Below are 221,064 nucleotides of genomic sequence, written 5' to 3'. Positions count from 1 at the left end.
GGCCCCGGCCGCCGCCGCCTCCTCGGCCACCGCAGGCACATCCGGCCAGAGCTGCGACAGGCCGGCGAGGATCAGCGCCTCGGCGCGTTGATCCGCCTCGGTCACCGGGCTGTCGTCGGCCTTGCGGGCCGCGGTGACGCCGGTGCGCCAGAAGGGCAGGATCAGCGCCGCCGCCGCCTCGGCCAGATCGACGAGGGCGGCCTCGAGGGCGCCGGAGGCGAGGTCAGCGGCGGGATCGCCGGTCGGGGCGGGAGTCATGCGCCGCTGATACGCCGCCGCGGCGGTTGGACGAAGGGGCAAATCAGGCCAGTTTGCCCCCGCCTCAAGCTCCCCGGTGTCTCCATGTCCGATCCGACCGCCGCCGTCCGCGCCGTCGACCTCGCCGCCCTCGTCGCCGGCAAGCTGTGCCACGACTTCATCAGCCCGGCGGGCGCAATCTCGTCGGGCCTCGATCTGCTCAACGATCCCTCGGCCCAGGACATGCGCGACGACGCCCTGGCCCTGATCAGCCAGAGCGCCGGCAAGATGGTGGCGCTGGTCCACTTCGCCCGGGTCGCCTTCGGAGCCTCAACCACCGCCGAGCGGTTCAGTGCGGAAACGCTCAAGGGCCTGGTCGACGGCCTGCTGTCCGGCGGCCGGGCGCAGATCGCCTGGGCGCTGGGCGTCAGCGAGTTCGGCAAGGCGGATGGCCGGGCCCTGCTCAACCTCGCCTATATGACCGTCGGGGCCCTGCCCTCCGGCGGGGTCGCCACCATCTCCGCCCGGCAGGACGAGCGCGGCCTGATCCTGCAGGGCGTGGCCGAGGGGACGCGCGCCCGGCTCAAGCCCGAGGCCCTCACCGGCCTGTCGGGCCACACCCTTGTCGAGGGTCTGCAGGGTCAGTGGATCCAGCCCTACTGGCTGTGGCTGACGGTGACCGAGGCCGGCGGCCAGCTCAGCGTGGATGCGACCGAAGGGCGCGTCGTCCTGACAGCCCTAATGCCGGCTTAAACCGGTTTCCAAACGGGTCGTTAACCGCCGCAACGCGATCATGGACGGTGAAGCGCGGCGTCAGGCCGGCTGGAAGGATCGGGCCTTGGACGTCAGGACCTGTCTCATCGTCGACGACAGCCGGATCATCCGCAAGGTGGCCCGGCGGATCGTTGAGGACCTCGGCTTCGAGGTCGACGAGGCCGCGGATGGCGCCGAGGCCCTGGCCTACTGCGCCGCGACCCGGCCGGACGTCATCCTGCTCGACTGGAACATGCCGGTGATGGACGGCCTGACCTTCATCCGCCGCCTGCGCGCGCAGTCGGGCGACACCAGCCCCAAGGTGCTCTTCTGCACCATCGAGACGGATCCCGAGCGGATCGCCGAGGCTCTGGAAGCCGGGGCGGACGACTATGTGATGAAGCCGTTCGACGGGGACATCCTGCACGCCAAGCTGGCCGAGGTGGGGGCCGCCCCGCTGCCATGAAGCCCGAGCACTTCGATCGCCTGCAGGGTCTCGTGGCCTCCCGCACCGGGATGCGCCTCAGCCGCACGCGCATGCACCTGGCCGATCACCGGCTGGGGCCGATCGCGCGGCGGGAAGGTTTCGCCTCGGTCGACGACCTGCTGTCCGCCCTGTGGAGCCGGCCGGTCGCCTCGCTGGGCTGGGCCGTCATCGAGGCCATGCTCAACCTCGAGACCTGGTTCCTGCGCGACCGCAGCGCCTTCGAGGTGCTGCAGCGGGAGCTGCTGCCGGCCCTCGTGCGCGCCCGCAACGGCGCCCGGCTGCGGCTCCTGTCCGCCGGCTGCGCCACAGGGCAGGAGGCCTTCTCCCTGGCCATCGTCTGCGCCGAGGCCGGCGTCGAGGTGGAGGTCACGGGGCTCGACCTGTCGCATGCCGCCCTCGAGCGGGCCCGCAGCGGCGTCTACACCGCCTTCGAGATCCAGCGCGGCCTCAGCGCCGCCCGCATGCTGAACCATTTCGACAAGTCCGGCGACACCTGGCGGGCGCGGCCGGAGCTGCGCAGCCGCATCGGTTTTGTGCGGGAGAACCTGCTCGACCCCCCGGAAGAGAAGCAGACCTTCGACATCGTCTTCTGCCGCCATGTCCTGAGCGAAGTCGAACCGGCCCGCCGGCTTGCGGTGATCGAGGGGCTTGAGGCGCGTCTGGTCGACGACGGCTGCCTGTTCCTCGGGGCCGACGAACGGATCGAGAGCGACACCCTCGCCTTCCGCCCCGTGGCGGGCCGCCGCGGCCTCTACGTCAAGGCTCCGGCCGCGGCGCGACGCGCCGCCTGACCTGACATCTGTTCCCGCCTCGCATCGACGCCGGCGCGCACGCACGGCTATGCTGTTCGCCGGATCCCAGGGAGACTGCCATGCCTCGCCTCGCCCTGCTGCTCGGCGCGCTCGCCGCCGGACTTGTCCTGGCCGTCGCCGCCCTGCAGGTCCCGGCCGCCCGTCCGGCCGACGCCCCGGCGGAGATGTTCGCCGCCGGCCGGGCCATGCAGGACATTCGCCGCATCGCCGTCGAGCCTCATCCGGTGGGCACGCCCGCCCATGCGCAGGTGCGCGCTTACCTGTTCGGCCGGATGACTGAATTGGGCCTCGCCCCCGAGGTGCAGGTCGGCGTGCTGTCGCCCGAGGCGTCGCAGCGCCTGGAACGCTGGAGCGACGGGGCCATCGCCGGCTACAGCCGGGTCTTCAACCTCGTGGGCGTCCTGCCGGGACAGGATCGCGCCGCCCCGGCGGTGCTGCTGATGGCCCACTATGACACCTCCTGGGGCTCGCCCGGCGCGGCGGACGATTCCGCCGGCGTCGCCGCCATTCTCGAGGCGGTCCGGGTGCTGCAGGCCGAGGGCCCCTTCGAACGCGATCTCGTGGTCCTGCTCACCGACGCCGAGGAGCTGAACCTCGACGGCGCCCGGGCCTTCTTCAGCGAGCACCCGCTGCGTGACCGCATCGGCCTGGTGATCAATCTGGAGGCTCGCGGGGGCGGCGGCCGGGCAATGATGTTCGAGACCGGCCCCGGCAATGCGGAGACCGTCGCCCTCTACGCCCGCGCCGCAGGGCAGACGGCAGGCGGCGTGACCGGCAACGCCCTGGCCACGCTGGTCTACGAGAACATGCCCAACGGGACCGACTACACCATTCCCAAGGCGCGGGGCATCGCCGGGCTGAACCTCGCCTTCATCGGCCGGCCTGACCAGTATCACTCGCCAACCTCGACCCCGGACGCGCTCGATCCGGGCGCGCTTCAGCACCTCGGCGACCAGGCCCTGACCCTCGCCCGGCTGGCCCTCACCGCCGAGACCCTGCCGCAAACGACGCAGAACGTCGTCTTCGCCGATCTGCTGGGCCGCATCGTCATCGTCCACCCGCCGGCCTGGGGCTGGGCCCTGCTGGCCCTCAGCCTCGCCGGGCTGGGCTTCGCCGGCTGGCGCTGGCGCGACGAGGTCACGCCGAAAGCGCTGGGCCGCGGCGCGCTGGAGGCCCTGTTCGCCACCTTCGTGGCGGTGATCGCCGCCTTCGCCGTGCGTGGTCTGGCCGGCCCGATGGGCGAGCGTTATGGGCCGGGGGGCGCTGACCTCTACTACACCCTGCTGCGCCGCCTGCCGTGGATCGAGGCCGGGATCGGCCTCGCCCTGACGGGCCTGCTGCTGGCGCTGCTGCTCGGCCGCGCGCGGCTGCGGCCGCGCTGGCAGGCGGCCGGCGTCGCCGCCCTCGCCGTGCCGGGCGTGGTCGCCGCCGGGCCGGACCCGATGCTGCTGGTCTGTGTCGCCGCGGCGATCGGCCTGGCCTTCAGCCCAACCCTCCCGCCGGAGGCCCGTCGCGCGGGAGCGCTGGGCTGGATGGGGCTGCTGCTGCTGATCGGTCTGGCGCTGCAGGTCGCCGTCCCCACCGCCGCCTTCCTCATCCTGTGGCCGGCGAGCGTGTTCGCGGTCGGGCTGGCCGCAGCCGCCCTGCTGACGCCCCGCTTCGGCGAGCTCCGCGGGCTTGCGCCGCTGGCGGTCGGCCTTGGCCTCGTTTCGGCCTGGCTGTTCTACCAGGCCCATCCGGTGATCCTCGGCATCGGCATGGACCTGCCCGGCGTGGCCGCCGTGTTCCTGCTCCTGATCGGCGCGGGCGCCCGCCTGCTGGCCCCGGAGCCGCGACTGACCCGGCCGCTGGCGCTCGCTGCCGCCGTACTCGTGCTGGCCGGCGGCGCGATGGGTCTGGGCGGCCGCTTCGCCGAGCCCCTGCCTCCGCCCGCCGCGGGCGGCCCGACCTAGACCGTCCACGTCATTTACGGTCGCATCTCTCGCGCCGGCGGCACGGCGAGAAAGAGAACATCTTGGCAACCTGAACAAACCGTGCACATAGTGCGCCTCACCACAGGGGGCGGGTCCATGGCGGGTCTCTCCCGGAACCAGACGGGAATCATGGCAAGGGAGACGAAGGCGATGGCGCAGGCGGCATTGAAACTGGTGGGCAAGGAAGACGGCGACAAGCAACGGGCGCTCGAGGCGGCGATCTCCCAGATCGATCGCGCCTTCGGCAAGGGCTCGGTGATGAAGCTCGGCAAGGGCGGCGTGGTGAACGAGATCGAGTCGGTTTCGACCGGCTCGCTCGGCCTCGACATGGCGCTCGGCATCGGCGGCCTGCCCAAGGGTCGGGTGATCGAGATCTTCGGCCCGGAGAGCTCGGGCAAGACCACCCTGGCGCTGCACACCGTGGCCGAGGTGCAGAAGGCTGGCGGCACAGCCGCCTTCGTCGACGCCGAGCACGCGCTCGATCCGGTCTACGCCCAGAAGCTGGGGGTCAACCTCGACGATCTGCTGGTGTCGCAGCCCGACGCCGGCGAGCAGGCGCTGGAGATCACCGACACCCTGGTGCGCTCGGGGGCCGTGGACATCGTGGTGGTCGACTCCGTCGCCGCCCTGACGCCGCGGGCCGAGATCGAGGGCGAGATGGGCGACAGCCTGCCCGGCCTGCAGGCCCGCCTGATGAGCCAGGCGCTGCGCAAGCTGACCGCCTCGATCTCCAAGTCGAAGTGCATCGTCATCTTCATCAACCAGATCCGGATGAAGATCGGCGTCATGTACGGCTCGCCGGAGACCACCACCGGCGGCAACGCGCTCAAGTTCTACGCCTCGGTCCGCCTCGACATCCGCCGCACCGGCGCGATCAAGAACCGCGACGAGGTCGTCGGCAACACCACCCGGGTCAAGGTGGTCAAGAACAAGGTCGCGCCGCCGTTCCGCGAGGTGATCTTCGACATCATGTACGGCGAGGGCATCTCCAAGATCGGCGAGATCATCGATCTGGGGGTCAAGGCCAACGTCATCGAGAAGTCCGGCAGCTGGTTCTCCTACGACAGCCAGCGCATCGGCCAGGGCCGCGAGAACGTGCGCGAGTTCCTCAAGGCCAATCCGGACGTGGCCGACGCCATCGAGAAGGCCGTGCGCGCCTCGACCACCAAGATCGCCGACGAGCTGCTGGGCAGCCCGGAGCCGGACGAAGGCCAGGACCTCGAGGGTTGAGGCCCCGCGCGGCGGGCCGGGCCCGCCGCCTTACGCATCCCTCCGGCCGGGTCCGTGCGACCCGCCACCGACCCCGCCCGGTCCGGGCCGGAGGTTGGCCGTCCGACTCTCCCCGGAGTCGGACGGCCCTTTTTTGTGGGCGCCGGGCAGCGGGCCAGCCTCGATCGATGGGCGCGGCGTCAGAGGCCGACCGGGCGACATCGCCACAACAGCCGTAGCTTCGGACGCCCGCCGCGGTCCCGCTCACGCAGTCCTTGATCTCGTGTCGAGCCGGGGCTGCACCCCCGCCATGGCCTGACCCGGCCGCCGCCCCGGGCCTCGCCCGACGCCGGAAGCTGCCCCCGCCGCGCCCCCTCAGACCGGCAGGCCGAGCCCCGCCAGCACCTGCGGCGCCTTTTCCTTGAAGGGGAAGAACCCCTTCGTCGCCAACGGCCACAGGGCCGTGTCCCAGTCGCGCCGCACCTCCACCAGCGCCAGCCCCTCCGTCGCCAGCGCCTCTCGGGCCGCCGCCAGCGCCGTCGCCGTGGGTCCGACCGGGACGGCCGGCGTGACCAAGCCGATGGCCCCGACCGCGCGCGCCCGCGCCGCCAGCGCCGCACCGTCCAGAGTCGCCAGCCGCGCCGGCTCGACGCCGTAGCGCCCCGCCGCCCGCGCTCCGGCGTCCGCCAGCGCGCCCTCCAGAAAGACCCGGGCCGGCCCGTCGCCGACCGCGTCCGGCCCCTCCGCCAGCGCCACCCCGGCGATCTCCCATGGTCCGATCAGATGTTCCGGCGTCAGGTCCTCGGGCGTGATCAGCAACAGGTGCGGCCCCGCCGGGGCCTCGTCCGCCAGGGCCCGCAGCGGCCGCGCCGCGCCGACCGGCTCGGTTTCGGTCAGGGGCTCCGCCGTGCGCGCCAGCCCCTGCGGCCGGAAGCGCCCGTCGGTGTAGCGGGCGATGTTGTCGGCGGTGGCCAGATAGGTCTTGCCGACGGTCTGCAGTCCCGCCACCCAGCGCCACGACAGGGTGTTGGAGGCCGGGTCCCCGTCCATCAGCCGGCGCAGGAACAGGTCGGCCCCCAGCGCCCAGGGCAGCTTCAAAGTGAAGATCCAGATCGAGGCGAACCACATGCGGGCGTGGTTGTGCAGCCAGCCGGTCTCCGCCAGCTCTCGCGCCCAGGCGTCGAAGGCGTCGATGCCGGTCGTCCCCGCCTCGGCCGCGGCCAGATCCCGCGCCAGGGCCGGATCCCGGTCCGCCGCCGCCCGGGCCTGATGGCGCGCCACGAGGTAGCGCTCCCAGACCTGCGGCCGCAGCTCCAGCCAGCCCTTCCAGTAGGTGCGCCAGATCACCTCCTGGACGAACTTCTCCGCCGCCCGCGGGCCGTGCGCCTCCAGCGCCGCGCGCGCCAGCTCGTCCTCCCTGACCAGCCGCCGCCGCACCCAGGGCGACAGGCGCGACACGGCATGGGCGCCGCCCGGCCCCGGATCGGTGTTGCGCCCGGCGGCATAGGCCCGCCCCATGCCGGGGACGAAGGCCTTCATCCGCTCGAGACCGGCCTCGCGCGTCGGGGTCCAGTCGCTCATCGTAGGCGCCGCTGCAGCGCCGGCCGCACCTTCAGGAAGGCGAGATAGAGCCGCTCCAGGCCGGCCAGCACCCGCCGGTTGCGCGCCAGCAGGCCCAGCGGCCGCAACAGGGGAATGGCCCGCCACATGGCGGCGAAGGCGGCGGCGCCGGACAGCATCCGCCCGTCCTCCCGTGCGTGGAAGCGCGCCAGCAGGGTCGCCCGGTCCAGCGGACAGGCGCCCTCGCCGGTCGCCACATCGTGAAAACGGATGGCGCCGCGGCGGTCCAGCCGCCGCATCAGGGCGATCTCGCGCCGGCACAGCGGGCAGTCGCCGTCGAACCATACCTCGACCCGGGTCATGGGCGGCTCTTACGCCCGGGCCCGTTCCGATGCGCTGCGACGGAACGTCTGGCGCCTTCCGCGACGGGTATCGCCGGGCCGCCGGCAGGTGATGCGCTTCGTCCGGAAACCCTGTATGAGGCGCGCCTTCCCCTCCTTCGCAGCGCGTCTCCCCATGGCCAGCCTGAACGACATCCGCTCCACCTTCCTCGACTTCTTCGCCCGTGACGGCCACGAGGTGGTGCACTCGGCTCCGCTGGTGCCGCAGAACGACCCGACGCTGCTGTTCGTCAACGCCGGCATGGTCCCGTTCAAGGACTACTTCACCGGCGCGGCCCGGCCGCCGTCGCCGCGCGCCGCCAGCTCGCAGAAGTGCGTCCGCGCCGGCGGCAAGCACAACGACCTGGACAACGTCGGCTACACCGCGCGCCACCTGACCTTCTTCGAGATGCTGGGGAACTTCAGCTTCGGGGACTATTTCAAGGAACACGCCATCGAGCGGGCGTGGGAGCTGGTGACGAAGGACTTCGGTCTGGATCCGAAGCGGCTGCTGGTCACCGTGTACATCGATGACGACGAGGCCGCGGCGATCTGGAAGAAGGTCACCGGATTCTCCGACGACAAGGTCATCCGCATCGCCGGCTCGGACAACTTCTGGGCCATGGGCGACAATGGTCCGTGCGGCCCCTGCACCGAGATCTTCTGGGACTACGGCGACCACGTCCCCGGCGGCCCGCCCGGCTCGCCGGACGAGGACGGCGACCGCTACGTCGAGATCTGGAACAACGTCTTCATGCAGTTCGAGAAGGAGAACGACGAGATCGTTCGCAACCTTCCGAAGCCGTCGGTCGACACGGGCATGGGGCTGGAGCGCATCTCCTCGGTCCTGCAGGGCAAGAACTCGGTGTTCGACACCGACCTGTTCCAGACCCTGATCGGCGCCACCGCCGAAGCCACCTCGACCGACCCGAACGGCGACATGGCCGCCAGCCACCGGGTCATCGCCGACCACCTGCGCTCGTCGTCCTTCCTGATCGCGGACGGGGTCACGCCTTCGAACGAGGGGCGCGGCTACGTCCTGCGCCGGATCATGCGCCGCGCCATGCGCCACGCCCACCTGCTGGGCGCCCAGGACCCGCTGATGCACCGCCTCGTGCCGACCCTGGTGTCGTCCATGGGCGAGGCCTATCCGGAGCTGAAGCGCGCCCAGGCCTTCGTCGAGGACACCCTGAAGCAGGAAGAGATCCGCTTCCGCTCGACCCTGGCCAAGGGCATGAGCCTGTTCGAGGACGCGGCCCGCGACCTGAAGGTCGGCGACATGCTGGACGGCCAGACCGCCTTCACCCTCTATGACACCTACGGCTTCCCGCTGGACCTGACCCAGGACGAGGCCCGCCGCCGCGGCTTCTCGGTCAATGTCGACGGCTTCCAGTCGGCCATGGCGGAGCAGCGCGCCCGCTCGCGCGAGCACTGGAAGGGCTCGGGCCAGCAGGCCAACGCCGCCGAGTGGCTCGGCGTCCGCGACCGCCTCGGCCCGACGGTGTTCACCGGCTACGACGCCGTCGACGGCTCGGGCGAGGTGCTGGCCCTGATGAAGGACGGCGCCCCGGCGGACGCGGCCGAGGCCGGGACCATCGTCGAGGTGCTGTTCGACACCACCCCCTTCTACGCCGAGAGCGGCGGTCAGGCCGGCGACCACGGCACGCTGGAATGGCCCGGCGGGTCGGCGGAGGTCATCGACGTCAAGAAGCAGGCCGGCGACCTGCACGTGCTGTCGGCGGAGATCACCGCCGGGCGGCTGGAGATCGGTACGCGCGTGGCCCAGTCGGTCGATCCGGAGAAGCGCCGCACGACCCGCGCCAACCACTCCGCGGCGCACCTGCTGCACACGGCGCTGAAGAATGTGCTGGGCCCGCATGTGGCCCAGAAGGGCCAGATGGTCGACGCCGAGCGCGCGCGCTTCGACTTCAGCCACAACGCCCCGCTCGGCGAGGCCGAGATCGAGGCCATCGAGGCCGAGGTCAACGCCGTGATCCGCCAGAACGTCCCGGCCGAAACCCGGCTGATGGCGCCCCAGGCGGCGATCGAGGCCGGGGCCATCGCCCTGTTCGGCGAAAAGTACGGCGACGAGGTTCGCGTGCTGACCCTCGGCCGCGCCCTGACGACCGATAACAAGCCCTACTCCGTCGAGCTGTGCGGCGGCACCCACGTGGCCCGCACCGGCGACATCGCCCTGTTCAAGATCGTCCAGGAGACCGGCATCGCCGCCGGCGTACGCCGCGTCGAGGCCCTGACCGGCGAGGCCGCCCGCCTCTACGTCGAAGGTCAGGCCCGGGTGGCCCGCGGTCTGGCGCGTGACTTCAAGGTCCAGCCGGCCGATGTCACCGCCCGCGTCGAGGCGCTGCAGACCTCGGTCCGCACCCTTGAGAAGCAGGTGGCGGAGCTCAAGAAGCAGCTGGCGCTCGGCGGCGGCTCGGGCGGCAACGCCGCGCCGGAGGAGATCAACGGCGTCAAGCTGATCGCCCGGGTGCTGGACGGCGTCGACGGCAAGGGCCTGCGCGGCGTGGCCGAGGACTTCCGCAAGCAGGTCGGCTCGGGCGTTGTCGCCCTGGTCGGCGTCACCGACGGCAAGGCGGCGGTGACCGTGGCGGTCACGGCGGACACGGTCGGCAAGGTCAACGCCGCCGATCTGGCCCGCGCCGCGGTCCTTGCCATGGGCGGCCAGGGTGCCGGCGGCAAGCCGGACTTCGCCCAGGGCGGGGCCCCGGACGGGGCGAAGGCCGAGGCTGGCCTCGACGCCGTGCGCGACGCGCTGAAGGGTTGACGCCCTCCCCCCGCTCCGGCCCCATGCGGGCCGAGCACCACGGGGGGAATTGCATGCGCCTGATCCTGTCCACCGCGGGGGTCCTGACCCTCGCCGCCGTCCTCGCCGCGAGCCCGGCCGCCGCCCACGAGGTCCGGCCTGCGGCCGCGCCCCAGGCGGAGGCCCAGGCCGAAGACGCCGCCCTCGCGCGCCTGCTGGCCGACTACGAGACCTGGCTGCGGGCCCAGGATCCGATCGGCGCCGGACGCGACGGCGACCAGGCCGCCAAGGCTCGCCTGCCCGAGGTCGGCCGCGCCGCCGAGCTGGCGCGCCGCGCGCCGTTGCAGGGCTTCCTGGACCGGCTCAACGCCATCGACCCGGCGACGCTGAACCGCGACGACGCCCTGAACCACGCCTTCCTGGGCTGGCTGCTGGCCCGGCGCATCGAGCGCATCGGCTTCGACGCCGGCCGGCTGGCGGTCGACAATGAGGGGGGGCCCGGCGTGGGCGGCGGCTATCTGGCGCGCGGCACCCGCATCGCCACCCGCGCCGACGCCGAGGCCTGGTTGAGCCGCCTGTCGCAGATGGGCCGCTTCTACGATGAGGGCCTCGCCGACGCGCGCCGCGGACTGGAGACCGGCTTTATCCAGCCGCGTTCGGTGGTGGAGAGCGGCCTGGTCAACCTGCGCGCCGAGGTCGCCTTCACACCGGACACCGATCCGCTGCTGCAGCCGTTGCGCAACCTCCCGCCGCTGTTCAGCGACGCGGAGAAGGCCGACCTGATGGCCCGCGCCCGCGCCATCGTGGACGAGCAGATCGTCCCGCGCCGGCGCGAGGTGCTTCGCTTCGTCGAGCAGGACTACCTGCCGGCTGCGCCGGAAACCCTCGGCATCGGCCAGCGTCCCGGCGGTCGCGAGTACTACGCCTTCCTCGCGCGCAGCTTCACCACCACGGACATGACGCCGGAGGAGATCCACGCCCTCGGTCTGTCGGAGGTGGCCCGCATCCGCGCCCGCATGGACGTGGAGATGCGCGCCGCCGGCTGGACCGGCGACTTCGCCGGCTTCCTGCAGCATCTGCGCACCGAGCCGCGCTTCTACGCCCAATCGCGCGAGGAACTGCTGGAGAAGGCCTCGGAGATGGCCAAGCGGGCGGACGGCGGCATGCCGGCCCTGTTCCGCACCCTGCCGCGCCTGCCGTATGACGTGCGGCCCGCCCCGCGCGAGATCGAGGAGCGGTACACCACGGGCCGCTACAACGCCGGCTCGCTCGCCGAGGGGGTGCCCGGCGGCTACATCGTCAACACCGGCCGGCTGGACCAGAGGCCCCTGTACGAGCTGCCGGCCCTGACCCTGCACGAGGCGGTGCCGGGCCACCACCACCAGATCGCCCTGCAGCAGGAGGCCGAGGCGGTCCCCTACTTCCGCCGGGACGCCGACGTCACCGCCTTCATCGAGGGCTGGGGCCTCTATGCGGAGTTCCTCGGTGAGGAGATGGGCTTCTACCGCACCCCGGAGGAGCGCTTCGGCCGACTCTCCTACGAGATGTGGCGCGCGTGCCGCCTCGTCGCCGACACCGGCATCCACTGGATGGGCTGGAGCATCGAACAGGCCCGCGCCTGCTTCGCCGAGAACTCGGCGCTGGCCCCGCACAACATCGAAACCGAGCTGCAGCGCTACATCGCCGACCCGGGCCAGGCGCTTGCCTACAAGGTCGGCGAGATCCGCCTGCGCGCCATCCGCACCCGGGCCGAGCAGGCGCTGGGCGAGCGCTTCAATGTGCGGGACTTCCATGACGCCCTGCTGGTGGACGGCCCCCTGCCGCTCGACCTGCTGGACCGGCGGATGGACGCCTGGATCGCCGATCAGCTGGCCGCGGGCGGCGCCTGACCGGCGGCGGCCGGGGTCTCGTCCGGAGTCTCGGGCAGGTCGATCCCGGCCAGCTTCCAGTCGATCAGACCGCGCCGCTGCATCAGCAGGACGACCGGCGTCTCCGGTCGGTCCTGGCGCGTCAGGGTGACGGTGAAGGTGTTGAGGTCGCGGAAGCCGTAGCTCTGGCGCACGCGGTCGTCGGCGGCGGCGTCCGGTTCCGGCGTCGCCGGGGCCGCGGCGGCGCCGTCCAGATCCGGGGCCGGCGGCTCGCCTTCGCGCACCATGACGGCGATGGCCTCGGGCGTGACGAAGGCGTCGACGACGCCGCTGACCAGGGCCGGGCCGAAGAGCATGGCCAGGGCCCGGCCGGCGCGGTCATCACTGTCGCGCATCTCGCGCATCAGCCGGGCGTTCAGCTCGTCCTTCAGGCTCTCGCGAAAGGCGGGAAAGTCGACGCGGCGTTCCAGCCCGGCGGCGTCGCCGGCCTCGGCCGCCGCCACCAGCTCCCGCGCCGCCAGCACCGGGGCAGCGACATAGACAACGGCCGCGGCGACAGCTCCGCCGAAGACCAGCCAAAGGGTCCCGCGAGTCATGGTTGTTTCTCTCCCGCCCCGACGCTGGGGCGAAGCGGGAGCGCCGTCAACCCGCCGGCGTCGCCTCGACCGGGGCGGGCGGCATGTCGGGCAGGCCGATGTGGGTCAGACGCCAGTCATAGGGCCCGACGCGGCTGAAGGTGAACACGGTGCGGCCAGTCGGCGTGTCTACCGCCAGGCGGGCCCGGTTGATGCTCCAGTAGACCGGCTTCGGCCAGGGCGCCGCCTCCGTTGCGGGGGGCGGCGGGTTGGTTCCCGAGCGCAGGGCTGCGGCCCGGCCCTCGCCGCGCAGCAGGCCGGACATGGCGGCGGGCGTCAGCCAGGCGTCGACCACCGGACCGGGCACGGGGCGCGCGTCGGCCAGACGCCGGCGCACGGCCTCGACCGGATCCTCCAGGAAGCCCGGCGCCGGCGCGGGCGCCGGGGCCTCGGCCAGCTGCGGCCGCAGCGCCTGGCGCAGGGCGCCATAGTCCACCAGCTTCGACAGCGCCTCGACATCGTCCGACTCCGCCGCTGACCTGACGCCGAGGAACGCCACCGCCGGGGCGGCGAAGAAAGCGACGACAGCCGCGACGATCAGCAGGGCGAGCACGACCCCGAGCGGGCGCTTCATGAGGGCCTCCTTGGACGGCCGCCGATCATGCACGGACGCGCCCGGCGCTCAACCGCGCGCGCGCTGTCGGGGAATCTGGCGCCGTTGCGACAGCCCCGGGGCTGTCCCTAGCCCCCGCGGACGCGGCGGACCGCCGCCACCGTCTCGCGCACCCTGGCCTCGATGCCGGCCCAGTCGCGGGCGGCGACGGCGGCGTCGGTGATCAGCTTCGAGCCCATGCCGGCGGCGACGATGCCGGCGCCGAACCAGCGGGTCAGGGAGGCCTCGTCCGGGTCGACCCCGCCGGTCGGCATGATCTTGGTCCACGGCATCGGGCCGGTCACCGCCTTGACGAAGTCGGGCCCGCCCACCGAGGCGCCGGGAAACAGCTTGACGATCTCGCAGCCCAGCTCGTGCGCCTCGCCGATGTCGGTGACCGAGCCGCAGCCGGGGAAATAGGCCACCATGCGCCGGTTGCAGACCCGCGCCACCTCGGGGACGAGGCAGGGGCTGACCACGAAGCGCGCGGCGCGGTTGATATAGAGCGAGGCCGTGCCCGCATCGACCACCGAACCGATGCCCAGCACCACGTCCGGATCGGTGCGGCCCAGCTCGCGGGCGATCTCGCCGAACAGGTCGCAGGCGAAGTCGCCGCGGTTGGTGAACTCGACCACCGGGGCGCCGCCGCGGGCGCAGGCGCGGATCACCTCGAGACAGGTCTCCGGGTCGGAATGATAGAACACCGGGCAGACGCCCTGGGCTTCGAGGGCGGACAGGACCTGCAGGCGGCTGTGGGGCATGACGTTCTCCGGTGACCCGCTCTCGTTCGGGCGCACGGGCCGGAAGGTCAAGCATCGTCGCACGATTTGACCAGCGGCGGCCTTGTGCGGCGCAGCATCGGAGCGCATCTGCCGCCCATGACCCCGCCCGCGTTCCAGACCTCCCCCGACGGCGCCCGGCGCGGCCCGGGTTTCACCGAGTTCGTTTGCCTGATCGCCATGATGATGGCGCTTAACGCCCTGGCCATCGACGCCATGCTGCCGGCCCTGCCGGCCATCGGCGAGGCGCTGGGGGTGGCCGACGAGAACAGCCGCCAGTGGGTCATCACCGCCTATCTGCTCGGCTTCGGCGGAGCGCAGATCATCTATGGCCCGCTGGCGGACCGCTTCGGCCGCCGGCCGCTGCTGCTGGTCGGCATCGGCATCTATGTGGCCTTCAGCGCCCTGGCCGCCCTCGCCCCCTCGTTCGAGACCCTGATCCTGTCGCGTGTCGGCATGGGCGTGGGCGCCGCGGCCCTGCGCGCCGTGCCCCTGTCGGTGGTGCGCGACCTGTACAGCGGCCGCACCATGGCGCGGGTCATGTCGCTGAGCTTCCTCGTCTTCCTCGGCGTGCCGATCCTCGCCCCCAGCGTCGGGGCGGCGGTGCTGCTGATCGGCCCGTGGCGCTGGATCTTCGGCGTGCTGGGTCTGGCCGGCGTGGCCGTGGCCGCCTGGATCCTGCTGCGCCTGCCCGAGACCCTGGCCGAGGAGAACCGCCGGCCGATCCGGCTGGGTCCGCTGGCCGAGGGATTCCGCCAGGTGCTCACCCACCGCATGGCCATGGGCTACACCCTGGCCATGACGGCGGTGTCGGGGGCCCTGTTCGGCTTCATCAACTCGTCGCAGCAGATCTTCTTCGACGCCTTCGGCCTGCCCGACCTGTTCCCGCTGATCTTCGCCGCCATCGCCGGGGCCATCGCCGTGGCGTCGCTGCTCAATGCGAAGCTGGTCGAGCGGCTGGGCAGCCGGCTGATCTCGCATGTGGCGCTGCTGGGCTTCATCGCCCTGCCCCTGATCCACACCGGCATCGCCCTCGCCGGAGCCGAGACGGTCTGGGTGTTCGCCGTCATGCAGGCCCTGACCATGTTCTGCTTCGGCCTGATCGCCGGCAACTTCGGGGCCATGGCCATGGAGCCGATGGGCCGGATCGCCGGGACCGCCGCCTCGGTGCAGGGAGTCATCTCGACCCTCGGCGGGGCCCTGCTCGGCTTCGCCATCGGCCAGCAGTTCAACGGCACTGTCGTGCCGATGACCGTGGGCTTCGTGGTCATGGGCCTGGTGGCGCTGGCCTGCGTGCTGTGGGCCGAGCACGGCCGCCTGTTCAGCGCGCGCCACGGGGAGACGCCGCGCGCCGCCTGACGTCCCGCTTGATCTTTGCGGCGGAAGGGCGTCGGGTCGGCCGCGATCGAGTCCCCCGGAGCCGTCCATGTCCCGCGTCCTGCTGTCCGCCTGCGCCCTCGCCGCCCTCTCGCTCGCCGCCTGCGCCGGCGGCCCTGTCGCGGAGCCGCCCGCCCTGACCTCGCCCCCGATGACCACGCCCGCCGTCCGCCCGGTCGACTACGTCCGCGACGTCCATTCCCACGCCCGGCCCGAGGTGGCGCGGGTCGTCGATGTGGCGCTCGACCTCGCCGCCGACTTCGAGACGAGCCGGCTGTCCGGGACCGCCACCCTGTCGATCACCGGCGTCCCGGGGGCGGAGGAGATCGTCCTCGACGTCCGCAATCTCGACCTGCAGGCCGTGCGCACCCCCGAGGGCCGCGCGCTCGACTACAGCCTTGGCGCGGAGGACCCGACCCTCGGCCAGCCGTTGACCGTGCGCTTCGACCGGCCGCTGGCCGCGGGCGAGACCCGCCGCATCGTCATCGCCTACGCCACCCGTCCGGACGCGGCCGCGCTGCAGTGGCTGACCCCGGCCCAGACCGCCGGCGGGCGCCTGCCCTATCTGTTCAGCCAGGGCCAGGCGATCCTCACCCGCACCTGGGTGCCGACCCAGGACAGCCCCGGCATCCGCCAGACCTTCTCCGCCCGCATCACCGCGCCGGATGCGCTGAAGGTGGTGATGAGCGCCGACCATCTGACGCCAGAGGGCGAGCCGGCCGGCCCCGGCCGCCGCGCCTGGCGCTTCCGCATGGACAATCCGGTGCCGCCCTATCTGATCGCCATCGGCGCCGGCGACGTGGCCTTCCAGCCGATCGATGAGCGCACCGGCGTCTTCACCGAGCCGTCGAAGCTGGCCGCCGCGCACCGCGAGCTGGTCCCCACCGCCGGCATGGTCGACGCCGCCGAGGCCCTCTACGGCCCCTACATCTGGGGCCGCTACGACCTGCTGGTGCTGCCGCCCAGCTTCCCCTTCGGCGGCATGGAGAATCCGCGGCTGACCTTCGCCACCCCGACCATCATCGCCGGCGACCAGTCGCTGGTCAGCCTGGTGGCGCACGAGCTGGCGCACAGCTGGTCCGGCAACCTCGTGACCAACGCCACCTGGGACGACTTCTGGCTCAACGAGGGCTTCACCGTCTATTTCGAGAACCGCATCATGGAGGCGGTCTACGGCCGTGACCGGGCGCTGCAGGAACAGGTGCTGGGCTGGAACAGCCTGCAGGACACCCTCGCCAGCCTGCCCCCGGCGGACACCCGGCTGAAGCTCGACCTCGCCGGTCGCGACCCCGACGACGGCATGACCGACGTGGCCTACGAGAAGGGCGCCGCCTTCCTGCGCACGATCGAGCGCCTCGTCGGCCGCGAGCGCTTCGACGTCTGGCTGCGCGGCTATTTCGAACGCAACGCCTTCCGGCCGATGACCACCGAGCGCTTCCTCGAGGACATCCGCACGCACCTGGTGCGCGGCGACGCGGCGCTGGAAGCGCAGCTGATGATGGACGCCTGGATCTACCAGCCCGGCATGCCGTCCAACTGGGTCGCGCCGGTGTCGGACGCCTTCGCCCCCGTCGACGCGGCGGCGCAGGCGGTGTTCGTGGCCGGCGCCCCGGTCTCGACCGTGCCCTGGAGCGACTGGAACACCCAGCAGCGGCTGCGCTTCCTCGGCTGGCGGCCGGAGGGGCTGCAGCCCGCCGGCGACTGGCTGACCCCGGCGCAGCTGGCCGACCTGTCGGCGACGCTCGACCTGCCCGACGAGGGCAACGCCGAGATCGTCTTCGCCTGGCTGCAGATCGCCCTGCAGCACCGCTACGATCCCGCCGTGCCCCAGGCCGAGGCCTTCCTGACCGGCATGGGCCGGCGCAAGTTCGTCCTGCCCCTGTTCCGCACCCTGTGGGCCGAGGAGGACTGGGGCCGGCCGCTGGCGACGCGCCTCTACCGCGAGGCCCGGCCGCTCTATCACCCGGTCACGACGGGCTCGGTCGACCCGCTGCTGGGGTGGGCGGGTTAGGTCAGGCCCGGTCGGGGCTGCGACGACGCCACCCCTCGAGACGTCGCCGGGCGGCCTCGACAGCCTCGACCGGCACGCGCCGCGCTCCCACGGTGTCGGCCATCACGGCGCCGCGGCGGCCGAGGGGCTCGGGCGGGCCGGTGGTGGTGTCGACTGTGGTCTGGTGCTCGATGGCCGCGTTGAAGGCGGCGCCCATCAGGATCAGCTGCACCGACAGCCAGGTCCACAAGAGGAAACCCATCACCGCGGCCAGCGGGCCGTAGGTGTCGGTGCGGATGAAGGTCTGCAGGTACCAGCTGAAGCCCCCGGACAGGGCCAGGCTGGCCAGCGCCGCCAGCACCGCGCCGGGCATGATCCAGCGCCAGCGGGCGTGGGCGCGGCACGGCCCGTAGCGGTACAGCAGCGTCAGGGCGACGATGTAGAGGCCGAGCAGCGGAATGAACCGCAGCGGCGCCAGCCTGGTCCATTCGCCGGCGAGGCCGAACAGACCCATCGCCACCGGGGCCCCGACCACCAGTCCGGCCGTGACCAGCAGCGCCGCCATGCCGGACAGGGTGAAGGCGAAGCCCAGCAGGTTGTAGGTCAGCAGGTTGCGCTTCTCCTGCTCGCGATAGGCGATGTTGAGGCCGTGGAAGAGGGTCTTCACCCCGTTGTTGGCCACCCACAGGGACAGCAGCAGGGTCCAGACCAGGGTGAAGGTCAGCTCGCCGGTCGAGTTCTCCGCCAGCCGCTGCATCTGGGCCCCGAGGAACTCGGCCACCGTCGGGGGAAACACCCCGTACAGGAACTGCAGTCGCGCCCAGGCCTCGGCCGGGTCGGCGAACAGGCCATAGAGGGTGACGAAGGCGCCGAAGGCCGGGAACAGGGCAAGGATGATGAAGAAGGTCACGCCGCCGGCGACGAAGCCGACCCGCTCGCCGAGATAGCCGCCGACCCAGCGCCACAGGATGTCGAGCCAACCGGTCAGGGGGATCTGCCGCGGCCCCGCGGCGACGCGGCCGCGCCCCGGCTCCTGCCCCGGCGAGAGCTGCGCCTGCGGGCCCTGCGCCTGCGGGCCCTGCGCCTGCGAGCCCGGCCCCTGTGAGCCCTGCGCAGGGGCGGCGGTCGCCGCGTCCGGCGCGAGCCCGGCGCGACGTCGCCGCGGCCTCCCGCGGGTGTGCAGCAGGTGCGCCGCGCTGGCGCCTACCGCCACGGCCGCGAGGCCTGCCCCGAGCAGGCCGGCGACGGAGCGGATCGGTGGCTGGCGGGACATGCGCTCTCAACGGCCCCGCCGCCGGCGCCGTTCCGCTTGATCACGTGCGCCCGGCGCGGCAAGGAGCCCGCATGTCCGACACCACCCTGCTCACCGCCTGGAAGGCCGCGCAGGCCCGCCTCAAGGCCGGCCGCATCGACAGCCCGGCGATCGACGCCCGCCTGCTGCTGGAGGCGGCCACCGGCGCCGGCCGCGTGGACATCCTGACCGATCCCTATCGCGCCGTGACGCCGGAACAGGCGGCGGCGCTGGACGCCATGGTCGAGCGCCGGCTGCGGCGCGAGCCGGTGTCGCGCATCCTCGGCCGCAAGGGATTCTGGAAGATCCTGCTGACCGTCACCCCGGACGTGCTCAGCCCGCGCCCGGACACCGAGACCCTGCTCGATGTGGTGCTGAAGGCGAAAGGGGAGCGCGAGGCCTTCACCGCCTGCGACCTCGGCACCGGCTCGGGCGCCATCCTGCTGGCCCTGCTGGCCGAGCGGCCGGCGGCGAAGGGCGTCGGCACCGACGTCTCCAGCGAGGCCCTGGCCGTGGCCCGCGAGAACGCCGCCAACCTCGACCTCAACGACCGGGCGACCTTCATCCGCACCGACTGGGCCGCCGGCTTCGCCGACGCCAGCTTCGACGTGGTGCTGTCCAACCCGCCCTATATCCCCAGCGGCGACATCCCCGGGCTCGATCCCGAGGTGCGCGACCACGATCCGCATCTGGCGCTGGACGGCGGCGCCGACGGCCTGGACGCCTACCGCACCCTGGCGCCTGAGATCGCCCGCATCCTCAAGCCCGGCGGCCTCTATGCGGTGGAGATCGGCTGGGACCAGGGCCAGGCGGTGCGCGCCCTGTTCGCCGCCGCCGGGCTGGAGGCGAAGGTCGTGAAGGACCTGGCCGACCGCGACCGCGTGGTCACCAACGGCCCCGATCCGCGCGCGGCCTGAGGCGGTTCACTCCGCCGGCAGGGCCCGCGCCGCACCCGGTGCGCGCCGGCGCTCGGCCCGGGCGCTGGCGATCCTCCGGCGCACCCAGAGGGCCACGCCGGTGACCGTCAGCCCGACCGTGGCCAGACCGGCGATGAAGATGATCAGCCGCCCCGGCAGCCCGAGGATGCGCCCGCTGTGCAGCGGCAGCTGGGCCTGGGCGAAGATAGTGCCGGCAGTGCCCTCGCCGGGCGTGACCTTCTCGATCAGAGCCCCGGTAGTCCCGTCGATATACACCCAGGTCGGTCCCAGACCAGGCGCCCAGGCGTCGCCGAACGCCACGCCGTAGCCGCCGATCTCGGGCGCGTAGTAGAGGCCGGAACTGACGGCGGTCGCCGGCAGGCCGCCCGCCCGCCGCGCCTGCTCGATCGCCGCGTCGAAACCGAAGGCCGGGGCCTTCGGATTGGCGAAGTCCATCGGCGCATGCTCGAACCGGTTCTCGGCGATCGGCGAGAAGACGGACACCACCGGCTCGAACACCTGGTGCTCGAGATTGAAGGCGACTCCGCTGACGGCCAGCGTCAGCAGCACAAGCCACAGCCACAGGCCCGCGGCGCGGTGCCAGTCCAGCGTCAGCCGCGCGGCCGAGCCGCCCCGCTTCAACCCCCAGGCGGGGGCCCATTTGCGCAGGAACGGCCGCCCCTTCGGCAGGGTCAGATACGCCCCGATGAAGCAGTCGATCACCCATACAAGCGCCACCAGCCCCATCAGCAGCGTGCCCGAGGCGCCGGGCAGCGTCAGGGTGCGGTGGAACATGTCCAGCCACGGGACGAGCGTCTCGGTCGACAGGGTGAAGGGGCCATAGGGCCGAGACCCGTTGATCTCGCCGCTGACCGGGTCAACGAACACCTGGTTGAAGCCGACGGCATAGGGGGCGCCGGTGGCCGGGTCGATGCGGGCGTCGACCCAGACGTCCGGGGCCAGTCCGGGCTCGATCGGAATCCAGCGCGCCTGCACCCGCGGGTCCCACGCGCTGATCCGGGCGACGATCTGGTCCGGCGACAGGCGTGGTCCGTCGGCGGACGCGCGCCAGAGGTGCGGGTTCAGCCCTTGGTCGATCTCGCGCTGGAAGACCAGCAGCGAGCCGGTCAGCCCGGCGAGGATCAGGAACAGAGCGAGGGCCAGCCCGATGTAGCGGTGGGCGAGGCGCGCCGCGCCCCGCACGTCGATCCGGCCCCGCCCCGCCGCCATCAGAACCGCCGCGTCAGGCTCACGGCATAGAGGCCGCGTGAGCCGTAGAAGCACTGCACCGACGAGGTGCAACGCGACAGATAGGTCTGGTCAAACAGGTTCGAGGCCGTGGCCTGCACCCGCCAGTCGGCCAGATCATAGTGGATCACCGCGTCCCAGAGGGTCGAGCCGGGGGTGCGCCACTGGTTGGCGCCGTCGCCGAAGCTCTCGCCCATGTAGCGGACGCCGAGACCGGCCCCGAGCCCGGCGAGGGCGCCGGTCTGGAAGGTGTAGTCTGCGAACAGCGAGGCCTTGTGTTCCGGCGTGACCGTCAGCTGCTTGCCGAGGTCCGCCCCGTTCGACCGGGTCACCTCCGAGTCGGTGAAGGCGTACGATGCATTGAGGCTGATCCGCTCATCGATGCGGGCGGTGGCCTCAAGCTCCAGCCCCCTCACCTCGACCTCGCCGGTCTGCACCGAGAAGAAGGGCCGGCCCGGCGTCGGGTCCGGGGTCAGGACGTTCGTCTGGGTCAGGGCGTACACCGCGGCGCTGGCGAACAGGTCGATGCCGGGGGCCAGGTTGCGGCCGTCGTACTTGATCCCGGCCTCCCACTGCTCGCCCTCGGACGGGTCGAACAGGTTGCCGTCGAAGTCCGCGCCGGCCACCGGCTGGAACGACGTCGAATAGGCCACATAGGGCGCGACGCCGCTGGCGAAGACGTAGTTCAGCCCGGCCCGGCCGGTCAGCTGGTCCAGATCGCGATCGCCGGCGCCGAGGCGATCCTCGATCTCCAGCCAGTCCTGGCGCAGGCCCACGGTCGCCACCCAGCCGCCGGTGCGGATCTGGTCCTGCACATACAGGCCGGTCTGGGTCTGGGTCTGGTCGAGGAAGGTGAACAGCGGCCCCTCGACGATCGTCGCCCCGTACTGCGGGTTGAACAGATCGATGGACGGCGCCGCCCCGAAGAAGGAGGCCTGACGGCTGTCGGTATCGCGATAGTCGAGGCCGATCGTCAGGTCATGACGCAGCGCCCCGGTCATCACGCGCCCGGCCAGCCGGGTGTCGACCGCAAGGATGTCGGCGTCCTCCAGATAGGCGAACTGCGACCGGGTCACGGTGCGGTAGTCGTCCGGCACGCCGTCAAAGTCGGCATCGAGCAGGCCGGTGCCATAGGGGCCGCTCTGGAAGGACTCGAGGGTGAAGACCTTCAGGTTCTGCTGCAGCGACCAGCCAGCCGACAGGCTGTGACGCAGGTCGTAGCCGAACGCGGACTGCTCGCGGTCAAAGCGGCTGAAGTCCGGCTCGCCGAGGTTGGTCCCGGTCGGTACGCGGCCCAGCGGGTTCGGCAGCACCACGCCCTGGGCCGGCAGGAAGCCGCCGCCGTCGCCGGTCACGAGATCGTCCTGCCAGTAGCCTAGCAGGGTCAGCTCGGTCCGGGCCCCGAGCGTCGCCGTCAGGGCCGGAGCGATATAGGTGCGTTCCGACTCCACGCCGTCCAGCTGGGTCTCGCGGTCACGCACCAGCGCGGTCAGTCGCGCGGAGACCTGCGCCGTCAGCGGACCGGTGACGTCGCCGGCCACCTGGCGCTGCGCCTGGTTCCCGACCATGACGCCGAGCTCGCCGCCGAACACGCGCTGCGGGCGGCGGCTGGTCAGGTTGACGAGGCCGCCCGGCGGCGTCTGTCCGTACAGGCCCGACGAAGGCCCCTTCAGCACCTCGACCGACTCAAAGCCGTAGAGGTCAGTGCCGAGATTGACGACCGATCCGGCCGCGGCCTGCAGGCCGTCCACATACTGCACCGGATTGAAGCCGCGCAGGGTCAGCCAGTCGTAGCGCTCGTCCGGGCCGTAGTTCTCCGAGGTGATGCCCGAGGTGTAGCGCACCGCCTGCATCAGGCTGGTCCAGCCCAGCAGATCGATCTGGTCGCGCGAGATCACGCTGATGGACTGCGGCGTCTCCACCAGCAGGGCCTCGGACTTGGTGGCGGAACGGCCGGCGGTCGAGACGTACTGCGGCGCCGTCACCACCACCTCGGCCACTTCCGTGGCGGTCGGGTCCTGGAGCGAAGCGGCGGCGGCGAGGGCGAGGGGGAGGAACATCAGGGACCTGACTGCAAATGAGACGCAGCGCCATAGACCCCGCGCCAGTGCAAATCAATCTCAGCTCGCGAGCCCGCGACCGTTTTCCCGTCCGCGCCCCCTTGGAATGCGCGGCGGCGCGCGCTAAGTCTCGGATGTCTCCCACCCATACGCAGTCGATCGAGCCCTTGGGCTCGCCTCAAGGCGGCTGGGACGCGTGACGGCCGATACGGTCCCTCCGGCCGGCGCACCACGCGGGCGACACAGGTTTTCCGAGCACATCGACACCGGGGATCGGCCCCGAGCGAAGCGGAACAGCGAACCCAGGCAGGACCGAAGGCCTTTGCGGCCGCGGCTCCAGGCTCCCCGGCACGGTGGCGTGACATGAGAGATTTCAAGGGCATGAAGCGGCAGCGCGGTCGGAACCGCAAGCCGGGCGGCGGGGGCGGCGGCAACGCCGCCAATCCGAACCGGTCGTGGGATTCGCAGGGCCCCGAGAACACCAAGGTCCGGGGTAACGCCCAGACGGTGTACGAGCGCTACATGCAGCTGGCGCGCGACGCCGCCTCGTCCGGCGACCGGGTGCTGGCCGAGAACTTCCTGCAGCACGCCGAGCACTATTTCCGCGTCCTGCGCGCCCTGCAGCCGCAGCGGCCGGTGTCCGAAATCGCCCAGCGCGAGCTGAGCAGCCAGGGCTTCGACATCGATTTCGAGGACGAGAGCGGAGCCCAGGCCGCGGCCTTCCTCGCCGCCCAGCAGGCCGAGGAGGCGCGCCTGCGCCAGCAGCAGGAGCGCCAGGAGCGGCAGGACCGCCCCGAGCGCGGCGATCGCCCGGAACGGACCGACCGCCCCGAACGCAATGACCGTCAGGACCGCGCCGAGCGGGCCCCCCGGGACGGCGACGAGCCGCGCGGCGAGGGCGAGGGCGAGCCCCGCGAAGGCGGCCGCCGCGAGACGCGCCGCGAGCGCTGGGAGCGTCGCCGCGAGGAGCGCAACCGCCGCTTCGCCGAGGAGGGCCGCGAGCCCGGCGAGGGCGGGGATGACGCCGGCGACGGCGAAGACGCCCCCCGGGCCGAGGCGCCGCGCGCGGCTGAAGCCCCTGTCGAGGCCCGCGAGGACGCCCGCGACGACGCGCCCGCCCTGCCCGGCTTCCTGACCCGCGCGACCCCGGCCCCCTCCCCGGCCGCCGAAGCCCCCGAGGCCGCAGACGGCGAGGCCGAGCCGGCCCCGCGCCGTCGCGCGCCCCGCCGCCGCCCCGCGGCGGTCGTGGAAGAATAAAGCTGCCGCCCTGCGGCGGGGGTTGAGGCGCAAGACCGCCGCGGCCACGGCGCCGCTTGCCGCCCGTCGCCGGGCCGGGCCATATGGCGTCGCTCGCTATCGGGGAGACGACCATGCGCCTTCAACTTCTGGCCGCCCTCGCCGCTGTGCTGGGGGCCGCCGCCTGCGCCACCGCGCCGCCGCCCCCGCCGCCGCCGCCCGGCCCGGACGGGGCCGCGCCGGTGCTGCGCGACTGGCGCAGCATCGTCACCAGCTTCGACCGCGACCGGCTGAACCGGCTCGACGCCGCCTGGGAGCTGGCCCTCGAGCAGTCGCGCCGCTACCCCGGCTCCGGCGACCTCGCCGCCGTCGGCGACCTGACCGACCCGCGCGCCGCCCAGCCCAATGTCGCCCCGCCGGTCGGCGACTACCGCTGCCGCACCGTCAAGCTCGGCTCCCAGGGCGGCGAGGCCGGCCTCGGCTATGTCGTCTACGGCTGGTTTGCCTGCCGCATCGAACAGACCCCGGCGGGCCTCAAATTCTCCAAGCTGACCGGCTCGCAGCGCCCGGCCGGCCTGCTGTTCCCCGAGAACGGCGAGCGCATGGTCTTCCTCGGCTCCATGGCCCTCGCGTCCGAGCCGCCCGCCAATTCCTACGGCCGCCGGCCCGACCGGGACATCATCGCCACCGTCGAGCGCATCGGCCCGCAGCGCTGGCGCCTCGTCCTCCCCTGGCCCCAGACCGAGTCCAACCTCGACCTGATCGAGCTGGTCCCGGCGCGATGAGCGGGCGCGGCGGCCTCCTCCTCGCGGCGGCGGCCGCCGCGGCCCTCCTCGCCCCGGCGGCGCAGGCGCAGGACTGGCAGCCGCTCGACGTCGCCCCGGGGATCTCCGCGGTCGCCGTCCAGTGGGACAGCGGGGCGGCCATTACGATTCTTTGCCGCCGCGAAGGTCTGATCGCCACCTTTCAACTCGCTCAGCCGCTGAGCGGGACCACAGGGGGCGGTGATCCCGGCGTCACCGTCGCCTATGACCGGCCAGGGCCAGTCCGGCGCGAGACATGGCGTGTCCTGCCTTCGGGCACGATGCTGGAATCGCCCGCGCCGGAGCGGTTCGCCCGGCGGCTCCTCGCGGGCGGGACCATTGAAGTCACCGTCAGCTCTCCCGAGGGGCCACGCCAACGCTACCCGCTGGACCTGCCGATGGAGTCCGCGGCCCTTGGCGCCCTGCTCGACGGCTGTGACGTCCCGCAGCACGATCCCCGGGACAATCCGCCCCCGTCCGAGCAAACCGGGGAAACGGACCGCCCGGGTACCGAGTGGATCAGACGAGCCACGCCTCAGTTGCTCGCCGCAACCTATCCCCGAAGGGCCCTCGAACGCGGTTTGGGCGGGCGCGCGACGGTTCAGTGCACGGTCCTTTCGTCTGGTCGACTAGGCGATTGCGACGTCATCTCCGAGTATCCCCGCGGCGCAGGATTTGGCCGGGCGACAGTCGAAATCGCCGAGCGGGGTATGCAGCTCGGCGGCGTTGACGGCGCGCCGCTTCCGGAAGCGGTGATTGGCGACCGGCTCGAGTTTCCCCTGACCTGGTATGCGCCCCGATGATCCGCAGCGAGCGCGCCCGCCTCGGCCTTGCGGCTGTCGGCCTCGGCCTGATGCTCGTCGCTCCGGCGGCGCAGGCGCAGGACTGGAATGCCCTCGATCTCGGGCGCGACATCTCCGCGGTCGCTGTCCAGTGGGACAGCGGCGCAGCGCTCGCCGTGCAGTGCCGAAGCGACGGGCTGTTCGCCATGCTGCGGCTGGTGCACCCGGTTCCGCCGTCGGCAGACGTATCGAGCCCGACGGTGCCGGTGACCTATGACCATGGCGGAAGGGAGCGGCGGCAGTCGTGGATGCTGAACACGGACGGCGGCGCAGCCTTCGCGCCGACGCCCGAGCGGTTCGCGCGGCGGCTGCTGGCCGGCGGCGACCTCGAACTGCTGGTCGAGCCCGGCGAGGGCCCCCGCCAGCGCTACCCGCTGTCCCTGCCCGCCGACCCCACGCCCCTCGCCGCCGTGCTCCGCGCCTGCGACGTGCCGCTGGAGCACCCGCTGGATGATCCGCCGCAATCCGTGACCATGAACGTCCCTGTGGACGGCGCGACGCCAGACCTTCCGCAGCTCGAGTGGGTTCGTCGGCCTACCGGTCAGGACCTGGCCGACGAGTACCCTACCCGCGCCCTTGAGCGCGGTCAGGGCGGCCGCGCCATCATCAGCTGCCTCGTGCGTGCGGACGGCCGGCTCGAGGACTGCCAGACCATTTCAGAGTATCCTCGCGGCGCCGGTTTCGGCCGGGCGACCATCAGGGTGTCGGAGCGTGGCTTTCAGATGGGGGGCGCCGGGGGCGCCCCTCTCCCGGAGCGCGCGCATGGCGCCAGGGTCGAGATTCCGATGACCTGGAACTTCACCCGCGTGCAATGACCCCCGCCGCCCGTCCGCGCACCATCGGCATCGCCGGGGCCGGCCCCGCCGGGCTGGCCGCCGCCCTCGCCTTTGCGCGACAGGGGCGCGAGGTGGTGGTGCACGAGCGCTTCGCCGCCCCGGCGCCGGTCGGGGCCGGCTTCATGCTGCAGCCGACCGGGCTGGCGGTGCTGCGCGCCCTCGGGCTGGAGGCCGAGGTCCGGGCGCTGGGCCAGCCCCTGACCCACATCGCCGGGCGGCGGCATCCGGGCGGACAGCTGGTGCTGGACGTGCGCTATGCCGACCTGAAGCGGCCCGAGCCGGCGCTGGGCCTGCACCGCGCCGCCCTGTTCGAGGTGCTCTATCGCGCCGCCCTTGAGGCCGGGGTCGGGTTCGAGACCGGCTTCACCGCCGTCGATGTCGAGGACGGCCGGCTGGTGGCCGACGACGGCCGCCGCTCGGGCCCGTTCGATCTGGTGGTCGACGCCAGCGGAGCGCGCTCGAGCATCGCCGGGCGCCGGCTGGGCCTGCGTCGGCGGCCGCTGGCCTGGGGCGCGCTGTGGGGCACGACGCCCTGGCCGGCCGGCGACGCCTTCGACCCCGCCGCCCTGCAGCAGGTCTATCGGGGCGCCGACCGCATGATCGGGGTGCTGCCGGTCGGGCGGCGGCCCGGCGAGACGACGCCGCTGGCCACCTTCTTCTGGAGCCTCAAGGCCGCCGACCATGACCGCTGGCGCGCCGCCGGCATCGAGGCCTGGAAGGCCGAGGTGCTGGGCTTCTGGCCCGAGTGCGCGCCGGTGCTGGAGGCGCTGCGGGGACCGGAGGACCTGACCCTCGCCCGCTACGGTCACCACACCCTCGCCAGCCCGGTCGCTCCCGGGCTGGCCGCCATCGGCGACGCGGCCCACGCCACCAGTCCCCAGCTGGGCCAGGGCGTGAACATGGGCCTGCTCGACGCCTTCGCCCTGACCGAGGCGATCGAGCGGATCAGCACGCGCGACCGGGCCCTGTGGGCCTACGCCGCCCGGCGGCGCTGGCATGTGCGGCTCTATCAGGCGCTCAGCCTCGTCTTCACCCCGTTCTACCAGGCCGACGGCCGCGCCCTGCCCTGGGTGCGCGACCATGTGCTGGGGCGCGTCGCCCGGGCGCCGGGGGCGGCCCGACTGCTGGCGGCGACCGTCTCGGGCCTGCTGCTCGACCCGCGCCCTTGACGGGCCGGCCCGTCGCCCCGACCTTGCCGGCCTCATTCAGGGGAGGCGGATATGCGGGGCGTGGGCGCGGCGATCGTTCTGGGGGTGCTGGGGCTGGCGGTGGTGGCGGGGGTGCTGTGGGCCTTCCCGACCTACAACGTCTATCGCAAGCAGATGGACGGCCGCGCCGCCTATGAAGAGGCGGTGCAGAACCGCCGCATCCGCGTGCTGGAGGCCCAGGCCGCCCTCGACGCCGCCCGGCTGACCGCCCAGGCCGAGGTCGAGCGGGCGCGCGGCACCAACGAGGCCAACCGCATCATGGCCGAGAGCCTCGGCGGCCCCGAGAACTACCTGCGCTGGGCCTATATCGACATGCTGCGCGAGACCGCCGACCAGCAGGACCGGCAGATCATCTACATCCCGACCGAGGCCGGCATGCCGATCCTCGAGGCCGGCCGCCGCCCGGCGCAGTAGCGTCCTTGCCAACCGGCTGACGATTCCGTATTTCCGGAAATATGGAATCGTCTGACGCCGTCACCGCCCTGTCGGCCCTCGCCCATCCCGGCCGGCTGGCCGCCTTCCGCCGCCTCGTGCAGGCCGGACCGGAAGGGCTGCCGGCCGGCGAGGTGGCCCGCGCCCTCGGCGCCCCGGCCAACACGACCTCGACCCTGCTGGCGACCCTGACCCAGGCGGGCCTGGCCCGCTCGCGGCGGGAGGGTCGCTCGATCCTCTACAGCGCCGATACCGGCCGTGTGGGCGCGCTGGTCGCCTATCTGGTGGCCGACTGCTGCGAGGGCGCGCCGGAGGCCTGCGCCCCCGTGGCGGAGGCCCTGGCCCGGTCCGCCTGCGCGTGCCCCGGCGAGGGCGGGCGCGCATGAGCCTGTTCGAGCGCTGGCTGACCCTGTGGGTCGCCCTGTGCATCGTCGTCGGCGTGGCGCTGGGGGCGCTGGTCCCGGACCTGTTCGCTGCCGTCGCCGCCGCCGAGGTGGCCAGGGTCAACCTGCCGGTCGCCGGGCTGGTCTGGCTGATGATCATCCCGATGCTGCTGCGCATCGACTTCGCCGCCCTCGGCCAGGTCGGCCGACACTGGCGCGGGATCGGCGTCACCCTGCTGGTCAACTGGGCCATCAAGCCGTTCTCGATGGCGGTGCTGGCGTGGCTGTTCGTCGGCTGGCTGTTCCGGCCCTGGCTGCCGGAGACCCAGATTGAGAGCTACATCGCCGGGCTGATCCTGCTGGCCGCCGCGCCCTGCACCGCCATGGTGTTCGTGTGGAGCCGGCTGACCGACGGCGAGCCGCACTTCACCCTCAGCCAGGTGGCGCTGAACGACGCCATCATGATCGTGGCCTTCGCCCCGATCGTCGCCCTGCTGCTCGGCGTCGCGGCCATCGTCGTCCCTTGGGACACCCTGCTGCTGTCGGTCGGCCTCTATATCGTCGTCCCGGTGATCCTCGCCCAGCTGGCCCGGCGCGCCCTGCTGGCCCAGGGCGAGGCGGCGCTGGACGGGGCGCTGCGCCGGCTCGGGCCGGTGTCGATCGCGGCCCTGCTGGCCACCCTGGTGCTGCTGTTCGGCTTCCAGGGCGAGCAGATCCTCGCCCAGCCGCTGGTCATCGCCCTGCTGGCCGTGCCGATCCTGATCCAGGTCTATCTCAACGCCGGCCTCGCCTATGTCGGCAACCGGATGGCCGGCGAGGCGCACAACATCGCCGGCCCCTCGGCCCTGATCGGCGCCTCGAACTTCTTCGAGCTGGCGGTGGCCGCCGCGATCAGCCTGTTCGGCATCCAGTCCGGCGCGGCGCTGGCTACCGTCGTCGGGGTGCTGGTCGAGGTGCCGGTGATGCTGTCGGTGGTCTGGATCGTCAACCGCAGCCGACGCTGGTACGAGGCCGGCCCCGCCGTCCGCCGCCACGCCCTCAAGGAGCCCCCGCGATGAGCGACTTCCCCGTCACCGTCTTCCACAATCCGGCCTGCGGCACTTCGCGCAATGTCGTCGCCGCCGTGCGCGAGGCGGGGCTGGAGCCGGAGGTGATCGAGTACCTCAAGGCCGGCTGGACCCGGGACCAGCTGACCGACCTGCTGGCCCGCATGGGGGCGACGCCGCGCGAGATCCTGCGCGAGCGGGGCACGCCGGCGGGCGAGCTGGGCCTGCTGGCGGAAGGGGTGTCCGATGACGCCCTGCTGGAGGCCATGGTCGCCCACCCGATCCTCGTCAACCGGCCGATCGTGGCGACGCCCCTGGGCGTCGTGCTCGCCCGTCCGTCGGAGCGGGTGTTCGAGGTGCTGGACCGCCGCCCGTCGAGCTTCACCAAGGAAGACGGCCAGGTCGTCTGAGCCCTTCTCCCCCGAGGGGAGAAGGGTCACACCCGCGTCAGCCGCAGGTTCTGGTAGTCGTAGCTGAAGTCGATGTCCGGGCTGACGCCCTTCAGCGTGGCGCGCACCGGCCGGCCGACCTCGTGCACGAAGGTGATGAAGGCGTCCTCCTCGCGCTTGTCGGGGAAGCGGGTGCGCATCGTCTCGCCCTCATAGGGCTCCAGCGGCCCCTTGAGGGCGTTCGAGCGGGTGAAGTCGAGCCAGAGACCGCCGTTGCGCTCCGAGATGACGATGTCGCCGTACCAGGGGTCGCGCCAGGTCCCGGCATAGGCGGCCAGCGGCAGGGACGGCGCCGCGCCCGCGGCCTGCTTCGCGTCGATCTCGCGCGCCGCCGCCAGCGACCGCTCGGTCCCCTCGGCCAGCAGCCGGCGGCTGTCCACGATCCAGTCGAAGCCGGCCTTGTCCATGACGATGTCGGCGATGCCGCTGCGCAGGGACCGCAGCAGGAAGCTCTCCTCGGCATTGGAGAAGATCGAGAAGCCGGCGTTGCGGCCGGGGATCAGCACGGTCGCGGAAATGCCGCCGGGCGAGCCGCCGCCGTGGGTGATGTAGCGCTCGCCGCGATAGTCCTGCACCGACCACCCCATCGCATAGGTCGAGGTGATGGCCCGCCCGGGCAGGGCCGCGGTCGGCCCCTCGGACGACCCGACGATGACGTTGGGCCGGAACATCTCGCGCGCCGTCGTCTCGGAGAACAGGCGCGAGCCGTCCGGCAGGGCGCCCATGGCCAGCCGCACCTTCATCCACTTCGCCCAGTCCACGGCGTTGGAGGCGAACCCGCCGGCGGCGCCAGCGGCATCCCAGTTCCAGATGCCGGCGATCGAGTCCTCAAGCAGGGTCATCTCGCCCTGGTAGCGTAGCGGCGGCCCGATGCGGCCGTGCGGCAGGGCCGAGCGCGCCGGGTCGGCCTGGCTGGTGAAGGGCACGGTGTCGGCCATACCGACCCGGTCGAGGATGCGCGTCTGGACGAAGGTCTCCCACGGCATCCCGGAAGCGGCGGCGACGATCTCGCCGGCCACCACGAACATCAGGTTGCAGTAGTGATAGCCGGCGCGGAAGCCGTGCTCGATCGGTACATGGCGCACCGCCGCCATGATCTCCGCCCGGGTGCGGTCGCTGTTGGGCCAGAACAGCAGGTCGCCGGCGCCGAGGCCGAAGCCGGCGCGGTGGCTCAGGGTGTCGCGCACGGTGATGCGCTCACCGATGAACGGGTCCGACAGGGTGAAGTCGGGCAGCCAGGTCCGCACCGGTTCGTCCCACTTCACCTTGCCCTCGTCGACCAGCATGGCGAGGGCGGCGGCGGTCACGTTCTTGGTGTTGGAGGCGATGGCGAACAGGGTGCGCTCGTCCACGTCGGCCGGCCCGCCGAGGCGGCGCGTCCCGTAGCCGCGGGTCAGGACGTCGGCGCCATCCTTCACCACCGCCACCGACAGGCCGGGCTGGTCCGGGAAGGCGGCGAGGCACTGCCGGACATAGGCGTCGACCGCCGTCGCCAGATCGCTGTGGTCATTGGCCGCCGCCTGCGCCCAGGCGCGGAACGGCAGGCTCGCCGCCCCCACGCCGGCGATCGAGGCGGTCAGGGCGGCGCGGCGCGACAGGCGAAGGGACATGGGCGAACTCCCCGGCGTGAACGGAAGCCGCGACGCTATCCCGGCCCACGCCGTCCGGTCCATGTCGAATCCGTAATCCAGGTGAACCCGATGTAACTCGGTGGCGATCGCCGCAAATGCTAGCTCGACCGGAAGAATGACGGCGCCGACCGGCGACCGCAGGGGACCCTCGATGACCAGGCTCAAGCTGATCCTTCTCACCGGCGCCGCCGCGACTCTGCCGGCCCTCGCCGCGCCGCTCACGGCCGCCGCCCAGACCGCGCCGCAGACGCCGGCGCCCCAGGCGGCGCCGCAGACTCCTGCCCCGGCCCAGACTCCGGCCCAGACTCCGGCCCAGACTCCGGCCCAGACTCCGGCCCAGACTCCGGCTCAGACTCCGGCTCAGACTCCGGCTCAGACTCCGGCTCAGACTCCGGCTCAGACTCCGGCTCAGACTCCGGCTCAGACTCCGGCTCAGCCCCCTGCCGAGGATGAGACCCCGGCCGAGCCGGAGGAACCGACCACCGTCGGCGAGCTGACGGTGACGGCGCGCAACACCGACATCCGCACCTCGATCGATTCGATCAGCTACAGCCTCGCCGAGGACCTGCAGGCCACCACCGGCAGCCTCGCCGACGCCCTGCGCAACATCCCTTCGGTCGACGTCGACCCCCAGGGCAATGTCTCGCTGCGCGGCGACTCCAGCGTCACCATCCTTGTCGACGGCCGTCCGTCCGGCGTCCTGTCCGGCCCCGGCCGCGCCCAGGCCCTGCTGCAGCTGCCGGCGGACCAGTACGCCCGCATCGAGGTCATGACCAATCCGTCGGCCGCCTACAGCCCCGAGGGCTCGGGCGGGGTCATCAACCTCATCTCCAAGCCGCGCGCGCCCCGCCCCGGCGTGCAGACCACCGGCTCGGTGCGGGTCAATGTCGGCGACGATGGCCGCTGGAACGGCGGCGTCAGCGGGTCCTGGCAGCGCGACCGCCTGACCCTGTCGGGCGATCTCAGCTATCGCGCGGACCCGACCGAACTGTCGTTCAACAGCACCCGCGAGCAGCTGGATCCGGCCACCGGCGCCGTGGTCGCCACCACCCGGGTCGAGCAGCCGGTGACGTCTGACCAGACCGGCACGGTGCTGCGGGGCACAGCCGAGTACCGCCTGACCGACCGCACCTCCATCACCGGCGAGCTGCGCGGCGTCGCCTTTGGCGGCGACGGCACGGCGGACCAGCTGTCGGAGCGTCGCGACGCGAGCGGAGCCCTGGTCAACGCCTACAGCCGCGAGGGCGAGTCCGAGTTCGACTTCCAGAACTGGGGCGCCACCGCCCGCATCGTCCATCGCTTCGACGACGCCGGCCACGAATGGTCGAACGAGCTGCGGTACGACCGCAACAGCACGGATGTGGAGGCGCTGGCGCGGCTGCGCTTCCAGATCCCCGCGGGGCCGGACCTGTACGAGCAGACCCTGCAGGACTCCGACCAGACCACCCTCGGCCTGACCAGCGCCTATGTCCGTCCGACCACGGACGGGGGTCGGGTGCGGCTGGGTTATGAGCTGAGCGACCAGCGTCCGGAGCAGGAGGTCGAGCTCAGCCGCGGCGCCACCGCCGGCGGGCTGACCGTCGTGCCGGGCCTGAGCAACCGTTTCGAGGCGCGTCAGACGGTGCACGCCCTCTACGGCACCTGGGAGCGGCCGCTGTCTGAAAAGCTGTCGGCCCAGGCCGGCCTGCGGCTGGAGCAGGCGGATATCGAGATCGACGACCTGACCGGCGGCCTGTCCGCCTCGCAGGACTATTTCCGCGCCTACCCGACCGGCCACGTGCAGTATGCCCTGTCGGACACCCAGAGCCTGCGCGCCAGCTATTCGCGCCGCATCCAGCGGCCCCAGCCGGGGCAGCTGAACCCGTTCGTCTCCTACGTCGACCCGCTGAACCGAAGCTCGGGCAACCCGGACCTGGAGCCGCAGGAGACGGATTCGTTCGAGGCCATGTGGCAGATGCGCAGCGGCCAGAACTTCTACCAGGTCACCGCCTATCTGCGCGACACGGACAAGGCCTTCACCCAGGTCGTCACCGACCTCGGCGGCGGCGTGCTGCTCAGCCGGCCGGAGAACCTCGGCGGGCGCCGCGACACCGGCCTCGAGGTCACCGCCGCCGGGCGCCTGCATTCGACCCTGCGCTACAACGCCGGCTTCAACGTCTTCCATCAGGAGATCGACGCCGGCGGCCTGCCGGGCAGCTCGGACCGCGACGGGACCCTCGCCAGCGGCCGCTTCAGCCTGAACTGGCAGCCGACGCCGGAGGACTTCCTGCAGGTCTCGGCCTTCTGGCAGGGCGAGCAGCTGCTGGCCCAGGGCACGCGCGAGGCGGGCGGCATGGTCAATGTCGGCTACCGTCGCAAGCTGACCGAGAAGCTGTCGCTGAACGTCACCGCCCGGGACATCTTCAACACCTTCAACACCGATACGGTCTACGAGACGCCGCTGTTCCGCGAGGAGCTGAACCAGGAGATCCGGCTGCGGGCCTTCTACATCGGCCTCAGCTACGCCTTCGGCTCCGGCCCGCGCCGCCAGCCGGAACAGTTCGACTTCTCGACCGGCCCGACGGGCATGTGAGATGGCGGGAGGCGGCTACCGCGCCGTCTCCCAGCCTAGCCACAGGGCGATCAGGGCGAGGCCGCCGGCCATGGCGGCCCGCGCCCACGGCCGCTCGGCGAGGCGCAGCAGCCGGCCGCCCAATCCCGCCGCCGCCAGCACGATGGCGCCGTGGATGGCGACGCTGACCGCCAGGTGCAGCAGACCCAGCGTCAAGGTCTGGCCGGCCGTGACCTCGCCCTCCCCCGCCCCGGCCCCCGCGCCGGCGAACGCCGGCAGGGCCACGGCGTAGAGCGCCGCCGCCTTCGGGTTCAGCAGATTGCCGATCAGCCCGCGCCGGAACAGGGCCAGCCGGCTGACCTGCGGGCCTGTCGCGTCGTCCAGCCCCACGCCGGGCCCGCGCCAGGCGTCCCAGGCGAGGTACAGCATGAAGGCCACCCCGGCCCAGGCCACGGCGGCGTAGAGCGCCGGCGCCTGCGTCAGCACCTCCGCCAGCCCCAGCGTCGCCGCCAGCATCCAGGCGGCCAGTCCCACGGTGATCCCCGCCACCGCCGCCAACCCGGCGCGCCGCCCCTGCGCCAGCGCCGTCAGCGCCAGCCAGCCCATGTTCGGCCCCGGCGTGATCTCCATCAGCACCGCCGCGGCAAGGAACGGCAGGAGCACGGCGGGATCGATCAGGGCGAGCACAGGCATCCGTCCTCTCTAGCCGATCCGACGCACGGGACCGAATGCGCGCCTTGCGTGTCCGGCGCGCCCTTCGATAGTCTGCTCGGAGGACGGGGGGACCGCGTCATGATCGAAGGTGAGCGCCGGCGGCGACGGGTCGACTACGCCATGGGCGACGGCGTCAACGGCCTGTCCGGCGGCTTCTGGCGCCGGCTGTTCGCCTTCTGGATCGACCACGCGATCATCGGCCTCGCCCTCACCCTGATCGCAGCCGCCCTCTTCACCCCGACCAACGGCCTGATCCGGGACAGCGACCCGGTGATCGACCTGCAGGAATGCGTCGAGGTCGACGAGGCGGGCTCCTCCAGCCTCGAGCCGCTGCTCGTGCTGCCCCCGGCGGGACCGCTGCAGATGTTCCGCCCGGGCCGCCCGCCGGACACCGTCCGTGTCATGCGCTGCGACACGGCCTACGTCGACGCCAGAGCCGTCGTCATCTTTCGATGGTTCGGCGGCTTCGGCTACCGGGAAACCGTCGCCTATCCCCTGACGCCCGCCGACCGGGTGACGCAGCGCACCCTCGACCTCTCCGGCCTGTTCTTCGGCGTCCTCCTGCTCTGGCTCGCCGTCGCCGAAGCGGTCTGGGCCGCCGGGCCGGGCAAGCGGCTGATGGGTCTGCGGGTGGTGGGCGACGACGGGGTCAGCCCGGCGCGGATCGGCGCGACGCTGACGCGCAACGCCCTGCTGTACGCTCCCCACGCCGCCCTCGGCCTCCTCGTCGCCCTCTACGGCCTCGTCCCGCCGGCCCCCGGCGGCCTGGAGTTCGACCCGGTCGCCGGCTGGCTCGTGCTGGCCCTGGGCGGGGCCGTGGCCCTGTGGAGCCTGGTCTTCGTGCTCGCTGTCCTGTTCCAGCGGCCCGACCCCTTCTGGGACCGCTGGGCCGGGGTTCGTGTACGGCGCCGGGTCAGGATCGTCACCGACTGAGCCCCCGCCCCCTTGTGCGGCAAATCGGCCACACCCACCTTTGCGTCATCGCAAGGCGTCGCTCATGGGAGGGCGTCAGGCTGACCTCGATCCGCCGACAGGGGATGACATGAATCTCGAGCTCTTTTCCGACCGCGCCAAACAGGCGGTGCAATCCGCCCAGACCCTGGCCCTCGCCCGCCGCCACCAGCAGTTCGCGCCCGAACACCTGCTCAAGGTGCTGCTGGAGGAACGCGACGGCCTCGCCCGCAATCTGATCAAGCTGGCCGGCGGCGACGCCGCGGCCGCCGACGCCGCCGTCGAGGGCCTGCTGAAGAAGCGGCCCCAGGTCGAGGGCGGCTCGGGCCAGCTGTATCTGGACGGCGCCACCGCGCGGGTGTTCGGCGCCGCCGAGGCCGCCGCGAAGAAGGGCGGCGACGCCTTCGTCACCACCGAGCGGCTGCTGGCCGCCGTGGCCCGCGAGGGCGGCGAGGCGGCGAAGGCGCTGGCCGCCGCCGGCGCGCCCGCCGACAAGCTGGACGCCGCCATCGCCGAGGTGCGCAAGGGCAAGACCGCCGACAGCGCCGCGGCCGAGGACGCCTATGACGCCCTCAAGCGCTACGCCCGCGATCTGACCCAGGCCGCCCGCGACCAGAAGATCGACCCGGTGATCGGGCGCGACGAGGAGATCCGCCGGACCATCCAGGTCCTCGCCCGCCGCACCAAGAACAACCCCGTGCTGATCGGCGAGCCCGGCGTCGGCAAGACCGCCATCGTCGAGGGCCTGGCCCTGCGCATCGTCAACGGCGACGTGCCCGAGAGCCTCAAGGACAAGGCCGTCATGGCGCTCGACATGGGCGCCCTGATCGCCGGGGCGAAGTACCGCGGCGAGTTCGAGGAGCGGCTTAAGGCCGTCCTCAACGAGGTCACGGCGGCGGAAGGCCAGATCATCCTGTTCATCGACGAGATGCACACCCTCGTCGGGGCGGGGAAGAGCGACGGGGCCATGGACGCCTCCAACCTGCTCAAGCCCGCCCTGGCCCGCGGCGAGCTGCACTGCGTCGGCGCCACCACGCTGGACGAGTACCGCAAGCACGTCGAGAAGGACCCGGCCCTGGCCCGGCGTTTCCAGCCGGTGTTCGTCGACGAGCCGACCGTGACCGACACGGTGTCGATCCTGCGCGGGCTGAAGGAGAAGTACGAGGTCCACCACGGGGTGCGCATCTCGGACTCGGCCATCGTCGCCGCCGCCACCCTGTCGAACCGCTACATCACCGACCGCTTCCTGCCCGACAAGGCCATCGACCTGATTGATGAGGCCGCCAGCCGCGTGCGCATGGCGGTCGATTCCAAGCCCGAGGCGCTGGACGAGATCGACCGTCGGCTGGTGCAGCTGAAGATCGAGCGCGAGGCCCTGAAGAAGGAGACCGACGAGCCGTCGCGCCAGCGGCTGGAGCGGCTGGAGGCCGAGATCGACGACCTCGAGGGCCAGTCCGCCGAGCTGACCGCCCGCTGGAAGGCGGAGAAGGACAAGGTCGGCCAGGCCGCCCAGTTGCGCGAGACCCTCGACCGCCTCCGCGCCGAACTGGCCCAGGCCCAGCGCGAGGGCGACCTCGGCCGCGCCTCGGAGATCGCCTATGGCCAGATCCCGCAGATCGAGAAGGCGCTGGCCGCCGCCGAAGCCGACGAGACGAACCGCGCCGGGCCGCTGACGCCCGAGGTGGTCGACGCCGAACAGATCGCCGCCGTGGTCAGCCGCTGGACCGGGGTGCCGGTCGACAAGATGCTGGAGGGCGAGCGCGAGAAGCTGCTGCGCATGGAGGACGCCCTGGGCGCCCGGGTGGTCGGTCAGGACGAGGCCCTGGCCGCCGTCTCCGACGCCGTGCGCCGCGCCCGCGCCGGCCTGAACGACCCCAACCGGCCGCTCGGCTCCTTCCTGTTCCTCGGCCCCACGGGCGTGGGCAAGACCGAGCTGACCAAGGCCTTGGCCGGCTTCCTGTTCGACGACGACCAGGCCATCACCCGCATCGACATGTCCGAGTACATGGAGAAGCACAGCGTCAGCCGCCTGATCGGCGCCCCGCCCGGCTACGTCGGCTATGACGAGGGCGGGGCCCTGACCGAGGCGGCGCGCCGCCGCCCCTACCAGGTCGTGCTGTTCGACGAGGTGGAGAAGGCCCACCCGGACGTGTTCAACGTGCTGCTGCAGGTGCTGGACGACGGTCGGCTGACCGACGGCCAGGGCCGCACGGTCGACTTCCGCAACACCCTGATCATCATGACCTCCAACCTCGGCTCGGGCGCCCTCGCCGACCAGCCCGAGGGCGAGGATGTGGAGAGGGTGCGGCCGGTGGTGATGGAGGCGGTGCGGGCCCACTTCCGCCCCGAATTCCTCAACCGCATCGACGAGATCATCCTGTTCCACCGCCTCGGCCGGGCCCAGATGGGCGGCATCGTCCGCATCCAGCTGGCGCGGCTGGAGCGCCTCATGGCCGACCGCCGCCTGACCCTCGACCTCGACGACAGCGCCCTGACCTGGCTCGCCGACAAGGGCTACGACCCGGCCTACGGGGCCCGCCCGCTCAAGCGCGTGATCCAGAAGGAGCTGGTCGACGTGCTGGCCCGCAAGCTCCTCGCCGGCGAGATCGAGGACGGCAGCGTGGTGTCCGTGTCAGCGGGCGCCGACGGGCTGGAGGTCGGGAAGGTGAGGGTGCATTGAGGGGAGAGCAGGTGCGGCTACGTTCGCGCTACTATGTGACCGCCAGCACGGCATACCGAAGACCGACTACAAGAGCGGCAAGACTGAGGGCTGCAAAGACCACCGCAGCCCACCACGACCGAAGTGTCTCACCCGCATACGGCTGCAGAGTGCCTTTGCTTGAGAGCTGATCGGCCTCATCGTGGGCAACCGTCCATTCGTCGTGCTCTGCGCTAGCCTGACCCAGGTAGCCCGCCAAGAGCGATAGCAAGGTAAGGAAAGCTGAAACGGCAAATCCGTAGAGCGCGAAGCGGAACGACACCAACTGCGATGTGTAGGCTTCGGGAGCGCCCAGCGTGACAAGCCCGACAATCGCCCCGCCATTCACCAGCAAGAGCGAGCGGAACCAGAGGGCGGCCAGATCGGCACAAATGCGTTGCCGATCCAGCGCTCGCTGGAAGTTCATCTCGACTCTGAGCCTATGGAGACCATCAGCGTCCGTCATGTCCAAGGTTGTCGCTAACGGACACCCAGACATCAAGTGACTCCTTCTCCCATTGGGAGAAGGTGGCCCGAAGGGCCGGATGAGGGTCGGCGGGCCCAGTCGGCGGAAGCCGTCGCGCCGACGGCCCTCACCCTTTCGCGCGAGAACGACGGCTGACGCCGTCGTGCGCTCAAGCCCTCTCCCACGGGGGAGGGGCGCGACGCCTTGCCTTCTCCCTGTGGGAGAAGGTGGCCGCGAAGCGGACGGATGAGGGTCGGCGGGTTCAGTCGGCCTGAGCCGTCCTGCCGACGGCCCTCACCCTTTCGCGCGAGGACGACGGCTGACGCCGTCGTGCGCTCAAGCCCTCTCCCAAAGGGAGAGGGGCTCGCCGCCCCTCCTTCTCCCGTTGGGAGACGGTGGCCGCGAAGCGGACGGATGAGGGAGGCGGGGGAGAGGGTCACAGCCCCAGCGCCTTCGCCTGCGCGCGGATGGCGTCGTCGAGGCGCCAGGGCTCGCCGAGGGCCTCGTCGTTGGTGAAGCGCACGACGGTCCAGCCCAGCGCCTCGATCTCCGCCTGACGCGAAGCGTCGCGGGCGGCGACGTCATCGAGGCCATGCACCCCGCCGTCCAGCTCGATCACCAGCCGCAGGGGCAGGCAGGCGAAGTCGACCACGAAGCGCCCGACCGGATGCTGGCGACGCAGCTTCCAGCCGTCAACGGCCCCGCCGCGCAGCCGCGCCCACACCCGCGCCTCGGCCGTCCCGCCGGACTGGCGCAGGCCCCGGGCGCGCGAGGTCAGGCGGCTGCGGGTCATGCAAAGACGCTACGCCCCTTCTCCCGGTGGGAGAAGGTGGCCCGAAGGGCCGGATGAGGGGCGGCGGGCGCAGTCGGCGCAAGCCGTCCAACCGACGCCCCTCACCCTTTCGCGCAGCCGCTCGGCTCTCCTCCCCCGCGTGCGGGGGAGGGGGACCGCCGAAGGCGGTGGTGGGGGCGACCGCGAGCGCGGCGCCTGACCTCGCCCCCTCCACCCTCCTACGCCCTGCGGGCTCCGGACGGTCCCCCTCCCCCATACGCTGCGCTATGGGGGAGGAGACTCTCCGGCCGGTCGCGGGGATGCTACACCCGCCCCATGCACATCCTCTACATCGACGCCGACGCCTGCCCGGTGAAGGAGGAGTGCTTCCGCGTGGCGGAGCGGGTCGGGTTCCGGGCGGTGGTGGTGTCGAACGGCTGGATCAACCTGCGCCGGGCGGCCTTCATCGAACAGGTGGTGGTCGATGCGGGCCCGGACGTGGCGGACGACTGGATCGCCGAGCGGGCGGGGTCGGGCGACATCGTGGTGACCTCGGACATCCCCCTGGCCGACCGCTGCCTCAAGGCCGGGGCCCAGGCGCTCCGGCCCAACGGCGAGGCCTTCTCCCCGGACTCGATCGGCTCGGCCCTGGCCGGGCGCATGGTCGGCGAGCATCTGCGGTCGATGGGCGCCCTGACCTCCGGCCCGCCGCCGTTCGGCCCGCGCGACCGCTCGGCCTTCCTGCAGGCGCTGGACCGGGCGGTGGTCGTGGCGAAGCGGGCCTGATCCCGCCCCTCACCCCTTCAGGATCGCCGTCAGGCTGCCGTCGCCCTCAAGGATGACGACCGCGGCCGCGTCGAGGTCGCTGCCGCCGGCGTCGCGCACGGCGCCGAGCAGTTCGTCACGGGTGACGCGCTCGCGCTTCAGGGCCGCGTCGAGCGGCGCGCCGTCGCGCAGCAGCACCGCCGGCTCGGCCCGCACCAGCCGGGCCCAGCGCCGCCAGCGTACCGAGGTCCAGGTCACCGCCCACTGCAACCCGATCAGCACCGCGAAGGCGGTCATCCCCTCGGCCAGCGGCACCTGCTCGTTCAGCAGGATGGTCGACAGGGTCGAGCCCAGCGCCACCGTCACCACCAGGTCGAAGGCGTTGAGCTTGGACAGGGTGCGCTTGCCGGAGATCCGCAGCAGCAGCACCAGACCGGCGTAGGCCAGCACCCCGACCAGCAGGGTGCGCACGGGCCCGCTCCAGCCCTGGAACAGCATCTCGATGAGGTTCATGCCGCCTCAACGGTCGGGCCGGCGGAAAGGTCCTGACGCGGGGCGCCAGTCCCTTGACCAACCCATCACCACGTGATTATGCATATCCCATAGCCAATCGGTGATGTTTTGACTCCCAGCCCCGAGCCCCTGCTGCGCGCCCTCGCCGATCCCACGCGTCGGGCCATCTTCGAGGCCCTGTGCCGCGAGGGGGAGCAGACCGTCGGCGCCCTGACGGCCCGCGCGGGGGTGAGCCAGCCGGCGGTGTCCAAACATCTGGCCGTGCTGCGCGAGGCGGGACTGGCGGAGCTGCGCGCCGAGGGGCGGGTGACCCGTTGCCGGGCGCGGCCCGAAGCCCTTGCGCCCCTGCTGGACTGGACCAGCGACATGATCGGCTTCTGGCAGGCGCGGCTCGACGCCCTCGACGATCTCCTCAACCGGATGGACCAATGACCGACCTGTCGCCCGACGTCCAAAGCGTCGTCATCGAACGCACCTTTCCCCATGCCCCGGCCAGGGTCTGGCGCGCCCTGACCCAGCCGCACCTCATGGCCGACTGGCTGATGCGCAACGACTTCCAGCCTGTGCGCGGTCACCGCTTCACCCTGACCGGGGACTGGGGCGGGGTGCTGGACTGCGAGGTGCTGGAGATCGAGCCGGAGCGGCGGCTGGCCTACAGCTGGAACCACGTCCATGAGGACCCCGCCTTCGACCTGCGCAGCGTGGTCACCTTCACCCTCACCCCCGCGCACGGCGGCTCGCACCTGCGCGTCGAGCAGACCGGCTTCCGCCCCGGGCAGAAGCAGGCGTCCGGCGGCGCCCGCGTCGGCTGGGCGAAGATGCTGGAGAGCCTCGACGGCCTGCTGGCCCGCACCGGGGACGACGCATGACCTCGCCCGGCTGGATCCGTCCGGTCCACCGGGCCCTGTCGCTGGCCTTCACGGCGCTTGTCCTGGCCAACTTCGCGGGCCTGGCGTTCGGCTGGCAGGCCACATGGCTGGGGGCGATCACCCTCGCGCCCCTGTTCGGCCTGATGGCGACGGGCATGTGGCTGTATCTGGCGCCCCACCTCGCGCGACGGCGGACATGAGCCGGCCCGCCGCGGCGCCCGCCTACCCGCGCGCCAGCTCGACCAGCCGCGCCACCTCGGCGCTGGCGGGGTCGAACAGGGGATCGAGCACGGTGAAGTGGTTCAGCCCCTCCAGCGCGACGTAGCGGGTGTCCACGCCGCCGGCGCCCCAAGCCGCGGCCATGTCGCGGGACTGGCGCAGGAACTCGTCGCTCTCGTCGCCGCCGACGCGGCAGTCCAGCACCGTCCCGGTGGGCGGGGGGCGGAAGCGCGGCGACAGGGCGCGGGCGGTGGCGGCGTCCAGCCGCAGGCCGACGTTGAGCCGGGTCTCCACCAACGGCTCCAGCTCGAACACCCCGCTGTAGGCCACGGCGCGGTCCACCCGCGCCTCCGCCAGCAGCCAGGCGGCCATGTGGCCCCCGGCGGAGTGGCCGAACACCAGCGTTGGCGGCGCGACCTCGCGCACCAGCAGATCCACCGCCGCAGTCACCTGGTCGAGGATCTCGGCCAGGGTCACGTCGGGACAGAGGTCGTAGGACGGGATGGCGAGGCTGACGCCATGGGCGTTGAGCGCCGGGGCGAGGCCGGAGAACCAGCCCTTGTCGAGCGCCTGCCAGTAGCCGCCGTGCAGAAACACCGCCAGCGGGGCGCCTTCCCCCGCCGCGAACAGGTCCAACCGGTGACGCGGCCCGGGCCCGTACGCCAGCTCCACCGGCGGGGTCGCCGCCCGCGCGGCGGCGGCGCTGTCCTGCCAGCGCGCAAAGGTCACGGGGTGATCCGGCACGCGCGCCCGGTTGTCGTATTCGGCGTCAAGGCTCATGAGGGGCCTGGGGCTTGGTGAGTAGGGCTTAGGGCTTAGGCAGTTCGACGACCGGTGGCCAGCAGGGCTAAAGCCTCTCCCTAAGCCCTACTCACCAAGCCCTACTCACCAAGCCCTACTCACCAGGCCCTACGCCGGAGGCGACCGCCATGATGACCGCCATCTTCGTCTTCCTGAAATGCGAGCTGGGCCACGCCAATGACGTGGCCGCCGACATCGTCGACAACGTCGAGCATGTGTCGGAGGTCTATTCGACCTCGGGCCAGTACGACCTGCTGGCCAAGTTCCAACTGCCGAAGGAGATGGACATCGGCACTTTCGTGACGCGGCAGGTGCAGACCCGGCCGCACATCCGCGACACCTTCACCGTCATAACCTTCTCGCCCTTCCTGCCGTCGAAGGGCTGAGCCGAAGGGCCGCGCCGCGACGGCGCAGCCTCTGGCGGGCGCGTCGGGGCCACCCCATCCTCGGGGCATGAGCCCGCCCTCCCCCCTGCAGCGCGTGACCGGCGGCCGTCGTCGCCGCGGCGACGGGGCGTGGCCGGGCCTTCTGCTGGCGGCGTTGTTCGCAGCCGTGGCCGGCTGGCAGATCCAGACCGGGGCGGGCCCGATCCCCTGGGCCCTGTCGGCGCAAACCCTCGCCGAAGGCCGCTACGACACCCTGCTGACCCACATGGTCAGCCACGCCGGCCTGCTGCACCTCGGCTTCAATACCCTGGCCCTGCTGTCGCTCAGCCCGCCGGTGGTGCGGGCGCTGCGGCGCGGGCCGGCGCGGTCGCCGATGATCCTGCGCTACGCCGGCCTGTTCCTGCTCGGCGGCCTCTGCGCCGCCGGCCTGTTCCTCGCCCTCAACCCGGGCGAGACGACCCCCATGCTGGGCGCCTCGGGGGCCATCTGCGCCTTCTGGGGTCTGGTGGCGCGGCTGGATCCGGGCGGCGACGGCGATGCGGCCCTCTGGTCGCGCCACGCCCGCGGCGTGATCCAGGGCTTCGCTCTCAGCAACCTCATTCTGGCGCTGCTGATCAACGCGCCGATCGCGGCCTCGGGCGGCGCCGGCGGCATCGCCTGGGAGGCGCACCTCGGCGGTTTCCTGTTCGGGCTGCTGCTCGGGCCGCTGTTCCTGCCGCGCCCGCCGCCGCCGCCGCCCATGGGCCCGTGGGGACCGCGCGGCTGAGCGGTTCAGCGACTGAGCGGCGTCAGTCGGGCCGGTAGGTCCCGCCGCGGATGACGCAGACATTGTCCGCGCGCACCTGGCCGCTCAGGACGCCGGTGCGCGGCTGCAGGATACCGTCGCGGGCGCGGCACTCGGCTTCATAGGCGTCCAGCTCGGTCTGGTAGCGGTTGGGGCCGCCGGTCGAGGCGCAGGCGGCCAGCGCAGCCGCGCACAGCGGCAGGGCGACAAGGACGGTCAGGCGGGAACGGGTCATGGCTCTCCTCCTTCAGGGGCGGCGCCAGTCTAGCACCTATCGGCGGCGCGCGCGCTTCTGCAGCACGAAGCCGATGACCTTCGCCACCGCCTCGAAGTGGACCTTGGGGATGACGTCGTCGATCTCGACCGAGGCGTAGAGGGCGCGCGCCAGCGGGACGTTCTCGACGATCTCGACATTGTGCTCCCGGGCCACCTCGCGGATCTTCAGGGCGAGGGCGTCGACGCCCTTGGCCACGCACACCGGGGCCCCGTCGCCCAGGTCGGGATCATAGCGCAGCGCCACCGAATAGTGGGTCGGGTTGGTGACCACCACGGTCGCCGTCGGCACCGCCTGCATCATCCGGCGCCGGCTGCGCTGGATGCGGATCTGCCGCAGCTTGGCCTTCACATGCGGGTCGCCCTCGGTCTGCTTGAACTCCTCCTTCAGCTCTTCCTTGGTCATCCGCATGCGCTTGGCGAAGCGCATCTTCTGCCACAGGTAGTCGGCGCCCGAGGCGAGGGCGAGAAACACCAGCGTCGCCGCCAGCAGCCCCAGCGCAAGGTCGCGCACCAGCGGCAGGATGGCCGCCGGGCTCATCGCCGCCAGATTCTCAAGCTCGCGGATATGCGGCCGCAGCACGAACCAGCACACCACGGCGATGGCGATCAGCTTCAGGAAGGTCTTGAGGAACTGGACGATCCCGTCGGGCCCGAAGATGCGCTTGAAGCCCTCGATCGGATTGATCTTCTCCCACTTGGGCTTGAGCTTCTCGCCGCTGAAGATCAGGCCCGACTGGATCAGGTGACCGCCGGCCCCGCCCAGCATGGTGGCCGCCATCACCGCGGCCATGATCGGCGCGGCGATCCAGATGCCCTTGGTGGCGATCTCGATCCCGGCGCCGGCGTCGAACCCGCCCATCAGCTCGTGCGGGCTCTCGATGAAGACGACCATCTGCTCGGCCATGCGACCGGAGAACCAGCCGCCGAGGCTGAGCACGACCGCCGCGCCGCCGAGCAGCGCCAGGGTCGAGCCGACATCCTGCGACTTGGCGACGTCACCCTTGCGGCGGGCTTCCTCGAGCTTTTTCGGGGTTGCGTCTTCTGTTTTGGACTCGGGATCGGTGTCCTCAGCCACCGGCGCCTCCCGCGAACAGCCCCGCCATGGTGCGGTAGCGGTCGATGAAGACGGTCCCGATCACCCCGAGACTCAGGGCGAAGATCGACAGGCCGAACAGCACGTTCAGCGGCGTCGAGACGAAGAAGACCTGGAACTGCGGCATGATCCGGCCCACGAGGCCGGTCGCCAGGTTGAAGATGATCGAGAAGACGATCACCGGCGCCGCCAGCTGCAACCCCAGCAGGAAGCTACCCGAGACGGTGCGGATGGCGAGGGTGGTAAAGTCCTCGACCACCAGCGGCGCCACCGGCCGCACCACATCATAGGAGCCCAGCAGCCCGGCTATGAACAGGTGGTGGGTGTTGGTGGCGAAGATCATCGCCACCCCGAACAGGGTCAGGAAGGCCGCGAGGGTCGTGGCCGGCTGGGCCTGCAGCGGATTGGCCGTCTGGGCGAAGCTGAGGGTGGTCTGCAGCGACACCACCTCGCCCGCCGTCGACAGGGCCGCCATCAGCAGCCGCAACAGGAAGCCGATCATCAGTCCGGTGGTGATCTCGCGGATCAGCCAGCCGACCATGCTGCCCAGGCTCGCCGGCAGGGCCGGCAGGCTGCCGGCCACCAGCGGCCACAGGGCCAGCGACAGGACCAGCGCCAGCGAGAGGCGGATGCGGGGCGAGACATAGGCCTCGCCGAAGCCCGGCAGCAGCATCAGGATGGCGCCGATGCGGGCGAAGATCAGCGCCCCGGCCCAGACCTGATCGGCGGTGGCGAAGGCGTCCACGCCCTACATGCCCGAGATACGGGCCGCGATCTCGCGCATGAAGCTCCCGAGCAGCGCCCCCATCAACGGCAGGAACAGCAGGATCGAGACGAAGATGGCCAGGATCTTGGGCGCGTAGATCAGGGTCTGTTCCTGGATCTGCGTCAGGGCCTGGAACAGGCCGATGACCACGCCGACCACGAGACCGACCAGCAGCACCGGCGCGCACAGCTGGATGGTGAGCCAGAGCGCATCGCGCCCGACGTCCAGAACCTCCGCGCCGCTCATGAAACACTCCCAACCCCGGGCGGCGACGTCGTCGCCACCGGGCAGAAAATGCCGGGGCCGTGGTTAACAGGGTCCTAACCGGCGTGGCCTGGACCTTGCGGCGCGGGCCGTGAAGGAGCCGCACGCCATGGCCTGGACCGCAATTTCGACCCGTAATGAGACGCCCCCGACGATCGCGCGCGGCGGCTGGCTCGACGCCCTCCGGTTCATCGTGGCCAGTCTGATCGTGCTGCACCACTTCCAGGCGGCCGGGCCGCACGCCCTGGCCGAGACCGTCCACCCGGTGTTCGAGCGCGGCGGCTTCCTGCTGACCAACTTCTTCCTGATCGATTCAGGCTATGTGCTGATGCGGGTTTACGGGGCCCGGGTGGCGTCCGGCCGCATGAGCGGGCTCGACTTCTTCCTGAAGCGCACACTGCGGGTGTTTCCGGCCCATCTGATGATGGGACTGGGCCTCGTCGCCCTGGTGCTGGCCGGCGCGGCGCTCGGCTTCGCCCCGCGCAATCCCGAATGGTTCCGCTGGGACCAGCTGCCGGCGCAGCTGACCCTGACGCAGTCGCTGGGCGTGCCCGGCGGCCTCGGCTGGAACGCCCCCTCCTGGTCGATCTCGGCCCTGATCGGCTGCTACCTGGTGTTCCCGTGGCTGCTGCAGGCGTTGCACCGCCTCGGCCCGTGGACCGCCCTGGCCGGCATGGCGGGGCTCTATCTGCTGGCCAACGCCCTGACCTGGGCGCTGCTGGACTATCCGGTCTACCAGATGCCCATGGCCTATGGCCTGATCCGGGCCCTGCCCCTGTTCCTGCTGGGGATGGCGCTGGCGGTGTTCGCCGAGCGGGTGTGGATCGCGCCGCGGCTGGCCCGCGTGACCCTGCTCGCCGCGGCCATCGGCCTGGCGACGGTGCAGGCGTTCGACAAGCACGCGCTCATCTCGCTGGTCTTCATCAGCCTGATCATCCTCGCCGCCGGGGCCATCCCGGTGACGCGCCCGTCGCGCCTGATCGAGCGGGCGGCCGTGGTGTCCTTCGCCCTGTTCATCAGCAATGAGGTGGTGCGCATCGCCTGGTTCGGCGCCGTGAACGTCGCCGTGGCGCGCTTCGGACTGTCCGAGCCGGTGCAGTGGGGCCTGTGGGGCGCCGGCGTGCTGGCCGCCTTCGTCTTCGCCTTCGCGTTCAATGATCTGGTCGACCAGCCGCTGCAGGCGCGCATCCGCGACTGGCGGGCGAAGCGCCGGCGGCGGCCGTCGACGGAGGGCCCGGCGCTGCCGGCGGAAAGCTGAGCCGCGCCGCCGTCAGATCGGCATGCGCATGATTTCCTGGTAGGCCTGGATCACCTGGTCGCGCACGGCCATCACCGTTTCCAGCGAGGCCTCGGCCGAGGCCACGGCGGTGACCACGTCGATCAGCTCGGCCCGGCCCTGCACGGCCATGCTCATCTGCTGCTCGGCCTGGCGCGACTGGTTGACCGCATTGGTCATGACCCCGTCCAGCAGCTCGGCGAAGCCGGGGCCACCCTGAACCGCGCCGGGACCGCCGGCCGGGCCGGCCGCGCCGGTCGCCGCGGCCTGATACGCCTTGATCGCCGCCATCGGGCTCATCGGTCAGCTCCTCAGCGCTTCAGCAGGTCGAGGGTGCGCTGCTCCATGGCGCGCGCCGTCTCGATGACGTTCAGATTGGCCTCGTAGGCGCGCTGCGCCTCGCGCATGTCCATGCTCTCGATCAGCGTGTTGACGTTGGGCCGCAGGACGTAGCCCTCGGCGTTGGCCGCCGGGTGCTGGGGGTCGTACTCCAGACGGAAGTCGCTGGGGTCGTCACGGACCTCGGCGAGGGCGACGCCGGTGGCCCCGTTCAGCTCACGCGCCTGGAACACCGGTACCCGCCGGCGATAGGGCTCGCCGCCCGGCTGCAGCGCCGTGGACTGGGCGTTGGCGATGTTTTCGGCGATCACGCGCATACGCGACTGCTGCGCCCGCAGCGCCGTGGCGGCGGCGGCCATGGCCGGGTTCTGGGGGCCGACGGGATCGCTCATTCAGGTCTCTCCTGCGCCGGAATCAGCGGCCCGGCGGGCGCGCGGCCAGCCGGACCATCTGCATGGACTTCTGGTAGAAGCCGATCGCCGCGTCATAGGCCATGCGGCTCTCGGCCATCTTCAGCATCTGCTCCTCGACCACCACCGAATTGCCGTCGAGGGTGGTTTCCGAGTCGGGCGTGGTGCGCGCTTCAAAGCGCCCCGGGCCCCGGTTCGGCGGGGTCAGGTGGGTCGAGGTCGTACGGGCCATCTGCAGACCGCCGGCAGTCTGCAGCGCCCGGGCGAAGTCGGTCGGCGCGCGCAGGTCACGCGCCGCATAGCCGGGCGTGTCGGCATTGGCGACGTTCTCTGCGATCACGCGCTGGCGCTGGTCCAGCCACGACAGCCGGCCCCGGAGCGCCTGCATCAGCGGCAGATCGTTGACGCTCATCCCGCGGTCCTCCCGCATCCTGCCCGTTGCAGGTCTGGGCAGAAAATGCCGGGGCCATGGTTAACGGCGGGTTATCTAAACGCGGCGTTAACCGTCCCCGTTAACACTCGGGCTTCCACCTTCCGGGCCGCCCGATGCAGCTTCTCGATTTCATCCGCGCCGCCTTCGGCCTCGCTTTCACCCTCGGGCTGATCGGGCTGGCGGCCTGGGGCGCGCGCCGTTACGCCCCGCAGCTGCTCGCGCGCCTGCAGACCCAGCGCGGCGAACGCCGCCTGCAGGTCATCGAGACGCTGGTGCTGGATCCCGCCCGACGCCTGGTTCTGGTGCGGGTCGACGCCGAGGAGCGGCTGCTGCTGCTCGGCGAGGGCCGGGAGCTGATCGAGCCGCGGGGACCGGGCAAATGACGGCCAGCGCCGCCCCCCGTCACCGGAGCGGGAAGCCGAAGCTGTTCGCCCTGCCCACCCGGGCGGAGCTGAAGCGCGCCGCCCTGCTGTCGCTGATCGTCACCGCCCTCTGCCTCGTGTGGCCGATCGCCGCCCTCGCCCAGGCCGCGGCCGGCAGCGGCACCGCCCTGAACATCGACCTCGGTACGGGCGCCGGTCTGACTGAGCGCGTGGTGCAGCTGATCGGGCTGATCACCGTCCTGTCGCTGGCGCCGTCGATCGTCATCATGACCACCAGCTTCGTGCGCATCATCGTGGTCCTTTCGCTGCTGCGGACCGCGCTGGGCCTGCAGCAGTCACCGCCGAACGCGGTGCTGGTGTCCCTGGCCCTGTTCCTGTCGGCCATCGTCATGGCCCCGACCTGGCAGGACGCCTATGATTCGGGCATCCGCCCCCTGCTGGATCAGCAGATGGAGCTGCCCCAGGCCTTCGATGCGGCATCGGAGCCGGTAAAGACCTTCATGCTGACCCAGGTGGAGCGCGGGGACCTCGAACTGTTCGTCCGGCTGAGCCGCATCGAGGCCACCGACAACGTGGAGGACCTGCCCCTGCGGACCGTCATTCCGGCGTTCATGATCAGCGAGCTGAAACGGGCCTTCACGATCGGATTTCTCCTTTTCGTTCCGTTCCTTGTGATCGATCTGGTGGTCGCCAGCGTGCTCATGTCGATGGGTATGATGATGCTGCCGCCGGTGATCATTTCGCTGCCGTTCAAGCTGATCTTTTTCGTCCTCGTCGACGGCTGGCGACTGGTCGCCGGCAGCCTCGTGGAGAGCTTCCGCGCGGCCTCCGGCAGCGGCTGAATCCCCAGCCCGCGGGGGCTTCTTCGGCGCTGCAGCTTGCCAAGCCGGGGGAAACGCGTGTTGATCGCCCGGTCTTCGCCCGGATTCGGGCGACCAGAAACGGAAACGACCCCATGACCACTCAAGCTGAACTGATCGCCGCCGTCGCCAAGGAAGCCGGCGTCTCGCAGGCCGACGCCGGCCGCGTGCTGGCCGCGATCGTCGACAACATCCACAAGAGCCTGAAGTCGGGCGGCGAAGTTCGCATCTCGAACCTCGGCGTGTTCGACACCGCGGCCCGCGCCGCCCGTGAAGGCCGCAACCCGGCCACCGGCGCGACGATCAAGATCCCGGCCTCCAAGGCCGTGCGCTTCCGCGTCTCGAAGCCGCTCAAGGACGCCGTCAACGGCTGATCCTGCGCGGGACGCCCGGCGTCCCGCCTGACGACCCTCAGGCGCCCGTCGCGGCGGCCTGACGAGCCGGGGTCGGCGCCGCAGCGCCGGCCCCGGTTTGCGTTCCGGCGTCGGCTGCCGGCGCTGCGCCGCCCGGAGCTTCCGCCTGCTGCTGACGGAAGCGGGTCTTCATCTCGCTGACCCAGCCGGTGAAGGTGTCGAGGCGCGTCGCCAGGGCGGCGAAGTCCGACGCCGGCGGGCCCTCGTCGCCGATGGCCAGCGCCACGCGCAGCGCCGCCGGATTGCGCGCCCCCGCCACAAACGGTCCGTAGTTGGTCGACAGCCGCCGCAGGCCGGCCGCATCGCCCCCCAGCGAGTAACCGACGCCCGCCCGCAGCAGGCGGCTCTCATCCGCAGCGTCGAGACGCCCCCCGGCGCGCCAGCGGTCCCCGAGCCGGCGCTCGTACAGGGCCGCGGCCTCGGCGTACTTCTCCTGCTTCCACAGGATGTCGCCCCGCACGTCGTCCGCCGCCGGATCGCGGGCGTCGCCCAGCACCTCCATGGCGTGATCGAAGCGGCCAAGGCTCATCAGCGCCCGAGCCTCGATCGCCCGCCGCTCGGCGTTCAGGGCGCTGGGCAGCAAGGTCGTGCGCGAGGCCCAGACCGCCTGCAGCGCCTTCTCCGCCTCGCGGTTCATCAGGTAGATAGTCGCCAGGTCCGTCGCGACCTGGGCCTTGGCGACGCCCTCCAGCCGCTGGTCGACCTGGTACTGCAAGAGCTCGGCGGCGGGCCCCAGCAGGTCGACCGACACCAGGCGCCGCGACAGACGGCGGACCATGTCGTCGCCCTCGGCCCCGACGGGGGTCAGCTCGCGGAAATCGTAGAACAGGGCCAGCGCCTGGATCGGTTGCAGGCCGTCGGCGGCTCCGTCGATGAACAGGGTGCGGAAGGCCGCCGCCAGGTCCTGCTGCACCGCCGCCGCCTCGGGCAGGTTGATCAGGCGTCCGGTCCCGGCCTTCAGGGTCGTCATGCCCTCGCGGTAGAGGCCCTGGGACAGATAGATCTGGCCCAGCGTGCGGATCAGCTGCAGCTCGGTGGCGTCGCCGCGCCAGCGCCACTTCAGCGGCTCCAGCCGCCGCGCCGCCTCGACCGCGTCGATCTCGCCCTTGGCCAGCTCCATGCGGACAGCGGCCAGCTTCGCCGGCGTCGAAATACCGTCCAGCGGCGCGCGGCCCACCGCCTTGTAGACCGCGAGGGCCCGGGCGGCCTCGCCCTTGAGCTCGAACCATTTCGCCTGCACCAGCCGCGCCGCCAGCTGCTCCTCGGGCGGGATGTCCTGAGCGAAGACGTAGGACAGCAGCGAGCGGGCGCCTTCGAGATCGCCCGTCTCCAGCGCCGCCAGGGCGTGGGCGGCGGCGAACCGGGCCCGCCACACCGGCGGGAAGGCGTCGATGGTGGCGGCGCCGGCGGCGAACTCGCGGCGCGCGGTCTCCCAGTCGGCCTGCTGAGCGGCGATGTAACCGCGCCAGACGCGGGCGGAGGGATCCGTGCTCAGGCCGCCGGCGGCGAAGTCCGCGCTCGCTTCCTCCAGCCGCCCCACAGAGGCCCGCGCCGCCCCGCGCAGCCCGCGCAGCTCGGGCTCGCCCGACAGGCCGGGCTTCGACGCCAGCGCATTGAGCACGCCGATGGCCTCGAAGCCGAGGTCCTTGGCCAGGAGAAAACGGGCGAAGGCCAGACGCGCCTCGATCGGGGTCCGTCCATTCTCGGTCGAGGCCGCTTCCTCGGCGAGCGCCGCGGCCTGCAGGGCGCGATGGCGGGCGACGAAGCCGTCCTCGCCCACCTCGGCCCACTGTTCCAGGATCAGGGCCGGGTAGTCAGCCCGGCGCGGGGCGCGGGCATCGGTCGCCTCCGCCGTCTCGAGGGCGGCGGACGGCGGCGACAGGGCCAGACCGCCGGGCCGCCCGATCCGCACCAGGTCGCCGTCGGCCTGGACGGTCAGATCCTCCACCGGGGTCTCGATGGCGAGCCCCTGGGCCGTGACCGGCAGGGCGACCTCGCGCGTGCGACGCGAGGCGTCCAGGCCCTTCGCGGGTCCGCGCGCCGGCACCACGGCGAAGCGGTCGCCGACCAGCGGGTCGGTCAGCCAGATGGCCCGGGTCGCGCCCGCCATCTGCGCCACCAGCTCGGCCGGCCCGGAATCATCATCGCGTCCGATGACCACGCCGCTGCGACCGGTCGGCAGGCCGCCGATCGAGACGACCCAGCCGCTGCCCTCGTCGCGGGCCGATACCGCCAGGGCCTCGGGGGCGGCGATGCGCACCACCACATAGTCGGGCCCCGCGGCCCAGCGCAAATCGCTGGCGGGGCCGAGGTCGAGCTCGCGCGGCACCTCCAGCCGGCCCGGCGCGTCGAACACCACCCAGACCGCCTCGCCGCGCCGAAACACGGCGGCCGGCACCGGACTGCCGAATCCGAAGCCGATGTCGAGCCGGTCGCCCTCGACCTGGGTCCGCACCACCGCCGCGGCGACGGCCGGGGCCTCGCCCTCGGCCGGGGCGGGCGCCTGACCCGGCGCATACAGGTTCAGCCAGACCGCGCCGTCGGCGGCGCCGGTGCGCACATCTGCGCCCGGCTTGAGGCTTAGGACGATCTCGGTGCCGCCGCTGACCGAACGGGTCTGCACCTCCTCGATCGCGGGGGGCGGATCGAGGCGCAGGCGCGAGAGATCAGGCGCCGCTGTCGTGCCGACGCGGATGACCACATTGGTCCCCTCGCGGCGGACCCGCGCGCGGGCCCCGACCACACCGGCGAACTCAAGACGCGCAAAGGCCTCGGTCTGGCCGATGCGGATGGCGAGGGGTTCGAGAACGGGCTCGTCCGCCTCCTGCGCCATCGCCAGGGGCAGCGGCGCAAGCGGCGCAAGGGCGGCGGTGCCGGCCGCCGTCAGGGCGACGGCGGCTCTCAGCGCGCGCGGTCTGGACCGGGGAGCGGACATGTCGCCGCGACCTTGACCGAGGTCGGTTGCGCCGCGGTTAACGCTTGATGACTGCAGACGTCCGGTCGCAGGGGGCCAGCGGGCCTCAGTCCTTGCGCGGACTCGGCGGTTTCAGGGGCTCGAAATGCCGCGACGGCGTCGACTGGGGATAGGGGGATCGCACGAGCAGCCCGCCCAGCATGGCGAAAGACACCATGGCGTGCTGCAGTCTTTTTTCACGGTCGTCCATAAGCGTCTCCTGTCTGGATCGTTGAAAGGAGACACGGCGTGCTTGCAGGGGTTTTCACCCTCTTAGTCGTTTCGCGTCCGAGGGTAGAATGGCGCCTGCCGGCGAAAGTTGCAAGGTTTTTTGATCCGTTTTCGGAGGGTCTTTTTTTTATATGTCACAAACGCGATCGATCCCGACACCCTGCATCAAGGTCTGTACGGTCGATGGAGCCTCGGGCCTCTGCCTCGGCTGTCTGCGCACCCTCGGGGAGATCGCCGGCTGGGCGAAGCTGGAGCCGGCGGAACGCGAGCGAATCCTCGCCGACCTGCCGGGCCGCCGCGGGCAGCTGCCGGAGGCGTTCCGCAACATCGCGCCTTAAGGCCCGGTAACCACAGCCGTTGACCGGACGCCAACAGGCGCCGGGGTAGACAGGCTCCGGCCGCAGAAGCGCGGTCAGTGTCCGCGTGAGGCCCCATGTCCCTTCGCCGCCAGCCGGTCATCGTCGTCGGCGTCGCCACCGCCGCCGCCCTCCTTACCGCGGGCTGGATGCAGCGTCTGGACGCACGCCCGGTCCCCGCGGGGGACGCCGCCGCGCACAAGGCCGCCGACGGACACTTCTGGGCCGAGGCGGAGATCGACGGCCGCAGCGTCCGCCTGATGGTGGACACCGGCGCCAGCTTCGTGGCCCTGACCCCGGCCGACGCCGCCCGGCTGGGCGTACTGCCGCCGCCGACCGCCTATGTCCAACGGCTGCGCACCGCCAGCGGCGAGACCCGCGCCGCTCCCGTGCGCCTCGCCCGGGTCGCCGTGGGCGATGCGGTGATCGAGAACGTCGAGGCCCTCGTGGTTCCGGAGGGCCTGCCCCACTCCCTGCTGGGCATGAGCTATCTCGGACGGCTGTCCGCCTTCGAGGCGCGCGAGGGCGCCCTCGTCCTGCGCCCCTGAGCCACACCCCTGAAGCCGCGTCAGAGCGCCTTGAGCGCCACCGACAGGGCCGTCAGGGCGAGGAAGACGGCGAAGGCCCGCCTCAGGACGCGCTTCGGCAGCCGGTGCGCCAGCCGCGCGCCCCACGGCGCGACCGCCGTGGTCAGCGTTCCCATCAGCACCACCGCCGGGATGTTGACGTAGCCGAGCGACAGGGGCGGCCGCCCCTCCGCGCCCCAGCCGGCCGCCACAAAGCCGAGCGCCGCGGGAATGCCGATGGCGAGGCCGAAGCCCGAGGCGGTCGCCACCGCCTGATGGATCGGCCGGCCGCACAGGGTCATGACCATGCCGCCCAGCGACCCGCCGCCGACGCCCATCATGGCGGACAGACCGCCAATCACGGTCCCGAGGGCGCGCCGTCCCCAGCCATCCGGCAGATCGTTTGCGAGGGTGAAGCGCTCCGGCAGCAGGCCCATCTGCACCGCCACCACCGCGAGACTGACGCCATAGACGATGCCGAGCGCCGCCTGCGAGGCGATCCCGGCCAGTGCGGCCCCCAGCAGGGCCCCGCCGGCCACCCAGGGCGTCCAGCGCCGCAGCACCCGCTCGTCCACCGCGCCGTGACTCCGGTGGGCCCGCAGCGAACGCCAGGAGGTGGCGATGATCACCGCCAGGGAGCTGCCGACCGCGACGTGCAGATTGGCCTCGCCGCCGAGGCCGAGCACGGCGAAGGCGTAGAACAGGGCCGGCACGATGACCGTGCCGCCCCCGACCCCGAACAGGCCGGCCACCAGACCGGCGAGGACGCCCGCCCCGGCGAGGGCGGCGACCAGCAGCGCCAGCTCGCCCGGCGTCGGGATCACGCCGCCTCGGTCCGGCGCGCCTCGGCCTCGCGCACCGCCGCGGCGGCGGCGTCGACCACCTCCAGCCCGGCCCCCGGGCGGACGCTCTCGACGGTCAGGATGCGGCGGAAGGCGCGGGCGCCGGGGCGTCCGTGCATGAGGCCCAGCATGTGCCGCGCCATGGCCGGCAGCGGGACGCCCTCGGCCAGCCGCGCCGCCAGATACGGCCGGTAGGCCTCCAGCGCCGCATGGGCGTCGACGTCGGGCGTGTCCGCCCCGAACACCCGCCGGTCGACCTCGCCCAGCAGCGCGGGCGTGTGATAGGCCGCGCGGCCCAGCATGACGCCGTCGAGGCCCTGCCCCGCCTCCTGCGCCATGTCCAGCGTCTCGAGCCCGCCGTTCAGGACGATCTCCAGCCCCGGCCGTTCCGCCTTCAGCCGGTGCACCAGCGGATAGTCGAGCGGCGGGATGTCCCGGTTCTCCTTCGGCGACAGCCCCTGCAGCCAGGCCTTGCGGGCATGGACGACGAAGTGGCGGACGCCGGCGGCGGCGCAGGCGTCGACGAGGCCGAACAGGCTCTGGACCGGGTCCTGGTCGTCCACCCCGATGCGGCACTTGACCGTCGCGGGGACGGAGACGGCGGCGCGGATCGCCGCCATGCACTCGGCCACCAGCTCCGGCTCGCGCATCAGGCAGGCGCCGAAGCGGCCCGACTGCACGCGGTCGGACGGGCAGCCGACATTCAGATTGATCTCGTCATAGCCGTAGTCCGCGCCGATGCGCGCCGCCTCGGCCAGCTGGGCCGGGTCCGAGCCGCCCAGCTGCAGCGCCACAGGATGCTCCACCGCGTCGAAGCCGAGCAGCCGGTCGCGGTCGCCGTGGATCACCGCCGGCGCGGTCACCATCTCGGTGTACAGCAGGGCGCGCCGGCTCAGCACGCGATGGAAGGCCCGACAGTGACGGTCGGTCCAGTCCATCATCGGCGCGACGGAGAAGGCATGGGCGGGCGGCGGGGCCATGGCCGGTCACATAGGCCGAACCCGCCCGGAGCGCGAGCCTCGGCCATGATCCCGGTGTCCTGAGGCTTGGACGCGGGCCCCACGCCCCGCTATGAGCACGGAATGCGCTATCTGAGCACCCGTTCCGGCCATCCCGAGGCGGATTTTACCGACGCCCTGCTGAACGGCCTGGCTCCCGACGGCGGGCTCTACATGCCCGAGACCTGGCCCGTCCTGTCGCCCGAGGCGCTCGGCGGCGAGTATGCGGTGACCGCCCGCGAGGTGATGCGCGCCTTCGCCGGCGACGCCCTGCCGGCCGACGCCATCGAGCGCGCCGTGTCGCGGCTGGTGGCCGGCTTCGACGCCATCGAGGTGACGCCGCTGGTGCGCCTGTCCGACCGGCTCAGCCTGCTGGAGCTGCACCACGGCCCGACGGCGGCGTTCAAGGACCTGGCCATGCAGCTGGCCGCCAGCCTGACCGAGGCGGCCCTGACCCGCTCCGGCGAGCAGCTCACCCTGGTCGTGGCCACCAGCGGCGACACCGGCGCCGCCGCCGTGCGCGCCTTCGAGGGCATGAGCCACGTGCGTCTGGTCGTGCTGCACCCGCTCGACCGGGTCTCGCCGGTGCAGCGGCGACAGATGACCACCTGCCTGGCGGACAACGTCCTGAACCTGGGCGTCGCCGGCGACTTCGACGACTGCCAGCGTCTGGTGAAGCAGCTGCTGGCCCATGCGCCGCTGCGCGAGACCGGCCGGGTCAGCTCGGTCAACTCCATCAACTGGGCGCGGCTGGCCGGCCAGATCCCCTACTACGCCGTCGCCACCCACGCCCTGCGATCGCGCGGCGTGACAGCGCCCGCCACCTATGTCGTGCCGACCGGCAACTTCGGCGACGCCTTCGCCGGCTGGGCGGCCGGGCGCATGGGCGTCCCGGTCGGCGGTCTGGTGGCGGCGGTCAACCGCAACGACGCCCTCGCCCGGGCGCTGGAAACCGGGGTCTACGCCCGCGCCGCGGCCCAGCCGACCATGAGCGTCAGCATGGACGTCCAGGCGCCCTCCAACTTCGAGCGGCTGGTGTTCGAGGCGACCGGCCGCGACCCGGAGCGCACCCGGGCCGTGTTCGAGACCTTCGCCCGCGAGGGCGAGGTGCAGCTGGACGACGACCTGCTGACCCGCCTGCGCGCCGAGGTCGGGGCCCAGTCGGTCGGGGAGGCCGAGACGGCGCAGGAAATGCGCCGCACCCTCGCCGAAACCGGGCTTATCGTCTGCCCGCATACGGCCGTGGCCCTGGCCGCGGCGCGGCGGCTCGACACCCCGGGCCCGATCGTGGCCCTGGCCACGGCCCATCCGGCCAAGTTCGCCGAGGCGGTGCGCGACTCGACCCACCGCGACCCGCCCCCGGCCTGGGTGCTGGAAGGGCTGGCCGGCAAGCCGGAGCGGCTGACGCGGGTGCAGCCCGAGCTGGCGGCGGTGCTCTCCGCGCTCTGACGGTCCACGACCGGCCTCACGCCGGCCAGGTCTCCAGTCGCCTGAAGAAGGGCGTCGGGTCCTTCGGCGTGACCAGCGCCGCCGGGTCGTGGAACAGCCGGTCGTGCAGCCGGGTCAGGGTGAAGCGCGTCGCCGCCGCCCGCCCCAGCGCCGGCAATCGGCCCCGCTCGGCGTCGGACAGGGGACGCACCCTCTCGTAGCCCTGCTGGAAGGCGACGAACGCCTCCGGAATGAGCCGGCCCTCCGCGTCGAAGGCCCAGGCCGCCAGGGCGATGGCCAGGTCCCAGGCCCAGGCTCCGGTGCAGGCGAAGTAGAAGTCGATCACCCCCGAGACGCGGCCCTGATCGAACAGCACATTGTCGGGGAAGTAGTCGGCATGGATGGCCCCGCCGGGCAGGTCGTCCGGCAGCTCCGCCCAGCGGGCGACCTCGGCGTCCAGCACATCGAGGCGCGCCGCGTCCTCGCCTTCGGCCCTCAGGCGGCAGCGCGCCGCCAGCGCCGCGGCCGCCGCCGGCCCCACGGGGTTGGCGCGCTGCAGGGGGAAGTCGGCGGCCGTCAGATGCAGATGGGCCAGCTCGGCCCCGGCCAGGGCGACCTCGGCCGCCGTCGGGGCGCGCAGCCAGGCGCCCTCGACCCAGCGCACCACCGCCGCCGCCCGCCCGTTCAGCACCCCGGTCAGGGCGCCATCACGGTTCGCCACCGGCTCCGCCGCTGGCCGCCCGGCCCGCGCCAGATGCCCGGTCAGGCCGAGGCAGAAGGGCAGCGAGGCCGCGTCGGTGCGCCCCTCGAACAGGGTCAGGACAAAGCGCCCACGCGTCGTCTCGAGCCGGAAGTTGGAGTTTTCGACGCCCTCGGCGATCGGCAGGAGGTCGCGCACCGCGCCCACGTCCCAGGCCTGCAGAAAGGCCGCCGCCTCGTCCGGCGTGACCGGCGTGAAGACCGCCATGAATCCGCTACCCCCCGCGTCGCCCTCAGTGGTCGACGAGGTCCTGTAGCGCAGCCGCCAGCCGCGAGCACAGGGATTCGCACTCCTCCGGCGACAGGTCGAAGCCGCCCGAGATCTCGCGGCTCAGGCTCACGCCCATCATCAGCCCGCCCGCCAGCCGCGCCCGCACCGCCGCGTCGGGATCGCCCAGCCACTCCGCGAACGGGCCGTAGAAGCACCGCTGCGACGACCGCCGGATGACCTCGGCCGCCTTGGCCGACCCGATGGAGCGCAGCATGATCAGCAGCCCCTTCATCTTGGCGTCGCCCTTGGAGGGGCCGAAAACCACCTCATGGGCCATGCGGCGGCCGAAGTCCTCGCGCGGCCCGTCCATCAGGTCGGAGCCGGCCATGCAGACGTTCAGCACCTCGTCGAACAGGTCTTCCTTGGAGCCGAAGTAGCGCGAGATCAGGGCCGGATCGACGCCGGCGTCGCGGGCGATGTCGCGCACGCCGACATCATCATAGCCCTCGCGCTCGAACCGGGCGGTCGCCGCGTCGAGGATGGCCTGCCGCGTGGCGGCGGCGTTCCGGGGGCGCGCTTCGAAACTCAATGTGATCTCCGGCAAGTCCGTGCCCTTGGTATGGACATGTCATCGGCTGTTGACAAGCGCCGCCGCAGCGCGCATCTAGTCAACACTTGTTGACCTGCCTCCTCCCCGGCCGGCGGTCGCGTCGAACGTCAACACATCTCGGAGCGCACATGCGCAGCCTCAGGATTCTCGCGGTCGCCGCCCTCATCACGGGCGGCCTTCACGGTTGCGCGCCCCGCTCGGAGGCCCAGGCCCCGGCCGGCCCGCCCCCGGTCACCGTCGCCACGCCCCTGCAGCAGGAAGTGGTCGAGTGGGACGAGTTCACCGGCCGCTTCGAGGCCGTCGAGGCCGTCGAGGTCCGCGCCCGCGTGGGCGGCTACGTGCAGGCCGTCCACTTCCGCGACGGCCAGATGGTGCGGCGCGGCCAGCTGCTGTTCACCCTCGACCCGCGTCCCGCCCAGGCGGCGCTGGCGGCCGCCGAGGCCCAGCTGGCCCAGGCCGAGGCGCAGCTGGAGCTGGCGCGGGCCCGCTTCGCGCGCTCCGAGGGCCTGCTGGCCAGCCAGGCCGTCTCCCAGGCCGAGGCCGACGCCGACCGCGCCGGCCTGCGCACCGCCGAGGCCAATCTCGCCGCCGCCCGCTCGACCGTCCAGGCGCGCCGGCTCGACCTCGAATTCACCCGCGTGACGGCGCCCATCTCCGGCCGCGTCTCCGATCGCCGCGTCGACCCGGGCAACCTGATCGGTGGCGGCAGCTCGGCCGGCGACATCCTGACCACCGTGGTCGCCGACGGCCCGCTGCATTTCGCCTTCGAGGGCTCCGAAGCGCTGCTGCTGAAGTATCAGCGGCAGGGCGCCAATGGCCGCCCGACGCCGGTCTCCATCCGCCTGCAGGACGAGCCGGATTACCGCTGGAACGGCCGCCTCGACTTCACCGACAACGCCCTGGACGGCGCCTCGGGCACCATCCGGCTGCGCGCCGTGGTGGCCAATCCGCAGGGCTTCCTGCGGCCCGGCATGTTCGGCGCCGCGCGGGTCGCCGGCTCTCAGGCCTATGACGCCCTGCTGGTGCCCGACAGCGCCATCGTCACCGACCAGACCCGCAAGGTCGTGCTGGTCGTCGCCGCCGACGGCACGGTCACGCCCCGTCCGGTCGAGCTGGGTCCGATCAGCGACGGCCTGCGGGTCATCCGCTCGGGTCTGAGCGCCACGGACCGGGTAGTGATCGGCGGCCAGCAGCGGGCCATGCCCGGCCAGAAGGTCACGCCCCAGGCCGGCCGCATCACTCCGGCGCCCGGCCGTTCGGAGGCGCCGACGGTCACCGTCGCGCCGGCCGCGACCGCCACGCCCGCGAACGCCCTGCCCTCGCGGTGAGCCGCGCGACGCCTCCCCATCGCCCCCTCCCACGTCAGGCGACCGCATGAACATCTCGCGCTTCTTCATTGACCGGCCGATCTTCGCCGTTGTCATCTCGGTGTTCATCACCCTGATCGGCGCCTTCTCCTGGCCGCTGCTGCCGCTGGCGCAGTACCCGGAGATCGCGCCGCCGACGATCACCGTCACGGCCACCTTCCCCGGGGCCTCGGCCGAGACCATGGCCGAGACCGTGGCCGCGCCGATCGAGCAGGAAATCAACGGCGTCGAGGGCATGCTCTACATGAGCTCGTCCTCGACCTCGGACGGGGTGGCGACGGTCACCGTCACCTTCCAGCCGGGCACCAATCTCGATGACGCCCAGGTGCTGGTGCAGAACCGGGTCAACCTGGCCGAGCCTCGCCTGCCGGAGTCCGTGCGCCAGATCGGCGTGGTCGTGGCGCAGCAGTCCCAGGGCTTCCTGCTGATCGCCGCCGTCACCTCGCCGGACGAGACCTACGACATCGACTACGTCGGCAACTACGCCAACTCCGTGCTGCGCGACCGGCTGCTGCGGGTCGAGGGCGTCGGCGGCGTCACGGTCTTCGGCGGCGGCAACTACGCCATGCGGGTGTGGATCGACCCGAACCTCGCCGCCGCCCGCAACCTGACCGCCAGCGAGATCGTCGCCGCCCTGCGCAGCCAGAACATCCAGGCCGCCGCCGGCGCGCTGGGCCAGCCGCCGTTCGACACGGGCGCCTCGGCCTTCCAGCTGCCGGTGCAGGTGCAGAGCCGCCTGTCCGAGCCGGAACAGTTCGGCGACATCGTCATCCGCACCGACTCCGACGGCCGGGTCACCCGCGTCCGCGACGTGGCGCGGGTCGAGGTCGGCTCCCAGGACTACGGCATCCGCGGCTACGTCGACGGCGAGCGCGGGGTGGCCATCGCCATCGTGCAGCAGCCGGGCGCCAATGCGCTGGACTCGGCCGACCGCGTGCTCGCCGAGCTTGAGGCCGCCAGGGCCGACCTTCCGCAAGGGCTGGAGATCAGCGTCCCCTACAACCCGACCGAATACGTCGCCGCCTCGGTCAAGGCGGTGGAGCACACCCTGATCGAGGCGGTCGTCCTCGTGGTGCTGGTGGTGGTGATCTTCCTGCAGACCTGGCGCGCGGCGATCATCCCGATCATCGCCATCCCGGTCTCGCTGGTGGGCACCTTCGCGGTCCAGCTGGCGCTCGGCTACTCGATCAACTCCCTGTCCCTGTTCGCCCTGATCCTCGCTGTCGGCATCGTCGTCGATGACGCCATCGTCGTGGTCGAGAATGTCGAGCGCTACATCCGCGAGGGCCTCAGTCCGAAGGAGGCGGCCTATCGCTCGATGCAGGAGGTGTCGGGGGCCCTGATCGCCATCGGCCTGGTGCTGACCGCCGTGTTCGTGCCGACCGCCTTCGTCCCCGGCATCCCCGGCATCTTCTATCGCCAGTTCGCCGTCGCCATCGCCTCGGCCTCGCTGATCTCGCTGCTGGTGTCGCTGACCCTGTCGCCGGCCATGGCCGCCCTGCTGCTGAAGCCGCACAAGGCCCATGCCCCCGCCCGCCGCGGGCCGCTGGCCCCGGTGCTCAACGGCCTCGCCTGGGCGGGGGCCCGGTTCAACGAGGGCTTCGACTGGATGAGCGACCGCTACGGCCGCCTCACGGCGCGGCTGGTACGCACCTCGCTGATCGTCATGATCGTCTACGCCGGCCTGCTCGGCCTGACGGCCTGGCGCGTCACCGACACCCCGACAGGCTTCATCCCGGAGCAGGACCAGGGCTTCCTGATCGGCGTGGTCCAGCTGCCCGCCGGGGCCTCGCTGGAGCGCACCGACGCGGTCATGGCCCGCGCCTACGAGATCATCGCCGGCACCGAGGGCGTGGATGGCGTCACGGCCTTCGCCGGCCTCGACGGCGCCAGCTTCTCGTTCGGCTCCAACGCCGCGACCCTGTTCGTCCGGCTGGATCCGGCCAAGGAGCGCAGCTCGCGCGACCTCGCCGCCGCCAGTCTCGCCCAGGCCATCACCGGCGCCACCTTCGGCATCGACGAGGCCAACATCTTCGTCATCGCCCCGCCGGCCGTGCAGGGCCTCGGCAACGGCAACGGCTTCAAGGTGATGATCCAGGACCGCTCGGGCGCCGGCTACAAGGCGCTGGAGGGGGCGACCTTCGCCATGATGGGCGCCGCGGCCCAGACGCCCGACCAGGTGCAGCAGGTGTTCTCCACCTACAACACCGGCTCGCCGCGCATCTCGGCCGAGGTCGACCGCGACCGCGCCCTGATGCTCGGGGTCCAGCCGGCCGACGTCTACGCCACGCTCGGGACCTACCTCGGCTCGACCTACGTCAATGACTTCAACCTGCTGGGCCGGACCTTCCGGGTCACTGCCCAGGCCGAGCCCATGTACCGCGACGACCCGTCCGACATCGCCGCCCTGCGGGTGCGGTCGCAGTCAGGGGCGCTGGTGCCGATCGGCACCCTGGCCGAGATCACCAACGACTCCGGCCCGGCGCGCGTGGTCCGCTACAACCTCTTCCCCGCCTCGGAGCTGCAGGGCCAGGCCGCCCCCGGGGTCGCCTCGGGCGACGCCCTGGCGCACATGGAGGGCCTCGCCGCCTCGGCCCTGCCGCCCGGCTTCAGCTACGAATGGACCGAACTGGCGCTGCAGGAGAAGCAGGCCGCCGGCGGCGCCACGGTCGTCTTCATCGTCGCCGTGCTGTTCGTCTTCCTGGTGCTGGCGGCGCAGTATGAGTCCGTCACCCTGCCGCTGGCGGTCATCCTGATCGTGCCGATGTGCGTGCTGGCGGCCCTGATCGGGGTCAATCTGGCCGGGCTCGACAACAACATCCTCGTGCAGATCGGCCTCGTGGTGCTGATCGGTCTGGCGGCCAAGAACGCCATCCTGATCGTGGAGTTCGCCAAGCAGGCCGAGGACGAGGACGGGCTGGACCGCTTCGCCGCGGCCGTGCGCGCCGCCCGCACCCGCCTGCGCCCGATCCTGATGACCTCGATCGCCTTCATCCTCGGCGTGGTGCCGCTGGCCCTCGCCACCGGTCCGGGCGCCGAGATGCGGCGGGCGCTGGGGGTGTCGGTCTTCTCCGGCATGCTGGGCGTGACCCTGTTCGGCCTGCTGCTGACGCCGGTGTTCTACGTCCTGTGCCGCAAGCTGGCCGGCTACCTGCCCAAGGGTCCGGCGGTGAAGCACATCCCCGGCGGGCCGCACGGCGGCGCCGCCCCGACCCTCCGCGCCGGAGACGCGCAATGACCGCCCCCCGCCTGACTTCTCCCCACCTTCCCCGGATCCTGACCGCCGGCGCCCTGGCTGCTCTCGTGGCCGGCTGTGCGGTCGGGCCGAAGGCGCCCGACGCCTCTCTCCCCTCCCGCGCGTCGGGCGCCTTCGTAGGGGCCGCCACCTTGGCCGAGGTCGATCCGGCCCGGCCCGCGCGCGACGACTGGTGGCGCCTCTACGAGGACCCGACGCTCGACGCCCTCGTCGCCGAGGCGCTGGCGCAGAACAACGACCTGGAGGCCGCCGCCGCCAACCTGCGGGCCGTGCGCGCCGCCCTGTCCGAGGCCCGCAGCGGCCGCCTGCCCTCGACCACCGCGAGCGCCGGCTACAGCCGGGCCCGCGCCGCCGCGACCACCACCCCGCCGCCGGCGGGCCAGACCACCAACCCCGAGGTCGACAGCTATGACGTCGGCCTCGAGGTGGCCTACGAGATCGACCTGTTCGGCCGCGTCGAGTCCGGCGTCCGCGCCGCCCGCGCCGACGCCGACGCCGCCGAGGCCGCCCTCGCCGCCGCCCGGGTCAGCGTCGCGGCCGAGACGGCCCGCGCCTATGCCGACGCCTGTTCCGCCAACGCCCGCATCGCCGTCGCCGAACGCACCCTCGCGCTGCAGGGCGACACCGCCCGCCTGACCGAGCGACTGCTGGAGGCCGGAGCCGGCACCGGACTGGACGTGGCCCGCGCCCGCGCCGCGGTGGAGACCACCCGCGCCTCCCTGCCGCCGCTGCGCGCCGAGCGCGACGGCGCCCTGTTCCGGCTAGCGACCCTGACCGGCCGCCCGCCGGCCGAGGCCTCCGAGGCGGCGCGCACCTGCGCCCGACCGCCACAACTCAGCCAGCCGATCCCGGTCGGCGACGGGGCCCTGCTGCTGGCCCGCCGTCCCGACGTGCGCGAGGCCGAGCGCAATCTGGCGGCCCAGGCCGCCCGGGTGAATGTGGCCGCCGCCGCGCTCTACCCGTCCATCCGCCTCGGCGGCTCGGTCGGGGCCACGGCCCTCGACGCCGCCGACCTCGGCGACGACGGGGCCCTGCGCTTCAGCGTCGGGCCGCTGATCAGCTGGTCCTTCCCCAACATCCTCGCCGCCCGCGCCCGGGTGGCGCAGCAGGGGGCCCTGGCCGAGGCCGCGCTGGCGCGTTTCGACCAGACCGTGCTGGTCGCCCTGCAGGAGACCGAGACGGCCCTGTCCAACTACGGCAACGAGCTGGACCGCCGCGCCGCCCTCTCCGCGGCGCGCGACGAGGCCGAGCGCGCCGCCCGTCTGTCGCGCCAGCGCTTCGAGGCGGGAGCGGACAGCTTCCTGACCGTGCTGGACGCCGAGCGCACCCTGGCCCAGGCCGAGGCGCAGCTGGCGGCCTCGGAGGCGCTGGTGGTGACCTACCAGGTGGCCCTGTTCAAGGCGCTGGCCGGGGGCTGGACCGCGGCCTGACAGGCGGGGCTCAGCCGCGCGGGCCGAACGGCACGATGCGGTTGTCCGCGTCGTGGCCGATGTCCGCCGGGCCGAGATAGGGAATGCCGGAGCGGGCGCACCAGAAGCGCACGATTTCCTCCGCCGTCATGCCGAAATCGGGCTCGTTGGGCGTGACGTCCGAGGCCCGGCCCATGCGGATCCCGGCGACCCGGCGGATCGAGGTCTGGGAGGTGATGTGGAACATCGCCCGGTCGATGCGGTAGGCCGCCTCCGACACCTCCTCCAGCATCAGGACGTGGCCGGACAGGTCCGGCTCCAGCGGCGTGCCCAGCAGCTGGCTGAGGATGGTGATGTTGAAGGCGGCCGCCGGACGCGGGTCGGTCGCCAGCGACGGCTCGAACCCCGCGGGGTCGCCCTGCGTCAGCCAGGCGAGGGCGCGGCGGCCGGTCTCAACCCCGCGCCGCACGTCGGCGGCCATCGGCCCGTGCGCCACATGCGCGAAGCCGGCCCTGTACATGGCCGCCAGCAGGCTGCCGGCGTCGGAATAGCCGAGGTAGCGCTTGCGCCGCGCCTCCGGGCCCAGCTGCGGGATCACCGCCTCGGCGATGCGGCACGAGCCGTAGCCGCCCCGCGCGAACCAGATCGCGTCGATCCGGGGGTCGTTGGCGAATTCGACGAAGGCGCGGGCGCGGGTCGTATCATCCCCGGCGAAATGCCCGTGCTTGGCGTGCAGCGAGGGATGGAACACCAGCGCCGGATCGCCGCCGGGGACATGCGCCGCCATCCAGGCCTGGATGTCCTCGACCACGCCGGGCGAGACGCGGGAACTGGCGGCGACCACGCCGATCTTGAACACGCCGATCTCCCCGCCGCCGCAATCGCGCCTGTGCTCTGGTCAGGTCCGGGAGGGACCGCTAGTCAGGCGGCTCCAGCCTTCGCCGTTTCGCCCTTCCGGATCAAGTCGATGACGCAGCCCAAGGCCTACTTCTTCTGCGGCGTCGGCGGCTCCGGCATGTTGCCGCTCGCCATGATCGTCAAGGCCGGCGGGGCGTCGGTCGAGGGCTCGGACCGCGCCCGCGACCAGGGCCGCTCGCCGGAGAAGTTCGCCTGGCTGGAAGCCCAGGGCGTGCGCCTTCACCCGCAGGACGGCTCGGGCGTGACCCGGCCGGACCAGCTGGTCATCGCCACCGGGGCGGTCGAGGACACGGTGCCCGACATCGCCGCCGCCCGCCGCGCGGGCGCCACCGTGCGCACCCGGCCGGAACTGCTCAGCGACCTGTTCAACGCCGCCGCCACCTCGGTCGGGGTCGCCGGCACCAGCGGCAAGTCGACCATCACCGGCATGCTGGCATGGATCCTCGACCAGGCCGGCCTCGACCCGACCGTCATGAACGGCGCGGTGATGAAGAACTACGCCGACGCCGACCACCCCTTCGCCAGCGCCCGGGTCGGCCGCGCTGACCTGTTCGTGTCTGAGGTGGACGAGTCCGACGGCTCCATCGCCCGATACGACCCCACGGTCGCCGTGGTCTCCAACATCTCGCTGGACCACAAGTCGATGCAGGAGCTGGAGGCCCTGTTCGGCGGCTTTGTCGGCCGGGCGCAGACGGCGGTGCTGAACCTCGACAACCCCGGCACGGCGGCGCTGGCGCAGGCGGCGGCCCGCGGGGCGACGACGGTGCGCACCTTCTCGCTGGGCGACGCCGCGGCGGACCTGTCGGCGCACGACCTGCAGCCGCTGGCCGACGGCGTCGCCTTCACCCTGCGCACCCCGGACGGGCTGTCTCTGCCTGTGCGCCTGACCCAGCCGGGGGCGCACAATGTCGCCAACGCCCTCGCCGCCCTGCTGGCGGCGCAGGCGCTCGGGGTGGAGCTGGCGGCCGGGGCTGCGGCGCTGGCGCGCTTCGCCGGCATCCGTCGCCGGCTGGAGCTGGTCGGCGTCCGCAAGGGCGTCACCGTGATCGACGACTTCGCCCACAACCCGGACAAGATCGCCGCCACGCTGAAGACCCTGCACGCCTTCGACGGTCGGTTGCTGGTGCTGTTCCAGCCGCACGGCTTCGGCCCGCTGAAGCTGATGCGGCAGGACTTCATCGACGGCTTCGCCGGCCTGCTGCGGCCCGACGACGTGCTGCTGATGCCGGAGCCCGTCTACTACGGCGGCACCACCGACCGCAGCGTCTCGTCCGGCGACATCGTGGCCGGCCTGGCAGCGCGCGGGGTGAAGGCCGAGGCCCTGCCCGACCGCGCCGCCTGCGGCGACCGGCTGCTGGCCCTGGCGCAGCCCGGCGACCGCATCGTCGTCATGGGCGCCCGCGACGACACCCTGTCGACCTTCGCCGCGGACCTGCTGGCAGCGCTCTAGCGCCGGAACACGGCGACCAGCTCGATGTGGGCCGACCACAGGAACTGGTCGATCGGCGTCACCGTCTCCAGCCGGAAACCGGCGTCGACCAGCACCCGGGCGTCGCGGGCGAAGGTCGCGGGATTGCACGACACCCCGACCACCACCGAGGCGCCGCTGGCGGCGATCTGGCGGGTCTGCTCCAGCGCCCCGACGCGCGGCGGGTCGAACACCACCGCCTCGACCCCCTTCAGGTCCTGCGGCGACAGGGGACGGCGGAACAGGTCGCGGGCCTCGGCCGTCACCGGCTTGAGCCCGGACGCCGCCGCGGCCCCCGCCTTCAGGGCGGCGATGCCCTCGGCCGAGGCGTCGGCGGCCAGCACCGGCGCGACCGTGGCCAGTGGCAGGGTGAAGGTGCCAGCCCCGCAGAACAGGTCGGCGATGCGCCGCGCGCCGGCCACCGCGGCCACGGCGCGCTGGACCATGGCCGCCTCGGCTTCGGGCGAGGCCTGCAGGAAGGCGCCCGCCGGCAGGGTGATGGTCGCCGGGCCGAAAGCCACCTGCGGGGGGCGGGCCATCATCAGGGTCTCGCCGGCGAGGCTGAGCCGGGCCAGGTCCGCCCGGCCGGCGGCCTCAATGGCCCGCATCTGACCGTCGCGCGACAGGCCGCCCGAGCGCCGCTCCACCCCGGTCACATCAACATCCAGCCCGGTCAGGGTCCAGGTCACATGCAGGGTCGGGGCCGACTTCGGGTGCTCCAGAAACGGCGTCGCCACCTCGGCCAGGGCCGGGAAGGCGCGCACCAGCCGCGGGTCGGCGACCGGACAGGCCGTCACCTCCACCAGCCGCCACGAGCGCCGCGCCTTGAAGCCCAGCAAGGTCCGGCCGTTCGGGCCGCGCCGCGCGTGCAGCGCCAGCCGGCGGCGTGTCCCCGGGGCCGTGGCCACGGTGTCGGCGATCTCCGTCTCCAGCCCTTCGCGGAACAGCGCCAGCCGCACCTGCTCGCGCTTCCACGCCAGATAGGGCGCCGGGGCCCAGTGCTGCAGCGAACAGCCGCCGCAGTCGCCATAGTGGGGCGAGACGGGCGCGATGCGCTCGGGGCTGTCCGTCAGGCGGCGGATGTCCTCGGCGCGGCCATCGCGCACCTCGGCCTCGATCACCTCGCCGGCCAGGGTCAAGGGCGCGAACACCGGGCCGGCCGGCGTCTCCGCCACGCCATCGCCCTGGGCCCCGAGCCGGGTAATCGTCAGAGACTGCCGCATCCCGGCTCCATAGAGCGCCCCGGCTCCCGCCGGAACCCGCCGCGAAACATGAACGAAGATGAACGGCGCGCTCAAAACCCGTTCAGCTTGGCCGCCCTACACCTCTCACCACGGAGCGACGCCGACGGGTTGGCGACCTCCGCGACAGAGGGAAACAGGATCATGGCCGCCCATCGCCGTCTCAGCTTCGCCGTCGCCGGACTGGCCGCCCTGGCCGCCGTGTCGGCCCCGACCCTCGCCTCGGCGCAAAGCTATGGCCCCTATCCGTACACGGCGCACGGCTATGAGCGTCAGGACTATCGGGCCGGCCCCGCCTATTACGACCCCTGCGTCCGAGACCAGCGCCAGCGCCAGACCGCCGGCGGGCTGATCGGGGCCGCCATCGGGGCCATCGCCGGCTCCCAGGTGGCCGCCCGCGGCCGCCGCACCGAGGGCAGTGTCCTGGGCGGAGTCGTCGGAGCCGCCATCGGCGCCGGCGTCGGCGGCGGCCAGGCCGCCTGCCGCCCTGGATCCGTCCAGCCCTACCCGGCCGCCGACTACGGCCGGGACGCCTATGGCTACAGCCGCGACCGCGATCGCTACGATGACCGGTACGACCGGTACGATGACCGCCATGACCGCTCGCGCCGGGACGTGGACGACGACTACGGCTACCGCGACGACCGGTCGTCCGGCTACCCGACCTCGACCACCGACTATGGCGCAGCCGACGGCTGCCGCCTGGCCGAGAGCCGCATCACCCTTCCCGACGGGCGTCAGGACGTGCGCTACGTGCGCACCTGCCCGGACGCCTCGGGCCGCTATCGCGTCGTCGATTAATCTTCAGCCCCCCTGTCGATCGACGATGCGTGAGGAACCGCCGGCGGAGCCATCCGCCGGCGGTTTTTCCATTCTGGAGCCCTCCCGCCCGGTCAAGGGACCACAGCGGGCACGACGAAGGCCACAGCGGACACAACGGCGTCGCGCAAGCTGCGCTGCCATATTCCTCCCCCGCAGGGGGAGGTGGATCGCCGGCGCAGCCGGCGAGACGGAGGGGGGGCGGCCCGAAACGGCGGCGCTCATCCCCCCTCCACCGCCTTCGGCGGTCCCCCTCCCCCTGCGGGGGAGGAATGGCGTCACCGCCTCGCGTGCAGGAGGAACTCCCGGTTGCCGTCGCCGCCGGCGATCGGGCTGTCGGCGGTCGCCTGCACCCGCCAGCCCTCGCCCTCCAGCCAGGCGACGACCCGGGCCAGCGCATCCGCGCGCGCGGCCGCGTCGCGCACCACGCCGCCGCGCCCGACGTCGGCGCGGGACTCCATTTCGAACTGCGGCTTGACCAGGGTGATCAGGTCCGCGTCCGACGCCGCCAGCGCCAGGGCCGCCGGCAGCACCTTGGCCAGGCCGATGAAGCTGGCGTCGCAGACGATCAGGCCGGGCGCCTCGGGCACGAGGCTCGCGTCCAGCGCCCGCGCATCGGTGCGCTCCAGATTGACCACCCGCGGGTCCTCGACGATCCGGGGATGCAGCTGCCCGTGGCCGACGTCGACGGCATACACCCGCGCCGCGTCCCGGCGCAGGCAGACCTCGGTGAAGCCCCCCGTCGAGGCCCCCACGTCGAGCACCACCCGCCCGACCACCGGCACGGCCCAGAGGTCGAGCGCATGGGCCAGCTTCAGCGCCCCGCGACCGACGTAGTCGTGCGCTGCCTCGACCGTCAGCACCGCGTCTTCGGCCACCTTGCGCGACGCCACGGTCACCCCCTCGCCGTCGACGGTGACGCCGCCGGCCTCGATCGCCGCCCGCGCCTGCCCCCGGCTCGGGACCAGCCCGCGGTTCACCAGCAGCACGTCGAGACGGGTGATCATGCATCGAACTCCAGACCGGCGGCGGACGCAGTCGCCCAACGTCCTGCGCAGGACCGGCAGACCATCCGCTCCCTATCGACCCGGCGCGCGTCGGCGTCAAAGGGCCGGGCGCGTAACCTGAACGCTGTCGCCAGCGAACTGTCCGGGGTCACCAGGAGCCCCCCATGATCCGCCTCGCCCTCGCCGTCGCCCTCGCCGCCGCCGCCCCCGCGTTCGTCGCGACCGCCACGGAGGTCGCCGCCAGCCCGGCGTCGAGGGTCTATCCGCCGGTCAACCAGGGCGAGGACGGCCTCTCGCTCGGCGGCTTCGACGCCGTCGCCTATTTCACCGAGGGCCGGCCGGTACAGGGCTCGGCCGCCCACGCGCTGACCTGGAACGGCGCCGTCTGGCGCTTCGCCAGCGCCGCCAACCTCGAGGTCTTCCGCGCCGATCCGGAGGCGTATGCCCCGCAGTTCGGCGGCTACTGCGCCTGGGCCGCCAGCCAGGGCTATATCGCCCCGGGCGACCCGCAGGTGTGGCGCATCGTCGACGGCCGGCTCTATCTGAACTTCAACGCCCGCGCCCAGACGCTCTGGCTGCAGGACGTCCCCGGCGCCATCGCCCGGGGCGAGGCCAACTGGCCGCGCATCCTGACCGACAACCAGGGCTGAGGCGGAGCCTCCGCCCTCAGCCCATCGCCTTGAGCCGCTCCAGCGCCTGGGCCAGACGGGCCTTGCCGCCCTCGGCCTCGGCCAGCTTGGCGCGCTGCTCCTCGACCACCTCGGGCGCGGCCCGGGCGACGAAGTTGGGGTTGCCCAGCTTCTTCATGACGTGGCCGATGTCGCTGTCGAAGACGGCGATCTCCTTCTCCAGCCGGGCCCGCTCGGCCGACAGGTCGATGATCCCCGCCAGGGTCAGGGCCGCCGTGGTCTGGCCGGACACCAGGGTCACCGCGCCCGCCGGGGCGGCCGGCGCGCTGCCCGCGCCGCTGACCCGGGCCAGCGTCAGGATCAGGTCGCGGTGCCGCGCCGCCAGCGCCGCCGTGGCCGCGTCGGGCTGGACGAAGGTCAGCTCGGGCTTCGCCGACGGCGGCACGTTCATCTCGCCGCGCAGGGCCCGCACCTCGGTGACCAGATCGACCAGCCAGTTGATCTCCGCTTCGGCCGCCGCGTCGATGAAGCCGTCGGGCAGGTCCGGCCAGGCGGCGGTCAGCAGCAGGCCCTCGTCGCGCGGGGCCCCGACCTTGCCCAGCTCGCCCCACAGCTCCTCGGTGATGAAGGGCATGATCGGGTTGAGCAGCTTCAGGGTCTGGTCCAGCGTCCAGGCGGTCATGGCGCGGGTCTCGGCCTTGGCCGCCTCGTCCGCCCCGTTGAACACCGGCTTGGCCAGCTCGAGGTACCAGTCGCAGAACACGTTCCAGATGAAGCGGTAAAGCGCCTGGGCCGCCTCGTCGAAGCGGCCGCCCTCCAGCGCCGCCGCCACCGCCCGCTCGGTGCGGGTCAGCTCGCCGCGGATCCAGCGATTCAGCGCGCCGGTGACCGTCGCCGGGTCGAACCCGGCCACGCGTTCGCAGCCGTTCATCTGGCTGAAGCGGGCGGCGTTCCACAGCTTGGTGCCGAAGTTGCGGTAGCCCTCGATGCGCTGGCGGCTCAGCTTGATGTCGCGCGTGCCCGACAGGATGGCCATGGTGAAGCGCAGCGGGTCGGCGCCGAGGGCGTCGATGATCTCCAGCGGGTCGATGACGTTGCCCTTGGACTTCGACATCTTCTGGCCCTTCTCGTCGCGGACCAGGCCATTGATGATGACCCGCCGGAACGGGACCTCCCCCGTGAAGTGCAGCCCCATCATCATCATCCGGGCGACCCAGAAGAAGATGATGTCGAAGCCCGTGACCAGATCGCTGGTCGGATAGAAGCGCTTCAGGTCCTCCGTCTCGTCCGGCCAGCCCATGGTCGAGAACGGCCACAGGGCCGAGCTGAACCAGGTGTCGAGGACGTCCTCGTCCTGGGTCAGCGGCAGGTCGCCGGCCTCGGCCCGCGCCTCGGCCTCGGTCTCGGCGACGAAGATCTCGCCATTCGGCCCGTACCACGCCGGAATCCGGTGGCCCCACCACAGCTGGCGGCTGATGCACCAGGGCTCGATGTTGCGCAGCCACTCGAAATAGACCTTCTCGTAGCTCTTCGGCTCGAACACGGTGGCGCCGTCCTCGACCGCCTTCAGCGCCGGCTGGGCCAGCACCTTGGCGTCGACGTACCACTGGTCCGTCAGCCACGGCTCGATGACCACGCCCGAGCGGTCGCCATGCGGCACCATGTGGCGGGTCTTCTCGATCGTCTTCAGCCAGCCCTCTGCCTCGGCCCGGGCGACGATGGCCTTGCGCGCGACGAAGCGGTCCATGCCGACATAGTCCGCCGGCACATCGGGGGTGTCGGCAGCGGTGATGCGGCCGAAGGCGTCCATGATGTTCAGCGCCGCCAGCCCGGCGCGCTTGCCGACGCCGAAGTCGTTGAAGTCGTGCGCGGGGGTGATCTTCACCGCGCCCGAGCCCTTGGTCGGGTCGGCATAGTCGTCGGCCACGATCGGGATGCGCCGGCCGGTGATCGGCAGGATCACCGCCTTGCCGACGAGGCCCGCGTAGCGCGCGTCGTCCGGGTGCACCGCCACGCCGGTGTCGCCGAGCATGGTCTCCGGCCGGGTGGTGGCGACCACGATGTAATCCCGCGTCTCCCATTCGGTCGCCTTGCCTTCCTCGTCGAAGGCGACCGGGTGCTCATAGGTCACCCCGTCCGCCAGCGGATAGGCGAAGTGCCAGTAGGCGCCGTCGACCTCCTTCTGCTCGACCTCGAGGTCGGAGATCGCCGTCTGGAAGTGCGGGTCCCAGTTCACCAGCCGCTTGTCGCGGTAGATCAGCCCGTCCTTGTGCAGCTGGACGAAGACCTTGCGCACCGCTGCCGACAGGCCCTCGTCGAGGGTGAAGCGCTCGCGGCTCCAGTCGCAGCTGGCGCCCAGCCGGCGCAGCTGGCGCACGATCGTGCCGCCGCTCTCGGCCTTCCACTTCCAGACCTTGTCGACGAAGGCCTCGCGGCCCATGTCGCGGCGACCGACATTGCCGGCGGCGGCCAGCTGGCGCTCGACCACCATCTGGGTGGCGATGCCGGCGTGGTCCGTGCCGGGCAGCCACAGCACCGCCTTGCCCTTCATGCGGTGATAGCGCGCCAGGATGTCCTGCAGGGTGTTGTTCAGCGCATGGCCGATGTGCAGGCTGCCGGTCACGTTCGGCGGCGGGATGACGATGGAGTAGGCCCCCGTGGCCCCCTCGGTGCGCGGCGCGAAGGCGCCGCTGGCCTCCCAGGCGGCGTAGAGGCGCGGTTCGGCGGCGTTCGGGTCGAAGGTCTTGTCGAGCATGAAGGTCGTCTCGGTCATGGCGGCGCGTCTGTCCAGACGCACGCAACGGAAAAGGGCGGCCCCCGCCGGGAGCCGCCCCTGAAAGGGATCGCGAAGGTCGCGGAAGCTCAGCCGGCGCTGCGGGCGATGCGTTCGACTTCCTTGCGTACCTGCTCCTCGACGATGCCGGGCAGGTTGGTGTCGAGCCACTCCTTCAGCATCGGCCGCAGCAGCGCGCCGACCAGCGCCTCGAGCGAGGTGCCGGACCCGACCGGCAGGTCGGCGGCCGGCTCGGGGCGGCGCAGGCTGGCGGCCAGACCGGCGAAGGCCGAGGCCGCGGTAGCGGCGGCGCCGTCATCGACCAGGGGCTCGTCAGACATGGGGATGGAGACCGCGGGCGCAGGCTCGGGCGCCGCCGGCGCCGGATCCGCCGGGCCGACGTCGAGGTCGCCGATCGTCTCGACCTCGGGGGCCGGCTCGTAGCGCTCGGTCAGTTCGAGGACCTCTTCGTCCTCCTCGACGGGCGCCTCGGCGACCGGCTCGGGCTCGGGCGCCGGCTCGGCGAACACCGGCTCCGGCTCCGGCTCGGGTTCCGGCTCGGGCTCGGGCGCCGGTTCCGGCGCCGCGGCCGGCGCAGCCTCGGCCGCCGCATCGTCCTCGGAGATGATCCGGCGGATGGAGGCGAGGATTTCCTCCATCGTGGGTTCCTGGGACGACGATTCGGTCATGTAGCGGCCCCGATGACGCTCTCGCGGATGAAGATTGCCGAGGGCGCGGCGCGCGTGGCGCACGCCCGCCCCTGTCCCGTCGTCGCATCATAGGCGTCGTGAATCAACGACGGTTTTTCGCCCGTAAGGTTAATTCCCGCGCGGCCGGCCTGCGACGTCAGGGCGCGGTGCGGACGACCTCGGCGCTGAGGTCGCGGTCGATCGGCGCCGTCTCGCCCTGCGGCGTGGCGCGGACCGGCGCCGCGCCCACGCGGTCCAGCGTCTCGACCACGAAGTCCCACGGCAGGGCCCCGCGGTTGCGCACCCGCTCGTAGTTGGCGGTCGGGTCATAGGCGTCAACCTCGGCGAGCCTGCCGGCCTCGAGCACGCCCATGGCGGCCAGCAGCTGGGCCTGGGCGACATAGTCGTTGCGGCGGGCCACGGCGAGGCTGATCTCGGCGCCGCGCAGCTCCAGCTCGGCGTTCAGCACGTCCAGCGTAGTGCGCAGGCCGACCTGCTGCTCCTGGCGCACGCCCTCGGCGGCGACGCGGGCGGCGCGGACGGCCTCGACATTGGCGGTGACCCCCGCGCGAGCCGACAGCAGCGAGGCGTAGGCCGAGCTGACCGACTGCAGCACCGAGCGACGCTCGGCCGCGACCTGGGCCTGGGCGGCGTTGGCCTGCTCCAGCGCCTGGGCCACCCGCGAGCGGTTCAGGCCGCCGGTGAACAGCGGCACCCTCACCGTCGCGCCGGCGCTGAAGCGGGTCGAGCGGCTGGGATCGAAGCTGTCCAGCTGGTCGCTGCCGCCATAGGAGGCGGTCAGGCCGGCGGTCGGCCTATAGGCGGCGCGGGCCACGGCGACATTGGCCTCGGCCTGGCGCAGGTTGTAGGTGGCGGCGAGGAAGCCGGGATTGCGCTCCAGCGCCACGTCCAGCGCAGCGTCGAAGTCCGCCGGAACACCCTCGAGCGCCGGCGGGGTCGACAGGTCGGTCGGGGCCTGGCCGACTACGGCGGCATAGGCCGCGCGCGAGGTCGACAGCTGGGCCTGGGCCGAGGCCAGGTCCGCCTCGGACTGGGCCAGACGGGCTTCGGACTGGGCCACGTCTGTACGGGTGATCTCGCCGACCTCGAAGCGGGCGTTGGACTCTTCAAGCTGGCGCCGCAGCACCTGCAGGTTCTCCTGCCGCACGCGCAGGATCTCCAGATCGCGCAGCACGTCGACATAGGCCTGGACCACGGCGACGACGAGCTGCTGCTCGGTGTCGCGCAGGTTCTCGCGGCCCTCCAGCACGCCCGCCTCGGCGGCGCTGATGGTCCGGGCGATGCGGCCGCCCGAGTACAGGGCCTGCGAGAGGCCGATCGAGACCGACCCGCTGTCGGACTCGGTGACGCCGCCGGTGGTGATGTCGGGCACGCCGTCGCCATCGAGGTCCAGACCGCTGCCTTGCACATCGCTGCGGCTGTAGCTGGCCGTCGCCGTGGCGTTCAGCTCCGGCCGCAGACCGGCGCGCGCCTGCACCACCGTCTCGTCGAGCGACCGCTGCAGCGCCCGCTGCGCCTGGATGGTCGGGTTGGTGCGATAGGCCAGGGCGATCGCGTCGCGCAGGCTCTCCGCCGACACCGGGGCGGCGAAGAGGCCGGCCCCGAGGGCCAGGGCGGCGGCCGAAACGAGCGCGCGGGTGCGGTTCAGCATGTCGTCATCCCATCCGGGGTCCGCACCTCGGCGAACCTGATCTGTCCGGCCGTAACTGCGGGCTCCTGCGCCCGCTGGCCAGTTAAGTTTTCGTCACGCGGACCCGGCCCGGGCCAGAGGCCGCCGGCCCGCCTCAGAATTCGAACGCCGGCGCCGGCTTGAGAGCGGCGAGCAGCGGCGGGGCGGCGTCGAACAGCTCGCGCCGCGACACGCCCTCGCGGCCGCGCACATAGAGCACCGCGCGACCGCCCGGGCCGTGGCGCTCCACCACCGCCAGCCGGCCGCCGGGCTTCAGCGCCGCCAGCCAGGCCTCGGGCCGGCCGGGCACGGCGCCCTCGCTCAGGATCACGTCGTAGTCGCCGCCGTGGGGCGTCGCCAGCGGCGCCTCGACCACGGTCACGCCGGCCTCGGCCAGGCCCTCGCCGACCACCGCCAGCACCGCCGCGTCATCGTCCTGGGCCGTGACCACGCCGCCCAGCTGCGCCGCCACCGCGGCGGCGTAGGGCGCGGCCAGGGCCAGCACCCGCTCGCCCGGCTGGATGTCCAGCGCCTGCAGCAGCTTGGAGACATCGCGCGGCAGCATCAGCCGCCGCGCGCCGGCCACCTCCGGCTGCACCTCGGCATAGGCGGCGAAAGCCCGGTCGGCGGCGCAGAAGCGCTCGCGCGGGACCGTCAGCAGCGCCGCCTGCAGGGCGCGGTCGGTCACGTCGTTCACGCGGACCTGGGAGTCCACCATCTGCTTGCGCGCGGCGGCGAAATCCATCGGGGGCCTCGGCTCTCGGAAAAAGGAGGGGTCGGAATCTGGCCCGCTTATAGGAGCGTGCGTTGCGCCCGACAATGCGATCTGATAGCCACCCTCCCTCGCGACGACGCTCGGCCCCCGCGGCCCCGGCGGCCTGATGGCGGAGTGGTTACGCAGCGGACTGCAAATCCGTGTACGCCGGTTCGATTCCGGCTCAGGCCTCCATCGCGATCCCCGACACTGTCGACGACCTCGCCCGCCGGCTCAGCCCCGACGGCGCAGGGCTTCGCTCACATCCCCGGCCAGCGCCGGCAGCAGGGCCCAGGGCTCGACCAGATAGCGTCGCCACAGCCGGCGCGGGTCGCGCACCAGCCGGTAGGCCCACTCCAGCCCGACGCGGCCCATCCAGCGCGGCGCGGCGGCCTGGACCCCGGCCTCGTAGTCGAAGGCGGCGCCCACCGACAGGATCACCGCCCGCGGCAAGGCCTCAAGGTTCTCGGCGATCCAGCGCTCCTGGCGCGGCATGCCCATGCCGACGAAGAGGACGTGGGGATCGAAGGCGCGCACCCGGCCGACGACGGCGACATTGGCCGGGCCGGTGCGGGCCATGTCGAAATAGCCGTCCAGCACGTCGATCACCGCGCCCGGATAGCGGGCCGACAGCCGCCGCGCCGCCTCAGCCGCCACCCCCGGCGCGCCGCCGACATACTGCACGCGCCAGCCGTGCCGGTTGGCCAGCGACCAGAAGTGCTCGCGCCAGTCCAGATAGGTGCAGCGATGGAAGCTGCGGCTGCGTCCGCCCAGCAGGCGCGCCACCGCCACGAGCGGCCGCGAGTCCACCTCGACCAGCTCGGCCTGGTCGTAGAAGGCGCGCATGCCGGGGTCGCGCGACACCAGATAGAGGCTGTGCAGATTGTGGTTGGCGATGACCGTGCGACGCCGATCGGCGATACGCCGCCGGATCAGGGCCATGACCTCCTCGGGCCGCACCAGGTCGACCCACTCGCCCAGCAGGCGCGTACGCTCGCTGTCCCGGCGCGCCTGGCGATAGGCGGCGCGCGGCGCGCGACGACGGTCGGCGAGCTCGGACGGCGCAAACAGGGCGGGGTCGGACGACATGGACCGCATCCTGCCCGCCAAGGCGTCAAGGCCGGGTGGACGGACGGCGTTAACGCGCCCGCCCGGCGCGCGTCAGAGGCGCAAGGATCCGTTAACCAAATCAGCGCAGCGAAGACCCGTGTTCCCTGAACACGCCACCATCACCAAGCCTTCACGGCCCGGCGCCTCGCCGGGCCCTTTTTTTGGCCGACGGTCAGGAACGCTGACGATGCAGGAGGAGAGTGGCTCCGCGGGTAGGATTCGAACCTACGACCAGCCGATTAACAGTCGGCTGCTCTACCACTGAGCTACCGCGGAACGTTTGCTCGGGAGGCGGGCCTATAGCAGCGGCCGGGCCGGGGATGCAATGGGCGCAACAGAGGATTTTACGGTCGCCCGGCGGGGCGTTCCGCCCGGCGCGGCGACGCCGGGGTCCAGGCGGCGCGGACCGCCCCGTCCGGGAGCCGCCAGGCGTAGCTCCAGCCGCTTCCCGCCGGCGCGATGCGCACCTCGCGTCCCGCCTCGAGACCGGAAAAGACCGGCGCCAGGGTGATGGCGCGTCCGCCGGCGCGCACGGTCACCGGTCCGCCGCCGGAGACGATCCCGGACCAGCGGCCGGCGGCGTCGGCCACGACGGACCGCTCGCCCGGCTCCAGCAGGAGGGCGGTCCCGGGCCCGGCCGTGCCCGACACCACGCGACCGGCGGGATCGCTGTCGGCATCGACCACCTCGACCAGCGCTGCGGCGGCGAAGGCCCGGCTGGCCTGCCCCGGCGCGGCCAGCAGCGGCGGCGCGGCGACGCCGGCCGCCGGCAACAGCAGCACCCCCGGGGCCCGGGCGACCGCCTGCCCCTGCCGCGTCTGCAGCGAGAGCCGGCGCGCCTGGGGTCCGGGGGGCACCACAACCTCGAAGGCGCCGGCGGCGTCCGCGCTGGCGGCGAAGGCGTCCGGGCCGACGCTGAGCGCCACGCGGGCCCGCGGCGCCGCCTGCCCCCGCACGGCCCAGCCGGCGGGGGTGGCGACCACCTCCAGCACACGCGGCGCGCGACGCCAGGCGGCGGCGTCGCCCGTCCCGGCGGCTGCCGGCGCATCGCCCCCGGTCGAAGCGGGGGCGGTCGGCCCGCAGGCGGCCAGCAGCGTGGCCGCAAGGACGCCCAGCCCCGCGATCGGCCCTCGCCGGCGCGACAGGGTCGACGGTTTCATCTGCGCCCGCAGACCGCTAGAGCAGGCGAGCCTCGCCCGCGCCCGGGCCCGGCCCGTCTCAGGAGTCCCATGTCCGCCGCCCCCGACATCACGCCGTTCCAGGGTCAATCCGTCTGTGTGTTCTGCGGCTCGTCCGACACGGCTCATCCGGCCTATCTACAGGCGGCCGCCGAACTCGGCGAGGGCCTGGCGCGCGCTGGCGACCGGCTGGTCTATGGCGGCGGCGGCGTGGGCCTGATGGGCGCCGCGGCCCGGGCCGCGCATGCGGCCGGCGGCCGGGTGCTCGGCATCATGCCGGGGTTCCTGCGCAGCCGCGAGCGGCTGTTCGACGAGGTCGAGACCGTGGTCGTCACCTCGATGCACGAGCGCAAGCAGCTGATGTACGACCAGTCCGACGTCTTCGTCGTGGCCCCCGGCGGCATCGGCACCCTGGAGGAGGCCATCGAGCTGTTGTCGTGGAAGCGGCTCGACCTGCACGCCAAGCCGGTGATCTTCCTGAACCAGAACGGCTTCTGGAACGATCTGCTGGCCATGATCCGGCACAATGTCGACGAGGGCATGACGCCCCCCTCGTTCCTGTCCGCCTACGACGTGGCCGACACGGTCGAGGACACCCTGCGACAGCTGGCGGCAACCCGCGGCGCTTGACGCTGATCACTGATAAGTTATCGCTGTAAAGGTGACGTCGGGCGCGCGCATGCGCACGCCTTGACAGTTTCTTAAAAAAACGGTGAAGACCCGTTCGTCCTCCCCGCACGCTCAGGAGTTTCCGTCATGCGCGCTCTCGTTCTCGTCGCCGCCCTCGCCCTCGCCGCCCCGGCGGTCGCCCAGGCCCCCGTCGCCAACCGCCTGACCCTCGCCGACACGGCCTCGGCCCCGACCCGTCCGGTGATCGTGGACGGCACGTCCTGGCGGTGCGAGCCGACCGGCGTCTGCACCTCGTCGGGCGGCGCCAACCAGCCGGCCGCCCGCGCCTGCCGCCGCGCCGTGGCGCGCCTCGGCCAGGTCACCGAATTCGTGTGGAAGGGCGAGGCCCTGTCGGCCGAGGCCCTGGCCGCCTGCAACGCCTGACGACATGACGGTGGGGCGGCCCGGGCCGCCCCATCATCTCCGGTTTGAACCTCAGGCCGTCTCGCCGCGCAGCCGCTTGAGAAGGCGCTCGCGGCCGATCAGGGGCGCCAGCAGCGCCATGTCCGGGCCGTGCGCCTGTCCCGTCAGCGCCAGCCGCAGGGGCATGAACAGCGCCTTGCCCTTCGCCCCCGTCGCCGCCTTGACCTCGCCGGTCCACGTCGCCCAGGCGTCCGCGCCGATCTCGGCCGGCAGCAGGGCCGTCGCCGCGTCGAGGAAGGCTTGATCCTCGATCACCGGCGCGACCGGACCGCGCACGATCCGGGCCATCTCCGTCACATCCCCGAAGGTCTGCAGATTGGGCCGCACCGCCTCCCAGAAGGCGGCCCCCAGATCGCAGTCCAGCGCCGCCAGCCGCGGCTGCGCCGCCGCATAGTCCATGGCGTGCAGCACCTGGGCGTTGAGCCGGTCGAGGTCCGCCACGTCATAGCGAGCCGGGGCCCGGCCCATCTTGCTGAAGGCGAAGCTCTGGCCGAGCTCGGCCAGCGACGGCGCGATCTCCAGCGGATCGGACGTGCCGATGCGGCCCAGATGGCTGACGATGGCCAGCGGCTCATAGCCCTGGTCCCGCATCTCGGCGACGGAGAGGGACCCCAGCCGCTTCGACAGGGCCTCGCCGTCGGCCCCGACCAGCAGCGGCATGTGGGCGAAGCCGGGCGCGGCGCGACCGGTCCCCTCCAGCAGGGCCTCGAAGATCTCGATCTGGGCCCCGGTGTTGGTGACGTGGTCCTCGCCGCGGATGACGTGGGTGATGCCCATGTCGATGTCGTCGACCACCGACGGCAGGGTGTAGAGATAAAGCCCGTCCTCGCGGATCAGCACCGGGTCGGACATCGAGGCCGTGTCGACCTCGGCATGGCCGCGCGCCAGATCCTCCCAGGCGACGCGCCGGCCCTCCAGCCTGAAGCGCCAGTGCGGCCTGCGGCCCTCGGCCTCCAGCGCCGCCCGCTCGGCGTCGGTCAGCTTCAGGGCGGCGCGGTCGTAGATCGGCGGCTGGCCGCGCGACAGCTGCACCTTGCGGCGGCGGTCCAGCTCCTCGGCGGTCTCGTAGCAGGGATAGAGGCGGCCCATGGCCTTCAGCCGCTCCGCCGCCTCGGCGTAGCGGTCGAAGCGTTGCGACTGGTTGTGACGCTCGTCCCAGACCAGCCCCAGCCAGCGCAGGTCGTCCTCGATGCCCTGCTCGAATTCCGGCGTCGAGCGGGCCAGGTCGGTGTCGTCGATGCGCAGCACAAAGGCCCCGCCCTGCCCCTTGGCGAACAGCCAGTTGACCAGGGCGGTGCGGACGTTGCCGACGTGCAGGCGACCCGTCGGAGACGGAGCGAAGCGGACCTTGACGGACATGCGGAGACTTTCTGACGCGAAGGCTGGCTAGGTCGCGCCGCCGCCCCGGCAAGTCAAGGCGGGCGCGTTGAGGCGCCCCGGCCATCATGATAAGCTCCGCACCATCATGAACGCGCCCGTCCAGATCCGGAAGGCCGAGACCGTCGAGCGGCTACGCCGCCTCGCCGCGCTGGAGGGCAAGACCATCACCGAACTGGTCGACGAGATGGTGCGCGAACGCGACCGCCGTTTCGAAGCCGAACGCGCCGCCGACATCGACCGGCGCCGCAAGGCGGTGGAGGAAATTGTAGCCCACTTCAACAGCCTCCCGATCGTTGGCCCCCTTCTCACCGACGACGATCTATATGACGAACACGGCCTGCCGAAGTGATGGTCGTCGATGCCTCGGCACTGTTGGCCATTCTCCTCCTTGAGGATGACGCCGAGGTCTATCGTGACGCTTTGCTGGCCTCGACTGACACCCGGCTTTCGCCCGTCGGGTACTGGGAAGCGGCAATCCGACTGCAGCATTTCCGCGGCCTGGCTGGCGTGGTGGATCTTGATCGGCTGCTTGTGCAGTTGGCCATCGAAATCGCCCCGGCCTCAGCCGCCACGGCCCGGCTCGCGTCCGCCGCGGAGCGCGCCTTCGGCAAGCGAACCCCGGCCCGGCTAAATCTCGGCGACTGCTTCGCGCTCGCCCTGGCGCAGGAGCTGGACGCGCCGCTGCTCTGGAAGGGCGAGGACTTCGCCCTCACGGACGCCAGGCCAGCGCTCTGATCGAGCCCGCCGCTAGCCGGGCTCGCGCCCCCACAGCCACAGCAACCCCGTGCGATAGGCCTCGGCCGCGCTCGCGGCGTGGGTGCCGCCCTCCAGAGTCCGGACCTCCAGCGCCCACGGCGTGTCCCTGTTCCGCCAGGCCTCCGCCCAGGCGGCCACACCCTCACGAAGCGCCGGCCAGTCGCGCGAACCACTGACGACGACGAGGCGGAGATCATCCCGCGTCGCCACGGCGGGCGCGGCGCGCGCCCAGTCGCTGTCGTCGCCGAAGGCCGGGTTGGACGCGATCCGACCCCAGAACAGGTCCGGCTCCGTCAGGGCCGAATAGACCACGAAGCCGCCGCCGAGAGACTGCCCGAACAGGATCCGTCGGCGCGGGTCCACCCGGTAACGGCGCTCGACCTCGGGGATGAGCTCGTCGCGCAGGAGGGCCTGGAAAGCGGCGGCCCCCGCAGCCTCCATGGGCTGCCCGTCGCGCGGCCCGCGATAGTCGACCCCCCTGAAGTTCACGGAGGGCTCGAACCCGCCATAGGCGATCCCGACGACCACCGCCTCGGGCAAGCGTTCGTCGTAGTGCAGGAACAGGTGGCTGGCGGCGAGGATGGGAAACAGGGAGTCGCCGTCCGTCACATAGACGACGGGGTAGGTCGCATCCGCTGCGGGGTCATAGCCCTCCGGGAGGCGGATGTAGATGTGATACGGCCGCCCGGTTGCACGGGATTCCAGCCGGAAATAGTCGCCCCGCAGCGCCGCAAGGGTTTCAGCCGACGACTGCGCCTGTCCCTGGCCGACGGACCCGAGCAGCACCAGCCCGGTCAGGATGGCCGGCAGCAGCCACCGCCCGCGCATCAGTCGTCGCGGTGGACGCGTTCGCGGCGTTCGTGGCGTTCCTGGGCCTCGACCGAGAGGGTAGCCGTGGGCCGCGCTTCGAGCCGGCCGAGGCTGATCGGCTCGCCGGTCTCCTCGCAGTAGCCGTAGGAGCCGTCCTCGATCCGGCGCAGCGCCTCGTCGATCTTGGAGATCAGCTTGCGCTGCCTGTCGCGGGTGCGGAGCTCCAGCGCCCGGTCGGACTCCGACGAGGCCCGGTCCACGAGGTCGGGATGGTTCTCGGTTTCGGCCTTCAGATTGGTGACGGTCTCCTTGCTCTCGCGCAGGATCTCGTCCTTCCAGTCCAGCAGCTTCTTCTTGAAATAGGCCAGCTGCCGCTCGTTCATGAACGGCTCGTCGTCGGTTGGACGATAACCCGCGTCAAGCCCGGGCTCCACCTCCACCGCAGTCGCCAAAGCGCTCATCGCACTCACACGGTTACCCGACGCCCCCCTGACGTCCGTCGCCGTATAGGGCCACGCGTCAAAGGCGGCAACGGCGCTCGCGTTTCCGTGATGCCGCAGCGCTTCCGGGGCGCCCGCAGCGTGGCAAAAACGTCATTCCCTCAGGGCGTTTCGCCTGTCAGGCGCGTCCGGCCTTGGCCAGTTCCACGGCGGCGCGAAGTTCGATCTGCTGCAGCACGGCGCGCAACCGGGGATCATCCACCTCGTCGATCGACTCTCCGACGGCCCGTTGCAGGCCCTCCAGCGCTGCGCCCGCCGGCAGCCCGCCCAGCAGAGCCAGCTTGAGTTCGTCGAGCCGGTCCAGCAGGCCGCCGCCGCGCCGGATCGCCCGGCGTCGGCGCTCGGTGGCGCTTTCGACGCCCTGCAGGGCCATCAGGGCGGACAGGCCGGCGACCGGGGCCGCCGCCGCGCTGGCTGCGGCCGGCGCGGGAGCCGCCGGCGCGGCGGGGCCGCCAAGGCTGAAGCCGCCGCTCGCGCGCGCGCCGGCGCGCGGGGCGCCGGGGGACGCGGGGCCGGCAGGGCCGTTGACCTTCATCGCATGCGCACTCCGTGATCCGGCCACTCTGGGTCGCGCCCGTCACCGTTTGGTTAACGGCCCGGCAGGATTTGCCCGCCCCGCCCGGGAGGCTCGACCTAACCTGCTGAAATGCTTGAAATTCGTGTCTGGCGCGGAAATCGCAGAGACGCTCGCGGGCCCGATGTTCCGGCCCGCGTCACGGATCGAGCCATGCAGAAACTGCTGAGCGCCGCCTTCGCCGCCGTCCTGCTGCTGACCCCTGCCGCCGGCTGGGCCCAGTCGCGCATCAAGGACATCGCCGCCATCGAGGGGGTCCGCACCAACCAGCTGGTCGGCTACGGCCTGGTGGTCGGCCTGAACGGCACCGGCGACTCGCTGCGCAACTCGCCCTTCACCCGCCAGTCGCTGGAGGGGATGATGGAGCGGCTGGGCGTCAACATCCGCGACGCCAATCCCAACACCAAGAACCTCGCCGCCGTCATGGTCACGGCCGAGCTGCCCGCCTTCGCCACCCCGGGCGCGCGCATCGACGTCAACGTCTCGGCCCTCGGCGACGCCAAGAGCCTGCAGGGCGGCACCCTGGTGGTCACCAGCCTGCAGGGCGCCGACGGTCAGGTCTACGCCGTGGCCCAGGGCTCGATCCAGACCGGCGCCGTCTCGGGTCAGGGCGCCTCGGGCTCGTCCGTCACCCGCGGCGTCCCGACCGCCGGCCGCATCGCCTCGGGCGCGACGGTCGAGCTGGAGACCGGCTTCAGCCTCGACCAGATGCACGAGCTGCGCCTGACCCTGCGGAACCCCGACTTCACCACCGCCCAGCGCGTCGCGGCGGCGGTCAACGCCGTCTACCCGAACTCGGCCCTCGCCGAGAACGGCTCGGTCATCGCCCTGCGGCCGCCGGCCCAGCTGGGCATGGCCGGCTTCATCAGCCGGGTCGAGAACCTGCCGGTGCAGGTCGACATGCCCGCCCGCGTGATCGTCGATGAGGTCAATGGCGTCATCGTCATGGGAGAGAACGTCCGCATCTCCACCGTCGCCATCGCCCAGGGCAACCTGACCGTATCGGTGCAGGAGACCCCGTTCGTCAGCCAGCCCGCCCCCTTCTCCGGCGGCGAGACGACCGTGGTGCCCGAAAGCGACGTGACCATCGAGGAGGAGCTGGGCCGCGAGATGCGCATCGTCGAGGGCTCGACCTCGCTGCAGACCCTGGTCAACGGTCTCAACGCCCTGGGCGTCACCCCCCGCGACATGATCTCCATCCTGCAGGCGATCAAGGCCGCCGGGGCCCTGCAGGCCGACATCGAGGTGATGTGAGCATGACCGATCTCGCCGTCTCCCCCGACCTGCTGCGTCGACCGGTCGGCCCGACCGCCGGCGGCGACATGGCGCGGATGCGGGCCGCCGCCGCGCAGTTTGAATCCCAGTTTCTCGCCCAGATGCTGCGGCCGGTGTTCGACGCCCTGCCCACGGATGGTCCGTTCGGCGGCGGCGAGGGCGAGGCCATGTGGCGCTCGTTCATGGTCGACGCCATGGCCGAGCAGACCGTCAAGGCTGGCGGCCTCGGCCTGTCGGACGCCATTCTGGCCGAGATGATCCGTCTGCAGGAGGCCCGCCCATGACCGACGCCGAGCGCGCCCACGCGCGGGTCACCCAACTGCTCGGCCTGACCGAGCGGCTCACCGAGCGGCTCGCCGCGGAGACCGCCGCCTTCGAGGCGCACCGGCCGCAGGACGTGGCGGCGGGCGTGGCCGAGACCCAGGAGCTGGCCAACCACTACCGGCGCGAGGTGGCGCGGGTGAAGGCCGAACCCGACCTGCTGGCGCCTGCCCCGGCCGCCGCGCGGCAGGCCCTGATCCGCGCCACCCGCACCTTCGAGGACACGCTCGCCCGTCACGCCCGCGCGCTGGAAGCGGCCAAGACGGTGTCCGAGGGCCTCGTCCGCGTCATCGCCGGCGAGGTCGCGGCGCAGCGGGCCAAGGGCGTGGGCTACGGCGCCGGGGGCCAGGCCGCCGCCGGGGACGCCCGCGCCGTCGCCTTCAACCGCACGGCCTGACCGCCGCCCGGCACGAGCGGACACCGGCGTCTGTCGAACACCGTTAACCCTGACGCTGAGGGGGCCCTTAAGATGTGTCGGGCAAGGTGGCGGCATGACCACGCGCAGTCAGCTCCTTGGCCTGGCCTTCGCTGCGGCAGACCTCCTCGTCGAGGTTGACCGGCAGGGGGCCATCCAGCTCGCCCTCGGCTCCTCACCCTGTGGCAAGAAGCCTGCAGAGGCGCTGATCGGCGAGCCGGTATTCGAGCGTCTTGACGTCGCCGGACAGGCCGAACTCCGGCGCGCCCTGGCGGAGTTACAGCCGGGACGGCGCAGCGCGCCTCTGCACTTGAGGCTGCTTTGCGAGGGCGATATGGCCCGCAAGCTGGTGATGCGCCTGTTCCGGCTGCCGGAGGACGAGGCCGGGATTTCCTGCGCCATCACCTTCGAGGGCCCTCTTGAGGCCCGCTCGTCCCTGCCGCCGCCGCCAATGCTGACGCCGGACGCCTTTCTGGAGCGGACCCACCGCGCCCTGATGGGCCCCGGCGAGGAGCCGGAATCGCTGGCGGTAGCGTTCGTGGACGTCCTGGGCCTTGCCGAGGCGGGGCAGGACCCCGCCACGCGCGCCCGGATCCAGGACCGCGTTGAAACCGCCCTTCAGGAAGCCTCGGTCGACGGCGCCTCCGCCGCCCGCCTGACCGAAGAGCGCTACGCCCTGCTGCGCCATGCCGATGACGAGCGGGATCTCGCCGCGGAGGTTCGCGACGTGGGGCTCTCGGAAGGCGTGGACCTCGACGTGCGCGGCAGCGACATTGATCTTCCCGGCGCCGCGGCGCCGGTCCAGGCCCTGCGCGCGCTGCGCTTCGCCGTCGAAAGCTGCCTGAAGGAGGGGGGCCTGGAGCGCCCGGATCTCGCCTTCACCGCCTCGCTGATGAAGACCCTGGAGGAGGCTGACCGCTTCCGGGCCATGGTGCGCCAGCGTCGCTTCGACCTGCATTTCCAGCCGATCGTCGACCTCACAACCGGCAGCGTCACACACTTCGAGGCCCTGGCGCGCTTCGGCAACGGCGGCCCGGCCGAAACGCTCCACATGGCCGAGGAACTGGCCCTGATCGAGGGCTTCGACCTTGCCGTCGCCGACAAGGCCATCTCCCGCCTGAACCAGGCCGGCGCCGGATCGCTGCATTTGGCGGTCAACGTCTCGGGCGCGTCCCTCGCCGGTGACGCCTATGTGCAGAGCCTGCTCAAGCTGACGGCCAAGACCCCGGCGGTGCGTCGTCGTCTGATCGTCGAGGTGACGGAAACGGCTGCGCTGGCGGATCCCGCCGCCGCCAACCTGCGACTCGCAACCCTGCGAGACGCCGGCATCCGGGTCTACATCGACGACTTTGGCTCGGGTTCGGCCGGCTTCGACTATCTGCGCAAGCTGTCGGTCGATGCGGTCAAGATCGACGGCAGCCTGATCACGGACTTCGAGAGCGATGTCCGGTCACGCCAGGTCATCAGCCACATCGTCGAGCTGTGCCGTTCGATGTCGTTCAAGGTCGTGGCCGAACGGGTCGAGACCGAGGCTTGTCGCCTCGCGCTGGTCGAGCTCGGGGTCGACATGGCCCAGGGCTATCTGTTCGGCAAACCCACCGCCGAGCCGATCCAGCCGCGCAGCCCGAACGCCGCGCGTCGGGTCGGCGCCGTCGAGGCCTGGGGCTAGCTTCGTCCCGGCGTTACCGGGGCCGGCGACGGCGGACCGGAACCGGCTTCGGCTGAGGGCGCGAGCCCGCAAGGGCGGCGAGGCCCGTCAGGCCGATCAGGACGCCAAGAACCGCTGCGGTGACCATGTCGTCTCGCCTTTCATAACGCGACGGTGACAGAGTGGGACGGCTGCGGACGTCTGACAAGGCCTGCTGACGCGGCGCGCGACGTCGCACCCCCGGGCGCAGACACCATGTTCCCATATTGTTCTTGCTGAATCGACGGCGGTGATGCCCATATAGGCGCTCACATAGCCCTGTTGGCCCGGGCGCCCCGCCCGGCCCTTGTGCGTTTCGCCGGACAGCATGACCGACAGCCAGGATTTCATTCGCGTCCGCGGGGCGCGCGAGCACAATCTCAAGGGCGTGGATGTGGACATCCCGCGCGGCAAGCTGGTCGTCATGACCGGCCTGTCCGGCTCGGGCAAATCCTCACTGGCCTTCGACACCATCTACGCCGAGGGCCAGCGTCGCTATGTCGAGAGCCTCTCGGCCTATGCCCGCCAGTTCCTCGAGCTGATGAGCAAGCCGGACGTCGACCTGATCGAGGGTCTGTCGCCGGCCATCTCGATCGAGCAGAAGACGACCTCGAAGAACCCGCGCTCGACGGTGGGCACCGTCACCGAGATCCACGACTACATGCGCCTGCTGTGGGCGCGTGTCGGCGTCCCCTACTCCCCCGCCACCGGCCTGCCGATCGAGAGCCAGACCATTAGCCAGATGGTCGACAAGCTGACCGCCCTGCCGGACGGCGAGCGTCTCCTGCTGCTGGCCCCGGTCGTGCGTGGCCGCAAGGGCGAGTACCGCAAGGAGATCGCCGAGTGGCAGCGGCAGGGCTTCCAGCGGCTCAAGATCGACGGCGAGTTCTACGCCATCGAGGATGCCCCCGCGCTCGACAAGAAGTTCAAGCACGACATCGACATCGTCGTGGACCGCATCGTCACCAAGGCCGGTCTCGAGGGCCGCTACGCCGACAGCCTGCAGACGGCGCTGAACCTCGCCGACGGCATCGCCACCGCCGAATGGGCCAGCGTCGCCGAGGGCGAGACCGAACCGCGCCGCATCATCTTCTCCGAGAAGTTCGCCTGCCCGGTCTCCGGCTTCACCATCAGCGAGATCGAGCCGCGGCTGTTCTCGTTCAATAACCCCTTCGGCGCCTGCCCGACCTGCGACGGCCTCGGGGTCAAGCTGGCGTTCGACGCCGACCTCGTGGTGCCGGACCGCGACAAGACCCTGCACGGCGGGGCGGTGGCCCCCTGGGCGCGCGGCCCTTCGCCGCTCTACACCCAGACGCTGCAGGCGCTGGCCCGCCACTACGGCTTCTCCATGGACAAGCCCTGGCGCGACCTGCCGGACAAGGCCAAGGCGGTCATCCTGCACGGCTCCGGGGCCGAGAAGATCACCTTCACCTACGACGACAACGCCCGGAAGTACGAGGTGTCCAAGGCCTTCGAGGGCGTGGTGCCGAACCTCGAGCGGCGCTGGCGTGAGACCGACTCGGCCTGGGTGCGCGAGGAGATGGCCCGCTACCAGTCGGAGACGCCGTGCGAGGCCTGCGGCGGCAAGCGCCTCAAGCCCGAGGCCCTGGCGGTCAAGGTCGGCGGCGAGGACATCGCCGACATCTCGGGCCTGTCGATCTCGAAGGCCTTCCTGTGGTTCTCGACCCTGTCCGAGACCCTGACCGACAAGCAGATGGAGATCGCCCGGCGGATCCTGAAGGAGATCACCGACCGGCTGCGCTTCCTGAACAACGTCGGCCTCGACTACCTCAACCTGTCGCGCAGCTCCGGCACCCTGTCCGGCGGCGAGAGCCAGCGCATCCGTCTGGCCAGCCAGATCGGCTCGGGCCTGACCGGCGTGCTCTATGTGCTCGACGAGCCGTCGATCGGCCTGCACCAGCGCGACAACACCCGCCTGCTCGACAGCCTCAAGGGCCTGCGCGACCTCGGCAACTCGGTGCTGGTGGTCGAGCATGACGAGGAGGCCATCCTGACCGCCGACCACGTCATCGACATGGGCCCGGCGGCCGGGGTCCACGGCGGCGAGATCTGCGCCCAGGGCACGCCCGCCGAGGTCATGGCCAGCCCGACCTCCCTGACCGGCAAATACCTGACCGGCGAGCGAGAGATCGAGCTGCCGTCCGAGGGCCGCCGCCCGGTCGACCGCAAGCGCCTGCTCAAGGTCTCCGGGGCGACCGGCAACAACCTCAAGAACGTCACCGGCGAGATCCCGGTCGGCGTCTTCACCTGCATCACCGGCGTGTCCGGCGGCGGCAAGTCGACCTTCACCATCGAGACCCTCTACAAGGCCGCCGCGCGGCGGCTGAACAACGCCACCGACGCCCCGGCCCCGTTCGACCGCATCGAAGGGCTGGAGCACTTCGACAAGGTCATCGACATCGACCAGAGCCCGATCGGGCGCACGCCGCGCTCGAACCCGGCCACCTACACCGGCGCCTTCGGCCCGATCCGCGACTGGTACGCCGGCCTGCCCGAGGCCAAGGCCCGCGGATACGGCCCCGGCCGCTTCAGCTTCAACGTCAAGGGCGGCCGCTGCGAGGCCTGCCAGGGCGACGGCGTCATCAAGATCGAGATGCACTTCCTGCCGGACGTCTATGTCACCTGCGACGTCTGCAAGGGCCGCCGCTACAATCGCGAGACGCTGGAGATCGTCTTCAAGGGCAAGTCGATCGCCGATGTGCTGGACATGACGGTCGAGGAGGCGGCGCGCTTCTTCAACGCCGTCCCGCCGATCCGCGACAAGATGCTGACGCTGGAGCGGGTCGGGCTCGGCTACGTCAAGGTGGGCCAGCAGGCCACCACCCTGTCCGGCGGCGAGGCCCAGCGGGTCAAGCTGGCCAAGGAGCTGTCGCGCCGGGCCACCGGCCGCACCCTCTACATCCTCGACGAGCCGACCACCGGCCTGCACTTCGAGGATACGCGCAAGCTGCTGGAGGTGCTGCAGGAGCTGGTCGAGAACGGCAACACCATCGTCGTCATCGAGCACAATCTCGACGTCATCAAGGTGGCCGACTGGCTGCTCGACTTCGGGCCCGAAGGCGGCGACGGGGGTGGCGAGATCGTCGCCGTCGGCACACCCGAGGACGTGGCCGCCAACCCCGCCAGCTGGACCGGGCGCTATCTCAAGGAGGTGCTGGCCCGCCACGAATCGCGCCGCAAGGCGCGCGTCGCCACGCTGAAGAAGCGGGCGTAAGGGGCGACGCGAGAGGCCCCTCCGTCCGGTCGCTGCGCGCCCGGCCACCTCCCCATTTCATGGGGAGGAGAGGCCCCTTTCCTCCCCACGCAGTGGGGAGGGGGACCGCGAAGCGGTGGAGGGGCATTCAACGCTCCACGCGAGGGCGGAGCGACGGGCCTCAGCCCGCGGTCTTCTCGACCTGGCCGTATTCGAGGTCGACCGGGGTCGGGCGGCCGAAGATCGACACCGCCACGCGCAGGCGGGCGTTGTCCTCGTCGACGCTCTCGACCTGGCCGTCGAAGCTGGCGAACGGGCCGTCGACGACCTTGACGGTCTCGCCGATGTCGAAGCGGATGGTCGGCTTGGGCCGCTCCACGCCTTCCTCGACGGCGCCGATGATGTTCTGCACCTCGCGCTCGGACACCGGCAGCGGCTTGGTGCCGCCCGCGGCGCCGAGGAAGCCGGTCACCTTCGGGGTGTTCTTGACCAGGTGATAGGCCTCGTCGGTCATCTCCATCTTCACCAGCACATAGCCGGGGAAGAACTTCCGCTCGGTGTTGACCTTGCGGCCGCGGCGGATCTCGACGACGTCCTCGGTCGGCACGAGGATTTCCGAGAAGCGGTCTTCCAGACCCTGTTGCCGGGCCTGCTCACGCAGCTGTTCGGCGACCTTTTTCTCGAAGTTCGAATAGGCGTGGACGATATACCACTTGTGGCGCGGGTTCGCCGCTTGGGGCGCTGCGTCGGTCATGATGCGCGTCTCCTCAGGCGCCGAGGCCGAGCACCAGCTGAGACAGGAAGCTCAGGATGGTGTCGACGATCCAGAAGAAGGCGGCGGCGAGCGCCACCATGATGAAGACCATCACCGAGGTGATCCAGGTCTCCTTGCGGCTCGGCCACACGATCTTGCGACCCTCGGCGCGCACCTGGCTGGCGAACTGCATCGGCGAGATACGCGCCTTGGCCGCCGGCGGCTCGGCCGCGACGGTCGCCGCCGGAGCGGGCTGCGGGCTGCCGGGACGGCGCCCTCCGGGTGTCTTCGCCTTCGCCATGGGCTTAAAGGGTCTCTCGAAATCTGTTCCTGTCGCCCCAGATGGGGACGGCCCGACCATGGCGACAGGGGGTGGCAGGAGTTGGGGGACTCGAACCCACGACCCCCGGTTTTGGAGACCGGTGCTCTACCAACTGAGCTAAACTCCTAGGGCCCCGACAATCCTCCGCCGCCGGGGTCGCCCCGGTCAGCAGTGATCGCCAGACGCGGGCCTATGCCTGACGCGCGGGGCGTTTTCAAGGGCGCCGGCGCCATCGCGCGGCCTTGACGCGGATCAAGGCGGACCTTCCGCCGCCCTGGCATGTTGCGATCCACAGGGGCGTTCCGCCCCGGAGGAGACCCACATGAGCCGACTGCATCACGTGCGCATGGAGCTGGCGCGCGACGCCGGGGCCCCCGAGGGCGATCGCGGCGTCGGCTACGACCTTGTCCTGCCGCTGGACGCCGAGCGCCGGCTGGCGGGCCCCGCGGCCTTCGCCGAGCAGCCGCAGGCGGGTCGCGTGCGCCGCTTCCGCGACGGCGAGACCGAAGCGATCGGCCAGCTGAAGCATGGCCCCGGCGGCGTCTGGCGGCTGGAGTTCGAGGGCGAGCCGCGCCCCGAGGTCGCCTTCCGCCTCGGTGAGGAGCAGTTCCGGCCCGGCGAATACATCGCCATCCGCGAGGCGGACGGCGACTTCCATCCCTACCGGGTGGTCAGCACGCGCGAGCTGGGCTGAGCCGGCCTCAGCTCTCGTACTGGGCCGCGACCGCCTGGGCCTCGTCCTCGGGGCGGACGATCTGCTTGAACAGCAGCTTGTCGATGCGGCGGTCGTCCATGTCGATGACCTCGACCTCGAAGCGGCCAACCTGCAGCACCTCGCCCTCGGTGGGCACCCGCGACAGCTGGTGCAGCACCAGCCCGGCCACCGTGTGGAAGCCCTCGGTCTCGCCGAAGTCCTCGCCGAGGGCGTCGGCCAGCTCGTCGAGGTCGGTCTGGCCATCCACCAGCCAGGACCCGTCCTCGCGCCGGTGGATGTAGGCCTGGGCCTCGTCGTGTCCTTCGTTGAAGTCGCCGGCGATCATCTCCAGCAGGTCGGTGGCGGTGACCACGCCCTCGAAGGCGCCGAACTCGTCGACAATGAAGGCCATGTGGACCCTGGAGCCCTTCATGATCTCCAGCGCCTTCAGCACCGAGGTCGACTGGGGGATGAAGGCCGGCTCGGCGACCAGCTTCTCGACATTGAACTCGCCATTGTCGAGCAGGCTGTCGAGCAGGTCCTTCTTGTGGACCACGCCCAGCGGGTTATCGACGTCATTCTCGCGGGCCACCACGATGCGCGAATAGGGGCAGGTGCGGATCTCGCGGCGCAGCTCCTCCTCGGAGTCGTCCAGCGCGATCCAGAACACCTCGTGGCGCGGCGTCATGGCCACCCGGACCGGGCGGTCGCCGAGGGTCAGGATCTCCTCGATCATCTCCTGCTCCTCCGGCTCGATCAGCCCGGCGGAGGCCCCTTCGGCGAGGATGCTCTCGACCTCTTCCTGGGTGACGTCGGTGCCGTCGCGATCCTTGACGCCCATCACCTTGAGGATGGCCGAGGTCGAGGCCGTCAGGACGACCACGAACGGCTTGAGCAGCTTGGCCACCAGCGAGATCGGCCCGGCCGTCTTGGTGGCGATCGTCTCCGGGAAGATCAGCGCCAGCCGCTTGGGCACCAGCTCGCCGACGATCACCGACACATAGGTGATGGCGACGACGACGATGGCCGTCGCGGTCGCCTCGGACCAGGGCGCGAAGGCGGGGATGTTGGTCTCGATCAGCCGGTCCAGCTCGCCGGCGATGCTCGCCTGACCGAAGGCGCCCGCCAGAATGCCGATCAGGGTGATGCCGACCTGCACGGCCGACAGGAACTGGGTCGGCTCCTCCGCCAGTCGCAGCGCCCGCCGGGCCCCGCGATCGCCACGTTCGGCGCGACTCTGCAGCTTCGACTTGCGAGAGGACACGACCGCGAGCTCGGTCATGGCGAACAGGCCGTTCAGCACCACGAGCAGCAGTACGACGGCTATGGAGGCGGCTAACATTTAGGAGGGGCGGGCCCGAGACGCGGCGCATCTGGCGGCAGCCGCGGACGAATGTTACGTCACCTCGCCCCGCCGCGCCAGCGTCATGGCCGCGCGCGGCTCAGATTGTTCCGGGATGACCTGACCTTGAGCATCGCCGCCACGTCGACCATCGCCCTCGATCCGGGCCTCGACCCGCAGCGGCTGCAACCCGTCTTCAAGCGTTTCGGCCGGCTGCACGTGCCCGGGGTGTTCACCCCCGCGGCGGCGGCGGCCATCGCCGGGGCCTTCGACGAGGCCGGCGGCTGGAAGCGGTCGATCCATCTGGGGCCGGGGCAGGACCTCGACATTCCGATCGAGAACCTCGAGGCCCTGCCCGCCGAACGCCGCGCCGACATCGAGGCGCGCATGCGGGCCGGCTCGCGCGACGTGTTCAGCTATCTGTTCGACGCCCTGCGGGTGTCCGACGCCCTCGACCGCGGCGAGCCCATGCACCCGGTGCTGCTGGACGCCTGCCGCTTCGTGCGCAGCCCGGCCTTCCTCGACTTCGTGCGGGTCATGACCGGCGATTCCCGCCCGATGTGGGCGGACATGATGGCCAGCCGCTATCTGCCGGGCCACTTCCTGACCACCCACGACGACGAACAGGCCGGCCACGACCGGCTCTACGCCTATGTGCTGGGCTTCAGCCCGCAGTGGCGCACGGACTGGGGCGGGCTCCTGATGTTCGTCGATCCCGACGGCCACGTCTCCGAGGCCTACACCCCGACCTTCAACAGCCTGAACATCTTCCGGGTGCCGCAGCCCCACGCCGTGTCGCTGGTGGCGCATTTCGCCCAGGCCCCGCGCCACGCCCTGACCGGCTGGCTGCACGGCCGCCCGCCGGCGGGGAAAGGCTAGACGGCGGCGAAGGCCGCGACGCCGAGGAAGACGCCGATGAACAGGCCGATGCGGAGGGCGCGGAACATGGGGTTACCGAAACCTTAACGGAGACCCGTCCTCTGCCCCCTGCCGCCGGCCCCGGCAAGGCCGCGCCGCCTGCCGGTTGAGCGGCAGGCTTAACGGGCGCTTTGAAAGGCGAGGACAGCGTCTCTATATGGGCGGCCCTCCCCCGCCCCCGGACGACCATGGCCCGCATCCTCATCACCTCGGCGCTGCCCTACATCAACGGCATCAAGCACCTGGGGAACCTGGCCGGCTCGATGCTGCCGGCCGACGTCTGGGCCCGGTTCAAGCGCGCCCAGGGGCACGACGTCCTCTACATCTGCGCCACCGACGAGCACGGCACCCCGGCCGAGCTGGCCGCCGCCGCCGCGGGCCAGGACGTGCGCACCTACTGCGACGAGCAGCACGATATCCAGAAGCGCGCCGGCGAGGTCTTCGGCCTGAGCTATGATTTCTTCGGACGCTCCTCCAGCAACGCCAACCACCGCCTGACCCAGCATTTCGCCGCCGCGCTCGAGGCCAACGGCTTCATCGAGGAGCGGGTCGACCGGATGATCTATTCCGTCGATGACGCCCGCTTCCTGCCGGACCGCTACGTCGAGGGGACCTGCCCCCACTGCGCCTACGAGAAGGCGCGCGGCGACCAGTGCGACAACTGCGGCCGGCTGCTGGACCCGACCGACCTGATCAATCCCTATTCGGCGGTCTCGGGCAGCCGCAATCTCGAGGTCCGGGACACCCGGCACCTCTATTTGCTGCAGACGAAGCTGGCCGACCGCATCCGCGCCTGGGTCGACTCGAAGACCGACTGGCAGCCGCTGGCCCGCTCCATCGCCTTCAAGCACCTCGACGAGGGACTGATCGACCGCGGCATCACCCGTGACCTGAAGTGGGGCGTGCCGGTGGTCGGCCCCGACGGCGGCCCGCGGCCGGGGCTGGAGGGCAAGGTTTTCTACGTCTGGTTCGACGCCCCCATCGAGTACATCGCCGCGACCGAGGAGTGGGCCACGGCGACCGGCGGGTCGTGGCGCGACTGGTGGCGCCTCGACGAGGGCGCCGACGACGTCCGCTACGTCCAGTTCATGGGCAAGGACAACGTCGCCTTCCACACCGTCAGCTTCCCGGCGACGATCCTCGGCTCGGGCGAGCCGTGGAAGACGGTCGATACCCTCAAGGCCTTCAACTGGCTGAACTGGTACGGGGGCAAGTTCTCGACCAGCCAGGGCCGCGGCGTGTTCATGGACAAGGCGCTGGAGCTGCTGCCGGCGGACTACTGGCGCTGGTACCTGACCGCCTACGGCCCCGAGCACGCCGACGCGGCCTTCACCTGGGAGACCTTCCAGGGCGCGGTGAACAAGGACCTGGCCGATGTGCTGGGCAATTTCGTCAACCGCATCGTCAAGTTCGCGGAGTCGAAGTTCGACGGCGTCGTCCCCTCCGGCGGAACGCCCGGCCCGGTCGAGGCGAAGCTGGAGGCCGACATGGCGGCCGTGCTCGCCGAGGCCACGGCCCAGTTCGAGGCCATGGAGTTCCGCAAGGCCGCCCAGGCCCTGCGCGCCGCCTGGGTGCTCGGCAACGAGTACCTCCAGGAAGCCGCGCCCTGGACCGCGCTCAAGACCGACCGCGACCGCGCCGCCGTGGGCGTGCGCACCGGCCTGAACCTGGTGGCGCTGTTCGCCCGGCTGGCGGCGCCGGTCCTGCCCTTCACGGCCGGGCGCATCGCCGCCACCGTCGGGGCCGACGATCTGTCTTGGCCGGCGGCGGACAACAGCTGGACCACGGCCCTGCCCGAGGGCCGGCCGGTGCAGGCCCCCGAGGTGCTGTTCCGCAAGATCGAGGACGCCCAGGTGGCCGAATGGGCCGCCCGCTTCGGCGGCGGCGAGGCGTAAGGCGTCGCGGAGGCCCGGACGGGGTTGAATCCCGGCCCGTCCGGTTCCATTGAAGCGGCAACCAGAACACCGTCTCAGGAGACCTCCCCCATGACCGTTCGCGTCGCCATCAACGGCTTCGGTCGCATCGGCCGTCTCGTGCTCCGCTCGATCGTCGAGCATGGCCGCCGCGACATCGAGGTGGTGGCGATCAACGACCTGGGGCCGGTGGCCACCAACGCCCACCTGCTGCGCTACGACTCGGTGCACGGCCGCTTCCCCGGCACGGTCGAGGCGGGCGACGACTGGATCGACGTGGGCCTCGGCAAGATCCGCGTCACCGCCGAGCGCGACCCGTCGAAGCTGCCGCACAAGGACCTGGGCGTCGACATCGCCTTCGAGTGCACCGGCATCTTCACGGCGAAGGACAAGGCCTCGGCCCACCTGACCGCCGGGGCCAAGCGGGTGCTGGTCTCGGCCCCGGCCGACGGCGCCGACAAGACCATCGTCTACAAGGTCAACCACGACACCCTGACCGCCGACGACATCGTCGTCTCCAACGGCAGCTGCACCACCAACGCCCTCGCCCCGGTGGCCAAGGTGCTGAACGACCTGTTCGGCATCGAGCGCGGCTACATGACGACGATCCACGCCTATACCGGCGACCAGCCGACGCTGGATACGATGCACAAGGACCTGTACCGCGCCCGCGCGGCGGGCCTGTCGATGATCCCGACCTCGACCGGCGCGGCCAAGGCGCTGGGCCTCGTGCTGCCGGAGCTGAAGGGCAAGCTGGACGGCTCCTCGATCCGCGTGCCGACCCCGAACGTCTCGGTCGTCGACCTCAAGGTCGTGGCCGCCCGCGAGGTCACGGCCGACGAGATCAACGCCGCGCTTCAGGCCGCCGCCGACGGCCCGATGAAGGGCGTGCTGGCCACCACCACCGATCCGGTGGTGTCGATGGACCTGAACCACATCGCCGCCTCCTCGACCGCGGCCCTGGCCCAGACCCAGGTGGTCGACGGCAAGCTGGCCCGGGTGCTGAGCTGGTACGACAACGAGTGGGGCTTCGCCACGCGCATGTCCGACACGGCGCTGGCGATGGCGAAGTTCCTGTAGGGGTCGAACGACTTTCCTCCCCACGCAGTGGGGAGGGGGACCGCGAAGCGGTGGAGGGGCTCGCCGCAGACTGACCCGAATGCGAGAGACGCCCCTCCGTCTCTTCGCTTCGCTCAGAGCCACCTCCCCGTCGCTGCGCGACAGGGAGGAAAAAGGTGGACCCCATGCCCCGTTTCCGCACCCTCGACGACACCGGGCCGATCGCCGGCCAGACCGCCCTCGTGCGGGTGGACTTCAACGTCCCCATGGAAGACGGGCGCGTCACCGACGACACCCGGCTGCAGGTCGCCCTCCCGACCATCCAGCGGCTGCGGGATGCGGGGGCGAAGGTGGCGCTGCTGGCCCACTTCGACCGGCCCAAGGGCAAGGTCGTGCCGGCCATGAGCCTGAAGCCCGTCGTCGATGATCTGGAACGCCTCCTCGGCGCGCCGGTGCGCTTCGCCGACGACTGCGTCGGTGACGCGGCCCGGGCCGTGCTGGACGACCTCGACGCCGGCGGCGTGGCCCTGCTGGAGAACGTCCGCTTCCACCCCGGCGAAGAAGCCAACGACCCGGCCTTCGCGGCGCAGCTGGCGGCGCTGGGCCAGCTCTATGTCAACGACGCCTTCTCGGCGGCGCACCGGGCCCACGCCTCGACCGAAGGGCTGGCGCACCACCTCCCCGCCTTCGCCGGCGAGAGCATGCGCCGCGAGCTGGAGGCGCTGGACAAGGCGCTGGGGACCCCGGTCAAGCCGGTGCTCGGCATCGTCGGCGGCTCCAAGGTCTCGACCAAGCTGGACCTGCTGCAGAACCTGGTGACGAAGCTGGACCGCCTCGCCATCGGCGGCGGCATGGCCAATACCTTCCTGCACGCCCAGGGCGTCGATGTCGGCGCCAGCCTCTGCGAGAAGGACCTGGCCGACACCGCCCGCGACATCATGGCCGCGGCGCGCCGCGCCGACTGCGAGCTGCTGCTGCCGGTCGATGTGGTGGTGGCCAAGGCGGTCAAGCCGGGCATCGAGACCGGCGTGCGCGCACTGGACCGCATCGCCGCCGACGACCTGATCCTCGACGCCGGCCCGGAGACCGCCGCGCGGCTCAAGCGCGCCATGGACCTGTCGAAGACCCTGATCTGGAACGGCCCGCTCGGCGTGTTCGAGGTGCCGCCGTTCGACGCCGCCACCGTGGCGGCGGCGCAGCACGCGGCGGCGCTGGCGAAGGCCGGCCGGCTGACCGCCGTGGCCGGCGGCGGCGACACGGTCGCGGCGCTGAACCATGCCGGGGTGGTCGACGACATGACCTTCGTCTCCACCGCCGGCGGGGCCTTCCTCGAATGGATGGAAGGCAAGCCCCTGCCGGGCGTCGACGCTCTCAGGCGGTGAGGCCGGGGGGCCACGCCCCCTCGCCCGCGTCGTTACAATGCGTGACTTCCCGGCCGACCGGCGCTAGACCGGGGCCAATAAAAACAACGACTCTCAGGACAGATCAGCATGGCGCGCATCACGCTGCGGCAGCTGCTCGACCATGCCGCCGAGCATGGCTACGGGCTGCCCGCCTACAACATCAACAACATGGAACAGGGCCTCGCCATCATGGAGGCGGCCGACGCGGTCAATGCGCCGGTCATCATCCAGGCCAGCCGCGGGGCGCGGAGCTACGCCAATGACGTGGTGCTGGCCCGGCTGATCGACGCCCTGGTCGAGCTCTATCCGCACATCCCGGTGTGCATGCACCAGGACCACGGCAACGGCCCGGCCACCTGCGCCACCGCCATCCAGTACGGCTTCACCTCGGTGATGATGGACGGCTCGCTGGAGGAGGACGCCAAGACCCCGGCCAGCTACGAGTACAACGTCGACGTCACCCGCCGGGTGGTCGAGATGGCCCACGCCTGCGGCGTCTCGGTCGAGGGCGAGCTGGGCGTGCTGGGCAGCCTCGAGACCGGCATGGGCGAGGCCGAGGATGGCCACGGCTTCGAGGGCAAGCTGGACCACTCGGCCCTGCTGACCGACCCGGACCAGGCGGTCGACTTCGTCGAGCGCACCCAGGTCGACGCCCTGGCCATCGCCATGGGCACCAGCCACGGGGCCTACAAGTTCACCCGCCAGCCGGACGGCGAGGTGCTGGCCATGCATGTGATCGAGGAGATCCACCGCCGCCTGCCCAACACCCACCTGGTGATGCACGGCTCGTCGTCGGTGCCGCAGGACCTGCAGGACATCATCAACCAGTACGGCGGCCAGATGCCCCAGACCTGGGGCGTGCCGGTCGAGGAGATCCAGCGCGGCATCAAGCACGGGGTGCGCAAGGTCAACATCGACACCGACAACCGCATGGCCATCACCGGCGCCATCCGGAAGGTGCTGATGGAGAAGCCGCACGAGTTCGACCCGCGCGCCTATCTGAAGCCGGCCAAGGAGGCCATGCGCAAGATCTGCCAGCAGCGCTATGTCGAGTTCGGCTGCGAGGGCATGGCCGACAGGATCAAGCCGCTGTCCACCGCCCAGATGGCGAAGCGCTACGCCTCGGGCGAGCTGACCCCGAAGACCCGCGCGGCGCTGAAGGCGGCGAGCTAGGCCGCGGTCGCCCCGTCATCCGCCCTCTCCTCCCCCATAGCGCAGCGTATGGGGGCGGAGAGCAGGTTCATCACCCCCAGTGCATCTGCACCCGGTGGGCGGCGGCCCAGTGGATGGCGCGGATGGCGTCGATGATGGCCGAGGCGGCGGCGCGGGTGCCCAGTTCGCCGCCGAGGTCGGCGGTCACCGCCCCCGCCGCCAGCACCGCGGCCACGGCCGCCTCGATCGACAGGGCCTCGTCCTCCAGCCCCAGGCCGTGGCGCAGCAGCAGCGCCGCCGACAGGATGGTGCCGACCGGATTGGCCAGGTCCTGACCGGCGATGTCCGGCGCCGAGCCGTGGATGGGCTCGAACAGACCCGGGCCGCCGGAGCCCAGCGAGGCCGAGGGCAAGAGACCGATCGACCCGCCCAGCACGCTGATCTCGTCCGACAGGATGTCGCCGAACATGTTCTCGGTCAGGATCACATCGTAGTCGCGCGGCTTGCGGATCAGGTGCATGGCCATGGAGTCGACCAGGGCGTGCTCCAGCTGCACCTGCGGGAACTCCTCGGCGTGGATGCGGGTGACCACCTCGCGCCACAGCCGGCTGGTCTCCATCACATTGGCCTTGTCGACCGAGGTGACCTTGCCGCGCCGGCCCAGCGCCGTGTTGAAGGCGGCGCGCGCCACCCGCTCGATCTCGCCGACGGTGTATTCGCACAGGTCCGTGGCGCGATCAGCGGTGCGGGTCTTCTCGCCGAAATAGATGCCGCCGGTCAGCTCGCGGAAGACGATCAGGTCGACGCCCTCGACGATCTCCTTCTTCAGCGGCGAGCGGTGGGCCAGCACCGGCGAGACCTGCAGCGGCCGCAGGTTGGCGAACAGCCCCATGGCCTTGCGGATGCCGAGCAGGCCCTCCTCGGGCCGGCGCGGCCCGCCGTCCCACTTCGGCCCGCCGACGGCGCCCAGCAGCACCCCGTCCGAGGCGAGACAGGCGGCGGCGGTCTCCGGCGGCAGCGGATCGCCGGTGGCGTCGATCGCCGCCCCGCCGATCAGGTGCTCCTCGAAGGTGAAGCGATGGCCATAGAAGTCGCCGACCGTGGTCAGCACGGCCTGCGCCGCGGCGGTCACCTCGGGGCCGACGCCGTCGCCGGGCAGCAGCACGATGTTGAAGGTTCTGGGCGCGCTCATGCGGCGGTCTCCGGTTCGCGGGCAGCCTCGTAGGCGGCGATGGCGGGGGCGTGGGATTGCAGCCAGCCCAGGGTGTCGACCCCGTCCAGCAGGCAGCGACGGGCGAAGGGCTCGACCGTGAAGGACACCGGCGGGGCGATGCCCCGGCGCAGCTCCTGGGCCTCGAGATCCAGCGTCACCGGATGGTCCGGATTGGCCGCCAGCTCCGCCCAGGTCTGCGCATCCACCTCGATCGGCAGCAGGCCGTTCTTGAGGGCGTTGGAGGTGAAGATGTCGGCGATCGAGGTCGAGATCACCGCCCGGAAGCCGTAGTCCAGCAGGGCCCAGGGCGCGTGCTCGCGCGACGAGCCGCAGGCGAAGTTGTCACCCGCCACCAGGATGCGCCGCTCGGCCGGATCGATGCGGTTCAGCGCCGCCTCCGGCCGCGGCGCGCCGTCGGCCTCGTAGCGCCAGTCGTGGAACGCATGACGCCCCAGCCCCTTGCGGCTGGTCGTCGTCAGGAAGCGCGCCGGGATGATCTGGTCGGTGTCGATATTGGCCTGGGACAGGACCAGCGACTTCGAGGTCAGGGTGCGGAAGGGCTCAGGCATCCACGGCCTCCTTCAACAGGGTGGTCGGGTCGGTCAGGACGCCGGCGACGGCGCTGGCCGCGGCCGTGGCCGGGCTGGCGAGAATGGTGCGCGCCCCCTTGCCCTGACGCCCCTCGAAGTTGCGGTTGGAGGTGGAGACGGCCAGCTGCCCCGGCTGCACGAAGTCGCCGTTCATGGCGATGCACATGGAACAGCCCGGCAGGCGCCATTCGGCCCCGGCCTCGGTGAAGACCCGGTCCAGCCCCTCGGCCTCGGCGTCGCGCCGCACGGCCTCGGAGCCCGGCACCACCAGCATGCGCACGCCCGGCTTGACCTTGCGACCGCGCAGCACCTCGGCGGCGGCGCGCAGGTCCGGCAGGCGGCCGTTGGTGCAGCTGCCGATGAAGACCACATCGACCGGCTGGTCGGTGGTCGCCTGACCGGCGGTGAAGCCCATATAGGCTAGGGCCTTCTCGTCGCTGGCGTCGCGGGGCGCCGGGACCGGCGCGCCGATCGGGGCCCCGGCGTCAGGGGTCGTGCCCCAGGTGGCCATGGGCCGGATCGCGGACCCGTCCAGCACGACCTCGCGGTCGAAGGTCGCGCCCGGGTCGCTGGCCAGCGACAGCCAGTCGGCCGCCGCCGCCTCGATATCCGCCGGGGCATGGCGCCGGCCCTTCAGCCAGGCGACGGTGACCTCGTCCGGGGCGATCATGCCGGCGCGGGCGCCCGCCTCGATCGACATGTTGCAGACGGTCATCCGCCCTTCCATGTCGAGGCTGCGGATGGCCGGTCCGGCGTATTCGATGACATGGCCGGTGCCGCCGCCGAAGCCCAGCTCGGCGATGATCGCCAGGGCCACGTCCTTGCCGGACACGCCCGGCTGCAGCGCGCCCTCGACGGTGACGCGCAGGGTCTTCGGCTTCCTCTGCAGCAGGCACTGGGTAGCCAGCACATGGCCGACTTCCGACGTGCCGATGCCGAAGGCCAGGGCCCCGAAGGCCCCGTGGGTCGCCGTGTGGCTGTCGCCGCAGACCACGGTCATCCCGGGCTGGGTGAGGCCCAGCTCCGGTCCCATGACGTGGACCACGCCGCGGTCCGGGCTGTCCCAGCCCGCCAGCCGCACGCCGTGGCGGGCGCAGTTGGCGGCCAGGGTCTCGACCTGGGCCCGGGCTTCCGGGCTGGCGTAGGGCCGCTCCCCGTCCGGGCCGGCCGGCAGGGTCGGGGTCGAATGGTCCAGGGTGGCGAAGGTCCGGTCCGGACGGCGGACCGTCAGGCCGCGCGCCTCGATCTCGGAAAAGGCCTGGGGGCTGGTGACCTCATGCACGAGGTGCAGGTCGATGTAGAGCACCCCCGGGGCGTCGGCGGTCTCCGGCACGACCACGTGCCGGTCCCAGACCTTCTCGAACAGGGTTCTAGGCCGCGACATGTTCACGCTCCCCGGCGACCTGGCGGCAGATGGCGCTCAGCTCGGCGTCGTCGATCTCGCCGATCTCGTCGGCGCGGCGCTTGAAGGCGGCGAAGGCCTCGGTCAGGGCGGCCCCGGCCAGGGTCCAGCCCAGCACCTCGGCGCGCTTCGACACGGCGTGGCGACCCGAGTGCTTGCCCAGCACGAAGAAGCTGCCGGTGAAGCCCACGTCCTGCGGCCGCATGATCTCGTAGGTGCGAGCGTCGGCCAGCATGCCGTGCTGATGGATGCCGGCCTCGTGGGCGAAGGCGTTGATGCCGACGATGGCCTTGTTGCGCACCACCGGCGTCTCGGTGATCTGGCTCAGCATCCGGCTGGTGGCGACCAGCTGGGTGGTGTCGACCCCGGTGGTCAGGCCGTAGCGGTCCTGACGGGTGCGCAGGGCCATCACCACCTCCTCGGTGGAGGCGTTGCCGGCGCGCTCGCCGATGCCGTTGATGGCCCCCTCGACCTGCCGCGCGCCGCCCTCGATGGCCGCCAGCGAATTGGCCACGGCCAGCCCCAGGTCGTCGTGGCAGTGGCAGGACAGGATGGCGTCCGGCGCATACGGCTGGACCTGTTCGGACAGGTAGCGGAACAGCCCCTGGATCTCGGTCGGGGTGGCGTAGCCCACCGTGTCGGGCACGTTCAGCGTCGTCGCCCCGGCCTCGGCCACCGCCAGCAGCAGCTCGACCAGGAACTCCGGCTCGGTGCGGATGGCGTCCTCGGGCGAGAACTCGATGTCGTCGAAGTGCGCGCGGGCGTAGGTGACCGCCTCGACCGCAGTGCGCACCACCTCGGCCTTGGTCATCTTCAGCTTGGCGCTGCGATGGATCGGGCTGGAGCCGAGAAAGATGTGCAGGCGCTTCTCGCGGGCCGGGGCCAGAGCGCGGGCGGCGGCGTCGATGTCGCCGGCGTTGGCCCGCGACAGGGAGCAGAACACCGGCCCCTCGACCTCGGAGGCCACGGCGCGGACCGCGTCCTCATCGCCCGGCGAGGCGGCGGCGAAACCGGCCTCGATGACGTCCACGCCCAGCGCCGTCAGCTGGTGCGCCATGCGCACCTTGGCCTCGCGGTTCATGGAGAAGCCGGGGGCCTGCTCGCCGTCGCGCAGGGTGGTGTCGAACACGATGATCCGGTTCGGATCATCCTTCAGCAGCTGTCGGACCCGGCTCATACCACCGCCTCCGGGCTGAAGCCGGCGGGGGCGCGACGCACGCCGTACAGGCGGTCGATCTGGCGCCCCAGGGTGTCGAGGCAGCGGCTGGCGTCACGGCCGCGCACGACCAGCTCGACCCGGCGCTCGCTCCCGGCCTCGCTGACGTTCAGCCCGTCGATGTGAAAGCCGCGGCGCTCGACGAGGCCGATCAGCCGCTGCAGCGAGCCGTCGGCCCGGTCAATGTTCAGGTTCAGGATGTCGCGCATCTCAGGCGCCCTCCATCATTTCGGCGTTGGACTTGCCCGGCGGCACCAGCGGCCAGACGTTCTCTTTCGGGTCGATGATCACGTGCGCGAGGCAGGGGCCGTCGGCGGCCAGCAGCCGGTCGATCCCGGCCGCCACCTCCTCGCGCCGACTAATTCGGAAGGCCTCGACGCCGAAGGCCTGGGCCACGGCGACGAAGTCCGGATTGTCGGACAGGTCGACCTCGGAATAGTTCCGGTCGAAGAACAGGTGCTGCCACTGGCGCACCAGACCCAGACCCGAGTTGTCGATCAGCAGAACCTTGACCCCGATGCCGTAGCGGCGGGCGGTGGCCAGCTCCTGGATGTTCATCATGAAGCCGCCGTCGCCGGCGACGACCACCACCTGGGCGTCCGGCTCGGCCAGCTTGGCCCCGATGCCGGCGGGCAGGCCGAAGCCCATGGCCCCCAGACCGCCGGAGGTCAGATGCGCCTGCGGCCGCGGCGCGGCGCAGTGCTGGGCCGCCCACATCTGGTGCTGGCCGACGTCGCAGGCGGCGATGAAGCGCGCCCCGGCCTTTTCCGACAGCTCCTTCAGCAACGCCGGCGCATAGACGCCCTCGCCCGGGGCGTCGTAGCGGGCGGCGTGGCGGCGGGACTGGCTGGCGCAGCGGATCATCCACGGCTCGATCGACAGCGGCCCCGGATCCAGCGCGGCGATGCCGGCCTTCAGGTCGCCGACCACCCCGACCGCCGCGGCGCGCAGCTTGCCGACCTCGGCCGGATCGATGTCGAAGTGGACCACCTCGGCGTGGGGCGCGAACTCCGCCAGCTTGCCGGTCGCCCGGTCGTCGAAGCGGGCCCCGAACACGATCAGCAGGTCGCAGGCCTGGATCGCCTCATTGGCGGCCCGGGTCCCGTGCATGCCCATCATGCCCAGATAGCCGGGCGCGCCGGTGGGGATGCAGCCCAGCCCGTTCAGGGTCGAGACGGTCGGGATGCCGGTGCGCTCGGCGAAGGCGCGCAGCTCGTCCACCGCGCCGGCGATCTTCACCCCGCCGCCGACATAGACCAGCGGGCGCTCGGCCTTGCGGATCGCGGCCTCGGCGCGGACGATGGCGTCGCGGTCGACCCCGGCCGCCGCGTTCGGGCGCGAGAAGGCCGAGGGGCGCTCGGCGGTCCCGACCTGGACGTCCTTGGGCAGATCGATCAGCACCGGGCCCGGACGGCCATCGGTGGCGATGAAGAAGGCTTCCTCCACCGCCGCCGGAACGTCGGCCGGGTCCCGCACCAGGATGGAGTGCTTCACGATCGGCAGGGTCAGGCCCAGGATGTCGATTTCCTGGAAGGCGTCGGTGCCCATCAGCCCCTGGGCGACGTTGCCGGTGATGCAGACCATCGGCACCGAGTCCATCATCGCATTGGCGATGCCGGTGATCAGGTTGGTCGCCCCGGGGCCGGAGGTCGCCATGCACACGCCGGGCTTGCCGCTGACGCGGGCATAGGCGTCAGCGGCGAAGGCGGCGCCCTGCTCGTGCCGCACCAGGATATGGCGCAGGCCCGAGCCGGTCAGGGCGTCATAGACCGGCATGATGGCGCCGCCGGGATAGCCGAACACCACATCGACCCCCAGCCGCTCGAGGGTCTGGACGAGCAGGCGCGCGCCCGTGCGGGCGGGGCTGGCGTCGGGGATGTAGGCGGGCGCGGCGGCGCTCATGATGTTACCCGGGCTCTCAGCGGATCAGGCGGCGGCAGGCTTGGCGGCGGGCTGCAGCCAGGCCATGCGTTCGCGCAGCGAGGCGCCGATGGCCTCGATCGGATGGTCGTGGTCGGCCTTCAGCAGGGCCTCGTAGGCGCCCTTGCCGGCCTCGTTCTCGGCGATCCAGTCGCGGGCGAAGGCGCCCGACTGGATGTCGGTCAGCACCTCCTTCATGCGCGCCCGGGTCTCGGCGTTGACCACCCGCGGCCCCGACACGACGGCCCCGTACTTGGCGGTCTCGGAGATGAACTCGTGCATCTTGGAGACGCCGCCCTCGTAGAACAGGTCCACGATCAGCTTCAGCTCGTGCAGGCACTCGAAATAGGCGACCTCGGGCTGGTAGCCGGCCTCGACCAGGGTCGAGAAGCCCTGCATCACCAGCTCCTTGGCGCCGCCGCACAGCACCGCCTGCTCGCCGAACAGGTCGGTCTCGGTCTCCTCGCGGAAGCTGGTCTCGATCAGGCCGCCGGTGGCGCCGCCGATGCCCTTGGCATAGCCCATGGCCCGGTCGCGGGCCTTGCCGGTGACGTCGCGCTCGATCGCGAACAGGGTCGGCACGCCGCGGCCGCGGGCGTACTCACGCCGCACCAGATCGCCCGGCCCCTTGGGGGCGACCAGGATTACGTCCAGGTCGGCGCGCGGCGCGATGCGGCCGTAGTGCACCGAGAAGCCGTGGGCGAACATCAGGGCCGCGCCCTTCTTGGCGTTCGGCGCAATGGTGTCGCGATAGATGTCCGCCTGGGCCATGTCCGGGGTCAGGACGGCGATGATGTCGGCGCCCTTGACCGCCTCCGCCGGCTCGGCCGTGGCCAGGCCGTCGGCCTGGGCGTGCGACCAGCCGCGGCCGCCGGCGCGCACGCCGACGATCACGTCGTGACCGGACTCCTTCAGGTTCTGGGCGTGGGCCCGGCCCTGGCTGCCGTAGCCGATGATGGCGATGCGCTGGCCGGCGATGGCCCCGGGTCGCACGTCGTCGTTGGTGTAGATCTGCATGGTCAGGCGTCCTCTCGGGCGGTCGTGGTCGCGGCGGGGCGGAAGACCTGCGCCGGCGGGGGATTGGGAATGGTCACGGCGCCCTGGGCCGCCGAGGCGACCGTGGCGGCGTACTTGGCGAAGACCCCGGTCGGCGCCGGGCGGGTCACGGGGGTGAACCCCGCCCGGCGCCCCGCCAGGTCGGCGGCCACGTCGATGCGCCGGTTGGGCACATCGATCGTGATCCTGTCGCCGTCGCGGATCAGGGCGATTGGGCCGCCGACCGCCGCCTCGGGAGAGACGTGGCCGGCGACAAAGCCGTAGCTGGCGCCAGAGAAGCGCCCGTCGGTGATCAGGGCGACGTCCTTGACGCCGCGCCCCTTCAGGGCGGCGGTCACCTGCAGCATCTCGCGCATGCCGGGGCCGCCCTTCGGGCCCTCGTAGCGGATGACGATGACGTCGCCCTCGCCCACCTCGCCGGCCTGCACCGCGTGGAAGGCGTCCTCCTCGGAATCGAACACCGCCGCCGGACCCTCAAAACGGTCGATGGCGTGGCCGGTCAGCTTCAGGATCGCCCCCTCCGGCGCGACATCGCCGTACAGGACGGCGAACGAGCCGCGCGGCGTGACCGGCTGCTCGATTCTGGTCACCACCTGCTGCCCCGGGGCCGGCTCCGCCCGCGCCGCCTCGGCGAACAGGCTCTCGCCGGAGACCGTCGGGGCGTTGGCGATCAGGCCGGCTTCGGCCAGCCGCTGGGTCACCAGCCGCGTGCCGCCGGCAGCGTACAGGTGCGAGGCCAGGAACCGGCCGCCCGGCTTCAGGTCGCAGATCACCGGCGTCGCCTCGCAGGCCTGGTGGCAGTCCTCGATGCCGAACTCGATCCCCGCCTCGGCGGCGATGGCGGTCAGGTGCAGCACGGCGTTGGTCGAGCCGCCCGAGGCCGAGACGGCGGCGGCGGCGTTCTGCAGCGAGCGGCGGGTGATGTACTTGCGGGCGTGGTCGCCGGCGAAGACGCGTTCGACCACCAGCCGGCCGCAGCGCTCGCCCTCGGCCGCCTTGGCCGGATCGACCGCAGGCACGTCGTTGGCGCCCATCGGCGACAGGCCCATGACCGACAGGGCCATGGCCATGGTGTTGGCGGTGAACTGGCCGCCGCAGGCCCCGGCGCCCGGGCAGGCGGCCTGCTCGACCGCCTTCAGCCCGGCGTCGTCCAGGGTCCCGGCGCCGTGCGCGCCGATGGCCTCGAACACCTCCTGGATCGAGATCTCCCGCTCGGCCAGCCGGCCCGGCAGGATGGTGCCGCCGTAGTAGACCAGACCGGGGATATCCATCCGCGCCAGGGCCATGGCCGCCGCCGGGATGGTCTTGTCGCAGCCGACGATGCAGATCACGCCGTCCAGCTGGTGGCCCTGGATGGCCAGCTCGATGGAGTCGGCGATGACCTCGCGCGAGATCAGCGAGGCCTTCATCCCCGGCGAGCCCATCGAGATGCCGTCGGTGACGACGATGGTGTTGAAGTCCACCGGATAGCCGCCCGCGGCGATGATCCCGGCGCGCACGTCCCGGGCCAGCCGGTCCAGGTGCATGTTGCACGGCGTCACCGTCGACCAGGTGTTCACCACCCCGATCATCGGCTTGTCGAAGTCGGCGTCCTGCATCCCGGCGGCGCGCAGATAGCTGCGGGCGGCGGCGCGCGACGGGCCCCGCGTGATGGCGTGGCTGCGCCGCTCCGGCGCGGCGCCGGCGGATTGTGCTTCAGAGGAAGAATCTTGCGCCATTGGAGAAGGTCTTGTTCGGGCCAGTCAGGAGGTCAGGGGTGGGTTCGGGTAAGAAAAAACCCGCTGCCGGGGTCCGGAGCGGGTGCGGGGTTCGGTGCTGTTTCGGACCGGTCAGGTCACGAGCATCCGCCCCACACTCGCAAGGAGGGTGAGAAGTACCGCAAGAATAATGACTTGGCCCGAGAGGAGCGGAGTCTGGACGCGCGCGATCGCGACGGCTTTCGCCGCGCGGCGGGTCACAAACGGGGTCGCGCCATAGGCCACGATCAGCTCCTTCAGAACACGCTCAGTAAACCATGCGTCGCGGCGCCGCACAAGGGCGAGAACAAGATTTTTGCGACCTGCGCCGTCACGACGCCCTTGCGGGGTGATTTCCACCCCTCAGGCCTCCGCCAGGTCATGCAGGTCCGCCAGCACGCTCTCGCAGGTGGCGTGACGGCCCGCGCCGCGACCGCGACAGGTCCAGACCCGGCCGTCGGCCCCGAACACGCGCAGGGCGTTGCGCTCGCCGTGCAGCCCGAGGAACAGCGGATCCTCCACCGGCGCGAGGCGCACCGACGCCACCAGCGCCCCGTCCTCCACCCGGCAGGCCCCGACCTGGCGCACGCCCGGCGCGACCGGCGGCGCAGCGGCCTCGAGCGCATCCAGCGGCAGGGCCCCGGGCAGCCGTCCGAACGCCTCGTGCGCCAGCAGCCGCACCTTGGCGGCCGAGTCGTGGCCTTCCAGATCGGCCGAGGGATCCTCCTCGGCGAAGCCGGCGGCGCGGGCCTCGGCGAGCGCGACCTCGAAGGCCGCCCCCTGCCCCAGCCGGTCGAGCATGAAGTTGACCGTGCCGTTGAGCACCGCCTCGAAGCCGACGATCTCGCCGGCGGCGCGCGCCTTGCGGAGGGTCTCGATCATCGGCGAGCCGCCGCCCACCGCCGCCGAGTAGGCCAGCCGGCCCCCGTGCTGCGCCGCCAGCTCGGCCAGCCCGGCCGGGTCGAGACTGATCGCCTGTTTGTTGGCGCTGGCCACCGCCAGCCCGGCCTGCAGCGCCTTGCGGATCAGGGCATGGCCCGCCGCCCCGTCCGACAGGGCCTCGAGCACCACCTGCGGCTTGCGCGCCAGCAGGGCGTCGGCGTCCGTCGTCAGCAGGGCCGGATCGACCTTGACGTCGCGCGGCCGCGACGGGTCGCGCACCAGCACCCCGACCAGCTCGAAGCGCGGGTCGGCCGAGAGGCGGGCCACCAGCCCGCCGCCGACCACGCCGCAGCCGGCCACCGCCACCCGCACCGGGCGCGGATCGGCCGGCGCGACCGGCGGCGCGAGGTGCGCGCCGATGCGCGTGCCGCCGCTGGAGCCCGGGGCGGCGACCACCACCTCCAGCCCCCTGGCCTCGGCCAGCTCCAGCGCGTCAAGCTGGATCAGCTTGCCGCCGAGACGCCGGGCCGTGGCCCAGTCGCAGGCCTCGAAGCGGTGCGCCGCCGGATCGCCGGCGTTGGGATCCCGGTCGAACAGCCCGTCGACGTCCTTGAGCAGGCGCACATGGTCGAGCCCGAGCTCCGCAGCGATCACCACCGCCGTCAGATCCGTGCCGCCGCGGCCCAGCAGCGCCAGCCGCCCGCACGGCCGCACCGCGCCGAAGCCCGGGGCGATGACCACCTCGTGCTGCTGCAGCGCCGCCTCCAGCCGGCCGCCCTCGATCCCCACCGGCCGCGCATGCTCCGCCGGCCCCACCGCCGCCAGCCCCAGCTCGCGCACCCCGAGCGGAACCACGTCCAGCCCGATGCGGTCGCAGGCCAGCGCCAGCAGCGCCGCCGCCTCCTCCTCGCCGAGCAGGACGTGGGCCGGCAGCAGGTCGTTGTCGTGCGCCAGCCCCAGCGCCCGGGCCTCGGCCAGCCGCCGGTCCGTCTCGCCCGCCAGGGCCGAGACCACCGCCACCACCCGGCGTCCGGCGCGGACGTGGCGGTAGATCTCCGAGGCCGCGCGCGGCGCATCGGCGATCGAGCGCAGCACCGAGGAGCCGAATTTCAGCACCACCACCTCGCCCGCCGCGGCGGAGCGGGGGGCGGCGGGACGGCGAGCCTGGACGGGACGATCAAGGAGGTCGAGGGCGGACATGGGGGGCTCCGGGAGAGGGGTCTGGCGAGAGAAGAGGACAAAGAAAAACCCCGCCTGGCGGGGCCGGGCGGGGTTTCGGTCTGGTCGCTGGCCGGTGTCGGCGCGCGCTAGCCTGTCCCCGCCCGTGAGGGCATGGTGGTGGTGGTGATGGTGGTGAGAATGCCGGAACCGACGCCCGGACCGCGCAGGCCGTCGCGCACCGCCGGGAGGGCGGTCATGCGGCCAATCTGGGTCAGGGCTTGCGCCACGGGACGCTCCGGTCAGGTTCGCTACAAGCATGTCGAACGACCGGTCAGGCTGTCAACCCGTCACGCAAGAAAGTTGCGTGACGGGCCGCTCAGGGGCCTCACGCACGCGTGACGCGCGGTCTTATCGGGCAAGATAGGTTGATTTTTGCGCTTGACCGGCGCCGCATCCGCGAACACCCTAGGCTCAGCTCATCAAGACCGGCTGAGGGATAGGCCCTTTGACGCCGGGGCAACCATCGGGTTCCGCCCGAACGGTGCCAACTCCTGCGGAGGCCTTCCGGGGCCTTCCGAGAGATGAGTGGAGACGTCGATCAGGCGATGTCTCCACGGGTCTGTCGCCGCACGAGCCTTGCTGGGCCGAGACGATGCGGACGACCCATGACCCTGGCCCTGGCTTCTGACCTTTCCCCGCCCGCCGACCCGCTCTGTCGGCCTCCGAGCACGAGCCTCGGCGCGCGTGACATCGCCGTGCCGATCCCGGCCGACTTCCGGCTGGAGTCGGGCGAGCCCCTGCCGCAGCGCACCCTGCTGACGCGCCTGCACGGCCCGGCCGACGCCCCTGTGGTCGCCGTCGCCGGGGGGATTTCGTCGGGCCGGTTCGTGCATCGCACCGAGACCAACGGGCTTGGCTGGTGGTCGGGCGCGGTCGGGCCACGCGCCCCGATCGACCTGAACCGCCTGCGGGTCCTGGCCTTCGACTTCGCCCCCGGCGCCGAAGGCCTGGCCCGCCCCGTGACCATCACCACCGGCGACCAGGCGCGGCTGCTGGCCCTGGCGCTGGACCATCTGCAGATCGAGCGTCTCGCCGCCTTCATCGGCTGTTCCTACGGCGGCATGATCGCCCTCGCCTTCGGCGCCCTGTTCCCGCAGCGGGTCGAGCAGCTGCTGGTCGTCTCCGCCGCCCACCGGGCCCATCCGCTGGCCATCGCCTGGCGCGGCGTGCAGCGCCGCATCCTAGAGCTGGCCGAGGCGGCCGGCCGCCCCGAGGATGGCGTGGCCCTCGCCCGCCAGCTGGCCATGACCACCTACCGCACGCCGGACGAGTTCGACGCCCGCTTCGACGGCGACGCCCCGGACCGCGCCGGCGAGGCCTATCCGGTGTGCGACTACCTGATCTCGCGCGGCCGCGCCTACCGCCGCCACACCACCCCGGCGCGCTGGATCAGCCTGTCGGACTCGATCGATCGCCACCGCATCGACCCCGAGGCCGTGACCGTGCCGGTCACCCTCGTCGGCTTCACCTCGGACCGGCTGACCCCGATCGAGGACCTGCGCGAGCTGGCCGCCCGCCTGCCCCTGTTGTTCCGCTTCGTCGAGGCCCCGTCGCTGTACGGCCACGACGCCTTCCTCAAGGAGGACGCCCTGGTCGGCGACATCCTCCGCACCGCCCTCAGGGAGATCGCCCGATGAGCCGCCCCGAAACCGACACCCCCGACCTGCGCACCATCGCCGCCCGCACCGGCGTCGACCGCGACCCGGCCCACGGCGCGGTGATGCCGCCGCTCTACCTGTCGTCCAACTACGCCTTCGCCGGGTTCGAGCAGAAGCGGCGCTACGACTACACCCGCTCGGGCAACCCCACGCGCGATGTCCTCGCGGAGACCCTCGCCGGGCTGGAGGGCGGGGCCGGCTGCGTCATCACCGCCACCGGCATGGCGGCGATCGACCTGGCCCTGACCCCGCTGGAGCCCGGCGACCTGCTGGTGGCCCCGCACGACCTGTACGGCGGCACCCACCGGCTGCTCTGCGCCCGCGCCCGCAAGGGGCACTTCCGCGTCGTCTTCGTCGACCAGAACGACGATGCCGCCCTCGCCGAGGCCCTGGCGCAGACGCCTAAGCTGGTGTTCGTCGAGACCCCGTCGAACCCGCTGCTGCGCCTCGTCGATGTCGCCCACGTCTGTCGCCTCGCCCATGAGGCCGGGGCGAAGGTGGTGGCCGACAACACCTTCCTGTCGCCGGCGCTGCAACGCCCGCTGGCGCTGGGCGCTGACGTGGTCGTGCACTCGACCACCAAGTTCATCAACGGCCACTCCGACGTGGTCGGCGGGGCGGTGATCGCCGCCGACCCGGCCGACCATGAGCAGCTGGCCTGGTGGGCCAACTGCCTCGGGATCACCGGCTCGCCGTTCGACGCCTACATGACCCTGCGCGGCGTCCGCACCCTGTTCCCCCGCCTGGCCCAGCAGCAGGCCACGGCCCAGACCCTGGCCGAGGCGCTGGCCGCCCATCCGGCGGTCAAGGCGGTGCACTATCCGGGCCTGCCGGACCACCCGGGCCACGCCCTGGCGCAGCGCCAGCAGGCGGGCTTCGGGGCCATGCTCAGCGTCGAGCTGCACGGCGGGACCGCGGCGGTGCGGGCGCTCGTCGAGGCGGTCGAGGTCTTTACGCTCGCGGAGTCGCTCGGCGGGGTGGAGAGCCTCGTCGCCCACCCGGCGACCATGACCCATGCGGCCATGACGCCGGAGGCGCGTCAGGCGGCCGGCATCACCGACGGGCTGCTGCGCCTGTCGGTCGGGCTCGAGGCGCCGCAGGACCTGCTGGCCGACCTGTCCGCCGGTCTGGCCGCCGCCGCCCAGGCCCGGCTCGCCGCCGCCGCCTGAGCCCGGCGCTTCAGGCCATCAGCGCCTCGGCGCGGGCGGCGAGGCCGAACGCCCCCTCCTCGCGCGCCAGGGCCGCGGCCTCGGTCAGGGCCACCCGCGGCAGGCGCGAGGGCCGGCCCAGCAGGCGGCCGCGCGCGGCGGCGACATGGCCCAGCGCGATCTGGTCGGCGACCCAGTCGAACGCCTTGGGCGGCTCGGCCACCCCGGCGGCGCGCGCCCCCAACCGGCGGCGCAGCGAGGCCTCGATCCGGTCCAGCGCGCCGAGGTCGCCGGCCTTCTCGGCGGTCAGGGCCTCCTGCTCCAGACGCCGTTCGCGCAGGGCGGCGGCGAGGATCGAGGCGTCGGGCGACAGCAGGCGCTCCACCGCCTTGAGGTGCGCCAGCGACGGCGGCTGCTCCAGATCACCCCGGGCCACCAGCACGGCGGCCCAGTCGAGCGGGCTGTGGTCGGCGGTGAACAGATCGGTGGCGGCCTCGACCATGGCCGCGGCCTGACGGGTGGCGTCGCGGTGTCCGGCCAGGCGCGCCAGCGCCCCGAGCCCGGCCCCGCACAGGGCCAGGCCGCGCGCCCGGGTCAGCGGCCGGCGCTCCGGCTCGGCCGCCTCGACCAGACCGCGCAGGTCGCGGCCGGCCTGATCCAGCAGACGGGCGTCGCGGTCGGCCAGCCCCGCCTCAAGCAAGGCGCCGGCGCGCTCCAGCGCCAGCTCGTCCAGCCAGGGCGCCGGCAGGCCGGCGGCGCGCCCCTCGACCTGGGCGGCGTCCGCGAGGGCGAGGGCGTCCCGCCGCGCCGTCGGCTCGGCCGCGAGCATGCCAGCGCGCAGGGCGACCCGGGCGTGCAGGACCGCGGCCTCGGCCTGCAGGAACGGGGTCGGGACGGGTTGCAGCTCCTCCAGCACCCGACGCGCGGCGTCCAGGGTCTCGGGCCCGCCGGAAAGATCAAAGCGCGCCAGCAGGTTGGCGACCGCCGCAAGTCGGCCGGCGGCCTTCTGCCCCGCCCCGTTCGCCGCCAGCAGGGAGTCGGCGATGGCGGCGTCGGCCCGGTCGAGACTCTCCTGGCGGCCGCGGCGACGGCCATGCTCGCGCCAGACGGCCGCGGCCTTGAGCCAGGCGGCATGGGCGGCGACCGCCCGCAGCGCCTCGCTGGACAGGCGGCGCGCCTCGGCCTCGACGGCGGCGACCGGCATCAGCTCCAGCCAGCCGAGATCCTCGGCGGGTCGCCGCGGGCTGAACAGCCGTCTCAGGTCTCGGCCGAACTCGAACATCTGGTCCTCGATACCGCTCCTGTCCCGCTCGGGGACGGTCGCGGCCGCCCCTGCACATTCCGGGCAAACGCCACAGACCGGCCCCGGTTCGCCGCGTTCAGCCCAGATCCGGCGCGCGCGCCACACAGGCCTCCAGTTCGCGCTGCGCCCCTGCATCGCCCGAAGACAGGCTCCGCACAGCGGCCACGCGCGCCTGCGTCAGCTCCCGATCGGCGTCCAGCTCGCTCAGGCCCTGGATCGCCCCGGACTGGGCCGCCGCCAGCGACCAGAACAGGGCCGCGTCCGACAGGGCCCGGCCCTCATCGCTCTCGCCGCCGGCCAGCTCCGCCGCCGCCTGGGTCAGGCCGGCGCAGCGCACGGTCTCGGCGCGCGACAGCCGCGCCGCCGCCGCGGGGGCCGGCGCCTGCTGCAGCAGCAGGGCGAAAAGGACAGTCGTCAGCACCACGGGCGCGCTCCTGCGAGAGGCCGCACTCCATCACGCCGCCGGGTCAGAAGAAAGGCGCCGCAAAGCGGGGTTAGCCCCGCTCCTTCGTCCTGGTGAACTTCACCTTCGGGAAGCGCTCGGCGACGTAGCCCGTCTCCCAGCTGGACTTGGCGAGGAAGACCGGGGCCTGGTCGATGTCGGCGGCCATCTGCGGGCGGTACTTGCCGGCGAAGTCCTCAAGGTCCGCCCGTTCGCCGTCGATCCAGCGAGCCTCGGCGTACGGGCTGGGCTCGAACATCACCTCCAGCCCGTACTCCTCGCCCAGCCGGTCGGCCATGACCTCGAACTGCAGCTGGCCGACAGCGCCGACGATGAAGTCGGAGCCCAGCTCCGGCCGGAACAGCTGGGTCACCCCCTCCTCGGCCAGCCCCTCCAGCGCCTTCTTCAGGTGCTTGGCCTTGAGCGGATCCTTGACCCGCACCCGCTGCAGGATTTCCGGGGCGAAGTTGGGCAGGCCGGCGAAGCGCACCAGCCCGCTCTCCGACAGGCTGTCCCCGACCCGCAGCACCCCGTGGTTGGGAATGCCGATGACGTCGCCGGCGAAGGCCTCCTCGGCCAGCTCCCGGTCCGAGGCGAAGAACATGATCGGCGCGTTCACCGACAGCGCCTTGCCGGTGTTCTGCACCTTCAGCTTCATGCCGCGCTTGAAGGCCCCGGAGGCCATGCGGAACATGGCGATGCGATCGCGGTGGTTGGGGTCCATGTTGGCCTGGACCTTGAACACGAAGCCGGTGACCTCCTCGCGGCCCGGCTCGACGGCGAGGACCTCGGGCGCCGGCGCGTTGCGGGTTTCCGGCGGCGCCTCCCTGCGCGCCGGCATGACCTTCGGGGCCGGGGCCCAGTCGCCGATCGCCTGGAGCAGCTGTTCGATGCCGAAGTGGCGCAGGGCCGAGCCCCACAGCACCGGCGTCATATGGCCCTCGAGGAAGGCCTGGCGGTCGAAAGGCTTGTAGCCGGCCTCGACCAGCTCCAGCGCATCGGTCAGGTCCGCCTGCTCGGTCCCCTCGAAGAAGGCCCCGGCCTGGTCCAGCGGCAGGGCCGCCGGATGGTCCGGATCCTCGTCCGACCCCGCCGGCTTGCGGGCGTAGGGCTGGAACCGGCCGGTGCCCAGCTCGGCCATGCCCCGGAGGCGATTGCCGCTCTCCGCCGGCCACCAGATCGGCGCCGGATCCAGCGCCAGCCGGCTGGCGATCTCGTCCAGCAGGGCCATCGGGTCCTGGGCCTCGCGGTCCAGCTTGTTGATGAAGGTGATGATCGGGATGTCCCGCAGCCGGCAGACCTCGAACAGCTTGAGCGTCTGCGGCTCGATACCCTTGGCCGCATCCAGCACCATGATGGCGCAGTCGGCGGCGGTCAGGGTGCGGTAGGTGTCCTCCGAGAAGTCCTCGTGCCCCGGCGTGTCCAGCAGGTTGAACATCTTGCCGTCGTGCTCGAAGGTCATGACCGAGGCGGTCACCGAGATGCCGCGCTCCTTCTCGATCTTCATCCAGTCCGAGCGGGCCCGGCGGGCCTCGCCGCGCGCCCGCACGGCCCCGGCGGCGCGGATCGCCCCGCCGGCCAGCAGCAGGTGCTCGGTCAGGGTCGTCTTGCCCGCATCGGGGTGGGCGATGATGGCGAAGGTTCGCCGCCGCGCGGCTTCTTCGGGGAGGGAGAGCTTGGACATGCGGCCCGCGCGATAGCGGTCCGGGCCGGGGAAGTCCAATCGCACGCGGAAACGTGACCGCCCGCCCTCTGGCCGAACGGCGCTTTTCGCGTCATCGTCCTGTCACGGTACGGGCCCGCCGCGTAGCGGTCCTGACCAGGGAAGAGACGCATCCACGGAGGGCCCCATGGCTCTGCTGCACCCCGACCGCCCGGCGCCGGCGTTCCGCCCGCACCCGGCCCTGTGCTTTTTCACCGGCATCGCCCTGATCTTCGGCCTTGGACTGCTGGTCCACCTGGCCTTCCGGGTGATCTTCTAGGCGGGCGGCGGATCGGCGGCGGGTTTGTCCACCGCCTCACCCTCGCCGTCCGTCACGGGCTCCGGCTGGAACAGGCCCGGCGGGCGCTGCGCCCGGGCGTCCTCGAGCAGGCGCTGCGCCACATCCGCGCCCCGGTCGCCGTGAGGCGCGTTGGCCAGCGGCAGCAGCAGCGTTTCCGCCTCGGCGTAGCGGTCCTTCAGCATATAGGCGAGCGCCAGATTGAAGCGGGCGCCGGTCATCTGCGGGGCCAGCACGAAGGCCGTCTCCAGCGTCAGCAGGTCATTGTCGTTCGGGTAGCCCGGCGCGCCGGCGCGGGTCTCGGCGATCAGCGTCAGGGTGCGGTAGTCGAAGTTGTCGACGGCATAGGCCCGGGCCAGGAAGGCCCGCGCCTGGCCGAACAGCTGCTCGGCCTCGTCCGGGTTGTCCCGGACCTGCTGCATCCGCCGACGCGCCATGTACTGCAGCCCCTCGACATTCTGCGGGTCGAGTTCCAGCAGCCGGGTCAGCGCGACCTCGGCGGCCTCGGGGTCCCCGAAGTGCAGCTCCGCATGGCCCAGCTGCAGCAGGGCGAAGGGATCGTCCGGATGGCGCGCGGCCGCCCGGCGGACCAGTTCAGCCGTTTGGGCGCGCTGGTCGGCCGGCACGCCGAGACGCAGCCTCAACCCCAGCAGCAGCAGATCGTTCGCGGACGGGGGCAGCCGGGTGATGGTGACCTCGATCGGCGGCGGCTCGAACTCGAAGCGCATCCCCGGCAGACGCCGCCCCATGTACTGCCGGAGACTGCGGGTGATCTCGTCGAGGGTCAGGCCCGTGCGCGCCTCCATCGCCTCGACCGGATCGAGTCCGGCCGCGAGGTCGCGCAGATAGGCGTCCAGCTGCGTCCGGCGCGCATCGTCCCCGAGGAACCAGTGGGTCAGCAGCCAGGCCTGGGCGTAGTAGCGGGCGATGTCGCCGGACCGCTCGTAGTCCGTGGGGCGGCGGGTCAGCAGGTCCCGCAGCGGCAGCCAGCCCATATTGACCAGCGTATAGGCGCGCCCCTCGTCAAAGTGGCCGATGACCACCCGGTTGGGGCGGATCTCCGCCGTCATGTAGTACTCGGCCAGCCCCTCGATCAGCCAGCCGGGGGCCGCCGTCAGCCCGCCGGCCTGATGCGACAGGTGGTGGAAGTACTCGTGCAGCAGGATGCGGTCGTCGGCGTCGCGCATGGCGATAGCGAACGTCCCCTCGCTGTTGGCGCTGTACAGGCCGGCCAGCTGCGAGCCCGGCTGCACCATCCTGAGCCCGGCCTGGTTGCCGACGAGATAGATCGGCAGCTTGTAGTAGGTGGGCTCCTCGGCCAGCGTGAATCGCTGCCGCAGCACGAAGTCATAGGTCTCCAGCTTGATGGCGTAGTCGCGCAGGGCGCGCTCGCTGCTCTCACTGTAGATGATGAAGTTGCGGGTCTCGGCCCGCCGCCAGTCGGCCAGGGCGGGACCGGCGATGGCGGCGACCAGCAGGATCAGGAGACCAGCCAGCCATCCTCCGGGGCGATGACGCGGGCTCATCCGGCGGCCTCTTCGCCCGTCGTCGCCTCGCCCCCCGTCTCCCCGGCCTCGCCGGCGGCCGGGGAAGTGAGCTCGGGGTCGACCGCCAGACCGGCCGCCTGGCGCGCCTCGGCCAGCAGGGTCCGCGCGGCGGCCCTCTGGCTGCTGGCGTGGGGCGCATTGGCCACCGGCCCGAGGATGACCATGGCCGCGCGCGCATCGCCGGTGGCGAGGTAGGCCCGCGCCAGCCGCATCCGCACCTCGGCCGACTGGGGCGCCAGCACCCCTGCTACCTCGAGGGTGGAGACGTCATTGGCGCTGGGATAGCCCGCGCCCCCGCGCCGGCTGTCGTCGAGCGCCAGATAGACCCGCTGGTCCAGGGGATCGAGCTGCATCGCCTCGGCCAGATAGGCGCGCGCCCGGCGCAGGCCGGTGGCCACGGCCTCCGGATCCTCGAGCGCCCGCGCCTGCTGCATCAGGATCTCGCCGGCCAGACGGTTGCCGTCGGCGTCCTGCGCGTCCTCGGTGAGCAGGGGCGCAAGGGTGGCGAACGCTTCGTCCAGCCGGCCGTCAAGGCGCTGGGCGCGCGCGGTGACCAGCAGCGCCATGCGGGAGTCCGGCCAGCGCGCGGCCTCGGCGAGGCTGTCGCGGATCAGCGTGGCCCGGGCCTCCGTCGCCTCCTCCCGCGCCTCGGCCACCCGCCGCGCATGCGCCGCCTCGGTCTCCCCGTCGCGCCGCGGCGGGGAGATGTCGTCCGGATCGAAGGCCGGCGCCTCGCGGTCCAGCCGCAGGTCCAGCCAGACCAGCGCGGCCTCGTCCGGCGCCATGCGCGTCACCGTGACCTCAGGCTCGGGCAGGGTGATCTGCGGCGTGAAGGTGACGATCGGCCCGGCGAGGTAGCGTCGCACGTCGTCGTGCAGCTGCGCCGCCGTGCGCCCGGTCGCCTCCTGCATGGCGGCGACGGAATCCGCGCCGCCGGCGACGGCGGCCAGATAGCGGGACAGGGCCGCGCGCCGCTCCGGATCGCTGATCATGTAGTGGGTCAGGGCCCAGGCGAAGGCGTAGTAGTCGGAGCCCCGGAACCGGCCGCTCGGACTGACCCGCCAGCGCAGTACGTCCTCAAGCGGAACCCAGCTGTTGGTCCCCTGCTGCACGAAGCTGAGCATGCGGCCGGGGTTGTGGCGCCCGATCTCCACGCGGTCGCCACGATCGCGAACCGTGCCATAGTACTCGGCCAGACCCTCGATGAACCAGGCGGGATAGGCGTCGGCCTTCAGCTGGAACAGGAAGTGGTGGCCATACTCGTGGTACAGGACGTCATCGGCCATCGTGCTGGCGACATTGGCCACGGCGTGGATCCGTGCCGCGTAAGGCGTGTACCAGCCGGCGACGCTGGAAGGCATGCCAGGCTGGGCGCGCTGCAGATCGCGCGCGCCGTTGGCGAGGAAGATCTCCAGCTTGGGCGCCTCGTACTCCGTCGGGATCGGATAGTAGGTGCGCAGCAGGGCGTCGAAGCGCGCCATGCGTCGGGCGTAGTCGCGGATCTGCCGCTCGCTGACATCGCCATAGACGATGAAGCCGTCGGTCTCGGCGCGCAGCCACTGGGCCTGGGCCGCGCTCGCCGCGCCCAGTACCGTCGCCACCGTCAGAACCGCCGCCAGGGCGGCGCGCACATGCTTCAACATGACCTGCTCCCTCAGGAAGAGAGCATTCCCGCAAAACGCGAGACTGGCAAGGGCCGTCAGGGAGTCGCCGGCGTCTCCAGGGCCGGCAGGGCCACCCCCTCTATAGCCGGACCGGTCAGCCACATCCGCGCCGCCAGACGGATCTCCTCCAGAGTGATGGACCGGTAGGTCTCTTCCCAATCAAGGGCGTCGCGAAGCCGGTGAGGCTGGCGCTCTGATCCGTTGAGCGCGTTGCGCCACCATGCGTTGGTGGCGCGGTTACTCTCGACATTGGCCAGCCGCGGCGCGAGCGCGGCGTCCAGATCGGCCTGGGTGAGGCCGCCCGCAGCAGCCGCCGCGACGACGCGGCGCACGGCCTCGCGGACGCGGTCGACATCCGCCGGCGAGGTCGCGACGGAAATGCCCAGCTGTCCCTGGTCGCCATTGTCGTCAAACGTCGCGCTCACGGCGGGCGTGTAGCTCGCCCCCAGCGCCTCCCGCACCTCGTCGCGGATCCGGTCCTGAAGGATGTCGCGGAGCACATGGATGACCCGCTCCTCTCGCCTACGCTCGGGTGAGGTGACGAACAGGGGCCAGCCGAGAAGGACCGAGGCCTGATCGGCCGGTCCGTCGTGACGCGCCATCACCTCGGGACGGTCGTCGGTGAAGCGCAACACAAACGTGTCGGACCGAGGTCCGGCGTGCGCCCCCCGGGGTGGCAGGGTCCCGAACGTCGCCGCCGCCAGCGCGATCATCTCGGACTCCGGGGCGTCCCCGACCAGCGTCACCTCCAGCGGGGCGGAGGTCAGAAAGGTGCGGTAGAGGCGCTCGAAGTCGCCCATGGACAGGGCGTCGGCCGCCGCACGCGGCGGCAGGCCGCGCGGGCTTTCAGGCGTCAGCGCCTGACGCAGGGCCTCGGACAGGACAGCGTCGGGATTGGTCCGCCAGGAACGATAGACGCCGTCGAGGGCGACCCGGCGCTGACCGGCATAATCGTCGCGGAAGCCCGGTTCGGACAGAAAGGCGGTCAGCAGCTGCAGCTGAATCCCGAGGTCCGCCGGCCGCGTCGAGGCGCTCAGTTCAAAGGCGTCCGGCCCCATGGACAGATCGACGCCGATCTGCCGGTTCGGAAACAGGTCCTCGATCTCGGTCTGGCTGTGCCGCTCCAGCCCGCCCCGGGCGACAAAAAGCGCGCCGAAACCGGCGGCGAAGTAGTCGGCGTCAGGCACGTCGCGGCGCCCACGTCCGAAACGCACATCGACCGTGATTCTGTCGCGGGTGTGCGCCACGGATTTCACATTCAGAACCACGCCGTTGTCGAGCCGCGCGCGCGTGAACGCCGGCACCTCGATGCTGACCTGCTCGACCACCCTGCCCGGCGGCCCGAGGTCTCCGTAGGCCCAGGTCGCCGCCGCGCCTGCCGCCGTCCGCGCCCCCATCTCTGCACGCATGGCCGTCCGCCAGACCCCGGCGACCTCCTCGGCGGGCGGCGGCGGCGTCAGGATCAGGGCAAGATGCGGCTCGGACCCGTTCCACGCCGCCGTGAAAGCCTCGCGGATGGCCTCCGGCGTGACGTTGGAAAGCGCCTGTTCGTAGAGGTCGCGGCGCTGCGAGGGCGCGTCAAAGGTTCCCGGGTCGAGGTCATGCAGGGCGAAGATGGACAGCATGCCGTCGGCGAGGCTCGAGGAGAACCGGTCCTCGGCCTGGGCGACGAAGCTGCTCGCGGACCGCCGATCGATCTCGATGAGGCGCTGGATTTCCGCAGGCTCCGGCCCGTCCCGCTCGAAGCGCCGCACCTCCGCCAGCGCCGCGCCCAGCGCCCGGCCCCAGTCGCCATCTGCCCCGGGCACGACATTGAGACAGACCGCGTCCGCCTCGCGGGCCCATGCGGACGCCGACAGGGATGCGCTGGCGAACGGCGCCTCGGCGCCCTGGCTGAGCAGCTGGAAACGCCGCGCGAGAATGCGGGACCAGAAGCTGCGCGTCAGATTGCGTTGCCGCCGTTCCAGTGTGTCCGGCCCTTGTCGCCTCCACCCTTGCAGCCGGCAGGCGCCGACCGAGGGGGTCAAGGTCGGATCGCTGTAGGTGAGCACTTCCAGCGGCCGGTCGAGCGCCAGCGGCGTCGCTGCCGCCCGCGCGGCGGGCGGCCCCGCCGGAGCCCAGTCGCCGAACGTCGCCCGCACCCGGGACTCCAGCGCGTCGAGAGGGAGATCCCCGGCCACGATCAGCACGGCCAGTTCCGGCCGGTACCAGGCCTGATGGAACCGGGTCAGCGCCGCCGCATCGATCGTGGCGAGCGTCTCGGCCACGCCGATCGGCGGGCGTGTCCGGCTCCGGGCATCCGGCGCAGCGAAGGCCAGGTAGGCCTCGCGCCAGGTCTTCTGCGGCCCGAGCCCGGCGGTGTACTCGGCCACCACCACGCCGCGTTCGCGCTCCACAGCCTCGGGCGTCAGCAGGAGGCCGTCGCCGATGTCCCGCAGCCAGGAAAAGGCCAGATCCAGATGCTCCAGATCGCTGTCCGGAAGGTCCAGCTTGTAGGTGGTGGCGAACTGGGAGGTCCAGGCGTTCTGGTCCCGACCAAAGGCCACACCGGCTTCGGCAAAGCGCCGCATCAGCTCGCCCTCGGGCAAACGCCGGGTCCCGTTGAAAGCCATGTGCTCGAGGAAATGGGCAAGGCCGCGCTCCTCCTCGGCCTCCTCGTAGCTGCCGACATCGAACCGGAGCCGGATCGAGACGCCGCCCACCGGTCGATCATTCGACATCAGGGCATAGCGCAGCCCATTTCCGAGCTGCCCGGTCCGCACCGCGGGATCGATCGGGATGAGCGCCGCGGGATCGGCGGCCGCTCTCGCAGGATCGGCCACGGACAGGCCCGCCACCACGGTCCAGACCCAGATCAGTATTCCGCGCATGTCGCCCCCGTCACTCCGGCACCGTCAGGCTACCGGGGGGCGCGGCCACAGCCAAGAGGCGATTTCTGCAACCCGACGTGACGGGCCGCGAGGCGTCGTCAGGCCGCCATGCGGCCCCAGACGGCGCGGTCGGCGGTGACGGCGTCGAGGCGGCCGCGGGCGGCCTTGGCCTGCAGCTGGGTCATCACCGGCTCGGGCAGATGGCAGAAGCGGGGCTCGACCAGCTCCGGCGCGCAGCCGGTCTCGGGCGCGGCGAACATGACCGCATTCAGCTCCGGCTCGCGATCGTGCAGCAGCCAGGCCAGACGGCGGGCGCGCTCCGGATCGGTCCGGTGCAGCAGGGGGTTCTCGGCGAACAGCTCGCAGCCCAGCTCGATGACATAGTCGAGGTCCAGCTTCTCGAAACGGCGCGCGTCGCCAGGCGTGACCGGGCAGGTCTCGTCCAGGTCGAACACGACGTCGTTCAGGAGAAACAGCATGCGGTCATCACCTCGGCCGGGCGTCGTTCGCCCCATGCCGTGACCCTAGCGGGACGCGCTTGCGGTTCCGTTCCCGAACGGGGTTAAGCGGAGGTGACCGGCCTCAGGTCCCGGGCGCAACGGCCTCGGTGAGGAAGTGGCGGCCCTCGCGATCCTCGATCTCCACCACCCACAGGTCCGGATCATAGCCCAGCTGACGCGCGGCGAAGGCGTCGATCTCGCCCTCGGGACCGGGCTCGAGAGGGCGGATCCACAGGCGCGTCCCGTCCGGGCCGAACGCCTCCGTATAGAGCGCGGCCTGGCGCGTGGCGGTGTCGAACACCTTGACCAGCACCCCGCCCGCGCGCGCGTCCCCGCGTCGCGCCACGGTGGCGAAGGCGCCGCCCAGCTCGGCGCGGCGGATCAGGGCGGCGACCCAGACGTCGGTCGGAAGCAGCAAAGGATTAACCGTGCGCGGAAACGGGGTCTGAAGCTCCAGCCCCTAGGGTCGGGCCCATGACCATAGGCGCGACCCGACTTCTGGCCAACGCTCTCGTCGCCGCCGGCCTGCTGCTCGCCCCCGGCGCAGCTGCGGCCAGCGACGCCGCCGCCCTGTTCCGCGAAAGGACGGTGGTGCAGGCGCTGGACCGCCGCTGCGGCCTGTTCGGCGAGGGGGTGGCCACGGCGCTGGGCGCCGCCGCCGTGCAGGCGCGCAACGCCGCCCTGCGCGCCGGTATTGACCGCAGCGCCCTCGACCAGGCGGCCCGCGCCGCCACGCAGCAGGCGGCTCGCCTCGCCTGCGCCAGTGAGGATGCCCGGCTGATCCGCGCGCGGGTCGAGCACGCCTTCGACGGCTGGCTGCGCACCCCGCGCCTGACCTTCACCGGCGATCGCGCCGAGTGGCGCGCCGAACGCGGCTCGCCGCGCGGCTGGCGTCTGGCCCAGGCCTCGCGCACGGGCGCCTCGCCGGTGGTGTTCGGCCTGCCCGGCTACGAGACGCCGCCGGCCGCCGTGGTCGCTTTCGCCGGCGCGCCCCGCCCCTATGCCGCGCGGCTGAGCTTCCGCGACACCGACCGCGAGGCCCGGCCGGCCCTCGACCCGCGCGCGCGGACCGCGCGCCGGGTGGTCTGGGCCACCGGCTATCGCCCGGCCGCGGCGGACCAGCTGCCCGCCGGATCGCGGGCCGGCGAGATCTGGACCTTCCCGGCCGAGGCCATGGACCAGCTGGCCGGGCTGGACCCGCGCGAGCGCTTCACCGTCGAGTTCCTGTTCCGTGACGACAGCGTGGCGCGCGCCCACTTCGAGGTCGGCGATGTCGCCGCCGGCCGCGCCTTCGTCAGCCTCGGGCCGGCGCCGGTGGGTCTGCGCTCGCCGCGCTGAGGTTGAACCGGTCCCGCGGCAGGGCCTCGGGGCATTCGTGGCGCATGAAGGCCAGCATCTTCTCGCGGATCTCGCAGCGCAGGTCGAAGGCCACGCCGGCGTTGCGGGCGCTGGCCAGACAGCGGACCTGGGCGGTGCGCTCGGTGACGTCGGTGACCTGCAGCACCTGCACATCCCCGTCCCAGTGCGGCGAGGCGCGGACGATCTCCTCGAAGGCCGCCCGCAGCCGGTCCATCGGCGCCTCGTAATCCACGTAGAAGAAGGCCGAGCCGATCAGCCGCGCGCTCTCCCGCGTCCAGTTCTGGAACGGGGTGGTGATGAAGTAACTGAGCGGCAGCACCATGCGGCGCCAGTCCCACAGCCGCACCACCACATAGGTCGAGGTGATCTCCTCGACATTGCCCCACTCGCCCTCGACGATGACGGCGTCGTCAATCCGCACCGGCTGGGTGACGGCGATCTGGATGCCGGCGACAAGATTGGTCAGCACCGGCTGCAGGGCCAGACCGGCGATGATGCCGACCACCCCCGCCGAGGCCAGCAGGCTGACGCCCCACTGGCGCACCCCCGGGATGGTCATCAGCGCCAGCGCCAGGCTGACCAGCCCGATCAGCACCACCGCCACGCGCTGCAGGATGCGCGTCTGGGTGACGTGCTTGCGGGCGACCAGATTGTCCTCGGACTGCAGGTTGAAGCGCCGCAGGTAGACCACCGCCCACATGTCGACGGCCCCGACGGCGATCCAGCCGAGGGTCAGGATCGACAGGAAGCCGCACACCGCCCGGATCTGCGCCGAGGGCCCCGGATCGAGCGGCGAGATGGTCACGCCGACCGCCACCGTGATCAGGATGACGAGGATGCGCAGCTTCTTGCGGGCGCGCTCCACAGTGCCCCGCCAGAACAGGTCGCGCCGCCGCACGATCAGCCGCAGCGCGCCGAACAGGGCGCGGTGCGCCACCCAGCCGACGGCGACACAGGCGGCGACCACAAGGCTGATGACCGACCATTCCGGCAGCCAGTCGAACCGCCGCCAGACAGCGACGATCCCTCGGTTCAGCGCGATCAGTTCGGGGGGCATGAAGCTCTACAGCGCCCGGGCCCCGCGTCCGGTTCCGGACGGAAGGGCTAGATCCGGGCCTCGACGAGGTCCGCGAGCCGCCGCGCCGCGTCGGGAATGGCCACGCCCCGGGCCGCGGCCGCGCGCGCCGCCAGCGCCGCCGGGTCCGCCAGCATCGCCGCCACCACGCCCGTGAGACGTTCCACGGTCAGCTCGTCCTCGAGGATCATCTCCGCCGCCCCGGCCTCCACCAGATGGCGGGCGTTGAGGCGCTGGTGGTCATCGGTAGCGATCTTCAGCGGCACGAGCACCGACGGACGGCCGGCCACCGCCAGCTCGGCGCAGGTCGAGGCGCCGGCCCGGCCGATCACCAGATGGGCGGCCCCCAGACGGCTGGCCATGTCGCGGAAGAAGGGCGCGACCTCGCAGGCGATGCCGGCGTCGTTGTACAGCTTCAGCGCCGTCTCCAGCGTTTCGGGCCGCGACTGCTGCTGCACCTCCAGCCGGTCGCGCAGGGCGGTCGGCAGGGCCGCCAGCGCCCGGGGCACGGTCTCGCTGAGCACCCGCGCGCCCTGGCTGCCGCCGGTGACCAGCACCCGGATGCGGTCCGTCGGCGGGTCGTACGGCCGGTCGAACAGGGCGGCGATCTCGGCGCGCACCGGACTGCCGACCAGATGCGGCGTCACCCCGGCCGGGGCCTTCTCCAGCGTCGGAAAGGCCGAGGCCACGGCCCGCACGCGCCCGGCCAGCAGCCGGTTGGTGCGCCCCAGCACCGCGTTCTGCTCATGGATCAGCGTCGGCCGGCCCTGGCTCAGGGCCGCCAGCAGCGCCGGCGCCGACGGATAGCCGCCGAAGCCGATCACCACATCGACACCCAGCCGGTCGAACGCCGCGCGCGCCTGCAGCACCCCCTTGAGGATCTCCACCCCGGCCTTGAGCAGCCCCAGCGGCCCGCGCCCGGTGGCGGCGTCCAGCGCCAGCCGCTCCTCGGCCGGGAAGGCGTGGGCATAGGCCTCGCCGCGGCGGTCGGTGGCCAGCACCACGCGCCAGCCGCGCGCGGTCAGCTCGCGCGCCAGCGCCTCGGCGGGAAACATGTGCCCGCCGGTGCCCCCGGCGGCCACGACGGCGGTTCTGGTCTGGCCCTGCATCCCTCCCGTCTAGCCAAGGCGCAGCCCGGCGTCATCGGGGAAACGGTTGCCCGCGGAGCCAGCCCTCTAAAGGATGCCCCGGCGCTCCAGCGTCTGGCCGGGCTCGTAGGCGCCGGGCCGTCGCCGCGTCAGGGCCAGGGCGAAGCCGATCGTCAGCGACATGGCCAGCATCGACGAACCGCCGTAGCTGAGGAACGGCAGGGTCATACCCTTGGTCGGGATCAGGTTCAGGTTCACCGCCACATTGATCGCCGCCTGCAGCCCGACGAGGATGAACAGCCCCGCCGCCGCCGTCTGCTCGAACGGGTCGGTCAGGCGCATGGCGGTGCGCAGGCCCTTCAGCACGATGTAGGCGTACAGGCCGATCAGGATCAGCGACAGCACCAGGCCGAACTCCTCGGCCCCCACCGAATAGATGAAGTCGGTGTGCAGGTCCGGCACGTGGCGCTTCATCACCCCCTCGCCGACGCCGCGCCCGACGAGCCCCCCGGCGCGGATGGCCTCCGAGGCCCGGTCGATCTGGTGGGTGTCCTCGGCGCCCGGCGCGATGAACTTGGCCACCCGGTCACGCACATGGCCGAACAGCACATAGATCGACACGACCCCACCGACAGCGAGGCTCATCAGCACCGCCATCCACTTGAACGGCACCCCGGCCATGAAGAAGACGGCCATGAAGGTGGTGGTGATCAGCAGGGTCTGGCCGATGTCCGGCTGGATCAGCAGCAGGGCCACGGTCACGGCATAGGCGAGGAAGGCGATCGACACGCCCGGCACCCCCTGCCCCTTCTGGCTCTCGGCGAACATCCAGGCGGCGAAGACGATCAGCCCTGGCTTGGCGAACTCGGACGGCTGCAGGCTGAAGGGACCGAAATTGATCCAGCGCGCCGCGCCCTTCACCTCGTTGCCGACGAACGGCAGGGCCATCATGACGAGGATGGCGCAGACCAGCGCCAGCACGGCGATGCGGCGCACCCCGCGCGGCGACATCAGCGAGGCGGTCAGCATCACCACCAGCCCGGCCCCGGTGAAGGCCATCATCCGCCAGGCGTAGTGGAAGGGATCGGTGATCGACTGGTCGGCGAGGATGGCCGCCGGGCTGGAGGCGAACGACAGCGCCACGCCCAGCCCCATCAGGGCCAGCGCCGCGCCCAGCAGGCCGCGGTCGACCGTCCAGAACCACTTGGCCAGCGGGCTGGGATCGTTGCGCGAGAAGGGCGGGGCGTAGCCGGTGCTCATGGGGTCGCTCCGGGCGGGACGGCGCCGAGCGCCAGGGCGGCGGCGCGGAAGGCCTCGCCGCGCACCTCGAAGTCGGGGAACTGGTCGAAGCTCGCCGCAGCCGGGCTCAGCAGCACCACCTGCGGGCCGCCGGCGGCCGTCGCGTCCCGGGCGGCGGCGGCCACCGCGGCCGCCAGGTCGCCGACCACGGCGTGCGGCGTGTCGCCCAGTGTGGCGGCGAAGTCGCCGGCCGCCTCGCCGATCAGATAGGCCCGCGCCACCCGGGGGAAGAGGTCGGTCAGGTCGGCGATGCCGCCGGCCTTGGCGCGCCCGCCGGCGATCCAGAACACGCGGTCATAGGACGACAGGGCCTGACGCGCCGCGTCGGCGTTGGTGGCCTTGGAGTCATTGACGAAGCGGACCTCGCCCAGCACCCCGATGGTCTCCATCCGGTGCGCCAGACCGGGGAAGCTCAGCAGGCCGTCGACCGCGGCGGCTTCGGACACGCCCAGCGCCCGCGCCGCGGCGAAGGCGAAGGCCGCGTTCTGGGCGTTGTGCCGGCCCGGTAGCGAGCGGGCGGCGGACAGGTCGATGCGCTGGTCGCCGATCTGAAGCGCGCCGGGGACGGCGAAAATCTCCCCTTCTCCCCTTGTGGGAGAAGGGACGCTCGCCACGCGGACCGCGCGCGCGCCCAGCCCGTCCGCGACCGCCCGCGTCTCCGGCTCGTCGACGCCGACCAGCGCCGTCGCGTCGGGGCCGAGCGCCTGGAACAGCCGCGCCTTGGCGGCGACATAGCCCTCCATCCCGCCGTGCCGGTCGAGGTGGTCCGGGGTGATGTTGGTCAGGATCGCCACGTCGGGGGCGAAGCTGGTGGTCAGGTCCAGCTGGTAGCTGGACACCTCCAGCACATAGACGGCGTCGGGCGTCGGCGCCGGCAGGGCCAGCACGCCGATGCCGATGTTGCCGCCGACATGGGTCTTCAGCCCGGCCTGCTTCAGCACCCAGCCGAGCAGGGCCGTCGTCGTCGACTTGCCGTTGGTGCCCGTGATGCCGACCACCTTCGGCCGCGCCCTCTCGGGCAGGGCGGCGATGGCCCGGGCGAACAGCTCGATGTCGCCGACCACCTCGACCCCCGAAGCCCGGGCCCGGGTCACGCTCCAGTGCGGCGCCGGATGGGTCAGGGGCAGGCCGGGCGACAGCACCAGCGCGGCGAAGTCCGACCAGTCCGCCCGCGCCAGATCCTCGACCTCGAACCCCTCGGCCTCGGCCTGCAGCCGGCCGGACACGCCGTCGTCCCACAGCACCGGGACCGCACCCCCGGCCTTGAGGGCGCGCGCCGCCGTCATGCCCGACCGTCCCAGGCCGAACACCGCCACGCGCCGCCCTGCGAAGCCGGGGACGGGGATCATGCGACGCGCGCTCCGTCGTCCTCGGGCTTGACCCGAGGATCGAGCGCACAGCGCCGCGCCGCCGCAGAGGTCCTGCGCGCCCGCCGCCGCCTTGCGACGGACAACTCGACCCTCGGGTCGAGCCCGAGGGTGACGATGTAGCTGGGGCGCCGGCTCCGCATCATCGCAGCTTCAGCGTCGACAGCCCGATCAGGGCCAGCATGCCGGCGACGATCCAGAAGCGGATGACCACCGTCGGCTCCGGCCAGCCCATCTTCTCGAAGTGATGGTGGATCGGGGCCATCAGGAACACCCGCTTGCCGGTGGCCTTGAAGTAGCCGACCTGGATCATCACCGAGAGGGCCTCGATCACGAACAGGCCGCCGACGATGCCGAGCACGAGCTCGTGCTTGGTGGCCACGGCGATGGCGCCGAGCGCGCCGCCCAGCGCCAGCGAGCCGGTGTCGCCCATGAAGATCCGCGCCGGCGGGGCGTTGTACCAGAGGAAGCCCGCGCCGCCGCCGATGATGGCGCCGCAGAACACGGCCAGCTCGCCGGCCCCCGGCACGTGGTGGACCTGCAGATAGTCGGCGAACAGGAAGTTGCCGACGAGGTAGGAGATCACCCCGAAGGCCCCGGCCGCCATCATCACCGGCACCGTCGCCAGCCCGTCGAGGCCGTCGGTCAGGTTCACCGCGTTGGAGAAGCCGACGATCGTGAAGGCGGCGAACAGCACATAGAACCAGCCGATGTTCAGCAGCACCGCCTTGAAGAAGGGGAAGGCGATCGAGGTCTCGAGGTTGGGCGAGGTGGGCGAGGCGTACATCCACATCACCGTCAGGGTCCCGGCGATGACCGCCACCACCGTCTGGGCCGCCAGCTTCTGGCGCGAAGTCAGGCCGGCGGAGGACTGTTTGGTCACCTTGGCGTAGTCATCGACGAAGCCCAGCACCGCATAGGCCGCGGTGACGAACGACACGATCCAGATGTAGGGGCTGGTCAGGTCGCCCCACAGCAGCACCGCCACGGCGATGCCGGCCAGGATCATCAGCCCGCCCATGGTCGGGGTGCCGACCTTCGACAGGTGGGTGACCGGCCCGTCCTCACGGATCGGCTGGCCCTTGCCCTGCTTGACGCGCATCCACGAGATGAAGCGGCTGCCCATGGCCACCGCCACGATCAGGGCGGTGGCCGTCGCCAGCGCGACCCGCACCGTCTGGTACTGGATCAGGTTCAGCAGCGGATAATCCTGCGCGACATCCGCATAGTAGAGATACAGCAGATAGAACATCGGCCCCTCAGCCCTCCGACAGGTCCAGCCGCCGCTCGAGGTCCGCCAGGGCGGCGGCGACCAGCGAGGCCTTCGATCCGTTCGATCCCTTGACCATGACCACGTCGCCCGGCTGCACCAGCGCCTCGACCTGCTCGGCCAGCTCCGCCGCCGTGGCGGCCCACAGGCCGCGGCGCTCGGGGCGCAGGGCCTCGTACATGGCGCGCATCTCCGGTCCGGCGGCATGCACGACATCCAGACCGGCGGCGTCGATGGCGGCGGCCAGCCCTGCGTGCAGGGCCTGCGACTGGTCGCCCAGCTCCAGCATGTCGGTCAGCACGACCACCCGCCGGCCGCGGCCCACGTCGCGCGCCGCCAGGTTGGTGAACCCCGCGGTCATCGACAGCGGATTGGCGTTGTAGCTCTCGTCGATCAGGGTGAAGGCCCCGCCGGCGATGCGCACTGCCCGGCTCTGGCCGCGCCCGGACAGGGGCTGGAACCCGGCCAGCGCCTGCAGCGCCAGCTCGACCGGCACGTCGAGGGCGTCCAGCATCAGGATCACCGCCAGGCTGTTCAGACCCCAGTGGAAGCCCGACTGCTTCAGGGTGAAGACGTGGGTGCGGCCCCAGACCTCGGCGATGACGCGCGCGCCCTCGCCTTCGGCCCGGAAGTCGATCAGCCGGGCGTCGTGCTCGGCGGCCGAGCCGAAGGTGACGACGCGGGCGCCGACATGCAGCGCCGCCTGCCGCAGCTGCGGCTCCCAGACGATGTCGCCATTGACCACCGCCACCCCGCCGGGGCCGAGGCCCGCGAAGATGGCCGCCTTCTCGCGCGCCACCCCGGCCTCGCCGTCGTCGAAGGCCTCGATGTGCACCGGCCCGACGGTGGTGACGCAGGCGGCGTGCGGCTGGACCATGCGCGACAGGGGCGCGATCTCGCCCGGCGCGTTCATACCGATCTCGAACACCGCCCGCTCGACCGTCTCGGCCATGCGCGACAGGGTCAGGGGCACGCCGATGTGGTTGTTGTAGCTCTTGATCGAGGCGTGGGCCGGTCCGGCGAGGTCGAGCCCGGCCTTGATGGCCTGGGTCACGCTGGTCTTGCCGACCGAGCCGGTGACGGCCCCGCGGCGCACGTGCGGAGCCCGGTCCCGCGCCGCCGCGCCGAGCCGCTCCAGCGCCCTGAGCGTGTCGTCCACCACGATGCACGGCCCGCCCTCGACCGGCCGCTCGACCAGGGCGCCCGCCGCGCCGGCGGCAAAGGCCCCGGCGGCGAAGTCGTGCCCGTCGCGCGCACCCTTCAGCGCCACGAACAGGTCGCCCGGCTGGATTTCCTTCGAGTTGTAGCCGACGCCCGTGGCGGCGAAGGCCCCGCCCTCGATGCGGCCCTCGACCGCCTGGGCGATATCCTGGGCCGTCCACAGCGGCGGGGCGCGATCAGCCATGGTCAGTCTTCCAGAGCGCTCTTCACTTCGGTGGCGTCGTCGAACGGGTGCACCGTCGCGCCGACGATCTGACCCTGCTCATGCCCTTTTCCGGCGACCACGACCACATCCCCGTCGCGCAGCAGCCCGACCGCATGGCGGATGGCCGCGCGGCGATCGCCGATCTCCAGCGCATCCGGGCAACCGGCCCGCACCTCGGCGCGGATGGCGGCCGGGTCCTCCGACCGCGGATTGTCGTCGGTGACGATGGCGATGTCCGCCAGCCGGGCGGCGATGCCCCCCATGAGGGGACGCTTGCCGCGGTCGCGGTCGCCGCCGGCCCCGAACACCACGATCAGCCGACCCTGCGCGTGCGGACGCAGGGCCTTCAGCACCGTCTCGAGGCCGTCCGGAGTGTGGGCGTAGTCGACATAGGCCTCGCCGCCATGACGGCCGCCGCCGATGCGCTGCAGGCGACCCGCGGCCCCTTCCAGCCGCTCCAGCGCGGCCAGCACCGTGTCGGGCGACTCGCCGGCGGCGATGCACAGGCCGGCGGCGACCAGGGCGTTCGAGGCCTGGAAGGCGCCGGCCAGCGGCAGCAGGACCTCGCGCCGGGCGCCGCGCACATCGAGGGTCAGGCGCTGCCCCTCGGGCGTCGGGGTCCGGTCGATCAGGGTCAGGTCGCGGCCGCGCTCGCCGACGCCGAACACCGACAGGCCCGACATGATCCCGGCCGCGGCGAAGGCGGAATAGGCGTCGCTGTCGGCGTTGAGCACCGCCGTCCGGCCGCGCGGCAGCAGGGTGTCGAACAGGCGCAACTTGGCCGCCCGGTAGCTGACCATGTCGCCGTGATAGTCGAGGTGGTCCTGGGTCAGGTTGGTGAAGCCCGCGGCGCTCAGGGACACGCCGTCCAGCCTGCGCTGGTCGATGCCGTGCGACGAGGCCTCAAGCGCGAGGTGGGTGACGCCGCCCTCGGCCAGGGCCGACAGCAGCCGCGCCGCCTCGCCGGCGTCGGGGCTGGTCAGGCCGGGGCCGGTCAGGCTGTGGATGTCGGCGCCGCGCTGGGCGACCACGCCCAGCGTGCCCATGCTGGCCGCGTTATGGCCCTGACGCGCCCAGATCTGGCGGCAGAAGCCCGCCACCGAGGTCTTGCCGTTGGTCCCGGTGACCGCCACGCAGACCTTCGGCTGGACCCCGTAGAAGCCGCGCGCAGCCAGGGCGTAGGCACGACGCACATCCACCGAAGTGACCAGCACCGGCGCGGCCTCGCCCGGCGTGTCCTGAGGCGCAAGGATAGCGGCAGCGCCCTGGGCCAGGGCCTGGGGAATGAAGGCCCGGCCGTCCGACTGGCTGCCCGGCAGGGCGGCGAACAGCACGCCGGGCTGGACCTTGCGGCTGTCGGCGGTGACGCCGGTGATGACCGGGTCGGCCGGCACCTCGCGGCGCACCAGATCGGACAGGCGGACGCCGGACGCGCTCATGGCTGCGCCCCCGCCACGGCGACCGGGGCCGGATCGAAGCGGCGCTCGACCTGCACGAAGGGCGCGATACGGTCGGCGATGCGCCCGACCGCCGGCGCAGCGACGAAGCCGCCGGTGCGTGGCCACGAGTCCGGCTCGTCAATCAGTACGAAGACGACATAGCGCCGGGCGTCGGCCGGCCCGTCAGCGGGGAAGACGCCGGCGAAGGTGCCGATCGCCTGGGCCGGGTCGTAGCGGCCATTGACCAGCTTGTTGGCCGAGCCGGTCTTGCCGCCGACCCGCAGGCCGGGGGCGTCGGCGCGCCCCCCCGATCCGCGCAGCACATTGGCGCGCATCAGATCGCGCAGGGTGGCGGAGGTGCGCTCCGACAGCACCCGGCGGCCCTCGACGCCCGCCCCGCCGCGGCGCAGCGACAGCGGGCGGTAGACGCCGCCATTGACGAGGGCGGCGGTCGCGGCGGCCATCTGGGCCGGGGTGATCATGATGGCGTAGCCGAACGACAGGGACGCCAGAGTGCTGTCCGACCAGTTGCGCGGCAGGACCGGCGCGGCGGACTCGCGCAGCTCGATCGGCGCCGCCTCCAGCAGCCCGAAGCGGCCGTAGAAGTCGCGCATTACCTCCGGCCCCATGTCGATGGCGAGGCGCGAGGTGCCGATGTTGGAAGAGTGCAGGAACACCTCTTCCAGCGTCATGACCCGGTTCTGGGCGTGGAAGTCGGCGATGCGCCGGCGGCCGATCATCAGCGGGTCCGAGGCGTCGAACAGGGTGTTGACGTCCGCCGCCCCGGTTTCAAGCCCGGCGGCGACCACGAAGCTCTTGAACACCGAGCCCATCTCGTAGTGGGCCGAGACGGCGCGGTTCAGGGTGGCGCCCGCCGAGGCCCGGTCGCGGTGCGCCGGATCGAAGGTGGGGTAGCTGGCCATGCCCAGCACCTCGCCGGTCGAGGCGTCGACGACCATGGCCACGCCCGCCTCGGCCTTCGCCGCCTCGACCGCCTGGAGCAGTTCGGCCTCGACGACGCCCTGCACCCGCAGGTCGATGGACAGGGCCACGTCGCCGCCGGAGGCCCCGGCTGCGCGTACCGCGTCGTCGAAGGCCAGTTCGGCGCCCGACACGCCGCGGCCGCCGGTGTCGGCGAAGCCGATCAGATGCGCCGCCGAACTGCCCAGCGGATAGACGCGCCGGTCCTCGGCCTCGAACGACACGCCCCCCAGCCCCAGCGCGTGCAGTCGCCGACGCTCGCTGGGGGTCAGCCCGGAGGCCAGGATCAGACGGCGATCGCCCTCCAGCACCCGCGCGAGGCGCTCGGCGGACACCGCCGGGTAGGCGCGGCGGATCTCGCGCGCCGCATGCTCGCGGTCCCAGACCTCGGTCGGGTCGATGTAGACGGCGTAGTGCGGAATGTTGGCCGCCAGCAGCTGGCCGTTGCGATCCGTCAGGTCCCCGCGCACCAGGGCGGCGGCCCCGCCGCTGAAGCGCGGGACCTCGCCCCTGAACAGGGCCGCCCAGGTCGCCCCGGCGGCCAGCAGGGCGAACACCATGCTGAACAGCAGGAACACCAGCGAGATGCGGACGCGGGTGTCCTCCTCGGGCCGGGCGTCGGCGCGGGCGCGCTCGAAGGCGTGCTCGATCGACCAGATCGAATGGGCCATGCGCCGCCAGAGGGGCGCGAGGGCCGGCGCGGCGGCGCGGCGGTACAGGTCGAAGCGGGGATCCTGAACGCTCATCGCGTCACCTCCCCTTCCGGCAGCACCACGACGGGAGCCGGCTCGGCCAGCTCGGGCAGACGGGCCTCGGGCACCACCTGGGTGGCGTCGGCCGGGGCCAGCCCGGCCTGACGCGACAGGGCCTCCAGCCGCGCCGGGCTTTCCAGCCGGGCCGCCTCGGCGCGCAGCAGCCGCACCCGGGCGTCCGTCTCGGCGATCTCGCGCTCCAGCGCCGCGATGCTGGCGCTCTGGCGCGCCGCCGCCGCCTTGGCGACATAGACCGACAGCACCATGGCCGCCACCAGGACGACGCCGACGATCTCGACGACGCGCACCCCGCGCAGCTTCAGCTCGAACAGGCGGCGCAGCACCGTCATGCCGCCGCCCTCCAGACCGGGGCCTCGGTCCGCACCGCGGCGCGTAGCCGGGCCGAGCGCGCCCGCGGATTGGCGGCCCGCTCGGCCTCGCCCGCCTCGCGCGCGCCCTTGAACTGCAGGGTGAAGCTCGGCGGCGGCGGGGCCTTGGCGGCAGGGGCGTGGCGCGAGGCCCCGGGCGTGTGGCCGCTGCGCTCCGCCAGGAAGCGTTTGACGATGCGGTCCTCAAGCGAATGGAAGGTCACCACCGCCAGTCGGCCGCCCGGCGACAGGGCCGCCTCGGCGGCGGCCAGACCCGCCTCCAGCTGGCCCAGCTCGTCATTGACGGCGATGCGGAGGGCCTGGAACACGCGCGTCGCCGGGTGGATCGGCGCGCCGCGACGGCCGCCGACGGCCGCCTCGATGGCGTTGGCCAGATCCAGCGTGCGGGTGAAGGGCTCCACCACCCGCCGGCGCAGGATGGCCGAGGCGATCCGCCCGGACTGCCGCTCCTCGCCGTACTGCTTGAAGATGTGGGCCAGCGGCCCGTGGTCCCAGCCATTGACGATGTCCGCGGCGCTCGGCCCCTCGCCGGACATGCGCATGTCCAGCGGCCCGTCGCGCAGGAAGGAGAAGCCGCGCTCGGCCTGGTCCAGCTGCATCGACGACACGCCGATGTCGAACACCGCCCCGTCCAGCCGCGGCCGGCCGCTCTCGGCGAAGGCCTCGGCCAGACCGGAGAAGGGCGTCTTCACCCAGCGGAAGCGGTCGGGGAAATCCGCCGCCAGCGCCGCGGCGTGCGGCGCCACGGTCGGATCGCGGTCCAGCCCGATCACCTCGGGGCCGCGCTGGAGGAGGGCCCGCGAATAGCCGCCGGCGCCGAAGGTGGCGTCGATGATCAGCTCGCCCGGGGCGGGGGCCAGCGCCTCGATCACCTCGGCGAGAAGGACGGGCGCGTGGGGGGCGCTCATGCCGCGCCTCCGGTCGGGGCGGTCAGGGCCTGACGGGCCAGCTCGCGGCTGCGCGCCTTGCGCGCCTGCCACCGGGCCCGGTCCCAGATCTGGAAACGCGGCCCGAGGCCGACGATGACCACGTCCTCGGTCAGGCCGGCGTCCTCGCACAGGCTCTCCGGCAGGGTGATGCGGCCGCCGCCGTCATAGGCCAGCGGCCGCTGGCCGGCGTAGAAGGCCTCCTCCAGCGCCGTGCGCGCCTCGCTGCCGAACGGCAGGGCCTCGATGCGCGCGACATACTCGGCCATCAGCTTGTCGCCGCCGGCCTCAAGACAATCCGCCGTGATCGAGTGGAAGCAGAACACGCCGGTTTCGGCCCCGTTCTGCGCAGTGCGGTACTCCTGCGGGATCAGCAGGCGGCGTTTGCCATCCAGTTGTTTCTCGTAGGTCGAGAGAAACACGCCCTGCCCCGCCAATGGCCCCCGCGAGCCTTGCCCATGTCACCGGACGCCGAACACGCGCCCGTCAGCCCCAAATCATTTCTCTGGGATAGCATGGGCTGAAATGGGCCTCAATGGGATTGGTTGACGAGACTTTACCAAAGGTCCGTGGACACCCTGTGGAAAACCTTGGGCGCCAGGGATCAAATCAAGAACATTTACAGTAACGCCCGGAACGGGCTGGAACATCATTGAGGGGGAGAGGCGCCAGACGGCCTGTAAGCCGGGTTCTGTACCCGCCCGGAGGCGGGTGACGATCATTCCTCTGGACCGCCCATCGCTGGACGGTTCTCGCGACCTACCCGGGCGTCTCGGGCGGTGAACCCTGCGGACCGGAGTCCGCGCGACGCCCCTATTCGGTCTTGCTCCAGGCGGGGCTTGCCATGCCGGCCGCGTTACCGAAGCCGCGGTGGGCTCTTACCCCACCCTTTCACCCTTCCCGGCCCCGCAGGGCCGGAGGTTTGCTTTCTGTGGCGCTATCCCTCGGGTCGCCCCGGGCGGGTGTTACCCGCCGCCTCTTCACCGTGGAGCCCGGACTTTCCTCGACGGGACGAACCCGCCGCGACCGCCCGGCCGTCTGGCCCGCGCTAAGTGAGCCCGCCGGGCCGCGCCGTCAACTCGCCGGGGGCGGCGACGCGTGATATCCTGAGGCCATGACGAAGCCCGCGCCCGAGCTGCCCGTGGACCTCGAGTCCGAGACGCCGGCCCGGCGCGAGGCCCGGCTGGCCTGGGAGCGCGCGCGTCTCGACGAGGCGTTCGACGACATCGCCCATGGCCGGGTCATCTCGGGTCAGGCCGCGCTCGACTGGCTGCATGCGGAGCTGGAAGCCGCCGAGCGCACGGCGGCTTCAGAGCCTGAGTGAGCCGGCGGGGGCACAAGCTCACTTGTCGAGTTCGTCAACAACCGGGGTCACCCGGACCCCGTAACGACGGGCCGCCAGCGAAAGGCCGAGCCCCAGATAGAAGACGATCAGGCCGATCCACGCATACTCCGCCTGCAGGAGTGCGCCATCGCCCCGCCGACCGGGCGTGGCGGCAAGGACCAGAACAATACCCACGCCAACGAGCGAGATGCCCAGACAGGTGGCGACGAGCCCCCATCTCGACCATTTCGCGCGAACAAACCTGCCTTCGAAATGAAGCAACTCCCCGGAATTCCGCGGAGCCCCTTGCCCCCGACCGGGTAGCCGCATCAATTCAGCACCCCTGTGACGCTCTCGGCCGAGGCCAGCTGCAGCAGGCCGACCAGCCGGGCGCGGGTCTCGCCGTCGGCGACGCCGTCGACCCGCGACGGGCGCCAGTGGCGCTGGAAGGCGGCCACGGTCAGGCGCGTCTCCTCGTCATAGTCGCCCGCCGGCGCCAGACCATAGCCCAGCCGGTGCAGGCCCGAGCGCAGCACCAGCACCCCGACGCCGCCGTCGCCCGGCTGCAGCAGGCCGCCCAGCGCGGCGATCCGCTCCGGGGCGGGCTCGAACCACAGCCCGTGCCCGGCCTCGGCCAGCCGCTTCCACGGAAAGCGCTCGCCGGGATCCTCCTTGCGCGCCGGAGCGTAGTCGGAGTGGCCGATGATGCGGGCGTCCGGGATGCTCCAGCGGCTGCGGATGTCGCCGACCAGCGCCGTCACCGCGGCGATCTGCGCCTCGGGAAAGTCGCGATAGCCCCACTCGTGGCCGGGATTGACGATCTCGACGCCGATCGAGACGGCGTTAAAGTCGGTCTCGCCCTGCCACGCGCCCTTGCCCGCGTGCCAGGCGCGCCGCGCCTCGTCGACCAGACGGAAGATGCGCCCGTCCTCCTCGACCAGATAGTGGCACGAGACCTTCGCCTCCGGGTCACGCAGGCGCTCCAGCGCCGCCTCGCCGGTCGGCATGCCGGTGTAGTGCAGGACGATCGCATCCGGCGGACTGCGCCGGGCGTCGAAATTGGGCGAGGGCGCCTCGATGAAGGTCAGGGTCACGCGACCTCAGCGACCCTGACGGTCCCAGCCATAGGTGACCCAGGTGTCGCCCACCTTGCGGGCGTCGATGACGCCGTCGGCGGCGGCCCGGGCCCGCACCGTGCGCCGCGCCCGGAGCGCCATGCCGGTGAACAGCATGGTGACGCCGGCGATCAGCGCCAGCACGGCCACCGCCGCGGCAGTCAGCACCGCCAGCACGGCGCCGAGGGTGACGGCGACGCCGGTGGCGATCACGCCGAGCAGCCAGGTGAATGGCCGCAGCAGGCGCGGACCGCCGGCAGCGCCGAGGCGGTAATGGACGAAGCGGTCCCTGGTGCCGGTCATGTCAGCTGCCTCGAAGGAGCGGCGTGCGCCGTGACGTCAATGTCGGACTCCGGACCAACGCGGTCAATGCGTCGGACGTTCACAGCCCGGTGTGCAGTGCGGCGGCTCACCGCAGCGGCTGGTCGGCCAGCACGACCCCGCCCTGGGACCGCAGCTGCTCGGCCCGGGCCCGGGCCAGCAGGGCCTGGGCTTCCGGATCGTTCATCACGGTCCCGACCGTGGCCAGCGCCCGGGCGCCCTCGGCCGACACCCCGAAGGCGGCGGACAGGGCCTCGAACGGCGACTTCTCGGCCGGGTAGCGGATCAGTCGCACCGACGCGGACTCCTCGATCTCGGCCAGGGCGCGGGCCCGGGCGATGGCCTCGTGCAAGCCGCCCAGCTCGTCGACCAGACCCAGCTCGCGGGCCTGGGCCCCGGTCCAGACGCGACCGCGGGCGATCTCGCGCACCCGCGCTTCCGGCAGGTTGCGGCCCGTGGCCACCCGGCTGATGAACTGGTCGTAGGTGCGGTCGATCGAGCTGGCGAAGGCCGTGCGGTCCGCGCCGTCGAAACGGGTCACCGGCGAGAAGGCGTCGGCGTACTCGCCGCCCACAGACAGGGCCCGGATGTCGACGCCGAACCGGCCGAGCGCCTCGCTCAGGACGAACTTGCCGCCGAACACCCCGATGGAGCCGGTCAGGGTCGAGGGCTGGGCGACGATGGCCGAGGCCTCGGAGCTGATCCAGTAGCCGCCCGAGGCGGCGTAGGCGCCCATGGAGATGACCACCGGCTTGCCCGCGGCCTTGGCCGCGCGGATGGCGGCCAGGATCTGCTCCGACGCATCCGGCGACCCGCCCGGCGAGGAGACGCGCACGACGATGGCCTTCACCGCCCGGTTCTCGATGGCGTCGTAGATCGCCTTGGCCGTGTCGTCCGAATAGATCGTCGAGCCGCCGCCGAAGCTGCCGCCGCTGTCGCGGCCGGTGACGATGGCCCCCTCGGCCTGCACGATGGCGATGGCATCAGCGCCCGAGCCGGTCTGCAGCCCGTGGCTCGACACATAGTCGCGCAGGGGCACCAGCTTGGCCCCATTGCCGGCGCGGCGCAGGATTTCGGTCTGGGCCTCCTCGACGTGGCCGACCCTGTCGATCAGCTTCAGGGCGGCGGCGCGATCGGCCGGATAGGGCCCGCCCTCGATCAGGTCGCGCATGGCGGCCGGGGTCATGCGACGGTCCGCGGCGGCCGCGGTGAGCGCCTGGTCGTACAGCGACCGCATCCAGGCCAGCATGGCCTCGCGGTGCGCCGGGGTGAAATCGCTCTCGGTGTAGACGTTGACCGCGTTCTTGTACTCGTAGCGCTGCTCGAAGTCGGCAGTCACGCCGTAGCGGCGGAAGGCGTCGCCGAGGAAGATCTCCTCGGCCGAGAAGCCGGTGGCCTGGAAGCTGGAGGTCTCCTGCATCCACAGCTCGGAGGCGGAGGCGCCGACCATGTAGCTGGACAGCACCGCTCCGACCGGCAGGAAGCCCTGGCTGTGGGCGATGACCGGCTTGCCGGCGGCGCGGAAGCGGCGGATGGCCTGACGCACCTCGTCGGCGGCGGCCGGGGTCATGCCCATCTCCGGCAGGCGGATCAGCACCGCCTTGACGTTACGGTCCTCCTCGGCGCGGTCGAGGGCGTCGACGACCTCGAGCACCGACAGCTGGGCCCCGCCGAAGCTGGCGAAGGGGTTGGTCGGCGGCTGGTCGGTCAGGCCCTCGCGCAGGTCCAGCTCAAGCACCGTGCCCGGGGCCGTGGTCGGGGCCGAGGAGCCTGCCGCGGCCAGCCCGATCAGGGCCACCGGCACCAGGATCACGAACAGGACCAGCCCGGCGAAGACGCCCGCGAGCGTGAGGAAGAACTGCTTCATGACCGAAATGCCGCCTTGTGCCGCTGGTCCGCTGCACGGACCTTGCCAAAACCATAGACATCGACCCCCTTAAATCAAATGAAGGCCGTGTAACGCGACCTCCGGCCGCGTCCCTGCTGCAACGCAGCACGAACGATTGATGGCCGGGGCCGAAATCCCTATATGCGCGGCATCGCGGGGCCCCGCCCCGCTCCAGTTCCGGAGACCGCCCATGCTGGTCACCCTGATGAAGTCCAAGCTGCACCGCGCCGTGGTGACCCAGGCGGACCTCGACTACGAGGGCTCGATCGCCATCGACCGCGACCTGCTGGACGCCGCCGACATCCTGCCGCACGAGCAGGTCGATGTGCTCAACATCACGACCGGCGCCCGCTTCACCACCTACGCCATCGAGGCCCCGCGCGGCTCGCGCGTGATCGGCGTCAACGGCGCCGCCGCCCGCCTCGTGCAGAAGAACGACCGCGTCATCATCGTCACCTACGGCCAGCTGCCGCAGGAAGAGGCCCGCAACTACAACCCGACCGTCGTCCTCCTCGACGACCGCAACGAGATCAAGCGCGCGGCGTAAGCCCTCTCCCTTCCCTTCAGGGGGAGGGTGGCCGAGGCCGAAGGCCGAAGCCGGGTGGGGGTGGCGCGGCTGACCGGGCGCCCCCGCCAACGAACGCAGCCAAGCCATACAGGACGCAACGGCTTCACGGTCGCCGCGCCTCTCTCCCTTCCCCCTCAAGGGGGGAAGGGCCGGGGATGGGGGTGTGTGCGCCGCGATCGACCGAGGAGGCCCCCGAGGCGGTCCCGCCTCCTGCGCGTTTCTACACAACCCCGTGCCTTCACCCCCACCCAAACCCTCCCCCCTCGAGGGGGAGGGCTTTGGTCCCGCACGCCGTGACCTCGCTGTGGCCGCTGGGATCCCTTGCCCGGCGCGGCGCTCTCCCCCCCTTCATGGGGGAGGAGAGAAACGCCCTCACCGCTCCAGATCGTAGACCCCGGTGATGTCCACCCGGACGGTCAGCTCGCCGCCCGACACGGGGGTCGAGGCGTCCATGCCTTCCGCCACAGCCGACATGCGGAACATCGGCATCGGCGGCTGGGGCGCATAGCCGCCGCCCTCGCTCAGGCTGCGGATCCCGCCCAGTCGGACACCCAGCGCCTCGGCGTAGAGCGCGGCCTTCGCCTGCAGCGCCCGCACCGCCAGACGGCGCGCCTGGTCCTCGGCCGCCGACGGATCCTGCAGGCCGAAGCTGACGCCGTCGATCTGGTTGACCCCGGCGGCGACCACGGCGTCCGCCACCTGGCCGGTGCGCTCGAGGTCGCGCACGATCACCGTCACCCGGTTCGACGCCTGGTAGCCGCGCAGACGCGGGGCCTCGTTCTGCACATAGTCGTACTGGGCCGACAGGTTCAGCCCGGCGGTCTGGATGTCGCGCTCGGCGATGCCGGCGCGGCGCAGGGCGGCGCTGACCTCGGTCATGCGCCGGGCGTTCAGCTGCATGGCCTCGGCGGCGCTGGCTGCCTCGGTCACCACGCCGAAGGTCAGGGTGGCCATGTCCGGGACCAGCTTGACCTCGCCGGTCGCCGACAGGTTCAGCGACGGCGAGGGCTGCATCATGTGCGCGGGCTGGACCTGGGCCACGGCCGGGGCGGCGGCGACAGTGGCGAGCAGGGCGGCGCCGAGGGCGGCGGCGACAACGGAACGGGACATGCGGGCGTCTCCTGAAGGCGGGAACCGGCGATCGCGCCGGTCGACAGCCGGACACTGGCTCCGGCCGGCTGAATGAACGCAAGCCCCCCGTCGGCAGGTTCCGTTCATCTGCATGACATCCGGATCACCCACGCCGCTTTTCCACCGCGCGCGACCCTGCTAGGCCAGCCGTCCGCCTGCGCGCGGGCCCGTAGCTCAATGGTTAGAGCCGACCGCTCATAACGGTCTGGTTGCAGGTTCGAGTCCTGCCGGGCCTACGCCGCGCGCTGATTACGGTCACTCGGGGCGGATTCGGATCGGGGCCCGCACCCTTGCGCCGGCGATGGGCGCCCCATCGCGCACCTGCGGTTCGAACCGGAACAGCGCACAGGCCTCGAGCGCAAGCTGCGCCACCGCCTCGCCGCCGCCGTCCTGGCTGACAATCCGGCAGTCGCGCGATGTTCCATCGGCCTCGACGGTCGTTTCGACAACAACTTCATAGGTCGGGCCGGCTGCGGACGCGCAGCCGACGGCCAGGAGAGCCGCCCAAGGCAGGACCAGACATTTCATGCCTCCAGCCTACCCCAAGGGGTCGGCCCGATCGATCAACTACGCCGCCGCCTCGCCCCGCTTCACCGCGCCGTACCAGGCCCACAGCAGGTGGGCGGCGACGCCGCGGTGGGGGCGCCAGGCCTCGGCGCGGACATAGGCGGCCTTCTCGGTCGGCCGCACCTCCAGCCGGTCCAGCCAGCCCATGGCCGCCTGAAGGGCCACGTCGCCGCCGGGGAACACGTCCGTGCGCCCCTCGCAGAACATCAGATAGGTCTCGGCGGTCCAGCGGCCGACGCCCTTGATGGCGGTCAGGGCCTGCACCGCCGCGTCGTCGTCCAGATGCGCCAGGGCGTTGAGGTCGATGCGCCCCTCGACCTGGGCCAGGGCGATCTCGCGGCCGTAGCGCGCCTTCTGCCCCGACAGGCCGAAGGTCCTGAGGGTCTCCGCGTCATGGGCCAGCAGCCGCTCCGGCGTCACCTCCCCCAGCCCCGCCCCGACCCGGCGCCAGATCGAGGCCGCCGCCGCCACCGACACCTGCTGCTCGACGATCATGCGAAACAGCCCCTCGAAGCCTCCCGGCCGCAGCCGCCACTCGAACGGCGGCAGGGCCGCGTGGGCCCGCGCCAGCGCCGGATCGGCGGCGGCCAGCGCCTCGCGGGCGGCGGAGAGGGCGGCGGGGGTGGGGGCGGCGGGCATGACGCGGACTATGCCCGGCCCCATCCGCAAGGGAAGAGCGGCGGGAGGCGGGCGTCCGGAAAGCGCGCATCTCTCCCTTCCCCCTCGATGGGGGAAGGGTCGGGGATGGGGGTGGGAGCGCGGGCTGGGCCGGAAGGGTGCGGGAGGCGGGGAGCGCCGCTCGCGCTCTCCCTGCTCCCGTGGCGGGCCCAGCCCCACCCAACCCTCCCCCATCGAGGGGGAGGGCTTTCGAGCTTCAGGCTCGCGGGCGAAGCCCGCCCCGCGCAGCGCCGCGACCTCGCTGTGTCCTCTGTGCCTTCGCTGTGCCCGCTGTGATCCCTTGAATCCTATCCGCTACACTCCCCCCATGTTCGTCACCCGCTTCGCGCCGTCGCCGACCGGCGGCCTGCACAAGGGCCACGCCTTCTCGGCCATGCTGGCGCATGATGCGGCGCGGGCGGCGGGCGGTCGCTTCCTGCTGCGCATCGAGGACACCGACTTCACCCGCTGCCGCCCGGAGTTCGAGGCGGCCATCCTCGAGGATCTGACCTGGCTGGGCCTGAGCTGGGACGGGCCGGTGCGGCGGCAGTCGGAGCACCGCCCGGACTATGACGCGGCGCTGGACCGCCTGCGCGAGATGGGCGTCCTCTACCGCTGCTTCCGCACCCGCAAGGAGCTGATGGCCCTGGCCGGGGTGGCGCCCCAGGCCGGCGACCCGCACGACGCCGCGGCCTTCGCCGGCGGCCCGCTCGATCCGGCCGGGGAGGCGGCGCGGCTGGCCGCGGGCCAGCCCTTCGCCTGGCGCCTGTCGCTGTCGGCCGCCGCCGCCCGCCTCGGCGGCTTCGCGCATCTGGACTGGATCGAGGAGGGCGAAGACGCCGGCCGCCACATCGCCCGGCCGCAGGCGCTGGGCGACATGGTGCTGGGGCGCAAGGACATCGGCGCCGGCTATGTCATCGCCTCGGTGGTGGACGACGCGGCCCAGGGCGTCAGCCACATCATCCGCGGCGTCGATCTGGTCGAGACCACCTCGGCGCAGCGGGTGCTGCAGGCGCTGCTGGACCTGCCCACCCCGGTCTACCGCCACCACCGCCTGCTGCTGGCCCCGGACGGCAAGCGGCTGTCCAAGCGCGACAGGGCCGAGACCCTCGCCGCCCTGCGCGACCGCGGCGCCACCCCCGCCGACCTGCGGCAGGAGCTGTTCGGCTGAGCCCTAGCGCTTGCCCTTCGGCGCGCCGGTGCGGACGCGGCCGGAGCGCGAGACCTGGCGGGCCCCGCCGCGGGCGCGCTTGCCCAGCACCGCCGAGGTCCCGGCCTTCTTGGAGGCGCTGGCCTTGAGCCCGGCCAGCGGCTTGACCCGCACCTTGGGGGCCGGCTTCGGCTTCGCCGCCGCCTCGGCTTTCGCCTGCAGCGCCTTGCCGGGCAGGCCCGGGGCCTTCTCTTCCTTCGGCGCCTTGACCTTCTTCGCTGTCGGATAGACCGGCCGCGCCGCGCGGGCGCGCACCAGCCCGGCCTTCTCGCCGCCCTCGGCATAGGGGTTGGCCCCCGCCTTGACGGTCAGGCGGATCGGCGTGCCCCACAGGTCGAAGCTCTCGCGGATGCCGTTGACCAGATAGCGCTTGTAGTGGTCCGGCATGGCCGCGGCGCGGCTGGCGAACATGACGAAGGTCGGCGGCCGGGCCTTGGTCTGGGCCACATACTTGGGCTTGACCCGCCTGCCGTCGACGGCAGGCGGCGGGTGCCGCTGCACCGCCATGGCCAGCCAGTCGTTGAGGTCGCGCGTCTTGACCTTGGCCGACCAGGTATCGTGCGCCTGGATCACCGCCGGCATCAGCCGCTCGACGCCGCGGCCGGAGAAGGCCGACAGGGCCACGAAGGGCGCGCCCTTCAGTTGCGGCAGGGTGCGCTCGGCCTCGGCCTTGAGCGCGGTCAGCCGCGCCTGCGGCTCGTCCTCGAGGTCCCATTTGGCGATGGCATAGACCAGCGCCCGGCCCTCGCGCTCGACCAGATCGGCCAGCTGCAGGTCCTGGGTGTCGAAGGCGTTGTCCCGGTCCATCACCAGGATCACGACCTCGGCGAAGGTGATGGCGCGCAGGGTGTCGGCGACCGACAGCTTCTCCAGCTTCTCCTGCACCCGCGCCTTGCGCCGCAGCCCGGCGGTGTCGACCAGGCGGATGGCCCGGCCCTCCCAGGTCCAGTCGACCGAGATGGAGTCGCGGGTGATGCCGGCCTCGGGCCCGGTCAGCAGCCGGTCCTCGCCCAGCAGGCGGTTGATCAGGGTCGACTTGCCGGCGTTGGGGCGGCCGATCACGGCGATGCGGATCGGCTTGTCCGCCTCCTCGGCGGCCTCGGCCTCCATGTCGCCGATGGCGGCGACGACGGCGGCGTAGAGGTCGGCCATGCCCTCGCCGTGCTCGGCCGAGATGGCCACCGGCTCGCCAAAACCCAAACTGTGGGCCTCGCCCACGCCGCCGCCGGACTCGCGGCTCTCGGACTTGTTGGCCAGCAGCACCACCGGCGTCTCGATCTTGCGCAGCCGGTCAGCGAAGATCCGGTCCAGCGGCGTGACCCCCTCGCGGGCGTCGACCATGAACAGGATCAGGTCGGCGTCGTCGATGGCCGCCTCGGTCTGGGCGCGCATGCGCGCCTCGAGGCTCTCGTCGGTGACGTCCTCGTAGCCGGCGGTGTCGATCAGGGTCAGGGCCAGATCGCCGAGCTGCCCCTCGGCGTAGCGCCGGTCGCGCGTCACCCCCGGGCGGTCGTCGACCAGCGCCAGCCGCTTGCCGACCAGCCGGTTGAACAGGGTCGACTTGCCCACATTGGGGCGACCGACGATGGCGACCTTGACGGCCATGTCAGTCCACCCCGGGCGTCAGCTGATGGCCACCAGCTGACCCGCGTCGGTGACGACGTAGAGACGGCCGTTGTAGGCGATGGGAGAAGCATAGACCGGCGCGCCAATGCGCAGCGCCGCCGTCTCGGCCCCGGTCTTGGGGTCGAGGGCGACCAGATCGCCGAACGAATTGGCCAGAACCAGACGGTTGGACGCCAGGATCGGGCCGGTCCACTGCGGCCGCACGGTGCGGTCGCCGAAGCCGAGGAAGCCGCCCTGCTGGCGGGTCCGGCCCTCGTTGAGGTCGCGGGTCCAGTAGACCTGACCCGACTCGCGGTTGACCACGGTCAGTTCGCCGGACTTGGACACGACATAGACCACGTCGCCGACCGGCAGCGGGGCGTTGACCCCGGCGATCGGCAGCTCCCAGCGGCGCGTGCCGCTGCGCTGGTCCATGGCGGCGATGACGCCCGAGTGGCTGACGGCGAAGACCGTGCCGCGGCTGATCACCGGACGGCCGGCGATGTCGCGGATCTCCGACAGGGCGCTCGTGCGGCTGGTGCGCGACAGCACCTCGGACCACACCGGCTGGCCATTGTTGGCGCGCAGGGCCACAACCTCGCCCGAGGCGAACGGCGCGATCACCGTATCGGCCAGCACCGCCGGGCTCGAGGCCCGCATGATGCGCGCCGGCTCGGGGATGCCGCGATAGGTCCAGACCTGCTGCCCGCTCTGGGCGTCGAAGGCGTAGAGCAGGTTGTCGATGTCGACGACAAAGACCCGGCCGCCGGCCACGGTCGGAGCGCCATGCACCGGCACGTCGACCCGGGTCTGCCAGACCTGGGCGCCGGTGGCGGCGTCCAGCGCCGTGACCACCCGGTGGCCCGAGGCCACGAACACGCGGCCGCCGCTGACCGCCACGCCGCCGCCGAAGCCGCCGTCCTCACGGCCTTCCGGTCGGATGTCGGTGCGCCAGACGGTGCGGCCGGTCTCGTCGGTGGCGCGCACGGTGCGGTCGGCGTCGAGGGTGTAGATGCGGCCGCCGTCAGCGACCGGCGGGGCCATCAGCTGGCGCGGCCGGGACGAGCCGGCGCCGATGTCGGCGCGCCAGGCGATGGTGAACTCCGGCGCCGCGATGACGTGTTCGACGTTGTTCTCGGCGTTGCGGCCCGGCTGGCTCCAGCTGGTCGCGGCCACCGGCCCGGGCAGGAAGAAGTCGCGGCCGGCCAGCGCCGCCGACGGGGCCAGCTGCTGCTCGAACTCCAGCACGGAAACGCGCTGGCCTTCCGAAGCGGTGGCCGTCGGGCCGTCGTCGCCGCCAAGACCGAACGGCAGGGCGCGCCGCACCGTGCCGCAGGCCGCGAGGCTCAGGGCCACGCCGCACACCAGGGCGATCTTGAGGGCGCGGTCGGCCGTCAGGGAACGGGACATCGTCATGCGATCGGCTCTCGTTGGGTCACGCGACGGAATCACCCGGCAGGCGCCGGGGCGGGAACGGGGGCGTCCGCGGCGGCAGGCGCCGGGGCGGCGGGGCTCGGCGCCGCAGACGCGGCCGCGACGATCGCCGGAATGGCCGAGGCCGTGCCCGAATCGATCGCCTGGATGGCGGCCTGGGCGCGCTGACGCACGCTGTCGGGGACGTCCTGACCGAGCGACAGCAGCACGAAGGTCTCGCGCGCCGCCGGCAGCTGGTTGTGCTGCACCCGGGCCAGGGCCAGCGCCTCGCGGGCATAGGCGACGTAGGGACGGCCATCCTCGGCCAGCGGCTCCAGCCGCTCGGTCAGATCCTCGAGCGGCGCCGTGTCGAGCACCAGATAGGCGGCCTTCAGGGCGGCCATGTCGCGCAGGATCGGATCGCCGGAAGCCCTGGCGGCGTCATCGAGCAGGGCCACCGCGTCCTCGACGCGGTTCGACTGCAGGGCGATGCCGGCGCGCTGGTTCAGCGCCAGGGCGCGATAGGCCCCGCCGCGGTCGGCGGCGGCGTTGAAGGCGCTCTCGGCCGCAGCGAGGTCGCCCTGCTGCAGGGCCTGGACGCCGCGATCATAGTCCACCGAGGCCGCTTCGGCCTGGCGGGTGCGCCAGCTGTCCCAGCCCCAGTAGCCGAGGGCGGCGATCAGGCAGACCAGCAGCACTGCGCCGATCACCGGGCCCCAGCGCCGCGCCAGCCGTTGCCAGCGTTCGGAGCGCAGCTCCTCCTCGACCTCTTCGAAGACGTCAGTCACGGATGTCGTCGCCCCAGATACGCAGTCAGCCTGAAAGTCGCGCGACCCTAGTGGCTCGCCCGCCGCCCCGCAACGCGTGCGTTGCGGTCTTCCGCTCGATCAGGCGGTGTTCTTCGAGAAGTAGGTCTCGACTTCGGCAGGAAAACGGCGGGCGCGCACGTCGGCGGCATAGGCCGCGACGGCCCGGTCGATGTCGGCGCGCTGGGTCCCGTAGCGGCGCACGAACTTCGGCGTCCAGTCGAACAGGCCCAGCATGTCGGGGGTGACGAGGATCTGGCCGTCGCAGGCGGCGGAGGCGCCGATGCCGACGGTCGGGGCGTCGATCGCCTCGGTGATCTCGCGCGCCAGCCCCTCGGCGACGCCCTCGACCACCACGGCGAAGGCCCCGGCGTCGGCGGTGGCCTCGGCCTCGGCCAGCACCCGCAGCCGCTCGGCGTCCGTGCGTCCCTTGGCCTTGAAGGCGCCGTCGGTCAGCACCGCCTGGGGCCGCAGGCCGACGTGGCCCATCACCGGAATGCCGCGCTGAACCAGATAGGCGATGGTCTCCGGCACGGTCGGGCCGCTTTCCAGCTTCACCGCCTGGGCGCCGGTCTCCTTCATCACCCGGGCGCAGTTCTCGTAGGCGATTTCGCGACCGCCCTCGTAGGAGCCGAACGGCATGTCGACGACCACCATGGCCCGGCGGGCGCCGCGCATCACCGCCTGGCCGTGCAGGATCATCATCTCCAGGGTGACGCCGACGGTGTTGGGCAGGCCGTGCACCACCATGCCGACGCTGTCGCCGACCAGCAGCAGGTCGCAGTGGGCGTCCAGCACCTCGGCGGTCGGCGCGTCATAGGCCGTCAGGCAGACGATCGCCTCGCCCTGGCCGCGGCTCGACTTGCGGGCGCGGATGTCCGGCGCGGCGAGTCGGCGGACGGTTTCCTGCTTCTGGCTGGACATGGGCGACACTCCTTGAGCCCCAGCATAGGCGCTCGGGCCGGGGCCCGTCACCCCGGCCTTTGGGTTCGCCCCCCGGAGTCAGGCCTCCTGGAGCAGCCGCATCGCCGCCACCGCCAGCAGGGAAATGGCCAGGCCGGCGACGATGAAGACCGACGCCCCGCCGAGGCCGCCGGCCGCGGCGTCGCCCAGAAAGCCCCCGAGACCCGCCTGATCCAGCGCCCGCGCCGTCTCCACTCCGGCCCGGCCGGCCAGGGCCGTCAGCCCGCCCTCCGACGCGGCCCCGGCCTGCAGGCTGGCGCTGCCGGCGTTGAAGCGCAGGTTGATCCCGGCCAGCTCGCGCACGGCGACAAGCCCGCCCAGCGCCCCGGCGACCGTCAGAACCCCGGCGCGGACCCGGCCGCCGCGCGCCAGCCGCGCCTGCATCTCTGCATGAAACAGCTCGGCGTCGGGCAGACGCGGGGTCTCGGCGAACAGCCGCTCGATGCGGGGGTCGAACTCGTCAGCGGACATGACGTGCTCCTTCCGGGTGCGGCTCCAGCCGGGCGCGAAGTCGATCCAGACCACGTTTGACATGAGATTTCACCGTGCCCAATGGAAGCCCCAGGGTGGTGGCGATCTCGGCGTGCGTCAGGCCCGCGCCGTGGCACAGGGACACGCACAGCCGCTCCGCCTCCGGCAGAGCCTTCAACGCCTCGTCCAGGTCCATGCGGCCGCCGGCGTCGACGCCCCCCGTTTCCGGTTCGGGCTCGCCCTCCAGCTCGGCCACATAGCGGGCGTTGTAGCGGAGGCGCTTGAGGTAGAGCCGCGCCGCGATGCGCTTGACCCAGCCGACGAAGGCGCCTTCGCCGCGGAACTCGGCGCAGCGCTCGAACGCCTGCAGGAAGGCGTCTTGCGCCACGTCGTCGGCGAGCGCCGGCTGGGCCCCCATGCGGCGCAGGGTGATCCGCACCGCCGAGGCGTGACGGCGCACCAGCTCGCCGAAGGCGGCGCGGTCGCCGCCGGCCGCCAGGGCGACCAGCTCGACATCATGCAGGGGCGTCAGGGCCCGGGCCATGGCGATCGTCCTCCCCCCGAAACCGGGCTTAGTCGCGGTTCGGGTTGAAGAAGCTCAGGACGATGAAGGCCAGGCCGATCATGGCCGGCACCGCGGCGAGCCCCAGCATCGGATAGACGGCCTCGCCGGCCTCCATGCCGATGGCGTAGCCGAGCAGCGCGATCCCCGCCGCCGCCGCCAGGGTCAGCACCCCGCGGCGCAGGTCCTTCGTCCGCGACGACAGGTTCTGGGCGATGTCGCGGGTCAGGGTCTCGATCACTTCCGGCGGCAGCGGCTGGCCCTTGTCCAGCGCGGCCCGTACCGTGACCTGCACCTCGCGCCGCTCGCGCGCCTTGATCAGCCCCGGGCCGATGACAATCGCCACCAGCGATCCGAACACGGCGAACATTCCAAAGATCGGAACAAGCTCATCCATGGCCCCGACTCCCTTTCTCGTGGGTCTCACGTGGGGCCCAGCCTCGCGCCGGGCCCCTTCGACGACAAGAGGCCGTGAGCCGGGCTTGCGGATGCAGGCCGCTGCATGAAACCTTGGTAATGCGACGGACCGGCCGTCGCACCAGTTCCGTGTATCGAGGTGCGCCCATGATAGACCGCCGCAGCCTGCTCTCGGCGTTCGCCGCCGCCGCCGCCGTTCCCGGCCTCGTCCGGGCGCAGACCGGCCCCGAGCTGACGGTGGCCACCTTCAACATCTGGCACGACCGCGGCGACTGGGCCCTGCGCGGACCCATGGTGGCCGAGACCCTGTCCCGCCTCGACGCCGATGTCATCGGCCTGCAGGAGGTGCTTCAGGACGCCGCCACCGGTCTGGTCAACCAGGCCGAGTCCCTCGCCGAGGCGCTCGGCGGCTACCAGGTGCTGTTCAGCTCCACCGACGCGGCCGGGGCCCCGCGCCGCTACGGCAACGCCATCCTCAGCCGGCGGCCGATCCTGTCCTCGGACCAGATCCTGCTGGACCCGCGCGACGACTTCCGCACCGCCCTGCGGGCGATGATCGACGTCGACGGCCGGCCGGTCGAGGTGGTCAACACCCACCTGCACCACACGCGCGAGGGCGCGGCCATCCGCGCGCGGCAGACGGAGCACCTGCTGGAATGGCTGGGGCCGCCCGCCGGACCGCGGCTGATCATGGGCGACTTCAACGCCGAGCTCGACGATCCGGGCCTCGCCCCCCTGACCTCGCGCTTCGCCAGCGCCCTGCCCCGCGGGGCGGCGGCCACCACCCTGAATCCGGCCGACGGTCATGAGTCGCGGGTCATCGACCACATCTTCGTCGGCGAGGGTTTCCGTGTGGAGACCGCCGCCGTGACCGGCGACACCGGCTTTACCCCGCGCCTGCCGTCGGATCACTTCGCCGTCGTCGCCCGACTTTCGCTCACATCCTAACCCTCGGGTAATGAAGGGAATTTAACCGGGCGCCGCGCATCTGCCGGGCGCCCGCCGCGGCTCCTGTCTTCGTCAACGGGTTCACCCCGAGCAACGGAGACCGACCATGATGATCGCCGCCCTGGCCGTTCTGGCCACCCTGTCCGCCGCCCCCGTCGCCCCGCCTGCCGAGGCGCCACGCGACGCCATCCGCATCTCCACCGCCGACCTGCCGGCCGGAGCTGCGCGGGGTGAGGAACTCGCCCGCCGCATCGACGCCGCCGTCTCGGACTACTGCCGCGCCTCGTCGCGCGTCGGGCCGGGCCTGGGCCAGCAGGCCTTCTGCCGCGACGCCGTGCGCCGCTTCGTCGAGGCGCATCTGCCGGAGCCGGTCCGCGCCGACGTCCGGACCGCCCGCCGCTGACCCCGGCTAGCGCCCCAGGGCGGCCGCCCAGGCCTCGGGCCTGAACCCGATCAGCCGGCGGTCGCCCAGGTCGAGGATCGGCCGCTTGATCATGCCCGGCTGGGCCAGCATCAGCGCCACGGCCCGGTCGGCGTCCAGCCCGGTCCGGTCCGCCTCGGGCAGCTTGCGGAAGGTGGTCCCGGCCCGGTTCAGCACCGTCTCCCAGCCCAGCTCCTCGACCCATGCGCGCAGCTGGACCGGGTCCAGCCCGTCGGCCCGGTGATCATGAAACCGATGTGCCACGCCCTCCGCCGTCAGCCAGGCGCGCGCCTTCTTCACCGTGTCGCAGTTGGGGATGCCGTAGAGGGTGATCATGGGAGGGCTCCGTCGCAGGCGGCCGCAATGACCGTCCGCGCCGCGTCAGGCAAGCCCCCCGGCTCAGTCGCGCGGGGGCGGATCGTCGGCGTCCGGCGCTCCGGCGGCGGCGTCCCACCGTCCGGCGCCCCACAGGAAGCCGGCGTAGACGCCCAGGCCCACCATCGCCATCAGCCCCAGCAGCCCCGGGATGACCGCCTCCGGCACATTGGCCCCGTCCGGGCGGACGACCAGCATCGCCGCGCTGACGAACAGGCCGGCCCCGGACAGGACGGGCACAATCACCAGCGCCAGCCGCCGCGGCGCAGTCCACGTCGGTCGCCCGTCGAGGCCCCACTGCATGGGCAAGCGCGGCCGATGCGCCAGCCGCCGCTCCGCCCGCACGCCCATGATGGCCGCGGCGACCAGATAGGCGCCGCACAGGATCCAGCCCAGCCAGGCCATGCCCGGTCCTCCTTCAATCCGCGGGGCCCCACCCCTCGACCACCGCCCTCAGCGGCCCCGGCAGGGGCGTCGGCCGCCGCGTCGCGCGGTCGACATAGACGTGGACGAACAGGCCCTCGGCCGCCGCCTCGTCCTCGTCCTCGCGGAACAGGCCGATCTCGTAGCGCACGCTGCTGTTGCCGACCCGGGCGACCCGCACCCCGGCCGTGACCCGGTCGGGGAAGGCCAGCGAGGCGTGGAAGCGGCAGCCGGTCTCGACCACCAGCCCGATCACCGGCCCGGCGGCGATGTCCAGCACCCCGGCCGCGATCAGCAGGCGGTTCACCGCCGTGTCGAACAGGGCGTAGTAGACCACATTGTTGACGTGGCCGTAGACGTCGTTGTCGCCCCAGCGGGTGTCCAGCGGCGTGAACACCCGATAGTCCGCCCGCCGGGCCCGCGCCGGTCTCGCCCCAATCGTGGCGCCTGTCGTCTCGCTCATCCACGCCTCCGCTGCGCCGCATCTTGGCCGACGTCGCGTCAGCAGCCTAGGGTGGGCGCATGAAGACCCGCGCCGCCGTCCTGACCGCCATGGGGGCGGCCCGCCCCTACGCCGACAGCCGCCCGCTGACCCTCGCCGAGGTCGAGCTCGACCCGCCGGGCCGGGACGAGGTGCGCATCGCCGTGCGCGCCGCGGGGCTGTGCCATTCCGACCTGTCGGTCATCAACGGCGACCGGCCGCGACCGGTCCCCATGGCGCTGGGCCATGAGGCCGCCGGCGTAGTCGAGGCGCTGGGGCCCGGCGTCGAGGACCTCGCTGTCGGCGACCATGTGGTCACCGTCTTCATGCCCTCGTGCGGGACCTGTTCGCCCTGCGCCGAGGGTCGGCCGGCGTTGTGCGAGCCCGGAGCGAAGGCCAATGGCGCCGGCGAGCTGCTGGCCGGCGGCCGGCGGCTGAGCCGCGGCGGCGCCCCGGTGCACCACCACCTCGGCTGCTCGGTCTTCGCCGAGCACGCCGTGGTGTCCCGCCGCTCGCTGGTGCGGGTCGAGCCGGACCTGCCGTTCGAACACGCCGCCCTGTTCGGCTGCGCCGTGCTCACCGGCGTGGGCGCCGTGGTCAACACCGCCGCGGCGCGGCCGGGCCAGAGCGTGGTGGTGGTCGGTCTCGGCGGGGTCGGCCTCGCCTCGGTGCTGGGCGCGTTGGCCGCCGGGGCCAGCCCGGTGGTCGCCGTCGACCTGTCCCCCGAGAAGCTGGCGCTGGCCCGCACCCTCGGTCCGGTGCAGACCGTGGACGCGGCCGCCCCGGACGCGGTCGAGCAGGTCCGCGCCCTGACCGGCGGCGGGGCCGAGGTCGCGATCGAGATGGCCGGCTCGGCCCGGGCGCTGGAGGCGGCCTGGCGCATGACCCGGCGCGGCGGCCTGACCGTCACCGCCGGCCTGCCGCCGCCCGACGCGGCCCTGCCGGTCAACATCGTCTCGCTGGTGGCCGAGGAGCGCACCCTCAAGGGCAGCTACATCGGGACCTGCGTCCCCTCCCGCGACATCCCCCGCTACATCCGCCTGTTCCGCGAGGGTCGGCTGCCGGTCGACCGACTGGTGTCCGGCGTGATCGGACTGGAGGACCTCAACGCCGCCTTCGACACGCTGGCGGAGGGCCGCGCCGTCCGCCAGGTGGTGCGGATCGGGGCCGACGGCTAGGACCCCCGAATGCTCTCCCGCCGGGCCCTCATCGCCAGTGCTGTCGCCGCCCCGGCCGCCCTCGCCGCCTGTGAGCGGCGCGCGACGCCCGTTCCGGCAGGCGGGGTGCTGGCCGCCGGCCAGCCGGCCGCCCTGCTGATCTTCGCCCTCGCCCCCGAGCGACTGATCGGCTGGCCGCGCCGGCCCGGGCCCGGGGCGCTGGCCCTGCTCTCCCCCCTCGCCGACCGGCCGGAGGTCGGGGCCCTCGCCTCCGGCGGCCGCCCGATCGACCTGGAGGCGGCGGCGGCGCTCGCGCCGGCCCTCGCCCTCGACTACGGCGATGTCGACACGGATAGCCAGGCGCTCGCCGGCCGCGCCCGCGCCGCCCTCGGCGCCCCCTACCAGCTGATCGACGGCCGGCTGACGATGATGCCGGAGGCCCTCCGCGAGGCGAGCCGCCTCCTTGGCGTCGAAGCGGTGGGCGAGGCCCGCGCCGGCGACGCCGAACGGCTGCTGGGAGCCCTGCCACGCGACGGGGGCCCGTCCTTCTACCTCGCCCGCAGCGGCGACGGGCTGGAGACCGCCTTCCCCGGCGCCCTCGCGGTCGAGGCGCTGGAAACCGCCGGCTGGACCAATGTCGCCGTCGGCGGAACGGGACTGGGCCGCGTCACGGCCGAGCAGCTCGCCGCCTGGGACCCGGAGGTGATCGTCACCCAGGACGCCGGCTTCGCCGCCGCGGCGGCCGGCCAGCCCCTCTGGCGCCAACGGCGATCAGGCGCGCCCCGCCGCATCGTCGTGCTGGCCTCGCGGCCGTTCGGCTGGATCGACCGGCCGCCCTCGGTGAACCGCCTGATCGGTCTCGCCTGGCTGGCGTCCCGCGACCCGCTCGGCCCGCCCGACCCTGCCCTGGCGGCGACCGTGGCGGGGCTGCACGAGCGCCTCTACCACCGCCGTCCGACGCCGCAGGAGATGCTCGGCCTGCTGCCCCGGGTCCTCGCGTGAGCGGCGCACTGAGGTCGGCCGCCGCTCCCATCGTCGCGCTGGTCGCCGTCGCCGGCCTGGCGCTGGGCGCCCTGACGCTCGGCCCGCTGCCCGCATCCCCGATCGCCCTGCTGGGCGCAGCGTTCGGCGGCGGCGACGCCACGGCGCAGCTGGCGCTGTCGCTGCGCCTGCCGGCGGTGCTGACCGCCCTGGTCGTCGGGGCCGGGCTGGCGCTGGCGGGGGCCACGCTGCAGGGGCTGTTCCGCAATCCGCTGGCCTCGCCGGATCTGCTCGGCGTCTCCTCCGGCGCCGCGGCCGGAGCCGCCCTCGCCCTGCTGACCGGGCTCGCCCCCTGGGCGGTGCAGGGTGCGGCCTTCCTCGGCGGGATCTCCGCCGGCGCGCTGGCGCTGGCCGTCGCCGCCGCCGTGCGCGGCGCCGACCCGCGCCTGGCCCTGATCCTGTGCGGCGTGGTGGTCGGGGCGCTGGCCGCCGCCCTGCTGGGCGTCGCCCTGATCATCGCCGATCCCTATGCCGAGCTGCCGACCCTGACCTGGTGGCTGCTCGGGGCCTTCTCGCGCGCCAGCCTCCCCGAAGCGCTCGCCGCCGGCGCCCTGACCGCCCTCGCCGGGACCGTGCTGCTCGCGCTGGGACCGCGGCTCGACGCCCTGGCCCTGGGCGAGGACCAGGCCCGGGCGCTCGGCCTGCCGGCGCGGACGCTGCGCCTCATCGCCCTGGCCGCCGCCGCCCTCGCCACCTCGGCCGTGGTGTCGATCAGCGGTCTGGTCGGCTGGATCGGCCTGCTGGCCCCCCACGCCGCCCGGCTGCTCGTGGGGGAGACCGCCGTCCGTCTGCTGCCGATGAGCGCCCTGCTCGGCGCCGCCCTCGCCCTCATCGTCGGCCAGCTGGCCCGCGCCTTCGGGCCGGCCGAGATCCCGGTCGGCCTGCTCACCGCCCTGATCGGCGCCCCGGCCTTCCTCGCCCTGTTCCTCTCCGGCGCGGGGCGGCGGCCATGAGCGGCCTGCGCGCCGAGGGTCTGATCGTCGGCCGCGGGGCGTTCCGTCTCGGCCCGCTCGATCTCGCGCTGCCGGCCGGTCAGCGGCTGGCCGTGCTCGGGCCCAACGGCGCCGGCAAGTCGACCCTGCTGCGCACCCTCGCCGGGCTGCAGCCCGCCGTCGGCGGCGCGCTCTCGGCCCCGCGCCCGGCCGCCCTGCTGCCGCCGCCGGGCGAGGTCGAGGCCGCCTTCCCGGTCCGCCACATGGTGGCGCTGGGCCGCCTCGGCCATCGCGGCGCCGCGGCCCTGTTCCAGCCGGGCTTGTCCGCCGCCGACCTCGACGCCGCCGATGCGGCGCTCGCGCGTCTGGGCGTCGCCAACCTCGCCGACCGGCCATTCGACCGGTTGTCGTCCGGCCAGCGCCAGCTCGTGCTGATCGCCCGCACGGTCGCCCAGGGCGGCGCCCTGGTGCTGGCCGACGAGCCGACCGCCACCCTCGACCCGGCCCACGCCGCTCGCGTCGCCGACGCGCTGGACGCCCTCGCCCTTGAGGGGGCCGTGGTCGTCATCGCCACCCACGACCTCGCGCTGGCGGCGCGGCAGGATCAGGCGCTGCTGCTGACGTCCTCGCCGCAGGCCGGTCCGCCGTCGCAGATTCTGATCCCGAGGGCGCTCGCCGCCCTCTACGGCGCCGCCCTCGCCCCCTGTCCGACCTGCGGTCGCCCGCACGGCTGAAACCGAAATTCATTGCGCGCCCGTGCCGCTTCGGGCCAACGTCCGGCCAACACACCCGCGTCGACCGGTCGCACCCCTCGGGGGCGACCGTAACGAGCGAACCCGCGGCCCCTCAGGACCGGCAAAGCCGGACGGCCGACGTCATCCCAGGAACCGCAGCACCGCCGGGTCGCCCGGCGCAGGACCCTTCATGACCCAAGCCACCGCCGCGCCGCCGCCCCCCGTCAAGGGCTCCGGCCTCGCCTTCGCCTATGTCACCACCCTCTTCTTCGCCTGGGGCTTCGCCACCTCGCTGATCGATCCGCTGATCGCTGCGGTGCGCAAGGTGTTCGACCTCAGCTTCGCCGAGGCCACCCTGACCGCCTCGGCCTGGTTCATCGCCTACGCCGTGGTCTCGGTGCCCGCCGCCGCCCTGCTGGGCCGGCTGGGCTACAGCCGCGCGATCATCGCCGCCCTGACGGTGATGGTGCTGGGCTGCCTGCTGGTGCCGGTGGCGACCATCGTCGACTGGTATCCCGGGGTGCTGCTGTCCCTGTTCATCATCGCCTCGGGGGTGACCCTGCTGCAGGTGGCCGCCAACCCGCTGGTGGCCGCCCTGGGCGCCCCGAAGACGGCCCACGCCCGGCTCAACTTCTCGCAGTTCTTCAACTCGCTCGGCACCACGCTGGGCCCGTGGCTGGGGTCGACCGTGCTGCTGACCGGCGGGGTATTCGCCGCCGGGGCCGTGGTCACCGCCTCGACCCGCGCCGAGTCCCTGCGCAGCATCGACCTGGCCTTCCTCGGCCTCGGCGCGGTGTTCGCCGTCGTGGCGGTGTTCATCTTCACCGCCCGCAAGAAGATCAACGCCGCCGCCGCAGCCGCCGGCGGCGACAGCGGCATGGCCTCGCCGCTCAAGGCCTTCACCTCGCCCTGGGCCCTGTTCGGGGCCCTGGCCATCTTCGTCTACGTCGGGTCGGAAGTGACCATCGGCGGCCTGCTGACCAACTTCCTCGCCAGCCCGTCCATCCTCGGCCTTGCGGAGGTCGACGCCGGGCGCATGGTCAGCCTCTACTGGGGCGGGGCCATGGTCGGCCGCTTCATCGGCGCGATCCTGATGACCCGGGTCCGCGCCGGGGTGCTGCTGACGGTCAACACCGCCATCGCCGCCGCCCTCTGCCTCGTCGTCACCCAGACCTCCGGCGAGACGGCCGCTTACGCCGCCATCGGCATCGGCTTCTTCAACTCGATCATGTTCCCGACCATCTTCACCCTGACGCTGGAGCGCTCGGGAGCCCCGGCCTCGGCCACCTCGGGCCTGCTGTGCACCGCCATCGTCGGCGGCGCCGTGCTGCCGATCCTCGGGGGCATGGTCGCCGACGCCTCGGCAACCCTGAACCCGGTCTTCTATGTGCCGCTGGCCGGCTACGCCGTCCTCACCCTGTTCGCCGTCGCCGCCGCCCGCAGCAAGGCGCGGCACGAGGCCGGGGCGGTCGCTGGCGGGCACTAGCTCAAATCTCCTCCCCCTCGCAGAGGGGGAGGGGGACCGTCCGGAGCCCGCAGGGCGAAGGAGGGTGGAGGGGGCGGCCGCAAGCGCGACGCCCCCGTAAACTCGCGCTCTGTCCCTCGCCCCCTCCACCACGCTGCGCGTGGTCCCCCTCCCCCGCACGCGGGGGAGGAGAGTGTGTGCCTACCGGCACCTCTCCACGCACACCCGCGCAAGAACCTCGGCGCTGTCGACCAGCGGCGCATCGAGGTCGTCGGGCGACAGCAGCAGCGGCGCCTCGGTGCAGCCGGCGATCACCGCCCCGGCCCCGGCCGCGACCAGCCGCCCGGCGAGCGCCCGCATCTCCACCCGGCGCCCGGGCCCGACGTCGCCGGCCTTCACCGCATAGATCAGCGCCATGAACCGCGCCTGGTCCGCCTCCTCCAGCAGCACCGGCGTCAGCCCGGCCGCGCTCAGGGCCGGAGCGTAAAGCGCCCGGCCGCCGCCGGTGGCCAGCACGCCGACCGACCCTGCCCCGGTCGCCTTCGCCGCCGCCGTGGTCTCGGCGATCATGTCGATGAAGGGCAGGCCGGCGGCGCGGATGCCCGCCGCCTGGGCGTGGGCGGTGTTGCACGGCATGGCCAGCACCTCGGCCCCGGCCGCCGCCAGCCGCCGCGCCATGGCCCCCAGCTCGACCTCGGCCTCCCCCGGCCGGGTGTTGCGGTCCGGCACATGCGGGTTCAGGTCCATCAGCACCCGGATATGGTCCGCATCCCCGGTCGCCGGGGTCAGGGCCTGCAGCCGCGCCAGAAAGGCCACCGTCGCCGCGGGCCCCATCCCGCCGAGCACGCCGAGGGTCTTCACGCCAGCGCGCCGGTCAGCTGTGACTGGTAGCCGGCCAGCCCCTGGGCCCCGCCGGTATGCAGGAACACGACCGTCTCGTCGGCGAAGCGGCCCTGGCCGGCGAGGGCGATCAGCCCCTTCATGGCCTTGGCCGAATAGACCGGGTCGAGCAGCAGGCCCTCGCTGCGCGCCGCCAGGGTCAGGGCCTCGATCACCTTGTCGTCGATGAAGCCGTAGCCCTCGCCGACATAGTCGCAGTCGGCGACCACCATGTCCGGCGTCACCGCGTCGGGGCGGCCCAGCAGGGCGGCGGTCTCGCGCGCCAGCTTCAGCACATTCTCCTCCTGCTTCGGCTTGGGGGCGCGCACGCCGATGCCCAGCACCGGGATGTCCGCCCCCATCACCGCCAGCCCGGCCACCAGACCGGCGTGGGTGCCGGCGCTGCCGGTGGCGGTGACGATGCGGTCGACCGGCAGGTCCAGCTCGTCGGCCTGGGTGACGATCTCGCGGGCGCAGTCGACATAGCCCAGCGCCCCGACCGGGTTCGAGCCGCCGCCGGGGATGACATAGGGCCGGCCGCCGCGCGCCCGCACCGCCTCCGCCGTGATCTCCAGCTCGGCGTTCATGTCCGAGCCGCCCGGAACCGTGCGGAGCGTCGCCCCGAACATCCGGTCCAGCAGGACGTTGCCGTTCTCCACATAGTCGGCGGAGGTAAAGCCGGTGCGATCCTCCAGGATGATCTCGCAGGCCAGGCCGTGGGCCGCGGCCGCCGCAGCCGTCTGGCGCACATGGTTCGACTGGGTCGCCCCTTGCGTCACCAGGGTGTCGGCGCGCTCGGCCAGCGCCGCGCCGAGCAGGAACTCCAGCTTGCGCGTCTTGTTGCCGCCACCGGCCAGACCGGTGCAATCGTCGCGCTTGATCCACAGGTCGACGCCCAGCACGTCCGACAGCCGCGGCGCGGGCTCCAGCGGGGTCGGCAGATGCGCCAGTCGGACGCGCGGAAAGCGGGCGAGATGCATGGGCGAGACTCCGGTTCAGGCCCAGACCCCTAGCGCGACGCGGCCGCCCGCGAAAGCCGAGGTCCGGCTGTCAGGGGAAGGCGAGGTGGACCCAGACCGGCCGGTAGGCCGGCCGCCCCTCCGCGTCGCGGGGGGTGAAGGCGTCCACCACCGGAGAGGCATGGGTCGGCGATGGCGTAGGGCCGCCCGGATCCGGATTCGGCGGCGCGCCGGTCACGAGACGTCGCGACCCGCCATAGGGCGGCGTCGCCCCGTCCACGGACGCCGTCGGTCCGAACGCCGCCATCCCCAACAGCGTCCAGTTGGTGTCGACCAGCGCCAGCGGCGTCAGGTCGTCGGCCACGTGGGTGAAGCCGTACTGCCGGCTTGCGGGGGTCAGGTTCGGCAGGCTTGGCCAGCGCGCCAGCGACGCATTGCCGGGGCCGAGATCCGAGGGACCCGAAAACATGACGATACGGTCGAGGCTCCGCATCTTGCCGAGGTAGGCGGCGTGGCCGGCGCCCTGCGAGTGCCCGGCCACCGTGATGCGGCTCCAGTTAAGCTGGCCAGCCAGCAAAAGCTGGCCCCAACCCTCGGCCGGATAGGTCTGGCTCAGATACCGGACCAGATCCTCGAGCCTGCCGACAATTGAGGCGTCGCGGTTGATCGCCACCAGCGGACTCAGGTCCTCGCCGGTCAGGATCTCGCGCCGCACCTTACCGGCGCAGTCGGGGTCGCTGCTGGTCCTGCACAGGTCTCCGACCGCGGTGTCGTTCGGATAGGTCAGACCGATGGCATGGTGCCCCTCCTCGGCCCCCGTCCGAACGATCTGGCGATAGAAGCGCGGGACCGCCCCCGTACCCGGCAGCATCACGAACAGACGGTTCACCGGGGCCCCGGTCGGGCTCGGGGCGGCGACGAAATGGGCCGACGTGTGGGTCATCACCGCAGGGTTCACGAGCGCGGGCGGGACATCCCGCTCCGTGATCGCTGAAGGGCCGGGCGTGGGCGGAGGGAGCGGAGGCGGAGGAGCGGGCGGCGGAGGCGGAGCGGAAGGCGGAGGCGGAGCGGAAGGCGGCGGCGGAGTGATCGGGGCCGCGGGATCCCCGCCCCCCCCGCCGCCGTTGGAACAGGCCGACAGGATTGGCCCCGTCGCCAGCAGAGCCCCGCAGATCGCGCGGGCCAGAAGAGGGCGGCTCACAGGATCACCTTGTCATACGCCTGCGTCGCGCGCGTCCCGCCCCCGGCCAGCCAGGTCACGCCGAAGGCCAGCAGCCAGACCAGCCAGGCGGTGAAAACCCACTGGGTGATCTGCAACTCTGGGAAATCTGCGTGGACTGTGGCCAGCAGCTCGCTCTGGCCGACGATCCATAACGGCGTCAGGACGATCGCCGTCACGCCGAGTCCCCGTGTCCACAGGCCCCGGGCGAGAGGCCCGCGCACGAGGGCGAGGCCCAGCGCCAGGGTCCAGGCGGCGAGCAGCGTCTGGCCCAGCCATTCCCCGATGGCGACGCCTGCGAACTGGTGCAGCGCCTCGTAGGCGCCGATCGCTGCGGCGCTCTCCATCGGCCCGCCGTCGAGGGCGCGCTCGGCCAGTCCGGGCACGACAAAGGACCAGCGCGACAGGCCGATCGCCTGGGCGATGGCCGAGCCGGCCCCGGCCGCCGCCGCCCATGCGGGCCAGCGCCCGCCGCCGGCACGGATCGCCTCGCCGGTCCAGGCCGAGACCCACAGAAAGGAGAGTGCGCACAGGGCGAAGGCCAGCCAGATCAGGATAAGTTCGGCGCCGCCCGCGCGGAACGCGGACAGCACCTGCAGCGGCGGCTCCCGCAGGACATCGTCATAACCGAAGCGGTCGATCAGCAGCATGAACGGAACATTCACCGCGAGGGCGAAGCCGATCATGGCCGCACCGGCCTTTCGCTGGCTGGAGAACATGCGGATGCCCCTCTTGTCTCAATGATGGGACAATGTATATGTCTCACACATGAGACACGTCAAGCCCGACAGGTTCAGTCTGCCCGCAGGCCCGACGGCCGGATCGCCTTTCCTCGCCGGCCGGGGCGTGCGCGCCCCGCGCACGGGTTCGCGGCCAGCCCTTGCGGCGCGGCGCGGACTCGGACACCACCCCCTGATGGCCATCCCTCCCGGCTCCAGACCCCGCGACCGCCCGGCGACCGAGGCGGCGATCATCGCCGCCGCCGAACGCCTGCTGCTGCGCGACGGCTGGAGCAGCCTCAACGTCAACGCCCTCGCGGCCGAAGCGGGCGTGGATCGCAAGCTGATCTACCGCTACTTCGAGGGTGTGGAGGGCGTGGTCGAACGCGTGGCCGGGCGACTTGACCTGTGGCTGGGCGAGACCCTGGCGGCCCTACCGCCCAGCCAGGCCACCTCCTACCGCGCCTTTGCCCGCGAAACCCTTCTGGCCTACCTGCAGGCGCTCCGGTCCGGTCCGCTGATCCTTCGGATCGTGGCCTGGGAGCTCAGCGTCGACACCCCCCTGCTTCGCCGGCTTGAAGCGGCGCGGTCCGGCGTCCTGCAGCAGTGGATGGCGGCCCGCCGCCCGCATCTCCCTCTGCCCGAGGGCGTCGATGTGGTGGCGTTCAACGTGATCCTGCTGGCCGCCGTCCAGCATCTTGCCCTCGCTGAAGCCAGCCGCGGCCGCTTTGGCGGCGTCACCCTCGATGACGCCGGCTGGGCCCGGATCGAGGCCGCCATCGACCGGCTGCTCGAGGCCTGGCCCGCCTGACCCCCGTCCCTCCCGCCCGGAGGGCCCTTTCCCGAAACGAGAGCACGACCATGCCCGACATCCGCATCGGCGGCGTCCGCCTGCACTACACCCTCGACGGCGACGGGCCGGAGACCCTCGTCTTCGTCCACGGCCTGATGCTCGCTTCGGAATCGTGGGAGCGACAGGTGGCCCACTTCGCCGGGCGATACCGGGTCCTGACCTTTGACCTGCGCGGCCAGGGCCGGTCGGAGCACCCCCGGGCCGGCCTCGACCTCGACAATCTCGCCGCCGACACCGCCGAGCTGATTCACACGCTCGGGCTCGGCCCCTGCCATCTGGTCGGCTTCTCCATGGGGACCTTCGTGGCCCTGCGGGTCGCGGCGCGTCGTCCCGAGCTGGTCCGCACCCTTACCCTCATCGGGCCGAGTGCAGAGGCAGAGGAGCCGGCCAATCTGCCGCGCTACCGGCTGCTCATCGGCCTGGTCAAGGCGATCGGACCCGCGCCCTTCACCCGGCCGCTGATGAAGATCCTGTTCGGCGACACCTTCCTGAAGGATCCCGCGCGCCGGGCCGAGGCCGAGCGCTGGCGTGGCTATCTGCGCCGCCTGCCCCGCGCCCTCGCCCGGGCCGCCGCAGCCTCCGCGGGCCGCCGCGGCGTCGAGGCGGAGCTGGCCTGGATCAGGGCCCCCACCCTGGTTGTCTCGGGCGACGAGGACCGGCCGATCTCCCCGACCCGCGCCCGCGCCGTGCACGCCGGCATTCCCGGCAGCCGGTTCGTCGCCGTGCCGGCCACCGGCCATGCGGTGATGATCGAGCGGCCGGCCCGCTTCAACGCCCTGCTCGAGGGCCACATCTCGGGCGCAGCAACCTAGCGCGCGCAGGCCCTGTCCATGTCGGCGAAGTGAGCCGTCTCGCCCTCGGGCGCGACGCGGGGCGGCTCCAGGGTGGTGACGATCGCCGCCCCGCCCTCGAGGGTCCGGTGCACGGGACAGCGGTCGGCGATCTCCAGCATGCGGGCGCGCTGGGCCGCGTCCAGCTCGCCCTCCAGCGTCAGGGTGCGCTCGAACAGGTCCGCCGGGGTCTCGCCCTTGCGTTTGGCGTGCCGCACCTCGACCCCGACCCGGGTCAGGGGCGCGCCCTTGTGCTCGGCGTACAGCCTCAGGGTCATGGCGGTGCAGGCGCCCAGCCCCGCCGCCACCAGCTCATAGGGATTGGGGCCCGAGCCCAGCCCGCCGACGCTCGTAGGCTCGTCGGCCAGCAGCACGGCGCCGCCGGCCTCGACCTGCACCTGGAACCTGCCGGCGCCGGTCTCGGTCACCCGCACCGTCCCGTCGGCGGGGGCCCCGGGCGCCTCGGCCGGGACCGCCTCCAGATAGCGCGAGGCCCAGCCGGCGATGACCTTCGCGGCATAGGCGGCGTCGGCCGCGTCGGACAGCAGATGGTCCGCGTCGTCCAGCGAGACGAAGCTCTTCGGATGCCGCGCGGCCACGAAGATCTTGCCCGCCTCGTCGATGCTGACGATCTCGTCGCGCGGGGAATGCAGCACCAGCAGGGCGCGGTCGAGGTCGCGCAGCCGCGCCCCCTGGTCCTGGGCCCGCAGGTCCTCGGCGAAGCGGCCGCTGACGCGCACGGGGCGGCCGCCGAGGTCCGCCTCGTGATGCTGTTCCGCCGCCAGCCCCTCGGCCCCCAGCACCTTGAGCACATGGTCCGGGTCGAACGGCGCGCCGATCACCGCCACGGCGCGGACGGAGTCGATCTGGCCCGCCGCGGCGATCACCGCCGCCCCGCCGAGGCTGTGGCCGACCAGCAGCTGCGGCGCGCAGCCTTCCTTCGCCAGATGCCCCGCCGCCGCGACCAGATCGCCGACGTCGCAGCTGAAGCCCGCCGGCGCGGCAGGATCGCCCGGCCCGTCGCCCAGGCCGGCGAAGTCCAGCCGCAGCGTCCCTACCCCTTCGGCCGCCAGGGCCCGGGCGATGCGGGTGGCCGCCAGGTTGTCCTTGCCGCAGGTGAAGCAGTGGGCGAAGAGGGCCCAGGCCCGGGCCTGTCCCGCCGGCCGGTCCAGCCGCGCGCGCACCGCCCGGCCGCCGGGGGTGACGAAGTCGAGGGGCTCGCTCTGCATGGTCGGTCTCCGCGCCGCTGGGCCCCTTACCTAGGCGCCCGACCGCCCCGCCGCGACCCGCGTGCGTTTTCTCGCCCGCGGCGGGAACCGCCCCGGGGCCGGCGTGTTCTCCCGGTGCGCCGCCGATGTCATCCCCCCGTCCGGCGGCGCGCGAAGCGGCCCGGCGCATACGCCCCCCCGACAGACCGCCGGGCCGCTTCCCCCTCTCCCTCACCTCCCCCGCCAGCCGCCTTTGCGGCCCCGCCCCCCCGTGCGCCGTGGTAAGGTGTCGCGGCATCACGGGGAGGGGACCCATGCCCGAGTTCTACGGCGCCGGTCACGGCGATTTCTTCTGGCACGAGCTGACCACGCCGGACCCGGAGGGCGGCGCGGAATTCTACCGTCGCGTCCTCGGCTGGGAGTCGGTGGCCCAGCCCATGGGCGACTTCACCTACCGGTTTTTCCAGCGCGACGGCCAGCGCCTCGGCGGGATCATGGCCATGGAGGGGGACGCCTGGAAGGGCATCGCCCCGCACTGGATGCTCTATGTCGCCGTCGCCGACATCGAGGCGGCGAAGGCCGAGGTCACGGCGGCCGGCGGCCGGGTGCTGCACGGGCCGTTCGACGCCCCGGGCGTGGGCCGGATGATGGTCATCTCCGACCCGCAGGATGCGGTCCTGACCCTGATCCAGCCCGCGCCGGAGATGGCCGCCGGCGCTTGACCGCCCGCGCGATCCGCGTAGGGTCGCCGCGTTCTCCCGGGGGCCGCGTCAGGCGGCTGAGATAGGGCCGCGCCCTGACCGGTCGAACCTGATCCGGGTCATGCCGGCGAAGGGATGGGAATAGCTCCGCTCATCCTCGCGCAAGCGGGGACCTCGGTCCTTGAGCGGGACAGGCCGGTTCCTGCGTCGGCGCAGCCCTCCCACCGGAGGCCGCCATGAACGTGCACGTCGATCCCGCCCAAACCCCGCTGGCCGAGGCCAAGAAGCGCGTCGAGACCGCCACCGGCTCGGTGCCCACGGGCCCGCGCCCCGGCGGCCGCAAGATCTACGAATCCGGCGTGCTGTACCCGCACCTGCGCGTGCCGCACCGCGAGATCGCCGTGCACCCCTCGGCCAATGAGCCGCCGGTGGTCACCTATGACGCCTCGGGCCCCTACACCGACCCGGAGGCCAGCATCGACATCGACCGCGGCCTGCCCGAGGTGGTCGGCGTCCAGTGGCGGCTCGACCGCGGCGACATCGCCGTCGAGACCCGGCGGCGCGAGGTCAGGCCGGAGGACAACGGCCATGCCTCGGGCAAGCACCTGGCCCCCGCCTTCGACGACAGCCGCCGCACCGTCTACCGGGGCCTCAGCGGCCGGCCGGTGACCCAGATGGAGTACGCCCGCGCCGGGGTCATCACCCCGGAGATGGAGTATGTGGCCATCCGCGAGAACCTGGCCCGCGACCGGGCCCGCGAATGGATCCGCGACGGCGACCCGATGGGGGCCGAGATCCCCGACTTCGTCACCCCGGAGTTCGTGCGCGACGAGGTCGCCCGCGGCCGCGCCATCATCCCGGCCAACATCAACCACCGCGAAGTCGAGCCGATGGCCATCGGCCGCAACTTCCTGGTCAAGATCAACGCCAACATCGGCAACTCCGCCGTGCTGGGCTCGGTCGCCGACGAGGTCGACAAGCTGGTCTGGGCCACCCGCTGGGGCGCCGACACGGTCATGGACCTGTCCACCGGCCGCAACATCCACAACATCCGCGACTGGATCATCCGCAACAGCCCGGTGCCGATCGGCACCGTGCCGATCTACCAGGCGCTGGAGAAGGTCGGCGGCGTGGCCGAGGACCTCAACTGGGACGTCTTCCGCGACACCCTGATCGAACAGGCCGAGCAAGGCGTGGACTATTTCACCATCCACGCCGGGGTGCGCCTTCCCTTTGTCCCGCTGACGGCGAAGCGGGTCACCGGCATCGTCTCCCGCGGCGGCTCGATCATGGCCAAGTGGTGCCTGTCGCACCACAGGGAGAGCTTCCTCTACGAGCACTTCGAGGACATCTGCGACATCATGCGGGCCTATGATGTCTCGTTCAGCCTCGGCGACGGCCTGCGCCCGGGCTCCATCGCCGACGCCAATGACGAGGCCCAGTTCGCCGAGCTGCGCACGTTGGGGGAACTCACCAAAATCGCGTGGGAGAAGGGCTGCCAGGTCATGATCGAGGGCCCCGGCCATGTGCCGATGCACAAGATCAAGGCCAACATGGACGAGCAGCTGAAGCACTGCGGCGAGGCGCCCTTCTACACCCTCGGGCCGCTGACCACCGACGTCGCCCCCGGCTATGACCACATCACATCGGCCATCGGGGCGGCCATGATCGGCTGGTTCGGCACGGCCATGCTCTGTTACGTCACGCCCAAGGAGCACCTCGGCCTGCCGGACCGCCAGGACGTCAAGGACGGTGTCATCACCTACAAGATCGCCGCCCACGCCGCCGACCTGGCCAAGGGCCACCCGGCCGCCCGCGCCTGGGACGACGCCCTTTCCCGCGCGCGCTTCGAGTTCCGCTGGGAGGACCAGTTCAACCTCGGCCTCGACCCGGAAACCGCCCGCGAATACCACGACGAGACCCTGCCCAAGGAGGCGCACAAGACCGCCCACTTCTGCTCCATGTGCGGCCCCAAGTTCTGCTCGATGAAGATCAGCCAGGACATCCGCGACGCGGCCGCGGCCCAGAACGACGCGGGCGGCAGCCTGGACGCCGCGGCGGCCGAAGCCGGCATGCGCGAGATGGCGGAGAAGTTCCGCGCGGGGGGTGGCGTGGTGGAGGTGAAGGTGTAGCTGACACCGCGAAAATCTGTTTAGATCGCTCATCCCCGCCTCCGAGGAGTATCGAAGATTGATAATTCGAAGCTTTGAGATCGGCGGACTTTGGGGCCGCGACAGCGTGATATCCTCAAGTCTCGACCCCAAGATGAATATAGTCACGGGACGAAATGGATCTGGAAAGACCACAGCCCTGAAACTGCTTTGGTATGTCGTTAGCGGCAATTTCGTCCAAGCGCGGCGCGAGATGGACTACGACTACATCAAAGTCGAAACAGACATTTACAACATCATCGCCACAAAGCGCTCCAGCGCCGAGACGCGAATCGAACTTGAGATCGACGGCAATCGCAAAGTACTCGAAGATGGCCGCGATGATGACGGAGATATATTTTTTGATGCGGAGGAGGCCGCAAAGGAAATTCTAGAGGAAAAGGGAAGTTCTCTTTTCTTCCCGACTTTCCGCCGACTTGAGGGTGGATTCGCGACGGAAAACTCTGCGAAGTACATGCAGACTCACTCTGGACTCCTGTCCAATCGGGTCAGTCGCGCTCGAGGAGAGTTGGAGGACGCACTATCAAACGTTTCCCGAAGCATGAGCAACGGAGATCATAGATTCGTGTCGTCTATATCCACGAACGATATTGTCGAACTTCTTATAAAGAAGTACGCGGACATGACTGAGCTCTCCAGCAACTTTCAGCGCAGGGTATCCCAAGAAGTTATTGACGACATTAGGGCATTCCAGAGTCGGGCCGAGGCCGGCCAAACCGCCCAATCGGTTCTTGAGGCCGTTAAAAAGAAGATCGAATCGATAGACGCGGATCGAGAAAGAACCTTTGCGCCATTCGACGCAATTCAGGAGACAGCCACCCGGGTCCTTCAGCATGTAGGAATCAACATAACTGGACGAATTCGCTTTGGCGAAGCAGCAAATGCGATAAACTCCTCATCGCTCTCGGCAGGCGAGAAGCAATTCTTGAGCTTTATATGCTATAACGCATTCTACAATAACTGCGTAATATTTATAGACGAGCCAGAACTTAGCCTCCATGTGGATTGGCAGAGAACGCTTTTCGATGAACTGGAAACGCAAGGCACAAACAATCAGTTCATCGTAGCAACTCACTCTCCGTTTATATATACAAGATACAAAGACAAAGAAATCGCCCTCAATCCCGACCGGGGAAGCGAGATCGGCTAGATGGTCGATTACTCGGCAGATGAGGCCATAGAGACCGCAAGAAGATCCCGACTTCCCACTGTTTTTACAGAGGGAATTGACGATTACTTCATATTCCGCAGGCTTCAGGGCTTGGTAAAGGACACCGGCGCGTCATTTTTGCCTCTAGGCGGCAAGACGTCAGTCCTTTCTGTATTTGACCGACGGGCAGAGTTGGCCGGCGGGCAAGTAGCATTCATAGTTGATATGGATTTTTGGCTTTTTGAGGGCGTACCCGCTCAGTATCATTCGCCGTTTCTCACGACTACGAATGGCTATTCAATAGAAAATGATCTTTACGTAGATGGTGAGTTTGAACGGCTACTTGAACATGACGAACAGGTTGCGTTTCAGAGAGACCGGAATTCTCTATGCAGATGGTTTGCTAGAGAAGTAGAAATTCGATCAACAGGTCAGGCCGCATTGGTGGACCTTCACGTTGATCAGATTTTGGATCGCCATGGTGAAATCCAACCTGATACTGCCAACAGGCGAGGAATTGACCTAGTTAACAATGAATCCGTAACCCTCATAAGTTCTGACTACAAACGACTGATTAGAGGGAAAACGCTCCTGCAAGCCTTGTTGCGGCATCTATCTTACAAAGGTCGCTCCGTCCGCCATCATCATAAGTCACTCATGGAAATGGCTGTCGTGAATGAAGGCCGCCTTTTGAAACAGATCGCCGAGCAGGTGCGAATTGCACTGTCGCAGCCGATCACCCCCAATTAGCTGGGGCACAGATGTTAGGCTTGGGACAGGCTCACTCGTAGAGGAGACGACCTCTGGCGCCAGGTGCAGGGGCGCAGGGCCAGTTCCGGCCTCCGCTTCCTCGGCGTTGCGGCCCTCCGCCAGCACGGCCAAGGCCTCGTGCATCCCCTGTCGTCAATCCGGGCGAAGCGAAGCGCAGACCTGGAACCCGGGCGCTCTGGCTCCCGGCTTGCGCCGGGATGACGACGGGGCGCGCCTCTCCTCCCCCGCCTGCGGGGGAGGGGGACCGCGCGAAGCGTGGTGGAGGGGGCGGCCGCAAGCGCCGCGCCTGACCTCGCCCCCTCCACCCTCCTCCGCCCTCCGGGCTCCGGACGGTCCCCCTCCCCCGTATGCTCCGGTACGGGGGAGGAGAGCGGCCCCCTTGCCAGCGCGCCTGAAAGCCCGGCGGAATGCGGTCGTGCGGGAGACGCCCATGCCCCTGAGCGACAGCGCCTATGAGCAGGAGATCCTCGATGCGGTCGCGGCGTACGGCTGGTTCTGCACCGCCGTGCACGATCCCGACGGGCGCGCGCCGGACTTCGCCTATTCGGTGGGCTTCACCGAGACGCTGCGCCAGCCGGAGGTCATCGTCTTCGGCCTCCCCCACGAGGTCGCCCACGGCCTCCTGTGGGAGGTGTTCCGGAGGCTGCAGGGCGGCAAGAGTCTCGAAGACGGCCAGGTCTGGTCGCATCTGCTGGAGGGTTATGACGGCGTCCTGCGACGCGTTCACCCCAGCCAGGTCATCCGCGAGCATCTGAACTCGGCCATGTGGTTCTGGGGCGACCCGGCGCAGCGGGGCGAGCCGCTCAGCGCCTTCCAGCTGGTCTGGCCGGACCGGGCCGGTCGCTTCCCGTGGGATCGCGGCTGCGTGCAGGCCGTGCGCGACCGCCAGCCGGCCCTCTACCTGCCACGCGAGGGGTAGGTCGGCGGCGCCGTCGCGCGACCCCGGCGGGCCGTAACCCCCACCCTTTCGGCTTTCCAGTCGCTGCGCGCCTGGAGCCTCAAGCCCTCTCCCGCCGGGAGAGGGGGGGCGCTCTCCCTTCCCCCTCGAGGGGGGAAGGGTCGGGGATGGGGGTGAGTGCGCCGTTGGCGAAAGAGGGGGCGCAAGAGGCGGGGGCGCCGCCCGCGCGCGACCTTTGAGGGCGCGGGTTCACCCCCACCCCAACCCTCCCCCCTTGAGGGGGAGGGCTTCCGGTGTGCGCCGCGACGCCGCTGTGCCCGCTGTGATGAACCTGCTCCGGCGAGGACAGCCGGCCGGCGTCGGCGCTGACACCCCTCATCCGAGCCGCTCCGCGGCCCACCTTCTCCCACAAGGGGAGAAGGAAGACGCGTCCTACCCCTACCCCTACCCCTACCCCTGCGCCCCGCACGGAATGTCGCACCCCCTTTGCCGCCGGCCCGCCGCCCCGGCTAAGGTCTGTGACACCATAACAATCCGGAGGAATGCATGACGTCCGCCCGTCGCCTGGCGCTCGCCGCCGCCCCGCTCGCCCTGGCCCTCGCCTGCGCCGCTTCCCCGGTCCTCGCCCAGAGTGGCCGCGACGTCGGCAACGCCGGCCTGACCGCCATGGCCCCGGCCTCGCCGGTGCGGGCCGTCAATTTCGTGGCGCAGGCGCCGGTGGGCGGGACGCTGGTGCTGCCGCTGGCCTCGGCCGCGGATGTGGAGACGCGCGGCGCGGCCCTCAGCGCCGCCGACCGCGCCATCGTGGCCCGCGCCCTGACCCAGGCGGCCTTCGGCTATGGCGCGCGCGACGCCCTGACCCTGCGCGGGCTGGAGAGCGTCGACCGGGTGCAGGTGATCGGCCTGGGCTCGGGGGCGCTGGACGCCCAGACCGCCGGGGCCGTGGCCGGGCGCGCCCTGGCCGGCGAGACCGGGGCCGTGACCCTCGACGCCCGCGGGCTGGACGCGGCCGTCGCCGCCGAGCTGGCCACCGGCTTCGGCATCGCCGCCTACCGCCCCGACCTGCACAACACCACCCGCGCGCCGGCCCCGTCGACGCCCCTGACCGTGGTCACTGGCGACGCCGCCGGGGCCGAGGCCGCCTGGCGCCGCGGCGAGGCCCTGGTCGCCGCCATGCACTTCGCCCGCGACCTGTCGAACGAGCCGGCCAACATCCTCTATCCCGAGACCTTCGTGGAGCGCACCCGCGCCGCCTTCGCCGGGGTGCGCGGGGTCGAGATCACCGTGCTCGACGAGCGCGAGATGGAGCGGCTGGGCATGGGCGCCATCCTCGGCGTCGGCCGCGGCTCGGAGCGTCCGCCGCGCATGCTGGCGGTGCGCTACCGCGGCCCGGGCGCGAGCGGCGACGGCCCGGTCGTGCTGGCCGGCAAGGGCATCACCTTCGACACCGGCGGCATCTCCATCAAGCCGTCCGCCGGCATGGGCGCCATGAAGATGGACATGTCCGGCGCCGCCTCGGTGGTGGCGACGGTGCTGGCCCTGGCCCGTTCGGGCGCCCCGGTCGATGTGGTGGCCATCGCCGCCCTGGCCGAGAACATGCCCGACGGCGACGCCATCCGTCCGGCCGATGTGCTGACCGCCTACAACGGCCGCACCATCGAGATCATCTCCACCGACGCCGAGGGCCGGCTGGTGCTGGCCGACGCCCTGTCCTGGGCCGACGCGACGATGAACCCGGCGGCGATCGTCGATGTGGCCACCCTGACCGGCGCGGTCGGCACGGCCCTGGGCGACGACTACGCCGGCCTGTTCAGCCGCCACGACGCCCTGGCGGACCAGCTGGACACGGCCGGCCGCACCACCGGCGAGCGCCTGTGGCGCCTGCCGCTGCACCCGACCTACGCCCGCGACACCTCCTCGCCGATCGCCGACATCAAGAACTCGGGCGACGGCGGGGCCGGGGCCGGCACCGGGGCCCACTTCCTCGGCTTCTTCGTGCGCCCGGAGACGCCCTGGGCCCACCTCGACATCGCCGGGGTCGACAATGTCAGCGGCGACGCGACCCGCCCCGGCGGTTCGGCCGGCTTCGGCGTGCGCCTGCTCGAGCGCTTCGTGCGCGACTTCCGCCCGGTGCCGCGCGAACCGGGCACGGGGGGCAGCTGAAAGGGCGCTCCTCCCCCAGGTGAATAGAGGGCTGTTCCGCGACAGAAGCCCTCCCCCTCGAGGGGGGAGGGTTCGGGTGGGGGTGGACCCGCCCCCTGTCCGGACAGACGCCTGAGACGGGACCGCCTCCAGCGTTCCCTCCGCCAGACGCAGCGCCCCCACCCCCATCCCCGACCCTTCCCCCCTCGAGGGGGAAGGGAGGGGAGACGGGGCTCCCTACCGCCTGCCCCTGCCGACTACCCCTGGGCCTTCGCCCCGCGTCGGCGGCTCATCACCAGCCCGGCCACCGCCAGTCCGCTCACCACCAGGGCTGCAAGCCCGATCAGCGGACGCACCGCCAGCCAGGCCAGGGCGATGGTGACGCCGCCCACCAGGACGGCCAGCAGCACGGCGACCAGCCCGGTCCCGGCTCCGATCAGCGCCCCCAGCGGCGGCAGCACATCGGCCAGCACCTTCAGCGGGTTGAGGATCAGCCCGAAGCCGATGGCCAGCAGCAGCACCCCGACCCCGCGCAGGATCCACGACAGCATCTGGTTGCCTTCCTTGACCTGCCGGATCACCTCGGCGGCGGGCACATTGCCGGCGCGCAGCTCGAAGATCTGGTTGCCGTTGGTGGCGGCGTGGGGCGTCAGGTCCGCGCCGGACTGGCGGCCGACGACGGTGACCTGACCGGCCGGGGCCATGGCGTAGCGGATGCGCACGTCGCCGACCTGGGGCTGCGTCGGGTTCTGGCCGACATACAAGGCGTCCTCGACCACGGCGACCGGCCGGCCCAGACGCTGGGCTGCAGTCTCGGCCTCGGCCGCCGTCGGCCGCAGGGCCTCGCCGGCCGGCAGGCGCTCGAGCGCCTCCTGGGTCAGGCGGTACGGCCCCATGCGGGCCTCGACCGGGGTCAGGTCGGCGTCGCCGGTCCAGGGCGCCGGATTGGTCCGCCCCTGCGGCTGGGCGAAGCCGCTGGAATCGACCGGGTCCGGCGACCAGCCCTGGGCATAGCTGTAGGTCGTGACCGTCTCCTGCCCGCCGCCCAGCTTGGTGCGGGTCTCGGAGCTGGCGGTCTCGGTCCACTGGTAGAACTCGACCGTCCGCATGAGGCGCAGGCCGGTGACGGTCTTGCCAGTGGCCTCGTCGACCAGCGGTTCGGTCGCGGCCACCTGGCCGACGACGTGGACCAGCTTGCCGTCGAGCGCCGGATCGATCCGGTCGGCCGGGGCGCTGACGACGGTGCGGCCGGCCTCGTCGGCGGCGCGGCTGGCGTCGACCGAGCGCCGCTCGTTGCCGGCCAGCAGCACGAGGCCGCCGATCAGCAGGACGAGGCCGACGAGGATGCCGCCGAAGGCGGACCCCAGGCGCTGCAGCCAGGAGGTGGAAGTGGTGCGGGTGAAATTGTCCTGGGACATGGGCGAAAGGACCTCGCGGCAGGCATGACAGGAAGGGGCGCGGACGGTGGCCGCCCGCGCCCCGACGGTTCAGCAGGTCGAACCGGCTTACGGCGTCTCGGTGATCGACAGGGTGGCGCGGGCGGTGCCGCCGCTGAAGGTGCCGACCCAGATGTCATAGACACCCGACTGCGGGCGGCTGAAGCGCACCTCGGCGTCACCGTCGCCGAACGAGTCGTCATCGCAGTACCAGCGGCCGTCCGGGCCATTGATGATCAGGGTGGTGTCCGCCGAGGAGATGGTGCGGAACACCAGCGGCAGCGAGCCGGCGCGGTAGGTGACCTGGAAGTCGGGCGCGTTGCTGATCATGCCGGTGCAGGCGCCCGGCAGGTTGCCGCCGTTGACCGAACCGCCGGCGGTGATGCTGACGGTGTAGGGATCCGGAGTGAAGCCGGCGTTCAGCGAGATCTCGCCGAAGTTGGCGCGCAGGCTGGAATCCTGGGCCGAGGCGGCGCCGGCGGCGGTGACGGCGAGCGCGGCGACGGCGGCGGCGCGGATCAGGGTCTTGAAGGTCACGTGGGTCTCCTGGGAAGAAATGTCGCCGGAGGATCCGGCCGCCTGGCGCCGTGGGTCGGCGCCACATCAGGCTGTCCCCATCATGAAGCTTGGCCGCAGACGGCAAATCCCACGTTCGCGCCGCGGGCCTCCCGTGTTCATGGTATGCCGCCACGGTCGCCCGGCCGTCATAATGACCATGCGCCAGTCGCAGGAACTCCCGCGTGCCCCACGCCGTCGCCATCGTCGAGGACGACCCCTTCGTCCGCCGCCACCTCGCCCGTCTGATCGAGGCGCATGCCGAGCTCAAGCTGGTCGGCCAGGCCGGCGCCCTGGCCCAGGGCCGCGAGCTGCTGGCGGCCGATCCCGACCTGGTCGTCATCGACCTCGGCCTTCCTGACGGCAGCGGCCTCGACCTGATCCGCGAAGCCGCCGCCCGCACCCCGCCGCCGCGCTTGCTGGTCCTGACGGTGTTCGGCGACGAGAGCAGCGTCCTGTCGGCGGTGGCCGCCGGCGCCGACGGCTATGTGCTCAAGGACAGCGCCGACGAGGCCCTGTGCGCCGATATGATCGAGACCCTGAACGGCGGCTCGCCGATCTCCGCCTCGGTCGCCGCCTATCTGCTGCGCCGGCTGCGGCGCGACGAGGACGAGGCGCCTCCCGCCGAGGCCCCTGAAGCGCAGGCCAGTCCTGTCACCCCGCGCGAGGTCGAGCTGCTCAACCTGCTGGCCCGCGGCCTCAGCTACCGCGAGGTCGCCGGGGCCCTGAACATCTCGCACCACACGGTCGGCGCCCACATCAAGGCCATCTACCGCAAGCTGGCCGTCAACTCGCGCTCCGAGGCGGTGTTCGAGGCGGTCCAGAGCGGGCTGATCCGGCTGTGAGCGTCCCCGGCGACCGGCTGGAGGCGCTGGAGCGCCGGCTCGCCCGGCAGGACCGGCAGCTGGCCGAGGCGCGCGAGCGGCGCGAACTGGTGCGCGACATGCACGACGGCGTCGGCGGCCGGCTGGTGGCCCTGCTCACCCGCGTGCGCGAGGCGCCGCCGGACCAGGCCGAGCTGGCCGCCTCGGTGCAGGCCTCGCTGGATGATCTGCGGCTGGTGGTCGATGCGCTGGACAGCGCCGGCGATCCGCTCGACGTGGCGCTGGCGGTCTGGTGCGAGCGCATGCGGCCGCGCCTGCGCAGCGAGGGCGTGGCCCTCTCCCTGCACGCCCCCGTGACGGCGCGGACAGTCGACACCGATGGCTACGGCCCGCGCGAGATGATGACGCTGCTGCGCGTCGTGCACGACAGTCTGGGCCTGGCGCGCGAAGCCGGGGCGCGCGAGGTGCAGGTGGTGCTTCAGCCCCTGCCGGACGGCGGCGCCCGCATCGAGGTGCGCAGCGAAGGCGCCCGGCTCAGCGTCCCCGCCGTCGCCCTGACGGGCGGCCGTTTCGGCCTGATGCAGCGGCGCGCCGAGCGCATCGGCGCCCGTCTGACCGTCGACGAACGCCCCGGCGGCCCTCTCTTCCGGCTTGACCTGAATCGCCCGACCCGGCCACGGCAGGATGTCGCGGCGCCGTCGCCCGACGTCGCCTGACAGTAACGCACCCATGTCTTTCCAGACCGATCGCGGCCCGGCCGCGCGCGCGGCGCAGCCCGACCGTCTCGACGGCGCCCTGGCGCGGCTCCTGCCGGGAACGCCCCCGGCCTGGCGCGCCCTGATCGGCCTGCTGCTCGCCATTCTTCTGGTGCAGGGCCTGTTCTGGGGCACCTTCTACTCGCCTTGGATGCCCGGCGCCTCGACCGCCAAGATCGAGCGCATCGCCTTCACCTCGATCACGGTGGCGCAGATCAAGGCGCCCACCGCCGCGTCCGCCGCCGCCGCCGAACACGTCACCGCCCAGCTGCCGTATACTCACTGTTGCGAGCCCGCCTACCTGTCGCTGCGACTGGGCTTCGACCTGCCCGAGGTTCCGGCCGAGGGCCTCGGCCTCGCCGCCTTCCACCAGGTCGACAACTTCACGGTCAGCGTCAACGGAACCCTGCTCAGCACCCGCGGCCGCATGGAGATCGGCCGCCAGACCTACAGCGGGCAGAAGCCGCTGACCCTGCGCATCCCCGCCGGACTGCTGCAGCCCGGCGCCAACGAGATCCACACCATCCTCGTGCGCGACGGCCTGCCCTACGCCGACCTCTATCCCCCGATCCTCGGCCCCTGGGCACAGATCGAGGCCTGGGCCACGCCCAAGCTCTGGGTGGTCAACGAGTACCGCCAGATCGCCGGCTGGACGACCTTCCTGATCGGCCTGTTCGCCGCCGTGCTGGCGATCCGCTCGGACCAGCGCCGCATGGCGGTCTGGCTGGTCGTCCTGTGCTGGGGCTGGACCGCCTACGCCCTCTATGGCCTGTGGCTGAACGTTCCGCTGACCGGCATGGGTCGGCTGTCGGTGTTCTTTGTCGTGAACGGGCTGATTCCGGCCGCCCTGCTCGGCTTCATCGACGCCTGGACTGGCCGGCCGATCCCGCGGCTGCAAGCCGTCGTCGCCATCGCCACGGGCGTCTACTTCGCCGTCTGCCTCGGCCTGATCCACGGCCTGCCCATGCCCGACGGCTACGATCGCGCCTCGGTGGTCTGGACGAACTGGTCCGTCGCCCTCGGCCTCGCCTTCGCCGCCCGTCTCGCCTGGCACTTCGTCAGCACCCGCGAGCCGCGCCGGATCGAGGCGGGTCTGCTGTCGATCATCGGCGTGTGCGTGATCCTCGACGCCCTCGGCCAGGTGTTCGGCCTCAACCCCGGCGCTTTTGTGCTCGATGCCGCCCCGGTGCTGCTGCTGGCCCTCGCCCTGGCCTACATCCAGCGCAACGTCCGCCTGTTCCAGTCGTCGGTCAGCCTCAGCCACCTGCTCTCCGCTCAACTGGCCGAGCGCGAGGCCGAGCTGCGCGAGGTCCACGTCCGCGAGCGTGAGCGCGTCCGCCTGCAGGCCTACGACGACGAGCGCCGGCGCATCATGCGCGACATGCACGACGGCCCCGGCTCCGAGCTGGTCGGCCTGCTGCTGGCCTCGCGTCGCGGCGCCGCGACCCCGACCGAGGTGGCCGAGGGCCTCCAGTCGGTGATCGACGAGATCCGGCTGATGGTCGACTCCATGGACTCGGTGGGGGAGTCGCTCGGCTCGGCCCTGGCCGTGTTCCGGAGCCGCATGCAGCCGCGCATCGAGGCCGCCGGCTTCTCCTTCCACTGGCGCGACCCGGCGATGGCCGAGCTCCCCGACTATCCGCCGCGCACCGTGCTGCAGATCTTCCGCGTCCTGCAGGAGGCCGTCACCAACGCCCTCAAGCACTCCGGTGGCGGCCGCATCGAGATCGAGCTGGAGCCCGGCGACCCCGCCGCCGGGACCGGCCCGGTCCTGACCGTGCGCGACGACGGGCAGGGCCTGCCCGCCACGCCCGGCGCCGCCGGCCGCGGCCTCGCCAACATGCGCCGCCGCGCGGAGTCGATCAGCGCGACGCTCGACCTGGTCACCGAAGGCGCGGGCACGGCGGTGCGGCTCGGCCTGCCGGCGGGGGAGACGCATCCTTCGGCCCTCTGAGGCATTTGGCCCGGATGCAAACCTGGCTGTTCCGGGTGGCGCAGATGGGGCGCCGGCTTGCGCCCCGCATCGGGCTTCAGACCGCGGCCTCGCTGGCGGCGATCGTCGCCGCGCCGATTCTCGGCCCGCAGGTCCCGGGGGCCTGGCTCGGCCGGCTGGGCGAGGGCGCGCTGGACTCCGTCCTGACGCTGCTGGCCTCCTCCATGCTGCCGGTGGCCACCTTCTCCATGGCCAGCATCGTCTCGGCCCATGCCGCGGTGCTGGGCAACGCCAGCCCGCGCGCCGCGGCCCTGATGATGGAGGACCGCAGCGCCCTGCGCGCCGTCAGCGCCTTCGTCGGGGCCTTCGTCTACAGCGTGCTGGGCCTCGTCGCCCTCGCCACCGGCCAGTATGGCGCCGGGGCGCGGCTGCTGCTGTTCCTCGTGACCTTCGGCGTGGTCATCTGGGTGATTGTCCGCCTCGTCACCTGGGTCGACGCCCTGACCCGCATGGTGCGGGTGCGCGACGCGGTGAAACGGGTCGAGCACGAGCTGGGCTGCGCTCTGGAAGGATGGACGGCGCGCCTCGGCGGCGCCCCTGACGGCCCCCTGCCCGCCGAAGCGGCGCCGGTGTTCGCATCCCGCGTCGGCTATATCCAGATGATCGATCTCGAAGCGCTCGACCGGCTCGCCGGCGAGGCCGGGGTCACCGTCCAGCTGGCCCGGCTGCCGGGCGACTTCGTCATGCGCTCGCACCCGCTGCTGCATGTGCTGGGCGGCGCGCTGGACGAGGCGCAGCGCGAGCGCCTGCGCCGCACGGTGGTGGTCGATGATCGCCGCGACTACCGCCAGGATCCGCGCTTCGGCCTGGTGGTGCTGGGCGAGATCGCCTCGCGCGCCCTGTCGCCCGGCATCAACGACCCGGGCACGGCGATCGACGCGATCGGGGCCGCCGTCCGCGTCCTGAGCACCGGCGCCGCGCCCTGCTGGTCGGGCGATACCGCCGTGAAATGGTCCCGGGTTCGCGTGCCGGAATCGGCCGTCAGCGCCGCCCTGACCGACGTGTTCAGACCCATCGCCCGCGACGGCGCCGGCTTCGTCGAGGTGCAGCTGGCGCTGCAGCAGGCGCTGGAGGAGCTGGCCCGGGTCGAGGCCCCCGGCTTCACCGCCGCCGCCACGACCGCCTCACGACAGGCCCTCGCCCGCGCCGAGGCCGCCCTCACCCTCGAGGCCGACCGGGCCGAGGTGCGCGACGCCGCCGCGTGGAGCGGCTGGGCCGAGTCATCGAGGTTGAGACCGGCGCCGTTGAAATGACTCCCAATCCTCAGCGTCGATCCACCCGGGGCGAGACGTCAGAGTCTTCGAGGATGAGAAGCCCGGCTCCAGGATTCAGCTTGGTTGAGACCGCTACGCGCCGAGTCGCGCTGAGTGAGCCACGCGATCGCGCGCAGCACTGATCGGGACGCGCGGGCCATAGCCTTGGATCCGGCCTCATACGGCCGGCTACGCGACTCACGGCTGAACGAGACGCCTCCGTTCCCTGCTCCATGCGTGCGCTGTGCTGGAAGTCTGGCGACGCCGCTACAATGGAACCCGGCCGCCCAGGGGGCGTTCGATGCAAATCGCCTCAGTCGGAGATCTGGCCCTTAAGGCTTTCCCATGAAGGATCGTCCAGCGCGGCGTGGATCCGCGCGTAAATGGCCTCCCTCAAGAGCCCCCGGGTTTGGACGATCGAGACCACCTCTCGCGCAGTCCCCACGACCTTCATGATTGAGTCCAGCACAAGCGGGGTCTCCTCGTGCGCGCCCAATGGAGACTCCAAAACACGCGCCTCCAGCGCCTGATAGACATCGCCATACATGTTGGCCCGCTCCTGCAGCGATCTGCACGACGAGAAGTCGATCTCTTCAGGCAGGAGATCGATGATAATCTCGACAGCCCGCTCGAATACAGGGGTATTCATCTAGGGTCCTCGGTAGCTGACATCTGGCCAGACGGAGACTCGCCCTTGATCTGCGCTAGTGACCTTCCCCCTCCGGTCCCTCGATCATTGTGAGAGCCTTCGGGTTTGATGGTTGATCTCTGCCGCTGGCGGTAGCGGCCGGCCAGTGGAGCTGATCAGGCTGCGCAACCGGTCGGCCGCGGGGTTCAGCCGCACCGCTTCGGGCGTGAGCACACCATGCGCCGAGTGGGGCCCGCGGATGATTCTCACGTGAGGTGACGCAGGTCTCATCCGACCTGCGTCGAGTCTCACGGCAACTGCGTCAGGTCTCACCGTCCGTGACCCGGACCAGTTCAGCCATCCCCCTTACACGTCCACCTCGGCGTCCAGGGCGTTCTCCTGGATGAACTCGCGGCGCGGCTCGACCACGTCGCCCATGAGTTTGGCGAACAGGTCGTCGGCGTCGTCGGCGTGGTCGATCTTGACCTGCAGCAGGGTGCGGGCGTTGGCGTCCAGCGTGGTCTCCCACAGCTGTTCCGGGTTCATCTCGCCCAGACCCTTGTAGCGCTGGATCGACAGGCCCTTCTTGCCGGCGTCGAGCACGGCGTTGAGCAGGTCGATCGGCCCGCGGATGTCGGTCGACTTGTCCTTGCGGCGATAGACGGCGAGGCCGTCGAACACCCCTTGGAAGGCCCGCGCGCGCTCGGCCAGACGGCGGGCGTCCAGCGAGCGGATCAGCGTCTCCTCCAGCACAATGCTCTCGGACACGGCGCGGCGGGTGCGGCGGAAGACGACCGCCCCCTGCAGGCCCGACTCGCCGGTCCAGGCGCTGTCGCCGACCTCGGCGAAGCGGTCCATGCGGGCGGCGGCGGCCGGGGCCGCGGCGACCGGGTCGCCGGCCTCGTCGAACAGGCCGGCCAGGGCCGCCTGCTCGATGGCGAAGGCGGGCGCGCGGGTGGCCAGCCGGTCGACCAGCCCCTTGAAGGCCTTGGCCTCGCGCACCAGCGCCTGCAGGTCCAGGCCCAGGCGACGCTCGCCGCTGGCCAGGTCCAGCTCGGCCTCGGCGGAGCCTTCCTCGATCAGATAGGCGTCCATCTCCGCCTGGTCCTTGAGGTAGCGGTGCTGCTTGCCCTTCATGACTTTGTAGAGCGGCGGCTGGGCGATGTAGACGTGGCCGCGCTCGATCAGCTCCGGCATCTGCCGGTAGAAGAAGGTCAGCAGCAGGGTCCGGATGTGGGCGCCGTCGACGTCGGCGTCGGCCATCAGGATGATCTTGTGGTAGCGCAGCTTGTCGACGTTGAAGTCGTCGCGGCCGATGCCGGTGCCCAGCGCCAGGATCAGGGTGCCGATCAGGTCCGAGCTGAGCATGCGGTCGAACCGCGCCCGCTCGACGTTGAGGATCTTGCCCCGCAGCGGCAGCACCGCCTGGTTCTCGCGGTTGCGCGCCTGCTTGGCCGAGCCGCCGGCCGAGTCGCCCTCGACGATGAACAGTTCGGACTTGGCCGGATCACGCTCCTGGCAGTCCGCCAGCTTGCCCGGCAGGGAGCTGATCTCCAGCGCCGACTTGCGCCGGGTCAGCTCGCGCGCCTTGCGCGCCGCCTCACGGGCGGCCGCCGCCTCGACGATCTTGCCGACGATCAGCTTGGCCTCGACCGGGTGCTCCTCGAACCACTGGGCCAGACCCTCCTGGCACAGGCCCTCGACCGCCGGGCGCACCTCGGAGGAGACCAGCTTGTCCTTGGTCTGGGAGCTGAACTTGGGGTCCGGCACCTTGACCGACAGCACGCAGGTCAGGCCCTCGCGCGCGTCCTCGCCGGTGACCGAGACCTTCTCCTTCCGGGCCGAACCGGCCTGGTCGATGTAGCCGCCCATGACCCGGGTCAGGGCCGCGCGGAAGGCCGACAGGTGCGTGCCCCCATCCCTTTGCGGAATGTTGTTGGTGAAGCACAGCATGGTCTCGTGGTAGCCGTCGTTCCACCACAGGGCGAGATCGAGCTCGATCCCGTCCTTCTTGCCGCGGATGACGATGACGTCCTTGAGGATCGGCGACTTGGACTTGTCCAGGTGGCGCACGAAGGCCTCGACCCCGCCCTCGTAGTGAAGGATCTCCTCGAACGGCTCGGCCCCGCGGTGATCGGCCAGGCGGATCTTCACGCCGGAGTTCAGGAAGGCCAGCTCGCGCAGCCGGTGCTCCAGCGTCTTCAGGTCGAAGTCGATGGTCGAGAAGGTCGTGACCGACGGGTAGAAGGTGACCTCGGTGCCGGTCATCGGCTGGCCGGCGCGCGGCCCCTCGCTGCGGATCGGGGCCTCGCCCGTGACCTTCAGGCTCTCGACCGTGTCGCCCCGCTCGAAGCGCATCTCGTGCTGCTTGCCGTCGCGATAGATCTTCAGCTGCAGCCAGTCCGACAGGGCGTTGACCACCGACACCCCGACGCCATGCAGGCCGCCGGAGACCTTGTAGGAGTTCTGGTCGAATTTCCCGCCGGCGTGCAGCTGGGTCATGATGACCTCGGCCGCCGAGACGCCCTCTTCGGCGTGGATATCCGTGGGAATGCCGCGGCCGTCATCGGTGACGGTGACCGAGCCGTCGGCGTTGAGGATCACCTCGACGCGGGTGGCGTGACCGGCCAGCGCCTCGTCGATGGCGTTGTCCACCACCTCATAGACCATGTGGTGCAAGCCCGAGCCGTCATCGGTGTCGCCGATGTACATGCCCGGCCGCTTGCGCACGGCGTCGAGGCCCTTCAGCACCTTGATGGAGTCGGCGCCGTATTCGGTCTGGCCGGCGGCGTCGGCGGGGGTCGGATCGGTCATTCAGGTCGTGTTTCGAACAGGCCCGGCGCGCGGGCGGACGAGGGCGGCCGGCGGGGGAAGCGGCCCCCGCGAATCCGGCCGTCGCGAAGCGACCAGATATAAGGTTTCGGCGCGGAAAAGCGAGGAAAAGCCGCGTTTGTCCCGCCTTGAAACACCCGCTCGCAATGCCCCGCGCACAAATCGGTGATCGGCTTGACACCGGACCGCGGCGGTCGCGTTCTATCCCCATGCAAGTCCAGATCAGCGGCAAGCACGTGGATGTCGGCGAAGCGTTAGGCTCGCGCATCACCCAGGAACTGAACGACGGAGTCGGCAAGTACTTCGAGCGCGGCGGACAGGACGCCGAGGTGGTCGTCACCAAGGACGGTCACATGTTCAAGGTGGACTGCTGGGTCCGCCTGGCGTCCGGCCAGACCCTCTACACCACCGGCCTCGGCGGCGACGCCCACGGGGCCTTCACCGAGAGCCTCGACAAGCTCGAGAAGCGGGTCCGCCGCTACAAGCGCCGGCTCAAGAACCACCACGCCGGCCCACGCGGCCTGTCCCCGGAAAAGGAAGAGGACGCCGCCCGCGCCGTGGCCCGCAGTCTCGTGCTGCGCGACCCCGGGTCGGTTGAGGACGATCACTTTGGCGACGCCGGCAGCGAGGAGGAAGGCCCCCCGGCGGCCATGGTCATCGCCGAGACCGAGGCGCGCATCACCACCATGACCGTCGGTCAGGCGGTGCTGGAGCTCGACGTCACCGGCTATCCGGTGCTCGTGTTCCGCAATGCCGGCCACGGCGGCCTGTCGGTGGTCTACCGCCGACCGGACGGCAACATCGGCTGGATCGATCCGGAACGGACCCGACCCTCGAACGGCGCCGGCCACTAGGCCGTCGCCCTTTGCAAACCGGGGCGGAGCGTCTAAACGGGCGCCGCCCCGCCCAGGGTCCGCTTACGAGTCAGGCTCAGCCTCATGGATATCGTCGAGTTGCTGGCCGAGGACGGCGTTGTCCTGCGGACCGGCGTGTCGTCCAAGCGTCAGGCCCTCAACGCCCTCGCCACTCTGGCGGCGGAGCAGTTCGGGGTCGAGGAAGCCCGCACCGTCGAGGCCCTGCTCGAGCGCGAGGCGCTCGGCTCCACCGGTCTCGGCGGCGGCGTGGCCGTACCGCACGCCCGCATCGAGGGGCTGGAGCGGGTCTGCGGCCTGTTCATCCGGCTTGACCAGCCCGTCGCCTGGGCCGCCGTCGACGAACGCCCTGTGGACCTGATCTTCGGCCTGTTCGCGCCGCCGCGGGACGGGGCCGAGCACCTGCGGGCCCTCGCCGCCGTATCGCGCTTCCTGCGCAGCGCGGACCGTCGCGAGCAGCTGCGCACCGCCGGCTCGGCGGACGAGATCCTCGCCCTGCTGGTCGACGCCGCAACGGTCCGCGCCGCCTGATCCCCGGGCGCGGCGGTGCGACGCGGCCGGAAACCGGCCCGCCCGCCGAACCGGGGCTCGATTGTTACGCCGTAACTTTGTAGGGGAGGCGGATGGCGTCCGCCCTCACCGATCCCCTGGCCCTGTCCCTCATCGGGGGCGGTTTCGCCACGGCCCTGCTGCACGCGGCCCTGCCGACGCACTGGCTGCCGTTCGTACTGGTGGCCCGCGCCCAGGGCTGGCGTACGGCCCAGCTGACGGCGGTGACCACCGTCGCCGCCCTGGCCCACATCGTCTCCACCGCCCTTGTCGGCCTGCTGATCGTCGGCGCCGGCCTGGCGCTGGAAACCTGGGTCGAGGGCCTCGCCCCCCGGCTCGCCGCCGTCTTCCTCGCCCTGCTCGGCCTGTTCTACCTCGTGCGCGGCCTGCGCGCCCCGGCGCTGGCCGGCGCCGCCGGCGCCCTCGGCGAACCGCCCGCCGCGCCGGGCCACCGGGCCGCCGCCCTCGGCCTCGTCGCCCTGCTGGCCATCTCCCCGGGCGAGGTGCTGCTGCCCCTCTATCTGTCCGCCGCCGACCAGGGCGCCCCGGTGATCGCCGCCCTGACCCTGGCCATGGCGCTGGGCACCGTCATCGGCATGCTGGGCCTCGTGCTGCTGGCCCGCGCCGGAGCCCAGGCCCTGCGCCTCGACCGCTGGGCCCGCTACGAGCGGGTGCTGCTGGGCCTCGCCCTGCTCGGCCTGGCCCTTTTCGTCGCCCTGCGCGGCCACTAGGCTGAGCGCATGGCCCACGACGCCGCGCCCGGACACGCTCACGCCCACGGCCATCACCACGGCCATGGTCACGGCCATAGCCACCGACACGGACACGGGCATCACCACCATCACCACGCTCCGGCGGACACCGGCGACTGGCGCTACCTCGCCGGCCTGTCGATCAATCTGGTCTTCGTCATCGCCGAGGCAGCCGCCGGGCTGATCGCCGGCTCCGCCGCCCTGCTGGCCGACGCCGGCCACAACCTGTCCGACGTGCTCGGCTTGGCCATGGCCGGCGGCGCCGCCTGGCTGGCGCGCCGCGCCGCCAGCGCCCGGCGCACCTACGGCTTCGGCAAGGCGACGGTGCTGGCCGCCCTCGCCAACGCCCTGCTGCTGCTGGCGGCCTGCGGCTTCATCGCCTTCGAGGCGATCGAGCGGCTGGCGGATCCCCGGCCGGTCGAGTCCGGCATCGTCATGGCCGTGGCCGGGCTTGGCTTCGTCATCAATCTGGGGACGGCCCTGCTCTTCCTGCGCGACCGGCACACCGACCTGAACGCCCGCGGCGCCTATCTGCACATGCTGGCTGACGCCGGGGTATCGATCGGGGTGGTGATCGTCGGGGCCGGGGTGATGCTGACCGGCTGGACCCTGCTGGATCCGATCGCCAGCCTGGTGATCGTCGCCGTCATCCTGTTCGGCACCTGGGGGCTGCTGCGCGACTCGGTCGACCTGGCGCTGGACGCCGCCCCGGCAGGCGTCGAGGTGCCGGCGGTGCGCTCGGCGCTGGAGGGTCTGCCGGGCGTCAGCCGGGTGCACGACCTGCACGTCTGGGCCCTGTCGACGACCCGCACCGCCCTGACGGCCCATCTGGTGCACGACCGCCCCGACCCGGACGCCCTGCTGCGCGAGGCCCAGGCCGTGGCGCGCGACTTCGGCGTCGCCCACGCCACCCTGCAGCTCGAGACGGCCGAAGGCCCCGACTGTCCGGGCTGCTGACCTTTCGCACGGGCGCGCCGACGCCTAGATGGGCGGGATGAGCGACAAGATCCCCGTGACCGTGCTGACCGGCTACCTCGGCGCCGGCAAGACCACCCTGCTGAACCGCATCCTCACCGAGGACCACGGCAAGCGCTACGCCGTGATCGTCAACGAGTTCGGCGAGATCGGCATCGACAACGACCTGGTGGTCGGGGCCGACGAGGACGTGTTCGAGATGAACAACGGCTGCGTCTGCTGCACCGTGCGCGGCGACCTGATCCGCGTCGTCTCGGGCCTGATGAAGCGTCAACGACCCGGCAAGCCGGCGTTCGACGCCATCATCGTCGAGACCACCGGCCTGGCCGACCCCGGCCCGGTGGCCCAGACCTTCTTCGTCGACGAGGACGTCAAGGCGAAGACGCGGCTGGACAGCGTCACCGCCCTGGTCGACGCCCGCCATGTCATGGCCCGTCTGGACGACTCGAAGGAGGCCCGCGAGCAGGTGGCCTTCGCCGACCGCATCCTGCTGAACAAGACCGACCTGGCCACCCCGGCCGAGCTGGACGCGGTCGAGGCGCGGCTGCGCAGCCTCAACCCCCTGGCCCCGATCGTCCGCACCGAGCGCGCCGCCGTGCCGCTCGACCAGATCCTCGACATCGGCGCCTTCGATCTGGAGCGCGTCGTCGAGGTGCGCCCCGACTTCGTCAATCCGCCCCACGGCGCCGAGGGCCACGTCCACGACGACCACTGCGGCCATGATCACCATGACCATGACCATGACCATGACCATGGCCACGATCATCACCACCACGGCCATGACCACGGCCCGCGCGGCCACGCCCACAACGACGACGTCCGCGGCGTCGCCCTGTCGCTGGACCGCCCGGTCGACGGCCAGAAGTTCACCCGCTGGCTCGACGAACTGCTGGCCACCCGGGGGCAGGACATCCTGCGCGCCAAGGGCATCATCGACATCGCCGGCGAGGACCGGCGACTGGTGTTCCAGGCCGTGCACATGATCCTCGAGGGCGACCTGCAGCGCCCGTGGGGCGCGGACGAACGCCGCTGGTCCCGCGCCGTCTTCATCGGCCGCGACCTCGACGAGGCGGCCCTGAAGGCCGGCTTCGAGGGCTGCCTCGCTTGAGAGTAAGGCAGTTTTGCCTTACCTTGAAGCAAGGAGGCTCGCATGGTCACCCTGACCCTTACCGCCAAGAACCAGTTGACCCTTCGCAAGGAGGTCGTCCGGCACCTCGGTCTCAAGGCGGGCGACAAGGTCGAGGCGCAGTTGCGGCCGGACGGCAGGGTTGAGCTGGCGCCTCATCGGCCGCGGACCGGCAGCATCGCCGACGCCTTCGGCATCCTGGCCGTCAAGCCCGGCACGCCGCCCCTGAGTATCGAGCAGATGAACGAGGTGATCGCCGAGGGCTGGGCCGGCAAGGCGCCCCGACGCCCTTGAAGATCGCCCCGGACACCAATCTCCTCGTCCGGGTGGTCATGAACGATGACGCCGCCCAGGCGGCGATCGCCCGGCAGTGGCTTCTGGATGCCGAAGTGATCGTGCTCACCCTCCCGGCCCTGTGCGAAACCGCATGGGTTCTGAGGAGCTACTTCGGCGCGACGAACAGTGAGATCAGCCTCGCCATCCGGACGCTGACCGGAGCCGCCAATGTCGTCGTCGACGCCGAGGCCGTGGCCGCCGGTCTCGACCTGCTGGAGGCGGGCGGCGACTTCGCCGACGGGGTAATTGCCGCGTCAGGCCTGGCGATGGGCGCGGACATGTTCGTCACGTTTGACCGGGCCGCATCCCTGCGTCTGGCGCACCTCGGCCTTCCGGTCACGATCGCGGGGCCGCCTCAGAAATAGGCGACCAGCCGCCCCAGAACGACGACGCCCAGCCACAGGGCGAGCGACACCGCCGCCAGCAGCCGGGCGCCCGCCGGAATGGCCCCGTCCAGCCGCCGGAACAGGCTGCGGAAAACCGCCGCATTGAGCCCTGCCAGCCCGATCAGGCCCAGCTTGGCCAGGAACAGGGGCGATGCGGCCATGGCCCGGGCGTCGGCGGCGAACATCAGCACGCCGCTGACCACCATCACCACGAACCCGGCCAGGGCCAGCGGCGTCACGACCTCGGCCAGGGTCTGGGGCGCCAGCCGCCGGCCATAGCCGAGCAGCCGCAGGTCGAGCAGGCCGATGCCCCCGACCAGCAGCACCGCCCCTATCACATGGGCGGTGTTGGCGATCGGATAGACCAGCGCCTCGGACCCGGCCCAGTCGGCCAGGGCCGAGGCCTCGATGGCCGCGATCAGCTCCGGCGGGATCAGCGCAGTTCGACCGTCTTGCCGCCGGCGGTGATCCGCTCGGCGCGCATCTCGCGGGTCCCGTCACGACGCGGGTAGCCCTCGACCGTAACCGTCTGGCCGACCGCGATGTCGCCCTCGACGAGGCCGCGGGCCTGCATGCGCGAGACCGGCGCCAGCACCACGTCCCAGCGCTGGCCCTCGACGGCGATGACGATGGCCCCGTGCGGGCTGCCCCAGCTGGACTCCAGCACCGGGGCCGTCGGCCGCATCACGCGCTCGGCGTCGTAGGAGCTCCAGCCGTGGTGGGCGACGGCGGCGGTGGCGACGAGGGCGGCGGCGGCGAAGGCCAGAGCGGCCGGGCCGTGACGAAAGCGCATGCGAAACCTCCAGGATGTCCCTATGTGGCCAGACTACCCCGGCGAGGCCCCGCGACAAGGCGGCGCATCGCCGCCCTGCAAGGACCGCCGATGCCTGACCCGACCGCCCCGACCGCCCGCTGGAGTTTCGACGCCCAGGCCACCGCTGCCGACTTCGACCGCGGCGGTGCCGTGTTCGCCCTCGGCGACGGCTCGGTGCGCTTCGCCTCGGGCGAACGTCAGGACGCCCACGACGGGGCCGTGCTGTCGGCGGCGGTCCACCCGTCCGGCGACGGTCTCGTCACCGGCGGCGATGACGGCCGCATCGTCTGGAGCCGCCGCGACGGCCTGGAGGTGCTGGCCGAGGTCCCCGGCCGTTGGATCGACTCGGTGGCGACCGCGCCCGAGACCGGCCTGATCGCCGCCGCCGCCGGGCGCGGCCTCGTCGTGCTGGACGCCGCCGACCGCGCCTTCCGCCGCGACCACGCCGCCGAACGCACCCTCGCCGCCGTGGCCTTCGACCCCAAGGGCCGCCGCGTCGCCGCCGCCACCTATGGCGGGGCGCTGGTCTGGTTCGCCCGCATCGCCGGGCAGCGCCCGACGCTCTACAAGTGGGGCGGCTCACACACCGCCGTCGCCTGGTCGCCGGACGGCGCTTTCCTCATCACCGCCATGCAGGACAACCAGCTGCACGGCTGGCGGCTCAAGGACGTGCGCGACATGCGCATGGGCGGCTATCCGTCGAAGATCCGCAACCTGGCCTTCCTGTCGAAAGGCCAGCTGCTGGCCACGCCCGGGGCCCAGGGCGCGGTCCTGTGGCCCTTCGTCGGCGCCAACGGGCCGATGGGGCGCGAGGCCACCGAGATCGGCTTCGACCAGTCGGCCATGGTGGCGCTGGTCGCCGCCCGCCCCGCCCACGGCCGTCTCGTCGCCGGGCTGGACGACGGCCGCGTCTGGGTCGCCGACCCGGCCGCCCAGGGCCTCGACTTCGTCCGCGCCGACAAGGGCGCGGCCATCACCGCCCTGGCCCTGTCGCCCGACGGCCGCCAGGTCGCCTGGGCCGACGAGGACGGCGAGGCGGCGGTGGCGGAGATCAGCGTCTAGGACCGGCGCGCCGCCCACAGCAGGGCCGCGGTCACCGCGGCCACGAACAGCGCCCCCTCGGCCGCGCCGGTGACGGCCCGCGCCACCGTGCCGAAGCCCTCGTCGCCCAGCATCCGGCCCAGCGGCGCCAGCGACAGCCGCGCGCCCGGGAAGGCCTCGGCCAGCGCGGCGAGACTGCCGCCCAGCAGCCGCCCGCCCAGCAGGGCGACAGCGAGCCCGGCCAGCGCCCCCAGCCCGGCCGCCGCGCGGCGACCCAGCGCGAGGCCGAGCCCGACGGCGGCGCCGAGCAGCGCCCCCTCCCCGGCCCCGGTGATGTCGGTCGGCCCCCCGCCCAGCAGCAGGTGGAAGGCGTCCAGCCCCAGCAGCTCGACCACGCCGCCCAGAAGCGCCCCGCCGGCAGCCGCCCCGATCAGCCGGCGTCGCCCTTCCGGCCCGGGCAGACGCCGCGACAGCGCCACGCCCGCGCCGATCGCCCCGCCCCCGAGGGCGCCGAGGCTCAAGGTCAGCACGGTCATCACCAGCACGGTCGAGAGCGCGCCCGCGCCCGGGCTCGCCATCGCCAGCCCGTAGGCGAGGCCGCCCAGCGCCCCGGCCGCGCCGCCGCCGAGCGCACCCGCGAGGGGCCGGGCCAGACCGTCGGGCGCGGGCAAGGCCGCAACCGCGCGCGGCGCCTCCGCGCTCGCCTCGCCACGGGTCACCGGCGCGATGAAGCGATAGCCATGTCTGGGCGCGGTCTCGATCAGGCGCGGCCGCGCCGCCTCGTCCCCCAGCTCGCGCCGCAGGGTGCGGATGGCCTGGCTCAGGGCCTCGTCGGTGACCGGCACGCCGCGCCAGACCTCGTCGAGCAGACGCTCGCGCGACACCAGTCGTCCGCCTTCGCGCACCAGCAGCACCAGCACGTCGAGATAGCGACCGTTCAACGCCACGACCTCGCCGTCGCGGGTCAGGCGACGATCCTCGGGGTCCAGCTCGAAGCGGTCGAAGCGGTAGGGGGCCGGGTTCATCTTCAGGCGACGCGGATCAGACGTTGCGAGCCTGCCGCCGCGTCGCCGGCCGGCGCAACGGAAATCGGCGCGGCCGGACGATTTCAGCGAATCCTCAGACGCCGCTCAGGCCGCTCACCGGCGGGTCGGGCAGGCTTGCCCCGTTCTTCACTCCCGGAGCCCGCCATGTCCGCCACCCCTGCCCCGACCTCCTTCCCCCGCGTCGACCGCCTCCTGCGCGGCCTCGGCTGGGGCGGCGCCCTTGTCCTTTGGCTGCTGCCCTTCCTCGCCGCCCGCCTGACCCCGCAGATGAACTGGAGCCCGATGGACCACATCGCCTGGGGCGTCATGCTGCTCGTCGCGGCGGTCCTGTTCGAGACCAGCCTGCGGCTCAGCCGCAGCTTCGCCTACCGGCTCGCCTGCTGGATCGGCCTAGGCGCCGGCTTCCTGCTGGTCTGGGCCAACCTCGCCGTCGGCATCATCGGCAGCGAGGATGCGGCCATCAACAGCCTGCTCTTCGCTGTCCTCGTCGTGCCGCTGGTCGGCGCCTTCCTCGTCGACTTCCGCGCCCGGGGTCTCGCCCGGGTGATGGCCGCCACCGCCGCCGCCCAGATCGCCGTCGCCGTCCCGCCCCTGCTCGCCCGCGAGCCCGACGTGGTCTTCACCCTGCCCTGGCTCGCCGCCTGGCTGATCAGCGCCGCCCTGTTCCGCAAGGCGGCGCGGGCGGGGTAGCGCCCACGCCCTCAGTCGTAGTGGAAACGGCGCCAGCTGGGCTCCGTGATGACCGGTCGGGACGTGGGACGTCTCCCTTGGCGCGGCGGGACCGTCGGCTCGAACGAAACGGTGCTCCAGTCGACCTTTGAGGTATTGGCCGTGGTGAAGAGCTCGATCAGCTCCAGTGTCCCGCTGCTGTCCGGCCACAGAACACAGCCGACGGGATCAGCAAGACGGCCCACCCGGAACCACGCTACGCGCTCGTAGCAGTCAGGGCGGAGGACACCGGCCCCTTCCACGGTCGTGATGCAGCCGCGCCCGGAGTTGTAGCGCAGGGTGACTTCGGCAGACGTCAAACCTGGCCCGTCAGTCGAATAGGACGTCGGGCGCGCCGTCAGTTCGGTCAGAGCAGCGACTTCAAGCAGGGTAAAGCTGGGCCCTTGCTCAGGCTGAACGTTGAGCCCTCCTAGCCAGAGGCGAAGGCGGGATACCAGCTCCCAGCCTGCCCAGATCGCGAGGCCAAGACCTGCTGCCAGGTAAAGCAGATACCGTGCCGCGGGCCACGCGTTACCGAATGCAATGGCGGACCCCATCCACGCGGCGGGGATCAGGAAGACGCCCGCGAACAGCGCCAGCTTGCGCCAGCGCTGTCTCCGTGTCGGACGTCTGTCGAAGCGGTCCATGCCTCAAGTCTAGAGGCTCTGGCGCAACCGCCTAGAGGTTCAGCAGGGCCGGGTCGCCGCCCTGGGCGGCGATGTTGACGCTGATGGCCTTTTCGGCGGCGTAGCGGATCAGGCTGTGGGGGCCGCCGGCCTTGGGGCCGGTGCCGGAAAGGCCCTCGCCGCCGAACGGCTGAACCCCGACCACCGCGCCGGTGATGCCGCGGTTGACGTAGACGTTGCCGGCCGGGACGAGGCGCATGACCTCCTCGGCGAAAGCCTCGATGCGGCTGTGCACGCCCAGCGTCAGGCCATAGCCGCGCGCCGCCAGCCTGCCCGCGACGGTCTTCAGCTCGGCCGGGTCATAGCGGTGGATGTGCAGGATCGGGCCGAACACCTCGCGCTCGAGGAAGTCCGGCGTCGGGATCTCGGCGATGGTCGGGGCGAACAGGTCGCCCTTGCTGGCACCCGCCGGCAGGGTGGCGCGGGCGATGACCGTGGCCTCGCGTTCCAGCCGGGCGACATGGGCCTCCAGCGCCTGACGGCTCTCGGCGTCAATGACCGGGCCGATGTCGGTGGCCGGGTCGGCTGGATCGCCCAGCACCTGCACCGCCAGCGCCCCCTTCAGCCCCTCGATCAGGGCGTCCGCTGAGTCCTTCGGCACATACAGGACCCGCAGGGCCGAGCAGCGCTGCCCCGCGGACCCGAAGGCCGACAGGATCACATCATCGATGACCTGCTCGCGCAGGGCCGTGGTGTCGACGAACATGCCGTTCAGCCCGCCGGTCTCGGCAATGAAAGGGATGATCGGGCCGCGCCGGTCGGCGAGGGCGCGGTTGATGGCCCAGGCGGTCTCGGTGCCGCCGGTGAAGGCCACGCCGTCGATGGCCGGATGGCTGACCAGCGCCGCGCCCACCGTCTCGCCGCGCCCGGGCAGCAGGGCCAGCAGGTCGGCATCGAGCCCCGCCTTGTGGAACAGGCGGACGGCCTCGGCGGCGATCAGCGGCGTCTGCTCGGCCGGCTTGGCCAGCACCGCGTTGCCGGCGGCCAGGGCCGCGGCGATCTGGCCGGTGAAGATGGCCAGCGGGAAGTTCCAGGGGCTGATGCAGGCGAACACGCCGCGGCCGTGCAGGACGAGGGCGTTGGTCTCGCCGACCGGCCCCTTCAGGACCTGCTCGCCGCCGAAGTCGCGTTCGGCCAGCATCGCGTAGTAGCGGCAGAAGTCGGCGGCCTCGCGCACCTCGGCGACGCCGTCGTTCAGGGTCTTGCCCGCCTCGCGCGCCAGCAGGGCCACCAGCCGGTCGAGGTCGGCCTCCAGGGCGTCGGCCATGGCCCGCAGCACCGGCGCGCGGCCGACCCCGCCCTTGCGGTCCCAGCCGATCTGGGCCGCCGCCGCTCGCTCGGCCGCGGCGTCGACGTCGGCCGGGGTCGCCTCGGAGGCGTGGCCCAGCACCTGGGTCCGGTCGAACGGATTGGTCACCGGCCGGCTGTCGACCCCGGCCAGCAGCCGCCCGCCGACGATGGGCCCGGCGGTCAGCGTCTCGGCGTCGACCTTCGCCAGCGCCGCGTCGTGGGCCGCGCGTTCGGCGGCCTGGCTGTAGTCACGGCCGAGGGAGTTCTGGCGGTCGCCGTAGAGGTCGCGGGGCACGGGAATCCGGGGGTGGCGGTCGGGCTGGGCCTCGACCTGGGTGACGGGATCGGCGGCGACAGCGGCCGCGGGCACGCGCTCGTCCAGAAGGGCGTGGACGAAAGAGGAATTGGCGCCGTTCTCCAGCAGGCGCCGCACCAGATAGGGCAGCAGCTCCTCATGGCCGCCGACGGGCGCATAGGCCCGCACGGTGATGGACCGGCCGTCCGGGAAGGCCTCCGCCACGGCGTCATAGAGGGCCTCGCCCATGCCGTGCAGGCGCTGGAACTCGACCTTCACGCCCGAGCGGCGCGCCATGTGCTGGACCGCGGCCAAGGTGTGGGCGTTGTGGGTGGCGAACTGCGAATAGACGTGCGGCGCGCCGCGGATCAGCAGGTCGGCGCAGACGAGGTAGTTCAGGTCCGTCGCCGCCTTGGTGGTGAACACCGGATAGTCCGGCCGGCCCAGCACCTGGGCGCGCTTGATCTCGCTGTCCCAGTAGGCGCCCTTGACCAGCCGCACCATCAGCCGCCGGCCGCTGTCGCGGGCCAGCTCGACGATGCGCGCCACCGTCTCCGGCCCGCGCTTCTGATAGGCCTGCACGGCCAGGCCGAGGCCGTTCCAGCCGCCCAGCTCCGGCTCGCGCGCCAGCCGGTCCAGCAGCTTCAGCGACAGGGCCAGCCGGTCCGCCTCCTCGGCGTCCATGGTGAAGTTGATGTTGTGCTGGGCGGCGATCACCGCCAGGCGCTTGATCCGCGGATAGAGCTCCTCCCACACCCGCGCCTCATGGGTCGCCTCATAGCGCGGCGACAGGGCTGACAGCTTGACCGAGACGCCGTGCCCGCCCTCCGGGCCATAGCCGTCGGCGACCTGGCCGACCGCCTCGATGGCCACCGCATAGATGCGCTCGTAGCGTTCGGCGTCAGCCTCGGTGCGGGCCCCCTCGCCCAGCATGTCGAAGCTGCACAGCCAGCCTTCGCGCTCGGCCCGCTTCAGGGCGGCGTCGATGGTGCGGCCGACCACGAACTGCTCGCCCATGATGCGCACGGCCTGGGCCACGGCCTGACGGATCACCGGCTCGCCCAGCCGGCCGGCGACGCGCTTCAGGAAGCCGGGCAGGTCGCGCCGCGCGTCCTCATCGACATCGACCAGCTTGCCGGTCAGCATCAGCCCCCAGGTCGAGGCGTTGACGAACAGGCTGTCGGACTTGCCCAGGTGGCTGGCCCAGTCGGCCGAGCCGATCTTCTCGGCGATCAGCCGGTCGCGGGTATCGTCGTCCGGGGTGCGCAGCAGGGCCTCGGCCAGGCACATCAGGGCCAGCCCCTCGCGGGTGCCGAGACTGAACTCCTGCAGGAAGCTTTCGACGACGCCCTGGCGCTGCGGGCTCCGGCGCGCGCGCTCGACAAGATCGGTCGCGGCGGCCACCACCTCCGCCCGCTCGGCGGCGTCCAGCGGCAGGGCGGCGCGATTGCGCGCCACCACCGCGCGCTCATCCTCATGCTTGCCCCGGTCAAGCTCGTCCCAGGCGACGAAGGCGGAAGGCGACGGGACGGCGTTCATGGGGCGCACCTGTGTGTATCGCCGCCAGATAATCCCGGCTACGCCAAAGGTGCTTCGTATGTTAGCTGACCAGACCGAAGATCCTTCGGCCAGAGGGCGAAATTCCGATGATCGAGATTGACGCCGTCGACCGCCGCCTCCTGCGGGTGCTGCAGTCGGACGCCCGCATCTCCAACGCCGAGCTGGCGCGGCGCTGCAACCTGTCCGCCGCCGCCTGCTTCGAGCGGGTCCGGCGGCTGCGCGAGCGCGGGGTGATCACCGGCTACGCCGCCATGGTCGATCCCGCCCTCGTCGGCCGGGATCTGCTGATCTTCGTCGAGGTGCTGCTGGACCGGACCACCGGCGATCTGTTCGAGGCCTTCGCCGAGGCCGTGCGCCGCCAGCCCGAGGTGCTGGAGTGCCATATGGTGGCCGGCGGCTTCGACTATCTGATCAAGGCCCGGGTGGCCGACATGGATGCCTACCGGGCGTTTCTCGGCGACGTGCTGGTGAGAATGCCGGGCGTGCGCGAGACCCGCACCTACGCCGTGCTGGAAGAGGTCAAGTCGACCACGGTCCTGCCCCTGTGACGCCGTCTCGCCTTCGCCCGCCGGATTGTCTAGAAGATCGAGTCCTTGAAACGGCAGGGTCCGCCAAGCGCATGCGCATCGTTCTGGCCACCGATGCCTGGGAGCCCCAGGTCAATGGCGTCGTCCGCACCCTGACCCGCACGGTCGCGGAATGCCGCGCCATGGGCCATGAGGTCGAGGTCATCGAGCCGAGCCAGTTCAAGACGATCCCGGCGCCGACCTATCCCGAGATCAAGCTGGCGCTCGGCGCCGAGGAAGAGATCCGCGAGCGGCTCCGGGCGCTCGAGCCGGAGGCGGTGCACATCGCCACCGAGGGACCGATCGGCATCGCCACGCGGCGCATCTGCGTCGAGTGGAAGCTGCCCTTCACCACCAGCTACCACACCAAGTTTCCCGAGTACGTCTCGGCCCGGTTCCCGATCCCGGTGCAGGTCGGCTACGCCTACATGAAGTGGTTCCACAAGCCGTCCGGCCGGCTGATGGTGGCGACGCCGACCCTCAAGAAGGAGCTCGAGGCGCACGGCTTCAAGAACATCTCGCCCTGGTCGCGCGGGGTGGACACCGAGCTGTTCCGCCCGGACCTCGAGCCGATCTACGACAGCCTCGGCGGCAAGGACTGGCCGCGCCCCTTCTGGCTGAACGTCGGCCGGGTGGCGGTGGAGAAGAACATCGAGGCCTTCCTCGAGCTCGACCTGCCGGGCACCAAGATCGTCGTCGGCGACGGCCCGGCGCGCGCCGATCTGGAGGCGCGCTTCCCTGCCGCGAAGTTCATGGGGGCCCGCTTCGGCGAGGAGCTGGCGCGGTGCTTCCGCGACGCCGACGTCTTCGTCTTCCCCAGCTGGACCGACACCTTCGGCCTCGTGATCCTCGAATCCATGGCGACCGGCACGCCGGTGGCGGCCTATCCGGCGCATGGCCCGATCGACCTGATCCCCGGCTCGAACGCCGGGGCCATCGACGATGACCTCCGGGCCGCCTGCATGAAGGCGCTGGAGTGCGACCGCGGCGCGACCCGCGCCTATGCCGAGAAGTTCAGCTGGCGCGCCTCGGCGGAAGAGTTCGTGCACAACCTCCAGCCCTATCCCGAGCCGGAGCGCGGCCGCTTCTGGCGCCGTCTGCGACGTCTCGCCCGGGTGCGCGGCCGCGCCGCCTGAGGCGACGCGAGACACCTCCGTCACACAACCCGGCTAGGCCATCGGCTCCCCTGAGCTTGGAGCCTCGCCCATGACCCGCCCGATCCGCGCCGGCCTGCGCCTGTCCGCCGCCGTGCTGGCCCTGACCCTCGCCGCTCCCGCGCTCGCCCAGAGCCAGCAGGCGGCGGCGGGAGGGGACGACGACGCGTACTTCGCCGCCGGGCGCGCGGCGCTGGCGCAGCGTCTGGCGGTGCGCCCGATCGAGGGCCGCGCCCGCAACGTCATCCTGTTCATCGGCGACGGCATGGGCATCTCGACCCTCACCGCCGCCCGGCTGCACGGGGCCGACCAGGCCGGGCGCTCCGGCGAGAACGTCCCGCTGGCCTTGGACGGCCTGCCACATACCGCCCTCGTCCAGACCTATACCCACGATTCCATGGTGGCGGACTCGGCCGCCACGGCCACGGCGATGGTCGCCGGGATCAAGACGCGGAACGGTGTCCTCAACGTTGCGGCCAGCGCGCCCGCCCGGGACTGCGCCGCCGCCCTCGCCGCGCCGGTCGACACCCTGTTCGCCCGGGCAGAGCGCGCCGGTCTGTCGACCGGCGTGGTCACCACCGCCCGCGTCACCCACGCCACCCCGGCGGCCGCCTTCGCCCACAGTCCGGACCGTAACTGGGAGAGCGACCGCCAGCTGCCCGCGGCCGCGGCCGCGGCCGGCTGCCGCGACATCGCCCGGCAGATGATCGAATGGCCCCATGGCGACGGCCTCGACGTCGTGCTGGGCGGCGGCCGGGCCTACTTCACCCCCGAAGGCCAACCTGATCCGGAGACGCCGTCGCGCAGCGGCCTCCGCCGCGACGGCCGCGACCTGATCGCCGAGTGGCGCGCCACTAACCCGTCGGGCGCCTTTGTCATGGACCAGGCCGGATTCGACGCCGTCGACCCGGCCCGCACGCCGCGCCTGCTCGGCCTCTTCGAGCCGGACCACATGCGCTACGCCCACGACCGCGAGAACGAACCGTCTCTGGCGGAGATGACGCGCAAGGCCATCGACGTTCTGGCGGCCCGCGGACAGGGCTATGTGCTGATGGTCGAGGGCGCGCGCATCGACCACGCCCACCATCTCGGCCAGGCTGGCGCCGCCCTGAACGACACCCTGGCGTTCGACGCCGCCATCCGCGCCGCCCTCGAAGCCGTGGACCTGAACGACACCCTGGTGATCGTCACCGCCGACCACAGCCACAATCTGACGCTCACCGGCTATTCGCCCCGGGGCGCCCCCGTCCTGGGGCTGGTGAGCGACCGCGAGGGCGCGCCGGTGCGCCTGCCTGACGGTAAGCCGGCGACGGTGCTCAGCTACGCCAACGGCCCGGGCGGAGCCATGGGCCCGCGCGCCGACCTGTCAGACGCTCATGTGGACGATCCGGCGTTCGTGCATCCCGCCCTGGCGCCCCTGCCTTCCGCCGCCCACGGCGGCGAGGACGTGGCGGTGCTGGCCGCAGGGCCGTGGGCGCACCTGTTCGGCGGGGTGATCGAGCAGCAGGTGATCTATCACGTCATGGCCCACGCCCTCGGCATGGGTCAGGTCGAGGACTGAGCCGACAGGCCCGCCCCGGGCATCCCGGGGCGGGCGTCGCGCTTTACTCCGGGCGGGCCATGGCCGTGCCGGCCTGGGCGATCTGGCGCTGACGGGCCAGTTCCTCCGGCTGCAGCGGGATCAGGCCGCGGTCTTCCAGATAGCCGCCGCGGCCGGCCGAGGCGTCCGAGACGAACTCGTTGACGAACTCCTGCAGGCCCGGGATCACCCCGATGTGCGCCTTCTTCACATAGATGAAGAGGCTGCGCGCCAGCGGGTAGGAGCCGTCGGCGATGGTCTCGACCGAGGGGGCCACGCCGTCGATGGTCTCGGCCTTCACCGCGTCGCGGTTCTGCTCGAGGAAGGAATAACCGAACACGCCGACCGCCCCCGGGGTGCGGGTCAGGGTCTGCAGAATGGCATTGTCATTCTCGCCGGCGTCAATCCACAGGCCGTCCTCGCGCAGGGTGTGCGAGACGGCCTCGAAGCGGTCCTCGTCCGACGCCTTGAGCGCGGCCAGCTCCGGCAGGCGCTCGGCGCCGGGCGCCATGCCCAGCTCGAGGAAGGCGTCGCGGGTGCCCGAGGTCGGCGGCGGGCCATAGACCTGGATGCGCTGGGCCGGCAGGGCGGGATTGATCTGGCTCCACTGGGTCGCCGGGTTGGCGGCGATGGCGCCGTTGACCGGCACCTCCTTGGCCAGGGCCAGATACATGTCCTGCAGGCGCAGGTCGAACGAGGCCCCGTCGCGCGCGGTGGCCACGACGATGCCGTCATAGCCGATCTGCAGCTCGATGATCTCGGTGACGCCGTTCCGGGCGCACATGTCGAACTCGGACGCCGTCATGCGGCGCGAGGCGTTGGCCACGTCCGGCGTGGCCGGACCGACGCCCTGACAGAAGGCCTGGATGCCGCCGCCGGTGCCCAGCGCCTCGACCCGCGGGGTGGCGCCGCCCTGGCTGCGCGAGAAGGTCTCGGCCACCCGGGTGGTGAAAGGGAAGACGGTCGAGGAGCCGGCGGCCCAGACGCCGTTCCGGGTCTGGCCGGCCCCGCCGGTGTCGCCACAGGCGGCGAGCGCGAGGGTGCAAAGCGCCGCGCCGGCGGCGAGCAGGGTGCGGGTCATCGAAAAAACTCCGTCAGCTGTCAGATCGCCCGCTTAGAGCAGACGTTTGCGCATGGCTTGTGACAGCAGGTCGATCAGCGTCACGGCGATGACGACGACGATCACCACCGCCGACACCGCGCTGAAGTTGAAGGCGTTCATGCGGTCGAACAGGACCTGGCCGATGCCGCCGGCCCCGATCAGGCCCAGCACCGTGGCCGAACGGCTGTTCGACTCGAAGCGGTAGAGGGCGAAGCTCGTCCACAGCGGCGCCACCTGCGGGATCACGCCCCAGACGATCTCCTGCAGGCGCGAGCCGCCGGTGGCGCGCACGCCCTCGACCGGCCCCTTGTCGATCGACTCGACCGCCTCCGAGAACAGCTTGGCCAGCACCCCGGCGGTGTTGAGCGTGATCGCCAGCACCCCGGCCAGCGGGCCGAGGCCCACCGCCACCACGAACAGCAGCCCCATCACCAGATCCGGGACTGAACGCAGCAGGTTCATCACCCAGCGCACCGGCTGAACCAGCCAGACCGGGGCGATGTTGCGGGCGGCGGCCAGCCCCATCGGAATGCCGAGAAAGACGGCCAGGAAGGTGCCCCACAGGGCGATCTGGATCGTCTCCCACATCTTCTCGACGAACAGGCGCCAGTCGCTGAAGTCCGGGCGCAGCAGGTCGGCGGCGAAGGTCTGGATGTTGGCCGAGTTGGTCACCAGCCGGCTCAGGTTGCCGAGGTCCACGGCCTCGACGCTCCAGGCCAGCAGCACGGCCACGCCGCCCCAGATGAGGATGTCCATGGCCCAGGCGACAAGGCCGCGGCGCGGCGGCGGCGGCACGCCGCCGTCGCGGATCGGGTCGGCGGCGGCGCTCAAGGCTGGACCTCGCGGCTGGCGCGCAGACGGGCCAGCTCGGCCTCTGCCTCGGCGGCGGCGGCGGTGTCGCCGGCGGCCCGCGCCGCGACCAGCTTCTGGTCAGCGTCCATTTCCCGGACCGGGTTCAGATAAGCGCTGTCGGCGGCACGGAACTGCGAATAGTTCAGCCCGCGCAGGACCTCACGCTGACGCTCGGCCTCGGCGCCCTCGCCCTGGCCATAGCTGATGAAGAAGGTGCGGATGCGCTCCTTCAGGGCCGGATCAAGATCTCCACGCACCAGGATGCCGGACTCCGGGATCGGCGGCGATTCCCAGATGTCCTGGAGCTGGGCCGCGATCTGCGGGTTCTGGCGCTCGAGGAAGACGGTGTTGACCGTGTTCGAGGTGGCCACATCGACCAGGCCGTTGGCGACCGAGAAGGCGTTGGCCTGATGGTTGGCCGCGCGCACCGTGGCGAAGCAGGCGTTGGGGTCGATGCCGCGCGCGTTGAACAGGAAGGTCATCGGGGCCAGCGTGCCCGAGGTCGACTGGGCGTCGCCGATGCCGAAGTCATAACGCTTGCCGCAGGCCAGCACGTCGTCGAGCGTGATGCCCGAACCGACCTTGACGATCAGGGTCGAGCGATAGCTGTCGCGGCCCTGCAGGTCGACGGTGCGGGCCACCACCTCGGCGCCGGCCCGGTCGATCGCCTCGATCGCCGGCTTGGCCGAGAACCACGCGACGTGGGTCTGCCCGCCGCGCATGGCCTCCACCAGGATGGTGTAGTTCGAGCCGAAGTAGGGCTCGACCGGCACGCCGATGGCCTCGGACATGTCCTCGAGCAGCGGGGCCCACATCGGGCCCGCCGAGGCTTGGCCCTCGGCCGACAGGATCGAGAACACCAGCTTGTCCGGCATCCCGGCCGGAGCGCTGTCGCCGGCCGGACCACAGCCGGCGAGGGCGAGCAGGGCGGCGCCGATGAGGCCGCCGGCGGCGCGACGGGACAGGATCGGGCGGCTCATGACTTGGTCTCCCAGAAGGCGTCCTCGTATTCGGGGCCGTAGATGTCGATCAGGATGCGCGTGTCGAGCTGGGTCGAGGGGCCGTCGTAGACGACCTTGCCCGCCTTCAGCGCCACGACGCGGTCGCAATAGCGCAGGGCGTAGTCGACCTGGTGCAGGGTGACGATGACGCCGAGGCCGTCGCGCTGGTTCAGCTCGACCAGCAGCTCCATGACCCGGCGCGCCGACACCGGGTCGAGCGAGGCGACCGGCTCGTCGGCGACGATGGCCCGGGCGCCCTGGACCAGGGCGCGGGCGATGGCCCCGCGCTGCTGCTGGCCGCCGGACAGAGTGTTGGCGCGCTGGGCGGCGTAGTCGGAGACGCCGACGCGGTGCAGGGCGGCCATGGCGCGGCGGCGATCCTCGGCCGGCCACATCCCCAGCAGGCCGCGCCACGCCGGCAGGCGCCCGAGCGCCCCGAGCATGACGTTGCTGAACAGGCTGAGCCGCCCGACCAGATTGAATTGCTGGAAGATCATGCCGACGCGCTGGCGCGCGGCGCGGGCCTGGCCGGTCAGCCGACCGTTCTTCTGCACGGCCTCGCCGAACACCTCGATCAGGCCGGAGCCCGCATCGATGGTCTGCAGCCCGGTGATCGAGCGCAGCAGGGTCGACTTGCCGGACCCCGAGGGGCCGATGAGGGCCACCATTTCCCCGGCAGCGACCTCGAGAGAGACGCCGTCGAGGGCCTTGCGGGGCCCGAAGGTCTTGGAAACGTCCCTGACGGACGCCAGGGCGGGAGAGGAGGTCATCAGTCGCGCGTTCGGCCGTTGACGGGGCGCGCCCGCATGGCCCGGGAGGGCCCCTCCGGGCAAGCCCTAATCGCACGACCGGCCGGGCGGCGTCCAGCGCGCCGCCCGGCCAATCGCCTGACCCGGACCGAAATCCGTCGAGCTGGACGCCGTCCCGCCCGGCCCGGATTTCGGTCCGGTTTCAAGCAAGAGCCTGATTCACGGCATCGGCGGAATCGCCGGGCGATTCTGCCTCAACCGATCAGGCTCTAGCGGTTCGAGCGGACCTCGACCGGCAGGCCGAGGGCCTCCAGCTGCGGCCGGACGATCTCGGCGTCGCCGACCACGACCCAGACGAAGCGGCTCGGATCGATGCGACCGCGCACGGCCCCGTCCAGCGCCTCACGGCTCAGGCCGCGGTAGCGCGCGCCGGCCTCTTCCCAGTAGGTGTCCGAGCGCCCGTACAGGGCGTTGGTCCGCAGGGTGCCGAGCACGGCCTGGGCCGTCTCGAACTGGCCGGCGAGACGACGCGAGCCGGCCTCGGCGATGCGCTGCAGCTCATCGGCGGTCGCGCCCTCGGCCCCCAGATAGGCGTTGTGCACGGCGATCAGCGAAGCGATCGATTCGCCGGTGCGGTCCGCCTGGACCGGGGCGTTGATGACGTAGGGCAGCGGCCCCTCCACACCGTTGACCGCGCTGCGGGCGCCATAGGACCAGCCACGGGTTTCACGCAGGTCGGTGTTGATGCGCGACGAGAAGCCCGTGCCCAGCACCTCCAGCGAGGCGTCCAGCACGAGACGGTCGGCGCTGCCGGTCAGGTCGAGCACCTGGCCGCCGAGGATCAGCGACTGCGGCGACTGCGGCCGGTCCACGAGGATGATGCGCGAGCTCGCCTCCGCCGGAGCAGCCTGGGGCTTTTCGCCGCGCGGGATGGCCGGCGCGTTCCAGTCCCCGAACTCGGCCTCCAGCGCCGCGGTCACCTCGGCCAGCGGCCGGTCGGAGACGACGAAGATGGTGGCGTTGTCCGGACGGATCCACGACTGGTGGAAGGCCTCGATGTCATTGACCGTCACGGCCCGCACCGACTCGGCCATGCCCAGACCGCTGACGGGGCGACCATAGGCCGATCCCTCGCCGTACAGGGCCGCCCACAGGGCGCGCGAGCCAAGGCCGGCAGGCGAGGACAGCTCACCGGCGATCTGCGACAGTTGCTGGGCCCGCAGGCGTTCCACCTCCGACGGGATGAAGGACGGTTCGCGCACGACCTTGGACAGCAGGTCCAGCGACGGCGCGAGGTTCGGCGTCAGCGCCGACAGGCTGACCACCGTGCGGTCAAGCGAGGCATTGGCGTTGATGCTGGCGCCCAGACGCTCGCGCGTCTCGGCCAGGGCCAGGGCGTCCAGACCGCCGGCGTTCTCGGTCATGGCGTTGAGCATCAGGGCCTGCAGGCCCAGACGATCGGCCGGATCCGCGGCCCAGCCGGCGTTGAACTCCATGGCCACCCGGGTGGTCGGGGTCGCCGCCGCCTGGCTGAACACCACCTGGATGCCGTTCGACAGGGTGGTGCGCTCGACGGCCGGGAAGTCGAGGTCGACCACCGAACCGAGGTCCGGCATGGCCGGGCGCGCGGTCGGGGTATAGTCCGGCGGCGCCGCGCCCGCCTCGACGCCGCTCGGGGCGGCCTGGGCCTCGACATAGGCCTCGCGCTCGCCCGGCTCGACCTTCAGGGCGAACACGGGACGGCTGAGCCAGCGGTTCATCACCTCCCGCACCTGGGCCGGCGTGACGTCGGCATAGGCCTGCAGCTGACGGCGGTAGAAGGCCGGGTCGTCGGCATAGAGAGCCCCCTCGGCCAGCACCGTGGCCCGGCCGCCGAAGCCGCCGACCTGCTCGAGACCGTTCAGGCGCTGGGCCACCTGCTGGGTGGCGACGCGACGGACCTCGTCCTCGGTCGGCCCTTCGGCGAGGAACTCGGCCAGCACCTGTTCGGCGCGGGCCGCGACCGCATCAGCGTCCTGCCCCGGCTTCACGTTGACGGTGATGTCGAAGAAGCCGACGCGCTGGAACGGCTGGTAGGAGGCCGAGACCGACACGGCGCTCTGGTCGCCGCGCACCAGGGCGCTGTCCAGGCGCGAGCTGGCGAGGCCGCCGAGGATCGAGGCGCCCACGGCCAGCGGGATGGCGTCGGCGTCCAGCAGACCCGGACCGGTCCAGGTGCGCTGGACGCGGACATTGGCGACGCGGTCGCGCATCACGCGGCTGACCGGCGCGTCGAGGGTCGGCACGGCCGCCTGGGCCGGGATGTTCTGCGGGCCGCGCGGGATCGGGCCGAAGTGGCGCTCGACCAGCGTCCGGGCCGTGGCCACGTCGACGTCGCCGGCCAGCACCAGCACGGCGTTGTTCGGACCATAGTTGTCGATGAACCAGGTGCGGACGTCATCCAGCGACGCCGCGTCGAGGTCGGCCATCGAGCCGATGGTGGAGTGACGGTACGGGTGGCCCGGCGGGAACAGCGCTTCCAGACGGGCGTACTGCACCAGGCCATAGGGCTGGTTGTCGCCCTGGCGCTTCTCGTTCTGCACGACGCCGCGCTGGGTATCGAGCTGCTCCTGGGTCAGGGCCCCGAGCAGGTGACCCATCCGGTCGCTCTCGAGGAACAGCACCTGCTCCAGCGCCGGGGTGGCCACGGTCTGGAAATAGTTGGTGCGGTCAAACCAGGTGGTGCCGTTCAGGTCCGTGGCGCCCATGCCGACCAGGCGGGTGATGTAGCTGCCCGGCGCATTCTCCGAGCCCGAGAACATCAGGTGCTCGAACAGGTGGGCGAAGCCGGTGCGCCCCTGGGGCTCGTCCTTGGAGCCGACATTATACCAGACCGACACCGCCACGATCGGCGAGGAGCGGTCCGTGTGCACGATCACGCGCAGCCCGTTGTCGAGGGTGAAGCTCTCATACGGGATGTTGATCCCGGCGATCAGCTCCGACACCGGGGCCGCCTGCGGCGCCTGGCCGGTGGCGACCTGCACCGCCGGCGAGGCGGCCAGGGCCGGCGCGGCATGCGGTGCGGCGATGGCGAGAACGGCGGCGAGCGTGATGGCTCTGGCGGTCAGACGCATGGACATTTCCCCGTGACAGCGCCGCGTCAGGGCCGCGGCGATCTACGGGGCGGCACCCTATACGCCCGGGCCGCCGCGGCAAGCCGCCGCGACGTCAGGTCCGCCTTCAAATTACCGCTTTACATGACGGCGCGATGACCTCATATCGCGCGCTTCCGGCGGACCCCGTAGGTCCAATCTGCGCCGCTAACGCCGGGTCTGGGTTCAACAACTAGCAGGGGGTTACGTGAATTGCGCACGTACCAGCTTCCCCTGGACCTGGTCCGCGAGCGGTCTCCGGAGCGTCCCGTCGCCCTTGTGCGACCGCGCTCCGTCTCCGTAGCGGCGCGCTGGTTCCAGGACAATCTGAAGGCCGACGTCTTCTATGCCGTGAAGGCGAACCCGTCCCGCTGGGTCATCGAGACCCTCGTCGAGGCGGGCGTGACCGGCTTTGACGCCGCCTCGATCGCCGAGATCGAGCTGGTGCGCTCGGTGCTGCCCGAGGCGCGCATCGCCTTCATGCACCCGGTGAAGAGCCGGGGCGCCATTACCCGCGCCTATTTCGACCACGGCGTCCGCACCTTCTCGCTCGACTGCGTCGAGGAGCTGGCCAAGATCGTCGAGGCCACCGGCGGCGCCGCCGACCTGAACCTGATCGTGCGCATGGCCGTCTCGGCCGACGGCGCGGCCTACACCCTGTCGGGCAAGTTCGGCGTCTCGCCGGACCAGGCCCCGGCCCTGCTGCTGGCCACACGCCAGGCGGTCAAGGACGGGCTGATGGGCGTCAGCTTCCACGTCGGCAGCCAGTGCATGCGCCCCTCGGCCTATGAGGCGGCGATGGCCCAGGTCGGCCGCGCCATCCGCAAGGCCGGCGTGTTCGTCGATATCGTCGATGTCGGCGGCGGCTTCCCCTCGGTCTATCCGGGCATGGTCCCGCCGGACCTGCAGGAGTACGCCGACGCCATCCACCGCGGCTTCGCCGAGATGCCCGTGTCGGAAACGACCGAGCTGTGGTGCGAGCCCGGCCGCGCGCTCGTGGCCGAAAGCTCGTCGGTGCTGGCGCGGGTCGACCTGCGCAAGGGCGACGCCCTGTATCTGAACGACGGCTCCTACGGCGCCCTGTTCGACGCCACCCACTCGCGCTGGCCCTTCCCCACCAAGCTGGTGCGGGATGGCGACGCCGCGAGCGAGCTGAAGCCGTTCCGCTTCTACGGGCCGACCTGCGACTCGATCGACCACATGCCGGGGCCGTTCTACCTGCCGGCCGATGTGCGCGAGGGCGACTTCATCGAGATCGGCATGCTGGGCGCCTATGGCGTGGCCATGACCACGGGCTTCAATGGCTATGGCGAGCACGAGATCGCCGCGGTCGAGGACGCCCCCATGGCCTCGCTCTACGGCCTCGCGCCCCGCTCCATCCCGACCGTGCGCACCACGGCGGAGGAGCAGGCCCGCAAGGTCGTCAGGCTGTCACGCCCGAAGGGTAAGGCGGGGGTCCGGAAGCAGCGCCGTCGCTGATCCTCATCCCTCTCCCGACGGGAGAGGGCTTGAGCGCACGATCACGAGTGATCGTTCTTGCGCGAAAGGGTGAGGGGGTACGACGCGTCCCGTGGAGGGCGAAACCCCTCATCCTCCCACCCGCTTCGCGGGCGGGCCCCTCCTTCTCCCTATGGGAGAAGGGCCCGGTTGGTCGCTCCGTCCCAGCCCGGCCCTCAATGACGACGGGCGCTCAAACCAAAGGGCAACCCTTGCAATGAACGCTCCCGTTCAGACCAACATGAAGGCCGAACTGCTGGCCACCACCGTCGAGCACGTCGACATCACCTCGTTCGACGCCCGCCCGATCATCGACAGCATGCGCAAGATGTCGTTCTCGAGCCGCGACACCGCGCGCGCCGCCGACATCTTCAACATGGCGATCGAGGACAAGGACTGCTCGCCGTGGCTGATCCTCGCCGGCTCGACCTCGGCCGGCGGCTGCATGCACGTGTACCGCGACATGGTGAAGTTCGGCATGATCGACGCCGTGGTCGCCACCGGCGCCTCGATCGTCGACATGGATTTCTTCGAGGCCCTGGGCTTCAAGCACTACCAGGCCGCCGGCCCGGTCGACGACAACGTCCTGCGCGACAACTACATCGACCGCATCTACGACACCTACATCGACGAGGAAGAGCTCCAGGCCTGCGATCACACCATCCTGGAGATCGCCAACCGTCTGGAGCCGCGCGGCTATTCCTCGCGCGAGTTCATCTGGGAGATGGGCAAGTGGCTGTCGGAAGGTAACGCCAAGAAGGAAGGCAGCCTGATCCAGACCGCCTATGAAATGGGCGTGCCGATCTTCTGCCCGGCCTTCGTCGACTCCTCGGCCGGCTTCGGCCTGGTCAAGCACCAGAAGGAGCGGGCCGCCGCCGGCCAGCCCTACATGATGCTCGACGCCATCGCCGACTTCCGCGAACTGACCGACATCAAGATCGCGGCGGGCACCACCGGCCTGTTCATGGTCGGCGGCGGGGTGCCCAAGAACTTCGCCCAGGACACCGTCGTCTGCGCCGAGATCCTCGGCGTTGAGGCCGACATGCACAAGTATGCGGTTCAGATCACCGTGGCCGATGTGCGCGACGGCGCCTGCTCGTCCTCGACGCTCAAGGAAGCCGCTTCGTGGGGCAAGGTCTCCACGACCTACGAGCAGATGGTGTTCGCCGAGGCGACCACGGTGGTGCCGCTGATCGGCTCGGACGCCTACCACCGCGGGGCCTGGAAGGGCCGCGCCCCGCGCCGCTGGCAGAAGCTGTTCGAGAAGGCCTGACCTTCCAGTCCGACCAGATGGCCTGACAACGACCCGGCCCGGTCCGCCCCTGCGGACCGGGCCGTCTTCTTTTCGGGAACCCGGGCCGCGGTCCGCCCGCTTTCAGGGCGAAGGAGACCGCCATGACCGACCGCGCGCCCCGCCCTGCCGACGCCGACGCTCCCCCCGCGGGCGGCGAGCGTCCCGACCTCGGTCGGACGCCTGACCAGCTCGCCGAGGCCCTCAGCGGGAGCGATGTGGGCTCCGACACGCGGGCAGGCTCCCTCGCCGGCGGGGCCGCCACCGGGTCGGACCGCGATCCCGACCAGGCCGAAGTCAACGCCGCCCTCGCCCGCGCCGGGCGTGAGCTGTCGGCGGCGCCCGAAGGACAAAGTGACGCGGCGGCGGCCCCGCACGCCGGAAAGCCCGCGCCACGGCCCCCGGCCCAGGGCGACGAGGTCGAGGCCCCCACCGGCTGAGGCATCTCCGCCTTGCGGGCGCCTTGTGAGCGCCACAGCCGGGCGCCAAGACAGCGCCCTGCCCGTGTCAGGAAAGCCCATGCGTCGCCTGTCCACCTTCGCCGCCGGTCTTGCCCTCGCCAGTCTCGGCCTCGCCGGCTGCAGCGAGTCCGGCTCGCGCGCCGAGGCGGCTGGCGCGCCTGAAGCGGCGGAGCCAGGCCCCCCGACCGCCGTCGCGGCGGCGCCCGTCGCGACCGCGACGCCCGAAGCTTCGGTGGAGGACAGCGCCGGCCCGGCCTTCGCGGAGACCTACCCCGGCGCCGAGATCGAGCAGGCCGCCCTCAGCGAGGCGGACGGGACTGACGGCGGACTGATGGTGTTCACGACCGAGGCCGCGCCGGAGCAGGTCATCGCCTTCTACAAGGGCAAGGCCGAGGCCGCGGGCCTGTCTCCGACCATGGCCATGGCCCAGGGCGACACCCATGCCTATGGCGCCGCGCACCCGCAGACCGGGGCCACCCTGTCCGTCGTCGCCTCGCCCGACGGCGAGCGCACCTCGGTTCAGCTGAGCTGGAGCGGGGCGACGGTCCCCTGATCCTGCCGCCTCGCCTCAGGCCGGGCGCGGCGCCGCCAGCGCGCCGTACAGGTCCGTGCGCCGGTCGCGGAAGAAGCCCCAGGCGGCGCGGTGGCGATCGAGGAAGTCCAGATCGAAGGTGTGCACCAGCACCCCCTCCTCGTCCCGGCCGAACGCCTCGACCAGATCGCCGCGATGGTCGGCGATGAAGCTGGAGCCGTAGAAGGTCTGGCCCGTCGCCGTGGCGTGCTCCGTGCCGATGCGATTGGCCCCGACCACCGGCACGACGTTGGACACCGCATGGCCCTGCATGGCCCGCCGCCAGGGATCGGCGGTGTCCAGCTCCTTGTCATGCGGCTCCGAGCCGATGGCGGTCGGGTACATCAACACCTCGGCCCCCTGCAGCATCATCGCCCGCGCGGTCTCCGGGTACCACTGGTCCCAGCAGATGCCGACGCCGATGCGGCCAAAGCGCGTCGACCAGACCTTGAAGCCGGTGTCGCCGGGCCGGAAATAATACTTCTCCTGATAGCCCGGGCCGTCCGGGATATGGCTCTTGCGGTAGACGCCCAGCGCCTTGCCGTCGGCGTCCAGCATGACCAGCGAGTTGAAATAGTGCGGCCCCTCGCGCTCGAAGATCGACACGGGGATGGCCACGCCCAGCTCGGCCGCCACCGGCTGCAGCGCCGTCACGCAGGGATGCTCGGCCCACGGATAGGCCTCGCCGAACCACTTCTCCTCCTGCGAGACGCAGAAGTAGGGCCCCTGGAACAGCTCGGACGGCAGGATCACCTGCGCGCCCTTCGCGGCGGCCTCGCGGATGAAGGCGATCGTCTTTTCGATGTTCGCCCGCAAGTCCTCGCCATAGGAGGTCTGGATCGCGGCGACGCTGATCGTACGAGTGGCGAGTGGCGAGTGGCGAGTGGTGAGGGACATCAGCGTCGCTCCTCCAGCTTGGCGATGAGACCGGCGAGCATACGACTGATTTCATCAGCGCCGTTCAGCAACGACTCCAGCTGCTCAACCGGAAGATATTCAAGTCGTTGGGCGATGATGAGTTGCGTCTCCGCCTCGGCCAGCGAGCCCCGGGCGATCGAGAGAAAGCGCAGGAACTCGGCAGGGCCGCGGCGCGCACAGCCCTCAGCGATGTTGGAGGGTACAGATACGGAGGCGCGCCGTATCTGGCTGGTCAGCCCATACCGCTCGGCAGACGGCCAGTCCGCCGTCGCGCGGTAGACCACCTCCACCCAGGCGACCGCCTTTTGCCAGACCAGAAGGTCACGGTAGTGGCGGACCTCGCCACTCGCCACTCGCCACTCGCCACTCATTCCGGCTCCTGCTGGCTGATGCAGTGGAACGAGCCGCCGCCGGTGAGGATGGCGCTGGACGGCAGCAGGATGATCTCCCGGTCGGGGAAGGCCGTCTGCAGCGCCTCGCCCGCCAGCCCGGCCGCGCGGTCGTCGCCATAGGTCGGCACGATCACCGCGCCGTTGGCGATCAGGAAGTTCATGTGGCTGGCCGGGACCGGGCGCTCGTCCTCGTCCAGCACCAGACCCGGCGAGGGCACGCGCAGCACCTGGAAGCCCGCCGCCAGCAGATCGCGGGCGCAGGCGTCATAGACCTCGGCGTTCGGGTCCTTGCGGCCCCAGGCCACCGGGCAGGCCACCAGCCCCGGCCCGACGAAGCGGGCCAGGTTGTCGACGTGGCCGTCGGTGTGGTCGTTGAGCAGGCCATCGCCCAGCCAGACCACCCGGCGCGCGCCCAAAGCTTCGGCCAGCGCCGCCTCGGCCGCGGCTTCCGTCCAGCCCGGGTTGCGGTTGCGGTTGAGCAGGCACTGGCGCGTGGTCAGCACCGTCCCCTCCCCGTCATGGTCCAGCGCCCCGCCCTCGAGGATGATGTCATGCCGGGTCAGGGGCGCGCCGGACGCGGCGGCGATCTGGTCGGCCACGGTGTCGTCGTGCTCCAGCGCGTACTTGCCGCCCCAGCCGTTGAAACGGAAGCCGGCGGCCGAGGCCGAGCCGGGGCCGAAGATCGGCCCGGTGTCGCGCAGCCAGATGTCGCCGAAGCGGCCGTCGATCACCTCGACCCCGTCCACGCCGGCGAAGCGGGCGCGGGCGTCGTCCAGCGCCTCCGGGGCGCCGACCATCAGCTTGACCCGCTCACGACCCGGGCCGGCCAGGGCGCGCACCAGCGCCTCGACCTCAGCCTGGGCGGCCTCCAGGTCGTCCTCCCACAGCTCCGCATGGCTGGGCCAGCCGACCCACATGGCGCGGTGCGGGGCCCATTCGGCAGGGACGGGCGAGGTCATGGCGTGGATCCTGAACGGGGGGACGGAAAGGCCGGCGGGCGCAGATAGCCACGCACGGCCCCGGCTTCAACCTGGACTGGCCAAACAGAAAGGGCGGCCCGTCGCCGGACCGCCCTTCCGTTCAGTCTGTCGTGGCTTCGACTTAGAAGCGCAGGCCGAGGCTGATCATGGCCGTCCGCGGCGAGCCCAGCGAGCCCGTGCGCACCACGCCGTTGCGGTTCACCACGCCGGGGCCCGGATCCACGTCGATGGTGGTCGCGTTGTTGCCGGTCGAGATGTTGCCGAGGTAGGTCTCGTCGAAGATGTTGGTGACGTTGAGCTGCACATAGGCGCCGGTCACCCCGAAGGTGTCCGTCAGGTCGTAGCGGGCGTCGAAGTCCGCCACGGTGTAGCTCGGGAACACCTCGTCATTGATGTCGGTCGAGAAGCGCTCGTCGACGTACTTGGCCTGCAGGCCGAGGCCCAGGTTCGGGGTCGCCTGCCAGTCGATGCGGCCGCCGAAGGTCCACTCCGGGGTCTCGACCAGCGACTTGCCACGGGTCGGCAGTTCGGTGGTGGTCGACAGCGCCAGGTTCTCCTGCAGCTCGCTGTTGTTGTACGAGGCCGAGACATAGAAGGCGAGGGTGTCGGTCGCTTCCCAGCCGATCTGGCCGTCCACGCCCCACTGCTTCACCGCACCGACGTTGCGGTCGATGGAGAAGCCGAAGAACTCCGAGTTCGGATCCACGTCGAGCGAGGACACGATGCGGTTCTGATACTCGGTGTACCAGCCGGCCAGCGAGGCGATCAGGTTCGACTGACGCACGCGGTAGCCGAGGTCCCACGAGTCCGTGCTTTCCGGCTCGACCTGGTTGAAGCTCAGGCCGCCCGACGGCGTGCGGACCGGCTGGTACAGCTGGTCGGTGCGGGGCACCGAGAAGCCCTTGGCGTAGCTGGCGTAGACGCTGTGGCCCTCGAACGGACGCACCACCAGACCGATGTTCGGCAGGATGTCGTCGAACTTCAGGGTGGTGGAGTACGGACGGACCCACTGGGTGGTCCCGGTCGAGGCGAAGGTGACGTTGCCGTTGGCCAGGGTCGAGGCCACGGCCTCGGTGGTGCAGCGGACGTTCGACGAGCCGTTCTGCGAGAAGCAGTACTGGTTCAGCTCGCGCTCGAAGAACGGGGCGCGGGCGCCGACGTTCAGGGTCACCATGTCGTCCATGAAGTTGCCGACGTACTCGACGGCCACCTGGTTCAGCTGGGCGATCGAGAACCGGTCACGCGAGCGGTAGAAAGAGCCGTCGCGGCCGAACACGCGGGCCTCGGGCTTGCCCCAGCCGTCCTGGCCGCCGAACACCGACGCCGGCTCCGAGTCGCGGCCGAAGAACGCGGCTTCGCCGGTCTGGCGGTGACGACCGTAATCGAGGGTGTAGGCGGCGCGCAGGCGGTGATCGTCGTTGATGTCCCAGATCAGCGAGCCGGTCAGGCCGTAGCGGCGGGTGTTGGTGTTGGAGGGGGTGTAGATGCCCACGGTGTCCAGCACGTCGCCGTCGCCATTGAGATCGACGCCGAGACCGCCGGTGTTGCCGCCGGCCTGGTCGAGACGGTCGTCACGCTCGGAGATGGTGGTGAAGCCGCCACCATTGGCCATGACGTACTGGAACGACGGGTCCAGGGTCAGGCGCAGGTTGTCGGTGATGCCGTAGCTGAAGTTGCCGCGGATGTTGCCCGTGTCCGACGGGTTGATGCGCAGGCCGTGGTAGTTGGTGCAGCTGCCGGTGGCGGTGGTGCCATCCGACAGGAAGCGCAGCGACTGGGTCGCCTCGTTCTGGGCGGTGCCGGCCACGCCGACCGGACGCACGCAGGCGATGTCGTTCTCGGGGAACACGCCCGAGTTCAGGTTCGCCAGGCTGTTGAAGTTGTTGTAGAAGTTGTTGCGGTTACGGTTCCAGTGGAACGACACCGCGGCGAAGTCGCCGTCGCCCAGGTTCTGATAGACGCGGGCGTTGAACTGGCGCTTCTCCAGCTCGCCCGGGCCCTTGAACTTGTCGTAGCGGGTGTACGAGCCGGCGACGAACACGGTGGTGCCCCACGGGCCGATCTCGCCGGTGTCGCCGCGCAGGAAGACGCGGCCGTAGTTGTGGTCGCCGAGGCCGGTGACCAGCTGCACGCCCGGCTCGTTACGTGGACGCGAGGTGATGTAGTTGATGGTGCCGCCGGTGGCCGAGGCGGTCGGGCTGTCGACGTCGGTCGTGCCCTGGTTGACCGAGGCGCGCTCGATCAGTTCCGGGTCCAGCTGCTGGTTGGTGTAGATGGCGTAGTTGCCGGTGTCGTTCAGCGGGATGCCGTCGAAGGTCAGCGACACGCGGTTGCCGTCGAAGCCGCGCAGGCGGACGTTGCCGCCCGACGAGCCGTACGGGTCCGAGTTGGTGAAGTTCAGGCCGGGGACCAGGTTCAGGGTCTGCAGGATGGTCTGACCCGGGGTTTGGGTCGAGATGAACTCCTGGGTGATGGTCGAGCGGCTCTTGGCGACCGTCTCGGCGACGATCGTGCCGTCGGTGGTGAACGGCCCGCGGACGCCGGTGACGACGACTTCCGCGACGGTGGAGGCGCGGTTTTCAACGGCTTCCGTGCCGGTCGACTGGGCCGAGGCCGAGCCGGCGGCGACGACGCCGCCGATCAGGGCGGTGGTCGCCCAGAACAGGCGCTTGCGGTTCATCATGATCAATATCCCCATTGATGCGGCCGACAGCGGCCCTGCCCCGGGGGCGGCGCTCGCCCGGGTCTGCCGCCGCCCTTAGGCCCCGAGTTGAAAGGGGAGACGACGGTCGCGTGACACTCGTGTGACAGCGCCCGGGGGTGGCCGATGGGCCACACTCCGCGGGACTCGCGCCAAGGTCAGCGCCCCCACACCTCGCGCAACCGGGCGTCGCGCCCGCAGAAGCGGCTGTAGCCGCCATAGCGGACCGGATTGCGGCGGGCGAAGTTCTGGTGCTCGGCCTCGGCCGGCCAGAAGCGCGCCGCATCGCGCACCGGCGTGACGAACGGCCGCCCGGCCAGCGCCGCCCGGGCGGCGCGCTGCGAGGCCTCGGCGAGCGGGCGCTGGGCCGGGGTCACGAACACCGCCGTGGCGTAAGGGGCGCCGCGGTCACAGAACTGGCCGTCCGGGTCGGTCGGATCGATGGTGCGCCAGAAGCCGTCGACCAGCTGGCGATAGGAGACTCGCGCCGGGTCGAAGGTCACCTCGACCGCCTCGACGTGGCCCGTGCCGCCCCGCACCACCTGATAGTAGGTCGGGTTGGTCGTGCGGCCGCCGGTGAAGCCGGACACGGCCGAGACCACGCCGGGGATGCGCTCGAAATGGGCCTCAACCGACCAGAAGCAGCCCCCGGCGAAGACGGCGGTCTCGCGCCGGCCGCTGTCACGGTCCCCGGGACCCGCCGCCTGCGGGGCCGCCTCCGGCTGACCGGGCGAACAGGCGGCCACGGCGGTGAGCGCCAGCGTCAGGACGAGTCGGCGGCGGCCCAGGCCCGCTGCCCCGCCGGAAGCCTCGATCGCTGCTGTCATGGTCTGCACCCCGCCGGAAACATCATCGCTGAAGATACGGCGGCGGTCCGGCTCCGGTTTCAGCCGCCCGTGGCGACGACCTTGAGCTGCGCCGGCGCGGCGCGGCGGGTGGCGAACACCTCCGCCAGCCCTTCCGCCGTGACCCGGACCAGGGCCGGATCATGAAAGCTGCCGTTGACCTGCGCCTGGCCGATCACATGGGCGCGGAAGCGCTGGAACAGCTTTGCGTCGGCGGCCGTCGGCGCGCGCCAGAAACCGTCCAGCGGCTGCGGATCGGTCAGGCCGGGGAAGTCGAAGAAGGCGTTGCCCAGCACCTTGACCGGGGTGCCGAAGCCGAGCGCCGACAGGGCGGCGCTGGAGTTGTTGACCACCATGCCGCGTGACGCCCGGCAGAGCTGGGCGAGGTTGCCGCCGTCGATGAAATCGACGCGCGACTCCACGCCGTGCTCGATGGCGAGGAAGCGGACCACCTTGGCCTGGTTGATCAGGCCCGGGTCGAGCGGGTGATTCTTGACCACCAGGCGCGCGTCCGGCGGGGCAGAGCGGGCGAAGCTCGACATCACCTCGGCGAGGAAGGCGGTATTGTCGGCGAAGCGCGAATAGCGGATCAGCTGGACGTCGCCCTCGCGCTGCAGACAGGCGAGGAAGAAGGGCCCCTTCGCCGCCAGCACGTCGGCGTCGACGTCGGCCGGGGACGCGAACCTCAGGCCGATGAACCGCCGGATGTGGCCCAGCGCCTGGGCCAGCGCCGGCTGGGTATAGGGGCGCGAATAGTGCCGCCAGGCCGGCCGCCCGAGCATCTGCAGCAGGTGGTAGGTGACGATGTTGCGCACATGGTGCGGCAGGGCGCGGCCGACCTTGTGGCGCGGCTCGGGCGGGGCCATCGGCGTCCTGTAGCCGCCCGGCGCCCGCGGCAGGCCGCTGCGGGCGTTGACCCCGTTCTGCTCGACCGTGATCCAGTCCGGGCGGAAGTAGCCGTTCTCCAGCACCCAGACGCGGGCATCGAGGGACTCGGCCTGGGACAGGACCCCCTGATTGTAGGGCCCGCCCTCGCCGAACACGAGGATGTCCGTATAGCGCTCGGCCAGCCGGCGCAGACGCCCGGGCCAGGCGGCGGCGGGCAGGTTGAACGGGATACGATCCCGGTCGCGCCAGTCGAACAGGTCGCCGGCGTTGAAGATCATGCGCGACACCTCGGCCCCGCGCGCCCGCAGGACGCGCGCCAGGGTGCGCGAGAAGCGCCCGAACGGGGCGGTGACGATGAGGAAGCTGCGACCGGTCAGGTCGATGTCCGTCTCCGGAACATCCGGAGCCTGTGACGGCACGACGCGCGCGGTCCAGCCCTGGGCCGGGCCGGCCGACGTGTCCCGGCCGAGATCCGATCGGGTGAGCATTTAGAGACCGACTCCTGCGACCCGACGACGCCCGAATCCCCTCCGGCGTCGTCGCGTTCCCCGCATCGTGACCCTAGACGGGCGACGCGGGCGGCATCAACCCCGGGCGCCCGAACGATGTTCGGGCGCGCGGAACTGTGGCGACAAAGCCCCGGGAAAGGCGAACCTTCCCGGGGCCGTGGTCATCAGAAGTTGATGTCGACGGTGGCGCGACGGTTGAGGGGCTCGCGGACGCCGTCGGCGGTGGCGCGGGCCAGCTGGGTTTCGCCACGGCCGTCGAGCGAGATGACGCCGCCGTTGACGCCGGCG

The 221,064-nt window shown here is 71.9% G+C and carries 214 protein-coding genes, 4 tRNA genes, 1 other RNA gene and 2 riboswitches (1 of these 221 only partly in view); of the genes, 100 read left to right on the top strand and 119 right to left on the bottom strand.

Features of this window, described 5'->3' with window-relative positions; all coding sequences use genetic code 11:
- On the bottom strand, positions 1–258 hold the start of the coding sequence (gene cysQ / locus VGN74_RS01185) for a 3'(2'),5'-bisphosphate nucleotidase CysQ (protein WP_327445531.1). 558 nt of this gene lie to the left of the window's left edge; only the first 258 of its 816 coding nucleotides appear in the window; the start codon lies at positions 256–258; its stop codon lies off the left edge, out of view.
- Between the two features lie 84 nt (positions 259–342).
- On the opposite strand from cysQ, the gene chpT reads away from it, so the two are divergent.
- The 5 genes from chpT (at position 343) to recA (ending at position 5,492) form a co-directional block, all read left to right on the top strand.
- A complete protein-coding gene (chpT, locus tag VGN74_RS01180; RefSeq protein WP_327445530.1) occupies positions 343–990 on the top strand; it encodes a histidine phosphotransferase ChpT in 648 nt (215 codons plus the stop codon).
- A gap of 40 nt (positions 991–1,030) precedes the next feature.
- Positions 1,031–1,456, top strand: coding sequence for a response regulator (locus VGN74_RS01175; RefSeq protein ID WP_327445528.1), 426 nt, complete (start codon positions 1,031–1,033; stop codon positions 1,454–1,456).
- Positions 1,453–2,268, top strand: coding sequence for a protein-glutamate O-methyltransferase CheR (locus tag VGN74_RS01170; RefSeq protein ID WP_327445527.1), 816 nt, complete (start codon positions 1,453–1,455; stop codon positions 2,266–2,268). The genes VGN74_RS01175 and VGN74_RS01170 overlap by 4 nt, the downstream gene beginning before the upstream one ends.
- Before the next feature lie 80 nt (positions 2,269–2,348).
- On the top strand, positions 2,349–4,241 hold the full coding sequence (locus VGN74_RS01165) for a M20/M25/M40 family metallo-hydrolase (protein WP_327445526.1): 1,893 nt from the start codon (positions 2,349–2,351) through the stop codon (positions 4,239–4,241).
- 171 nt (positions 4,242–4,412) lie between these two features.
- Entirely contained in the window at positions 4,413–5,492 is a 1,080-nt protein-coding gene (recA, locus tag VGN74_RS01160; RefSeq protein WP_327445652.1) for a recombinase RecA, read from the top strand.
- A 354-nt stretch (positions 5,493–5,846) separates the two neighbouring features.
- Here the strand turns inward: recA and VGN74_RS01155 are convergent, their stop codons facing one another.
- Positions 5,847–7,052 (bottom strand): FAD-binding domain-containing protein, encoded by a 1,206-nt coding sequence (locus VGN74_RS01155; protein ID WP_327445525.1) that lies wholly within the window; start codon positions 7,050–7,052, stop codon positions 5,847–5,849.
- Positions 7,049–7,393: a DUF393 domain-containing protein gene (locus tag VGN74_RS01150; RefSeq protein ID WP_327445524.1), complete on the bottom strand. Its 345-nt coding sequence runs from the start codon at positions 7,391–7,393 to the stop codon at positions 7,049–7,051. The genes VGN74_RS01155 and VGN74_RS01150 overlap by 4 nt, the downstream gene beginning before the upstream one ends.
- Positions 7,394–7,547: 154 nt before the next feature.
- Here VGN74_RS01150 and alaS point away from each other — a divergent pair, with 154 nt between their 5' ends.
- Positions 7,548–10,196: an alanine--tRNA ligase gene (alaS, locus tag VGN74_RS01145; protein WP_327445523.1), complete on the top strand. Its 2,649-nt coding sequence runs from the start codon at positions 7,548–7,550 to the stop codon at positions 10,194–10,196.
- Between the two features lie 53 nt (positions 10,197–10,249).
- A complete protein-coding gene (locus VGN74_RS01140; RefSeq protein ID WP_327445522.1) occupies positions 10,250–12,064 on the top strand; it encodes a DUF885 domain-containing protein in 1,815 nt (604 codons plus the stop codon).
- Here VGN74_RS01140 and VGN74_RS01135 read toward each other — a convergent pair.
- The 3 genes from VGN74_RS01135 to VGN74_RS01125 all read right to left on the bottom strand — a co-directional run bounded on the left by VGN74_RS01135 (position 12,040) and on the right by VGN74_RS01125 (position 14,031).
- Positions 12,040–12,639, bottom strand: coding sequence for a DUF2939 domain-containing protein (locus VGN74_RS01135; protein WP_327445521.1), 600 nt, complete (start codon positions 12,637–12,639; stop codon positions 12,040–12,042). The genes VGN74_RS01140 and VGN74_RS01135 overlap by 25 nt on opposite strands.
- A gap of 46 nt (positions 12,640–12,685) precedes the next feature.
- A complete protein-coding gene (locus VGN74_RS01130; protein WP_327445520.1) occupies positions 12,686–13,252 on the bottom strand; it encodes a DUF2939 domain-containing protein in 567 nt (188 codons plus the stop codon).
- Between the two features lie 107 nt (positions 13,253–13,359).
- Complete coding sequence (locus VGN74_RS01125) at positions 13,360–14,031, bottom strand: bifunctional 4-hydroxy-2-oxoglutarate aldolase/2-dehydro-3-deoxy-phosphogluconate aldolase (protein ID WP_327445519.1); 672 nt, start codon at positions 14,029–14,031, stop codon at positions 13,360–13,362.
- A gap of 117 nt (positions 14,032–14,148) precedes the next feature.
- Between VGN74_RS01125 and VGN74_RS01120 the strand changes: the two genes are divergently transcribed.
- Positions 14,149–15,408 (top strand): multidrug effflux MFS transporter, encoded by a 1,260-nt coding sequence (locus tag VGN74_RS01120; RefSeq protein ID WP_327445518.1) that lies wholly within the window; start codon positions 14,149–14,151, stop codon positions 15,406–15,408.
- Positions 15,409–15,475: 67 nt separating this feature from the next.
- A complete protein-coding gene (locus VGN74_RS01115; protein WP_327445517.1) occupies positions 15,476–17,437 on the top strand; it encodes a M1 family metallopeptidase in 1,962 nt (653 codons plus the stop codon).
- A gap of 1 nt (position 17,438) precedes the next feature.
- Here VGN74_RS01115 and VGN74_RS01110 read toward each other — a convergent pair whose 3' ends face one another.
- The gene (locus tag VGN74_RS01110) at positions 17,439–18,689 is read right to left on the bottom strand and encodes a YihY/virulence factor BrkB family protein (protein WP_327445516.1); all 1,251 of its coding nucleotides are present in this window, start codon (positions 18,687–18,689) and stop codon (positions 17,439–17,441) included.
- Between the two features lie 71 nt (positions 18,690–18,760).
- On the opposite strand from VGN74_RS01110, the gene prmC reads away from it, so the two are divergent.
- Positions 18,761–19,624, top strand: a complete 864-nt coding sequence (gene prmC, locus VGN74_RS01105; RefSeq protein ID WP_327445515.1) for a peptide chain release factor N(5)-glutamine methyltransferase — start codon at positions 18,761–18,763, stop codon at positions 19,622–19,624.
- A gap of 6 nt (positions 19,625–19,630) precedes the next feature.
- On the opposite strand, the gene VGN74_RS01100 is transcribed toward prmC, so the two are convergent.
- Together VGN74_RS01100 and VGN74_RS01095 are read right to left on the bottom strand one after the other, a co-directional pair.
- Positions 19,631–20,854 (bottom strand): PepSY-associated TM helix domain-containing protein, encoded by a 1,224-nt coding sequence (locus tag VGN74_RS01100; protein ID WP_327445514.1) that lies wholly within the window; start codon positions 20,852–20,854, stop codon positions 19,631–19,633.
- Positions 20,854–22,932 (bottom strand): TonB-dependent siderophore receptor, encoded by a 2,079-nt coding sequence (locus VGN74_RS01095; RefSeq protein WP_327445513.1) that lies wholly within the window; start codon positions 22,930–22,932, stop codon positions 20,854–20,856. The genes VGN74_RS01100 and VGN74_RS01095 overlap by 1 nt, the downstream gene beginning before the upstream one ends.
- Positions 22,933–23,295: 363 nt before the next feature.
- Here VGN74_RS01095 and VGN74_RS01090 point away from each other — a divergent pair, with 363 nt between their 5' ends.
- The 9 genes from VGN74_RS01090 (at position 23,296) to arsC (ending at position 30,128) form a co-directional block, all read left to right on the top strand.
- Positions 23,296–24,189: a DUF4167 domain-containing protein gene (locus VGN74_RS01090; RefSeq protein ID WP_327445512.1), complete on the top strand. Its 894-nt coding sequence runs from the start codon at positions 23,296–23,298 to the stop codon at positions 24,187–24,189.
- Between the two features lie 113 nt (positions 24,190–24,302).
- A complete protein-coding gene (locus tag VGN74_RS01085) occupies positions 24,303–24,953 on the top strand; it encodes a DUF4893 domain-containing protein (protein ID WP_327445511.1) in 651 nt (216 codons plus the stop codon).
- Positions 24,950–25,774 (top strand): energy transducer TonB, encoded by an 825-nt coding sequence (locus VGN74_RS01080; protein ID WP_327445510.1) that lies wholly within the window; start codon positions 24,950–24,952, stop codon positions 25,772–25,774. Before VGN74_RS01085 ends, VGN74_RS01080 begins: the two co-directional genes overlap by 4 nt.
- Positions 25,771–26,628, top strand: a complete 858-nt coding sequence (locus VGN74_RS01075; protein WP_327445509.1) for an energy transducer TonB — start codon at positions 25,771–25,773, stop codon at positions 26,626–26,628. Before VGN74_RS01080 ends, VGN74_RS01075 begins: the two co-directional genes overlap by 4 nt.
- Positions 26,625–27,818, top strand: coding sequence for an NAD(P)/FAD-dependent oxidoreductase (locus tag VGN74_RS01070; RefSeq protein ID WP_327445508.1), 1,194 nt, complete (start codon positions 26,625–26,627; stop codon positions 27,816–27,818). Before VGN74_RS01075 ends, VGN74_RS01070 begins: the two co-directional genes overlap by 4 nt.
- A 51-nt stretch (positions 27,819–27,869) precedes the next feature.
- Positions 27,870–28,271, top strand: a complete 402-nt coding sequence (locus VGN74_RS01065) for a hypothetical protein (RefSeq protein ID WP_327445507.1) — start codon at positions 27,870–27,872, stop codon at positions 28,269–28,271.
- 41 nt (positions 28,272–28,312) lie between these two features.
- A complete protein-coding gene (locus VGN74_RS01060; protein WP_327445506.1) occupies positions 28,313–28,675 on the top strand; it encodes a helix-turn-helix transcriptional regulator in 363 nt (120 codons plus the stop codon).
- Positions 28,672–29,730 (top strand): ACR3 family arsenite efflux transporter, encoded by a 1,059-nt coding sequence (gene arsB, locus VGN74_RS01055; RefSeq protein WP_327445505.1) that lies wholly within the window; start codon positions 28,672–28,674, stop codon positions 29,728–29,730. Before VGN74_RS01060 ends, arsB begins: the two co-directional genes overlap by 4 nt.
- Positions 29,727–30,128, top strand: a complete 402-nt coding sequence (gene arsC / locus VGN74_RS01050) for an arsenate reductase (glutaredoxin) (RefSeq protein ID WP_327445504.1) — start codon at positions 29,727–29,729, stop codon at positions 30,126–30,128. The genes arsB and arsC overlap by 4 nt, the downstream gene beginning before the upstream one ends.
- 26 nt (positions 30,129–30,154) lie before the next feature.
- Here the strand turns inward: arsC and VGN74_RS01045 are convergent, their stop codons facing one another.
- On the bottom strand, positions 30,155–31,777 hold the full coding sequence (locus VGN74_RS01045; RefSeq protein ID WP_327445503.1) for a serine hydrolase: 1,623 nt from the start codon (positions 31,775–31,777) through the stop codon (positions 30,155–30,157).
- 172 nt (positions 31,778–31,949) lie between these two features.
- Between VGN74_RS01045 and VGN74_RS01040 the strand changes: the two genes are divergently transcribed.
- Positions 31,950–34,370, top strand: coding sequence for a TonB-dependent receptor domain-containing protein (locus tag VGN74_RS01040; protein WP_327445502.1), 2,421 nt, complete (start codon positions 31,950–31,952; stop codon positions 34,368–34,370).
- A gap of 15 nt (positions 34,371–34,385) precedes the next feature.
- On the opposite strand, the gene VGN74_RS01035 is transcribed toward VGN74_RS01040, so the two are convergent.
- Positions 34,386–35,042, bottom strand: a complete 657-nt coding sequence (locus VGN74_RS01035) for a LysE family translocator (RefSeq protein WP_327445501.1) — start codon at positions 35,040–35,042, stop codon at positions 34,386–34,388.
- Between the two features lie 99 nt (positions 35,043–35,141).
- Between VGN74_RS01035 and VGN74_RS01030 the strand changes: the two genes are divergently transcribed.
- Both VGN74_RS01030 and clpB read left to right on the top strand, forming a co-directional pair.
- Complete coding sequence (locus tag VGN74_RS01030; protein WP_327445500.1) at positions 35,142–35,996, top strand: RDD family protein; 855 nt, start codon at positions 35,142–35,144, stop codon at positions 35,994–35,996.
- Positions 35,997–36,105: 109 nt separating this feature from the next.
- Positions 36,106–38,694, top strand: a complete 2,589-nt coding sequence (clpB, locus tag VGN74_RS01025; protein WP_327445499.1) for an ATP-dependent chaperone ClpB — start codon at positions 36,106–36,108, stop codon at positions 38,692–38,694.
- A gap of 31 nt (positions 38,695–38,725) precedes the next feature.
- Here the strand turns inward: clpB and VGN74_RS01020 are convergent, their stop codons facing one another.
- Positions 38,726–39,178, bottom strand: coding sequence for a hypothetical protein (locus VGN74_RS01020; RefSeq protein WP_327445498.1), 453 nt, complete (start codon positions 39,176–39,178; stop codon positions 38,726–38,728).
- Between the two features lie 436 nt (positions 39,179–39,614).
- Positions 39,615–39,971, bottom strand: a complete 357-nt coding sequence (locus VGN74_RS01015; protein ID WP_327445497.1) for an endonuclease domain-containing protein — start codon at positions 39,969–39,971, stop codon at positions 39,615–39,617.
- Between the two features lie 315 nt (positions 39,972–40,286).
- On the opposite strand from VGN74_RS01015, the gene VGN74_RS01010 reads away from it, so the two are divergent.
- Positions 40,287–40,736, top strand: coding sequence for a YaiI/YqxD family protein (locus VGN74_RS01010; protein ID WP_327445496.1), 450 nt, complete (start codon positions 40,287–40,289; stop codon positions 40,734–40,736).
- A gap of 9 nt (positions 40,737–40,745) precedes the next feature.
- Here VGN74_RS01010 and VGN74_RS01005 read toward each other — a convergent pair whose 3' ends face one another.
- Complete coding sequence (locus VGN74_RS01005) at positions 40,746–41,228, bottom strand: DUF421 domain-containing protein (RefSeq protein ID WP_327445495.1); 483 nt, start codon at positions 41,226–41,228, stop codon at positions 40,746–40,748.
- A gap of 108 nt (positions 41,229–41,336) precedes the next feature.
- Here VGN74_RS01005 and VGN74_RS01000 point away from each other — a divergent pair, with 108 nt between their 5' ends.
- The 3 genes from VGN74_RS01000 to VGN74_RS00990 are packed head-to-tail and all read left to right on the top strand — an operon-like array spanning position 41,337 to position 42,297.
- Positions 41,337–41,660 carry a metalloregulator ArsR/SmtB family transcription factor gene (locus VGN74_RS01000; RefSeq protein WP_327445494.1) on the top strand — a complete coding sequence of 108 codons (324 nt, stop codon included), beginning with the start codon at positions 41,337–41,339 and terminating at the stop codon, positions 41,658–41,660.
- On the top strand, positions 41,657–42,097 hold the full coding sequence (locus tag VGN74_RS00995; protein ID WP_327445493.1) for an SRPBCC domain-containing protein: 441 nt from the start codon (positions 41,657–41,659) through the stop codon (positions 42,095–42,097). Before VGN74_RS01000 ends, VGN74_RS00995 begins: the two co-directional genes overlap by 4 nt.
- Positions 42,094–42,297, top strand: a complete 204-nt coding sequence (locus tag VGN74_RS00990) for a hypothetical protein (RefSeq protein WP_327445492.1) — start codon at positions 42,094–42,096, stop codon at positions 42,295–42,297. Before VGN74_RS00995 ends, VGN74_RS00990 begins: the two co-directional genes overlap by 4 nt.
- Positions 42,298–42,319: 22 nt before the next feature.
- Here VGN74_RS00990 and VGN74_RS00985 read toward each other — a convergent pair whose 3' ends face one another.
- On the bottom strand, positions 42,320–43,096 hold the full coding sequence (locus VGN74_RS00985; RefSeq protein ID WP_327445491.1) for an alpha/beta hydrolase: 777 nt from the start codon (positions 43,094–43,096) through the stop codon (positions 42,320–42,322).
- A gap of 149 nt (positions 43,097–43,245) precedes the next feature.
- Here VGN74_RS00985 and VGN74_RS00980 point away from each other — a divergent pair, with 149 nt between their 5' ends.
- Both VGN74_RS00980 and VGN74_RS00975 read left to right on the top strand, forming a co-directional pair.
- Positions 43,246–43,503: an Lrp/AsnC family transcriptional regulator gene (locus VGN74_RS00980; RefSeq protein WP_327445490.1), complete on the top strand. Its 258-nt coding sequence runs from the start codon at positions 43,246–43,248 to the stop codon at positions 43,501–43,503.
- A 67-nt stretch (positions 43,504–43,570) separates the two neighbouring features.
- Complete coding sequence (locus tag VGN74_RS00975) at positions 43,571–44,269, top strand: rhomboid family intramembrane serine protease (protein ID WP_327445489.1); 699 nt, start codon at positions 43,571–43,573, stop codon at positions 44,267–44,269.
- 22 nt (positions 44,270–44,291) lie between these two features.
- Here VGN74_RS00975 and VGN74_RS00970 read toward each other — a convergent pair whose 3' ends face one another.
- The 4 genes from VGN74_RS00970 to fliQ are packed head-to-tail and all read right to left on the bottom strand — an operon-like array spanning position 44,292 to position 46,668.
- Positions 44,292–44,522, bottom strand: a complete 231-nt coding sequence (locus VGN74_RS00970) for a hypothetical protein (protein ID WP_327445488.1) — start codon at positions 44,520–44,522, stop codon at positions 44,292–44,294.
- Between the two features lie 36 nt (positions 44,523–44,558).
- Positions 44,559–45,638, bottom strand: coding sequence for a flagellar biosynthesis protein FlhB (gene flhB, locus VGN74_RS00965; protein ID WP_327445487.1), 1,080 nt, complete (start codon positions 45,636–45,638; stop codon positions 44,559–44,561).
- Complete coding sequence (gene fliR / locus VGN74_RS00960; RefSeq protein WP_327445486.1) at positions 45,631–46,401, bottom strand: flagellar biosynthetic protein FliR; 771 nt, start codon at positions 46,399–46,401, stop codon at positions 45,631–45,633. The genes flhB and fliR overlap by 8 nt, the downstream gene beginning before the upstream one ends.
- 3 nt (positions 46,402–46,404) lie before the next feature.
- Positions 46,405–46,668 carry a flagellar biosynthesis protein FliQ gene (gene fliQ, locus VGN74_RS00955; protein WP_298276506.1) on the bottom strand — a complete coding sequence of 88 codons (264 nt, stop codon included), beginning with the start codon at positions 46,666–46,668 and terminating at the stop codon, positions 46,405–46,407.
- A 127-nt stretch (positions 46,669–46,795) separates the two neighbouring features.
- Between fliQ and VGN74_RS00950 the strand changes: the two genes are divergently transcribed.
- On the top strand, positions 46,796–47,944 hold the full coding sequence (locus VGN74_RS00950) for an acyltransferase (RefSeq protein ID WP_327445485.1): 1,149 nt from the start codon (positions 46,796–46,798) through the stop codon (positions 47,942–47,944).
- 12 nt (positions 47,945–47,956) lie between these two features.
- Here the strand turns inward: VGN74_RS00950 and VGN74_RS00945 are convergent, their stop codons facing one another.
- Genes VGN74_RS00945 through flgB form a run of 3 tightly spaced genes read right to left on the bottom strand, consistent with a single transcriptional unit; the run spans position 47,957 to position 49,123 of the window.
- Positions 47,957–48,262 carry a flagellar hook-basal body complex protein FliE gene (locus VGN74_RS00945; RefSeq protein WP_327445484.1) on the bottom strand — a complete coding sequence of 102 codons (306 nt, stop codon included), beginning with the start codon at positions 48,260–48,262 and terminating at the stop codon, positions 47,957–47,959.
- An 11-nt stretch (positions 48,263–48,273) separates the two neighbouring features.
- Complete coding sequence (gene flgC / locus VGN74_RS00940) at positions 48,274–48,693, bottom strand: flagellar basal body rod protein FlgC (protein WP_414643512.1); 420 nt, start codon at positions 48,691–48,693, stop codon at positions 48,274–48,276.
- 22 nt (positions 48,694–48,715) lie between these two features.
- Entirely contained in the window at positions 48,716–49,123 is a 408-nt protein-coding gene (gene flgB, locus VGN74_RS00935; RefSeq protein ID WP_327445483.1) for a flagellar basal body rod protein FlgB, read from the bottom strand.
- Between the two features lie 134 nt (positions 49,124–49,257).
- Between flgB and VGN74_RS00930 the strand changes: the two genes are divergently transcribed.
- The 3 genes from VGN74_RS00930 to VGN74_RS00920 all read left to right on the top strand — a co-directional run bounded on the left by VGN74_RS00930 (position 49,258) and on the right by VGN74_RS00920 (position 50,761).
- The gene (locus tag VGN74_RS00930) at positions 49,258–49,527 is read left to right on the top strand and encodes a flagellar biosynthetic protein FliO (protein WP_327445482.1); all 270 of its coding nucleotides are present in this window, start codon (positions 49,258–49,260) and stop codon (positions 49,525–49,527) included.
- Positions 49,524–50,369 carry a flagellar type III secretion system pore protein FliP gene (gene fliP / locus VGN74_RS00925; RefSeq protein WP_327445481.1) on the top strand — a complete coding sequence of 282 codons (846 nt, stop codon included), beginning with the start codon at positions 49,524–49,526 and terminating at the stop codon, positions 50,367–50,369. Before VGN74_RS00930 ends, fliP begins: the two co-directional genes overlap by 4 nt.
- A gap of 113 nt (positions 50,370–50,482) precedes the next feature.
- Positions 50,483–50,761, top strand: coding sequence for an HU family DNA-binding protein (locus VGN74_RS00920; RefSeq protein ID WP_298276524.1), 279 nt, complete (start codon positions 50,483–50,485; stop codon positions 50,759–50,761).
- Between the two features lie 37 nt (positions 50,762–50,798).
- Here VGN74_RS00920 and VGN74_RS00915 read toward each other — a convergent pair whose 3' ends face one another.
- Both VGN74_RS00915 and VGN74_RS00910 read right to left on the bottom strand, forming a co-directional pair.
- Positions 50,799–53,735 carry a hypothetical protein gene (locus tag VGN74_RS00915; RefSeq protein WP_327445480.1) on the bottom strand — a complete coding sequence of 979 codons (2,937 nt, stop codon included), beginning with the start codon at positions 53,733–53,735 and terminating at the stop codon, positions 50,799–50,801.
- Positions 53,736–53,820: 85 nt separating this feature from the next.
- Positions 53,821–53,964 (bottom strand): hypothetical protein, encoded by a 144-nt coding sequence (locus VGN74_RS00910; protein ID WP_327445479.1) that lies wholly within the window; start codon positions 53,962–53,964, stop codon positions 53,821–53,823.
- A gap of 151 nt (positions 53,965–54,115) precedes the next feature.
- Between VGN74_RS00910 and VGN74_RS00905 the strand changes: the two genes are divergently transcribed.
- Both VGN74_RS00905 and VGN74_RS00900 read left to right on the top strand, forming a co-directional pair.
- Complete coding sequence (locus tag VGN74_RS00905) at positions 54,116–54,322, top strand: DUF1289 domain-containing protein (RefSeq protein ID WP_327445478.1); 207 nt, start codon at positions 54,116–54,118, stop codon at positions 54,320–54,322.
- A 95-nt stretch (positions 54,323–54,417) separates the two neighbouring features.
- Complete coding sequence (locus VGN74_RS00900) at positions 54,418–54,888, top strand: TIGR02281 family clan AA aspartic protease (RefSeq protein ID WP_327445477.1); 471 nt, start codon at positions 54,418–54,420, stop codon at positions 54,886–54,888.
- A gap of 20 nt (positions 54,889–54,908) precedes the next feature.
- Here VGN74_RS00900 and VGN74_RS00895 read toward each other — a convergent pair whose 3' ends face one another.
- Together VGN74_RS00895 and dusA are read right to left on the bottom strand one after the other, a co-directional pair.
- On the bottom strand, positions 54,909–55,730 hold the full coding sequence (locus VGN74_RS00895; RefSeq protein ID WP_327445476.1) for a sulfite exporter TauE/SafE family protein: 822 nt from the start codon (positions 55,728–55,730) through the stop codon (positions 54,909–54,911).
- On the bottom strand, positions 55,727–56,728 hold the full coding sequence (gene dusA / locus VGN74_RS00890) for a tRNA dihydrouridine(20/20a) synthase DusA (RefSeq protein ID WP_327445475.1): 1,002 nt from the start codon (positions 56,726–56,728) through the stop codon (positions 55,727–55,729). Before dusA ends, VGN74_RS00895 begins: the two co-directional genes overlap by 4 nt.
- A gap of 102 nt (positions 56,729–56,830) precedes the next feature.
- Here dusA and thrC point away from each other — a divergent pair, with 102 nt between their 5' ends.
- Complete coding sequence (gene thrC, locus VGN74_RS00885; RefSeq protein ID WP_327445474.1) at positions 56,831–58,195, top strand: threonine synthase; 1,365 nt, start codon at positions 56,831–56,833, stop codon at positions 58,193–58,195.
- Between the two features lie 16 nt (positions 58,196–58,211).
- Here thrC and thrB read toward each other — a convergent pair whose 3' ends face one another.
- Together thrB and VGN74_RS00875 are read right to left on the bottom strand one after the other, a co-directional pair.
- Complete coding sequence (gene thrB, locus VGN74_RS00880) at positions 58,212–59,141, bottom strand: homoserine kinase (RefSeq protein ID WP_327445473.1); 930 nt, start codon at positions 59,139–59,141, stop codon at positions 58,212–58,214.
- A gap of 25 nt (positions 59,142–59,166) precedes the next feature.
- Entirely contained in the window at positions 59,167–59,733 is a 567-nt protein-coding gene (locus VGN74_RS00875; protein WP_327445472.1) for a TetR family transcriptional regulator, read from the bottom strand.
- Positions 59,734–59,882: 149 nt separating this feature from the next.
- Between VGN74_RS00875 and VGN74_RS00870 the strand changes: the two genes are divergently transcribed.
- From VGN74_RS00870 to VGN74_RS00860, 3 genes are read left to right on the top strand one after another with little or no spacing between them, the layout of a single operon-like run.
- A complete protein-coding gene (locus VGN74_RS00870; protein ID WP_327445471.1) occupies positions 59,883–61,082 on the top strand; it encodes an efflux RND transporter periplasmic adaptor subunit in 1,200 nt (399 codons plus the stop codon).
- A gap of 46 nt (positions 61,083–61,128) precedes the next feature.
- The gene (locus tag VGN74_RS00865; RefSeq protein ID WP_327445470.1) at positions 61,129–64,359 is read left to right on the top strand and encodes a multidrug efflux RND transporter permease subunit; all 3,231 of its coding nucleotides are present in this window, start codon (positions 61,129–61,131) and stop codon (positions 64,357–64,359) included.
- Positions 64,356–65,807 carry a TolC family protein gene (locus tag VGN74_RS00860; protein WP_327445469.1) on the top strand — a complete coding sequence of 484 codons (1,452 nt, stop codon included), beginning with the start codon at positions 64,356–64,358 and terminating at the stop codon, positions 65,805–65,807. The genes VGN74_RS00865 and VGN74_RS00860 overlap by 4 nt, the downstream gene beginning before the upstream one ends.
- 10 nt (positions 65,808–65,817) lie before the next feature.
- On the opposite strand, the gene VGN74_RS00855 is transcribed toward VGN74_RS00860, so the two are convergent.
- Positions 65,818–66,645 (bottom strand): LD-carboxypeptidase, encoded by an 828-nt coding sequence (locus VGN74_RS00855; protein WP_327445468.1) that lies wholly within the window; start codon positions 66,643–66,645, stop codon positions 65,818–65,820.
- Between the two features lie 108 nt (positions 66,646–66,753).
- Here VGN74_RS00855 and VGN74_RS00850 point away from each other — a divergent pair, with 108 nt between their 5' ends.
- Complete coding sequence (locus VGN74_RS00850; RefSeq protein ID WP_327445467.1) at positions 66,754–68,154, top strand: Mur ligase family protein; 1,401 nt, start codon at positions 66,754–66,756, stop codon at positions 68,152–68,154.
- On the opposite strand, the gene VGN74_RS00845 is transcribed toward VGN74_RS00850, so the two are convergent.
- A complete protein-coding gene (locus VGN74_RS00845; protein ID WP_327445466.1) occupies positions 68,151–69,395 on the bottom strand; it encodes an RNA methyltransferase in 1,245 nt (414 codons plus the stop codon). The genes VGN74_RS00850 and VGN74_RS00845 overlap by 4 nt on opposite strands.
- Positions 69,396–69,557: 162 nt before the next feature.
- On the opposite strand from VGN74_RS00845, the gene VGN74_RS00840 reads away from it, so the two are divergent.
- A complete protein-coding gene (locus VGN74_RS00840; RefSeq protein WP_327445465.1) occupies positions 69,558–70,214 on the top strand; it encodes a hypothetical protein in 657 nt (218 codons plus the stop codon).
- A gap of 296 nt (positions 70,215–70,510) precedes the next feature.
- Here VGN74_RS00840 and VGN74_RS00835 read toward each other — a convergent pair whose 3' ends face one another.
- Positions 70,511–71,239, bottom strand: a complete 729-nt coding sequence (locus VGN74_RS00835) for a TlyA family RNA methyltransferase (protein ID WP_327445464.1) — start codon at positions 71,237–71,239, stop codon at positions 70,511–70,513.
- A gap of 164 nt (positions 71,240–71,403) precedes the next feature.
- Here VGN74_RS00835 and VGN74_RS00830 point away from each other — a divergent pair, with 164 nt between their 5' ends.
- A complete protein-coding gene (locus VGN74_RS00830) occupies positions 71,404–71,889 on the top strand; it encodes a YHS domain-containing (seleno)protein (RefSeq protein WP_327445463.1) in 486 nt (161 codons plus the stop codon).
- Positions 71,890–71,905: 16 nt separating this feature from the next.
- Here the strand turns inward: VGN74_RS00830 and VGN74_RS00825 are convergent, their stop codons facing one another.
- From VGN74_RS00825 to VGN74_RS00810, 4 genes are all read right to left on the bottom strand, one after another.
- The gene (locus tag VGN74_RS00825; protein WP_327445650.1) at positions 71,906–74,623 is read right to left on the bottom strand and encodes a valine--tRNA ligase; all 2,718 of its coding nucleotides are present in this window, start codon (positions 74,621–74,623) and stop codon (positions 71,906–71,908) included.
- Between the two features lie 107 nt (positions 74,624–74,730).
- Entirely contained in the window at positions 74,731–75,330 is a 600-nt protein-coding gene (locus tag VGN74_RS00820) for a DUF2497 domain-containing protein (protein ID WP_327445462.1), read from the bottom strand.
- A gap of 157 nt (positions 75,331–75,487) precedes the next feature.
- Positions 75,488–77,002: a TolC family outer membrane protein gene (locus VGN74_RS00815; protein WP_327445461.1), complete on the bottom strand. Its 1,515-nt coding sequence runs from the start codon at positions 77,000–77,002 to the stop codon at positions 75,488–75,490.
- 133 nt (positions 77,003–77,135) lie between these two features.
- Entirely contained in the window at positions 77,136–77,765 is a 630-nt protein-coding gene (locus VGN74_RS00810; RefSeq protein WP_327445460.1) for a protein-L-isoaspartate O-methyltransferase, read from the bottom strand.
- A 130-nt stretch (positions 77,766–77,895) separates the two neighbouring features.
- Between VGN74_RS00810 and VGN74_RS00805 the strand changes: the two genes are divergently transcribed.
- Positions 77,896–77,969, top strand: a tRNA-Cys gene (locus tag VGN74_RS00805).
- Between the two features lie 39 nt (positions 77,970–78,008).
- Here VGN74_RS00805 and VGN74_RS00800 read toward each other — a convergent pair.
- The 3 genes from VGN74_RS00800 to VGN74_RS00790 all read right to left on the bottom strand — a co-directional run bounded on the left by VGN74_RS00800 (position 78,009) and on the right by VGN74_RS00790 (position 80,044).
- Positions 78,009–78,863, bottom strand: coding sequence for a WecB/TagA/CpsF family glycosyltransferase (locus VGN74_RS00800; RefSeq protein ID WP_327445459.1), 855 nt, complete (start codon positions 78,861–78,863; stop codon positions 78,009–78,011).
- A 222-nt stretch (positions 78,864–79,085) separates the two neighbouring features.
- A tRNA-Asn gene (locus tag VGN74_RS00795) sits at positions 79,086–79,160 on the bottom strand.
- Positions 79,161–79,228: 68 nt separating this feature from the next.
- Entirely contained in the window at positions 79,229–80,044 is an 816-nt protein-coding gene (locus VGN74_RS00790) for a hypothetical protein (RefSeq protein ID WP_327445458.1), read from the bottom strand.
- A 69-nt stretch (positions 80,045–80,113) separates the two neighbouring features.
- Between VGN74_RS00790 and VGN74_RS00785 the strand changes: the two genes are divergently transcribed.
- Together VGN74_RS00785 and VGN74_RS00780 are read left to right on the top strand one after the other, a co-directional pair.
- The gene (locus tag VGN74_RS00785; RefSeq protein WP_327445457.1) at positions 80,114–80,692 is read left to right on the top strand and encodes a TIGR00730 family Rossman fold protein; all 579 of its coding nucleotides are present in this window, start codon (positions 80,114–80,116) and stop codon (positions 80,690–80,692) included.
- Between the two features lie 126 nt (positions 80,693–80,818).
- Positions 80,819–81,115 carry a CC_3452 family protein gene (locus VGN74_RS00780; protein WP_327445456.1) on the top strand — a complete coding sequence of 99 codons (297 nt, stop codon included), beginning with the start codon at positions 80,819–80,821 and terminating at the stop codon, positions 81,113–81,115.
- A gap of 51 nt (positions 81,116–81,166) precedes the next feature.
- Here the strand turns inward: VGN74_RS00780 and gltX are convergent, their stop codons facing one another.
- The gene (gene gltX, locus VGN74_RS00775; RefSeq protein ID WP_327445455.1) at positions 81,167–82,513 is read right to left on the bottom strand and encodes a glutamate--tRNA ligase; all 1,347 of its coding nucleotides are present in this window, start codon (positions 82,511–82,513) and stop codon (positions 81,167–81,169) included.
- A gap of 106 nt (positions 82,514–82,619) precedes the next feature.
- Here gltX and VGN74_RS00770 point away from each other — a divergent pair, with 106 nt between their 5' ends.
- Positions 82,620–82,883 (top strand): type II toxin-antitoxin system VapB family antitoxin, encoded by a 264-nt coding sequence (locus VGN74_RS00770; protein WP_327445454.1) that lies wholly within the window; start codon positions 82,620–82,622, stop codon positions 82,881–82,883.
- A complete protein-coding gene (locus VGN74_RS00765) occupies positions 82,883–83,269 on the top strand; it encodes a type II toxin-antitoxin system VapC family toxin (RefSeq protein ID WP_327445453.1) in 387 nt (128 codons plus the stop codon). The genes VGN74_RS00770 and VGN74_RS00765 overlap by 1 nt, the downstream gene beginning before the upstream one ends.
- Positions 83,270–83,281: 12 nt before the next feature.
- Here VGN74_RS00765 and VGN74_RS00760 read toward each other — a convergent pair whose 3' ends face one another.
- The 3 genes from VGN74_RS00760 to VGN74_RS00750 form a co-directional block, all read right to left on the bottom strand.
- Positions 83,282–84,118 carry an alpha/beta hydrolase gene (locus VGN74_RS00760; RefSeq protein WP_327445452.1) on the bottom strand — a complete coding sequence of 279 codons (837 nt, stop codon included), beginning with the start codon at positions 84,116–84,118 and terminating at the stop codon, positions 83,282–83,284.
- Positions 84,118–84,561 (bottom strand): RNA polymerase-binding protein DksA, encoded by a 444-nt coding sequence (gene dksA / locus VGN74_RS00755; RefSeq protein WP_327445451.1) that lies wholly within the window; start codon positions 84,559–84,561, stop codon positions 84,118–84,120. The genes VGN74_RS00760 and dksA overlap by 1 nt, the downstream gene beginning before the upstream one ends.
- A gap of 157 nt (positions 84,562–84,718) precedes the next feature.
- A complete protein-coding gene (locus VGN74_RS00750; protein WP_327445450.1) occupies positions 84,719–85,135 on the bottom strand; it encodes a flagellar assembly protein FliX in 417 nt (138 codons plus the stop codon).
- A gap of 192 nt (positions 85,136–85,327) precedes the next feature.
- On the opposite strand from VGN74_RS00750, the gene VGN74_RS00745 reads away from it, so the two are divergent.
- From VGN74_RS00745 to uvrA, 5 genes are all read left to right on the top strand, one after another.
- On the top strand, positions 85,328–86,428 hold the full coding sequence (locus VGN74_RS00745) for a flagellar basal body P-ring protein FlgI (protein WP_327445449.1): 1,101 nt from the start codon (positions 85,328–85,330) through the stop codon (positions 86,426–86,428).
- A gap of 2 nt (positions 86,429–86,430) precedes the next feature.
- The gene (locus tag VGN74_RS00740; protein ID WP_327445448.1) at positions 86,431–86,733 is read left to right on the top strand and encodes a rod-binding protein; all 303 of its coding nucleotides are present in this window, start codon (positions 86,431–86,433) and stop codon (positions 86,731–86,733) included.
- Positions 86,730–87,167 (top strand): flagellar basal-body protein FlbY, encoded by a 438-nt coding sequence (locus tag VGN74_RS00735; RefSeq protein ID WP_327445447.1) that lies wholly within the window; start codon positions 86,730–86,732, stop codon positions 87,165–87,167. Before VGN74_RS00740 ends, VGN74_RS00735 begins: the two co-directional genes overlap by 4 nt.
- A gap of 94 nt (positions 87,168–87,261) precedes the next feature.
- Entirely contained in the window at positions 87,262–88,854 is a 1,593-nt protein-coding gene (locus tag VGN74_RS00730) for an EAL domain-containing protein (RefSeq protein WP_327445446.1), read from the top strand.
- A 346-nt stretch (positions 88,855–89,200) separates the two neighbouring features.
- Positions 89,201–92,107 carry an excinuclease ABC subunit UvrA gene (gene uvrA, locus VGN74_RS00725; protein WP_327445445.1) on the top strand — a complete coding sequence of 969 codons (2,907 nt, stop codon included), beginning with the start codon at positions 89,201–89,203 and terminating at the stop codon, positions 92,105–92,107.
- A gap of 160 nt (positions 92,108–92,267) precedes the next feature.
- On the opposite strand, the gene nusG is transcribed toward uvrA, so the two are convergent.
- The 3 genes from nusG to VGN74_RS00710 form a co-directional block, all read right to left on the bottom strand.
- Entirely contained in the window at positions 92,268–92,840 is a 573-nt protein-coding gene (gene nusG / locus VGN74_RS00720; protein WP_327445444.1) for a transcription termination/antitermination protein NusG, read from the bottom strand.
- Between the two features lie 13 nt (positions 92,841–92,853).
- Positions 92,854–93,141: a preprotein translocase subunit SecE gene (secE, locus tag VGN74_RS00715; RefSeq protein WP_327445443.1), complete on the bottom strand. Its 288-nt coding sequence runs from the start codon at positions 93,139–93,141 to the stop codon at positions 92,854–92,856.
- Positions 93,142–93,213: 72 nt separating this feature from the next.
- A tRNA-Trp gene (locus tag VGN74_RS00710) sits at positions 93,214–93,289 on the bottom strand.
- Positions 93,290–93,484: 195 nt separating this feature from the next.
- Here VGN74_RS00710 and VGN74_RS00705 point away from each other — a divergent pair.
- Entirely contained in the window at positions 93,485–93,856 is a 372-nt protein-coding gene (locus VGN74_RS00705) for a hypothetical protein (protein WP_327445442.1), read from the top strand.
- Between the two features lie 7 nt (positions 93,857–93,863).
- On the opposite strand, the gene VGN74_RS00700 is transcribed toward VGN74_RS00705, so the two are convergent.
- A complete protein-coding gene (locus VGN74_RS00700; RefSeq protein ID WP_327445441.1) occupies positions 93,864–95,198 on the bottom strand; it encodes a hemolysin family protein in 1,335 nt (444 codons plus the stop codon).
- Between the two features lie 126 nt (positions 95,199–95,324).
- Between VGN74_RS00700 and VGN74_RS00695 the strand changes: the two genes are divergently transcribed.
- The 5 genes from VGN74_RS00695 (at position 95,325) to fba (ending at position 101,664) form a co-directional block, all read left to right on the top strand.
- Entirely contained in the window at positions 95,325–96,077 is a 753-nt protein-coding gene (locus tag VGN74_RS00695) for a 2OG-Fe(II) oxygenase (RefSeq protein ID WP_327445440.1), read from the top strand.
- 227 nt (positions 96,078–96,304) lie between these two features.
- Complete coding sequence (metG, locus tag VGN74_RS00690; protein WP_327445439.1) at positions 96,305–98,011, top strand: methionine--tRNA ligase; 1,707 nt, start codon at positions 96,305–96,307, stop codon at positions 98,009–98,011.
- Positions 98,012–98,101: 90 nt separating this feature from the next.
- Positions 98,102–99,109: a type I glyceraldehyde-3-phosphate dehydrogenase gene (gap, locus tag VGN74_RS00685; RefSeq protein ID WP_327445438.1), complete on the top strand. Its 1,008-nt coding sequence runs from the start codon at positions 98,102–98,104 to the stop codon at positions 99,107–99,109.
- Between the two features lie 164 nt (positions 99,110–99,273).
- Positions 99,274–100,470, top strand: a complete 1,197-nt coding sequence (locus tag VGN74_RS00680; protein WP_327445437.1) for a phosphoglycerate kinase — start codon at positions 99,274–99,276, stop codon at positions 100,468–100,470.
- Positions 100,471–100,578: 108 nt separating this feature from the next.
- Entirely contained in the window at positions 100,579–101,664 is a 1,086-nt protein-coding gene (gene fba, locus VGN74_RS00675) for a class II fructose-bisphosphate aldolase (RefSeq protein WP_327445436.1), read from the top strand.
- 70 nt (positions 101,665–101,734) lie between these two features.
- Here the strand turns inward: fba and leuB are convergent, their stop codons facing one another.
- The 11 genes from leuB to VGN74_RS00620 all read right to left on the bottom strand — a co-directional run bounded on the left by leuB (position 101,735) and on the right by VGN74_RS00620 (position 113,106).
- Positions 101,735–102,835: a 3-isopropylmalate dehydrogenase gene (gene leuB / locus VGN74_RS00670; protein ID WP_327445435.1), complete on the bottom strand. Its 1,101-nt coding sequence runs from the start codon at positions 102,833–102,835 to the stop codon at positions 101,735–101,737.
- Positions 102,832–103,425, bottom strand: a complete 594-nt coding sequence (leuD, locus tag VGN74_RS00665) for a 3-isopropylmalate dehydratase small subunit (RefSeq protein ID WP_327445434.1) — start codon at positions 103,423–103,425, stop codon at positions 102,832–102,834. Before leuD ends, leuB begins: the two co-directional genes overlap by 4 nt.
- Entirely contained in the window at positions 103,418–104,830 is a 1,413-nt protein-coding gene (gene leuC / locus VGN74_RS00660) for a 3-isopropylmalate dehydratase large subunit (RefSeq protein WP_327445433.1), read from the bottom strand. The genes leuD and leuC overlap by 8 nt, the downstream gene beginning before the upstream one ends.
- A complete protein-coding gene (locus VGN74_RS00655) occupies positions 104,817–106,025 on the bottom strand; it encodes a 2-isopropylmalate synthase (RefSeq protein ID WP_327445432.1) in 1,209 nt (402 codons plus the stop codon). The genes leuC and VGN74_RS00655 overlap by 14 nt, the downstream gene beginning before the upstream one ends.
- The gene (locus VGN74_RS00650; RefSeq protein ID WP_327445431.1) at positions 106,022–106,273 is read right to left on the bottom strand and encodes an ACT domain-containing protein; all 252 of its coding nucleotides are present in this window, start codon (positions 106,271–106,273) and stop codon (positions 106,022–106,024) included. Before VGN74_RS00650 ends, VGN74_RS00655 begins: the two co-directional genes overlap by 4 nt.
- A gap of 1 nt (position 106,274) precedes the next feature.
- Positions 106,275–107,966 (bottom strand): acetolactate synthase 2 catalytic subunit, encoded by a 1,692-nt coding sequence (gene ilvG, locus VGN74_RS00645; protein ID WP_327445430.1) that lies wholly within the window; start codon positions 107,964–107,966, stop codon positions 106,275–106,277.
- A 24-nt stretch (positions 107,967–107,990) separates the two neighbouring features.
- A complete protein-coding gene (gene ilvC / locus VGN74_RS00640) occupies positions 107,991–109,001 on the bottom strand; it encodes a ketol-acid reductoisomerase (RefSeq protein ID WP_327445429.1) in 1,011 nt (336 codons plus the stop codon).
- Positions 109,002–109,003: 2 nt separating this feature from the next.
- Positions 109,004–110,758: a dihydroxy-acid dehydratase gene (locus VGN74_RS00635; protein ID WP_327445428.1), complete on the bottom strand. Its 1,755-nt coding sequence runs from the start codon at positions 110,756–110,758 to the stop codon at positions 109,004–109,006.
- Positions 110,759–110,869: 111 nt separating this feature from the next.
- Positions 110,870–111,136: a hypothetical protein gene (locus VGN74_RS00630; protein ID WP_327445427.1), complete on the bottom strand. Its 267-nt coding sequence runs from the start codon at positions 111,134–111,136 to the stop codon at positions 110,870–110,872.
- 3 nt (positions 111,137–111,139) lie between these two features.
- Positions 111,140–112,858, bottom strand: coding sequence for a homoserine dehydrogenase (locus VGN74_RS00625; RefSeq protein WP_327445426.1), 1,719 nt, complete (start codon positions 112,856–112,858; stop codon positions 111,140–111,142).
- A 107-nt stretch (positions 112,859–112,965) separates the two neighbouring features.
- The gene (locus VGN74_RS00620) at positions 112,966–113,106 is read right to left on the bottom strand and encodes a hypothetical protein (RefSeq protein ID WP_327445425.1); all 141 of its coding nucleotides are present in this window, start codon (positions 113,104–113,106) and stop codon (positions 112,966–112,968) included.
- Between the two features lie 186 nt (positions 113,107–113,292).
- Positions 113,293–113,407: riboswitch (SAM riboswitch) on the top strand.
- Positions 113,408–113,484: 77 nt separating this feature from the next.
- On the opposite strand from VGN74_RS00620, the gene metX reads away from it, so the two are divergent.
- Positions 113,485–114,516 carry a homoserine O-succinyltransferase MetX gene (gene metX, locus VGN74_RS00615; protein WP_327445424.1) on the top strand — a complete coding sequence of 344 codons (1,032 nt, stop codon included), beginning with the start codon at positions 113,485–113,487 and terminating at the stop codon, positions 114,514–114,516.
- Positions 114,513–115,706, top strand: coding sequence for a cystathionine gamma-synthase (gene metB, locus VGN74_RS00610; protein ID WP_327445423.1), 1,194 nt, complete (start codon positions 114,513–114,515; stop codon positions 115,704–115,706). The genes metX and metB overlap by 4 nt, the downstream gene beginning before the upstream one ends.
- A gap of 10 nt (positions 115,707–115,716) precedes the next feature.
- Here metB and VGN74_RS00605 read toward each other — a convergent pair whose 3' ends face one another.
- The 3 genes from VGN74_RS00605 to VGN74_RS00595 form a co-directional block, all read right to left on the bottom strand.
- A complete protein-coding gene (locus tag VGN74_RS00605) occupies positions 115,717–116,967 on the bottom strand; it encodes a hypothetical protein (protein ID WP_327445422.1) in 1,251 nt (416 codons plus the stop codon).
- 97 nt (positions 116,968–117,064) lie between these two features.
- Positions 117,065–117,412, bottom strand: coding sequence for a hypothetical protein (locus VGN74_RS00600; protein WP_327445421.1), 348 nt, complete (start codon positions 117,410–117,412; stop codon positions 117,065–117,067).
- 70 nt (positions 117,413–117,482) lie between these two features.
- Complete coding sequence (locus VGN74_RS00595) at positions 117,483–119,114, bottom strand: peptide chain release factor 3 (RefSeq protein ID WP_327445420.1); 1,632 nt, start codon at positions 119,112–119,114, stop codon at positions 117,483–117,485.
- 166 nt (positions 119,115–119,280) lie between these two features.
- Between VGN74_RS00595 and VGN74_RS00590 the strand changes: the two genes are divergently transcribed.
- Positions 119,281–119,412 carry a hypothetical protein gene (locus VGN74_RS00590; RefSeq protein WP_327445419.1) on the top strand — a complete coding sequence of 44 codons (132 nt, stop codon included), beginning with the start codon at positions 119,281–119,283 and terminating at the stop codon, positions 119,410–119,412.
- On the opposite strand, the gene VGN74_RS00585 is transcribed toward VGN74_RS00590, so the two are convergent.
- The 5 genes from VGN74_RS00585 to VGN74_RS00565 form a co-directional block, all read right to left on the bottom strand.
- Positions 119,409–120,956, bottom strand: a complete 1,548-nt coding sequence (locus VGN74_RS00585) for a tetratricopeptide repeat protein (RefSeq protein ID WP_327445418.1) — start codon at positions 120,954–120,956, stop codon at positions 119,409–119,411. The two genes, VGN74_RS00590 and VGN74_RS00585, sit on opposite strands and share 4 nt — an antisense overlap.
- Entirely contained in the window at positions 120,953–122,620 is a 1,668-nt protein-coding gene (locus VGN74_RS00580; protein ID WP_327445417.1) for a DUF1570 domain-containing protein, read from the bottom strand. Before VGN74_RS00580 ends, VGN74_RS00585 begins: the two co-directional genes overlap by 4 nt.
- Positions 122,621–122,676: 56 nt before the next feature.
- Entirely contained in the window at positions 122,677–125,511 is a 2,835-nt protein-coding gene (locus VGN74_RS00575; RefSeq protein WP_327445416.1) for a M16 family metallopeptidase, read from the bottom strand.
- A gap of 98 nt (positions 125,512–125,609) precedes the next feature.
- Complete coding sequence (locus VGN74_RS00570; RefSeq protein WP_327445415.1) at positions 125,610–125,990, bottom strand: hypothetical protein; 381 nt, start codon at positions 125,988–125,990, stop codon at positions 125,610–125,612.
- Positions 125,991–126,093: 103 nt separating this feature from the next.
- Positions 126,094–126,429 (bottom strand): DUF1491 family protein, encoded by a 336-nt coding sequence (locus tag VGN74_RS00565; protein WP_327445414.1) that lies wholly within the window; start codon positions 126,427–126,429, stop codon positions 126,094–126,096.
- Positions 126,430–126,485: 56 nt separating this feature from the next.
- Here VGN74_RS00565 and VGN74_RS00560 point away from each other — a divergent pair, with 56 nt between their 5' ends.
- Positions 126,486–127,349 (top strand): hypothetical protein, encoded by an 864-nt coding sequence (locus tag VGN74_RS00560; RefSeq protein ID WP_327445413.1) that lies wholly within the window; start codon positions 126,486–126,488, stop codon positions 127,347–127,349.
- On the opposite strand, the gene VGN74_RS00555 is transcribed toward VGN74_RS00560, so the two are convergent.
- The 12 genes from VGN74_RS00555 to rnpB all read right to left on the bottom strand — a co-directional run bounded on the left by VGN74_RS00555 (position 127,306) and on the right by rnpB (position 140,424).
- A complete protein-coding gene (locus VGN74_RS00555; protein ID WP_327445412.1) occupies positions 127,306–128,427 on the bottom strand; it encodes a mechanosensitive ion channel family protein in 1,122 nt (373 codons plus the stop codon). The two genes, VGN74_RS00560 and VGN74_RS00555, sit on opposite strands and share 44 nt — an antisense overlap.
- Before the next feature lie 47 nt (positions 128,428–128,474).
- Complete coding sequence (murG, locus tag VGN74_RS00550) at positions 128,475–129,554, bottom strand: undecaprenyldiphospho-muramoylpentapeptide beta-N-acetylglucosaminyltransferase (RefSeq protein ID WP_327445411.1); 1,080 nt, start codon at positions 129,552–129,554, stop codon at positions 128,475–128,477.
- A 66-nt stretch (positions 129,555–129,620) separates the two neighbouring features.
- The gene (gene ftsW, locus VGN74_RS00545) at positions 129,621–130,793 is read right to left on the bottom strand and encodes a putative lipid II flippase FtsW (protein WP_327445410.1); all 1,173 of its coding nucleotides are present in this window, start codon (positions 130,791–130,793) and stop codon (positions 129,621–129,623) included.
- Positions 130,790–132,181: a UDP-N-acetylmuramoyl-L-alanine--D-glutamate ligase gene (gene murD / locus VGN74_RS00540; protein ID WP_327445409.1), complete on the bottom strand. Its 1,392-nt coding sequence runs from the start codon at positions 132,179–132,181 to the stop codon at positions 130,790–130,792. The genes ftsW and murD overlap by 4 nt, the downstream gene beginning before the upstream one ends.
- Before the next feature lie 160 nt (positions 132,182–132,341).
- The gene (gene mraY, locus VGN74_RS00535) at positions 132,342–133,451 is read right to left on the bottom strand and encodes a phospho-N-acetylmuramoyl-pentapeptide-transferase (protein WP_327445408.1); all 1,110 of its coding nucleotides are present in this window, start codon (positions 133,449–133,451) and stop codon (positions 132,342–132,344) included.
- 7 nt (positions 133,452–133,458) lie between these two features.
- The gene (locus VGN74_RS00530) at positions 133,459–134,874 is read right to left on the bottom strand and encodes a UDP-N-acetylmuramoyl-tripeptide--D-alanyl-D-alanine ligase (RefSeq protein ID WP_327445407.1); all 1,416 of its coding nucleotides are present in this window, start codon (positions 134,872–134,874) and stop codon (positions 133,459–133,461) included.
- Between the two features lie 2 nt (positions 134,875–134,876).
- The gene (locus VGN74_RS00525) at positions 134,877–136,334 is read right to left on the bottom strand and encodes a UDP-N-acetylmuramoyl-L-alanyl-D-glutamate--2,6-diaminopimelate ligase (RefSeq protein WP_327445406.1); all 1,458 of its coding nucleotides are present in this window, start codon (positions 136,332–136,334) and stop codon (positions 134,877–134,879) included.
- Positions 136,331–138,061 (bottom strand): penicillin-binding protein 2, encoded by a 1,731-nt coding sequence (locus tag VGN74_RS00520; protein ID WP_327445405.1) that lies wholly within the window; start codon positions 138,059–138,061, stop codon positions 136,331–136,333. Before VGN74_RS00520 ends, VGN74_RS00525 begins: the two co-directional genes overlap by 4 nt.
- A complete protein-coding gene (gene ftsL, locus VGN74_RS00515) occupies positions 138,058–138,417 on the bottom strand; it encodes a cell division protein FtsL (protein ID WP_327445404.1) in 360 nt (119 codons plus the stop codon). The genes VGN74_RS00520 and ftsL overlap by 4 nt, the downstream gene beginning before the upstream one ends.
- Entirely contained in the window at positions 138,414–139,364 is a 951-nt protein-coding gene (gene rsmH, locus VGN74_RS00510) for a 16S rRNA (cytosine(1402)-N(4))-methyltransferase RsmH (protein WP_327445403.1), read from the bottom strand. Before rsmH ends, ftsL begins: the two co-directional genes overlap by 4 nt.
- Positions 139,361–139,804: a division/cell wall cluster transcriptional repressor MraZ gene (locus VGN74_RS00505; protein ID WP_327445402.1), complete on the bottom strand. Its 444-nt coding sequence runs from the start codon at positions 139,802–139,804 to the stop codon at positions 139,361–139,363. Before VGN74_RS00505 ends, rsmH begins: the two co-directional genes overlap by 4 nt.
- 242 nt (positions 139,805–140,046) lie before the next feature.
- An RNA gene (gene rnpB / locus VGN74_RS00500) (RNase P RNA component class A) lies at positions 140,047–140,424 on the bottom strand.
- Between the two features lie 72 nt (positions 140,425–140,496).
- On the opposite strand from rnpB, the gene VGN74_RS00495 reads away from it, so the two are divergent.
- Complete coding sequence (locus VGN74_RS00495; RefSeq protein ID WP_327445401.1) at positions 140,497–140,706, top strand: hypothetical protein; 210 nt, start codon at positions 140,497–140,499, stop codon at positions 140,704–140,706.
- 18 nt (positions 140,707–140,724) lie between these two features.
- Here VGN74_RS00495 and VGN74_RS00490 read toward each other — a convergent pair whose 3' ends face one another.
- From VGN74_RS00490 to sppA, 4 genes are all read right to left on the bottom strand, one after another.
- Positions 140,725–140,988, bottom strand: a complete 264-nt coding sequence (locus VGN74_RS00490; RefSeq protein ID WP_327445400.1) for a hypothetical protein — start codon at positions 140,986–140,988, stop codon at positions 140,725–140,727.
- Between the two features lie 47 nt (positions 140,989–141,035).
- Positions 141,036–141,800 carry an N-acetylmuramoyl-L-alanine amidase gene (locus VGN74_RS00485; RefSeq protein WP_327445399.1) on the bottom strand — a complete coding sequence of 255 codons (765 nt, stop codon included), beginning with the start codon at positions 141,798–141,800 and terminating at the stop codon, positions 141,036–141,038.
- Between the two features lie 6 nt (positions 141,801–141,806).
- On the bottom strand, positions 141,807–142,124 hold the full coding sequence (locus VGN74_RS00480) for a hypothetical protein (RefSeq protein ID WP_327445398.1): 318 nt from the start codon (positions 142,122–142,124) through the stop codon (positions 141,807–141,809).
- Positions 142,125–142,230: 106 nt separating this feature from the next.
- A complete protein-coding gene (gene sppA / locus VGN74_RS00475) occupies positions 142,231–144,009 on the bottom strand; it encodes a signal peptide peptidase SppA (RefSeq protein ID WP_327445397.1) in 1,779 nt (592 codons plus the stop codon).
- 211 nt (positions 144,010–144,220) lie between these two features.
- Between sppA and panD the strand changes: the two genes are divergently transcribed.
- Positions 144,221–144,577 (top strand): aspartate 1-decarboxylase, encoded by a 357-nt coding sequence (gene panD, locus VGN74_RS00470; RefSeq protein WP_327445396.1) that lies wholly within the window; start codon positions 144,221–144,223, stop codon positions 144,575–144,577.
- Positions 144,578–144,970: 393 nt separating this feature from the next.
- Here the strand turns inward: panD and VGN74_RS00465 are convergent, their stop codons facing one another.
- Positions 144,971–145,708, bottom strand: a complete 738-nt coding sequence (locus VGN74_RS00465; RefSeq protein WP_327445395.1) for an SIMPL domain-containing protein — start codon at positions 145,706–145,708, stop codon at positions 144,971–144,973.
- 184 nt (positions 145,709–145,892) lie between these two features.
- Between VGN74_RS00465 and VGN74_RS00460 the strand changes: the two genes are divergently transcribed.
- Positions 145,893–145,965, top strand: a tRNA-Ile gene (locus VGN74_RS00460).
- A 19-nt stretch (positions 145,966–145,984) separates the two neighbouring features.
- Here VGN74_RS00460 and VGN74_RS00455 read toward each other — a convergent pair.
- Positions 145,985–146,257: an energy transducer TonB gene (locus VGN74_RS00455; RefSeq protein WP_327445394.1), complete on the bottom strand. Its 273-nt coding sequence runs from the start codon at positions 146,255–146,257 to the stop codon at positions 145,985–145,987.
- A gap of 39 nt (positions 146,258–146,296) precedes the next feature.
- The gene (locus VGN74_RS00450; RefSeq protein ID WP_327445393.1) at positions 146,297–146,935 is read right to left on the bottom strand and encodes a DNA-3-methyladenine glycosylase 2 family protein; all 639 of its coding nucleotides are present in this window, start codon (positions 146,933–146,935) and stop codon (positions 146,297–146,299) included.
- Between the two features lie 346 nt (positions 146,936–147,281).
- Here VGN74_RS00450 and gluQRS point away from each other — a divergent pair, with 346 nt between their 5' ends.
- Entirely contained in the window at positions 147,282–148,124 is an 843-nt protein-coding gene (gluQRS, locus tag VGN74_RS00445) for a tRNA glutamyl-Q(34) synthetase GluQRS (protein WP_327445392.1), read from the top strand.
- Positions 148,125–148,127: 3 nt separating this feature from the next.
- Here the strand turns inward: gluQRS and der are convergent, their stop codons facing one another.
- From der to VGN74_RS00410, 7 genes are all read right to left on the bottom strand, one after another.
- Positions 148,128–149,768 carry a ribosome biogenesis GTPase Der gene (der, locus tag VGN74_RS00440; protein WP_327445391.1) on the bottom strand — a complete coding sequence of 547 codons (1,641 nt, stop codon included), beginning with the start codon at positions 149,766–149,768 and terminating at the stop codon, positions 148,128–148,130.
- 18 nt (positions 149,769–149,786) lie between these two features.
- On the bottom strand, positions 149,787–151,178 hold the full coding sequence (locus tag VGN74_RS00435; protein ID WP_327445390.1) for a PQQ-binding-like beta-propeller repeat protein: 1,392 nt from the start codon (positions 151,176–151,178) through the stop codon (positions 149,787–149,789).
- A gap of 38 nt (positions 151,179–151,216) precedes the next feature.
- Entirely contained in the window at positions 151,217–151,969 is a 753-nt protein-coding gene (locus tag VGN74_RS00430) for a tetratricopeptide repeat protein (RefSeq protein ID WP_327445389.1), read from the bottom strand.
- Between the two features lie 99 nt (positions 151,970–152,068).
- Entirely contained in the window at positions 152,069–152,911 is an 843-nt protein-coding gene (panB, locus tag VGN74_RS00425) for a 3-methyl-2-oxobutanoate hydroxymethyltransferase (protein ID WP_327445388.1), read from the bottom strand.
- A 78-nt stretch (positions 152,912–152,989) separates the two neighbouring features.
- Complete coding sequence (locus VGN74_RS00420) at positions 152,990–153,421, bottom strand: hypothetical protein (protein ID WP_327445387.1); 432 nt, start codon at positions 153,419–153,421, stop codon at positions 152,990–152,992.
- A complete protein-coding gene (locus VGN74_RS00415; protein ID WP_327445386.1) occupies positions 153,411–153,965 on the bottom strand; it encodes an RNA polymerase sigma factor in 555 nt (184 codons plus the stop codon). The genes VGN74_RS00420 and VGN74_RS00415 overlap by 11 nt, the downstream gene beginning before the upstream one ends.
- A 28-nt stretch (positions 153,966–153,993) precedes the next feature.
- Positions 153,994–154,380 (bottom strand): DUF6249 domain-containing protein, encoded by a 387-nt coding sequence (locus tag VGN74_RS00410; protein WP_327445385.1) that lies wholly within the window; start codon positions 154,378–154,380, stop codon positions 153,994–153,996.
- A 167-nt stretch (positions 154,381–154,547) separates the two neighbouring features.
- On the opposite strand from VGN74_RS00410, the gene VGN74_RS00405 reads away from it, so the two are divergent.
- Together VGN74_RS00405 and VGN74_RS00400 are read left to right on the top strand one after the other, a co-directional pair.
- Positions 154,548–155,348 (top strand): endonuclease/exonuclease/phosphatase family protein, encoded by an 801-nt coding sequence (locus tag VGN74_RS00405; protein WP_327445384.1) that lies wholly within the window; start codon positions 154,548–154,550, stop codon positions 155,346–155,348.
- 106 nt (positions 155,349–155,454) lie between these two features.
- Positions 155,455–155,751: a UrcA family protein gene (locus tag VGN74_RS00400; RefSeq protein ID WP_327445383.1), complete on the top strand. Its 297-nt coding sequence runs from the start codon at positions 155,455–155,457 to the stop codon at positions 155,749–155,751.
- 6 nt (positions 155,752–155,757) lie between these two features.
- Here the strand turns inward: VGN74_RS00400 and VGN74_RS00395 are convergent, their stop codons facing one another.
- From VGN74_RS00395 to VGN74_RS00385, 3 genes are all read right to left on the bottom strand, one after another.
- Positions 155,758–156,105 (bottom strand): ArsC family reductase, encoded by a 348-nt coding sequence (locus VGN74_RS00395; protein WP_327445382.1) that lies wholly within the window; start codon positions 156,103–156,105, stop codon positions 155,758–155,760.
- A gap of 63 nt (positions 156,106–156,168) precedes the next feature.
- Positions 156,169–156,549 (bottom strand): hypothetical protein, encoded by a 381-nt coding sequence (locus VGN74_RS00390; protein WP_327445381.1) that lies wholly within the window; start codon positions 156,547–156,549, stop codon positions 156,169–156,171.
- Positions 156,550–156,562: 13 nt separating this feature from the next.
- Positions 156,563–157,030 carry a thioesterase family protein gene (locus VGN74_RS00385; RefSeq protein ID WP_327445380.1) on the bottom strand — a complete coding sequence of 156 codons (468 nt, stop codon included), beginning with the start codon at positions 157,028–157,030 and terminating at the stop codon, positions 156,563–156,565.
- A 59-nt stretch (positions 157,031–157,089) separates the two neighbouring features.
- On the opposite strand from VGN74_RS00385, the gene VGN74_RS00380 reads away from it, so the two are divergent.
- The 5 genes from VGN74_RS00380 (at position 157,090) to VGN74_RS00360 (ending at position 162,398) form a co-directional block, all read left to right on the top strand.
- Positions 157,090–158,226 (top strand): zinc-dependent alcohol dehydrogenase family protein, encoded by a 1,137-nt coding sequence (locus VGN74_RS00380; RefSeq protein WP_327445379.1) that lies wholly within the window; start codon positions 157,090–157,092, stop codon positions 158,224–158,226.
- A 9-nt stretch (positions 158,227–158,235) separates the two neighbouring features.
- Positions 158,236–159,207, top strand: a complete 972-nt coding sequence (locus VGN74_RS00375; protein ID WP_327445378.1) for a hypothetical protein — start codon at positions 158,236–158,238, stop codon at positions 159,205–159,207.
- Positions 159,204–160,199, top strand: coding sequence for an iron ABC transporter permease (locus VGN74_RS00370; RefSeq protein WP_327445377.1), 996 nt, complete (start codon positions 159,204–159,206; stop codon positions 160,197–160,199). Before VGN74_RS00375 ends, VGN74_RS00370 begins: the two co-directional genes overlap by 4 nt.
- Complete coding sequence (locus VGN74_RS00365) at positions 160,196–160,912, top strand: ABC transporter ATP-binding protein (protein ID WP_327445376.1); 717 nt, start codon at positions 160,196–160,198, stop codon at positions 160,910–160,912. The genes VGN74_RS00370 and VGN74_RS00365 overlap by 4 nt, the downstream gene beginning before the upstream one ends.
- Positions 160,913–161,102: 190 nt before the next feature.
- Positions 161,103–162,398: a sugar MFS transporter gene (locus VGN74_RS00360; protein WP_327445375.1), complete on the top strand. Its 1,296-nt coding sequence runs from the start codon at positions 161,103–161,105 to the stop codon at positions 162,396–162,398.
- 180 nt (positions 162,399–162,578) lie between these two features.
- On the opposite strand, the gene VGN74_RS00355 is transcribed toward VGN74_RS00360, so the two are convergent.
- From VGN74_RS00355 to VGN74_RS00340, 4 genes are all read right to left on the bottom strand, one after another.
- Entirely contained in the window at positions 162,579–163,238 is a 660-nt protein-coding gene (locus tag VGN74_RS00355; protein WP_327445374.1) for an aspartate/glutamate racemase family protein, read from the bottom strand.
- Positions 163,235–164,236 (bottom strand): D-cysteine desulfhydrase, encoded by a 1,002-nt coding sequence (locus tag VGN74_RS00350; protein WP_327445373.1) that lies wholly within the window; start codon positions 164,234–164,236, stop codon positions 163,235–163,237. Before VGN74_RS00350 ends, VGN74_RS00355 begins: the two co-directional genes overlap by 4 nt.
- A 70-nt stretch (positions 164,237–164,306) precedes the next feature.
- The gene (locus tag VGN74_RS00345; RefSeq protein WP_327445372.1) at positions 164,307–165,158 is read right to left on the bottom strand and encodes a BPSS1187 family protein; all 852 of its coding nucleotides are present in this window, start codon (positions 165,156–165,158) and stop codon (positions 164,307–164,309) included.
- 254 nt (positions 165,159–165,412) lie between these two features.
- Positions 165,413–166,153 (bottom strand): DUF4386 family protein, encoded by a 741-nt coding sequence (locus VGN74_RS00340; RefSeq protein WP_327445371.1) that lies wholly within the window; start codon positions 166,151–166,153, stop codon positions 165,413–165,415.
- A gap of 196 nt (positions 166,154–166,349) precedes the next feature.
- Between VGN74_RS00340 and VGN74_RS00335 the strand changes: the two genes are divergently transcribed.
- Both VGN74_RS00335 and VGN74_RS00330 read left to right on the top strand, forming a co-directional pair.
- Positions 166,350–166,964, top strand: coding sequence for a TetR/AcrR family transcriptional regulator (locus VGN74_RS00335; RefSeq protein ID WP_327445370.1), 615 nt, complete (start codon positions 166,350–166,352; stop codon positions 166,962–166,964).
- A gap of 50 nt (positions 166,965–167,014) precedes the next feature.
- Positions 167,015–167,818, top strand: coding sequence for an alpha/beta hydrolase (locus VGN74_RS00330; protein ID WP_327445369.1), 804 nt, complete (start codon positions 167,015–167,017; stop codon positions 167,816–167,818).
- Here the strand turns inward: VGN74_RS00330 and VGN74_RS00325 are convergent.
- Complete coding sequence (locus VGN74_RS00325; RefSeq protein WP_327445368.1) at positions 167,815–169,065, bottom strand: bifunctional alpha/beta hydrolase/OsmC family protein; 1,251 nt, start codon at positions 169,063–169,065, stop codon at positions 167,815–167,817. The genes VGN74_RS00330 and VGN74_RS00325 overlap by 4 nt on opposite strands.
- A 293-nt stretch (positions 169,066–169,358) precedes the next feature.
- Between VGN74_RS00325 and VGN74_RS00320 the strand changes: the two genes are divergently transcribed.
- The 6 genes from VGN74_RS00320 to VGN74_RS00295 all read left to right on the top strand — a co-directional run bounded on the left by VGN74_RS00320 (position 169,359) and on the right by VGN74_RS00295 (position 176,898).
- Positions 169,359–169,766, top strand: a complete 408-nt coding sequence (locus tag VGN74_RS00320; protein WP_327445367.1) for a VOC family protein — start codon at positions 169,359–169,361, stop codon at positions 169,764–169,766.
- Between the two features lie 26 nt (positions 169,767–169,792).
- Positions 169,793–169,899, top strand: a riboswitch (TPP riboswitch).
- Between the two features lie 82 nt (positions 169,900–169,981).
- Positions 169,982–171,877, top strand: coding sequence for a phosphomethylpyrimidine synthase ThiC (thiC, locus tag VGN74_RS00315; protein WP_327445366.1), 1,896 nt, complete (start codon positions 169,982–169,984; stop codon positions 171,875–171,877).
- Between the two features lie 58 nt (positions 171,878–171,935).
- Positions 171,936–173,066 (top strand): ATP-binding protein, encoded by a 1,131-nt coding sequence (locus VGN74_RS00310; protein WP_327445365.1) that lies wholly within the window; start codon positions 171,936–171,938, stop codon positions 173,064–173,066.
- Positions 173,067–173,816 (top strand): DUF4435 domain-containing protein, encoded by a 750-nt coding sequence (locus tag VGN74_RS00305; RefSeq protein WP_327445364.1) that lies wholly within the window; start codon positions 173,067–173,069, stop codon positions 173,814–173,816.
- 451 nt (positions 173,817–174,267) lie between these two features.
- Positions 174,268–174,756: a DUF4262 domain-containing protein gene (locus VGN74_RS00300; RefSeq protein WP_327445363.1), complete on the top strand. Its 489-nt coding sequence runs from the start codon at positions 174,268–174,270 to the stop codon at positions 174,754–174,756.
- A 525-nt stretch (positions 174,757–175,281) separates the two neighbouring features.
- Positions 175,282–176,898: a leucyl aminopeptidase gene (locus tag VGN74_RS00295; RefSeq protein WP_327445362.1), complete on the top strand. Its 1,617-nt coding sequence runs from the start codon at positions 175,282–175,284 to the stop codon at positions 176,896–176,898.
- 236 nt (positions 176,899–177,134) lie between these two features.
- Here the strand turns inward: VGN74_RS00295 and VGN74_RS00290 are convergent, their stop codons facing one another.
- Positions 177,135–178,295, bottom strand: coding sequence for a TMEM43 family protein (locus VGN74_RS00290; RefSeq protein ID WP_327445361.1), 1,161 nt, complete (start codon positions 178,293–178,295; stop codon positions 177,135–177,137).
- A gap of 87 nt (positions 178,296–178,382) precedes the next feature.
- Positions 178,383–178,850 carry a peptidase S1 gene (locus tag VGN74_RS00285; RefSeq protein ID WP_327445360.1) on the bottom strand — a complete coding sequence of 156 codons (468 nt, stop codon included), beginning with the start codon at positions 178,848–178,850 and terminating at the stop codon, positions 178,383–178,385.
- Between the two features lie 203 nt (positions 178,851–179,053).
- On the opposite strand from VGN74_RS00285, the gene VGN74_RS00280 reads away from it, so the two are divergent.
- The 4 genes from VGN74_RS00280 to VGN74_RS00265 are packed head-to-tail and all read left to right on the top strand — an operon-like array spanning position 179,054 to position 183,693.
- A complete protein-coding gene (locus VGN74_RS00280; RefSeq protein WP_327445359.1) occupies positions 179,054–179,713 on the top strand; it encodes a response regulator transcription factor in 660 nt (219 codons plus the stop codon).
- Positions 179,710–180,408, top strand: a complete 699-nt coding sequence (locus tag VGN74_RS00275) for a hypothetical protein (RefSeq protein WP_327445358.1) — start codon at positions 179,710–179,712, stop codon at positions 180,406–180,408. The genes VGN74_RS00280 and VGN74_RS00275 overlap by 4 nt, the downstream gene beginning before the upstream one ends.
- A 13-nt stretch (positions 180,409–180,421) precedes the next feature.
- Complete coding sequence (locus tag VGN74_RS00270; RefSeq protein ID WP_327445357.1) at positions 180,422–182,401, top strand: sensor histidine kinase; 1,980 nt, start codon at positions 180,422–180,424, stop codon at positions 182,399–182,401.
- A gap of 14 nt (positions 182,402–182,415) precedes the next feature.
- On the top strand, positions 182,416–183,693 hold the full coding sequence (locus VGN74_RS00265; RefSeq protein WP_327445356.1) for a DUF2254 domain-containing protein: 1,278 nt from the start codon (positions 182,416–182,418) through the stop codon (positions 183,691–183,693).
- Between the two features lie 313 nt (positions 183,694–184,006).
- Here the strand turns inward: VGN74_RS00265 and VGN74_RS00260 are convergent, their stop codons facing one another.
- Entirely contained in the window at positions 184,007–184,342 is a 336-nt protein-coding gene (locus VGN74_RS00260) for a hypothetical protein (protein WP_327445355.1), read from the bottom strand.
- A gap of 345 nt (positions 184,343–184,687) precedes the next feature.
- Positions 184,688–187,135 carry a DNA topoisomerase (ATP-hydrolyzing) subunit B gene (gene gyrB, locus VGN74_RS00255; RefSeq protein ID WP_327445354.1) on the bottom strand — a complete coding sequence of 816 codons (2,448 nt, stop codon included), beginning with the start codon at positions 187,133–187,135 and terminating at the stop codon, positions 184,688–184,690.
- A 227-nt stretch (positions 187,136–187,362) separates the two neighbouring features.
- On the opposite strand from gyrB, the gene hpf reads away from it, so the two are divergent.
- From hpf to VGN74_RS00220, 7 genes are all read left to right on the top strand, one after another.
- Positions 187,363–188,007 carry a ribosome hibernation-promoting factor, HPF/YfiA family gene (gene hpf / locus VGN74_RS00250; protein ID WP_327445353.1) on the top strand — a complete coding sequence of 215 codons (645 nt, stop codon included), beginning with the start codon at positions 187,363–187,365 and terminating at the stop codon, positions 188,005–188,007.
- A gap of 84 nt (positions 188,008–188,091) precedes the next feature.
- Positions 188,092–188,556: a PTS sugar transporter subunit IIA gene (locus tag VGN74_RS00245; protein WP_327445352.1), complete on the top strand. Its 465-nt coding sequence runs from the start codon at positions 188,092–188,094 to the stop codon at positions 188,554–188,556.
- 92 nt (positions 188,557–188,648) lie between these two features.
- On the top strand, positions 188,649–189,305 hold the full coding sequence (locus VGN74_RS00240; protein WP_327445351.1) for a hypothetical protein: 657 nt from the start codon (positions 188,649–188,651) through the stop codon (positions 189,303–189,305).
- 9 nt (positions 189,306–189,314) lie between these two features.
- The gene (locus tag VGN74_RS00235) at positions 189,315–190,283 is read left to right on the top strand and encodes a cation diffusion facilitator family transporter (protein ID WP_327445350.1); all 969 of its coding nucleotides are present in this window, start codon (positions 189,315–189,317) and stop codon (positions 190,281–190,283) included.
- A gap of 37 nt (positions 190,284–190,320) precedes the next feature.
- Positions 190,321–191,409, top strand: coding sequence for a GTP-binding protein (locus tag VGN74_RS00230; protein ID WP_327445349.1), 1,089 nt, complete (start codon positions 190,321–190,323; stop codon positions 191,407–191,409).
- Between the two features lie 42 nt (positions 191,410–191,451).
- Positions 191,452–191,721, top strand: a complete 270-nt coding sequence (locus VGN74_RS00225; protein ID WP_327445348.1) for an AbrB/MazE/SpoVT family DNA-binding domain-containing protein — start codon at positions 191,452–191,454, stop codon at positions 191,719–191,721.
- The gene (locus VGN74_RS00220; RefSeq protein WP_327445347.1) at positions 191,718–192,128 is read left to right on the top strand and encodes a type II toxin-antitoxin system VapC family toxin; all 411 of its coding nucleotides are present in this window, start codon (positions 191,718–191,720) and stop codon (positions 192,126–192,128) included. Before VGN74_RS00225 ends, VGN74_RS00220 begins: the two co-directional genes overlap by 4 nt.
- Here VGN74_RS00220 and VGN74_RS00215 read toward each other — a convergent pair.
- Together VGN74_RS00215 and VGN74_RS00210 are read right to left on the bottom strand one after the other, a co-directional pair.
- The gene (locus VGN74_RS00215; protein WP_327445346.1) at positions 192,119–192,475 is read right to left on the bottom strand and encodes a hypothetical protein; all 357 of its coding nucleotides are present in this window, start codon (positions 192,473–192,475) and stop codon (positions 192,119–192,121) included. The two genes, VGN74_RS00220 and VGN74_RS00215, sit on opposite strands and share 10 nt — an antisense overlap.
- Positions 192,476–192,582: 107 nt before the next feature.
- Entirely contained in the window at positions 192,583–192,942 is a 360-nt protein-coding gene (locus tag VGN74_RS00210) for a DUF6152 family protein (RefSeq protein ID WP_327445345.1), read from the bottom strand.
- Positions 192,943–193,032: 90 nt separating this feature from the next.
- On the opposite strand from VGN74_RS00210, the gene VGN74_RS00205 reads away from it, so the two are divergent.
- Positions 193,033–194,025 carry a WD40 repeat domain-containing protein gene (locus VGN74_RS00205; RefSeq protein WP_327445344.1) on the top strand — a complete coding sequence of 331 codons (993 nt, stop codon included), beginning with the start codon at positions 193,033–193,035 and terminating at the stop codon, positions 194,023–194,025.
- On the opposite strand, the gene VGN74_RS00200 is transcribed toward VGN74_RS00205, so the two are convergent.
- Positions 194,022–195,029 carry a transcriptional regulator gene (locus VGN74_RS00200; protein ID WP_327445343.1) on the bottom strand — a complete coding sequence of 336 codons (1,008 nt, stop codon included), beginning with the start codon at positions 195,027–195,029 and terminating at the stop codon, positions 194,022–194,024. The two genes, VGN74_RS00205 and VGN74_RS00200, sit on opposite strands and share 4 nt — an antisense overlap.
- 165 nt (positions 195,030–195,194) lie before the next feature.
- On the opposite strand from VGN74_RS00200, the gene VGN74_RS00195 reads away from it, so the two are divergent.
- On the top strand, positions 195,195–195,740 hold the full coding sequence (locus VGN74_RS00195) for a hypothetical protein (protein WP_327445342.1): 546 nt from the start codon (positions 195,195–195,197) through the stop codon (positions 195,738–195,740).
- 11 nt (positions 195,741–195,751) lie between these two features.
- Here the strand turns inward: VGN74_RS00195 and VGN74_RS00190 are convergent, their stop codons facing one another.
- Positions 195,752–196,405, bottom strand: a complete 654-nt coding sequence (locus VGN74_RS00190; RefSeq protein ID WP_327445341.1) for a hypothetical protein — start codon at positions 196,403–196,405, stop codon at positions 195,752–195,754.
- 31 nt (positions 196,406–196,436) lie between these two features.
- On the bottom strand, positions 196,437–199,568 hold the full coding sequence (putA, locus tag VGN74_RS00185) for a bifunctional proline dehydrogenase/L-glutamate gamma-semialdehyde dehydrogenase PutA (protein WP_327445340.1): 3,132 nt from the start codon (positions 199,566–199,568) through the stop codon (positions 196,437–196,439).
- Between the two features lie 107 nt (positions 199,569–199,675).
- On the opposite strand from putA, the gene VGN74_RS00180 reads away from it, so the two are divergent.
- From VGN74_RS00180 to VGN74_RS00170, 3 genes are all read left to right on the top strand, one after another.
- Entirely contained in the window at positions 199,676–200,137 is a 462-nt protein-coding gene (locus VGN74_RS00180; protein WP_327445339.1) for an Lrp/AsnC ligand binding domain-containing protein, read from the top strand.
- Between the two features lie 71 nt (positions 200,138–200,208).
- A complete protein-coding gene (locus VGN74_RS00175) occupies positions 200,209–201,291 on the top strand; it encodes a glycosyltransferase family 1 protein (RefSeq protein WP_327445338.1) in 1,083 nt (360 codons plus the stop codon).
- 70 nt (positions 201,292–201,361) lie between these two features.
- The gene (locus VGN74_RS00170) at positions 201,362–202,870 is read left to right on the top strand and encodes an alkaline phosphatase (protein WP_327445337.1); all 1,509 of its coding nucleotides are present in this window, start codon (positions 201,362–201,364) and stop codon (positions 202,868–202,870) included.
- 43 nt (positions 202,871–202,913) lie between these two features.
- On the opposite strand, the gene VGN74_RS00165 is transcribed toward VGN74_RS00170, so the two are convergent.
- The 5 genes from VGN74_RS00165 to VGN74_RS00145 form a co-directional block, all read right to left on the bottom strand.
- Positions 202,914–203,969, bottom strand: coding sequence for a substrate-binding domain-containing protein (locus VGN74_RS00165; protein WP_327445336.1), 1,056 nt, complete (start codon positions 203,967–203,969; stop codon positions 202,914–202,916).
- 33 nt (positions 203,970–204,002) lie between these two features.
- Positions 204,003–204,746, bottom strand: a complete 744-nt coding sequence (gene phnE / locus VGN74_RS00160) for a phosphonate ABC transporter, permease protein PhnE (protein WP_327445649.1) — start codon at positions 204,744–204,746, stop codon at positions 204,003–204,005.
- Between the two features lie 71 nt (positions 204,747–204,817).
- The gene (gene phnD / locus VGN74_RS00155; protein ID WP_327445335.1) at positions 204,818–205,822 is read right to left on the bottom strand and encodes a phosphate/phosphite/phosphonate ABC transporter substrate-binding protein; all 1,005 of its coding nucleotides are present in this window, start codon (positions 205,820–205,822) and stop codon (positions 204,818–204,820) included.
- Positions 205,819–206,613, bottom strand: a complete 795-nt coding sequence (phnC, locus tag VGN74_RS00150) for a phosphonate ABC transporter ATP-binding protein (protein WP_327445334.1) — start codon at positions 206,611–206,613, stop codon at positions 205,819–205,821. The genes phnD and phnC overlap by 4 nt, the downstream gene beginning before the upstream one ends.
- Positions 206,614–206,861: 248 nt before the next feature.
- Positions 206,862–209,705 (bottom strand): pitrilysin family protein, encoded by a 2,844-nt coding sequence (locus VGN74_RS00145; RefSeq protein WP_327445333.1) that lies wholly within the window; start codon positions 209,703–209,705, stop codon positions 206,862–206,864.
- A gap of 231 nt (positions 209,706–209,936) precedes the next feature.
- Here VGN74_RS00145 and VGN74_RS00140 point away from each other — a divergent pair, with 231 nt between their 5' ends.
- From VGN74_RS00140 to VGN74_RS00125, 4 genes are all read left to right on the top strand, one after another.
- Complete coding sequence (locus VGN74_RS00140) at positions 209,937–211,202, top strand: type III PLP-dependent enzyme (protein WP_327445332.1); 1,266 nt, start codon at positions 209,937–209,939, stop codon at positions 211,200–211,202.
- Positions 211,203–211,437: 235 nt separating this feature from the next.
- Positions 211,438–212,493, top strand: coding sequence for a 1,9-bis(guanidino)-5-aza-nonane synthase (locus tag VGN74_RS00135; protein ID WP_327445331.1), 1,056 nt, complete (start codon positions 211,438–211,440; stop codon positions 212,491–212,493).
- 122 nt (positions 212,494–212,615) lie between these two features.
- Positions 212,616–212,951, top strand: coding sequence for a ribonuclease (locus VGN74_RS00130; protein WP_327445330.1), 336 nt, complete (start codon positions 212,616–212,618; stop codon positions 212,949–212,951).
- 79 nt (positions 212,952–213,030) lie between these two features.
- Positions 213,031–213,525, top strand: coding sequence for a hypothetical protein (locus VGN74_RS00125; protein ID WP_327445329.1), 495 nt, complete (start codon positions 213,031–213,033; stop codon positions 213,523–213,525).
- A 15-nt stretch (positions 213,526–213,540) separates the two neighbouring features.
- On the opposite strand, the gene aguB is transcribed toward VGN74_RS00125, so the two are convergent.
- From aguB to VGN74_RS00095, 6 genes are all read right to left on the bottom strand, one after another.
- Positions 213,541–214,440: an N-carbamoylputrescine amidase gene (aguB, locus tag VGN74_RS00120; protein WP_327445328.1), complete on the bottom strand. Its 900-nt coding sequence runs from the start codon at positions 214,438–214,440 to the stop codon at positions 213,541–213,543.
- Positions 214,440–214,832: a four helix bundle protein gene (locus VGN74_RS00115; RefSeq protein ID WP_327445327.1), complete on the bottom strand. Its 393-nt coding sequence runs from the start codon at positions 214,830–214,832 to the stop codon at positions 214,440–214,442. Before VGN74_RS00115 ends, aguB begins: the two co-directional genes overlap by 1 nt.
- Entirely contained in the window at positions 214,829–215,812 is a 984-nt protein-coding gene (locus VGN74_RS00110) for an agmatine deiminase family protein (RefSeq protein WP_327445326.1), read from the bottom strand. The genes VGN74_RS00115 and VGN74_RS00110 overlap by 4 nt, the downstream gene beginning before the upstream one ends.
- Positions 215,813–215,954: 142 nt before the next feature.
- Positions 215,955–218,516, bottom strand: coding sequence for a TonB-dependent receptor (locus VGN74_RS00105; RefSeq protein ID WP_327445325.1), 2,562 nt, complete (start codon positions 218,514–218,516; stop codon positions 215,955–215,957).
- A 176-nt stretch (positions 218,517–218,692) separates the two neighbouring features.
- The gene (msrA, locus tag VGN74_RS00100; RefSeq protein WP_327445324.1) at positions 218,693–219,361 is read right to left on the bottom strand and encodes a peptide-methionine (S)-S-oxide reductase MsrA; all 669 of its coding nucleotides are present in this window, start codon (positions 219,359–219,361) and stop codon (positions 218,693–218,695) included.
- 59 nt (positions 219,362–219,420) lie between these two features.
- The gene (locus VGN74_RS00095) at positions 219,421–220,755 is read right to left on the bottom strand and encodes a capsular biosynthesis protein (protein WP_327445323.1); all 1,335 of its coding nucleotides are present in this window, start codon (positions 220,753–220,755) and stop codon (positions 219,421–219,423) included.
- Between the last annotated feature and the right edge of the window lie 309 nt (positions 220,756–221,064).

Source organism: Brevundimonas sp., from assembly GCF_035998205.1.
Taxonomy (GTDB): Bacteria; Pseudomonadota; Alphaproteobacteria; order Caulobacterales; family Caulobacteraceae; genus Brevundimonas.
Note: the sequence above shows the minus strand (reverse complement) of the source record. Positions and strands in the feature narration are given on the sequence as shown.

Bases quoted from the DNA above. Each gene is read 5' to 3' on its own strand.
- gap (WP_327445438.1), top strand. From the start codon at position 98,102: ATGACCGTTCGCGTCGCCATCAACGGCTTCGGTCGCATCGGCCGTCTC.
- VGN74_RS00830 (WP_327445463.1), top strand. From the start codon at position 71,404: ATGATCCGCCTCGCCCTCGCCGTCGCCCTCGCCGCCGCCGCCCCCGCG.
- metG (WP_327445439.1), top strand. From the start codon at position 96,305: ATGGCCCGCATCCTCATCACCTCGGCGCTGCCCTACATCAACGGCATC.
- VGN74_RS01135 (WP_327445521.1), bottom strand. From the start codon at position 12,639: ATGACTCGCGGGACCCTTTGGCTGGTCTTCGGCGGAGCTGTCGCCGCG.
- VGN74_RS00905 (WP_327445478.1), top strand. From the start codon at position 54,116: ATGTCACAAACGCGATCGATCCCGACACCCTGCATCAAGGTCTGTACG.
- VGN74_RS00820 (WP_327445462.1), bottom strand. From the start codon at position 75,330: ATGACCGAATCGTCGTCCCAGGAACCCACGATGGAGGAAATCCTCGCC.
- VGN74_RS00650 (WP_327445431.1), bottom strand. From the start codon at position 106,273: ATGCGCGACATCCTGAACCTGAACATTGACCGGGCCGACGGCTCGCTG.
- VGN74_RS00705 (WP_327445442.1), top strand. From the start codon at position 93,485: ATGAGCCGACTGCATCACGTGCGCATGGAGCTGGCGCGCGACGCCGGG.
- uvrA (WP_327445445.1), top strand. From the start codon at position 89,201: ATGACCGACAGCCAGGATTTCATTCGCGTCCGCGGGGCGCGCGAGCAC.
- phnC (WP_327445334.1), bottom strand. From the start codon at position 206,613: ATGACCTCCTCTCCCGCCCTGGCGTCCGTCAGGGACGTTTCCAAGACC.
- VGN74_RS01070 (WP_327445508.1), top strand. From the start codon at position 26,625: ATGACCCCCGCCGCCCGTCCGCGCACCATCGGCATCGCCGGGGCCGGC.
- metB (WP_327445423.1), top strand. From the start codon at position 114,513: ATGAGCCGCCCCGAAACCGACACCCCCGACCTGCGCACCATCGCCGCC.
- VGN74_RS01080 (WP_327445510.1), top strand. From the start codon at position 24,950: ATGAGCGGGCGCGGCGGCCTCCTCCTCGCGGCGGCGGCCGCCGCGGCC.
- VGN74_RS00435 (WP_327445390.1), bottom strand. From the start codon at position 151,178: ATGTCCCGTTCCCTGACGGCCGACCGCGCCCTCAAGATCGCCCTGGTG.
- VGN74_RS00530 (WP_327445407.1), bottom strand. From the start codon at position 134,874: ATGGCTGATCGCGCCCCGCCGCTGTGGACGGCCCAGGATATCGCCCAG.
- murG (WP_327445411.1), bottom strand. From the start codon at position 129,554: ATGCAGGGCCAGACCAGAACCGCCGTCGTGGCCGCCGGGGGCACCGGC.
- msrA (WP_327445324.1), bottom strand. From the start codon at position 219,361: ATGACAGCAGCGATCGAGGCTTCCGGCGGGGCAGCGGGCCTGGGCCGC.
- VGN74_RS00330 (WP_327445369.1), top strand. From the start codon at position 167,015: ATGCCCGACATCCGCATCGGCGGCGTCCGCCTGCACTACACCCTCGAC.
- VGN74_RS00910 (WP_327445479.1), bottom strand. From the start codon at position 53,964: ATGGACGACCGTGAAAAAAGACTGCAGCACGCCATGGTGTCTTTCGCC.
- VGN74_RS00735 (WP_327445447.1), top strand. From the start codon at position 86,730: ATGACCGACGCCGAGCGCGCCCACGCGCGGGTCACCCAACTGCTCGGC.
- VGN74_RS01060 (WP_327445506.1), top strand. From the start codon at position 28,313: ATGGAATCGTCTGACGCCGTCACCGCCCTGTCGGCCCTCGCCCATCCC.
- VGN74_RS00920 (WP_298276524.1), top strand. From the start codon at position 50,483: ATGACCACTCAAGCTGAACTGATCGCCGCCGTCGCCAAGGAAGCCGGC.
- VGN74_RS00760 (WP_327445452.1), bottom strand. From the start codon at position 84,118: ATGCGCGGGCGGTGGCTGCTGCCGGCCATCCTGACCGGGCTGGTGCTG.
- VGN74_RS00225 (WP_327445348.1), top strand. From the start codon at position 191,452: ATGGTCACCCTGACCCTTACCGCCAAGAACCAGTTGACCCTTCGCAAG.
- VGN74_RS01040 (WP_327445502.1), top strand. From the start codon at position 31,950: ATGACCAGGCTCAAGCTGATCCTTCTCACCGGCGCCGCCGCGACTCTG.
- VGN74_RS00200 (WP_327445343.1), bottom strand. From the start codon at position 195,029: ATGAACCCGGCCCCCTACCGCTTCGACCGCTTCGAGCTGGACCCCGAG.
- VGN74_RS00835 (WP_327445464.1), bottom strand. From the start codon at position 71,239: ATGATCACCCGTCTCGACGTGCTGCTGGTGAACCGCGGGCTGGTCCCG.
- VGN74_RS00130 (WP_327445330.1), top strand. From the start codon at position 212,616: ATGACCGACCGCGCGCCCCGCCCTGCCGACGCCGACGCTCCCCCCGCG.
- VGN74_RS00360 (WP_327445375.1), top strand. From the start codon at position 161,103: ATGACCCAAGCCACCGCCGCGCCGCCGCCCCCCGTCAAGGGCTCCGGC.
- VGN74_RS00700 (WP_327445441.1), bottom strand. From the start codon at position 95,198: ATGTTAGCCGCCTCCATAGCCGTCGTACTGCTGCTCGTGGTGCTGAAC.
- VGN74_RS01155 (WP_327445525.1), bottom strand. From the start codon at position 7,052: ATGAGCGACTGGACCCCGACGCGCGAGGCCGGTCTCGAGCGGATGAAG.
- dusA (WP_327445475.1), bottom strand. From the start codon at position 56,728: ATGGCCCCGCCGCCCGCCCATGCCTTCTCCGTCGCGCCGATGATGGAC.
- VGN74_RS00990 (WP_327445492.1), top strand. From the start codon at position 42,094: ATGACCTCGCCCGGCTGGATCCGTCCGGTCCACCGGGCCCTGTCGCTG.
- VGN74_RS00770 (WP_327445454.1), top strand. From the start codon at position 82,620: ATGAACGCGCCCGTCCAGATCCGGAAGGCCGAGACCGTCGAGCGGCTA.
- VGN74_RS00865 (WP_327445470.1), top strand. From the start codon at position 61,129: ATGAACATCTCGCGCTTCTTCATTGACCGGCCGATCTTCGCCGTTGTC.
- VGN74_RS00765 (WP_327445453.1), top strand. From the start codon at position 82,883: ATGGTCGTCGATGCCTCGGCACTGTTGGCCATTCTCCTCCTTGAGGAT.
- thrB (WP_327445473.1), bottom strand. From the start codon at position 59,141: ATGGCGGTCTTCACGCCGGTCACGCCGGACGAGGCGGCGGCCTTTCTG.
- VGN74_RS00230 (WP_327445349.1), top strand. From the start codon at position 190,321: ATGAGCGACAAGATCCCCGTGACCGTGCTGACCGGCTACCTCGGCGCC.
- VGN74_RS00265 (WP_327445356.1), top strand. From the start codon at position 182,416: ATGCAAACCTGGCTGTTCCGGGTGGCGCAGATGGGGCGCCGGCTTGCG.
- VGN74_RS01130 (WP_327445520.1), bottom strand. From the start codon at position 13,252: ATGAAGCGCCCGCTCGGGGTCGTGCTCGCCCTGCTGATCGTCGCGGCT.
- VGN74_RS00745 (WP_327445449.1), top strand. From the start codon at position 85,328: ATGCAGAAACTGCTGAGCGCCGCCTTCGCCGCCGTCCTGCTGCTGACC.
- VGN74_RS00800 (WP_327445459.1), bottom strand. From the start codon at position 78,863: ATGTCGTCCGACCCCGCCCTGTTTGCGCCGTCCGAGCTCGCCGACCGT.
- hpf (WP_327445353.1), top strand. From the start codon at position 187,363: ATGCAAGTCCAGATCAGCGGCAAGCACGTGGATGTCGGCGAAGCGTTA.
- flgC (WP_414643512.1), bottom strand. From the start codon at position 48,693: ATGAGCGATCCCGTCGGCCCCCAGAACCCGGCCATGGCCGCCGCCGCC.
- panD (WP_327445396.1), top strand. From the start codon at position 144,221: ATGCTGGTCACCCTGATGAAGTCCAAGCTGCACCGCGCCGTGGTGACC.
- VGN74_RS00970 (WP_327445488.1), bottom strand. From the start codon at position 44,522: ATGACCCGTTCCCGCCTGACCGTCCTTGTCGCCCTGCCGCTGTGCGCG.
- VGN74_RS00295 (WP_327445362.1), top strand. From the start codon at position 175,282: ATGACGTCCGCCCGTCGCCTGGCGCTCGCCGCCGCCCCGCTCGCCCTG.
- thiC (WP_327445366.1), top strand. From the start codon at position 169,982: ATGAACGTGCACGTCGATCCCGCCCAAACCCCGCTGGCCGAGGCCAAG.
- VGN74_RS00575 (WP_327445416.1), bottom strand. From the start codon at position 125,511: ATGCGCGGAATACTGATCTGGGTCTGGACCGTGGTGGCGGGCCTGTCC.
- VGN74_RS01035 (WP_327445501.1), bottom strand. From the start codon at position 35,042: ATGCCTGTGCTCGCCCTGATCGATCCCGCCGTGCTCCTGCCGTTCCTT.
- VGN74_RS01100 (WP_327445514.1), bottom strand. From the start codon at position 20,854: ATGGCGGCGGGGCGGGGCCGGATCGACGTGCGGGGCGCGGCGCGCCTC.
- VGN74_RS00495 (WP_327445401.1), top strand. From the start codon at position 140,497: ATGACGAAGCCCGCGCCCGAGCTGCCCGTGGACCTCGAGTCCGAGACG.
- mraY (WP_327445408.1), bottom strand. From the start codon at position 133,451: ATGTTCTATCTGCTGTATCTCTACTATGCGGATGTCGCGCAGGATTAT.
- VGN74_RS00110 (WP_327445326.1), bottom strand. From the start codon at position 215,812: ATGACCTCGCCCGTCCCTGCCGAATGGGCCCCGCACCGCGCCATGTGG.
- VGN74_RS00270 (WP_327445357.1), top strand. From the start codon at position 180,422: ATGTCTTTCCAGACCGATCGCGGCCCGGCCGCGCGCGCGGCGCAGCCC.
- chpT (WP_327445530.1), top strand. From the start codon at position 343: ATGTCCGATCCGACCGCCGCCGTCCGCGCCGTCGACCTCGCCGCCCTC.
- VGN74_RS00790 (WP_327445458.1), bottom strand. From the start codon at position 80,044: ATGAAACCGTCGACCCTGTCGCGCCGGCGAGGGCCGATCGCGGGGCTG.
- VGN74_RS00450 (WP_327445393.1), bottom strand. From the start codon at position 146,935: ATGCCCGCCGCCCCCACCCCCGCCGCCCTCTCCGCCGCCCGCGAGGCG.
- ilvG (WP_327445430.1), bottom strand. From the start codon at position 107,966: ATGAGCGCCGCCGCGCCCGCCTACATCCCCGACGCCAGCCCCGCCCGC.
- VGN74_RS00980 (WP_327445490.1), top strand. From the start codon at position 43,246: ATGATGACCGCCATCTTCGTCTTCCTGAAATGCGAGCTGGGCCACGCC.
- VGN74_RS01015 (WP_327445497.1), bottom strand. From the start codon at position 39,971: ATGACCCGCAGCCGCCTGACCTCGCGCGCCCGGGGCCTGCGCCAGTCC.
- arsC (WP_327445504.1), top strand. From the start codon at position 29,727: ATGAGCGACTTCCCCGTCACCGTCTTCCACAATCCGGCCTGCGGCACT.
- VGN74_RS01110 (WP_327445516.1), bottom strand. From the start codon at position 18,689: ATGTCCCGCCAGCCACCGATCCGCTCCGTCGCCGGCCTGCTCGGGGCA.
- VGN74_RS01045 (WP_327445503.1), bottom strand. From the start codon at position 31,777: ATGTCCCTTCGCCTGTCGCGCCGCGCCGCCCTGACCGCCTCGATCGCC.
- VGN74_RS00520 (WP_327445405.1), bottom strand. From the start codon at position 138,061: ATGAGCGTTCAGGATCCCCGCTTCGACCTGTACCGCCGCGCCGCCGCG.
- gluQRS (WP_327445392.1), top strand. From the start codon at position 147,282: ATGTTCGTCACCCGCTTCGCGCCGTCGCCGACCGGCGGCCTGCACAAG.
- VGN74_RS00985 (WP_327445491.1), bottom strand. From the start codon at position 43,096: ATGAGCCTTGACGCCGAATACGACAACCGGGCGCGCGTGCCGGATCAC.
- leuC (WP_327445433.1), bottom strand. From the start codon at position 104,830: ATGTCGCGGCCTAGAACCCTGTTCGAGAAGGTCTGGGACCGGCACGTG.
- VGN74_RS00170 (WP_327445337.1), top strand. From the start codon at position 201,362: ATGACCCGCCCGATCCGCGCCGGCCTGCGCCTGTCCGCCGCCGTGCTG.
- VGN74_RS00635 (WP_327445428.1), bottom strand. From the start codon at position 110,758: ATGGCGCAAGATTCTTCCTCTGAAGCACAATCCGCCGGCGCCGCGCCG.
- leuB (WP_327445435.1), bottom strand. From the start codon at position 102,835: ATGAGCGCGCCCAGAACCTTCAACATCGTGCTGCTGCCCGGCGACGGC.
- VGN74_RS00115 (WP_327445327.1), bottom strand. From the start codon at position 214,832: ATGAGTGGCGAGTGGCGAGTGGCGAGTGGCGAGGTCCGCCACTACCGT.
- VGN74_RS01175 (WP_327445528.1), top strand. From the start codon at position 1,031: ATGGACGGTGAAGCGCGGCGTCAGGCCGGCTGGAAGGATCGGGCCTTG.
- VGN74_RS00915 (WP_327445480.1), bottom strand. From the start codon at position 53,735: ATGTCCGCTCCCCGGTCCAGACCGCGCGCGCTGAGAGCCGCCGTCGCC.
- VGN74_RS00480 (WP_327445398.1), bottom strand. From the start codon at position 142,124: ATGACCGGCACCAGGGACCGCTTCGTCCATTACCGCCTCGGCGCTGCC.
- VGN74_RS01150 (WP_327445524.1), bottom strand. From the start codon at position 7,393: ATGACCCGGGTCGAGGTATGGTTCGACGGCGACTGCCCGCTGTGCCGG.
- VGN74_RS00135 (WP_327445331.1), top strand. From the start codon at position 211,438: ATGAACGCTCCCGTTCAGACCAACATGAAGGCCGAACTGCTGGCCACC.
- VGN74_RS00810 (WP_327445460.1), bottom strand. From the start codon at position 77,765: ATGGATTTCGCCGCCGCGCGCAAGCAGATGGTGGACTCCCAGGTCCGC.
- VGN74_RS01065 (WP_327445507.1), top strand. From the start codon at position 27,870: ATGCGGGGCGTGGGCGCGGCGATCGTTCTGGGGGTGCTGGGGCTGGCG.
- VGN74_RS00145 (WP_327445333.1), bottom strand. From the start codon at position 209,705: ATGCGTCTGACCGCCAGAGCCATCACGCTCGCCGCCGTTCTCGCCATC.
- VGN74_RS01125 (WP_327445519.1), bottom strand. From the start codon at position 14,031: ATGCCCCACAGCCGCCTGCAGGTCCTGTCCGCCCTCGAAGCCCAGGGC.
- VGN74_RS00175 (WP_327445338.1), top strand. From the start codon at position 200,209: ATGCGCATCGTTCTGGCCACCGATGCCTGGGAGCCCCAGGTCAATGGC.
- VGN74_RS00290 (WP_327445361.1), bottom strand. From the start codon at position 178,295: ATGTCCCAGGACAATTTCACCCGCACCACTTCCACCTCCTGGCTGCAG.
- VGN74_RS00245 (WP_327445352.1), top strand. From the start codon at position 188,092: ATGGATATCGTCGAGTTGCTGGCCGAGGACGGCGTTGTCCTGCGGACC.
- VGN74_RS01170 (WP_327445527.1), top strand. From the start codon at position 1,453: ATGAAGCCCGAGCACTTCGATCGCCTGCAGGGTCTCGTGGCCTCCCGC.
- VGN74_RS00415 (WP_327445386.1), bottom strand. From the start codon at position 153,965: ATGGCCCGGGCCCTGACGCCCCTGCATGATGTCGAGCTGGTCGCCCTG.
- prmC (WP_327445515.1), top strand. From the start codon at position 18,761: ATGTCCGACACCACCCTGCTCACCGCCTGGAAGGCCGCGCAGGCCCGC.
- recA (WP_327445652.1), top strand. From the start codon at position 4,413: ATGGCGCAGGCGGCATTGAAACTGGTGGGCAAGGAAGACGGCGACAAG.
- VGN74_RS00380 (WP_327445379.1), top strand. From the start codon at position 157,090: ATGAAGACCCGCGCCGCCGTCCTGACCGCCATGGGGGCGGCCCGCCCC.
- VGN74_RS00400 (WP_327445383.1), top strand. From the start codon at position 155,455: ATGATGATCGCCGCCCTGGCCGTTCTGGCCACCCTGTCCGCCGCCCCC.
- VGN74_RS00325 (WP_327445368.1), bottom strand. From the start codon at position 169,065: ATGCAGAGCGAGCCCCTCGACTTCGTCACCCCCGGCGGCCGGGCGGTG.
- VGN74_RS00195 (WP_327445342.1), top strand. From the start codon at position 195,195: ATGTCCGCCACCCCTGCCCCGACCTCCTTCCCCCGCGTCGACCGCCTC.
- aguB (WP_327445328.1), bottom strand. From the start codon at position 214,440: ATGTCCCTCACCACTCGCCACTCGCCACTCGCCACTCGTACGATCAGC.
- putA (WP_327445340.1), bottom strand. From the start codon at position 199,568: ATGAACGCCGTCCCGTCGCCTTCCGCCTTCGTCGCCTGGGACGAGCTT.
- VGN74_RS01120 (WP_327445518.1), top strand. From the start codon at position 14,149: ATGACCCCGCCCGCGTTCCAGACCTCCCCCGACGGCGCCCGGCGCGGC.
- VGN74_RS00740 (WP_327445448.1), top strand. From the start codon at position 86,431: ATGACCGATCTCGCCGTCTCCCCCGACCTGCTGCGTCGACCGGTCGGC.
- fba (WP_327445436.1), top strand. From the start codon at position 100,579: ATGGCGCGCATCACGCTGCGGCAGCTGCTCGACCATGCCGCCGAGCAT.
- leuD (WP_327445434.1), bottom strand. From the start codon at position 103,425: ATGCCTGAGCCCTTCCGCACCCTGACCTCGAAGTCGCTGGTCCTGTCC.
- VGN74_RS00260 (WP_327445355.1), bottom strand. From the start codon at position 184,342: ATGAATACCCCTGTATTCGAGCGGGCTGTCGAGATTATCATCGATCTC.
- nusG (WP_327445444.1), bottom strand. From the start codon at position 92,840: ATGACCGACGCAGCGCCCCAAGCGGCGAACCCGCGCCACAAGTGGTAT.
- VGN74_RS01095 (WP_327445513.1), bottom strand. From the start codon at position 22,932: ATGTTCCTCCCCCTCGCCCTCGCCGCCGCCGCTTCGCTCCAGGACCCG.
- VGN74_RS00780 (WP_327445456.1), top strand. From the start codon at position 80,819: ATGCGCGCTCTCGTTCTCGTCGCCGCCCTCGCCCTCGCCGCCCCGGCG.
- VGN74_RS01005 (WP_327445495.1), bottom strand. From the start codon at position 41,228: ATGAACCTCATCGAGATGCTGTTCCAGGGCTGGAGCGGGCCCGTGCGC.
- VGN74_RS00385 (WP_327445380.1), bottom strand. From the start codon at position 157,030: ATGAGCGAGACGACAGGCGCCACGATTGGGGCGAGACCGGCGCGGGCC.
- VGN74_RS00365 (WP_327445376.1), top strand. From the start codon at position 160,196: ATGAGCGGCCTGCGCGCCGAGGGTCTGATCGTCGGCCGCGGGGCGTTC.
- der (WP_327445391.1), bottom strand. From the start codon at position 149,768: ATGGCCGTCAAGGTCGCCATCGTCGGTCGCCCCAATGTGGGCAAGTCG.
- VGN74_RS00560 (WP_327445413.1), top strand. From the start codon at position 126,486: ATGACCATAGGCGCGACCCGACTTCTGGCCAACGCTCTCGTCGCCGCC.
- alaS (WP_327445523.1), top strand. From the start codon at position 7,548: ATGGCCAGCCTGAACGACATCCGCTCCACCTTCCTCGACTTCTTCGCC.
- VGN74_RS00350 (WP_327445373.1), bottom strand. From the start codon at position 164,236: ATGCATCTCGCCCGCTTTCCGCGCGTCCGACTGGCGCATCTGCCGACC.
- metX (WP_327445424.1), top strand. From the start codon at position 113,485: ATGACCCTGGCCCTGGCTTCTGACCTTTCCCCGCCCGCCGACCCGCTC.
- VGN74_RS00105 (WP_327445325.1), bottom strand. From the start codon at position 218,516: ATGATGAACCGCAAGCGCCTGTTCTGGGCGACCACCGCCCTGATCGGC.
- VGN74_RS00825 (WP_327445650.1), bottom strand. From the start codon at position 74,623: ATGCTCGACAAGACCTTCGACCCGAACGCCGCCGAACCGCGCCTCTAC.
- VGN74_RS01090 (WP_327445512.1), top strand. From the start codon at position 23,296: ATGAGAGATTTCAAGGGCATGAAGCGGCAGCGCGGTCGGAACCGCAAG.
- VGN74_RS00420 (WP_327445387.1), bottom strand. From the start codon at position 153,421: ATGTCCGCTGACGAGTTCGACCCCCGCATCGAGCGGCTGTTCGCCGAG.
- VGN74_RS00680 (WP_327445437.1), top strand. From the start codon at position 99,274: ATGCCCCGTTTCCGCACCCTCGACGACACCGGGCCGATCGCCGGCCAG.
- thrC (WP_327445474.1), top strand. From the start codon at position 56,831: ATGCGCTATCTGAGCACCCGTTCCGGCCATCCCGAGGCGGATTTTACC.
- VGN74_RS00605 (WP_327445422.1), bottom strand. From the start codon at position 116,967: ATGTTCGAGTTCGGCCGAGACCTGAGACGGCTGTTCAGCCCGCGGCGA.
- fliQ (WP_298276506.1), bottom strand. From the start codon at position 46,668: ATGAGCGGCGCGGAGGTTCTGGACGTCGGGCGCGATGCGCTCTGGCTC.
- VGN74_RS00580 (WP_327445417.1), bottom strand. From the start codon at position 122,620: ATGTTGAAGCATGTGCGCGCCGCCCTGGCGGCGGTTCTGACGGTGGCG.
- VGN74_RS00210 (WP_327445345.1), bottom strand. From the start codon at position 192,942: ATGCGCTTTCGTCACGGCCCGGCCGCTCTGGCCTTCGCCGCCGCCGCC.
- VGN74_RS00900 (WP_327445477.1), top strand. From the start codon at position 54,418: ATGTCCCTTCGCCGCCAGCCGGTCATCGTCGTCGGCGTCGCCACCGCC.
- VGN74_RS00930 (WP_327445482.1), top strand. From the start codon at position 49,258: ATGCAGCTTCTCGATTTCATCCGCGCCGCCTTCGGCCTCGCTTTCACC.
- fliP (WP_327445481.1), top strand. From the start codon at position 49,524: ATGACGGCCAGCGCCGCCCCCCGTCACCGGAGCGGGAAGCCGAAGCTG.
- gyrB (WP_327445354.1), bottom strand. From the start codon at position 187,135: ATGACCGATCCGACCCCCGCCGACGCCGCCGGCCAGACCGAATACGGC.
- VGN74_RS00455 (WP_327445394.1), bottom strand. From the start codon at position 146,257: ATGAAATGTCTGGTCCTGCCTTGGGCGGCTCTCCTGGCCGTCGGCTGC.
- VGN74_RS01010 (WP_327445496.1), top strand. From the start codon at position 40,287: ATGCACATCCTCTACATCGACGCCGACGCCTGCCCGGTGAAGGAGGAG.
- VGN74_RS01140 (WP_327445522.1), top strand. From the start codon at position 10,250: ATGCGCCTGATCCTGTCCACCGCGGGGGTCCTGACCCTCGCCGCCGTC.
- rsmH (WP_327445403.1), bottom strand. From the start codon at position 139,364: ATGAGCGCCCCCCACGCGCCCGTCCTTCTCGCCGAGGTGATCGAGGCG.
- VGN74_RS00870 (WP_327445471.1), top strand. From the start codon at position 59,883: ATGCGCAGCCTCAGGATTCTCGCGGTCGCCGCCCTCATCACGGGCGGC.
- arsB (WP_327445505.1), top strand. From the start codon at position 28,672: ATGAGCCTGTTCGAGCGCTGGCTGACCCTGTGGGTCGCCCTGTGCATC.
- VGN74_RS00465 (WP_327445395.1), bottom strand. From the start codon at position 145,708: ATGTCCCGTTCCGTTGTCGCCGCCGCCCTCGGCGCCGCCCTGCTCGCC.
- VGN74_RS00555 (WP_327445412.1), bottom strand. From the start codon at position 128,427: ATGCCCCCCGAACTGATCGCGCTGAACCGAGGGATCGTCGCTGTCTGG.
- VGN74_RS00525 (WP_327445406.1), bottom strand. From the start codon at position 136,334: ATGAGCGCGTCCGGCGTCCGCCTGTCCGATCTGGTGCGCCGCGAGGTG.
- VGN74_RS00395 (WP_327445382.1), bottom strand. From the start codon at position 156,105: ATGATCACCCTCTACGGCATCCCCAACTGCGACACGGTGAAGAAGGCG.
- VGN74_RS00410 (WP_327445385.1), bottom strand. From the start codon at position 154,380: ATGGATGAGCTTGTTCCGATCTTTGGAATGTTCGCCGTGTTCGGATCG.
- VGN74_RS00165 (WP_327445336.1), bottom strand. From the start codon at position 203,969: ATGACCCGCACCCTGCTCGCCGCCGGCGCGGCGCTTTGCACCCTCGCG.
- dksA (WP_327445451.1), bottom strand. From the start codon at position 84,561: ATGAGCGCTTTGGCGACTGCGGTGGAGGTGGAGCCCGGGCTTGACGCG.
- VGN74_RS00345 (WP_327445372.1), bottom strand. From the start codon at position 165,158: ATGACCCACACGTCGGCCCATTTCGTCGCCGCCCCGAGCCCGACCGGG.
- VGN74_RS00845 (WP_327445466.1), bottom strand. From the start codon at position 69,395: ATGCGGCAGTCTCTGACGATTACCCGGCTCGGGGCCCAGGGCGATGGC.
- VGN74_RS00730 (WP_327445446.1), top strand. From the start codon at position 87,262: ATGACCACGCGCAGTCAGCTCCTTGGCCTGGCCTTCGCTGCGGCAGAC.
- VGN74_RS00300 (WP_327445363.1), top strand. From the start codon at position 174,268: ATGCCCCTGAGCGACAGCGCCTATGAGCAGGAGATCCTCGATGCGGTC.
- VGN74_RS00975 (WP_327445489.1), top strand. From the start codon at position 43,571: ATGAGCCCGCCCTCCCCCCTGCAGCGCGTGACCGGCGGCCGTCGTCGC.
- VGN74_RS01075 (WP_327445509.1), top strand. From the start codon at position 25,771: ATGATCCGCAGCGAGCGCGCCCGCCTCGGCCTTGCGGCTGTCGGCCTC.
- secE (WP_327445443.1), bottom strand. From the start codon at position 93,141: ATGGCGAAGGCGAAGACACCCGGAGGGCGCCGTCCCGGCAGCCCGCAG.
- VGN74_RS00850 (WP_327445467.1), top strand. From the start codon at position 66,754: ATGACGCAGCCCAAGGCCTACTTCTTCTGCGGCGTCGGCGGCTCCGGC.
- VGN74_RS00950 (WP_327445485.1), top strand. From the start codon at position 46,796: ATGGCCTGGACCGCAATTTCGACCCGTAATGAGACGCCCCCGACGATC.
- VGN74_RS00785 (WP_327445457.1), top strand. From the start codon at position 80,114: ATGTCCGCCGCCCCCGACATCACGCCGTTCCAGGGTCAATCCGTCTGT.
- VGN74_RS00585 (WP_327445418.1), bottom strand. From the start codon at position 120,956: ATGAGCCCGCGTCATCGCCCCGGAGGATGGCTGGCTGGTCTCCTGATC.
- clpB (WP_327445499.1), top strand. From the start codon at position 36,106: ATGAATCTCGAGCTCTTTTCCGACCGCGCCAAACAGGCGGTGCAATCC.
- VGN74_RS00570 (WP_327445415.1), bottom strand. From the start codon at position 125,990: ATGCTGTTTCTCCTGAACGACGTCGTGTTCGACCTGGACGAGACCTGC.
- phnD (WP_327445335.1), bottom strand. From the start codon at position 205,822: ATGAGCCGCCCGATCCTGTCCCGTCGCGCCGCCGGCGGCCTCATCGGC.
- VGN74_RS00340 (WP_327445371.1), bottom strand. From the start codon at position 166,153: ATGTTCTCCAGCCAGCGAAAGGCCGGTGCGGCCATGATCGGCTTCGCC.
- sppA (WP_327445397.1), bottom strand. From the start codon at position 144,009: ATGAAGCAGTTCTTCCTCACGCTCGCGGGCGTCTTCGCCGGGCTGGTC.
- ftsW (WP_327445410.1), bottom strand. From the start codon at position 130,793: ATGAGCACCGGCTACGCCCCGCCCTTCTCGCGCAACGATCCCAGCCCG.
- phnE (WP_327445649.1), bottom strand. From the start codon at position 204,746: ATGGACATCCTCATCTGGGGCGGCGTGGCCGTGCTGCTGGCCTGGAGC.
- VGN74_RS01115 (WP_327445517.1), top strand. From the start codon at position 15,476: ATGTCCCGCGTCCTGCTGTCCGCCTGCGCCCTCGCCGCCCTCTCGCTC.
- flgB (WP_327445483.1), bottom strand. From the start codon at position 49,123: ATGAGCGTCAACGATCTGCCGCTGATGCAGGCGCTCCGGGGCCGGCTG.
- VGN74_RS00995 (WP_327445493.1), top strand. From the start codon at position 41,657: ATGACCGACCTGTCGCCCGACGTCCAAAGCGTCGTCATCGAACGCACC.
- VGN74_RS01085 (WP_327445511.1), top strand. From the start codon at position 24,303: ATGCGCCTTCAACTTCTGGCCGCCCTCGCCGCTGTGCTGGGGGCCGCC.
- VGN74_RS00750 (WP_327445450.1), bottom strand. From the start codon at position 85,135: ATGAAGGTCAACGGCCCTGCCGGCCCCGCGTCCCCCGGCGCCCCGCGC.
- VGN74_RS00180 (WP_327445339.1), top strand. From the start codon at position 199,676: ATGATCGAGATTGACGCCGTCGACCGCCGCCTCCTGCGGGTGCTGCAG.
- VGN74_RS01030 (WP_327445500.1), top strand. From the start codon at position 35,142: ATGATCGAAGGTGAGCGCCGGCGGCGACGGGTCGACTACGCCATGGGC.
- VGN74_RS00590 (WP_327445419.1), top strand. From the start codon at position 119,281: ATGGCTCTGCTGCACCCCGACCGCCCGGCGCCGGCGTTCCGCCCGCAC.
- VGN74_RS00190 (WP_327445341.1), bottom strand. From the start codon at position 196,405: ATGGACCGCTTCGACAGACGTCCGACACGGAGACAGCGCTGGCGCAAG.
- VGN74_RS00840 (WP_327445465.1), top strand. From the start codon at position 69,558: ATGGCCGCCCATCGCCGTCTCAGCTTCGCCGTCGCCGGACTGGCCGCC.
- VGN74_RS00205 (WP_327445344.1), top strand. From the start codon at position 193,033: ATGCCTGACCCGACCGCCCCGACCGCCCGCTGGAGTTTCGACGCCCAG.
- VGN74_RS00240 (WP_327445351.1), top strand. From the start codon at position 188,649: ATGGCGTCCGCCCTCACCGATCCCCTGGCCCTGTCCCTCATCGGGGGC.
- ilvC (WP_327445429.1), bottom strand. From the start codon at position 109,001: ATGCAGATCTACACCAACGACGACGTGCGACCCGGGGCCATCGCCGGC.
- VGN74_RS00945 (WP_327445484.1), bottom strand. From the start codon at position 48,262: ATGAGCCCGATGGCGGCGATCAAGGCGTATCAGGCCGCGGCGACCGGC.
- ftsL (WP_327445404.1), bottom strand. From the start codon at position 138,417: ATGACGGTGCTGCGCCGCCTGTTCGAGCTGAAGCTGCGCGGGGTGCGC.
- VGN74_RS00375 (WP_327445378.1), top strand. From the start codon at position 158,236: ATGCTCTCCCGCCGGGCCCTCATCGCCAGTGCTGTCGCCGCCCCGGCC.
- gltX (WP_327445455.1), bottom strand. From the start codon at position 82,513: ATGTCCGTCAAGGTCCGCTTCGCTCCGTCTCCGACGGGTCGCCTGCAC.
- VGN74_RS00625 (WP_327445426.1), bottom strand. From the start codon at position 112,858: ATGTCCGCCCTCGACCTCCTTGATCGTCCCGTCCAGGCTCGCCGTCCC.
- VGN74_RS00095 (WP_327445323.1), bottom strand. From the start codon at position 220,755: ATGCTCACCCGATCGGATCTCGGCCGGGACACGTCGGCCGGCCCGGCC.
- VGN74_RS00655 (WP_327445432.1), bottom strand. From the start codon at position 106,025: ATGAGCCGGGTCCGACAGCTGCTGAAGGATGATCCGAACCGGATCATC.
- VGN74_RS00235 (WP_327445350.1), top strand. From the start codon at position 189,315: ATGGCCCACGACGCCGCGCCCGGACACGCTCACGCCCACGGCCATCAC.
- VGN74_RS00335 (WP_327445370.1), top strand. From the start codon at position 166,350: ATGGCCATCCCTCCCGGCTCCAGACCCCGCGACCGCCCGGCGACCGAG.
- VGN74_RS00320 (WP_327445367.1), top strand. From the start codon at position 169,359: ATGCCCGAGTTCTACGGCGCCGGTCACGGCGATTTCTTCTGGCACGAG.
- VGN74_RS00125 (WP_327445329.1), top strand. From the start codon at position 213,031: ATGCGTCGCCTGTCCACCTTCGCCGCCGGTCTTGCCCTCGCCAGTCTC.
- VGN74_RS00405 (WP_327445384.1), top strand. From the start codon at position 154,548: ATGATAGACCGCCGCAGCCTGCTCTCGGCGTTCGCCGCCGCCGCCGCC.
- VGN74_RS00390 (WP_327445381.1), bottom strand. From the start codon at position 156,549: ATGGCCTGGCTGGGCTGGATCCTGTGCGGCGCCTATCTGGTCGCCGCG.
- VGN74_RS00860 (WP_327445469.1), top strand. From the start codon at position 64,356: ATGACCGCCCCCCGCCTGACTTCTCCCCACCTTCCCCGGATCCTGACC.
- VGN74_RS01165 (WP_327445526.1), top strand. From the start codon at position 2,349: ATGCCTCGCCTCGCCCTGCTGCTCGGCGCGCTCGCCGCCGGACTTGTC.
- VGN74_RS01020 (WP_327445498.1), bottom strand. From the start codon at position 39,178: ATGACGGACGCTGATGGTCTCCATAGGCTCAGAGTCGAGATGAACTTC.
- murD (WP_327445409.1), bottom strand. From the start codon at position 132,181: ATGATCCCCGTCCCCGGCTTCGCAGGGCGGCGCGTGGCGGTGTTCGGC.
- VGN74_RS00815 (WP_327445461.1), bottom strand. From the start codon at position 77,002: ATGCTGAACCGCACCCGCGCGCTCGTTTCGGCCGCCGCCCTGGCCCTC.
- VGN74_RS00595 (WP_327445420.1), bottom strand. From the start codon at position 119,114: ATGTCCAAGCTCTCCCTCCCCGAAGAAGCCGCGCGGCGGCGAACCTTC.
- VGN74_RS00305 (WP_327445364.1), top strand. From the start codon at position 173,067: ATGGTCGATTACTCGGCAGATGAGGCCATAGAGACCGCAAGAAGATCC.
- panB (WP_327445388.1), bottom strand. From the start codon at position 152,911: ATGTCCAGCCAGAAGCAGGAAACCGTCCGCCGACTCGCCGCGCCGGAC.